At 41.2% G+C, this 167,651-nt stretch carries 154 protein-coding genes and 6 pseudogenes (1 of these 160 cut by a window edge); 79 read left to right on the top strand and 81 right to left on the bottom strand.

From position 1 onward, the window contains the following. The coding region (locus TOL9009_RS38680; protein WP_186227520.1) for a transposase at nt 1-551 on the top strand (551 nt) is incomplete at its 5' end. 109 nt (nt 552-660) lie between these two features. Continuing rightward, nucleotides 661-885: pseudogene (locus tag TOL9009_RS49175) on the top strand (IS630 family transposase); the annotation flags it as partial. Between the two features lie 145 nt (nt 886-1,030). Here the strand turns inward: TOL9009_RS49175 and TOL9009_RS0109345 are convergent. Next, nucleotides 1,031-1,453, bottom strand: coding sequence for a type II toxin-antitoxin system VapC family toxin (locus TOL9009_RS0109345; protein ID WP_029632568.1), 423 nt, complete (start codon nt 1,451-1,453; stop codon nt 1,031-1,033). Further along, the gene (locus TOL9009_RS0109340; RefSeq protein ID WP_029632567.1) at nt 1,446-1,700 is read right to left on the bottom strand and encodes a YlcI/YnfO family protein; all 255 of its coding nucleotides are present in this window, start codon (nt 1,698-1,700) and stop codon (nt 1,446-1,448) included. Before TOL9009_RS0109340 ends, TOL9009_RS0109345 begins: the two co-directional genes overlap by 8 nt. Before the next feature lie 283 nt (nt 1,701-1,983). On the opposite strand from TOL9009_RS0109340, the gene TOL9009_RS0109335 reads away from it, so the two are divergent. Further along, nucleotides 1,984-2,445 (top strand): YbjN domain-containing protein, encoded by a 462-nt coding sequence (locus TOL9009_RS0109335; RefSeq protein ID WP_029632566.1) that lies wholly within the window; start codon nt 1,984-1,986, stop codon nt 2,443-2,445. Between the two features lie 27 nt (nt 2,446-2,472). Continuing rightward, nucleotides 2,473-3,198 (top strand): lipoate--protein ligase family protein, encoded by a 726-nt coding sequence (locus TOL9009_RS0109330; RefSeq protein WP_029632565.1) that lies wholly within the window; start codon nt 2,473-2,475, stop codon nt 3,196-3,198. 239 nt (nt 3,199-3,437) lie between these two features. On the opposite strand, the gene TOL9009_RS0109325 is transcribed toward TOL9009_RS0109330, so the two are convergent. Both TOL9009_RS0109325 and TOL9009_RS0109320 read right to left on the bottom strand, forming a co-directional pair. Further along, nucleotides 3,438-3,677, bottom strand: coding sequence for a hypothetical protein (locus TOL9009_RS0109325; protein ID WP_029632564.1), 240 nt, complete (start codon nt 3,675-3,677; stop codon nt 3,438-3,440). A gap of 56 nt (nt 3,678-3,733) precedes the next feature. Next, the gene (locus tag TOL9009_RS0109320) at nt 3,734-3,946 is read right to left on the bottom strand and encodes a chlorophyll a/b-binding protein (RefSeq protein WP_029632563.1); all 213 of its coding nucleotides are present in this window, start codon (nt 3,944-3,946) and stop codon (nt 3,734-3,736) included. A 229-nt stretch (nt 3,947-4,175) separates the two neighbouring features. On the opposite strand from TOL9009_RS0109320, the gene cbiD reads away from it, so the two are divergent. After that, complete coding sequence (gene cbiD / locus TOL9009_RS0109315; RefSeq protein ID WP_029632562.1) at nt 4,176-5,252, top strand: cobalt-precorrin-5B (C(1))-methyltransferase CbiD; 1,077 nt, start codon at nt 4,176-4,178, stop codon at nt 5,250-5,252. A 184-nt stretch (nt 5,253-5,436) separates the two neighbouring features. Here cbiD and TOL9009_RS0109310 read toward each other — a convergent pair whose 3' ends face one another. From TOL9009_RS0109310 to TOL9009_RS38675, 6 genes and pseudogenes are all read right to left on the bottom strand, one after another. Beyond that, nucleotides 5,437-6,408 (bottom strand): cyanophycinase, encoded by a 972-nt coding sequence (locus TOL9009_RS0109310; protein ID WP_398344921.1) that lies wholly within the window; start codon nt 6,406-6,408, stop codon nt 5,437-5,439. 151 nt (nt 6,409-6,559) lie between these two features. After that, a complete protein-coding gene (locus tag TOL9009_RS0109305; protein ID WP_029632560.1) occupies nt 6,560-7,747 on the bottom strand; it encodes a glycosyltransferase family 4 protein in 1,188 nt (395 codons plus the stop codon). A gap of 257 nt (nt 7,748-8,004) precedes the next feature. Next, the gene (locus TOL9009_RS45395) at nt 8,005-8,295 is read right to left on the bottom strand and encodes a hypothetical protein (RefSeq protein WP_186227519.1); all 291 of its coding nucleotides are present in this window, start codon (nt 8,293-8,295) and stop codon (nt 8,005-8,007) included. Nucleotides 8,296-8,324: 29 nt separating this feature from the next. Next, the gene (locus TOL9009_RS0109300) at nt 8,325-9,953 is read right to left on the bottom strand and encodes a DUF2079 domain-containing protein (RefSeq protein WP_029632559.1); all 1,629 of its coding nucleotides are present in this window, start codon (nt 9,951-9,953) and stop codon (nt 8,325-8,327) included. A gap of 533 nt (nt 9,954-10,486) precedes the next feature. Further along, nucleotides 10,487-10,720 carry a hypothetical protein gene (locus TOL9009_RS0109295; protein ID WP_029632558.1) on the bottom strand — a complete coding sequence of 78 codons (234 nt, stop codon included), beginning with the start codon at nt 10,718-10,720 and terminating at the stop codon, nt 10,487-10,489. A gap of 28 nt (nt 10,721-10,748) precedes the next feature. After that, nucleotides 10,749-11,259, bottom strand: a pseudogene (locus TOL9009_RS38675) (Uma2 family endonuclease). Nucleotides 11,260-11,268: 9 nt separating this feature from the next. On the opposite strand from TOL9009_RS38675, the gene TOL9009_RS45390 reads away from it, so the two are divergent. Next, nucleotides 11,269-11,481, top strand: coding sequence for a hypothetical protein (locus TOL9009_RS45390; RefSeq protein ID WP_144238191.1), 213 nt, complete (start codon nt 11,269-11,271; stop codon nt 11,479-11,481). 14 nt (nt 11,482-11,495) lie between these two features. After that, nucleotides 11,496-12,311, top strand: coding sequence for a DUF1838 domain-containing protein (locus TOL9009_RS0109285; RefSeq protein WP_029632557.1), 816 nt, complete (start codon nt 11,496-11,498; stop codon nt 12,309-12,311). 449 nt (nt 12,312-12,760) lie between these two features. Here TOL9009_RS0109285 and TOL9009_RS0109280 read toward each other — a convergent pair whose 3' ends face one another. Continuing rightward, nucleotides 12,761-13,927: a cysteine desulfurase family protein gene (locus TOL9009_RS0109280; protein WP_029632556.1), complete on the bottom strand. Its 1,167-nt coding sequence runs from the start codon at nt 13,925-13,927 to the stop codon at nt 12,761-12,763. A gap of 5 nt (nt 13,928-13,932) precedes the next feature. Further along, on the bottom strand, nt 13,933-14,559 hold the full coding sequence (locus TOL9009_RS0109275; RefSeq protein WP_029632555.1) for a hypothetical protein: 627 nt from the start codon (nt 14,557-14,559) through the stop codon (nt 13,933-13,935). A gap of 207 nt (nt 14,560-14,766) precedes the next feature. On the opposite strand from TOL9009_RS0109275, the gene TOL9009_RS0109270 reads away from it, so the two are divergent. From TOL9009_RS0109270 to TOL9009_RS0109250, 5 genes are all read left to right on the top strand, one after another. Next, entirely contained in the window at nt 14,767-15,618 is an 852-nt protein-coding gene (locus TOL9009_RS0109270) for an FAD-binding domain-containing protein (RefSeq protein ID WP_029632554.1), read from the top strand. 37 nt (nt 15,619-15,655) lie between these two features. Continuing rightward, a complete protein-coding gene (locus TOL9009_RS0109265) occupies nt 15,656-16,072 on the top strand; it encodes a DNA polymerase (protein WP_029632553.1) in 417 nt (138 codons plus the stop codon). A 246-nt stretch (nt 16,073-16,318) separates the two neighbouring features. Beyond that, a complete protein-coding gene (locus TOL9009_RS0109260) occupies nt 16,319-17,212 on the top strand; it encodes a helix-turn-helix domain-containing protein (RefSeq protein WP_029632552.1) in 894 nt (297 codons plus the stop codon). Between the two features lie 54 nt (nt 17,213-17,266). Next, nucleotides 17,267-17,845 (top strand): Uma2 family endonuclease, encoded by a 579-nt coding sequence (locus TOL9009_RS0109255; protein WP_029632551.1) that lies wholly within the window; start codon nt 17,267-17,269, stop codon nt 17,843-17,845. Between the two features lie 107 nt (nt 17,846-17,952). Beyond that, nucleotides 17,953-18,906: a Rieske 2Fe-2S domain-containing protein gene (locus TOL9009_RS0109250; protein ID WP_029632550.1), complete on the top strand. Its 954-nt coding sequence runs from the start codon at nt 17,953-17,955 to the stop codon at nt 18,904-18,906. A gap of 315 nt (nt 18,907-19,221) precedes the next feature. Here the strand turns inward: TOL9009_RS0109250 and lepA are convergent, their stop codons facing one another. Then, nucleotides 19,222-21,033, bottom strand: coding sequence for a translation elongation factor 4 (gene lepA / locus TOL9009_RS0109245; protein ID WP_029632549.1), 1,812 nt, complete (start codon nt 21,031-21,033; stop codon nt 19,222-19,224). 128 nt (nt 21,034-21,161) lie between these two features. Next, complete coding sequence (locus TOL9009_RS45385) at nt 21,162-21,410, bottom strand: hypothetical protein (RefSeq protein ID WP_144238190.1); 249 nt, start codon at nt 21,408-21,410, stop codon at nt 21,162-21,164. 133 nt (nt 21,411-21,543) lie between these two features. Between TOL9009_RS45385 and TOL9009_RS0109240 the strand changes: the two genes are divergently transcribed. The 10 genes from TOL9009_RS0109240 (at nt 21,544) to TOL9009_RS0109195 (ending at nt 32,598) form a co-directional block, all read left to right on the top strand. Further along, entirely contained in the window at nt 21,544-21,780 is a 237-nt protein-coding gene (locus tag TOL9009_RS0109240) for a hypothetical protein (protein WP_029632548.1), read from the top strand. A gap of 291 nt (nt 21,781-22,071) precedes the next feature. Then, nucleotides 22,072-23,826, top strand: coding sequence for an ATP-binding protein (locus tag TOL9009_RS0109235; protein WP_029632547.1), 1,755 nt, complete (start codon nt 22,072-22,074; stop codon nt 23,824-23,826). A gap of 358 nt (nt 23,827-24,184) precedes the next feature. Beyond that, a complete protein-coding gene (locus tag TOL9009_RS0109230; RefSeq protein WP_029632546.1) occupies nt 24,185-24,415 on the top strand; it encodes a NifU family protein in 231 nt (76 codons plus the stop codon). A 94-nt stretch (nt 24,416-24,509) separates the two neighbouring features. Next, entirely contained in the window at nt 24,510-24,647 is a 138-nt protein-coding gene (locus TOL9009_RS47080) for a hypothetical protein (RefSeq protein WP_186227516.1), read from the top strand. Further along, nucleotides 24,583-26,817: a glycoside hydrolase gene (locus TOL9009_RS0109220; protein WP_029632545.1), complete on the top strand. Its 2,235-nt coding sequence runs from the start codon at nt 24,583-24,585 to the stop codon at nt 26,815-26,817. The genes TOL9009_RS47080 and TOL9009_RS0109220 overlap by 65 nt, the downstream gene beginning before the upstream one ends. A gap of 235 nt (nt 26,818-27,052) precedes the next feature. Then, the gene (locus tag TOL9009_RS0109215; protein ID WP_029632544.1) at nt 27,053-28,138 is read left to right on the top strand and encodes a serine/threonine-protein kinase; all 1,086 of its coding nucleotides are present in this window, start codon (nt 27,053-27,055) and stop codon (nt 28,136-28,138) included. Between the two features lie 272 nt (nt 28,139-28,410). Then, nucleotides 28,411-28,953, top strand: a complete 543-nt coding sequence (locus tag TOL9009_RS38670; protein ID WP_072022119.1) for a response regulator — start codon at nt 28,411-28,413, stop codon at nt 28,951-28,953. A gap of 256 nt (nt 28,954-29,209) precedes the next feature. Then, nucleotides 29,210-31,249: a serine/threonine-protein kinase gene (locus tag TOL9009_RS0109205; RefSeq protein WP_029632543.1), complete on the top strand. Its 2,040-nt coding sequence runs from the start codon at nt 29,210-29,212 to the stop codon at nt 31,247-31,249. Nucleotides 31,250-31,259: 10 nt separating this feature from the next. Continuing rightward, on the top strand, nt 31,260-31,412 hold the full coding sequence (locus tag TOL9009_RS49170) for a hypothetical protein (protein ID WP_260675871.1): 153 nt from the start codon (nt 31,260-31,262) through the stop codon (nt 31,410-31,412). A gap of 166 nt (nt 31,413-31,578) precedes the next feature. Further along, nucleotides 31,579-32,598 (top strand): WD40 repeat domain-containing protein, encoded by a 1,020-nt coding sequence (locus TOL9009_RS0109195; protein WP_029632542.1) that lies wholly within the window; start codon nt 31,579-31,581, stop codon nt 32,596-32,598. Between the two features lie 2 nt (nt 32,599-32,600). Here the strand turns inward: TOL9009_RS0109195 and TOL9009_RS0109190 are convergent, their stop codons facing one another. Beyond that, nucleotides 32,601-34,073: a PPC domain-containing protein gene (locus tag TOL9009_RS0109190; RefSeq protein ID WP_029632541.1), complete on the bottom strand. Its 1,473-nt coding sequence runs from the start codon at nt 34,071-34,073 to the stop codon at nt 32,601-32,603. Between the two features lie 504 nt (nt 34,074-34,577). On the opposite strand from TOL9009_RS0109190, the gene TOL9009_RS0109185 reads away from it, so the two are divergent. Beyond that, on the top strand, nt 34,578-36,575 hold the full coding sequence (locus tag TOL9009_RS0109185) for a serine/threonine-protein kinase (protein WP_029632540.1): 1,998 nt from the start codon (nt 34,578-34,580) through the stop codon (nt 36,573-36,575). A gap of 15 nt (nt 36,576-36,590) precedes the next feature. Here TOL9009_RS0109185 and TOL9009_RS47070 read toward each other — a convergent pair whose 3' ends face one another. The 5 genes from TOL9009_RS47070 to TOL9009_RS0109160 all read right to left on the bottom strand — a co-directional run bounded on the left by TOL9009_RS47070 (nt 36,591) and on the right by TOL9009_RS0109160 (nt 41,293). Further along, nucleotides 36,591-36,755: a hypothetical protein gene (locus TOL9009_RS47070; protein ID WP_186227514.1), complete on the bottom strand. Its 165-nt coding sequence runs from the start codon at nt 36,753-36,755 to the stop codon at nt 36,591-36,593. 265 nt (nt 36,756-37,020) lie between these two features. Then, nucleotides 37,021-38,286, bottom strand: a complete 1,266-nt coding sequence (locus tag TOL9009_RS0109175; RefSeq protein ID WP_029632539.1) for a phthiocerol/phthiodiolone dimycocerosyl transferase family protein — start codon at nt 38,284-38,286, stop codon at nt 37,021-37,023. 112 nt (nt 38,287-38,398) lie between these two features. Then, nucleotides 38,399-39,538, bottom strand: coding sequence for a BMP family ABC transporter substrate-binding protein (locus TOL9009_RS0109170; protein ID WP_029632538.1), 1,140 nt, complete (start codon nt 39,536-39,538; stop codon nt 38,399-38,401). A 269-nt stretch (nt 39,539-39,807) separates the two neighbouring features. Next, nucleotides 39,808-40,179, bottom strand: coding sequence for a sulfite exporter TauE/SafE family protein (locus tag TOL9009_RS0109165; protein ID WP_029632537.1), 372 nt, complete (start codon nt 40,177-40,179; stop codon nt 39,808-39,810). A gap of 148 nt (nt 40,180-40,327) precedes the next feature. Continuing rightward, complete coding sequence (locus TOL9009_RS0109160; RefSeq protein WP_029632536.1) at nt 40,328-41,293, bottom strand: acetamidase/formamidase family protein; 966 nt, start codon at nt 41,291-41,293, stop codon at nt 40,328-40,330. A gap of 71 nt (nt 41,294-41,364) precedes the next feature. On the opposite strand from TOL9009_RS0109160, the gene TOL9009_RS0109155 reads away from it, so the two are divergent. The 3 genes from TOL9009_RS0109155 to TOL9009_RS50155 all read left to right on the top strand — a co-directional run bounded on the left by TOL9009_RS0109155 (nt 41,365) and on the right by TOL9009_RS50155 (nt 43,766). Then, nucleotides 41,365-42,048 (top strand): hypothetical protein, encoded by a 684-nt coding sequence (locus TOL9009_RS0109155; RefSeq protein WP_029632535.1) that lies wholly within the window; start codon nt 41,365-41,367, stop codon nt 42,046-42,048. Nucleotides 42,049-42,245: 197 nt separating this feature from the next. Next, on the top strand, nt 42,246-43,598 hold the full coding sequence (locus TOL9009_RS38665) for a right-handed parallel beta-helix repeat-containing protein (RefSeq protein ID WP_051502853.1): 1,353 nt from the start codon (nt 42,246-42,248) through the stop codon (nt 43,596-43,598). 54 nt (nt 43,599-43,652) lie between these two features. Next, complete coding sequence (locus TOL9009_RS50155; RefSeq protein WP_277926094.1) at nt 43,653-43,766, top strand: choice-of-anchor Q domain-containing protein; 114 nt, start codon at nt 43,653-43,655, stop codon at nt 43,764-43,766. Nucleotides 43,767-44,040: 274 nt separating this feature from the next. Here TOL9009_RS50155 and ureG read toward each other — a convergent pair whose 3' ends face one another. The 3 genes from ureG to ureE form a co-directional block, all read right to left on the bottom strand. Next, nucleotides 44,041-44,637 (bottom strand): urease accessory protein UreG, encoded by a 597-nt coding sequence (gene ureG / locus TOL9009_RS0109145; RefSeq protein ID WP_029632534.1) that lies wholly within the window; start codon nt 44,635-44,637, stop codon nt 44,041-44,043. Nucleotides 44,638-44,978: 341 nt separating this feature from the next. After that, nucleotides 44,979-45,659 (bottom strand): urease accessory protein UreF, encoded by a 681-nt coding sequence (locus TOL9009_RS0109135; RefSeq protein ID WP_029632532.1) that lies wholly within the window; start codon nt 45,657-45,659, stop codon nt 44,979-44,981. Then, nucleotides 45,646-46,077 carry an urease accessory protein UreE gene (gene ureE / locus TOL9009_RS0109130; RefSeq protein WP_029632531.1) on the bottom strand — a complete coding sequence of 144 codons (432 nt, stop codon included), beginning with the start codon at nt 46,075-46,077 and terminating at the stop codon, nt 45,646-45,648. Before ureE ends, TOL9009_RS0109135 begins: the two co-directional genes overlap by 14 nt. Nucleotides 46,078-46,096: 19 nt before the next feature. Between ureE and TOL9009_RS0109125 the strand changes: the two genes are divergently transcribed. Further along, nucleotides 46,097-46,405: a hypothetical protein gene (locus tag TOL9009_RS0109125; RefSeq protein WP_144238188.1), complete on the top strand. Its 309-nt coding sequence runs from the start codon at nt 46,097-46,099 to the stop codon at nt 46,403-46,405. Between the two features lie 205 nt (nt 46,406-46,610). Here TOL9009_RS0109125 and TOL9009_RS0109120 read toward each other — a convergent pair whose 3' ends face one another. The 9 genes from TOL9009_RS0109120 to TOL9009_RS0109080 form a co-directional block, all read right to left on the bottom strand. Next, entirely contained in the window at nt 46,611-46,952 is a 342-nt protein-coding gene (locus tag TOL9009_RS0109120) for a cupin domain-containing protein (RefSeq protein WP_029632529.1), read from the bottom strand. 73 nt (nt 46,953-47,025) lie between these two features. Continuing rightward, nucleotides 47,026-48,198, bottom strand: a complete 1,173-nt coding sequence (locus tag TOL9009_RS0109115; RefSeq protein ID WP_242055616.1) for a Gfo/Idh/MocA family protein — start codon at nt 48,196-48,198, stop codon at nt 47,026-47,028. Nucleotides 48,199-48,364: 166 nt separating this feature from the next. Continuing rightward, nucleotides 48,365-49,534: a zinc-dependent alcohol dehydrogenase gene (locus TOL9009_RS0109110; protein WP_029632527.1), complete on the bottom strand. Its 1,170-nt coding sequence runs from the start codon at nt 49,532-49,534 to the stop codon at nt 48,365-48,367. Nucleotides 49,535-49,616: 82 nt separating this feature from the next. After that, on the bottom strand, nt 49,617-49,985 hold the full coding sequence (locus TOL9009_RS0109105) for a hypothetical protein (RefSeq protein ID WP_038296259.1): 369 nt from the start codon (nt 49,983-49,985) through the stop codon (nt 49,617-49,619). A 137-nt stretch (nt 49,986-50,122) separates the two neighbouring features. Further along, a complete protein-coding gene (locus TOL9009_RS38660) occupies nt 50,123-50,617 on the bottom strand; it encodes a hypothetical protein (protein WP_051502852.1) in 495 nt (164 codons plus the stop codon). Nucleotides 50,618-50,840: 223 nt separating this feature from the next. Further along, entirely contained in the window at nt 50,841-52,010 is a 1,170-nt protein-coding gene (locus TOL9009_RS0109095; RefSeq protein ID WP_029632525.1) for a zinc-dependent alcohol dehydrogenase, read from the bottom strand. Between the two features lie 107 nt (nt 52,011-52,117). After that, on the bottom strand, nt 52,118-52,816 hold the full coding sequence (locus TOL9009_RS0109090; RefSeq protein ID WP_029632524.1) for an SRPBCC family protein: 699 nt from the start codon (nt 52,814-52,816) through the stop codon (nt 52,118-52,120). A 106-nt stretch (nt 52,817-52,922) separates the two neighbouring features. Beyond that, entirely contained in the window at nt 52,923-54,011 is a 1,089-nt protein-coding gene (locus tag TOL9009_RS0109085) for a DJ-1/PfpI/YhbO family deglycase/protease (protein ID WP_029632523.1), read from the bottom strand. A gap of 51 nt (nt 54,012-54,062) precedes the next feature. Then, complete coding sequence (locus tag TOL9009_RS0109080) at nt 54,063-54,461, bottom strand: DUF2267 domain-containing protein (protein WP_029632522.1); 399 nt, start codon at nt 54,459-54,461, stop codon at nt 54,063-54,065. A 287-nt stretch (nt 54,462-54,748) separates the two neighbouring features. On the opposite strand from TOL9009_RS0109080, the gene TOL9009_RS0109075 reads away from it, so the two are divergent. The 3 genes from TOL9009_RS0109075 (at nt 54,749) to TOL9009_RS0109065 (ending at nt 56,690) form a co-directional block, all read left to right on the top strand. Continuing rightward, nucleotides 54,749-55,210, top strand: a complete 462-nt coding sequence (locus tag TOL9009_RS0109075; protein ID WP_029632521.1) for a DUF6335 family protein — start codon at nt 54,749-54,751, stop codon at nt 55,208-55,210. Between the two features lie 336 nt (nt 55,211-55,546). Next, a complete protein-coding gene (locus TOL9009_RS0109070) occupies nt 55,547-56,038 on the top strand; it encodes an orange carotenoid protein N-terminal domain-containing protein (RefSeq protein ID WP_029632520.1) in 492 nt (163 codons plus the stop codon). Between the two features lie 193 nt (nt 56,039-56,231). Further along, nucleotides 56,232-56,690: an orange carotenoid protein N-terminal domain-containing protein gene (locus TOL9009_RS0109065; RefSeq protein WP_029632519.1), complete on the top strand. Its 459-nt coding sequence runs from the start codon at nt 56,232-56,234 to the stop codon at nt 56,688-56,690. 373 nt (nt 56,691-57,063) lie between these two features. On the opposite strand, the gene TOL9009_RS0109060 is transcribed toward TOL9009_RS0109065, so the two are convergent. Further along, nucleotides 57,064-58,494: an ISNCY family transposase gene (locus TOL9009_RS0109060; protein ID WP_029632518.1), complete on the bottom strand. Its 1,431-nt coding sequence runs from the start codon at nt 58,492-58,494 to the stop codon at nt 57,064-57,066. Between the two features lie 138 nt (nt 58,495-58,632). Here TOL9009_RS0109060 and TOL9009_RS47065 point away from each other — a divergent pair, with 138 nt between their 5' ends. Next, the gene (locus TOL9009_RS47065) at nt 58,633-58,863 is read left to right on the top strand and encodes a hypothetical protein (protein ID WP_186227513.1); all 231 of its coding nucleotides are present in this window, start codon (nt 58,633-58,635) and stop codon (nt 58,861-58,863) included. Between the two features lie 69 nt (nt 58,864-58,932). Here TOL9009_RS47065 and TOL9009_RS43255 read toward each other — a convergent pair. The 4 genes and pseudogenes from TOL9009_RS43255 to TOL9009_RS0109045 form a co-directional block, all read right to left on the bottom strand. After that, nucleotides 58,933-59,040 (bottom strand): annotated as a pseudogene (locus TOL9009_RS43255) (cupin domain-containing protein); the annotation flags it as partial. 56 nt (nt 59,041-59,096) lie between these two features. Next, on the bottom strand, nt 59,097-59,483 hold the full coding sequence (locus TOL9009_RS38655; RefSeq protein ID WP_260675869.1) for a nuclear transport factor 2 family protein: 387 nt from the start codon (nt 59,481-59,483) through the stop codon (nt 59,097-59,099). Between the two features lie 91 nt (nt 59,484-59,574). After that, nucleotides 59,575-59,952: a hypothetical protein gene (locus tag TOL9009_RS0109050; RefSeq protein WP_029632517.1), complete on the bottom strand. Its 378-nt coding sequence runs from the start codon at nt 59,950-59,952 to the stop codon at nt 59,575-59,577. Between the two features lie 796 nt (nt 59,953-60,748). Then, complete coding sequence (locus tag TOL9009_RS0109045; protein ID WP_029632516.1) at nt 60,749-61,210, bottom strand: NADAR family protein; 462 nt, start codon at nt 61,208-61,210, stop codon at nt 60,749-60,751. Nucleotides 61,211-61,369: 159 nt separating this feature from the next. Between TOL9009_RS0109045 and TOL9009_RS0109040 the strand changes: the two genes are divergently transcribed. After that, a complete protein-coding gene (locus TOL9009_RS0109040) occupies nt 61,370-61,867 on the top strand; it encodes a DUF2243 domain-containing protein (RefSeq protein WP_029632515.1) in 498 nt (165 codons plus the stop codon). Here the strand turns inward: TOL9009_RS0109040 and TOL9009_RS45380 are convergent. Continuing rightward, nucleotides 61,861-62,004: a histidine kinase gene (locus TOL9009_RS45380; RefSeq protein ID WP_144238187.1), complete on the bottom strand. Its 144-nt coding sequence runs from the start codon at nt 62,002-62,004 to the stop codon at nt 61,861-61,863. The genes TOL9009_RS0109040 and TOL9009_RS45380 overlap by 7 nt on opposite strands. Before the next feature lie 34 nt (nt 62,005-62,038). Between TOL9009_RS45380 and TOL9009_RS0109035 the strand changes: the two genes are divergently transcribed. The 5 genes from TOL9009_RS0109035 to TOL9009_RS0109015 all read left to right on the top strand — a co-directional run bounded on the left by TOL9009_RS0109035 (nt 62,039) and on the right by TOL9009_RS0109015 (nt 67,794). After that, nucleotides 62,039-62,647 carry a DUF4129 domain-containing protein gene (locus tag TOL9009_RS0109035; protein ID WP_029632514.1) on the top strand — a complete coding sequence of 203 codons (609 nt, stop codon included), beginning with the start codon at nt 62,039-62,041 and terminating at the stop codon, nt 62,645-62,647. A 275-nt stretch (nt 62,648-62,922) separates the two neighbouring features. Continuing rightward, nucleotides 62,923-64,008, top strand: coding sequence for a DUF4350 domain-containing protein (locus TOL9009_RS0109030; RefSeq protein WP_029632513.1), 1,086 nt, complete (start codon nt 62,923-62,925; stop codon nt 64,006-64,008). 353 nt (nt 64,009-64,361) lie between these two features. Continuing rightward, the gene (locus TOL9009_RS0109025; RefSeq protein ID WP_029632512.1) at nt 64,362-65,309 is read left to right on the top strand and encodes an AAA family ATPase; all 948 of its coding nucleotides are present in this window, start codon (nt 64,362-64,364) and stop codon (nt 65,307-65,309) included. 144 nt (nt 65,310-65,453) lie between these two features. Then, nucleotides 65,454-66,182 carry an AIM24 family protein gene (locus TOL9009_RS0109020; protein WP_029632511.1) on the top strand — a complete coding sequence of 243 codons (729 nt, stop codon included), beginning with the start codon at nt 65,454-65,456 and terminating at the stop codon, nt 66,180-66,182. Nucleotides 66,183-66,474: 292 nt separating this feature from the next. After that, nucleotides 66,475-67,794 carry a DUF58 domain-containing protein gene (locus TOL9009_RS0109015; RefSeq protein WP_029632510.1) on the top strand — a complete coding sequence of 440 codons (1,320 nt, stop codon included), beginning with the start codon at nt 66,475-66,477 and terminating at the stop codon, nt 67,792-67,794. Nucleotides 67,795-68,229: 435 nt separating this feature from the next. On the opposite strand, the gene TOL9009_RS0109010 is transcribed toward TOL9009_RS0109015, so the two are convergent. The 4 genes and pseudogenes from TOL9009_RS0109010 to TOL9009_RS38650 all read right to left on the bottom strand — a co-directional run bounded on the left by TOL9009_RS0109010 (nt 68,230) and on the right by TOL9009_RS38650 (nt 73,333). Next, complete coding sequence (locus tag TOL9009_RS0109010) at nt 68,230-69,513, bottom strand: hypothetical protein (RefSeq protein ID WP_029632509.1); 1,284 nt, start codon at nt 69,511-69,513, stop codon at nt 68,230-68,232. A 3-nt stretch (nt 69,514-69,516) separates the two neighbouring features. Further along, a complete protein-coding gene (locus TOL9009_RS0109005; RefSeq protein ID WP_029632508.1) occupies nt 69,517-70,224 on the bottom strand; it encodes a flagellar hook assembly protein FlgD in 708 nt (235 codons plus the stop codon). A 161-nt stretch (nt 70,225-70,385) separates the two neighbouring features. After that, nucleotides 70,386-71,443, bottom strand: a pseudogene (locus tag TOL9009_RS49165) (ISAs1 family transposase); the annotation flags it as partial. A 291-nt stretch (nt 71,444-71,734) separates the two neighbouring features. Beyond that, nucleotides 71,735-73,333, bottom strand: coding sequence for a tetratricopeptide repeat protein (locus TOL9009_RS38650; protein WP_051502851.1), 1,599 nt, complete (start codon nt 73,331-73,333; stop codon nt 71,735-71,737). Nucleotides 73,334-73,704: 371 nt separating this feature from the next. Between TOL9009_RS38650 and TOL9009_RS0108985 the strand changes: the two genes are divergently transcribed. The 4 genes from TOL9009_RS0108985 (at nt 73,705) to TOL9009_RS0108970 (ending at nt 79,792) form a co-directional block, all read left to right on the top strand. Then, entirely contained in the window at nt 73,705-74,193 is a 489-nt protein-coding gene (locus tag TOL9009_RS0108985; protein ID WP_029632505.1) for a TIGR00725 family protein, read from the top strand. A 266-nt stretch (nt 74,194-74,459) separates the two neighbouring features. Next, the gene (locus TOL9009_RS0108980; protein ID WP_029632504.1) at nt 74,460-75,653 is read left to right on the top strand and encodes a Coenzyme F420 hydrogenase/dehydrogenase, beta subunit C-terminal domain; all 1,194 of its coding nucleotides are present in this window, start codon (nt 74,460-74,462) and stop codon (nt 75,651-75,653) included. A gap of 936 nt (nt 75,654-76,589) precedes the next feature. Continuing rightward, entirely contained in the window at nt 76,590-77,954 is a 1,365-nt protein-coding gene (locus TOL9009_RS0108975) for an alkaline phosphatase PhoX (protein ID WP_029632503.1), read from the top strand. Between the two features lie 242 nt (nt 77,955-78,196). Next, a complete protein-coding gene (locus TOL9009_RS0108970; protein WP_029632502.1) occupies nt 78,197-79,792 on the top strand; it encodes a TAXI family TRAP transporter solute-binding subunit in 1,596 nt (531 codons plus the stop codon). Nucleotides 79,793-80,203: 411 nt separating this feature from the next. Here TOL9009_RS0108970 and TOL9009_RS0108965 read toward each other — a convergent pair whose 3' ends face one another. Continuing rightward, the gene (locus TOL9009_RS0108965) at nt 80,204-81,433 is read right to left on the bottom strand and encodes a methionine gamma-lyase family protein (protein ID WP_029632501.1); all 1,230 of its coding nucleotides are present in this window, start codon (nt 81,431-81,433) and stop codon (nt 80,204-80,206) included. Nucleotides 81,434-81,521: 88 nt separating this feature from the next. Here TOL9009_RS0108965 and TOL9009_RS0108960 point away from each other — a divergent pair, with 88 nt between their 5' ends. The 5 genes from TOL9009_RS0108960 to TOL9009_RS0108940 all read left to right on the top strand — a co-directional run bounded on the left by TOL9009_RS0108960 (nt 81,522) and on the right by TOL9009_RS0108940 (nt 86,480). Then, nucleotides 81,522-82,337 (top strand): acyl-CoA desaturase, encoded by an 816-nt coding sequence (locus TOL9009_RS0108960; RefSeq protein WP_029632500.1) that lies wholly within the window; start codon nt 81,522-81,524, stop codon nt 82,335-82,337. Nucleotides 82,338-82,598: 261 nt separating this feature from the next. Beyond that, nucleotides 82,599-83,651 carry a fatty acid desaturase gene (locus TOL9009_RS0108955; protein ID WP_029632499.1) on the top strand — a complete coding sequence of 351 codons (1,053 nt, stop codon included), beginning with the start codon at nt 82,599-82,601 and terminating at the stop codon, nt 83,649-83,651. A 376-nt stretch (nt 83,652-84,027) separates the two neighbouring features. Beyond that, nucleotides 84,028-85,095 carry a fatty acid desaturase gene (locus TOL9009_RS0108950; RefSeq protein ID WP_029632498.1) on the top strand — a complete coding sequence of 356 codons (1,068 nt, stop codon included), beginning with the start codon at nt 84,028-84,030 and terminating at the stop codon, nt 85,093-85,095. 148 nt (nt 85,096-85,243) lie between these two features. Further along, nucleotides 85,244-85,798: a Uma2 family endonuclease gene (locus TOL9009_RS0108945; RefSeq protein ID WP_029632497.1), complete on the top strand. Its 555-nt coding sequence runs from the start codon at nt 85,244-85,246 to the stop codon at nt 85,796-85,798. Between the two features lie 70 nt (nt 85,799-85,868). Beyond that, nucleotides 85,869-86,480, top strand: coding sequence for a Uma2 family endonuclease (locus TOL9009_RS0108940; RefSeq protein ID WP_029632496.1), 612 nt, complete (start codon nt 85,869-85,871; stop codon nt 86,478-86,480). Between the two features lie 98 nt (nt 86,481-86,578). Here TOL9009_RS0108940 and TOL9009_RS0108935 read toward each other — a convergent pair whose 3' ends face one another. From TOL9009_RS0108935 to TOL9009_RS0108925, 3 genes are all read right to left on the bottom strand, one after another. Continuing rightward, complete coding sequence (locus TOL9009_RS0108935; protein WP_029632495.1) at nt 86,579-87,844, bottom strand: glutamate-5-semialdehyde dehydrogenase; 1,266 nt, start codon at nt 87,842-87,844, stop codon at nt 86,579-86,581. A gap of 5 nt (nt 87,845-87,849) precedes the next feature. After that, the gene (locus TOL9009_RS0108930) at nt 87,850-88,257 is read right to left on the bottom strand and encodes a hypothetical protein (RefSeq protein ID WP_029632494.1); all 408 of its coding nucleotides are present in this window, start codon (nt 88,255-88,257) and stop codon (nt 87,850-87,852) included. A gap of 427 nt (nt 88,258-88,684) precedes the next feature. Next, nucleotides 88,685-90,445 (bottom strand): S8 family peptidase, encoded by a 1,761-nt coding sequence (locus TOL9009_RS0108925; RefSeq protein ID WP_242055285.1) that lies wholly within the window; start codon nt 90,443-90,445, stop codon nt 88,685-88,687. Nucleotides 90,446-90,552: 107 nt separating this feature from the next. Between TOL9009_RS0108925 and TOL9009_RS0108920 the strand changes: the two genes are divergently transcribed. Next, nucleotides 90,553-90,762: a TOBE domain-containing protein gene (locus TOL9009_RS0108920; RefSeq protein WP_029632492.1), complete on the top strand. Its 210-nt coding sequence runs from the start codon at nt 90,553-90,555 to the stop codon at nt 90,760-90,762. Nucleotides 90,763-90,899: 137 nt separating this feature from the next. On the opposite strand, the gene TOL9009_RS0108915 is transcribed toward TOL9009_RS0108920, so the two are convergent. The 4 genes from TOL9009_RS0108915 to gyrA form a co-directional block, all read right to left on the bottom strand. After that, complete coding sequence (locus TOL9009_RS0108915; RefSeq protein WP_029632491.1) at nt 90,900-91,340, bottom strand: TOBE domain-containing protein; 441 nt, start codon at nt 91,338-91,340, stop codon at nt 90,900-90,902. Between the two features lie 291 nt (nt 91,341-91,631). Beyond that, nucleotides 91,632-92,144 (bottom strand): hypothetical protein, encoded by a 513-nt coding sequence (locus tag TOL9009_RS0108910; protein ID WP_029632490.1) that lies wholly within the window; start codon nt 92,142-92,144, stop codon nt 91,632-91,634. 205 nt (nt 92,145-92,349) lie between these two features. Then, on the bottom strand, nt 92,350-93,969 hold the full coding sequence (gene lnt / locus TOL9009_RS0108905) for an apolipoprotein N-acyltransferase (protein WP_029632489.1): 1,620 nt from the start codon (nt 93,967-93,969) through the stop codon (nt 92,350-92,352). 788 nt (nt 93,970-94,757) lie between these two features. After that, on the bottom strand, nt 94,758-97,457 hold the full coding sequence (gyrA, locus tag TOL9009_RS38645) for a DNA topoisomerase (ATP-hydrolyzing) subunit A (RefSeq protein ID WP_084763154.1): 2,700 nt from the start codon (nt 97,455-97,457) through the stop codon (nt 94,758-94,760). A 453-nt stretch (nt 97,458-97,910) separates the two neighbouring features. Here gyrA and TOL9009_RS0108885 point away from each other — a divergent pair, with 453 nt between their 5' ends. After that, nucleotides 97,911-98,117, top strand: coding sequence for a hypothetical protein (locus TOL9009_RS0108885; RefSeq protein WP_029632487.1), 207 nt, complete (start codon nt 97,911-97,913; stop codon nt 98,115-98,117). A 216-nt stretch (nt 98,118-98,333) separates the two neighbouring features. After that, on the top strand, nt 98,334-99,257 hold the full coding sequence (locus tag TOL9009_RS0108880; protein ID WP_029632486.1) for a histone deacetylase family protein: 924 nt from the start codon (nt 98,334-98,336) through the stop codon (nt 99,255-99,257). Nucleotides 99,258-99,313: 56 nt separating this feature from the next. Here TOL9009_RS0108880 and TOL9009_RS0108875 read toward each other — a convergent pair whose 3' ends face one another. The 3 genes from TOL9009_RS0108875 to TOL9009_RS38640 form a co-directional block, all read right to left on the bottom strand. Continuing rightward, nucleotides 99,314-100,627 (bottom strand): serine hydrolase, encoded by a 1,314-nt coding sequence (locus TOL9009_RS0108875; protein WP_029632485.1) that lies wholly within the window; start codon nt 100,625-100,627, stop codon nt 99,314-99,316. Nucleotides 100,628-100,895: 268 nt separating this feature from the next. Next, the gene (locus TOL9009_RS47060) at nt 100,896-101,033 is read right to left on the bottom strand and encodes a hypothetical protein (RefSeq protein WP_186227512.1); all 138 of its coding nucleotides are present in this window, start codon (nt 101,031-101,033) and stop codon (nt 100,896-100,898) included. Nucleotides 101,034-101,194: 161 nt separating this feature from the next. Next, a complete protein-coding gene (locus tag TOL9009_RS38640; protein WP_038296258.1) occupies nt 101,195-102,538 on the bottom strand; it encodes a cytochrome P450 in 1,344 nt (447 codons plus the stop codon). Between the two features lie 179 nt (nt 102,539-102,717). On the opposite strand from TOL9009_RS38640, the gene TOL9009_RS0108860 reads away from it, so the two are divergent. Both TOL9009_RS0108860 and TOL9009_RS0108855 read left to right on the top strand, forming a co-directional pair. Continuing rightward, nucleotides 102,718-103,368, top strand: a complete 651-nt coding sequence (locus TOL9009_RS0108860) for a ParA family protein (RefSeq protein ID WP_029632484.1) — start codon at nt 102,718-102,720, stop codon at nt 103,366-103,368. Beyond that, nucleotides 103,350-104,084, top strand: coding sequence for a hypothetical protein (locus TOL9009_RS0108855; protein ID WP_029632483.1), 735 nt, complete (start codon nt 103,350-103,352; stop codon nt 104,082-104,084). Before TOL9009_RS0108860 ends, TOL9009_RS0108855 begins: the two co-directional genes overlap by 19 nt. A gap of 52 nt (nt 104,085-104,136) precedes the next feature. Here the strand turns inward: TOL9009_RS0108855 and TOL9009_RS0108850 are convergent, their stop codons facing one another. Then, complete coding sequence (locus tag TOL9009_RS0108850; protein WP_029632482.1) at nt 104,137-105,030, bottom strand: alpha/beta fold hydrolase; 894 nt, start codon at nt 105,028-105,030, stop codon at nt 104,137-104,139. 375 nt (nt 105,031-105,405) lie between these two features. On the opposite strand from TOL9009_RS0108850, the gene TOL9009_RS38635 reads away from it, so the two are divergent. The 4 genes from TOL9009_RS38635 (at nt 105,406) to TOL9009_RS0108830 (ending at nt 107,949) form a co-directional block, all read left to right on the top strand. After that, complete coding sequence (locus TOL9009_RS38635; RefSeq protein ID WP_038296257.1) at nt 105,406-106,218, top strand: sulfurtransferase; 813 nt, start codon at nt 105,406-105,408, stop codon at nt 106,216-106,218. 73 nt (nt 106,219-106,291) lie between these two features. Next, nucleotides 106,292-106,603: a carbon dioxide-concentrating mechanism protein CcmK gene (locus TOL9009_RS0108840; protein ID WP_029632481.1), complete on the top strand. Its 312-nt coding sequence runs from the start codon at nt 106,292-106,294 to the stop codon at nt 106,601-106,603. Between the two features lie 85 nt (nt 106,604-106,688). After that, nucleotides 106,689-107,045 (top strand): carbon dioxide-concentrating mechanism protein CcmK, encoded by a 357-nt coding sequence (locus tag TOL9009_RS0108835; RefSeq protein WP_029632480.1) that lies wholly within the window; start codon nt 106,689-106,691, stop codon nt 107,043-107,045. Between the two features lie 172 nt (nt 107,046-107,217). After that, a complete protein-coding gene (locus TOL9009_RS0108830) occupies nt 107,218-107,949 on the top strand; it encodes a TIGR04283 family arsenosugar biosynthesis glycosyltransferase (RefSeq protein WP_029632479.1) in 732 nt (243 codons plus the stop codon). A 193-nt stretch (nt 107,950-108,142) separates the two neighbouring features. Here the strand turns inward: TOL9009_RS0108830 and TOL9009_RS0108825 are convergent, their stop codons facing one another. After that, on the bottom strand, nt 108,143-108,646 hold the full coding sequence (locus tag TOL9009_RS0108825) for a hypothetical protein (protein WP_029632478.1): 504 nt from the start codon (nt 108,644-108,646) through the stop codon (nt 108,143-108,145). 608 nt (nt 108,647-109,254) lie between these two features. Between TOL9009_RS0108825 and TOL9009_RS0108815 the strand changes: the two genes are divergently transcribed. From TOL9009_RS0108815 to TOL9009_RS0108805, 3 genes are all read left to right on the top strand, one after another. After that, entirely contained in the window at nt 109,255-110,442 is a 1,188-nt protein-coding gene (locus tag TOL9009_RS0108815) for a HetZ-related protein 2 (protein ID WP_029632477.1), read from the top strand. Nucleotides 110,443-110,600: 158 nt separating this feature from the next. Then, nucleotides 110,601-111,782, top strand: a complete 1,182-nt coding sequence (locus tag TOL9009_RS0108810) for a hypothetical protein (RefSeq protein ID WP_029632476.1) — start codon at nt 110,601-110,603, stop codon at nt 111,780-111,782. A gap of 200 nt (nt 111,783-111,982) precedes the next feature. Then, a complete protein-coding gene (locus tag TOL9009_RS0108805) occupies nt 111,983-112,666 on the top strand; it encodes a Crp/Fnr family transcriptional regulator (protein WP_029632475.1) in 684 nt (227 codons plus the stop codon). Nucleotides 112,667-112,817: 151 nt separating this feature from the next. On the opposite strand, the pseudogene TOL9009_RS43245 reads toward TOL9009_RS0108805, so the two are convergent. From TOL9009_RS43245 to TOL9009_RS0108785, 4 genes and pseudogenes are all read right to left on the bottom strand, one after another. Further along, nucleotides 112,818-112,955, bottom strand: a pseudogene (locus TOL9009_RS43245) (Uma2 family endonuclease); the annotation flags it as partial. Nucleotides 112,956-113,007: 52 nt separating this feature from the next. After that, nucleotides 113,008-113,319: a CU044_2847 family protein gene (locus tag TOL9009_RS0108795; RefSeq protein ID WP_029632474.1), complete on the bottom strand. Its 312-nt coding sequence runs from the start codon at nt 113,317-113,319 to the stop codon at nt 113,008-113,010. Nucleotides 113,320-113,463: 144 nt separating this feature from the next. Then, nucleotides 113,464-114,309 (bottom strand): SWIM zinc finger family protein, encoded by an 846-nt coding sequence (locus tag TOL9009_RS0108790; protein ID WP_029632473.1) that lies wholly within the window; start codon nt 114,307-114,309, stop codon nt 113,464-113,466. A 196-nt stretch (nt 114,310-114,505) separates the two neighbouring features. After that, a complete protein-coding gene (locus TOL9009_RS0108785; RefSeq protein ID WP_029632472.1) occupies nt 114,506-119,125 on the bottom strand; it encodes an SNF2-related protein in 4,620 nt (1,539 codons plus the stop codon). An 846-nt stretch (nt 119,126-119,971) separates the two neighbouring features. Here TOL9009_RS0108785 and TOL9009_RS0108780 point away from each other — a divergent pair. Beyond that, nucleotides 119,972-122,128, top strand: coding sequence for a polyribonucleotide nucleotidyltransferase (locus tag TOL9009_RS0108780; RefSeq protein WP_029632471.1), 2,157 nt, complete (start codon nt 119,972-119,974; stop codon nt 122,126-122,128). 289 nt (nt 122,129-122,417) lie between these two features. Next, nucleotides 122,418-122,570, top strand: coding sequence for a hypothetical protein (locus TOL9009_RS47055; protein ID WP_186227511.1), 153 nt, complete (start codon nt 122,418-122,420; stop codon nt 122,568-122,570). Here TOL9009_RS47055 and TOL9009_RS50870 read toward each other — a convergent pair. Together TOL9009_RS50870 and TOL9009_RS38625 are read right to left on the bottom strand one after the other, a co-directional pair. After that, nucleotides 122,567-122,776: pseudogene (locus tag TOL9009_RS50870) on the bottom strand (transposase); the annotation flags it as partial. The gene TOL9009_RS47055 and the pseudogene TOL9009_RS50870 sit on opposite strands and share 4 nt — an antisense overlap. 337 nt (nt 122,777-123,113) lie before the next feature. Beyond that, complete coding sequence (locus TOL9009_RS38625; protein WP_038296254.1) at nt 123,114-123,377, bottom strand: hypothetical protein; 264 nt, start codon at nt 123,375-123,377, stop codon at nt 123,114-123,116. A 97-nt stretch (nt 123,378-123,474) separates the two neighbouring features. On the opposite strand from TOL9009_RS38625, the gene TOL9009_RS0108765 reads away from it, so the two are divergent. Then, nucleotides 123,475-123,879, top strand: a complete 405-nt coding sequence (locus TOL9009_RS0108765) for a nuclease A inhibitor family protein (protein ID WP_029632470.1) — start codon at nt 123,475-123,477, stop codon at nt 123,877-123,879. A 110-nt stretch (nt 123,880-123,989) separates the two neighbouring features. Here the strand turns inward: TOL9009_RS0108765 and TOL9009_RS0108760 are convergent, their stop codons facing one another. Beyond that, complete coding sequence (locus tag TOL9009_RS0108760) at nt 123,990-124,832, bottom strand: DNA/RNA non-specific endonuclease (RefSeq protein ID WP_029632469.1); 843 nt, start codon at nt 124,830-124,832, stop codon at nt 123,990-123,992. A gap of 847 nt (nt 124,833-125,679) precedes the next feature. Here TOL9009_RS0108760 and TOL9009_RS0108755 point away from each other — a divergent pair. After that, a complete protein-coding gene (locus tag TOL9009_RS0108755; RefSeq protein ID WP_029632468.1) occupies nt 125,680-125,943 on the top strand; it encodes a DUF3146 family protein in 264 nt (87 codons plus the stop codon). A 134-nt stretch (nt 125,944-126,077) separates the two neighbouring features. Here the strand turns inward: TOL9009_RS0108755 and TOL9009_RS0108750 are convergent, their stop codons facing one another. Together TOL9009_RS0108750 and TOL9009_RS0108740 are read right to left on the bottom strand one after the other, a co-directional pair. Further along, nucleotides 126,078-126,524 (bottom strand): pre-16S rRNA-processing nuclease YqgF, encoded by a 447-nt coding sequence (locus TOL9009_RS0108750; RefSeq protein WP_029632467.1) that lies wholly within the window; start codon nt 126,522-126,524, stop codon nt 126,078-126,080. Between the two features lie 174 nt (nt 126,525-126,698). Next, complete coding sequence (locus tag TOL9009_RS0108740) at nt 126,699-128,195, bottom strand: DUF3084 domain-containing protein (protein ID WP_029632466.1); 1,497 nt, start codon at nt 128,193-128,195, stop codon at nt 126,699-126,701. Here TOL9009_RS0108740 and TOL9009_RS47050 point away from each other — a divergent pair. Continuing rightward, complete coding sequence (locus TOL9009_RS47050; protein WP_221928643.1) at nt 128,188-128,376, top strand: hypothetical protein; 189 nt, start codon at nt 128,188-128,190, stop codon at nt 128,374-128,376. The two genes, TOL9009_RS0108740 and TOL9009_RS47050, sit on opposite strands and share 8 nt — an antisense overlap. On the opposite strand, the gene ntcA is transcribed toward TOL9009_RS47050, so the two are convergent. Further along, nucleotides 128,369-129,040, bottom strand: a complete 672-nt coding sequence (gene ntcA / locus TOL9009_RS0108730; RefSeq protein WP_029632465.1) for a global nitrogen regulator NtcA — start codon at nt 129,038-129,040, stop codon at nt 128,369-128,371. The two genes, TOL9009_RS47050 and ntcA, sit on opposite strands and share 8 nt — an antisense overlap. A 373-nt stretch (nt 129,041-129,413) precedes the next feature. On the opposite strand from ntcA, the gene fabI reads away from it, so the two are divergent. The 5 genes from fabI (at nt 129,414) to TOL9009_RS38620 (ending at nt 134,399) form a co-directional block, all read left to right on the top strand. Then, nucleotides 129,414-130,190 (top strand): enoyl-ACP reductase FabI, encoded by a 777-nt coding sequence (fabI, locus tag TOL9009_RS0108725; protein WP_029632464.1) that lies wholly within the window; start codon nt 129,414-129,416, stop codon nt 130,188-130,190. A 141-nt stretch (nt 130,191-130,331) separates the two neighbouring features. Beyond that, on the top strand, nt 130,332-130,976 hold the full coding sequence (hisB, locus tag TOL9009_RS0108720) for an imidazoleglycerol-phosphate dehydratase HisB (protein ID WP_029632463.1): 645 nt from the start codon (nt 130,332-130,334) through the stop codon (nt 130,974-130,976). A gap of 234 nt (nt 130,977-131,210) precedes the next feature. Then, complete coding sequence (locus TOL9009_RS0108715) at nt 131,211-132,176, top strand: ABC transporter ATP-binding protein (RefSeq protein ID WP_029632462.1); 966 nt, start codon at nt 131,211-131,213, stop codon at nt 132,174-132,176. A gap of 306 nt (nt 132,177-132,482) precedes the next feature. Then, nucleotides 132,483-133,934, top strand: a complete 1,452-nt coding sequence (locus TOL9009_RS0108710) for a polysaccharide biosynthesis/export family protein (protein ID WP_029632461.1) — start codon at nt 132,483-132,485, stop codon at nt 133,932-133,934. A 198-nt stretch (nt 133,935-134,132) separates the two neighbouring features. Then, nucleotides 134,133-134,399, top strand: coding sequence for a hypothetical protein (locus TOL9009_RS38620; RefSeq protein ID WP_051502850.1), 267 nt, complete (start codon nt 134,133-134,135; stop codon nt 134,397-134,399). Between the two features lie 101 nt (nt 134,400-134,500). Here the strand turns inward: TOL9009_RS38620 and TOL9009_RS0108700 are convergent, their stop codons facing one another. From TOL9009_RS0108700 to TOL9009_RS0108675, 6 genes are all read right to left on the bottom strand, one after another. Next, entirely contained in the window at nt 134,501-135,475 is a 975-nt protein-coding gene (locus TOL9009_RS0108700) for a glycosyltransferase family 2 protein (RefSeq protein ID WP_029632460.1), read from the bottom strand. A 27-nt stretch (nt 135,476-135,502) separates the two neighbouring features. Beyond that, the gene (locus tag TOL9009_RS0108695) at nt 135,503-136,429 is read right to left on the bottom strand and encodes a DNA polymerase III subunit delta' (RefSeq protein ID WP_029632459.1); all 927 of its coding nucleotides are present in this window, start codon (nt 136,427-136,429) and stop codon (nt 135,503-135,505) included. A gap of 168 nt (nt 136,430-136,597) precedes the next feature. Then, nucleotides 136,598-137,254, bottom strand: coding sequence for a dTMP kinase (gene tmk, locus TOL9009_RS0108690; RefSeq protein WP_029632458.1), 657 nt, complete (start codon nt 137,252-137,254; stop codon nt 136,598-136,600). A 54-nt stretch (nt 137,255-137,308) separates the two neighbouring features. Further along, complete coding sequence (locus tag TOL9009_RS0108685) at nt 137,309-137,548, bottom strand: hypothetical protein (RefSeq protein ID WP_029632457.1); 240 nt, start codon at nt 137,546-137,548, stop codon at nt 137,309-137,311. Next, nucleotides 137,545-137,985, bottom strand: coding sequence for a putative toxin-antitoxin system toxin component, PIN family (locus TOL9009_RS0108680; protein ID WP_260675868.1), 441 nt, complete (start codon nt 137,983-137,985; stop codon nt 137,545-137,547). The genes TOL9009_RS0108685 and TOL9009_RS0108680 overlap by 4 nt, the downstream gene beginning before the upstream one ends. Nucleotides 137,986-138,044: 59 nt before the next feature. After that, nucleotides 138,045-140,957: a hybrid sensor histidine kinase/response regulator gene (locus TOL9009_RS0108675; RefSeq protein WP_029632455.1), complete on the bottom strand. Its 2,913-nt coding sequence runs from the start codon at nt 140,955-140,957 to the stop codon at nt 138,045-138,047. A 331-nt stretch (nt 140,958-141,288) separates the two neighbouring features. Between TOL9009_RS0108675 and TOL9009_RS0108670 the strand changes: the two genes are divergently transcribed. Both TOL9009_RS0108670 and TOL9009_RS0108660 read left to right on the top strand, forming a co-directional pair. Further along, on the top strand, nt 141,289-141,795 hold the full coding sequence (locus TOL9009_RS0108670; protein WP_029632454.1) for a pyridoxamine 5'-phosphate oxidase family protein: 507 nt from the start codon (nt 141,289-141,291) through the stop codon (nt 141,793-141,795). A gap of 276 nt (nt 141,796-142,071) precedes the next feature. Further along, a complete protein-coding gene (locus TOL9009_RS0108660) occupies nt 142,072-143,280 on the top strand; it encodes an MFS transporter (RefSeq protein WP_029632453.1) in 1,209 nt (402 codons plus the stop codon). Nucleotides 143,281-143,391: 111 nt separating this feature from the next. On the opposite strand, the gene TOL9009_RS0108655 is transcribed toward TOL9009_RS0108660, so the two are convergent. Then, nucleotides 143,392-144,480 carry a glycosyltransferase family 4 protein gene (locus tag TOL9009_RS0108655; RefSeq protein ID WP_029632452.1) on the bottom strand — a complete coding sequence of 363 codons (1,089 nt, stop codon included), beginning with the start codon at nt 144,478-144,480 and terminating at the stop codon, nt 143,392-143,394. Nucleotides 144,481-145,235: 755 nt separating this feature from the next. Here TOL9009_RS0108655 and TOL9009_RS0108650 point away from each other — a divergent pair. Continuing rightward, a complete protein-coding gene (locus tag TOL9009_RS0108650; protein ID WP_313770055.1) occupies nt 145,236-146,039 on the top strand; it encodes an ABC transporter permease in 804 nt (267 codons plus the stop codon). Between the two features lie 397 nt (nt 146,040-146,436). Further along, on the top strand, nt 146,437-146,994 hold the full coding sequence (locus TOL9009_RS0108645; RefSeq protein ID WP_144238184.1) for a group I truncated hemoglobin: 558 nt from the start codon (nt 146,437-146,439) through the stop codon (nt 146,992-146,994). 44 nt (nt 146,995-147,038) lie between these two features. Here the strand turns inward: TOL9009_RS0108645 and purU are convergent, their stop codons facing one another. Beyond that, a complete protein-coding gene (purU, locus tag TOL9009_RS0108640; protein ID WP_029632449.1) occupies nt 147,039-147,893 on the bottom strand; it encodes a formyltetrahydrofolate deformylase in 855 nt (284 codons plus the stop codon). A gap of 661 nt (nt 147,894-148,554) precedes the next feature. Here purU and TOL9009_RS0108635 point away from each other — a divergent pair. Further along, nucleotides 148,555-148,914: a hypothetical protein gene (locus TOL9009_RS0108635; RefSeq protein ID WP_313770054.1), complete on the top strand. Its 360-nt coding sequence runs from the start codon at nt 148,555-148,557 to the stop codon at nt 148,912-148,914. Between the two features lie 140 nt (nt 148,915-149,054). Here TOL9009_RS0108635 and TOL9009_RS0108630 read toward each other — a convergent pair whose 3' ends face one another. The 4 genes from TOL9009_RS0108630 to TOL9009_RS0108615 all read right to left on the bottom strand — a co-directional run bounded on the left by TOL9009_RS0108630 (nt 149,055) and on the right by TOL9009_RS0108615 (nt 153,271). Next, the gene (locus TOL9009_RS0108630; RefSeq protein ID WP_029632447.1) at nt 149,055-149,675 is read right to left on the bottom strand and encodes a DUF4340 domain-containing protein; all 621 of its coding nucleotides are present in this window, start codon (nt 149,673-149,675) and stop codon (nt 149,055-149,057) included. A 103-nt stretch (nt 149,676-149,778) separates the two neighbouring features. Further along, the gene (locus tag TOL9009_RS0108625) at nt 149,779-151,335 is read right to left on the bottom strand and encodes a GldG family protein (RefSeq protein ID WP_029632446.1); all 1,557 of its coding nucleotides are present in this window, start codon (nt 151,333-151,335) and stop codon (nt 149,779-149,781) included. Between the two features lie 115 nt (nt 151,336-151,450). Next, nucleotides 151,451-152,263, bottom strand: a complete 813-nt coding sequence (locus TOL9009_RS0108620; RefSeq protein ID WP_029632445.1) for an ABC transporter permease — start codon at nt 152,261-152,263, stop codon at nt 151,451-151,453. Continuing rightward, nucleotides 152,264-153,271: an ABC transporter ATP-binding protein gene (locus TOL9009_RS0108615; protein WP_029632444.1), complete on the bottom strand. Its 1,008-nt coding sequence runs from the start codon at nt 153,269-153,271 to the stop codon at nt 152,264-152,266. A 917-nt stretch (nt 153,272-154,188) separates the two neighbouring features. On the opposite strand from TOL9009_RS0108615, the gene TOL9009_RS0108605 reads away from it, so the two are divergent. Together TOL9009_RS0108605 and TOL9009_RS38615 are read left to right on the top strand one after the other, a co-directional pair. After that, a complete protein-coding gene (locus TOL9009_RS0108605; RefSeq protein ID WP_029632443.1) occupies nt 154,189-155,664 on the top strand; it encodes a DUF1565 domain-containing protein in 1,476 nt (491 codons plus the stop codon). A 199-nt stretch (nt 155,665-155,863) separates the two neighbouring features. Continuing rightward, a complete protein-coding gene (locus tag TOL9009_RS38615; protein WP_051503079.1) occupies nt 155,864-156,643 on the top strand; it encodes a hypothetical protein in 780 nt (259 codons plus the stop codon). 632 nt (nt 156,644-157,275) lie between these two features. Here the strand turns inward: TOL9009_RS38615 and TOL9009_RS0108590 are convergent. The 3 genes from TOL9009_RS0108590 to TOL9009_RS0108580 all read right to left on the bottom strand — a co-directional run bounded on the left by TOL9009_RS0108590 (nt 157,276) and on the right by TOL9009_RS0108580 (nt 159,749). Next, nucleotides 157,276-157,635 (bottom strand): DUF5615 family PIN-like protein, encoded by a 360-nt coding sequence (locus TOL9009_RS0108590; protein WP_029632440.1) that lies wholly within the window; start codon nt 157,633-157,635, stop codon nt 157,276-157,278. Nucleotides 157,636-157,637: 2 nt separating this feature from the next. Beyond that, nucleotides 157,638-157,862 (bottom strand): DUF433 domain-containing protein, encoded by a 225-nt coding sequence (locus TOL9009_RS0108585; RefSeq protein WP_029632439.1) that lies wholly within the window; start codon nt 157,860-157,862, stop codon nt 157,638-157,640. A gap of 144 nt (nt 157,863-158,006) precedes the next feature. Beyond that, nucleotides 158,007-159,749: a DUF1565 domain-containing protein gene (locus tag TOL9009_RS0108580; RefSeq protein WP_051503078.1), complete on the bottom strand. Its 1,743-nt coding sequence runs from the start codon at nt 159,747-159,749 to the stop codon at nt 158,007-158,009. A gap of 296 nt (nt 159,750-160,045) precedes the next feature. On the opposite strand from TOL9009_RS0108580, the gene TOL9009_RS0108570 reads away from it, so the two are divergent. Further along, entirely contained in the window at nt 160,046-161,149 is a 1,104-nt protein-coding gene (locus tag TOL9009_RS0108570) for a thiamine phosphate synthase (protein WP_029632437.1), read from the top strand. A 14-nt stretch (nt 161,150-161,163) separates the two neighbouring features. Further along, the gene (thiS, locus tag TOL9009_RS0108565; protein ID WP_029632436.1) at nt 161,164-161,376 is read left to right on the top strand and encodes a sulfur carrier protein ThiS; all 213 of its coding nucleotides are present in this window, start codon (nt 161,164-161,166) and stop codon (nt 161,374-161,376) included. A gap of 52 nt (nt 161,377-161,428) precedes the next feature. Here the strand turns inward: thiS and TOL9009_RS0108560 are convergent, their stop codons facing one another. After that, nucleotides 161,429-162,646, bottom strand: a complete 1,218-nt coding sequence (locus TOL9009_RS0108560; protein ID WP_029632435.1) for a glycosyltransferase family 4 protein — start codon at nt 162,644-162,646, stop codon at nt 161,429-161,431. Between the two features lie 713 nt (nt 162,647-163,359). Between TOL9009_RS0108560 and TOL9009_RS0108555 the strand changes: the two genes are divergently transcribed. Both TOL9009_RS0108555 and TOL9009_RS49155 read left to right on the top strand, forming a co-directional pair. Then, nucleotides 163,360-164,349 carry a DUF1517 domain-containing protein gene (locus TOL9009_RS0108555; RefSeq protein ID WP_029632434.1) on the top strand — a complete coding sequence of 330 codons (990 nt, stop codon included), beginning with the start codon at nt 163,360-163,362 and terminating at the stop codon, nt 164,347-164,349. 588 nt (nt 164,350-164,937) lie between these two features. Then, nucleotides 164,938-167,651 carry the 5' portion of a CHAT domain-containing protein gene (locus TOL9009_RS49155; RefSeq protein WP_260675867.1) on the top strand. The gene runs 49 nt beyond the window's last position, so the window shows 2,714 of its 2,763 coding nt (coding positions 1-2,714); the start codon lies at nt 164,938-164,940; its stop codon lies off the right edge, out of view.

Genomic DNA, 167,651 nt, shown 5'->3' with positions numbered 1-167,651 from the left:
GAGAGCAATGGTGCATCCCACAAATTAGTTCAGAATTTGTAGCTCGGATGGAGGATGTACTTGATTTATACGCTCAACCAGTAGACCCAGAGCGCCCATTGGTTTGTTTTGATGAAAAATTATGCGTTCTGATCTCTGATGTTCATGAACGGATACCAGCAACACCCAAAATAGAAGATAAATCAGGGAAAATTGAAAAGCAAGATTACGGATACGAGCGAGAGGGGACTTCTAATTTATTTGCATTCTTTGCTCCATATTTAGGTTGGAGACATATTAAAGTTACAGAACGCCGTACCAAAGTCGATTTTGCTCATTGTATGAAAGAGTTAGTTGATGTTCATTTTCCGGAAGCAGAAGTAATTAAATTAGTAATGGATAATTTAAACACTCACACGATTGGTGCCCTATATGAAGTATTTGAGCCATCTGAAGCTAGACGAATTGCGAAAAAATTAGAGATTCACCGGGAAAGGCAGAGGGCAGAAGGCAGGAGGCAGAAGGAATGTATAAGTGTCCTCTGCCCACGACTGAAAGGAGTAAGGGTCTGAAGCCCCTCCCAAATGCAACGATATTGGGAGCCTCCAATTGGGAGGGGTCACAATCCCCTCCCAATTGGTTCCTTCTGCCCTCAGCACGAATGCCTTCTGCCTTCTTGAACACACCCCGAAACATGGTAGTTGGTTAAATATGGTTGAATGTGAGTTATCCGTACTTGCACGCCAATGCCTTGGACGAAGAATTTCAAATATTGAGACATTAGAAAAAGAGGTTTCAATTTGGGAAAATAATCGCAACTTCGAGCGAGTTTGTGTTAATTGGCGCTTTCGTATAGATGATGCGAGAATTAAACTTTCACGAATCTATCCAACCCATCAAAATTAATGACATAGACTACTAGTAGTTCATGTCATAAGTTTTGAGGGGTTTCAACTTAGCAAAATAATTGATTTTTAAGGCTTTGGAAATTTGATTACCCATCAGAATTAATGACATAGACTACTCGGTCTAACGTACTTCATTTGAAGATTTATGGTTCCAGTTTCTGCACATAGGCTGGACAAGGTGTAAGCGTATTGAGCAAAGATTCGTCTGCTGTCCAGAATTGGGCAGATTCTAGCTCCGCAACTGCCAAAAAAGCAGCATCATAGAGAGTTGCCAAGGAGAACTGTTGGGCGATCGCCCATGTTTTTGCTCGAATAGCATTGTTATCCAGGTAGTCAACAGGCATTTGGCAGAAGTCATCATAAAACCCCTCTGCCTGTGCTACGGTAATTGCCCCCAACCTTACTTTTTTTCGCAACACTGAGCCAACTTCCGTCCATGCAAATGCTGGAGCAACCAAACGCTCATTCGATGTCAGCAAGGGAAGGATCAAATTCCTCGCTTGGGGTTGCAGTGTTTCAGGTACAAGATAAGGAATCCAAAGACTGGTATCGATACACTTAGTCACGCCGTCCCTCACCAGCTCGAAGCTGACGAATCAAGTCCACAGAACTTGATTGAATCCCTGTTTTGGCTTCTATTTGGGCACTACGAGCCACAATGCGCTGATGTGCTGCCAGACTTCGCCGTCGTCGCACCTCGCGGGCGATCGCTTCAACAATCATCTCGTTAAAAGACTCACTGCCCTCTCGAAACTGCCTTGCTTGCTCAAGCAGATCGGCAGGAATGCGGATAGTTACAGCTTCTCGCTCCATAGTTGCAGCTTATGTAATCATAAAATGATATCATATGTTGTAACTATTTTCTGAATTAGTCGGCTAATGTCCTTGACGATATGGCTGAAAAATCAAGGGTGCGATCGCTCTCATAAGTTCAGTAGACCAAATGCAGGAAAGCGATCGCTGTAGGCGGACTTCGTTTGTATAGCCCCAGACTTCCAGTCTGAGGGTGCGTCAAAGCAATTTTTACCTTAACCTTGTCTACAAGTTATAAAGTATGTCTAGATGAAACCATAAAGTTATTGAGGCAAAAATCTGTATGACAAGCTACCAAACAAATCAAGAAGCGATCGCTACTGAAGAAACCACCATCAACCATGTGGAAATAATCGAAAATGTCATTGATACCCTAGAACAAGATGACAGTGCGATGGTTAACCACAACGCAGAAGGTGGTATTTTGTGGAAATTTAAATACGGTAGTGTGGAAGTGTTTGTCCAACTCGCCGGCAATACCGATGAAGACACTTTAACCGTTTGGTCTGTGGTGTTAAAGTTACCCGCCAAAGATGAACCGAACTTGATGCGCCGGCTATTGGAAATGAACTGCTCTAGCACTTTTGAAGCTCGTTTTGGTATTATTGAAAATCAAGTAGTTGTCATAGCCATACGCACTCTCGCGGATTTGTCTGCTGGGGAAGCTTCCCGTTTAATTACCATTGTGGCAAGTATCGCTGATAACAATGATGATGCTTTACAAGCTGAGTTTGGTCTAAGTTAAAGGATTTTTAACCGCAGATGAACGCAGATGGACGCGGATAATAAGCAGGTTTGGCGACTAATTCCGCTATTAGAAGCACCGGGACAAGTGCAGATGGCTATTGATGGCTGGTTGTTGCAGCAGCATATTTTGGGACATCCGTCAAGTCTGCGGTTTTATACTTGGTCGCCACCTGCCATTTCTTTAGGCTATCATCAACGTCAATATCCCGCATATTGGCAAGATATTCTTTGGCAAGGTGAAAAACTAGAATTGGTGCGGCGTCCTACAGGTGGACGTGCTGTGTTGCATCAAGGTGATTTAACTTATGCTGTTGTGACATCTGGACTCAATGGGAGTCGTATTCAGATGTATGAAAAAATTTGTGAGTTTTTAATTCAAGGATGGCGATCGCTTGACGTAGAATTACACTACGGTACCGCAGGACGCGGTTACATTCACAACCCTAACTGTTTTGGCACTGCAACTAGTGCAGATTTAGTTACAGTTGATAATTGCAAACTCATCGGTAGCGCTCAACTGCGACGTGGCAAGGCAATTTTACAACATGGTTCAATACGCTTGCAACCGAATCCAGAATTGTTTGCAACTGTATTTGGTGCAGAATCTTTTACTTCTGTGCAACTTCCTCAAAATCTAACTAGAGAAACAATTATTGCTGCTTTGGTTGCTGCTGCTATTAATTGTTTTAATATTCAATTAGTTTTGCAACCTTTATCAGAGGATGAGTGGCAACAGATTTTGGCTAAATAGATGATTTTATTAACGTTTCTAAATAGACATAAGCGTGGAAAAGATGTACAGACGTTAATAAAAATATCGCAACCCTCGTAGAGACGTTCCGGCGGAACGTCTTTACGGCGGAACGTCTCTACGCCGGAACGTCTTTACAGTATATGTAATTTGTCTGACATGATATAAGTCCTGTAAAAAAAAAGTCCTAGTTGCAAAAACCAGAACTTTGATACACATTAAAAGATGGACAGAAAGTCTTATGCCATATGGATGAAAGCACCTGCTAAAAGAGAACCTGTTGCACCAATAGCAATTAATAAATAGGTGAAGAATTTGCCAAGTTCAGGGTTTAGTCCTAATACTTTATCTTCTTTCCCGGCAGTGAAAAACAATGACCAAGCTTGATTTACATTGATTTTTTCAAAGCTGTTGAAATCAGGTCTAAATACAACGGGTCCAAGTAAATCTTTTTTAGGAAAGTCAAAATCAGTTCTCATTGTGTTTCTCCAAATTTAATTTAAGTTTTTTTGTTGATATCTGCGTAGCTAGAAATTTACAGGATTGTCAACCAAGCGATCGCACCATGTCCGGTGAATACTTCGATAGCGATGAGTGCAACAAAGCCAATCATTGCTAAACGACCATTCAGCTTTTCTGCATACTCGGTGAAACCAAAGCCTGGGTTTTGGTCTACGTACATCTTCGGCTCAATGGCGTAATTATTTAGTCGGTTTTGTTCTTCTACTACATAGCTGCGTGATGTCATGGTTTTTTTCCTTAAATTTGTTTCCTTGTTAAACAATGTAACACTATGTAAAGAAAATTTGCAACAACTTGACAAAAATATATTCTTATGAATTTCATAAGATGTGTTTAATAGTGGCAAAATTAAGATAAGACTTACGCAACGTCATGGAAAAACAAACCTCGTAGAGACGTTCCGGTGGAACGTCTTTAAATTGACTATAAGAATATTTGTTGGTTTCAAAGATAAAATGGCGCGTAAAGGTTACACTCTCCCGGTTTTCGCTGTTGCTGCGGCAAAGGCTGCTTTGGTGCATTTACAAAATGGCACGGATGTGATATTGTCACTGACGTTAGATTTGCTTGGTGAAAGTGCAGAAATTTTAGTTGAGCAAGTCGCTGGTTTAGAATCAACGAGTGCGTTGGCGATCGCTTTGTCTGACCCAGGTGATAATTTGGATTTGACGAGGAATACTCCGATTTGGGCATGGGTGAAGTTATTACCACGACAAGATGAGGCTTTGGTTTTAGAAGCCGGTGAGGGATTGGGGAAAACGGCAGCGGGGGAAGCTGCTATTTATAGTTATGCTCGACGGCTTTTTGAAGCGAATTTGTTACCGCTAATTCCTGAAGATAAAACTGCGATCGTGCGGATTATCCTTCCCGAAGGTCGTCAACTCGCTCAACGTACATCTAATGCAGCTTTTGGTATTTTAGAGGGTTTGGCGTTGTTGGGAACTAGTGGGATTTCTCAACCGATGAGTGCTGCTGACCACTTGGAAGAATTTCGTGCTATTTTGCAAGAGAAAGTGCAGCGTTTTCCCAACTTGGTATTTTGTATTGGTAGCAATGGTTATTCTGTAGCGCAGCGTTTAGGGATTCCAGAAGAAATGATTGTTTCAACGGGAAATTGGCTCGGTGCAATGCTGGTAGAAGCGGGACTTTATCAAGCTGAATCGGTGTTGTTGTTGGGATATCAAGGAAAGTTGATTAAGCTTGCTGGGGGAATTTTTAATACTTCAAGTCATTTGGCAGATGCTAAGTTAGAAATTATTGCAGCTGCTGTTGCTCTTCAAGGTGATATTTCCGCAGTTCGGGCAATTTTGCAACTGAAGACGGCTGATGAAGCGTATAAAAAGTTGGTGGAACTGAAGTTAGCAGATGTGGTGTTTGCTGCTTTGGCTGAAAAGATTAGTCAGAAGGCAGAGAATTACGTGAAAAAGTATGCAGATAACTCTTTGAAAGTAGGGGTGATTTTATTTGACCGTCAAGGTAAAATCATTAGTGAGGATACCAAGACTAGAGAATTGCTCGATCTTTATTCGTAATGAAAGCTGGATGCTTCAGCCATTGGCAACTCCGAAAAACCTTGTCATTTTCTTCAGTCCTCGTAGAGACGTTCCCCCGGAACGTCTCTACGAGGGTTATTTAATAGACATCGACCGAATTCAATTATGCGTTGGTACACATATTGTAGAGACGTTCCGCCGGAATGTCTCTACATCTTTTCCACTAGTATGGATCTGAATCTATTCGCCCTCTTTTGACGCTCCTGAGATAATATCCTGTTGTTGGTCTGTTTTTCAAGTTGAATGTGTTGCCGCTGTTAACTTTCCAGATTTTGTAGTTGGAGTAGGTTAGAGGAGTTCGCTTTTTGCAGACTTCAGGAGTGCGATCGCCTAGTATAAAGTACGCGGGACCTCTACCCATCACTTTTACTCTGCCGTTTTTCTCGACAACCACCGATGTATCTTCGCTAACTGCTATCCCCAAAGCACTTTTAGCTACACCATCTTTGATTTGACGAGCGATGAAAGCCATTATCCTACCCATTCTTTCGCGTTTGTAAAAGTGGGTGTCTACAATGGTTCCTCTCAGATTTTCCCAGGAAAAAAAGTTATAGGTAAAGTTTACATCTCGATAAGGATCTGCGAGTGCGTCTTCAGTTTCAACTCTGTTTGCACAAGCGTTGTAAACAAAGTCACTTTGAATCATCGCTCCCGCACTCGTTCCCCCAATACCGCCTCCCCTAGCGTAAACTGATTCTACAGCAGTTTCCAGCTTGGTATTTTTCAAGTTGCGGATGTATTTACACTGGTCGCCACCTGCAAAGAAAATCACTTCGGCATTTTCAACTTTGTTGACAATATCAGGGTTGTTTGCATCTTTGCGTTTGGTAATTACGAAAGTCTGCACCGAGTCCACACCTTTCATCTGGTAAATTGGCTGATTGTAACTGTCATCCCCAGAAGCGCGGAGGACAACTACATCAACCTTGGTAGCGCAGTTAGTACATCCCCTGACTCGGTTAATCATCCACTGAATAGCTTCATCGACATCGGGACCACCTCCACCCAAATTAAAGACAGGACCCTGCAAAGAAGGATTGACATTGGCAGGGTTGCCCTTTAAATAGGGTGTTACCTTCGCTTCAACAGGCAATATTGAGGCGATCGCTATTATCCAGACCAGCCTGAGGGCAATCTTAAACAATGTATACTAATTGTTGGTTGATAGTTGATGGTTGTTAGTTGATGATTGTTAGTTGATGATTGTTAGTTGATGGTTGTCCAAAATTACTCTTAATCTTTAACCACTAACCACTAACCACTAACCACTATCAACTAACCACTAACTACCATACAACGGAACTTCGCTCTTTAACTGTCCGCTGATATACATCCTCTGTTTGCTTGCTTATTTTAGACCAGCTAAAGCGTTTTTCTAAATCCTCATAAGCATTATCCACTAACCATTGGCGATAACCTGGATTTTTCAACACTTCTAATATTCCCCAAGCTAGAGAATCTGGATTGTTAACCCAGGTCACAATACCTGTTTTTGTGTGTTGCACGACTTCGGGAAATCCACCAGTATTAGAAACGACTACCGGAACGCGAGAGGCAAAGCTTTCTAACGCAACAATACCAAAGGGTTCGTAAAGACTAGGAAAAACGGCACAGTCAGCGATGGTTTGAAATTTATCCAAGTATTCATCGGACATAAAGCCGGTAAAATAACACTTGTGGGCAATTCCCAAATCCCAAGCTTGACGTTTAAGATGGTCGGTATTGCCACCACCAATAATGACAAACTTGACGTAACCACCCATTTGTGAAAGTATCTTCGGTGCTGCATTTAGCAATCCGGAAACGTTTTTTTCATAGGTCATGCGACCGACGTAATAAACAATTTTCTCATTGTCGTCGGCAAATTGACGGCGAAAATCTTGAGCGTGAAAACTTTGATGATGTTGTTTCTTTTCTGGTCTAATACCGTTATAGATAACATCGATTTTATCCCAAGGACTGTGAAGCGCTCGTTCAACTTCTCGTCGCATGTAGTCGGTACAAACGATAATCCGCCAAGCGTTGAAAGCAAGTAGGTTTTCTTTGCGACTAATATAATGGTGGGTAGGAGTGTGAATACCATTGTGGCGTCCGAATTCGGTCGCGTGGATTGTAGCAATTAACGGTACTTTAAAGGTATTCTTGAGAGCGATCGCAGCATCCCCAACTAACCAATCATGAGCATGGATAATATCAAACGAACCATCTTCTAGCATCAACTTACCGCCGTGATGCCCCATGCTGTCATTTAAGTTGACTACCCAGTGGAAAAAGTCGTTACTACCAGCCACCGGCACGCGATGTATATGCACTCCATCCACTATCTCATACATCGGTGCCTGACCAAACTCCACTGTAATTAAGTGGACTTCATGTCCTAATTTAACTATTTCCGGGTACAACTCCGCTACATGACGCGCAATTCCTCCCACAATGCGGGGTGGAAACTCCCAACTTAATACTAATATCTTCATCAACTAAACTCCATGATTCTTTACCGAAAATTTGGGGTCTAAAGCCCCGTCCTTATAGGACGGCTTTTCTGATATACTAAGCGGAGTGGTAAGGTAATTAACCACTTAAAAAACCTAGCTGTCGAAAGACAAAGCGCTGAACCTTGAAAACTGAATCTATGCGGTTCTACTGCATTTTTCTAGACTCCACCTCGCAGTAGGTAAAAGATTCAGAGGGGCTAGACAAACAGTTTTTTTGAAGCGAATTTGCTTCAAAATCAAACAGGACTTGCTTCAAATGCAAATAGGGTAGGGCATACCCGAATTAACGCTTGGGGAGAATCCCACCTCTGGGTTAGAGACTGCAAGGAATCTAATTTAAGTGGTTTCGTTGAGCCAAGAATCCCCGTGCGTTCACGCCGGGGAGTGTCAAATTTACAAATATCCAAAAATATAACTAGGGAATGGGGCATTGGGCATCGGGCATCGGGCATTGGGCATTGGGCATGGGGCATGGGGCATGGGGCATGGGGCATGGGGCATCGGGAAAAAAGAACTATTTGCCTCATCTCCCCCTGCCTCCTCTGCCTCCCCTGCCTCAACTCCCCACTTCTTTGCGAAAGTCTAACCAAGCAGATGAAGCTTCCTCTTTTGAGATGGCAGATTTTTTCAGTAGGATAACACCATCTTCAAAGCCAATGATGCCATATTCTTGATTAGCGGTCAGCTGGTCAATGAGTTGGATAAACTCTTGCTCTTGAGCGCGATCGCTTTTGAAAGCTGGTGCATATTGCTGTAATTGCCACAAATCGGCGATCGCATAATCTACCTTTATCACCTCCCGCGCATCATTTCTTAACTCTAATTTCGGTAAGCGGAGAATTTCCCGACGGCTGGAAAGATGCGGTACAAGATAAGTACTAGCAGACACGCTCGCATCAGAAGGAATTTGCGCTAATAAAGAACGAAATTGTCCTACATGATGCCATTGTTGAGGGAGCGATACATATACCCAAGGTTTGACTGCATCAGGAATCAGAAAATAAAAGGTTCGATTTGGGTTCGATGTAAAGCTAAAAAACAAAGAAAGACAAATACAACCCACCCAAAAGCGACGAAATGAAGGTTTAAAGGCTTTCGGATGTTGCGACCACCAGATAATTGCCCCGTAAAATAGTCCAGGAACTACCGTCATCGCATAGCGAATTGTAATTGCTAAAACCGAATCGCCTTTACCTAAAAATAATTTTAACAGAGGAAAACCAGCGATTGCCCAAGATGCCGGCGCAACAGCAGGGACAAAAGCCAAAGGCAACCATTGACCAAGTAAATACTTAATTGTTCTATCTACTGGTGTGACAAGTTCTACTAGCAATCGAATTGGGTTGCTAACGATTCCCCAAATAATTTCCACTGTAGAAGCTTCATCACCATCTGCATATTGTCCAAACCGCTCCATCATAAACCGCTGGGAAATATCTTGAGAAAACAGCGGCATAATCAAATTAGTCAGAACCAGCATATACCCAAAACTCAGCGTACACACAGCAAGTCCAGCACGGGAAAAGCGTTTACTTAAAATCATGTAAATCCCAACCCCAAACAATCCTACACCGCTATCTTCCCGCACTGCCAAAGTTAACACTGCTAGCACCCAAAATAGACGCCACCAGCGTTTTTCCATTGCTAGCAGCAACCCAAAGATAAATAGGGGAATCTGACAAATGTCATGAAAGTTGGATAAAGTTGGACCTATAACGGCATTTGCAGCGTAATAGCTAGTAGTTATTATTACTGCTAATGGTGGTTCTAAATATTGTCGTGCCAATACATACAACACCAAACCAGCAGCAGTAATCAGCGTCACTTGGATAACCGTTAAAGTTGCTGGGGAGGGAAACAACGCATATATAGGTAGCCAAAGTAACAACGCTGGTGTAAAGTGTTGACCTAGCCGATGGTAATAAACTGTCGGGATTTCTCCAGCGTGAACGACATTTGTTGAAAGACTTGAAGACAGAGAACTTTGAAAAAAGCGTCCGTGGAGGTTATTCCAAAAAACTTGGTTAAAAATGCCTTGATCGAATGAGGCGTAAAAACTGTAATATCGATGCAGGGTAAATATTAGACAAAGAACAAAGAATATGACAGCCACTGGCAAGATTGGGCGTAAACTATTGCCTACACTCATCTTCAGCTTTTCGATTTTATGCAACTTTAACAACATCACTCACTCACCCTGATTTTGGCAAACGGGGGAAATATTTATTGTAGAACGTGAGTACCTCACTTGAACTGCAATAATCGTAAAGCTACGGAGTATGTTTGTTAAAGATTGCCTAAATTAAAATTTGTGAGGAATGAGCGCAAAGACTCTTCTAAACTCTTATTTTTCTGCGTTTGATAACGAACGCTAGGAATTATATCATGTCCGGGCAATTAAGCAAACAGACCCGGAACCCCACCCTGCCAAAGCTGCGCTTTGGCTCCCCTCCCCGCAAGCGGGGAGGGGTTGGGGGTGGGGTTCTTTTATTATGGGTAAGCTATTTGATAACGAACGCTAGGAATTACATCATGTCCGGGCAATTAAGCAAACAGACCCGGAACCCTACCCCGCCAAAGCTGCGCTTTAGCTCCCCTCCCCCTCCGGGTTCGCCACTTCGACGGGACGGAAACCGACACCGCCGAGTGGACTCACCGCAAGCGGGGAGGGGTTGGGGGTGGGGTTCTTTTATTATGGGTAAGCTACCGGACATGATATTAAAGAAAGGCAAGCCGATACAATGCCAATGCAACCCCATGCAATGCCAATGCAACCCGATACAATGCGATTGGATCGCGATGCAATGCCAATGCAACCCGATCCAATGCCATTGCATCCCGATACAATGCCATTGTGACTCGATGCAATGCCAATGCAACCCGATGCAATGCCAATGCAACCCGATCCAATGCCATTGCATCCCGATACAATGCCAATGCAACCCGATGCATTTAAAAACGCTACGCTTTTACACGGCTCCTAAGTTAAAATTTGTGTTAAATCCAAGACAAATCCCGGCAGAACATCTTCACCTGATAAACTAGCAGGCGATGTCTCCGACGGGCTACGCCTACGCAAAATTTCCACATCTTGTCCTGGACGGTATATTTCTACCCCTTGGTTTTGAGGATCAATTAGCCAACCCAAACGCACACCACAGTTAATATACTCCTGCATTTTTTGTCGTAAAGTCTGTAACGTATCACTTGCAGAGCGTAATTCTACGGCAAAATCAGGAGCAAGTGGCATAAATCGTGCCGGATTTGGGGTCAAAAGCTAATCCTGTACCATCAGCATCTGCCCATAGCTCTAAGCGAGCTGATAGTTTAATATTTCGATTCCCACTTTCCCAACCTGTTGGAGGCATAATAATTAATTCTCCCTCAAAGCTGCGCTCAAAGCGTAAATCTCGATTATTCTGGCAGAGTTGGAAGAATTGCTCATCTGTTAACTCAATGACAGGATATAAGTTAACGGTAAGGGCAGTCATAGTTGCTTTTTGAGGAATGCTAACTGTAGCCTAGCACTAGGGGGAATAATCATGGCGATCGCATACACTCTTGTAATATTATTGCCCTTTGTCTTGATCAAAATGAGCGCTCTCATCGCTCACTACGGTAAAGACGTTCCGATGGAACGTCTCTACTATATAATGTGTCAGTTGCGATCGCATCGAGATGACACTACCCTTTTCCCCTCTAACCTCACATAGCAAGGAGCCAAAAAATGGTTGCCGAAACTCAAGAATTTGATGCTCAAGCATGGGTAAAGACTCGTTCTTCCCTCGATCCGACGAAATCAACATTTTTAGTCTGGAAAGGTGCAATTTATGCCTTTATACCAGGTGAAAAGAAAAAACTTCTCTTTCAAATACTTGGTGTGAGTGTAAGTAGATGTATTCCCACAAAAGATGATAGCTGGGAATTTACCTCTAGAGAACTGACTTACTACCTCGACCCAAAGACAAATGAAATTGTGCAAAAATGGGAAAATCCTTGGACGGGGGAGAAAGTGCCGGTGATGCATGTTGCCAATAGTCCTGTACAAGGTAAGTTTAAAGGTCAGTTTCCAGCGCAAGTAGATGGTGAGATTACAACCTTCGTATTTGACATATTTCCCACTTATCCCAATCCTCTGGCAGACGATCCAAAGTTTGCTGAATATTGCCCAAATCCAACTTATCAGGCAGCAGAGTTATTTAAAATCACCGTCCCCACCGCAGATTTATTAAACTCAGAATTATCCTCAGTTTCCCAACTTAGGTTGAGTTGGGATAGAATCGGTCAATGGCTTCCTTGGATGAAAATGGGAGCGCGTCCGGGTCATTTGATATACAGTGCTTACGGTAGCAAAGTCGATGGGTTAAGCGAGTTACCGCAACTGCTTCAAGATGAAATTAATACCCGCGTTCCTCTATATAGGAATGCACCAAAATCCTTTCTTGAAGGAGAAGATATGACATCGTGGTTGTATTTTCAACACAATTTTCAGGCTTACTTAGCGGGTGAAACTTTCCCGCTACCAGTAGGGGAAGAGTTATAAATTCCTAGTGAGGACTTCAGTCCTCAACTAATCAAGATAAGGACTGATATGATGTCCGCTCAAACAGCCATAATAAAATAACCCCTCCCCAACCCGGACTGCAAGCGGGGAGGGTGCTACAGGTGGGTGGGGTTCTTCATGAATTATGGGTGTACCCCCGGACATGGTATGAAGTCCTTACTACGAATAAAGATCGCTTTTAATAAATTCCTAGTGAGTACTTCAGTCCTCATATTATCAAGATAAGGACTGAAGTCCTGACGATGTATGAATCCGGATGTAAAGACGTTCCGCCGGAACGTCTCTACGATAGACATCTCCATAAATTAATGATGCGTTATCTGAAACCCTTGTAGAGACGTAGCAGTGCTACGTCTCTAGATTCATTTTCGGAGATGTCTAATATGTGTACCAACGCAGTGCATAATATAATTTATATGTGCGTTATTTCACACAAACGTTGCCTGCTTCCGCAAACTTTGCACCGTAGAAATAAAATGTTCCGCTACCCTATCAATTTCCTCTTGCGTATTAAACCTACCAATTCCAAACCGCACGGATGCATAAGCTAATTGTTCCGAATGTCCCAGCGCTGTGAGAACATGAGAAGGTGCAGTTGTGGCTGAAGAACAAGCAGATCCAGAAGAAACTGCCATTACAGGTTGCAATCCCAAGAGTAATGCAGAGCCATCAACTTTTTCAACACTGATATTTAAATTTCCTGGCAATCGTAGGGTAGGATGTCCGTTGAGGTGAATTCCTGGCAATTGGGAAAGTTGTTCCCATAATAAGAGGGTTAATTGTGTCAAGCGATCGCATTCTCTTTCCTGTTCTTCCAAACCGATTTCTACAGCTTTGCCAAATCCAACAATTTGCGGTGTATATAACGTACCAGAACGCATTCCCCGCTCATGTCCCCCACCATGTTGTTGTGCTGCGAGTTGTACTCTGGGATTGCGACGACGCACATATAGCGCACCGATACCCTTTGGACCATATACTTTGTGTGCTGTTAGCGACATCAAGTCAATTTTCATCCCTTGCACATCAAGGGGAATTTTGGCGATCGCTTGTGCAGCATCGGTGTGAAAAATAACTTCTTGACGACGACATAATTCACCAATTTCTGCTAACGGTTGCAAAACGCCAATTTCATTATTAGCAGCCATCACCGAAACTAAAATTGTATCAGGACGGAAAGCTTTTTCTAACTCATCTAAATTAATTATCCCGTCTTTTTCAACTGGAAGAATTGTAATTTCAAAACCAAGAGTTTTTAGATAGTTGCAAGGGTCAATAACTGCACTATGTTCGGTTGCAACAGTAATAATATGTTGCCCTTTTTGAAAGTAAGCTTCAGCAACACCTTTAATCGCTAAATTATTCGCTTCTGTTGCACCGCTGGTAAAGACAATTTCTTCAGGAGAAGCATTAATTGCCTCTGCCAAAATTTTCCGAGTTTGTTTAACTGCCGCTTCTGCTTCCCAACCATAAACATGACTAATACTAGAGGGATTTCCAAAGTGTTCAGTGAAGTAAGGTAGCATTGCTGCTAATACCCTTTCATCTACAGGAGTGGTAGCGTGACAATCGAGATATATAGGACGAAAAGACATAATTATTAAGTCAGAATTTGACCAAGATTTTTTAATATACTCAGAACTTTATACAGTTCATTTTCTCGCTTCAACAGCGTCAATTCATCAGACAAAGCATACTTTGGTACATCTTGCTTAGTTAGTTTCAGGAAAATAAAATTACTACCATTCATTACTAACCCAAAAGTAGGTTTTTCAGGGTGAGGATTACTCAACATATAAGCTAGGGCTTGGGGTATACCCATTATTAGAGAAAATCCAGCCCTTTTAGATTCGATAGTTAATAACCACAATTGTTGTTTTAGAACCAGCACATCAATGCGACCTCGGATAATTTCTTCCTCATCTTCCAAAGCAATTTGTATAGATTCTTCGGTATCAATATCAAAAGGAAGGCGATAAAATCCTGCTAAATCTAACAAGGGAGCTAGCACAACCAGTTTTACTAATTCTTCTAAAATACGCCGGCGCTTAACCAAGCTAAGATAATTAGTTTTAACTCGGTCTAGAGCCTGCTTTTCTAACTCAGTAATTTCTGGCAGATTATCAAACCACTCTGTAAAAAATTGGTCGCTGTCAGCTAGCTGTAGACCAAATTTGTCTTCTAAGTCAATGATGTTGAGGTTTTGAGCTTGGATGACTGTAACCATAGTTGATAAAATACTAGCTTTATTCATTATTATAATGTAGAGACATAGCACTGCTACGTCTTTACAAAGATTCTGGATAACGCATATTTAATTTGAACAACAAGATCCCCGACTTCTCATTTGAATAAAAAAAAATTATCTCATATGGTTGAGAGCGATCGCTTGCATTCATCCGCCATAATTATAAAGTCGTCAAATAGTTTACAAATGACCAATAACATGCAGCGCGACTTTACTAACCGCGAAGAGTTAGTAACTTACCTAAAAGAACAATTTCCAGACGCAGCACAACGAGATAATCATATCAGCGAAATTGTCGGCGGACGCAAAGCTGCCGACAAAGCGCTGCAAAAAGTAGACGCTGCACGCTACGCAAAAACACGTAACTTTTTCACAGGTGCAGTAACGCGACTTTCACCTTATATTCGTTATGGGGTTCTGAGTCTGCGAGAAATACGAGATTATGTCGTTGAGCAGACAGCAAACCCAGACGAAACAACTAAACTAATTAACGAGCTAGGCTGGCGCGACTATTGGCAGCGTTTATATGCCAAACTAGGGGATAATATCTGGCGAGACCAAGAAGAATATAAAACAGGCTATACCCCCGCAGATTACGCACCTGAATTACCACAAGACATCAAACAAAGCACCACACGCAGAGTTTGCATAGACAGCTTCAGCCGTGACTTACGCGAAACAGGCTACTTGCACAACCATGCACGCATGTGGATGGCAGCTTACATTGTCCACTGGCAGCGTATTCGTTGGCAAACTGGCGCAAAGTGGTTTTTAGAGCATTTATTAGATGGTGATCCTGCTAGCAACAATATGTCATGGCAATGGGTAGCCAGCACCTTTAGTCACAAACCTTATTTTTTCAACCGCGAAAATTTAGAACGTTACACCGAAAGCGTTTATTGTAAACAGTGTCCCCTTTACGGTCATTGTGACTTTGAAGGTAGTTATGAAGAAATTGAACAGAAGCTTTTTCCCAAAGGTGAATTTAACAAACAAGCTAACAGTCAAAGTTGGCAAAAAGGCAAAAAACGCCGTTAAAAATCTTGGTGGTTCGTTATTTAAAATCTAAAAACCAATGACTAAACCAATTATTTGGGTACATGGAGATTGTCTAAGTCCCCAAAACCCCGCACTAAAAGAATACCCCGACGCACCCGCAATTTGGGTTTGGGATGATGCTTTAATTGAAGAATGGCAATTAAGCCTGAAACGCCTCACTTTTATCTACGAATGCTTATTAGAATTACCCGTTGTCATTCGTCGTGGTGATGTAGCGCGAGAAGTTTTAGCTTTTGCCAAAGAGCATAATACTAACTTAGTTGTCACCGCAGAAAGTGTTAGCCCGCGTTTTGATATAATATGTAATGAAATTGAGAAAACTTTGGACTTGGAAATTTTTGAAGTAGAACCGTTTTTTGAATACGACGGCTATATCGACTTGAAGCGTTTCTCTCGCTATTGGAAAGTAGCTGAAAAATATGTGTTTGAATAAACGAATATATACTAGTACTCTGTCTCATAAGTTCTGATTGATTAGTTTGTTACCAAAACCCGCTCTGAGACGCGAAATTTCGCGTCTCTACAACCCCGCAAAATTAATGCGATAGACTACTAGACATCTCCAGAAATTAATTATGCATTGCCCGAAACCCTTGTAGAGACGTAGCAGTGCTACGTCTCTACTTTTCGGGAAATATATACTGATATACTATTGGGTAGATAGGTATTTGTGTAACCTATGCCCCAAGAAAAGCCCTTAGTCTTAACCGAAGAAAATGAGGCATTGCAGCTTTACCCACGTCCACCAATCCTCACTAGCTTAGATGTAGGTTGGCATGGGGTAACTTTTGGCTATATGTGTCAACCTGCTTATGAAGTGCCGGAAGTTTCTACCCCTCGTTGGCATTCTATTGCGATTTTCACACATGGAAACCGTGTAATTCATGCCGAGCGCAAACTAGATGGACGCTTTCACCGTGATGCAGTAGTCGGAGGTGATATAGTTATTAATCCGGTCAACGTCGGTCAAAGTGCAGCTTGGGATGCAGAAGGCGATTTTATCATTCTTGGTATAGAACCTGATGTTTTTGCTCGTACAATTAACGAATCAGCAGATGGAAAAGATGTGGAATTATTACCGCACTTTGCCACACCTGATCCTTTGATTTACCAAATCGGATTAGCGCTGAAAAGTGTGTTAGAAAATAATCCGACAAATAGTCGTCTTTATGCAGAGACGATGATAAATGCTTTGTCAGTTCACTTAATGCAACATTATTCAACATGCAAACCGATTTTACCAGAATATAAAGACGGTTTCTCAAAGTATAAATTTAAGAAAGTAATTGACTATATAAACGCCCACTTAGAACAGGATTTAAGTTTAACAGAATTGGCTGCTCTAGTCCAGATAAGTCCGCATTATTTTTCTCACTTATTCAAACAGTCAATGGGCATCTCCGCGCATCAATATGTGATTCGTTGTCGGGTGGAACGGGCAAAAAATTTACTTTTGCAAGGTAATTTGAGCCTTGCAGAAGTTGCTTACAAAGTCGGTTTCGCTAACCAAAGTCATCTTAATAGGCATTTTAAAAGATTATTGGGAGTGACACCCAAACAAATATTAAGTTAATAATAGTTTAGTAAGATTAAGTTAATAATTTGTAGACTTGGGGGTTGAAATTCCATGATTATTGCAGAACGCTACTACTCACCTGAAGAATACCTAGAAATAGAGGTAAAATCCGAAGAACGGCACGAATATATTAATGGTCAAATTATCCCAATGACAGGTGGAACACCCAATCATAACCAAATTGCTGGCAATTTCTATGCAGCGCTCAATTTTGCTCTGAAACGTCAACCTTACCGCGTTTTTGTTACAGACCAAAGATTATGGATTCCTCAAAAGCGAATTAATACTTATCCTGATGTGATGGTTATTGCAGGTGAACTTGAATTTCAAGAAGGAAGAAAAGACACTCTGACAAATCCGATAATGATTGGTGAGGTACTTTCAAAATCAACCAAAAGCTATGACCGAGATGAAAAATTTGCAGCTTATCGAACAATTGGCAGCTTTCAAGAATATCTGCTAATTGACCAGTATACAATGCACGTTGAACAATACAGCAAAACAGATAACAACCGCTGGATATTTACTGAATTTGAAGATGCTGATGTCACGATATCCTTAGCCTCTATTTCTTTTGAAATTTCCCTGGCAGATATTTACGATAAAGTAGACTTCGACGTTCAAGATTAAAAAATCCTGCAAAGATAACAAGAACGTACAAAAAATCGGATGAATATACAAGACGCGAGAAAGTGCGAACGCCATACTAATAAATAAAAGTATTAGTTGCGTTGCATATGACTTGGAATTTACCCGGTGCCCCTTGGTTAATAGCCCACAAATCCATGTTAAAAGTAAATAAACCTAAATTATTTACTATTTGTGGTCAAGATTATGTATTTTGGAAAAATGAAAAAGGTGAAATTTCCGCTTTAGAAAATATCTGCCCTCACATGGGTGCAAAACTTTCTGATGGTTGGATTTGTCCAGATACTAATACAATAGCTTGTCCTTTTCATGCATTAGAATTTGACTCGGAAGGTAGAGCAATTTTACCAAATGAAAAAAATTCCAAACCTCTCGCAAAGCAACTTAAATTATTTTTTCAAGGTGATTTTATTTGGACTTACGCTAATCAAGAACCCAAGCTTCCCATTCCGGATGTTTTGGAAAAGCTATCAACTCAATTTCGGTTTATTGGTGTTGCGGGAGATGTAACTATCAAAGCACCTTTTCTTGATGCATTAGAAATTAATCATGATGTAAATCATGCCAAAGGAACTCATCGAGAACTTTTTAGAATCAAAGAAACAATAGTTAATGATTTTCAAGCTAATAATTATTTCTCTGTCTCTATCATCAAGCACATCAGAGAGAAAAATACTCTGAGTGAGTACCGAAAAAATATAGCTTTACTATTTTCTCCTAATCCGGTGGAATTAGTTCTAGAAAATTACTTTCCATCTTTGGTAGTTGTTTATAATGATTCACCCTTGGGTAAACTTGTGCAAGCATTTACTATATATCCACAAAACCAAAACACAACAAGGATATTTATCCCACTATTTGCTGAAAAATCTTTTGGTGTTTTCAATTCAATTCTTGAACCACCAACTATCAAAGCTACAGAAGAAATAATTCGGCAAGATGTGACGATGCTGGAAAATCTCTATCCAAGATTTGAACCCAAAATTAGGCTTTCTCATGAAGAACCTTTACGTTGGGTGCGTCAGCTTTATCACAATTGGTAAAGTAGAATGCAATAGGCTTTGTGTTAAGGATTTTTGGTACTGATTTTAGACTTGTAGAGACGCGAAATTTCGCGTCTCTACACTCGTAATTCAGGCTTAACTGAATGGTATTGAAGTATAATTTTGCTGGGAATAAGCGCTCTTTACCCTTAGTACGAATTTTTTATATTACTCATATTCGCGACTTTTTGAAAAAGTCGCGAATCTTGTTTTCACGCTCTTATTTAGGGCAGAGGTGTTGGGACTCTCAATCGATATCGTCCGCACAGAGGCTGAAAAATTATAGCATTCCCATGCAGAGCATGGGAACGAGGATTAATTTTGATCCAAGCGCAGCACTGCCATAAAAGCTTCCTGGGGAACATCCACTGTACCCAAAGATTTCATCCGCTTTTTACCCTTTGCTTGCTTCTGCAAGAGTTTCTTCTTTCGGCTGATGTCACCACCGTAACATTTAGCTAACACATCTTTCCGCAAAGCGGGAATATGTTCGCTAGCGATAACCTTACTACCGATAGATGCTTGAATTGGCACTTTGAATTGGTGTCGCGGAATCAATTCTTTAAGTTTCTCAGCCATCCCTCGCCCGACATTGTAAGCTTTATCTCGGTGGACAATCATCGCTAAAGAATCCACCGGATCGCCGTTAATCATGATATCCAGCTTCACCAAGGGATTTTCGCGATAACCGATAATGTGATATTCCATACTTGCGTAACCACGCGATCGCGATTTCATCTGGTCAAAGAAGTCGGTGACAACTTCTGCCAAAGGTAGCTCGTAAGTCAGTGTAGTTCGCCCTTTGGTAAGATACTTCATATCTTTGAAGATACCGCGCCGATTTTGCGACAACTCCATTAAAGTACCTACATACGTTTCCGGTGTAATCATTTCTACCTGAACGTAAGGCTCTTCTATCTTTTCTCGGTCATTGGGCGCAGGTAAACGGCTGGGGTTATCGATGTACAGTACTTCACCTTTGTTGGTTGTCACCTGGTAAACTACTGATGGCGCTGTAATAATTAAATCAAGATTATATTCCCGTTCCAGACGTTCCTGGACAATTTCCATGTGCAGCAACCCTAAGAACCCGCAACGGAAACCAAATCCCATCGCGCTAGAGGTTTCTGGTTCGTAGTGCAGTGCCGCATCATTTAAACTCAGCTTTTCTAAAGCTTCTCGCAAGTCTTCAAATTGATCAGCATCAATGGGGAACATCCCACAAAAAACCATCGGTTTAGCTTCGGCGTAACCGGGCAAAGGTGACGCAGCTTTTTTCGCATTGAGGGTTATTGTATCACCTACCCGTGCATCAGCGACAGCTCTAATCGATGCGGCTAAATAACCTACTTCCCCAGCGTGGAGTTCGTCAACTTGCTTTTGAGTGGGAGAAAGTACACCTAACTCATCAATGTCGTATTCTTTACCCGACACCATCAAATAAATGCGATCGCCCTTTTTCAGTTTGCCATCCATCACCCGAAAATAGACAATCACTCCCCGGTAGCTGTCGTAGTAACTATCAAAAATCAACGCCCTTAAAGGTTGATCTATCGTATCCTGGGGCGGTGGTACACGCTCTACAATTGACTCTAAAATTTCCGAGATGCCAATTCCCTCTTTTGCAGAGGCAAGAATCGCATTACTGCAATCTAAACCGATAATTTCCTCAATTTCGCTAATAACCCTTTCTGGTTCTGCCCCAGGCAAGTCTATTTTATTCAAAACCGGGATAATTTCTAGATTATGCTCTAGTGCTAAATATACATTCGCCAAAGTTTGCGCTTCTACACCTTGGGAAGCGTCAACTACCAAAAGTGCGCCTTCACAAGCAACCAAACTGCGCGATACTTCATACGAAAAATCTACATGTCCAGGAGTATCAATTAAATTTAGGACATATTCTTGACCGTCTTTTGCTTTATAATTCATCCGGGCAGCTTGCAGCTTAATTGTAATGCCGCGCTCCCGTTCTAGATCCATGTTGTCGAGAAACTGTTCCTTCATTTGCCGCTGTTCCACTGTTCCAGTGGTTTGCAGTAAACGGTCAGCAAGGGTAGATTTCCCGTGGTCGATATGAGCAATAATACAAAAATTGCGAATGCGAGCTGCGGGAACGTCAGTCATATACTTCTTTAATTAAGCGGCAACCGAGTTGAGAAAGCTATTTCCTTCGTATTGTAATGCAATCTATCCCGCTTACGCTCTTGGGAGTGGGGGAGATGGGGGAGATGGAGGGAGATAATTTCTTTCTATTACCATTGCCCAATGCCCATTGCCCAATGCCCATTGCCCAATGCCCAATGCCCTGAAATATGAAGGTCTATATCTATAGCATCTGGTATTGAACAACTAGAGTCGTACAATAAACATGAAGAACTGCAAAAAAATACACACATTTCTGGGCGATCGCTATTATGGTGATTGCCCGTAAATTGCTGATTGACTGAGAAATTTTCTAGAGCTATTGTTTTGTCAGGGTTCTCTGAAAATTGTGAATTCATTTTTGAAACTGCTACTTTGGCGGTATGGGTTAAAAATGAAACTCCAAGAAAGGAAGATTTGTCAAATCAACTACTTGTGTATCAGTCTTCTTCACAAAGCCTTTGACATGATGAATGTAGAGTATATAAAGCTATGAATATGAAAGAGAAACCTACTGATGCGGAAAATACACAAGCCGATAAGGTAGAAATCGCTATCCACCTTGATTCTGAGTTAGTAGAGCAAATTCAGCATTTGACCAACGATCCTAGTAAAGTGATTGAGGTGGCAATTCGTCAGTGGTTGCGCGGTGAAGTTAACAGAGATGATGAACTGACGCGTACTCCTTTCCGTACACCTGTTCCACCACGAGGGGAATGGAATGATTGACTTATCCTTTGGGAAACCTGACCCATGTAGAAAGGAGTTTTTGATTATTCAGATGTGCAATTGCGATCGCTTGGAAGTACCTATCTAAGTCTTGACAAAAAACTACAGTTCTCAAGGTAGACGAGGTTTAATTTATAAAGAGAGGATGAAAAATGTAAATTTTTTTGTCGAGGATAACAAATTGGCGAAAAAAACATTGCGAGTCTGCCGCATATGTAATAATTTATGCCAAACTTTAAGCAGCTTTTGCTAAACTCTTGCGGAGTCTCGTTTGTTTATCTAACTCAAGTCATGAGTATTACTGCCAACTCCCAACTTCCGAATCTATTGTCGAAGAATCTGAAATCTATTACCAGTAAAGTTGATAACACAGTACCAACTCTGGGATCGGAGTTGGTGTACACTCAAGACACCACAGGAGATTACCTGACATTTTATTGGAGTGCAGGCGATCGCTTGGGGATAAATTCTGAGCAAATAATAGGCGATCTAAATCGGGATGAAATTTTTGCTCCGGTGGAAAAGGTTGCCTATTTGCAACGTTTAGAGCGAATTGTGAAAAATGTGGCACCGGAAAGGTGTCAGTGCTGGTTTAGCTATCGTCAAGAATTATTTGAGTTGGAGTTGGTAATCAGCCCAATTATGCCGACCTTAGGCACAGCCGCGACTACAGTTTTAGTAATGGGACGATTGCTACAAACAAAAAGCAACAAAAAAGCAGTACATCTGCCAGCACCACAACCAACAGAGTTAGAGTTAGCTTTAAGTTCACATCAATACCAGAAGTTGGTAAGTCAAATTACCAGAAACATCCGGCGGACATTAGATTTAGATATTATTTGGCAACAAACAGTTGACAGTTTAGGAAAAGCACTAGGGTTAGAACGCTGTATTATCTGTCCGTATGAAAAAGAAAGCGCTAAGGTATCAATAATAGCAGAGTATCACAAGCCAAATATTGACTCAATGCTAGGCTTAGAAATAGATTTAGCAACTGAACCTGCATTTGTTCAAGCTTTAGCAACCCTAGAACCAATTGTGGAAAATAAGCCTAAGCATATGCTGTTTGGGCAAGAGAAAATTTTAGTAGTTGCGACTTGCCATCAAGACCAACCGAATGCTTTAATAACCATCAGTTTGCGGGACGAGTGCTATAAACTGACACAAGTAGAATTAGACTTGGCAAAAGAAGTAGCAGATCAATTAGGAACAGCGATCGCTCACGCCACATTATATAAAGAATTAGAAGCCGCCCGTCAAAAAGCTGAAGAAGCCTCCCGTCTGAAAACCGAATTTCTCACCAATGTATCTCACGAAATTCGCACCCCCTTAAATGGGTTGATCGGCTTTCAACGGCTGATTTTGGACGGTATGGCAGATGATGTTGAAGAACAAAACCAATTTTTGCTAGAAGCGCATAAATTATCTTTACACCTACTCGATATCATCCAAGACCTCTTAGACTTTGCTAAAATCGAAGCCGGCAAAACAGATTACGAACTTCGTTCAGTAAATCTGGACGAGTTATTGAGTGATGTGGGAAATTCCATGCACATGCAAGCTGAACAGAAAAACCTCAGCTTCGAGATGCAAACCCCCGATACCTCCGATGAAATTCTTGTCTACGGTGACTATCTACGCCTCAAGCAAGTAATCATCAATTTGGTTGGCAACGCGATAAAATTCACTCATGAAGGTGGTATAACTCTCAGCGCTGACGTAGTTCGCAAAAAAGTAGTATTTCAAGACCAGCAATTTCCTGGTATGGTGAGAGTGCGTGTAGCAGACACCGGTATTGGCGTTTCTTTAGATAAACAAGATAAATTATTTCAATTATTCTCCCAAGTAGATGGTTCCCGAACTCGCCAATATGGTGGCACAGGTTTAGGATTGGCAATATCTCAGAAGCTAGTAGAAGCAATGGGTGGTGAAGTCAACTTTTACAGCTTAGGCGAAGGACTTGGTTCAACGGTCACATTCACAGTACCTTTGTATCAACAGCCAGTTATGGTTTTATCAAGTGAAATTGACACCCCAGATAAATAAAATGTACTCTTAGCTCGTAGTGAGCGGTTTACCGCTCATATCTTAGGTTTTAACGGATAGAGTTCAGTTATTCCAACATTATGCTGTCTTATAAATCACAGATTTAGTTATTTGTCAATAGTCTGTAACACAGGATAACCGACAAACAACAAAAAGTAATTCAGCTGCAATTGGATCTACGATCAATTTAATAAAGCGAGAAAATAAAATCCTGGGGACTGGGGACTGGGGACTGGGGAATGGAAAAAGAATTATTACCAATGCCCGTTACCGATTACCAATTCCCCTTACCGATTACCCGTTACCTATTCCCCAATTCCATCATTCATTTACGAGGTATAAACTCATGCAACCGACAATGGAACTGACACCTGATAACGTAGAAACAGTCTTGGATGAATTACGCCCATATCTGATTTCTGATGGCGGCAACGTGGAACTCGTAGAACTCGATGGTCCTATTGTCAAACTACGACTGCAAGGTGCTTGTGGTTCTTGCCCAAGCTCCACAATGACATTGAGAATGGGTATTGAGCGCCGTCTGCGCGAAATGATTCCAGAAATTGCCGAAGTGGAGCAAGTAATCTAGGGACTGGGGACTGGGGACTGGAGACTGGGGACTGGGGACTGGGGACTGGGGACTGGGGACTGGAAAAAGAGTAATTACCAATGCCCCATGCCCAATGCCCCATGCCCAATGCCCCATGCCCAATGCCCAATGCCCCATGCCCAATAGCCAATACTTAATCTATTCTTATGTCTCAACCCCTTTACGTCGCCTTTATCTGGCATCAACATCAGCCGCTGTACAAATCTCCTGACAGCGGCGTTTCTGTGAAAAGTAGTCAGCATTACCGTCTACCTTGGGTGCGTTTGCATGGCACCAAGGATTATCTCGATCTGGTGCTACTTTTAGAAAAGTATCCTAAATTACACCAAACGGTGAATTTAGTACCTTCGCTGATATTGCAATTAGAAGATTACATTGCTGGGACAGCTTTTGACCCTTATTTAGAAGCTAGTCTGACACCCGTTGAACAACTGACGACTCAACAACGGGAATTTATCATCGAACATTTTTTTGATGCCAATCACCACACTTTGATTGATCCGCATCCTCGCTATGCTCAGTTGTATCACCAAAAGCAGGAACTTTCGGCAGATTGGTGTTTAGCAAATTGGCAACTGCAAGATTACGGCGATTTGCTGGCTTGGCACAACTTAGCGTGGATCGATCCGCTGTTTTGGGACGATCCGGAAATTGCGACTTGGTTAAAGCAGGGTAAGGATTTTAGTTTAAGCGATCGCCAACGCATTTACTCTAAACAGCGCCAAATCCTTAGCCAAATCATCCCACAACACCGCAAAATGCAAGACGCGGGGCAATTGGAAGTAACCACCACCCCTTACACTCACCCGATTTTGCCCCTACTTGCCGATACGAACGCCGGACGGGTTGCAGTGCCAAATATGACATTGCCCCAAAGCCGCTTTCAATGGGCAGAAGACATTCCTCGCCACTTACGTAAATCGTGGGATTTATATCAAGACCGCTTTGGACAATATCCACGGGGATTGTGGCCCTCAGAACAGTCAGTCAGTCCGGCGATACTTCCGGATATTATTAAACAAGGCTTTAAGTGGATTTGCTCAGATGAAGCCGTTTTAGGGTGGACAAAAAGACACTTCTTTCACCGTGATGGGGCGGGGAACGTGTTGGAACCAGAGTTACTTTACCGACCGTATCGTTTAGAAACTGCCGCCGGTGACTTGGCGATCGTTTTTCGCGATCACAGATTATCAGACTTGATCGGCTTTACCTACGGGGCAATGACGCCAAAACAAGCGGCTGCCGATCTAGTGGGACATTTACAGGCGATCGCTAAAATGCAAAAAGACAGCCAAAGCGAACAACCTTGGTTAGTTACCATTGCCCTAGACGGCGAAAATTGCTGGGAATTTTATCCCCAAGATGGCAAACCCTTTTTAGAAGCCTTATATCAAACTTTAAGTAACGAACCACACCTTAAACTCGTTACTGTCTCCGAATTTATCGAACAGTTTCCCCCCACAGCAACTATCCCCGGAGAACAACTACATAGCGGTTCTTGGGTAGATGGCAGCTTCACCACCTGGATCGGCGATCCCGCAAAAAATCGCGCTTGGGATTACCTCACACATGCTAGACTTACCCTCGCCAATCATCCAGAAGCGACTGAAGAAAACAATCCCGAAGCCTGGGAAGCTTTATACGCTGCCGAAGGTTCCGACTGGTTTTGGTGGTTTGGTGAGGGACATTCCTCAAATCAAGATGCCATATTTGACCAGTTGTTTCGCGACCACTTGTATGGCATTTACAAAGCGTTAAATGAACCCATACCCTCGTATTTAAAAAAAGAAGTAGAAAACCATACGGCAAAGACAGATCATCGCCCACAAAGCTTTATTCATCCAGTAATTGACGGCAAAGGTGATGAACAAGACTGGGACAAAGCCGGACGCATAGAAATCGGCGGTGCGCGGGGGACAATGCATAACAGCAGCCTCATCCAGCGACTTTGGTATGGAGCAGATCACCTGAATTTCTATTTACGGGTGGATTTAAAAAGTGGTGTCACACCAGGGCAAGATTTGCCACCAGAGTTGAATTTGCTTTGGTATTACCCTGATAAAACAATGCACAACAGCCCGATTCCCTTGGCAGATGTGCCGGATGCAGCACCAGCTAATTATCATTTTCACCATCATTTAGCAATTAATTTGCTGACGCAATCAACTCAGTTTCGTGAAGCTGGAGAAAATTATCAATGGCTTCCCCGTTTCAGTCGCGCTCAAGTAGCTTTAGATACTTGTTTAGAAGTGGCGGTACCGTGGGCAGATTTGCAAGTTCCACCAGATTATCCCCTGCGCTTGATTTTGGTGCTTTCAGATGAAGGGCGTTTTAGCAACTATTTGCCGGAAAATGCTTTGATTCCGATTGAAGTACCTTAGGGACTGGGGACTGGGGCATGGGGCATGGGGCATGGGGCATGGTATGAGTGAAATACGCGATCGCTTCTTTTTATTCCCATTGCCCATTTCCCATTGCCCATTGCCCATTGCCCATTGCCCAATTCCCAAGGTGAGGATTTTGCAAAGAAACGATAATACTACTGGCGTAAAAAAATCTTTATCGTTAAATTAAAGACACTTAGCAGCTTTTCAATAAAATCCCTTTTATAGCCTGATGAATAGCTTTCCTCCGAAAACATTAAATAAACAAGCGGATATTTTAAAGCAGACTCAGCTTGGTCAACTGTGTGGTCAAGGGCAGTTATTTCGCGATCGCTATGCAATATTGAAAATATTGGGCAGAGGTGGTTTTGGCATCACGTTTCTCGCCAAAAACATGATGTTACCGGGAAATCCTTTGTGTGTGATTAAACAGCTTTTTCCCAAGGTGAGTAGTCCGAAAATATGGCAACGAGCGTGCGATCGCTTTGAAAAAGAAGCAAAAATCTTAGGTCAGCTTGGTAGTCATTCTCAGATTCCCATGCTTTTAGATTACTTTCAAGCAAACGGAGAATTTTATTTAGTTCAAGAATACGTGCACGGTTCTACTTTGGCACGGGAAATTAAACGAACCGGTCTCAAAAGCGAAGCCGCAGTTAAACAATTTTTGCATGAATTACTGCCAGTATTGCAATACGTTCATAAACATCATGTAATTCATCGCGATATTAAGCCCCAGAACTTGCTACGCTGTGAAGATGATGGACGGGTGGTTTTAATTGATTTTGGTGCAGTTAAAGAGAAATTAGTTGAAACTTGTGACAGCGAAGAACATAAAAATGCCTCAACAAATTTTGTCGGGACTATGGGATTTGCCCCACCAGAACAGTTTTGCCTACGTCCAGTTTATGCTAGTGACATTTACGCACTCGGAATGACTTGTCTTTATTTCTTAACTGGGAAAGCACCTTTGGAATTTGAGCATGACTCGAATACCGGTGATATTTGTTGGCAAAAACATGTAGATGTCAGTGACCATTTTGCTCAAGTTTTAGGAAAAATGGTGAAGGTGTCATTATCAGAGCGTTTTCAGACAACTAATGATGTCATATATTCCTTAGGTTTGGAAAGCTATTTACCGACTTTGACGAATTGTTTAACTACCCAACCCAAGAAAGGTAAAAGTAGTGGAAATGCAGAATCTTCTGAATACTTACCACCTGTAGCACGCACCGCAAGCGCTATTCGCGAATGGAAAGCAAAACTTAATGCTAAAAATGATCCTAAATTTAAGGGTTACTTACCTCAAATATCTAATTAATAAGAAAGATTAAAAATTAAAACCGATTTGTAATATATTTATCGATGCGATCGCTATCTGTAATGTTCGCTCAATAGAATATTAGTAAAACTTTATTACATAAAGATTACATAAAGATTAAATTAAAAGTTTTCAGGCTATATTTACACGAAAATAAGTCTGGTTAGAAAAACTTAACTTCTCTCTCATAAATATGTCTCTAGGCAGATAGTTAACGCTATCTGCCTATTTCCACTTCCTAATCGCTTTCACCAAAAAAGGCGGTAATTAATGTGTCAAACAACCTTTGCTCCCTAAAAACGCCACAAGTTGACTTTTCATCTCTTGGTAACTTGCGAATACTTGTGGTGGATGACAATATCGATTGCCTGTATCTGGTTCAAGTTATTTTTGAAGATTATCAAGCACAGGTAAAGACGTGTAAATCGGTGGATGAAGCTATTGAAGCGATAAAAGAATCAAAGCCAGATGTTTTAATCAGCGATATCTGTATGCAAGGCAAAGATGGTTATTCGCTGATTCGTTCTATCAGACTTAAAGAAGTTTTAGAAGGAGGGTTTCTTCCTGCGCTTGCTTTGACGGGTTATGCATATCCGCAAGCGCGTACTAAAGCTTTGGAAGCTGGGTTTCAGGAACTTATTCTTAAGCCTTTTGATGCTGATCAGCTAGTTGCAGAAGTGGCAAAACTTACACGATTACGCTATTTATCTACTAACAAACAAACATTTTCACTCAATTCAGTGTCAGTGACGGAAACTTATAAACAAGTTTCAATTAACACTAAAAAAGTTGTGAATTGCCAATGTATAAACTAATTGAGAAAAATTAATAATCAGAAAAAATTTTTTTGTTCAGATTATTGTATAATCGGGAGAATAATAAATCATACGGCTCTCTTGGTTTTCCGGAGTTTAGGAAAACTGACTATTAATTGCAAACGTATACTAACAAGTAATTCCCCACTCCCCAAAACCTGGGTTGTCTACCAAAAGTACACGAGAGCCAATTTTATTAAGGGAAAATTAGGGGCAAACTTAGCATCATTTGTCACGCAGTCGCACCCATCAGATCATGATCTGCTGCATAAATCCCGATTGCCCAAATCCCCTAAATCTTGAAGGAAAGAAGTTTTGTCAAACATGCAGCACTCCTCTCGTGCCACTGTTGCGAAATCGTTTCCGTGTAATTCGAGTACTTTCAGATGAGGGTGGATTCGGCAGAACCTATCTATCAGAAGATATCGATAAACTTAACGAACACTGCGTCATCAAGCAATTAGCACCAAAATTCCAAGGCAGCTGGGCACAAAAAAAAGCAATGGAGTTGTTTCAAGCAGAAGCAAAACGACTGCAAGAACTCGGAAAACATCCGCAAATTCCGACTTTATTAGCTTATTTTGAGCAAGAAGGCTGTCTATATTTAGTGCAGCAGTTTATCGATGGACACAATTTATTAAAAGAGTTGCAGTTACGGAAAGGTTATAACGAGCCAGAAATTAAACAAATTTTGTTAGACTTATTACCAACCTTGAAGTTTATCCACAATCGCGGAGTCATTCACCGAGATATCAAACCCGAAAATATTATCCGCTCTCAAAGTGATGGGCGATTAAATTTGATAGATTTTGGCTCTTCAAAACAGTTAACGGCAAGAGTACAAAATAAAATTGGTACTTCAATTGGTTCACATGGCTATTCCCCAATTGAACAAATTAGGGATGGGAAAGCTTATTCATCTAGTGATTTGTTTGGTTTAGGTACTACTTGCTTTCATCTGCTAACGGGAGTTTCTCCTTTTCATTTGTGGATGGAATATGGGTATGGCTGGGTTACAGATTGGCGGCAATATTTAAAAAGTCCGATTAGTAATGAATTGGATTGGATTCTCGACAAGCTGTTAAAAAAAGAGATCCAGCAGCGCTACCAATCAACCGATGAAGTTCTCAGAGATTTAACTCAAAAAGAGTTACTGCAACTACCAGCAGCAAATCAATACTCGGCTGTAAAACCACCACCAACTCAAGGACCATCTTTACCAAAACAATATGTAGTATTCAGAAATTTATTTTTGACAGGTGGTGTGATTTTGTTGTTGGGATTAGGAGATGTTTGGTATAAGCAATCACACCGCTTAGAAACCAGCTTATCCTCTAGTTTGAATCAACCAAACGTTAATCGTGATAGTCGAGAAGCGATTTTAAGAGATCCTTCACCAATTAGCTTCGGGAACTTTTCTAATTCCGAAACATTCAATGGTTTTCATAACTCGGTTTTGTCTGTCGCCATCAGCCCAGATGGTAACACTATTGCCAGTAATAGCGATCGCGCTATCAAAGTATGGAACTTGGCAACCAAAGAGATAATTTATACACTGATTGGACATTCTAACAGGGTTAATGTCCTCGCTATCACCCCAGACGGACAAAAACTAGTTAGTGGTAGTGATGACAATACTATCAAAGTGTGGAATCTCGATACCGGCAGAAAAATTCGCACTCTCAAAGGACATTCTGACTCAGTTCATGCCCTAGCCATTACCGCTGACGGCAAGACTCTTGTTGATGGTAGTGATGATAATACGATCAAAGTGTGGAATCTCGATACCGGCAGAAAAATTCGCACACTCAAAGGACATTCATTCTGGGTTCGGTCTGTCGCCATCAGCCCAAATGGTAAAATTCTTGCCAGTGGTAGTTTTGACAACACTATTAAACTTTGGCATCTGGCAACCGGTGAGGAAATTCGCACCATGAAGGGGCATTCCCAAACCGTGACATCCGTCGCCATCAGCCCTGATGGTAAGATGCTTGCTAGTGGCAGTCGCGACCAAACGATCAAATTGTGGAATCTCGATACCGGAAAGCAACTTCATACACTTTCTGGGCATTCCAAAACAGTCACATCCCTTGTCTTTAGTGCCGATGGCAAAACTCTTGCTAGTGGCAGTCGCGACCAAACGATCAAATTGTGGAATCTTGATACCGGAAAGCTAATCCGCACCATGAAGGGGCATTCCCAAACTGTGACGTCCCTTGCCCTCAGTCCCGATGGCAAGACCCTCCTCAGTGGTAGTGAGGACAATACTATCAAGATTTGGCGAGTGGCTAATTAAGAATGGGGCAATGGGAATAAAAAGAAGCGATCGCGTATTTCACTCATACCATGCCCCATGCCCTATGCCCCATGCCCTATGCCCCATGCCCCATGCCCCATGCCCCATGCCCCATGCCCCATGCCCCATGCCCCATGCCCTATGCCCCATGCCCCATTTCTAATTTTTCGCAATTAGGAAAAAAGATAACAAAATGTGACAGAAAATTTGGAATTCGATCGCTTGAATGAGTAGATAAAGGTACTTCCATAACACCTCAAAGCTGACTTTTGTCTGAAGAATGCAGCATTGGGGTTGTTTTACTGCGGAATCTGTAAGGTCTGTAAATCATGACTTACTTCAAAATTAAAATTTTCACTGGTGCTGCGATCGCCCTCTTGGGATTTGGTGGAATTTTCTATTGGGAGTTTCCCTTAGCTGCATCTAGTTCTAATCAGCCTGTAAAGACACTTGAGAAAACGTTTTCGCCCAACTTCACGCTGACTGGACATGCCGATTCAGTTTGGGCTGTTGCTATTAGCCCTGATGGTAAAATACTTGCTAGTGTTAGTACTGACAAGACTATCAAACTGTGGAATCTGGCGACAGGACAGGAACTTCGTACTCTAAAAGGGCATTCTGACTGGGTTAATTCCGTCGCTTTCAGTCCCGATGGCAAAACTCTTGCCAGTGGCAGTAGTGACAAGACTGTCAAACTCTGGGATTTGGCTACAGGAGAAGAAATCCGCACTCTTAGAGGACATTCAGTTTCAGTTCAGGCGATCGCTTTCAGTCCAGATGGTCAAAGTTTAGTTAGTGGTAGTTGGGACCAGACTATCAAACTGTGGAATGTCTCTACTGGGGTGGTTATTCGCACCCTGAAAGCTAATTGTGATGTAGTTACATCTGTGGCTATCAGTCCTGACGGCAAAACTCTTGCCAGTGGTAACAATTTTGACAGCACCATCAAACTGTGGAATTTGACAACAGGGAAAGAAATCCGCTCATTAAAAGGACATGATGCCGCTGTTAATTCTGTCGCTTTCAGTCCAGATGGACAAACCCTTGCTAGTGGCAGTTGGGACGACACAATTAAAGTGTGGAATCTAACTACCGGAGAAGAAATCCACACCCTGGCAGGTCATGCCGATAAAGTTTGGTCTGTTGCCTTTAGCCCCGATAGCAAAACTTTAGCTAGTGCGAGTTGGGACAACACTATCAAACTATGGAATATATCTACAGGAGAGGAAATGAGCACCCTCAAAGGACATGTCAACAGAGTTTGGTCTGTGGTTTTCAGTCCTGATGGACAGCAGATCGCCAGTGGTAGTAAGGACAAGACTATCAAGATTTGGCGGATGTCTCATTAAAATTAGAAAACAGTCAATCGGTATTTACCACGTTGGAGTGAATTACCAGAAATCACCACTACGTAGTAAGTTTCATCTTTAGGCAACCTAGCTCGGTCAATTAAAGCACTGTACTTGCCATCTTTGCTATTATCAGCGGCGACTATTTTGCCTTGAGAATCTAGCAACACTATATAAGGAGAAAATTCTTCATACACACTATCTACACGAATACTAACAAGTTGGTCTTTTTTGCCTTGAAACTTGGAAATATCATAAAGGCTGCCGTCTTGTCTTCTTAGGCTTTGAGGTGTCAATTCACTTTCCGAGTCTAGACTGTAGCTGGCTCGGTCATTTCTGAGTGCGAGACTATACCGACCTTTAGCGCTCGGATTTTGGCTAGTGACTGCGATCGTGTAAGTACCGTTTGCAGGCAGTCGGACAAATACGAAAGCATCTTTAACTTCACCGCTTGCTCCCCCACTGCCTCTTTTTAATAGAACGTTGTTGTTGGGGTCAAGCAAAAACATGAACGGATCTAAACTTAGGTTATTTGAGCGGCGTTGATCGACACTACCACCTAGTCTAATTTGGATCAGTTGGTTTGCTCTGCCTTGAAACTGGTAGAAATGGAAATATCTACCTTGAGACTTAAAGTCACCCGGAGCCAAAACACCAAAGGCAATATCTACAAAGTTAATTTGCTTGTAATTAAGCGGTCTAGATGGGGAAACAGGCGAACTTTCTATACTTTGATTAGTAGTTGGCTTGCGACTACCCGGTCTTGATGGAACACGAGGTTGTGAAGGCTCCGGTGTCGGGTTAGAATATGTCGATGGTCTAGGTGTTGATGTACGTGCTGGCGTTGTTGGCTGCGTATTAACGGGTTTAGGTGTAGATGTACGTGGTGGTGTTGTTGGCTGCGTATTTACAGGTTTAGGTGTAGATGTACGTGGTGGTGTTGTTGGCTGCGTATTAACAGGTTTAGGTGTAGATGTACGTGGTGGTGTTGTTGGTTCGGTATTTACAGGTTTAGGTGTAGATGTAGGTGCTGGTGGCGTTGTTGGCTGCGTATTAACAGGTTTAGGTGTAGATGTACGTGGTGGTGGCGTTGGTTCGGTATTTACAGGTTTAGGTGTAGATGTAGGTGCTGGTGGCGTTGTTGGCTGCGTATTAACGGGTTTAGATGTAGGTGCTGGTGTTGGCGTTGGGTTGGTTGTATTAGGCGTAGCAGGGGGTATGGGTGACTCAATAGATGGGTTAGGTTTTGGAGATACAGACGGTTGAGTAGCAGGAATTTGCTCGATTCCTTGTTGTACTGCTTCTGGTTGTCTTTCATCTGGTGGTTTAGCTATGATGAAATTTTTACCTAGTTGAAGGCTTGCTAAAGCGCTTATGGGCAGGGCATAACTCCCTATCAAAAAACTACTGCTCATCAAACAAATCAAGATAAAGTCTAATTTGTCTCGATAGTTTTTTTTACTTTTTACTGCCATAATTACATTCCTCATTGTTGATGAAAACATTGAGTTTGAAGATAGGTTGTAATCGACAATATTTTATTATTGACGTGTTACTTTTATCTACTTTATGCTGATTTTTTAGAGCCAGATAAATTTATTTCGTTATCATACAAAATTTAAATTTTAAATCAATGAGAATATTTATATTCATCTGCAATATTATGTCGTTGCATAACCGTGAGTAGAGACGTTCCGGCGGAACGTCTCTACAATACGTTAAATTTATCGACCTAGATTGCAAAATCATCTCATAAAGGAAGCAACGCCAATATTATTATATATACAAATTCATACTGAGTTATAAAGGTGATGAAAGGCAACTCCCATTATAAAAGTCGTTTATTTGATGCAATTATGTAAGAGCGATCGCTTCATGATAATGTCATATAAATGCTAATTTTTTGTCCCCCTGATAGCAGATAGTCAAATTATACGTCATAAATTAATATATACCCATAGTACAAATGGATTCCCAGTATGCTCTGCTGCCTGAATCCCGAATGTCAAGATCCTCTAAATCCAGATGGTAGCAAATATTGCCAATATTGCGAGACTCCATTAATTACCCTGTTAAGGGGTCATTATCGAGTTATCAAATTACTATCTGATGAAGGTGGATTTGGCAGAACCTATCTAGCGGAAGATGTAGATAAGCTGAGTGAACAGTGCGTTGTCAAACAATTAGCACCGAAAGTTCAGGATGCTTCGGTATTGCGTAAAGCAGTTGAGCTATTTAAAGAAGAAGCCAAGCGGCTGCAAGAATTGGGAGAACATAACCAAATTCCCACGCTTTTGGCTTATTTTGAACAAGATAATTATTTATATTTAGTGCAGCAGTTTATTGATGGGCAAAATTTACTTAAAGAATTGCAACAACAGGGAACATTTAGCGAAAGCAAAATAAAAGAAGTTTTGTTAGATTTATTGCCCGTTCTTAAGTTTATTCACGATCGCGGCGTAATTCATCGAGATATCAAGCCACAAAATATTATCCGCCGTCAAAATGACGGACAATTAGTCCTAATTGATTTTGGTGCTTCAAAGCAGCTCTCGACAACAGTCATGATGAAAACGGGAACAGCTATCGGTTCGCATGGCTACACCCCAATTGAACAAATGCAAGATGGAAAAGCTTATCCCGCTAGTGATTTATTCGGTTTGGGTGCGACTTGCTTTCACTTGCTGACGGGAATTCGTCCATCTCAACTTTGGATGGAACAGGGTTTTAGTTGGGTTACGTCTTGGCGAAAATATTTAAGTAATTCTGGTAACAGCGTAATAACCTCACGCCTAAAATTGGGTAAGGTTTTGGACAAGCTGTTGAAAACAGATATCCAAAAGCGTTATCAATCAGCGGATGAAGTCCTCAGTGACTTAATATCTGTCTCACCATCCTCAGCAGCGCTTTCAACTTTAATTTATACTAAAGGACGATTGCCGCAATTAAGCGATCGCCACAGATATCAACTGATTACAAGTGCGGCTATTGTAGTGTTGGCAACAGCAGGAGTTTGGTATTCACAATTTCGTCCGCTTGCAATTACTAAGTCTTCTCCCACTCAGCCTGTAAACACAACTTCGGAAAATTCCAATCAACCAGATACCCTAAAAGGACATTCCAGCGATGTTAATTCTGTCACCTTCAGTCCAGATGGACAGATGCTTGTGACTGGAAGTGACGATCGCACGATCAAATTATGGAATCTCACAACTAAACAGGAAATCCGCACCTTTAAAGGACACACGTCATGGATTTATGCGATCGCTATCAGCCCAGATGGACAAACTATCGCCAGTGGTAGTGTTGACAAAACTATCAAATTGTGGAATTTAAATACAGGAAAGGAAATCCGTACTCTGAAAGGACATTCTGACAGCGTTGCTTCTGTAGCTTTCAGCCCAGATGGTAAGCTGCTAGCTAGTGGCAGTTTGGATAAGACGATTAAACTGTGGAATCTAGAAACAAACAAGGAAATCCGCACTTTGACGGGACATTCTAAGCGCGTTGCTTCCATTGCTTTTAGTCCCGATGGTTTAACTGTTGCTAGCGGTAGTTCAGACAAAATAATCAAACTGTGGCAGATCGCAAATGGTAAAGAAATCCGCACTTTAACGGGACATTTGGATTTGGTTACGTCCATTGCCTTTAGTCCTAATGGACAGCAACTTGCTAGCGGTAGTAAAGACAAGACAATCAAATTGTGGAATGTAGACACCGGAAAAGTAATCCACACCCTAACTGGACATGATGATAAGGTTACTTCTGTTGCTTATATCCGCAAATCAGATAGTGTAATTTTGGCAAGTGGTAGTAATGACAACACAATCAAATTGTGGGATACAGCAACTGGGGGAGAAATTCGCACATTGAAAAAAGATTCAGGCTATGTTTATGCGATCGCCATCAGTCCAGATGGACGAACTATTGCAAGTGGCGGTAGTGCTGACAATATTATCAAGATTTGGCGCCTTTGACACTCTTCGACCTATTTAAACCCATTTTTTCGGTAAAAAAGTAGTGAGGACTTCACTTGTAAGTTGTTCTTGAAGTTTAGCTTGCATAGGTTCACCTGCTGAAGCAGGCAGCTTGCGTTGTGACAAGAGTACAGCAGTGGAGGTACTCGACAGATTTGGACAAAACCGCTGGCGTCTCATCGATCCAAATCTGAAAGTATCTAATGGTTGCCCGTTCCAGTTTTAACGCACTCGTAGCGCGGAGGTAAGCGCAAAGTGGCGCAGAGTTTTTGTGATAAATTTTCGTCATGAATTAATGCAAAACCGTACTTAGATAGGTGCAACCGAAGCGTCGATTGGGACGGAAATACGTGGTTTGTGCGTAAGTCCTGATACAATAATCACAAAGCAAAATATTCCTGGTTCTTCAGCAGAAATTTTTGATGGAAATTACTTTCTCAGGCTATCATGCAGCCTCTAATTGTTCCATAGCTGTGTTTTTTATGTTGTAGGCATTTGCAGCAGGCACAAGAGACTCTTGGTAACGACAAATAAAACACATCTTATCCTTGAGTGTTGCTACACCTATAAAAAGTGGTAGAGATTTTGGTCCCGTAGCCATCAAATAAAGTTCCTGTAACTGTAAATTTCCAAACTGCTGTTTAATATTTAAATTCCCTAAATTAGTAATTGCAATATCTATTCTTCCTATTTTTCTGGCATCTGAAGTTTCCCCACCTTTGTTAGAGATACTAGATAATAAGGCTCTTGCTTTTAGTACATCGTCAAATAATTTTCCGTCTGCTACTACTTGATTGAGCTTATATTTAACTTCACGTGCTAAATCCCAAAAATCGGTATTCTGGCTTAATCGATGATCGGTGACTGGTCGAGTAATGTATTCACCCAGGTTTTCGTTGACAGGGATTTTCAAATAGTTGCGGATATTTATTGGTGAATGACACTTAAGAATAATATCGTTAGAAGATTTGACTTCAGCAGCGATCGCCAAAAGAAATGCAGCACATAAAGCACCGTGAACAGAGGTGTTTTCGACGCGACAGCGAGCTACAAGCTTGGTAGTTTTTGCCGAAGATAAAGTCCAATTAAACAGACGAATTGGAAATATTTCGGAAGTATTTCTGTCCTGATTATTTCGATAAGTTGCGGTTAATATAGATTCCGCTTCTATCGAATTCTCTAAATCTTCCTCAACCCAATTTTTTGTAACATCAGGGATAATTTCATCAACAGGAGGCAAATCTGGTAAAAGCTCACGAGGGCTGTCTGGTTCACCAATAAATTGCAAGATATCTCGGATAACATAAGCTCCTGATAAACCATCACCAATGCAATGATGAAAAGTAATTATTAGGTTAGAAATATCAGGTGAGTGCAGCAACAATACGCGCAGCAGGGGTTCTTCGCTCCAATTCAAAGGGTGATACAATTCTTTTTCCATTTCCCGACACCAATGTTCTTCTCCCTGCCGCTCAATTACTCGCAGTGGAATAGGTGGAACATTTTCTAAGGTAAATTGTGGCTGATTTTGATTGTTAGGGACTATTTTTAGTCTTAACCGAGAATGCCGAAGTTGTAGCCAAGCCAAAGCTTCAATTAATAAATCAATAGTAAATGTCCCTTTAATGGTTGCCGACAAGGTAACATTTTCCGGGCTGTTATTGTATGACAACCACATCAAATATTCTGAAGCTGTAAGAATGCGATTCATGACAATTACAAGGATTTTAGGGTGCTTTTTAAAACTATATAGGAATCCGATTTGATTATTGAAAAAATCTAAGTATGTGTAAGGTGCGTTACAACAAAAATATTATCGTAATTTAAGACTTCTCCTTCGCAAGCGTCCCCTCAACACCTTCAACATACCAATTCATAGCCAATTGTGCCTTATCATCCAACACCTTACCCTGTGGAACTCGCACCACACCTTGTTGGTCTTTCACCGGACCATCAAAAGGATGTGCAGTACCTTTAATAAATTCATCCCGCTTTGCATTCACTAATTGCTGAATATCATATGGAATCACCTGATTCATCGGCGAAATATCCACCATACCTTGACTAATACCATGCCAAATATCTTGAGATTTCCAAGTTTCATTAATCACAGACAAAGCTTTATCAGTATAAAACTTACCCCACTGATTAATTGCTGATGTTAAATGCGATTTAGTTCCAAACTTACTCATATCGGTGTTGTAACCAAAAGCATAAATCCCCTTTTCTTCTGCTAGTTGAATTGCCGCAGCCGAGTCAGTATGCTGTGATAAAATATCCGCACCTAAAGTTACCAAAGCTTGCGCTGCTTCTCGTTCTTTTGCTGGATCAAACCAACTTTGTACCCAAATTACTTTAACTTGTGCCTTGGGATTTGTTGACCGTATTCCTTGAGTGAAAGCAGCAATTCCGCGAATTACTTCGGGAATTGGATATGCACCGATAAAACCGATGATATTAGATTTTGTCATCTTGCCGGCAATCATTCCAGTTAAATATCGTGGTTCTTCAAAACGTCCTAAATAAGTACCGACATTAACAGCGCGTTTGTATCCAGTACAATGTTCAAAGAATACTTTGGGAAAGTCTTTTGCGACTTTTATTGTCGGGTTCATGAAGCCAAAAGAAGTTGTAAAAATCAACTTGTTTCCGTCTAAAGCTAGTTGACGAATTACCCTTTCAGCATCAGCACCTTCGCTGACATTTTCCACAAAGGTAGTTTTCACCTTATCCTGTAAATTTGTCTGCAATTCTCTACGACCTAAATCATGGGCATAAGTCCAACCAAAATCGTTCACAGGTCCAACATATATAAATCCTACCTTGAGAGGTTCATTTGCCGCTAAAGGCGAGGCTGTAGTAGACACTTCACCCTGTTGATTGGATTTTCTCCCGGTACAGCCAGCAAAGGTAAAGCCAGCCCCTGATAAAGTGGCATACTTGAGAAAGTTACGACGATCCATATTCAAAAAGATTTTTTATTGGTAGCAGCAACGCCAAATATACAATCATCTATTTGCCTGATTTTACTTGTTTGCTGTGGTTGGCAACGTACTTAAAAATTGTCATAATAATGATTTCGATTATACTAAATTTTGATTATACAGCGATACTAAGTTTTGCAAATTACATGACATACTGAAAAATAAGCGATCGCCTAGCTCGCAACTTAAAAAATGTAGGTAAAGTAAATAACCTTACCTACAAAAAAAATTGGTATTATTACCACTTGCTACCGAAAAAACAAATATCTACAACCAATCACTAATAAAAAGATACCGTATAGCTTCTTCATCATTTCACTGCTAATAAACGGCTGATTGGCAAACAGCGCTCCAAATAAATTACCAACTATTAGACCAATTGCAATAAATACAGCATATTTGATATTGACGTTACCGTTGCGATAATAAACAATTCCTGCTAGAATCCCGATTGGCAATATTTGAGCAGCAACTGAAGTGCCAGTGGCAAACTTTTGATCCATACCAATTAGTAAGACCATTGTAGGTACCATAATTGCACCGCCACCGATACCAAACATACCGCCAGCAACGCCAGCGACTAAACCAATCAGCAGCATTTGAATGATTGTGTTAGACATAAAAATCGTTAATGAAGGGGACTAGGGACTAGGGACTAGGGACTAGGAAAACTTTTTTTGAAAACCGTCTACACTCATGATTAGGGCATTTACATTCATTGCACTTTACTCTCATCCCCAATTATTAATTACGTTAGTAAATTGTTAATTATAAACTAATTGGCTTTGTAAATATTGATTTGGGTAGCATTCCGTGAACGCCTTTTTGGGGACTGTTCACAACTTGAGTAATGCGAAAATTCACAGATATACTACACAATACATAAGCATCTTCTGGCGACAAATTTGCGAAGCGTTCCAGAAAATTAATCATGTTTTTTACCGCAAATTCTAAAGCTTCATCTAAAGTTTGACCAAACCCCATTGTAATGATATCGGTAGGAGTTTCGGCGATGGGTGTTGTGAGTTGCAAATCTTTGCGAAGTTTCAATTCTATTGTACCGTTCATCGAAGTTTCAATCGCAGTAACATTAACTTCACCGTCTCCTTGTGCGGAATGTCCATCACCAATAGAAAATAATCCCCCAGTCACAAAAATTGGCAAAAATACTCTAGAATCTGTTTGCAATTCGCGGTTATCAATATTACCGCCATAACAACCAGGAGGAATTGAATTTCGGGATGTTTCGGGAGTAGCCACACCAAGAATACCAAAAAAGGGTTTGAGGGGAATTTTAATGTTACTACCTGTCGGAAATTCAGCGATATTATTTTCTAAATCGAGAGAAATGAATCTCAGAGCAGGTTGAGTAAACTGGTGTGGTAAAACTCCCCAACCTGTACGAATCGCATTAAAACCAACAGGTAAACTCGGTTTAATTGCCTTTAATTTTACCTCCAAAACATCCCCCACTTCCGCACCCCGCATATAAATTGGTCCGGTGAGCAAATGGGGTCCCCCACCAACTTTGCGTTCGGAGGGAAGATTTCGACAAATTTCAAGAAATTCTGGCGTCAGAAACTCCAATGGTGCTTTGTCGTAAATGTAGTAACCAGTATAAGTTTCTACGTCAACTGTATCGCCAGAATCAACGGTAAGTGCTGGTTCTACCTCGTGGGAGAAACCACCCAGATGCACTGTTTCCCTAGTGGCTTTAAGAATATGGTGAGTCATCGCTGCCCTGTATGCTTTCTCAGTATTATTGCTTAGAATAGCCGATTTGATCTACCAATTCATTTTTTACTATGAGAAAGAAGGGAAAAGCAACCCCATTTTTAATCCGGATGGTAATAAAAGCATGGAGTCAGCGATTTTTGTCGGACTACGGAAAGAGTAAAATTTTCTTTTTTGAGAATCCATATTTAATGCGGATTCTTCTTTATATCATGTGCAGAAAAGTTTTTTTTCTTGCTTTAACCCTTACCATGCAGCTCTTTTACCGAAGGGAGGGGAAAAGGGGAAAGGAAGAAAGGGGAAAGGAAGAAATTATTTTAGATACGCATAAAATTTTTTATTATATGACCCCCAATACGGGTTTAAAGTCCCTCTTTCTAAGTGGTTTTATTTGGGGGGAGGTCACAATCCCCCTCCAAATTCTTTACCCTTTCCCCTTTGCCCTTTCCCCTTTCCCCTTCTTTATGAACCTTCTTGGTAAAAGGGCTAATTTTCCAAAAAAATATCAGTTTTTTGTCAAAGCAAAAGTTATTGAAACATACTCCCTAAGCGGGTTAGGAGACATATGGGAGCCAATAAAAAAAATATCAATTGCCATTACGTTTTGCGTAAGTTATGATACTATCTACAGGGAAAGGAAATTCCTTTTAATTCCTGGGGTGCTTCAGCCAAGTTATGTCTATAGATTCAAAAGCAATGGCGATCGCCCAGAACAAATCAAGCATTTACCTAATTATTACCGCAGAGCGATCTGAGTTTCACTAACTTTGAATTTTATGACCAAAAAAATGATTATGGTCATAAAAGTTAAGGTAAAAAGTGCGATCGCTCCAACAATAACTAAAGCTCATTGAGCTTTTAGAGCTTTTTTGATTGCTCTAAACAGGGTCCTGCCTTTCATCGCGTCATTCCCAATTACGACGCTAACCAACAACTTGATGGAGGCAAAACATTGAACTTTACACAATCTTGTGGGCTTCAAGCAGATGTCTTGGTGGCTCAAAATGCTATCACCAGTAACCCTCTAGTAGACCCCATTCAAAGCATGAATGGAGCAAGCATCTCAACGCTGACACCTGTATCCATAGCGTCTCCAGCCAATAACTCTGGATCTGCGTACTATGTTTCAACAAATGGTAATGATGACAATCCAGGTACAAGCGATCAGCCTTGGAAAACTATTAACCGTGCGGTTAATAAAGATATCCTCAAGGCAGGTGATACTATCCTGGTTCAGCCTGGTATTTACACTGAGCTAATCACCCTTGGGAAATCTGGTAATAGTGAGTCGGGTCATATCACACTCAAAGCCAATGGTGACGTTACATTGCGCGACCCTGACCCTATCAACGGTGGCTTCCGGGAAGGAGTTATCCAGTCCGCTGGCAAGGGCTATTGGAACATCGAAGGCTTCCGCATTGAGAACAGTTCCTGGGCTGGAATTTCTCTGCGTGATGCCAACAACATGATTATCCAAAACAACCATACCTACCAGACCGGTGCCTCAGGTATCATCGTGATGCCTGAAAGCTACTATGATGGCGGAGAAAGCGAGATTACCAGTAAAAATATCAAGGTGCTCAACAATACCGTTGAACGAGCCAACTGGAGATGGCAGGGCAACGGTGACGAAAATGGAACCCAGGAGGCACTCAGCATCTGGGGTGTTGATGGGTTTGAGGTAGCCAACAATACGCTCAAAGAGGGTAAACGTGAAGGTATCGATGCCAAAACAGGTTCCCGCAATGGCTCAATTCACGGCAACACTGTGACTGGTCAAGCACTGGTCTCTGGGACACCTAAGGGCTACAACGGTGGTCCTGCCATCTATCTTGATGGCAACCGTGCTGATATGTTTAACATTGATGTCTATGACAACGTTGTCTTCAATAACACTGCTGATGGAATTGTGGTTGCAGATGAAGTTCCTAATCAAGGGGATGTATCTAATATCCGAATCTACAACAACGTTGTCTATGGCAATGGAATACAGGGAGTCAATGGTGGTCAAGGAATTACCGTTACCAGTAATGTTCGTGACGTTACGATTGCCAACAATACCGTTACTAAGAATGTCCAAGCCATTGTTATTGATGGCACTGATTACACTGGCGGTTATAAAACTCATGACATTTGGGTTGGCAACAATATCTTTACCGATAGTACCTACCGGAATGGGTTTATCGAAGATGTGGACAACCTAACCTTGGAAAACAACTCATTCTCGGATAAGTTTGAGAAACTCTACGATGGTGGCAGTGGACTTGGAAACCTCAAAGCTACTAACAACACTACGGTTAAGTGAGTTGAGTTTGTCAGTTTAGATGGCAATTAATTTCCATTCCATCTCACATCTGCATTGAGGGCAATTGATATTGGCTCTCCAGAAATTGGTCAGTATTCACAGATCGATAAGCATAGCAAGCAACGAAACCAAGGTACTGCGGTTGATCTAGGTGCTTACGAGTATTGAAGTCCTGGTTGAAAACGCTGTTGCATTCATGAAAAAAGCAACGCTAATCTACTAGAGTGAAGGTAGAGTGGGTGCTTGACCGTCCGAAGTCTGTTTTTGATGCACAGCAGCACTTGCACTTATCCATTAATCGTTGTTAATAAAAGGAGCGATTCCACAAAATACGGATTTACATGACCGTGGAATCGCTCTTTTCCACCAAAGTTTCTTATGCTTCGGAGCGATACCTGCGGCAGACAAGTATGCGATCGCCTGCATGTACCGGATTGACTTTTTAACAAATATTAGTGGATACAAACTCAATTACCTCTTTTAATCCTTGTTGAATTTTCAAGTTAGTAAAAATAAAAGGTTTTTCACCACGCATTTTTTTCGCATCGCGTTCCATAACATTTAAATCTGCACCAACATAAGGAGCCAAATCAATTTTATTTATCACTAATAAATCAGATTTAGTAATTCCAGGACCACCTTTACGAGGAATTTTATCACCAGCGGCAACATCAATAACGTAAATAGTTAAATCTACCAATTCGGGACTAAAAGTAGCCGCCAAATTATCACCACCGCTTTCTAAAAAGACCAAATCCAAATCAGGAAAACGCACTTCTAACTGTTCAATTGCGGCTAAATTCATCGAAGCATCTTCGCGAATAGCTGTGTGAGGACAACCACCAGTTTCTACACCCAAAATGCGATCGCTACTTAAGGCTTGAGAACGTACTAAAAATTGTGCATCCTCCTGAGTATAGATATCATTTGTCACGACGGCAATATTATATTTTTCACGCATCGCTTTACACAAAGCATCCACCAAAGCCGTCTTTCCCGATCCTACCGGACCTGCAACACCTACGCGAAATGGGTTCATTATTTGTTGATTGTTGATTGTTAGTTGTTGGTTGTTGGTTGTTGGTTGGGTATTAGACATCTGATGAACAGGGTGTAGGGGATAGGGTTGCAGGTTCGGAAAATTAAGCCACCCACAATTCTCGTGGGGTTTCAACCTACCTTAGGATACAAGGATTTTTTCGCGCCACTTGCGGGCGAGGCTTTAAACCTTACTGGGCGGGCTAATTTCTTCCCTACACCCCACACCCGCCCCGAAGGGGCTGTTGTAAAAATGAACTATGCGTTACCCGAAACCCTTGATTAGACGTAGCAATGCTACGTCTCTACGTCTTTTCTACTAAAGAGTGTCTATTGGAAATCCTAAGTGCGAAATAATCGTGTATACTGCGTTTCATGCGCCATACTTGCTAAAGATAAACCCCAACTACAACAACTAAGATTATCATCTTCTAAAGCGAGAATGGACACTGCTGCATCGTTAATTAGTGGTTTTAACTTCACTAATAACAACTGTCCCGCTGTTTGTCCTAAAGGTATAAGTTTCACCCCAGCGGTAATTAAATTACTTACCCAGCTATGTAAATATCCTAATATTGCGGCTTGAATATTGATATCCCAGTCAGCAGCGGCAATGCCGAAAGCGATCGCATAATTGCAAGAATTACCCACAGCATCAGCCAAAGGCTTGCTCTGTGGTTGTAGTTTAGCAAATAATTGGATAAGCGATCGCCCCATTTGTAAACTAGAATTGCGTAATTCCTCAGTTTCCCGAACCGCAGATAACCACATATTCCAACGAGATAGCGCTTCTAAATCATTCCGAAGCACACAATTATACGCTCTTATCATCACCGCTGCTTCTAATCGAATTGCCCCATAACGCAATTCTGCTTCTAACCAGTGTTGTAAACTTTCTTGATTATTAATAATGTTATTTTCTACTAACGTTTCCAAGCCTTCAGAATAACTATATGCTCCCACAGGTAGACCCGGACTAGCTAACTGTAAAAGACATAAAAGATGGCTATTAGTGATGTCCATAAGCACCAATTTCTGGCTGAAACGGTAAAATTTCCTCTTTGATTTTTAGCCCTAATTGTTCCAACATAGAGCGTAAAACTGAATCTGGTAATAATCGTAAATAAGTCGGTGTAATTTCTACAGGTACATGGCGATTTCCTAGATGATATGCCGCTTTTAGTAATAATATCGGTGTTTGTGCCGTTACAGTTAAAACTAATTCTGGTTTGGCAGCAATTCTGACTAAATTGCTGTTTGTTTCATCTTCGAGAATATCCCCATCATGCAACACCGTTCCTCTCGGTAAATGCAAAAATACAGCTTGTCCATCTATTTCAAAGCGATGACGGCTGCGAGTGCGTTCTTCTGCGGTGAGTGCAAGAGTTAAAGTTACTACTGCATCAGGATTTGGCAGTTTGCGTTGCGTACAAGTGAGCATGAGCAATTAAAAATTTAAAATGATATCATACTTTGATACTACTATTTGCGCTACCTCATACAGTAAATTTATGACAGAGGAACAATCAGTTAAAAAACCAGCTATGAAAGAATTGCTCATTCGCTTTCTTGTTGGTGCAACCATAGGGGGAGGAATGGGATTTTTCTATTGGTTATACATTACCAGCTATAGTGAGGGATGGACTAAAACAGCAACAGAATTCAGCATTGCCTGGATTCTCTTATTTACAATTGGTTGTGGTTTGATGGCAGTCAAGGGGAAAAAATTGCTTTGGACATTTTTAGATTCTCTTCCCCCAATGCCTTAAATCATGTCCGTTTAATTGACATTAATAAAAAAATCCGAAACCCTTGATTAGACGTAGCACTGCTACGTCTCTACGTATGACTCTGGAGATGTCTATTCCGAAGCACACAATTATGCGCTCTTACCATCACCGCTGCTTCTAACCGAATTGCCCCATAACGCAAAAGTTTTCAGGCTGAAGCTAGGTAAAAAGACTTAAGTATAAACTAATTCTCATCACGTCCGTGAACTTGAGCTGGCGGACTGGTTGCTTCAACTGCGGTAAATGATTCGAGGATTTTGTAAGTGTGCGATGCGCCTTTTGGTACTACCCAAGAGTTTCCCGGTTCAAGGACAATTACTTGACCTTCAAGATGTAACTCTGCGCGACCATTAATTACATAACCAACAGTTTCATATTCCCGTGTTGCTGATTCTTTGGCTTCATTTGGTTGTTCATTCTCCCAAAGTCGCATAGAAACACTTTTGCCAGATGCAAGATATTTCTGACCAAGTTGACCTTTAGGAGAATTGGCAGAGTCTATTTTTTGAACGCTGGTATCAGTCATATTTCTTTCCTCTTTTTACTGTAGTAAGCGCTTTAGCGCTTGATTAAGCGAGCACAGCGTTTACTAAACACTTTTAAACTTTGATTGTTCTACCTGTGCGAGCCGCTTCATAAATTAGCTGCATCAATTTGACATCTTGCAAACCTTCTTCACCAGGGGTTTTCGGCTGTTTGTTATTCATGATGGACTCAGAAAGGTGATCCATCTCCAAAGCGAATTGGTTCTGTTGTGGGATATTCCGCTCCTCGTTACCGTTCTTGCTCTTAACAGTCAAGCGGTGTTTGTAATAATCAGTAGCAGGGTCTAACTCCAAGGTGGCGTCAGATCCAAAAACTTGGATGCGTTTGGTGTCCGAGTAGCCGTAGCTGGATGTACAATTGGCAAGCACGCCGCTAGGAAAACGCAAAGTGAAGTTGACATTTTCCTCAACTTCCCGAAAGCGGGGGTCATTGGGGGTGCTATACATCATGGCGCTGATTTCTACGGGTTCCTCACCGGTGATGTATCTTGTGGCTTGCAAGCTGTAAATACCGATGTCATAAAGAGAACCGCCACCAGCTAATTTTTTTTGGGCACGCCAGCGGTCTGATGGTTCTTTCGGGTCGAGGTTGCGTCCGTGGTCAGAGACGATAGATTTCAACTTGCCAAGTTTACCACTTTGTGCAAGTTGAATTGCAGCAAGATTGAATGGTTCATATTGAGCGCGGTAGGCAATCATCAATTTGCGATCGCTCTTTTTCGCAGCTTCAATCATCCCTTGACATTCGGCAACAGTTACAGCCATTGGCTTTTCACACATAATGTGCTTAAGTGCTTGTGCGCCACGAATGCTGTATTCCGCATGTAAAGCATTTGGTAAGATGATATATATTACATCTACCTCAGGGTTATCGCGGATGGTGTCGTAATTTTGGTAGTTGTAAATATTTTTGGGATTAACACCATACTGCCCCGCGTACCGTTCGGCTTTAGCGCGATCGCCACTCACCAATGCTACCAACTTTGAACGCTTACACTCAGCAAAGGAAGGAATAATTTGTTGGGTGGCAAATTTTCCTAAACCCACAACTGCCCATCCTAACTTTTTTTCTGGCGGCATCGGTGGTTCTTTTGCTCCTTGAGCTAGGGTAGGGGTGGGTTTAAAAATTGCTGGGACAATACCCAATGTAATTAACCCAAAACCAGCTTGATGTAGAAGATTACGACGCGTAAGTTCTGATTTTACTAAGTTAAACATATCAGTCATTAGTCATTGGTCATTAGCGCTCTTTTATTACTCTGGTCAGATAAAATTTGAAACCCTATTTTCACATTAGTCCGCGAAGGCGGACTTTGCCTGTGTAGCCGCGACTTCCAGTCGCTTTCTCCAAAGTCATAAAAGAGCGTTGGTCATTAGCTTTGGACTAATGACTTTACGGTTTAAGTACAACTTTGATGCAATTGTCTTTTTTCTGCTTGAAAATCTCGTAACCGTGGGGTGCTTGTTCTAGGGGTAGGCGGTGGGTGATAATAAACGATGGATCGATATCGCCGTTTTGGATGTGCTCAAGTAAAGGACGCAAGTATCTGTGGACGTGAGTTTGTCCCATCTTGAAAGTTAAGGCTTTGTTCATAGCTGCACCCATCGGGAATTTGTCGAGGAAGCCACCATAAGCACCTGCAACTGATACGTGACCACCTTTACCACAAGCAACGATCGCGTTTCTTAATGCGGTTGGTCTATCTGGTTCCAAACGCAACTCTTGTTTTACTCTGTCGTATAACCCCATCAAGTCATTGCCGTGCGCTTCGAGTCCGACTGCATCAATCACAGCATCGGGACCGCGACCACCGGTCATTTCTTTGAGAACTTCACCAGCATCAACTTCTTCGTAGTTCAGGACTTCTGCCTTACCATAATCTGAAGCCATTTGCAAGCGTTCGGGAATGCGATCGATCGCAATGACGCGTTCTGCACCCAACATAAAAGCGCTTCTGATGGCAAACTGTCCAACTGGTCCGCAACCCCAAACAGCGACGATATCACCGGGTTTAATGTTGCAGTTCTCCGCTGCCATATAACCAGTAGGAAAAATATCGGTTAAAAATAATACCTGTTCATCTGTTAAGCCATCGGGTACTTTGAATAAACCCACATCAGCAAAGGGTACACGGGCATATTCTGCCTGACCGCCTGCGTAACCTCCGAAGATATGAGAGTACCCAAAGAGACCTGATGGTGAATGACCCATGATTTTTTCTGCTAACCAACCGTTGGGGTTGGAGTTGTCGCAAAGTGACCATAAATCACTTGTGCAGAAATAGCAGTTACCACAGGCTATTGTAAAAGGAACAACGACGCGATCGCCTATTTTGACATTTTTGACTGCGCTACCAAGTTCAACGACTTCCCCCATAAATTCATGACCAAGGATATCGCCTTTTTCCATCGTGGGAATGTAGCCATTGAAAAGATGCAAATCAGAACCGCAAATAGCCGTTGATGTTATTTTGACGATCGCATCACGCGGGTTAAGAATTTTTGGATCTGGTACTGTATCCACTCTTACATCATTTGCGCCGTGCCAGCATACTGCTTTCATAATATTTATTAGTTGTTAGATGTTGGTTGTTAGTTGTTGGTTGGTGGTAAGTTTTTCACCAATAATCATAATTTGCTAAAAACTATTTATTTTCTTCGTAGTATCCCCTACTTTCTCTGGTAAGAAGGTTAACTACTTCATCAACTTTATTTTCGCTTGAATTCAAAAACTCTTTGGTACTTTCAGGTAAAGGTTCATCAAGATTAAGTTTTTCGCGAATATTCTCACCAATGTCTTCCAAATTTTTTTTGGCATTGTCAATCAACTCTTTATCTTTTTCAGTCGGTTGTGCATTGTAATATTTGGCTTCTGGTGTTTTCACCGTATCAGCCTGGGCTGGCAATACATTTATATCACCAAAAAGTTGCAAAATCAACACTGCAAATACTACCAAAATAGCTTTGAGAATCTGACTAAATTGCAAATTTAGCTGCCAATTATTCACTTTCATAAAATACCTTTTTATCAAATGTTTTCATAAGAGTTATGAGTTAAATAAAAACTCATAACTCTTTTTTAATCAGAAAGGATAAATCCTATCAAATCAAACTGATTATCTGATTTGGCAATAACCTTATTTCCTTCCGGTTATTGAACATCCTTTTCACCGAAAAACTCCTTTGTACTTTCTGGAATTGGTTCATCAAGATTCAGTTTTTCTTTAATATTCTCCGCGAAAGATTTTAAGGGATTTTTGCTATCAGCATAATTGCTCGCTTGATTTCCTAGTTTCGCTTCATCAGGTGTGCCTTTGTAATAAATACCTTGTGGGGAGATGACAGTTTCACCTGTTGAGTTAGGCGCATTTTTAATGCCTTTTGGGGTGTAATTAGCAAAATCTTTTGCAGCACCACGAGCATTATCAGCACTTTCTTTTAACTTGCTTTTAGCAGTATCTACCGCTGTATTCCCTTTATTTACTAACGAATCATCGGGAGTTCCTTTGTAATAAATACCTTGTGGTGAGACGACGGTATCATCAGCTAAGGCTTGGAATCCATTGCTATTGCCGAATGCTTGGATGCCAAGAAACATAGATACAGCGAAAACAACTGTCAGAACTTTGTGCAGAAATTTTTTCATGTAATCCTCCGATTTGATTATTTAATTGAATAGTAGAAGTAGGATTCCCCCACCCCTAATACGGTTCGGATAAGCAGGGGAGGCAGGGGAGGCAGGGGAGGCAGGGGAAGAAAAATCAGTTTTTTATCTCCCCCCCCTGCTCCTCTTCTCCCCCTGCTCAAGAACGCTTGCCCCAACAGATAACCTCCTTAACCGAACCGTATTCCCCACACTCCTAACGATTTCATGGTTTAAGAACAACTTTGATGCAGTTATCCTCTTTCTGTTGAAAAATGTGGTACGCGTGAGGTGCTTGTTCCAGGGGTAATTGATGGCTGACAACTAAAGAGGGATCTAATTTTCCATCTAAAACTAGCTGTAACAACTTGTGCATGTATTTTTGACCATGCATTTGTCCCATCCGGAAAGTCAAACCTTTATTAAAGGCTGCACCAAACGGTATTTTGTCCACAAAGCCACCGTAAACACCCATGATTGAAAGGGTGCCTCCTTTACGACAAGCAAGCATCATTTGCCGCAGTACGTGGGGACGATCTGTTTCTAACCGCAGCTTTTGCTTTGTTTGGTCGTAAAAGTCTTCAAAACCGACACCGTGCGCTTCTAATCCCACAGCATCAATACAAGCATCGGGACCGCGACCGCCGGTCATTTCTTTTAATGCTTCGCCGGCATCAACTTCTTCATAGTTGATAATTTCAGCTTTGGCGAAATTTTTAGCCATTTCTAAGCGTTCGGGAAAGCGGTCAATGCCGATAACTTTTTCAGCACCCATCATGTAAGCGCTAATCATGGCAAATTGTCCGACAGCACCGCAACCCCAAACGGCTACAGTATCACCAGGCTGAATATCGCATAATTCTGCACCCATATAACCGGTGGGGATGGCATCGGAGATGAAAAGCAACTTTTCATCGGGTATATCTTTGGGGACTTTTACCACACCCACATCGGCAAAAGGTACGCGGACATATTCTGCTTGTCCACCTGCATATCCACCAAAAGTATGCGAGTAGCCATAAATTGCTGAAGTGATACTACCAAACAATTTTTCTTCCATCCAACCTTTATGATTGGAGTTATCGCACAGCGACCACATATCATGTTGGCAATAATGACAGTTACCGCAACCGATCATCGAAGGAACGACAACGCGATCGCCTATTTTTAAATTACTTATCGCATTACCAACATCAACCACTTCCCCCATAAATTCGTGACCGATAATGTCACCCGATTGCACTGTGGGAATGTAGCCACCGTAAATATGCAAATCACTACCGCAAATTGCCGTTGATGTTATTTTGACTATGGCATCACGCGGGTTAATAATTTTCGGGTCTGGCACCGTTTCCACCCGCACATCATTTGCCCCATGCCAGCAAACTGCTTTCATATTATATATATTTGGGATTGTTAGTAGTTGGTTGTTAATTGTTAGTAGTTGATTGTTAGTTGTTAGTAGTAATTCCGAACTAACCACTAACTACTAACCACTAACCACTAACCACCCTTTGGTTGTCCTTCAGTGGTGGCAATTTCGCCAGCTTCCATTAACATTTTGAAACGGCGCAAATCATCACCAATTTGTTGTTCTGGTTCTTCACCAAAAAGTTTGGCAAATACAGATGCGATCGCTCCACCTGGGGGGCTATATTCAAGTACAACCTTTACTTCAGTGCCGCGATCGCCTGGTGCTTTCTTAAAGCGAATAAAACCAGAGTTTTCCACATCTGCACCTTCCACCGAAGCCCAAGAAATAAACTCATTTTCTCGGTCTTCCAATATATCTGCATCCCATTCCACACTACTATCCAAAGGTGCATTCGCAATCCAATGCGATCTTTTATCATTCTGCACACTCACAGATTTGAGATGCTTCATAAACCTCGGCAAATTCTCAAAGTCGTGCCAAAAGCGATAAAGTTCATCCGCTGGCTTATTTATCGTTACCGTCTTTTCAACTTTGATAGATTGATTTATACCAATAGCTTCCTGTGCTTGCTGAATCGTGCTTTGCTTAGTTACACCTTGATACACCAAACCGCCCCCAGCTACAGCCATCAGCACCCCGCGCAAAGAACGCTGACTTAAACCCATCAGCACCATTGCACCACCACCCACAAGAGACGCCCAACGCTCAGTCTCACCAGCCTCAGCGCCTTGACCCTTACTCAATTCATTCCCCGTACTCGAAGCCATATTTTTATCTCCTTCTCTCCGTAAAAATAATCAGCAAGACGCAAAGACCCTTTATAACTTCTTCCTCTGTGTTCTCTGCGCCTGGTGCGGTTCGTTTAATAAAAACCTACACAGCCGCACCCGTCGTCGGCTTCGCAGGCTTGAGATCCAGCCCCATCCGCTGCTGATACAGTTGCACCAATCGCTGTTCAGAACTCAACAAATCATTGTAAATATCCGTAAACAGCGCAGTAGCTACCGGGTCGGTATACATAGGACACAAATTGCCAATATCACCGATACCAGTTTGCACATCCCCCAAAGCCGATCGCAGTTGAAATATATCGTCACTTCCGGTCAAAGCCGTTTTCACCTTCGCGTATTGGTTAGCGATATTAGCGGCTAAAGAAGGCTTCTCACCCAACCTATCCAGATAACTTTCCAGCTTGAGAATATGACGCTGCTTGTTAGTGATTATCTCTTGAAACAACCCCTTAATTTGAGCATCTGACTCTTTCTCAGAATACTTCTCCAAAGCTTCCAACGAATAACGCTCACCAGCAAGTGCAGTATTTAGACCCTTGACAATATCACCTTTAGTTGAACCACCCCAAGCATCAGCCAGCTTCCACCATTCCGCGCTTGTATCATTTTCGTCGGGTAATGCAGCATCCTTGCCACCGTAACCCAAACGGCTCAAAATAGCTGTGGTGAAGATTGCCAAATCTCCCGGTTGACGTGAGGTAATCAAATTTCCGTCAACTACCAAAGGTTCATCAACAAAGTTTGCACCTGCATTGATCATGTCTTTGCGAATAGCGCTGAAACCAGTGGCTTGTTTCCCTTTGAGCAAATCCCCTTCAATCAAAACTTGCGGTCCGTGACAAACTGCCGCGATTAATTTCCCTTCCTGCATCGCTTCTTGGACAAAGCGGACAGTGTTTGGATTGCGTCGCATGTGGTCAGGAGCCATCCCACCAGGAATTATCACAGCATCAAATTCGCAAGCGATCGCTTCTGTAGTAGTCGCATCAGCTTGCTGAGAAACTTTGCCTTGTTTGCCCTTATATTTCTCATTCATCCTTTGACCGAGGACAACTACTTCTATTCCCGCTTGTTTTAGCGCATTATAAGGAACTTGAAATTCCGCATCCTCCACCCCATTATCAATTAGGATAGCGACTTTTTTCTTGCCATGATTATTAAAGTTTGCCATTGAATTACCTCTTAAATTATTTACGTAGTCAGCACTTCAGTGCTGCAATCTTCACTGCGAAAGCACAGTCGAACCCGGTACAAATATTTCCGCATAATCAGGTGAAAAATTAGCTTGCAAATCTGCAAACTCACCCGGACTTACAGCACTTTGCAACACCGTAAAAACAGCCCTGACATGCATCACAGCAGCAGTGGGTTCTACATTTTCCTTCTCACTCACCATCTTGATAAACTCTTCCAAACCAAAATGCTGACCATTTTCGCCTTCACGACCCCGCAAAAATTCACCTAATTCTTTCGGCAACTGTGAAGCCAAATCCTTACTTTCATTACCTACAATGCGTTCTCGAATAGTTTCCAACGTGGCACGAGTAGCATGTTCTGCTTCTTCACGGGAATCTAATTGAGCAAGGCTTTGGACATGTTTAATAAATTCGTCGTATTTCACTTTCTTCCTCCACTACTAAAAAATAATGAATGTTTTTTTAATAATTTGAGATATATTGACGTAAATGATTGCTTCTTTATCATTCAAAATATTTAGGAGCTAGGAATGAGTGTTTCATTTTAGGCGTTGTTTGAGCTTGAATTCATATTTGTAATGTTATGCACCAGCTACTATCTTCTCTTCGCTCCAAAGGGATAGATTTTTTTCCATCTCAAGTAATACATCTCTAGGAAGACAAGCCAGATGAGGGAAAGCGTTATTTTGGAGAAGCAGAAATATTTATAATTATGGCGGATCAACAACAAGTAGATTTAGAAGCTCAAGTCAACCGTGTAGATCCAGATAAGGAACTCGAATCCGAAGATAATTTACCAGAAGAAATTTCCGACTTACCAGAGGAAATTACCGAATCCTATGGTACTGGTGTGAAAGAATCACCAGGGTACAATCTCGGTGGACGAGAAATGAAAGAGGAGTTGGATGAGTATGCAACATATACCAGTCCAGAATTAACTGGAGGTGATGTTGATGCTGGTTGGCAACAAGCAGCTATGGATGGTGATGAAGCTGTTGGTGGTACTGCTTCCACTCCCGATCAAGATATTGTTGATGAAATTGGTGCCGCTGTAGGAATAGAAATGGATGATGCCGCGTTTCTACGGACAAGTGAAATGTTAGAACAGCGCGACGATAGTCGCTGGGAGTTAGATCCCAAGTCTTCTGAAGATTATGGAAATAGGAGGGAGTAGGGGACAAAGGGACTTTTTGAAGAGGGGAAAGGGGGAAAGGGGAAAGGGTAAGAAAATGCTTTTTGAGCGTGTTTAAATAACTCTTTATTTCCATACCAATACCAATACCTATCGCAACCTTACCTTCTAAACGTCTATCCATCGATATACTTCCTAATAGTAGGGAATAGGGCATTGGTAATTGATAATCAAAAAAGTACATTACCTATTACCAATTTCCTCTTCCAATTATTCTTCTCTCGGATTTAGATACATCTGTCTTCAGTAGGGTTAAACGTCAGATGTAACTTTGATAGGGTTGCAATAGCAATTCTTTAATAGCAATCGGAGTTTCTTATGACATTTACCCAAACCAACGATCCAACTATTCGCGAACATGTCCAAGCTTGGCAAGCTTTAGACGTAGATGATCAGCTTGCTTTGTTCTGGTTTATTTACAAAGAAATGGGTAGCTCAATTACCCCAGCAGCACCGGCAGCAAGCACCGTTTCCCCAGAAATTGCCGAAGGTTTGTTTAATCAAGTCAAAGAACTATCTCACGAAGAACAATTACAACTTCAACGTGATTTGATTAATGGTGTAGATAACCAATTGACTCGTGAATATGGCTCTTTGGGTGAAACCACCAAGCTGTTATTTTGGTATCAGTTAGCTCAAGGTATGGATAACGCTACCATCATTCCTGTACCTCCTAGCTATAAGCTTTCTTCTGAACCCCAAGAACTGTTGAATAAAATTAAGCAACTTGGTTTTGAAGAGCAAATCACTCTTTTCCGTGATTACGTTGCCCCATTCGGTGCTGAACCCAAAGGTGGCGCAGAAATCTAAAGCTTTGAGATTTTTGATTGGTAGTTGCGCTACCTAACTAGTTTCAAACAAGGTTTAATTCCCCCCTAGTTTGAGCGGCTTAAGCCGCTCGAACTTTCATCAAAAAACAGCCATATTTATCAGATTTTTCCATTTTTGTTAATTTGGTAAAAATGCAGTTTTACAACTTTTAGTTAATTAATTTGAGGTGTTTATGACTTCTACGAATACCAATTTTACCCAACAAGCTGTATCAAAATTTCAAAATTTAAATGCAGACGATCGCTTGGCTGTGCTAGCTTTACTTTTTACTCAAATTTCTGAAGAAGTTCCTGCTAGCGCTCTTAATTGTATGCCGAGTGACGGTACAGCAGATTTGGTAGCAGAAATTCAAAATTTATCCCATTCAGAACAAATATCAGCTTTACGTAATTTGCAAAACCAAAGCGAAGGTGGAGATACAGGAATTTCTACCGATAATTACGCTTCAATGGACGCTGAATGTAAATTGGCTTTTTGGTATCACTTAGCTCAAAATTTAGGCGGCTCAGTTGTGGGTATACCACATGATTACATACCTTCAGAAGCAGCAGCAGAAGTGTTGGATTTATTCCAGATGGATAGTACCGAAGAAATAATGACTTTTATGCAGCGGGTACTTTCAAAAGCTTAAGTTATGATATCATATTCCGCAAATAACACATACTGTAGAGCGGGTAATGGGGGAAATTTCCCCCAACAGTGATGGAAGAAACTTGCGATCGCCAAAATCAAAAAGTACGCGTTTATAGGCGTGGAGAGCGCAAGTTTCTTAGAAGACGTAGCAGTGCTACGTCTCTACAGTATGTAAGTTTTTATTTATTATTGTTAACTAACTGGAGTTTAGACTAGTTCCCGGTGCGAAACTGCTGAACAAATCAAATATAAAACTTTGTCAATAATCAATAGTTGTATGTGCAAACTATTGATTATTAATAAAGCTAATTTTGACTATTTATCCCGATATTTTCCATAGCATAATATTTCATTACAGCTAATTTTAGTTATTAGTAATAATTTCCAACAAAAACGTGATTATTTATTTTATTTTGGAGAGTCCCTCGACTAATAATAGTTAAATTATGAGCTATAATTCCCCATCCAACCCAACGACAAAATCCCAACTCTCCCTTATATAAACAACGTTGTAAGCCAAAACATCGTTTCAAAAAACTGATACGTCCTTCTACTCCATTATGCCAACGACGAGCTTTTTTAAAATTTCTTTTTCTTTCATGCTTGATTCGTTCTTGACTTCGATAACCACCCTTGGGTAAGATGACTTCTTTGACTCCTAACGATTGAGCATAATTTTCATTTGCTTGAGAATAAACACCTCTATCTGTAGTCACAGTTTTCGGTGCACAGCCAAAATTTTCTATATGCCGATCAATACTTGGTATTAGTTGTTGTGTATCATGAGGATTACCTTTTAAAATTCGATAATTACTGACAATTCCACCGTCAACTTCATCTAACCAAATTTTATGCCCAAACTCGACATCTAGATTGATTTTACCTCTACATATAATGTCTGTATGAGCTTCAAATATACTAACTATTTTTTCATCAACCGGAACTTTTTCTTTGTTTAAAACCCGTCGATATGCTTGTTGAATAACTTGTTCTATACGAGGAAGAAAAACTGTAATTTTTTGAAGTATTTTCTGAGAATTCGTAGGATTTGAATTCATCAGAATGTTCTTTACTTTTTGAGCCTGCTTCAAGCATGAGCGTGTCACTTCAATCAATTTGGAGTAAGCTTGTTCTCTTTTTTGACGACCAGATTGATTTCTCGTTTTAGATAAACCATCAATCTGTCTAGAAATTCTTCTAGCTGTACGATGACGATTTCTAAAAATACTTAAGTTAATATTTTTTGAATCTCGCAATAAAATTTCTTTCGCTTGCGATAAAAGCCGACTGATTACCTTTACTCCGTCTACTAATAAACTGTTATCAGAGGGAAAATGAATATTGGTTGCGACTACTGTACCATCTGTCCTCATCTTTCTACCCTTAGTTATTTGTAATTGGGTCGCAACTTGGGTCAGACGTTGATTAAATTGTTCCAAGGTTTCTTGATGAATTTGATGTGACCAACGAATCAAAGTGCTTTTATTAGGAAGAGTATTAAAATAAATTCGACAAAATTGTCTTAAAATTAAACTTTCCTTGACGTTTGAAATTGTTTGATCGTAGCTCAAACCGCGTAAGTGCTTCAACGCTAACATTCGTAATATAACTTCAACCGGAGTTGATTTTCTTCCGGTTTTAGTAGTATTCTGATAACGCTTTGATAAATCAGACTCAATTAATCGAAACAGATGTTCATCCGAAAGGACTTTATCTATTATATAAATTGAATCATCCATCTCTCCTACTAACTGAATCAGAATGCTAAACTCTTTGTCAAATTCATATTTTTTACGTAACATCAGTTTGAAAGTGAGCGTCCAAAGAAAGTACTACTTAAAAACATACTTAAGAACGATGAACTATTTTAAGAAAGCTCAAAAATAATTTAAAAAAATTTATCTTTCATTGAGTTTAACTCATTATTTTATCCCTCTTCGTTGATTACAAGAAAATCGCGCTCGTCAATTTATTTTATAAGAGCGATCGCTTACGGTAGGCGGAACGGTATCGCAGAGAACACGTTGGAGCGCGATCGCATCTTTGATTCCCCTGATCAGCAACTTAGTTCATTAGTACTAAAAGTGACAGGCTCAAGTTTCGGATGGCTACGCTTATATTTAATGTATATCAATCGTCGTAACGGTTTCGCGTTTCGCACCGGGAACTAGACTAATCACTGTATATCCGCCATCGTTGGCGTAGCCTCTCCTACAGGAGAATCGCTAAGGGTTGTCCAGTGTGTCAAAGACCATCGCTAATCTATTGGTATCGTGAGAGCTAATCCGAAAAGCTTGGTAGTCGTGGGGAGACTTGGCAACGGGAATTACACACCGATTTGCGTTGATAGTTTGGTCGTTGGTAATGGGTAAGTCGGAAATTGGAAGTAGGATGCTCACCAGTGCTACTTTGGTAGGCTTTGAACTGGCTCCATGTACAGCCGCGCCCATGCGATCGTGTTTTCTCTTAGTCCAACAACGACAACGCCTCGCATATTGAATTCTGTGCTGTTTATATGTTTTCCTTGCCAATGCCACTCCGACCAACCCATGTCACCAGCGATGGTATGGGCAACCAATTTTGCTTGGAGGTCGGGAACTTGAGCAAAGATGCCAGTCCAGTTCTTTCGCACCTGTTCTGCGCCAGTGACGTTTCGCTTCGGGTGTACTGGCTGTTCACCCACAAAGTCATTAGCAAAGCAGTTCACGAACGCATCAATGTCATGAGCATTAATCGCAGCTTCCATCTTAATTAGAACCGAGGGATTGCTTCCTTCAGAAGTAATATTCATCTCCATATCGTTCAATCTCCATGTCAAAGTCGGTGGTGTCAAATTCTTATGGTGAAGAGCGAGTTCGTTTCGGTATCATCCGATTTAGACATTAATGTTCAGACTTAACTCGCCATCTAACAACAATGATTTCTGCAAACATTAAGACAACTAATAGCCGCGAAAACGCTCGTAAAATGGCTTCCATCGTCCAGTTCTGACTCTGAGCCTCCCAGATCGTCACAACAATGTTTAATCCAATCACCAACCACGGTATAATTACCGCTGAATTCCGTCTGCGATAGAAGCGGATCGTCGTCTCACGCCAAAATGGGAAGGTACTGAGGATAAAAACGATGTAGGACGCTCCTGCATTGATTAACAAGCTTGTTTGAAGACTCGAAGTCAGGTTCGGGTACTCAAGCGCGATCGCCGTCAGACAAACTCCCAGCGCGAGATACAGGAAAGTAAATAAGGTAAATCGTTTCATTCTTCCTCCTATGCAATGGAAGACCGCTTACATTGAATTGCCTCGATATTTCGCATGTAGCGGTTTTTCGAGTGATTCAACGCCTACATCATTGAAGGCAAAATCGAGTCGTCCATAGGTTTCAAGTGAAACCGTAGTGAAAGCGAAAAAATCACTGTTTTACAACAACTCTTGGTTATCACTCGGCGGACACTTTGTTTTGCAAGAATACATCCTGAATTTTACATATTATTTACGCCGCGCTGCTTTTCCTTTAAGGGTTTTGTCGCCTACAAACGTCCATTTCGTGTTGTCGGCGCAGAACGACGGAAGCTCAAGGATTAAACAAAAAAGTTGTTACATTGCTATTATTCAAACTAATACAGAAGCAAATTAATGACTCTAAACATTTTAGATATCTTTACATTTAGAATGCATGTATCTAAAGTTATAGACAAAACGATTGGGAGCAGCGCGATTTTGTTAGACGCCGAAAATTAGGTGTATAAATCGCCTATCTCGGTATGTTTTTAGCCCGAAAATTCTGTATTTATTGAGAATAAATACCTTATCCAACAAAATTGCGACGATTGGCACACCAACATCACCTCTAAAACAAAAAAATCACCGGGTTGAGAAACTAAGTAACCACAAAGAGCGTAGAATTCACTTGAACTATTAGCAGTCTTCAATCAAGCGATCGCTAATTACCAAAGGCATCAATTTCCTACAGTCCAGAAAATTATAAAGAGAGTCTAGAAGCACCCAACAATTAAAAAAGTCTCGGCAGAAGAATATTTAAATCTAGAAAAAACATTCACTGGTATGTTGTTACGTGAATACGGATTTCTTCACGCACACTCATGAGGATTTTACCAAGACAGTTTTCACCACTTTTATCTGCACCACAGCCCCAGAAATAATCCTTAGGAGAATTTTCTACAAGTAAATTATCGCCTGTATTCAGTAAAGTTTCTCTAATTTCCGCATGAGTGAGAAACTTTTTGAGTACAGCTTCGCGCATAACTTGAGTTTTGACTGCATCCCAATCACAACGAAGTTGACGCGTGCTACACCGTCCCAAGGCAGCAGCTTGTTCTGGCGTTTCGGCGGCATAAATTGAAGGTATAATCACTGCATCCACGCTGCCGACAAACTTTTGCGCTTGATAATAATGTTCCACCGTTGACCAGTAAGTACCCCGGATTTCGATTCCGTGGGGAGAAAAGTTAGAAAAACAGCCGTAAGGTTCCCAAACCTTGTAAAAGTAAATAGTCATTTGAAAATTGCTATGATTATGTATCAATTTCCATCATGCCTGTAGATGCAGACTATTAGGTACTTAATTTCAATTAAACAGCAGTACTTGTCTATGGGCAGAGGAAATCTCTCTAAAGACAGTTCTATTGTGTAACCAAGTCTGTCTATAAGGTTTGATATTGTGGCTCATAGTGAGACAAGCAACCGACAATCACCTTTGATTACAGCCGGGATTGTCCTTGGTATTGGTCTGGGAGGATTTTTTGATGGCATCGTCCTACATCAGATTCTTCAGTGGCATCACATGCTCAGTAATGTTCGACCGCTGACAACAATCTCCAATATAGATTTAAACATAGTTTGGGATGGATTGTTTCACGCATTAGACTGGGTGATGACTGTCGTTGGAATAGTATTGCTATGGCGTGCCGGAGGACGCGATGATGTTCGTTGGTCATCAAAAACCTTTTTCGCATCTTTGCTCATGGGTTTTGGGTTGTTCAATCTAGTTGAAGGATTAATCGATCATCAAATTCTCGGTATCCATCATGTTAAACCAGGTCCGAATCAGTTAGCCTGGGATTTGGGATTTCTTGCCCTTGGTGCGCTTTTTGTTGCCATCGGTTGGATAATGATACAACAAAATAAGCAAGAGTCAATAGTCAAGGGTCAATAGTCATTGGGCATTGGGCATTGGGCATGGGGCATTGGGCATTGGGCATTGGGCATTGGGAAAAAAGAACTATTTGCCTCATCTCCCCCTGCCTCCCCTGCATCCCCTGCCTCCCCTGCTTCCTTGTCCCCAGTCCCCAATCCCCAGTCCCCAGTCCCCAGTCCCCAGTCCCTTATGTCTACAGAACCCTTTGAAAAAACGAGTTGGAGTTGGCAGTTATCTATGTTGCAGCAACAGGTGGGAGAATGGGTAGAGTACCAATTATCTCGCTTGAAGCTGAATTTACCAGAATTGCCTAACGGATGGTCCATTGATAATTCTTGGCTGGGTAAGTTGCTGAACTTTGTTTTTTGGCTTTTGCTAGGTTTGTTTTTAATTTGGTTAGGTTGGCGATTGTGGCAAGTATTTAGCCCTTATTTGTATGCAAGGCTTACAGCTAGAAATATTGCTAATTCTCAGATAAAAATCCATGACAGTGATTTGTCAGTGTCTGGGTGGTTGGCGCGATCGCAAGAACTATATCATCAAAATAATTACCGTGAGGCTTGCCGTTGTCTTTATTTGGCAATGTTGCAACAGTTACATGATACCAGCATCGTGCCTCACAAATTTAGCCGCACTGATGGAGAATATCTGCAATTGCTACAGTATAAAATTACTCCGATGCACCCTTATGAAACTTTGATTACCACCCACGAGCAATTATGCTTTGGTAATGCTGAGATAAGTAGCGAAAATTATCAGCAGTGTCAGGAAGCATATCGGGAAATTGGAAATGGGTAATGGAGAATGCCTATTTTATGTGAGCTGCACCTACCCTCAGGCTGGAAGCCTGGGGCTACAGGAACAAAGCCCACCTGCGTGGGCTAAATTATATGCATTTTCATATAAAAACGGTATAACAACTAATACCTAACACCTAACACCTAACACCTAACACCTAACAACTAACACCTAACACCTAACAACTAACAACTAACACCTAACACCTAACACCTAACACCTAACATCTAACAACTAACACCTAACATCTAACATCTAACTCCCTTCTATTAAATATGAAACGCTCAAATCGGGTTGTTTGGTTTGGAGCGATCGCCGCTTCGGTCATAATTTTAATTAGTTTAATCGCTGCTCCCAGCAATAGCAAAATTAATATTGGTTCTACTTATAACCGCGCTGCCGATGGCTATGGGGCGTGGTATGCTTTTATGCAACAACGGCATTCTATTCAGCGCTGGCAAAAGCCTTTTAAAGAATTAGAGACACAAACACGTTCTGTCACTCTTTTACAGGTAAACAGCGATCTAGAAACACCAATTATTTCGCCTCCAGAGCAAAAATGGTTAGAAAAAGGCAATAATTTGGTAATTTTAGGTGTGCGGGAAGATGTTACAGCAGCCAAATTTAGCACGATGCAAAAATCACTGTTTGGCGATGTCAAGATTGATACCGGACGTAGGCGGCAATTGGAAACAGGGGAAGAAGTTGATTTAGGCGATCGCTTTGGTGCGGTAGTCTGGGAAAAGCAATATGGTAAAGGAAAAGCGATTTTTGCGACTACTCCTTATTTAGCTGCTAATGCCTATCAAGATAACTTAAGTAATTTCCAGTATCTAGCTGATTTGGTAAGCCAAAAAGGTAACATTTTATTTGTAGATGAATATCTCCACGGCTACAAAGATCCGAGCGTCAGAAAGAGTGAAGGTGAAGGAAACTTATTTAGTTATTTGGCAAAAACTCCCTTATTACCAATGTTAGTGCAAGCGATCGCCTTTCTTTGCGTGTTAATTTGGGCACAAAATCGCCGCTTTGGTAAACCAAAAACTGACGATACACCAGAAATTAACAATAGCCAAGCATACATCCAAGCTTTAGCAGGAGTCTTGCTAAAAGCTAATAAAAACGACTTTGTTGTTGAGATGGTAGGCAAACAAGAACAACTGCAACTGCAAAAAGCCTTAGGATTAGGGCAAGTCCTGATAGAACATCAAACTTTGATAGACGCTTGGGTTGAGAAAACAGGTACGACAGCGGCAGAACTAGAAGCAGTATTAAAAGTCCAATCTCGACAAAAACCCATGAGTGAGCGAGACTTGATAAGCTGGTTGAGGAAATGGCAAAGTCTTCGGATTAAAAATTAAGGCTTGCATATTGACGGATGATTTGACAATAGATGTTGATAAATTTTACACACTGTAGAGACGTTCCACTAGAACGTCTTCGGGATTCACATTTTGTACGCATTATATCAAGTCCGTTAATTAACATTAATAAAAACATTGCAACCATCGTAGAGACGTTCCGATGGAACGTCTATAGATTATGGGTTAATATTTAATATCCGATAAAGGTGTAGCTATACGTTAAAATCAAGTGTTTGCTAGTCTATGTAGGTAGACTTTGTAAATTTAGCCTGATTGTTTATAGCCGAATGGCAAAAAAAGTGCAAAATATCTCTTTGCGCTTTTATGTAAGTTCTTTATAACGTAACAATATGAGTAACCATCCTGTCTTAACTCGCCTCGATCAAGGATTAAATCGTATAATTGTCGGACAATCTACCCTAATACAGCAGATATTAATAGCATTGCTAGCAGGTGGACACATTATTTTAGAAGGAGTACCCGGAACTGGGAAAACACTTTTGGTGAAAGTGTTGGCACAATTGATTGAAGCCGACTTTCGCCGAATTCAACTAACTCCCGATGTCTTACCTTCAGATATTACTGGTATGAATATTTTTGACTTGAACAGTCGCAATTTTACCCTCAAAAAGGGACCAGTATTTACAGAGGTGCTATTAGCCGACGAAATTAATCGCACTCCCCCGAAAACACAAGCAGCGTTACTCGAAGCAATGGAAGAAATGCAGGTAACGCTAGATGGTGAAAGTTTGCCTTTGCCAGATTTATTTTGGGTAATAGCAACCCAAAATCCCCTAGAATTTGAGGGAACTTATCCTTTGCCAGAAGCGCAATTAGACAGGTTTTTGTTTAAGTTGGTGGTAGATTATCCAGATCAAGCGGCAGAAAAGCAAATGTTACTAAATCGTCAAGCCGGTTTTGCAGCGCGACGCTTAGATATTGCACGTTTGAAAACAGTCGCAACAGTAGGCGAAATATTAGAGGCGCGACAAGCGGTAAAAGAAGTTAAAGTATCGGAAGCGATCGTTGATTATCTTTTAGCGTTGGTGAAAGCATCGCGTCAACATCCCGATTTAGCTTTGGGTGCGTCTCCTCGCGCTACCGGCGCATGGTTGCAGACATCTCAAGCGAGTGCGTGGTTAAGTGGAAGAGATTTTGTTACCCCAGATGATGTTAAAGCAGTTGCAGCACCTTTGCTGCGTCATCGTCTCATTTTGAAACCAGAAGCAATGTTGGATGGTTTGCAAATTGATGCTGCGATCGCCTCAATAATCAATAAAGTATCAGTACCAAGGTGAAAAAAGTAGAGATGTTCCGTCGGAACGTCTCTACGATAAATTAGGGATTTCACGACTTAATTCAATAACGCTTTAAATTAAGATGTTGTCACTTGATATTTTATAATTTATACTCAATTAATTTCAGTACATGAGAACAAATTTATGCGACACGAAGTAAAAACTCTGGAACCAACTGATTTATGGTATCTCCAAAACAACATCAATAAAGAAAGTAACAAATATTATCATCCCACCAAAAATATTCCATTTGTTCAGCAAGTGGAAATTCAACTAGAAAATTCTGGTGTCGTAATTCAAAAAGGTTCGTTGCACAGGTGTGTGGGAAAATTAAATTATGGTATTTATAAAACTGATAATCGTCTCAAAGATATATGGATATCTTTGACAACAGAAATTGATTACAACGCTCCTGTTTATAAAGGTACTGGTAGGGTGTACCTTGAACCTCAACAAAAAGGATCTTTTTTACATTACACATCTATTGATTTGTCAGAACAAGAACAATGGGAATTTGATGATGGTATATTTCAATTTTGTTCTGACAATGTAGTTATCGGTACAAAACGATTAAAATTTCGCCAAATGTCTGGTTCTAGTGATGGTAGATGGAGAATTGCTATTAAAGCTTTATCAGGGCAAGAAGCTAAAGTTATTCTCGGTACAATTGCACCAACTAAAATTATTGAACTCAAGAAAGGTGAAACTTTAATTGCTGATTATGACATGGTTAAAGGATTTACAAACGGAATTGAAGAAGATTACCGAAAATTAGGTCATTTTGGTAAAGGAGGTGGAGAAGGTTTTGTTTGGATTTATAGCGGCGAAGGTAAAATATTAGTGTCGGAAACTGATGGCATGAATCTCGGATAAATGACTGTCGCTTTTCGTCATAAAAATTTACTTTATATCTTAGATCCCCGACTTCTTTAAGAAGTCGGGGATCTAAATAGGACTTACGCACTCAATCGCGAGAAAACAAGACTTTGAGATTGCTTCCTGACGTCGATAGGGACAGAAATACGTAGTCCGTGCGTAAGTCTTATAAAACTGGGGATATTATCTTTCACAAAATGATTTAGGATTGTTATACTGACTTATTTACTGTTAATTTGAGATTTTATTTGAAGCTGTCAAGCCGAAAATTTGCATCATTAATAAATTTATGGTTCCTGCAAGAAGAGTTTATATTTTATTAGTTTCGGGTATTGCGATCGCTCCAATTATCGCAATGTTTCTTAATATATCAAGTAGTATCGCCATAACTTTACTATTTGATATTATAATTTTGGCGTTAATGATTGTCGATGGTAGGCGATCGCGTCGTCATCGTGTAGAAATAAAACGCGACTTACCACCACGACTATCAATAGGACGCGATAACCGAGTGTTGCTGACGGTAAAAAGTAACACAAACGCCGTAATTATTATCCGCGATTATTACCCATCCGGATTTGGCGTATCTGCATCAACAATCAGCGCTGCTGTGGAAAGCGATAAAACCCAAGAATTAAATTATACCGTTAAACCAACGCAGCGAGGAGAGTTTTCTTGGGGCGATATCCAGGTGCGACAATTGGGACTTTGGGGTTTAGCGTGGGATGATTGGAAGATTCCGCAAAGTCTAAAAGTTAAGGTTTATCCTGATTTAATTGGCTTGCGGGAGCTTTCAATTCGCTTGACGCTACAATCATCGGGTTCCATGCGTCAACGGCAATCGGGTATGGGTACAGAGTTTGCTGAACTGCGAAACTATCGCACAGGAGACGATTTGCGGTTTATTGATTGGAAAGCTACTGCACGTCGCGTAGGTGTCAATGGAAATGCATCGCCATTGGTGAGGGTTTTGGAACCAGAACAAGAGCAGACCTTACTAATTTTACTCGATCGCGGACGGTTGATGACAGCAAAAGTGCAAGGTTTGCAGCGATTTGATTGGGGTTTGAATGCAACATTGTCTTTAGCTTTGGCGGGATTACATCGAGGCGATCGCGTCGGCGTTGGTGTATTTGACAGCCACATACATACGTGGATTCCCTCAGAACGCGGACAACATCATTTACCTAATCTCATAGATCGGCTGACTCCGATTCAACCGATATTACTAGAATCTGATTATTTGGGTGCAGTCACCAATGTGGTGCGACAACAAACCCGCAGGGCGCTTGTAGTGGTGATTACTGACTTAGTTGATGTCACAGCCTCCGCCGAACTTCTCGCCGCACTCTCCAAACTTGCACCGCGCTATCTGCCGTTTTGCGTCACCTTGCGCGACCCGGAAGTTGATAATTTGGCAAACACCTTTACAGAAAATGTTACATGTGCTTATGCCCGTGCTGTCGCCTTAGATTTATTAGCCCAACGACGAGTTGCCTTTGCACAGTTGAAGCAAAAAGGTGTATTAGTACTTGATGCACCAGCTAATCAAATTACAGATAAATTAGTTGAGCAATATTTGCGATTGAAAGCGCGAAATCAACTTTAAAACTGTTAATGCTCTCTTATTACTCTCGCCAGATTAAATTTGAATGCGTTGCTGATTTGAAATATGAATTTTAAATTTTGACGGATGATTCTCTAACATTAAAACCCGCCTTTGTAGAGACGTTCCGCCGGAACGTCTCTCAATACGGTTCGGTTAAGCTAAAAAAACAAAAATTTGTAGGTTGGGTTGAGGAACGAAACCCAACATTTCCAAGGCTTTTTTGGGTTTCACTTCGTTCAACCCAACCTACAATTTCCCTTAACCGAACCGTATTGGAACGTCTCTAGCAATAATTAGGAATTTCATATTAATATTCAGCAACGCCAATTTGAAACCCTATTTTCAGATTATATCATGTCGGCGCAATCACCCATAATTCATGAAGAACCCCACCCGCCTGTGGCACCCTCCCCGCAAGCGGGTGGGGTTCTTTTATTATGATGAATTAGCATTGTTTGAATCTTCATCAGATTTTGCAGCCAGCAACAAGGGTAATAAAGCACCTGCGACACCTCCACAAAAAGAAATTAAGGCAGAGATAGCATCTTTTGTGAGATATTTGGCTAAGAAGCTGGGACGAATGCTATCAACGATAAAATTGGGGTCTAAGCCGATTTCTATACCTTCACTTCTTCCTGAGAAGCGTACCTGCAAACCTTGGGGTGGTTGCGATCGCACTCCTATCTTTGCCAAAAACTCAATTCCTGGCTTACCTGTGATCAAAAACTGATTGGCTTTTAATTCCAACTCCTGTTCTGCCATGCGGACTTTACCTTCGAGGATGGTGGAAATTTCCAAATCATCTTCTACATTGCCAGTGCGATCGCTTTGGGTAAATCTCACATTTTCTACAGCTGACTTTCCTCGGAACCATTGACTGAAAACTTCCGGTGTTACTTTTGGTAAGTTTATATATAGTGTTGTCGGTGGAGTTAAATCGAATTCATACTCAGATGATTGGGGAGTAAAGATAAATTCAATTGGGTTGGAATTTTCTGGTTTACCTAACTCGGCAATACTGTAACCTTCTAAATTAACTTTTAGGGGTTGACTACCAATTTCGAGATTTAATTTAGCGAGTTTTGTTGCTTTGCTTTGAGAAGATTTAGCCGCATCTATAGAGTGTGTATCTGTTTGCAAACATAATTTTTCGGGATTATTACCTTTGTCTAAACAGAAAGATAAAGTATCTCCATAGGAATTATAACTCAGATGATTAATTTCTGTATTTGGTTGTATTCGGATCTCACTTAGTACTATTTCACTAGCTTTTTTTGGTTCGGATGGTTCGATAATAAATTTACTTTTGGCGTCGGTTAATTTAACTGTGATTTTTTGAAGCTGGTTTATTTTGGGGTCAGACTTGCTACTAAATTTACCTTTCAAAGTTACAGTCTGCTGGCTTTGTAGTTCAAATTTTTTAATTCTACGAATCGAGTTAATAAATAGCTTATCTTGCTTATCTGCATAAATAAAGCTGATTTGATCCGTAGTTAAGTTACCTTCAAAGACGTGAATACCTCGCCAAAATAATGATGTGGCAATCAAGGAAATACAAATTAGCAGGATAAGCAGTCCCAAGATAAATGTACTTTCTTGGGTTAAATAGTCTTTGATTTTTTGGAATTGATTATTTTGGGGTAAACTCTTAAACTTATTTAACAGTTGTTTCAGCTTGGTAAAATTGATTTTTCGCCGTGGTCTTTGCCTGCGTACCATGATTTATCTCAGCCAATTTGGGTTGTGTTCAAAGGCTATTTGTTTAGGGATTTTCTCCGGTGGTCTGCCGATTTGCTCTTGTTCAGCAATTACATAAAGCTCGTATCGACCAGCAGGAGTCTTTCTGCCATCCCAATTAAAAACCACTTCCCCACCCTGGAAATTATTGCGAGGGCTGTTGTAAATAACTTTACCATTACGTCGGATTTGAACGGTAGTAAATTTTGCCCGACTGGGAGTATAAAATACAAATTGATATTGTCCTGAGGGTCGTTCTAAAATTACTGGAACATACACCACTTCGGCATTCAGATTCACATCAGCTAAGGCACGCAGGCTATTTGGGCGAATATCCTCTTTATTTAAAACAAAAGGATTCCAGGAAAAAATAAATAGAGAATTATTTGATGTGAGAGAAATGTTATCCAAAATATAGTTTTTGCCCAGAGATTGCACCCTTACATTTGGTTTCGCGTTGGCAATACTGGGAATTTTTAATGTGAGAGTATTGGGATAGCTTTTGATGCCAATAGTCGCAAAAGAAATCAAGCGCAAACCTCTATCGCTATTTCGCGCTTTAATTCCCTCACAACGATTGTCATCTCGGCGAATATATAGGGTGGATTTGGGGTCTCCTGACTGACAAGCTTGGGCTGGAAGAGTGCTAAGACTGACAATAAAAAGGCTGGTAAAGAAGGCAGTGTATTTCATATTGTTGGTGTTTTTTATATTTTTAAGAAGCCCTGACGATGCGATCAACCTCACCCCCAACCCCTCTCCTTACTAAGGCTACGGTGTACACACATCTCTGTACAAAACCAAAATCGTTGAAGATCCCCCTAAATCCCCCTTAAAAAGGCAGGGCTGTTTCATTCCACAAAGGATAAGAGTTTGTCAATATCATTAGAGGTAAATCTCTGGGCTGAGGTGATGGAGGAATAACCATTTCGGCGCAAAATATTAAGGGCGATCGTTCGCATCACTGACAAATTCGCAGGGGCGTTACCCATACGTATAGTTGAATGATCTTCATCAAAAATCACATCCTTGACCCAATGAAGACGATTCTCAATTCCCCAATGCCCGCGAATCCCCTTGGCAAAATCAGCTGCGGAATTTACTAGGCTACTAATGTAGTACCCAACTTGGTGGTATGCAATGCCAGCACGAGTACCTATTCTTTCAACCTTGATTAATGATTTTAAGCCTGCCCATTCCTGGCTAATACCAGTTAAATCATGAAAAACTTCTACAGTGCGCTTTGTAACTCTGTTTCGAGTTTTTTCAGATGTGATATACCTACTTGTTGGTTTGGAATTATCTGTATTATATCGAATTTGGCGATGTAAGTTTTTTTGATTTGCTTTAACGGCGATCGCATAGTCATTGCCACCATCAATAATTAACTTGCAAGTTTTTTTTGGCAATGTAGAGCATCTAAGCTGAAAACAACACCCTCGATATCCAATACCGCAATTAAATTTTGAACCGTGCTAATTTCACTACCTTTCTTGTTCTCCAATTTGGTCAGACCTAAGACAAGCCCTCTTTTTTCCGCAAATACCGACACGATACTGACAAAATTTTGATACTCACTTTCGTAGTTTTGTACAGTTCCTTTGATACTTTTACCATCAATTCCAAACCACTCTGATGTATCCACATGAACATAGTTTTGTGCCCACTGATTAAACGTTGCAGCAAGATTGTCAAAATCTACTCCCATCAGTATTCGTCGAATAGTCGAGTACGATGGAACACCATGTTTTTCGATTCTAAATTTCTCAATCAATACACGACGATGCCGTTTGACAAAGTCCCCCCATGCACGATACCCTACGTACCCGTTCATTGTCCCCATAATGACAAACAGTAATACCAACCACAGTTGATGTCTTTGTCCATCTTTGACTCGAAAATCTTTAACTTCCCGCAGTTGTTCAATCAGATTTGCACTCATTGTTTTCATCCCCAGGACGCTTGTCATTTTACACCTTTTAGGGAATGAAACAGCCCTGCCTTAAAAAGGGGGACTTTAAGAGGTTTTTGCCCCCCTTTTTAAGGGGGGTTGGGGGGATCTTCGAGAAATCAAAACGCTAACCGAACCGTATTGCCTCACCCCCAACCCCTCTCCTTACTAAGGAGAGGGGAGATAAAGCACAGCTTTGTCGGGGTGAGGTTTTGTATTTTATTAAATCCATATTCCTACAAGCTAATTTCATTAATTTAACGAAATCCCCCATTTACGCAATTGTTCCACCACAATATCCATGCTGTAAGCAAAACCAAATCCCCCTGTCGCGGAAATTGGCGGTTGATTTGTACTGGCTGGTTCCTTAAAATTTTGACTGGGGTCGCTAATTTGCACCATCAAACCGACAACAACCTGCTTTTGCAAGTCGATTATAGGTCCACCCGAATTGCCTTGTGCGAGGGTTGCTTGTATTTGCAACTTATGGTCTTGGGAGAGGAAATTGCTAACTTCCCCGGAAACAACAGTCCAGTCAGCACCATTGATGGGATGACCAATGACCTGCACTTTGGTAGTACGGGCAACTCGACCAGAAGCAATTGGCAATTGTTTGATATCATTGGGGATGCCAGTAACTTCGAGTAAGGCTAAATCTAAGGCGTTGTTGGTATCGGTGATATTAACAATTTTGGCTGAGTAACGAGGTTTAAATTTACCTTTAGGTGGATCACTAAAAAATTCCAACTCGATTTTTTCGCTTTGTCGTCCGCTTCTTTCAGAATCTGTCACCACATGACGGTTTGTGACTATCCAGGCTTTATTTCCCTCGCGTTTGACTACCCAACCAGCACCAACACTATTACCTGTGGGGATTTGGGCAATAACCCGCACCACAGAACGTAATACACCAACTAATGGTTCGTCTTGGGGACTGGGCAACCATTGCTGATCGCCTTCCACTTTGGGTGGGGGAGGGCTTTTTCGTAATGCTAAGAGTCGCTGTACTTCCTTGAGATTGTTTTGGGCAGTTAGATAGTTGGGGTCTAGTTTAATAGCTTGCTGATATTCCTGGATTGCTTCTTCTAACTTGCCTTGTTGTTGAAGTGCCCAACCTAAATTATTGTGAGCTAAAGTATGAGTGCTTGTAGAAATACCAGAATTATCTTCCGGCAATTGTAGGGCTTTGCGGAATGCTGTGATCGCTTGGTCTAATTTCTTCTGGTCAGAGAGCGTATTACCCAAACCGTTGTAAGCAATGGCAAGGCTGGGGTTGAGTTGGATGGCTTTGCGGTATGCTGCGATCGCTTCTTCTAATTTCTTCTGGTCAGAGAGCGCACTGCCCAAATTGCTGTAAACAATGGCATCGTTGGGGTTAAGTTGTAGGGCTTTGCGGAATGCTGCGATCGCTTGGTCTAATTTCTTCTGCTCTCCGAGCGCAGTGCCCAAATTGTTGTAAGCATTGGCATTGTTGGGGTTGAGTTGGATGGCTTTGCGGTATGCTACTATTGCCTCATCTAATTTCTTCTGCTCTCCGAGCGCAATGCCCAAATTGTTGTAAGCAGCGGCATTGTTGGGGTTCAGTTGGATGGCTTTGCGGTATGCTGCGATCGCTTGGTCTAATTTATTCTGGTAATAGAGCGCAAGACCCAAATTATAGTAAGCATTGGCATTGTTAGGGTATTGTTGAATTATCCTGAGCCAGATATTTTCAGCGTGGGGGTAATTTCCAGCTTCTTGGGCTGCATTACCCTGTTGAAATAACTGTTCGAGACTTTGGGCAACTGCCACCAAAGGTGTTGCTGCCAGAGATAGACTTAAAAATAAAGCAACAAATTTTAAACACCGCATGTCTCTTATAAAAATGGGAGCGGGGAATGGAAAGACCTCATAACCGCGACTTTTTTAAAATGTTGGGGATATTGTTCTTAAAATGTCTAATTTTTAGACGAATATGCTGAAAAATAGTTCTTTAGGAATACACATATTCTACCGTCTTAGGAACCCCTTTTCAAACCTCTCCCCCACAGTCCGAGAGGCTTTGATTCTTGCTCCCCTTCCCTGATTCTTGCTCCCCTTCCCTGATTCTTGCTCCCCTTCCCTAGTAGGGAAGGGGCTGGGGGTTAGGTTTGCGAGGAACCCCGACGATTAAAATCGCGGCTACAGAAACAAAGTCCGCCTGCGCGGACTAATCTGAAAAGAGGGTTTCAAATTTCCTAACTATGCGAAAAATTATAATAGGTGTCATGGGACCCGGTGAAAAGGCAACAGCAAAGGATTTGCAAAATGCCTATGAGCTTGGTAAACTAATAGCCCAACAACAATGGATTTTGCTGACTGGTGGTAGAAATGTCGGCGTGATGGATGCAGCGAGTAAGGGTGCAAAGTCTAGCAATGGTTTAGTTCTGGGCATTCTTCCCGATGATAGTAAAAAAGGCATTTCTGAAGCAGTTGATATTGCCATTTTTACCGATATGGGAAATGCACGTAATAATATTAATGTACTTTCCAGCGATTTGCTGATAGCCTGTGGCATGGGTGCGGGAACAGCGTCAGAAATTGCTTTGGCTTTAAAAGCAAACAAGCAAGTAATTTTATTGAGTGACGATGTAGAAAGTAAAGTTTTCTTTCAAAAAATATCGCCGAACAATATTTATGTTGTGGAGAAAGTGGAAGATGCGATCGCTACGGCTCAGACTATTTTAAAATAATTTGCACAACTAAGTACAGCGATCGCATAAGTTCGTAGCCTTTTTTAACGCAGAGGAGCAAAGGAGGTAAACCCAGAGTGACGCAGAGTTTTTGTGATAAATTTTCGTCATGCATTTATGCAATAAAGAATTTTAGTCTCTACTATTCAGGAGAATTTAAATAAGAGAATGTACGGTGAAATTTTTTTGTTTCTAGCTGCCAACCACTGCACTACCTCAGAAGGTATTGTAATAAAAGCGATATCTCCATAAGACAAAGAATTTATATGACTTCAGTTTATCCTCATAAAAAAGCCAAAGCTCTCAAACCGTCTAGCCGTCGTCCTGCGAAAGAACTTTGTAGCGAGTGCGGACTGTGCGACACATATTACATTCACTATGTCAAGGAAGCCTGCGCTTTTATTAATCAGCAAATAGGCGAACTTGAAGAAGAAACCCACGAGCGATCGCGCAATCTCGATAACCCCGATGAACTCTACTTTGGTGTTCATCAACACATGACCGCAGCCCGCAAACAGCAGCCCATCGAAGGCGCACAATGGACGGGAATTGTTAGCAGCATTGCCATTGAAATGCTCAATCGCGGCATAGTTGAAGGCGTTGTTTGCGTACAAAACACCAAAGAAGATCGCTTTCAACCGATGCCAATCATCGCCCGAACCCCAGAAGAAATACTAGCAGCGCGAGTAAATAAACCAACACTTTCCCCTAACCTTTCCGTGTTAGAACAAATAGAAAAATCGGGGATGAAGCGACTGTTAGTAATTGGGGTTGGTTGCCAAATTCAAGCATTACGAGCCGTCGAAAAACAACTTGGGTTAGAAAAGTTGTATGTCTTAGGAACGCCATGTGTAGATAACGTTAACCGTGCCGGACTGCAAAAATTCTTAGAAACCACCAGCCGATCGCCTGAAACAGTGGTACATTACGAATTCATGCAAGACTTCCGAGTTCACTTCAAACACGAAGATGGCTCAACAGAAACCGTACCATTCTTTGGCTTAAAAACCAACAAACTCAAAGATGTTTTTGCTCCCTCTTGTATGAGTTGCTTTGATTACGTAAATTCACTGGCAGATTTGGTAGTCGGTTACATGGGCGCACCCTTCGGCTGGCAGTGGATTGTAGTCAGAAATGATACAGGCAAAGAAATGCTCGACTTGGTGAAAGACCAGCTAAAAACCCAGCCAGTGACATCGCAAGGGAACCGTACTGAAGCCGTACAACAAAGTATTCCCGCTTATGACAAAGGCGTTACTCTGCCGATGTGGGCGGCAAAATTGATGGGTGTCGTGATTGAAAAAATCGGTCCCAAAGGTTTGGAATATGCGCGTTTCTCAATTGATTCTCACTTTACACGTAATTATTTATACGTCAAGCGCAATCATCCAGACAAGTTAGATGCACATGTTCCGGAGTTTGCTAAACGAATTGTTGGGCAGTATAAATTGCCAGAATAATACAATAGACATAAGTAGGTAGGCACAAATAAACCTACCTATGTAACGAAATGTAAAACTCTCGAAACCCTTGTGATTGCTTCACTTCACTTCGTTACGTTCGCTTCGGACGTAGTTAGGTTTTATCGTACTTATCTACTTAGCAGTGGAAATTAATTATGCTTTACCCGAAACCCTTGATTAGACGTTCCACTGAAACGTCTTTACGTCTTTTCTGGAGATGCCTAATAGACATAGCAGTGGAAATTAATTATGCTTTACCCATAACCCTTGATTAGACGTTCCACTGAAACGTCTCTACATCTTTTCCAACAGATGTCTAATGTAGAGACGCGAAATACAAAGTCTCTACACATCTAGAATTACCACCAGTAATCCTTAACACCAAGCGTATTGCAGAATAATACTTATTTACTGTGAGTAAATTAGAGACGCTTTTCAGTTATTTGTTGGGACACGATAATATCGTGTTCCTATTTTTTATCTGAACAATAGACATCTGCGTGAAAAGAAATGTAGAGACGTAGCATTGCTACGTCTTTTGGCTTTGTGGTAACGCATCATAAGCATAGGGGTCGATGTCTAATAAAAACTGCTGTATTTTAAATAAATAATCAAACTAATACTTAAAAAGAAATAAAAGTTTAAATTAAATTTTATAATATTGCTTCTTAAAACATAGTTAACACTGTGATTAACTGAGCTTAACTTTAAAAGTATATTCTTTGGTTGCATTAACTTTAGTTGAGTAGTTGTGACAACAAAAATTTTTAGGCAAAAAATTGAGAAATTTTACGTGTTTTAACCATGCTCAAGAGTCAGATTAGGCATGAAAACGCCAGATATTTTACTCTTGTAGAAATTTATAGCACAACCTAAATATTGCACAACATCTACTAATTTTTAAATCCAAATAAAAGAGTTATCACAGAAACTATGGCTTTCTCACGAAGACAATTTGTTACTATTGCAGGTGCAACTGCTGCAACTCTTGTTGTTGGGGATACTTTAAAAGCTGTTTATGCTAAAACTGCTCAAGGAAAATCCCTCACAGGTTCAGGCTATGGTCCGCTCATCCCAGATCCTAATGGCTTGTTAGACTTACCAGACGGATTTAAATACCGAGCATTTTCGCGGACAGGCGATATGATGGGTGACGGCAACCCAGTGCCTGGTGGTCATGATGGCATGGCTGCTTTCGCTGGACCAAATCGCTCCGTTATCTTAGTTCGCAATCACGAACTTAGCCCAAATTCAAGCACACAAGTCATTGGACAAAGGTATGACGAGCTTTGTAAGGGTGGCACAACTACATTAATCGTTAACCCAAAGCGTGAACTTATTACAGATTACGCTTCACTAGCGGGAACTTACCGTAACTGTGCTGGTGGTCCAACTCCTTGGGGGTCATGGATTAGTTGTGAAGAAAACACCTCCACTCCAGAAACTACTCCTGAGACGATACAACAGCCAGCAAATTCTGGTATCTTCGTACCCAATCCTAACAGAGTTTCTCAGCGACACGGTTATAACTTTGAAGTTCCAGCGCTTCGCAAACCCAAAAAGGGTACTGTTGATCCTAGACCTTTAGTAGAAATGGGTCGATTTAACCACGAAGCCGTTGCCATTGACCCCAGAACCGGAATTGTCTATCAGACAGAAGACACTGGAGATAGCTTATTCTATCGTTTCATCCCCAATAAACCAGGCAAATTAGAGGCAGGTGGTATCCTTGAGGCTCTCAAAATTAAGGATATGCCTCAAGCCATAACCAGAACTAATTTCCCTATAAATGAACCAAAGGAAGTAGAGTGGGTTCGCATTGAAGATTACGATCCTGAACTAGACACAGTGCGGATAGAAGGTTTTGAGAAAGGAGCCGCACAATTTACTCGCGGTGAAGGAATATGGTACGGCAACGGAGAGTTTTACTTTTGTGCTACAAGTGGTGGTGCTAACAGTAGGGGTCAGGTTTGGCGTTACATTCCTGGCAGAAATGCCAGAGAAGGTGGTACTATTGAACTATTTGTTGAGCCAAACGATAGCACCATACTAGATATGCCTGATAACATTGTGGTGGCTCCCTTTGGCGACCTCTTTCTTTGTGAAGATGGTAGCGATGAGCAGTTCGTTGTCGGGGTTACTCCTGGTGGGGAACTCTACCAATTTGCTCGTAACGCTCTTAACGATAACGAGTTCGCTGGTGCTTGCTTCTCTCCAGATGGTCGGACAATGTTTGTGAATGTCCAAACCCCCGGAATCACTTTTGCAATCTGGGGACCTTGGCAAAAGAATTATTAGGATAGGCTTTATATCGCGATTGGATGCTCTCGTTGCCAATAAATTTTGAGCAACGAGGGCTTCTTTGTATAAAATCACAGATTTACAGTCAATTAAATTTGGTCTAGAATGCCGCCATTACAATTTGTATCCATAACTGTTTTCATGTAGCTAAAATACAACGCAACTCAATAGGACGTTGCTCTTTTACTGGCAGAAGTTGTTGTGCATTAATCTCTGCCAAAGATTAAAATTTTAGAGTTATGACAGTTAAAATCAATTTCCTGAGCTTTTTTCGCAATCTCGATCCTTTATCCAAATTCATCTTTATTTGCTTGGGATTTGCCAGCTTAAGCTTAGTTGTATTAACCACCTATCACAACTTCCGAGTTCAAGGTTTGATGTCATCGACTCTCACTCTCGCAGCAGGGGACCCGGAAGGGGAAAGTTATATTATCAGCGAAGCGATTGAAAAGGTCGTAGAACGCAATTCGAGTATTAAGATTGAAGTCATATCTACTGGGGGTACAACAGAAAGCCTCAAAAAATTGCAAGAAGGTACTGCACAGTTAGCAACAGCTCAAGCAGACGTTGCCCCTGAAGAAATATCTGGTACCAAAGCTCAATCGTCTAGAACCGTGGCTATATTGTATAAAGATTTATTTCAGCTAGTAGTTAGAGATCCAAATATCAAGCAATTCTCTGACCTCAGGGGTAAAAGAGTTTCTTTACCTATTAAAGGAGGACAATATAAATCTTTTGATAAAGTCGCACAGCATTACGGTTTACTGAAAGAAGATAAAAAAACGCTAGATATTAAAGTTACTGGTTTAAGTAATAATGAAAATTACGATGATAAGCAAGCAGAAGAAGATTTTAAATCTAGAACGGTAGATGCTTTGTTTCGTGTTCGTGCTTTAGGGAACCAAGGTATTTCTACCCTTGTCAAAGACTACGATGCAAGATTAGTGCCTATTGAACAGGCAAAAGCGATGAAAATTCAACATCCTGCTTTTGAAAGCGCCGAAATTCCTCAAGGAGCATACAAAGGCAATTTTGCCGTACCTGACAAAGACTTACCAACAGTCGCAGTATCAAGAATATTAGTAGTAAGAGATACGGTAGATGCAAGTGTTATCCAAGAAATTACTCGCATTATATTTGAGCATCGTCAAGAAATAGCCAATACCGTTTCTAAAGAGCATCCTGAGGTGAAACCCTTGATTGCTAGTATTGACCGTCCAAGTAATACAAGTGGTAGTATCCCTCCTATTCATCCAGGTGCAGTTGCTTTTTATGAACGAGATAAACCCTCTTTTGTGCAAGAACATGCAGACTATTTAGCTTTAATTTTAACAGTTATCGTAGTCATTGTTTCCTGGATTAGACAACTGAAAATATGGATAGAAAGTAGCCGAAAAAATGAGGCTGATGAATATATTGCATCAGCTATTAATTTAATGAAAGCAAGTCCAAAAGACCTTGATAGTAATCAAAAGCAACTTGATGAAATTTTTAGAAAAGCTGCTGATGCTCTCATATTGGAGAGTATTTCTCAAGAATCCTTCCGAACTTTTAACGAAGCTTATAAAACAACTCGCGAAGCAATAGAACGGGAAAAACAATTTATTGAGCAACAAATAGAAGATAAGCAACGAGAAATTTCTGCAAAATACATTAAAGCGATCGTTGAATTACTACACGATACTAAGGAAACTAAAGGTGTACTTCAACAGAAGATAGATGGAATTCTCAAGGAAGTCGCAGACAAACTGATTTTAGAAGAAATTTCTCAAGAATCCTTCCGAACTTTTATTGAGGCTTACAAAACTACAAGAGATGCGATCGAACGTCATTAGTCAAGGGTCAAGAGTCAAACATTTTGCGTCATTCCACACGATTGTAGAGACGTTCCGAACCGAACGTCTCTACGAGGGTTTTTGGTAAAATGAGGGGTATCAACCCCTATTCGCCAGCTGTATCTTGGTTAGGAGAAGGGTTGGGGGTGAGGTGTTACGTATGATGGGCAACTCAGTATTAAGGATCAAGAGTTACAAATTATCAAGAAAGGCAGAGGGCAGGAGGCAGAAGGCAGAAGGGAATTCTGATTCCTGCCCTCTGCCACGACCGAAGGGAGTAAGGGTTTAAGACCCCCACCAAATTGAAAATTTGGTGGCTCTTGTTTAGGAGGGGTCGGAATCCCCTTCTAAACAAAACCTTCTGCCCTCTGCCCTCTGCCTTCTGCCTTCTTCAATATTTCCATTTCCTTTCTACGCTTCTCCCACAGCTTCGATCGCTGCTTCTAATGCGATCGCCACATGCGTCCAATGAGTCCCACCTTGACAATAAACTACATACGGCTCCCGCAAAGGACCATCGGCGGAAAACTCCGAAGTACTACCCTCAATAAACGTTCCTCCAGCCATCACTACCTGGCTCTCATACCCCGGCATTTCATCGGGAACGGGGTCGAGATAGGAACCGATGGGAGAATGCTGTTGTATCGCTTTACAAAAGGCAATCAGCTTTTTCGCCGAACCCAGTTTAATTGATTGAATCACATCGCGGCGGGGGGCAAAAGGTGCGGGATTCACCGGATAACCAAGTTTATCAAACACATAACCACTAAGGTGAGTTCCTTTCATCGCCTCTCCTACCATTTGCGGAGCGAGAAATAAGCCTTGGAAGAGAATGCGATTTTGGTCGAAAGTTGCACCACCATAACTACCAATTCCCGGTGCGGTAAGGCGACATGCGGCAGCTTCTACTAAGTCGGCACGTCCGGCGATGTATCCACCTGCGTTGACAATTGTACCACCAGGATTTTTAATTAACGATCCCGCCATTAAATCAGCACCAACGGCTGTGGGTTCTTTGGTTTCGATAAATTCGCCGTAGCAGTTATCGACAAAACAAATGGTGTTGGGATTTTGCTGTTTGACTATGTGGATAATTTTTTCAATCTCAGCAATTGATAAACTTGGACGCCAGGAATAGCCACAAGAACGCTGAATTAATACTAAGCGAGTATTTTTTTCTACCCCCCGGCTTAAAGCTTGCCAATCGATGGTTCCTTCAGGGGTTAGATTCAATTGTCGATAATTTATGCCAAAATCAAGAAGAGAACCTTGATTTTCACCGCGTAAACCAATGACTTCTTCGAGAGTATCATAGGGTGCCCCCACTACAGCAAGCATTTCATCCCCAGGACGGAGGACACCATATAAAGCACAAGCGATCGCATGGGTTCCGGAAACAAACTGCACCCGCACCACCGACGCCTCAGCACCCATCACATCCGCAAAAACTTTATCTAAAGTTTCTCGTCCTAAATCATCATGACCATAACCACTTACACCAGCAAAATGGTGTGCACCTACACGGCGATCGCGAAATGCATCCAGCACTCGTTTCAGATTATGCTTGACCTGAGTGTCAATTTTAGAAAAAATCTCTAACAGTGCCTCTTCTGCTTCTTGCAGCACATCAAAGCTGTTCATTTGTTCCTCTTAAAAAAAAATACACATGCGGATCTTTCGATCTCGCGGTTCCTAACGTTCATTCATTTCCTACTCAGGTGATTACTGCATGACAATTGCTGCCTCAACTAAACCTCAAATAAACTGGGTAAACACCCTCTTTTTCCTCGCTCTGCACATCGGAGCTTTATTTGCACTGCTTCCGAGTAACTTTAGCTGGAAAGCAGTTGGCGTCGCTTTATTTCTTTACTGGGTGACTGGTGGTTTAGGTATTACCTTAGGATTTCACCGTCTTGTAACTCACCGCAGTTTTCAAACTCCCAAATGGCTAGAATATTTTCTCGTATTTTGTGGAACACTCGCCTGTCAAGGTGGACCCATTGAGTGGATCGGTACACACAGGATACACCATTTGTACTCTGACCAAGTTGCCGATCCCCATGATTCCAACAAAGGCTTTTGGTGGAGTCACATGGGTTGGCTAATTTATCACTCCCCCGCTCATGCCGAAGCTCATCGCTTTACTAAAGACCTGAACGACGACTCAGTTTATCAGTTTTTACAAAAATATTTTATTGTCATCCAATTTGCGTTGGGTGGACTGCTTTTGTGGCTTGGTGGCTGGTCGTTTGTCGTTTGGGGAGTTTTTGCTCGTATTGTCTGGGTTTATCACTGCACTTGGTTGGTAAACAGCGCTACGCACAAATTTGGCTACCAGACGCACGATAGTGGCGATCGCTCAACTAATTGCTGGTGGGTAGCTGTTTTAGTATTTGGTGAAGGTTGGCACAATAACCACCACGCTTATCAATACTCGGCTCGTCACGGGCTGGAATGGTGGGAAATCGATTTAACATGGATGACAATTCAATTGCTACAAGCACTGGGTCTGGCTACGAATGTAAAGCTAGCACCAGGAAAGTAGCAAGTCGGTCATTAGTCAACGATCAATAGTCAACAAACTCTTGACATTTGACACTTGACTAATGACTAATAATAAAAGACTTTAACCAATATGATTCGTAAATGCCGAATAAGCGTACAAAAGCTATTTACTGGTGCGGTATGCTCAGTTAGGTTGCTATAATCCGAATCAATAATGTAATGTTACGAAACTTTGTAATGACAGAGACACGAGTTTCATGTCTCTAAATCGGTAGTGAGGTTTGTTGTCTATCAGGTATTCATGACTACATCAACAATCAGCGGCAAACAAGAAGCTTGTGACTTTGGTAATTCCGAACTGAAGCTTAAAGATATTATCAAAACCCTGCCACGAGAATGTTTTCTACAGGATCGTCGCAAAGCTTGGACAAGAGCAATAATCAGTGTCTTGATGGTAAGCCTTGGTTACTTAAGCTTGATATTTTCTCCTTGGTTTCTCTTACCCGTAGCGTGGATTTTCACTGGAACCGCGTTGACGGGTTTTTTTGTGATCGGACACGATTGTGGTCATCGTTCATTTGCCAAACGTCGTTGGGTAAATGATGTAGTAGGGCATTTATTTATGATGCCGTTGATTTACCCGTTCCACAGTTGGCGTATAAAGCATAATTATCATCATGCTCATACCAATAAGTTAGACGAAGACAACGCTTGGCATCCCATCAGAACAGAAGTGTTTGAAGGTTGGGATAAAGTCAAGCAGTCAGCTTTTGAGGTATTTATCACTAAACGCTTGTGGTGGGTAGGTTCAGTTGGACATTGGGCAGTTGTACACTTTGATTGGCGAAAGTTCCAAACTAAAGACCAATCGAGTGTTAAACTTTCTGTGGCTGTGGTAGCTATTTTTGCTGCGATCGCTTTCCCGACTCTGATAGCTACAACCGGTATCTGGGGTTTTGTCAAATTTTGGCTGATACCCTGGCTGGTGTACCATTTCTGGATGAGTACCTTTACTATTGTTCACCACACTGCTTCAGATGTTCCTTTTGTGGAAGCTTCTAAGTGGAATGCTGGAATAGCGCAGTTATTTGGCTCAATTCACTGCGATTACCCACGCTGGGTAGAATTCCTTTGCCACGATATTAATGTTCACGTCCCCCATCACATTTCTACTGCTATTCCTTCTTATAATTTGCGGATGGCTTATGGTAGTATCCAAGAAAATTGGGGCACGTATCTACATGATGAATGTCGGTTTTCTTGGTCTTTAATGAAGCAAATTACAGACGAATGTCAACTGTATAAAACCGATAGTGGTTATGAGTCTTTTAACGACTATTACGCAAAGCGATAGAAAACCTTGAAGTGTCAAGTATAAAGTGTGAAATAAGTTTAGATTTTCATGCTTTATTCTTCATGCTTTCAAATAGATTCTGGCAATCATCCATACACACAAAGTGTTAAAAATATAGCGGTTCCCGGTTGCATGAAGTACACTTGGTCAGCACCTCACCCCCAACCCCTCTCCTTAATAAGGAGAGGGGAGTTAAAGCACAGCTTTATCGGGGTGAGGTAATCGCTGTATTTCACTCAACAGCAGAAGCGCTATATAGCCAGATAAATTCTTCCTGCAAACAAACAAAAGCTGAAACATACCTCAAACAGTACGTTGCAGAGGTTAAATTTCATGCGTTCAAAAATGTCCGGTTCATTTCCAACAAAAAAATTAAGTGCAATTAGATACCGTTAAATTAGATAATCCTCAGAACTCAGAATCATTAGAGGATACAACCAACCTGCCCTTCAGCCTTGGTGATTTGAAAGCTGCAATACCCGCTGAATGTTTTCAGCCTAATATTGGCAAATCACTATATTATTTCTTTCAAGACATCTTGATTATTGGTCTGCTTTATGCAGTAGCTCATTACCTCGACTCTTGGTATTTCTTTCCGATTTTTTGGGTAATGCAAGGAACAATGTTTTGGGCTTTGTTTGTAGTTGGACATGACTGCGGACACCAATCTTTTTCTAAGAAGAAATGGTTGAATGATTTAATCGGACATCTTTCGCACACACCGATACTCGTTCCTTATCATGGTTGGCGAATTAGCCATAGAACCCACCACTTAAATACTGGCAGTCTCGAAAATGATGAAAGCTGGTATCCTGTGAGTGAATCAGACTTCAAAGCGATGCCTTGGGATCAAAAGCTAGGTCGATATTATGTGTTTCTATTGGCTTATCCGGTGTATTTATTTAAGCGGAGTCCTAATAAAGAAGGTTCTCACTTTCACCCCAACAGCCCACTTTTTAAACCTTCAGAAAAATGGGATGTCATTACCAGCAGTATCTGGTTAATTTGCATGGTGAGTTTATTAGCTTTAGGAACTTACCAATGGGGTTGGATGTGGTTGTTAAAATACTATGCTGTACCCTATCTTGTGTTTATCATGTGGCTCGATTTGGTGACATTTTTGCACCACACAGAAGCTGATATTCCTTGGTATCGTGGTGAAAATTGGACTTTTTTGAAAGGTGCTATTTCTACCGTTGACCGCGATTATGGTTTTATTAACCATATCCATCATGATATCGGTACTCATGTAGCTCACCACATTTTCTTGAATATGCCTCACTACAATTTGAAAAAGGCTACTGAGGCTATTAAACCAATTTTGGGTGACTACTACCGCAAAACTGAAGTGCCAATTTGGGTTTCATTATGGCGATCGTCTATTAGTTGTCATTTTGTCCCAGATACTGGAGATAAGGTTTACTACACTTGTAATAAGAAGTAAATTACCTCTAATATCATAGTAGAGACGTTCCGGCGGAACGTCTCTACGAGGGTTATGATGTTTTTATTACTGTTAATTAAACAGACATGATATAATTTTGAATTTTATAAACAAGGTTAAAATGACTGTATCGTGAACTATATGTTATATGAGTCTCACTATTGAAGATGTAGAAAGACTACAACAAAAGCTACAAGACGATGAACAGGACTACCAAATAGAACTGCAAGAAGGAAATCTTCTAGTTATGGGTCCATCAGACATCGAATCTAGTGAAATCGGCGCTCAGTTAATATTTTTACTAAAACTATGGATTAATCCTCGGAAAATTGGACGGATATTTGACTCAAGTGGTGGGTTTATTATGCCAAATACTGATTTACGCGCTCCCGATGTGTCTTTTGTAGCGGCAAAAAGACTAAAACGCACTGTTAGAGATTTTGGTCAGTTAGTACCTGATTTGGTTGTAGAGATAAAATCAAAAACAGATAGAATTTCTAAATTAGAAAATAAAGTCAAGTTATTTTTGGAATTAGGCGCGAGGATAGGAATATTAATTAATCCAGATGAGTTAACTGTAAGTGTTTATCGTCCTAATGGTGATATTGAAGTTTTGACGGGGAATGATAAGTTAACTATTGCTGAGTTATTTCCTGGCTGGGAAGTTGCAATTTCTGAATTATGGCCACCTGTGTTTGAGTGATTTTACAGGAATTTCAGATATAAATAATGCCTACGAACTGGTAAAGTCAAATATATGTGGAGGCGTTGCTATGACCCAAACTTTATCTAAACTTGTAACCTATGAAGAATTTATCGAGTGGCTCCCCGACGGTAAGCGCTACGAGCTACATGATGGAGTGATTGTTGAAATGTCGCAGCCAACGGGGAAGCACGAGAAAGTTACAAGTTTTTTAACGTTAGAGCTAGCTGTGCAAGTTAGAAGTATGGGAGTTCCCTATTTACTTCCCAAAACTGCATTAGTTAAACCTCCTCAAAGAGATTCGGGGTACTTCCCAGATATTCTGTTGGTAAATTCTGATAATCTCCACAATGAACCGCTATGGGAAAAAGAGTCAACTGTTACTCAAGGAGCGTCAATTCCTTTATTAATTGAAGTTGTCTCAACAAACTGGCGCGATGACTACCACAAAAAATTTGCCGATTATGAAGAAATGGGCATTCCCGAATATTGGATAGCTGACTATGCGGCGTTAGGCGGACGTGATTTTCTCGGCAATCCCAAACAATCTGCTCTTTTTGTATGCGAACTTGTGGATGAGGAATATGTAAGAACATTGTTTCGCGGCAATACACCAGTCGTTTCTCCAACCTTTCCTCAACTGAACCTTACCGCACAGCAAATTTTTGATGCGGCTTTGTGAATTTACTTTTAACTTAGTTATGATGAAAGCCAATTATACATATTGTAGAGACGTTCCGGCGGAACGTCTCTACGAAGGTTGGGGCGTTTTTGTTAGTTTTAAAATCGCCCATTTCCCTGCACAATATGCTTGACAGTCGTCAAAGTTTCTAAACTAATTAAACCGCGTCGATGACCTTTTTGATTAGACATTCCTAAAAATACCGAATCTCCCCGTGAGGGGTTGCGAGAAAAGCGGGGGGAAGCATTAATGTAGGTAGAAGCGCTGTTAACTCCTAAGGCAAATTGGCGACTTTCCTGATATGATTCGGTAACAATGCAATCGGCATGACCGCTACTGTATTGATTAATCCAGGCGATCGCTACTTCTAAACTATCCACCAATTTAAATGCTACTGTCTTAGTTAAATAAGCGCTTCCCCACTCGCTATCTTTAGCTAGCTGCAATTGCGGAAAGGCTTCTACTAGTTCGGCATCTGCTTTAATTTCAAAGCCTTTTTCTTTCAAGCTGTTCCACAAAACTGCTAAAGATGACGGTAAAGCTTGGCGATGAATTAATACCTTTTCTATGGCGTTTACTGGGTCTGGTTCGCTTTGATAGCTGTCTAAAATTACTCCACGCACCATTTCCAAACTACCATTCAACGACCAGTAAAGGTAACAGTTGCCCATTCCTGATTTTAATACAGGAACGGTTGACTGTCGCACTACTTGTTGTACTAAACTAGAACGACCGTAAGGAATGACTAAATTCAGGTATTGGTCTTGACTGACTAAATCCCGAATTGAAGCTCCATGTTCGGCGCTGACTAATTCTAAACAGCCTGACGGTAAACCAACTTCGGCGATCGCACTTTGCAAAGCGTTAGCGATCGCCGCGTTAGAATGACTAGCTTCAGTTCCGCCTTTGAGAATGATACTATTGCCTGTTTTGATGCATAAACCCGCTGCGATCGCTCCTAAATCGGGAAATGCCTCATAAATAAATGCAATCACTCCCAAAGGCATTAACTGCGAGTAAGTTTGCGAGTCTTCGAGTTGATAGTCGGCGTTTCTCACTCGTCGCAGCGGATCAGGTAATTCCCCCAACCTTTGCAAAATCTCTACTGTCGTTTCTAAACGCTGTGGAGTTAGCTTCAGCCAGTCCAAAATCAACTCAGGCACCGCCATTTCCCGACTTGCTTCTAGATCCAAGGTATTTGCCTCTAGAATGTCATCAAAGGAGCGGCTGAGTGCCTGTGCCATTGCCAACACAGCACGACTGCGATCGGCTCCTCTGGTGGTGCCTAATTTGAGGGAAGCTAGATAAGCGCGAAGGGCGCTTTTCATGGGTTCGGGGCGATCGTCAAAAACTTCAACTGTCACCATTGTTAACGTCTGTAGGTTAGCCAGACCATTAGTGCGGGTAAGATAGCCAAAAGCACCGCCACCATTGCCCAAGCAATAATGCTGGAACCATTTGCTAATTTTAGTGCTAATGGCAGCCATATAATGACTAGCACGAAAATGATACTTAGCGCTATGGGCAGATAACTTTCTCCAAACCGAGGATGCACAACATGCCAACTAGAACCTGTCCAGCGCCAAGCTCGCTTGTAGGGATAGGTAGTAGAAAGTTGCTCTAGCACAATACCATTATCTTGCACTACAAAAATTTGCTGACAGCGATCGCAACCAAAGGCATCTGTTAACGTAATCGGAATTAAGCGTCCCCGACGACGACAGGGACACGGATATTCATTGTTAAAGTCTATTTTTTCGCCTTTTTGGGATTGCACAACCGACTTAATAACTTGAGCGTGTTTATCAAAATATACGAGAATAACTTTCCCTATGGCAAATGCCATAAGGGGTAGCCATTCTCGTAACAACTTTTTATATCAATAGCGTAGGTAGAGAAAATATGCCACAATTTATCTTAATTGATTTGCCTAGTTAGGAATCGGACATCTAACGGTCGGAAATCTAGCAGCATTGTTTAAGAAATTCTTTCATTTGTGGCTTTCAAAGTAATTTAGCTGCCTTTTTCGGACATTTATTTATTATATAGGAATATCTGGTATTGTAATGCGATCGCTAAAACTTTGTAGTAAGTTATCAGAAGAATGCAAATTTTTACTAACCTTAATTTCATTAACCCTCGTACAGACGTAGCATTGCTACGTCTCTACAACATGTGTGATTTATCAAACATGATATAATGTGTCATCCCAATTTTGCCTTCAAAACTTCAGACACATTCTGCAACAATGTCTCACGCACCGAATCCAAATTCTTTGGTTTTGATGACTCAGTTAAAGTTCTTGTTTTCAACTTATTCGGATTCGATTTTTCGCTCTTTAGAGTTTCAGCTAATTGCTGATAAAGTTCCTCTTTTGTCGCAAAATAAAAAGCTAACTCTTGTCCCACCTCTTTCAATCGTTGTGGTAATTGAGTTTCTGTTGTTTGCAATAGTTCCGCAAGAGATGCTTGCAGTTTCTTGTTATCTTCAACCACTTTCAAATTAGCTTTTTCTTGACTATCAAATAGTTGCTTTTCAAACAGATGCGTGAAAGTATCGAGTCTTCCGTTGTCTATAGCTGGATGTTGTTGTAAAGCTTGCGCTGGTGCAATAATTGAACGAGTCACATTATCAGGTAATGGTGCAGCAAGGACTTTCTCTGCATTGACAATTCCTTCACCAAATTTATTCGGCTGCCATGTCGGAAATTTTTCGCAACTATCACGCAAAATTTGATTAAAGATAAAAGGAATTTTTTCGGCTCCATAGCGTTGAATGAGTTGATCTCTTCCATGATATGACAACCATAAAGCCGCTACACCCGCGACTTGGGGAGTACATAAAGAAGTGCCAGTACCTGGTTCAACGTCATATTCAATTTTACCATTTTTCTTTTTAGTTTTTGCACACCAAACTCCATCACAAGGAGCCGTGACATCAACTTGCCGTCCCCGTGCTGAACCCTTCCATATATTACCTTGTGCATCGCAGCCAGTAACAGCAATCACTTCCTCATAGGCAGCGGGCCAAACTACGTAAGGAACAAAGTTACCAGCAGCTGCTACTATAATTAAGCCTCGTTTTTGAGCATAAGTTATCGCACTTCGCAGCCGTTTGTTGAACAAACCACAGCCCAAGCTAATTGAGAGGACATGAGCACCATTATCTGCTGCATATTCGATCGCTTTAGCTAGATTAAGTACGCTCAAAAGTATAACTGAATAACATACTCGTAAAGGTATTATTTTCGCACCGGGAGCTACTCCCGTCATTCCTTTTCCGCTTGGGTAATTGCCTTGTCTTCCTCTTGGACTACTCATCAGACTGGATGTGTATGTACCGTGACTTGGAGCGGGTAGCAATACAGTTGAGGGTGCTTCGAGTTCGTCTTTAGGGTCTTTGTCGTTCTTAAGAAAATCGTAACCTTTTTTTACAAGTATATTAGTAATAATTTCCGGGTGTTCAGTATAACCTGTATCCGGTAGCCCGATAATAACACCGTGCCCTGGTGGTCGTTTCGGGTCAGGGAAAAAGCGTTTCCATGCCTCAAATACACGCATCTGCTTGAGACTCCACTCAACATCAGTGTTAAGATTATTTATTGTGCGCTCCATACCGACTTCAGGCTCTTGATTCAAGTCTTCGCGATCGCTTAAAGGAACAGCGAAAAGTGGCTGTGCATCCACAACTCCTGGTTGAGAACGCAGATTATAAGACTTATCCCAAGCTTCTTTGACTGACAAAACTTTTTTGTTTAAGGTGACTTCAAATTCAGTCAGATTGTCACCAATTTGCTTGACATTCCCATCTAAACCAAATGCTTCGGTGACGATTTCCTGGACTCTCTGCTTTTGTCGTGGCATTGCCATCTCCAGAAAAAACCCTTCAAACTTAGGACTTAAGTCATTTGGATTGTTCAGGCGATCGCTATACATAAAATTCACCTCTAGTATAATAGCAGACATAAAACTTAACTAATTGTTGCAATTATTAATTATTTTTAATTAGTAACAATTAAATTAAAGTTCTTGGTAAGATTACTAAGTTACATTTTACTTAAATTAGGGTAAAGATGAAAATTAGCGCACGTAATTCTCTCAAAGGTACTGTGACAAAAATTGAACCAGGCTCTATTAACACTGAAGTAGTATTAGAAATAGCACCTGGAGTAGAAATAACAGCAATAATTACAAAACATTCAGCAGAGACGCTCTTGCTTGCAGAAGGCAAAGAAGCTTATGTAGTAATTAAATCAACCGATGTAATGATAGCTGTAGAATAGATACAGGTGCGACTTGCAAGCAACCGGCAAGTCGCTTTGTAGCGGTATACCAATCACTTCGACGAAATACAAAGCTTTATTTTCCTGGCAATATTTAAATTATTAATTATTAAAAATTCAAATAAATTAACAGCTTTTCAATCCTTAGCGATCGCAATATCGCTGGACTTAATCAACGCATATGCTTCTGTTCCCTCATATAGTTCTAAATCATCTACTGATGCTGTGGTAATAACCGATGTTAACTCAATTTCGTTTATTACTTTTATCGTCACTTGACTGTTAACTTCTGCGCGAATAACTTCTTTGACCACACCTTTAATAATATTGCGAGAGCTAACTTTTAAAGGTTTCTTTTGAGTACTATTTTCTATGTGTGGAGTATCAGCATCTTTCTTCTGTCTTTCCTTGGTTGGTAGTTGTGCTGATGGTGGAGAGGAAAGGGTATTTAAACTCCGCACTAGTTCCCGTAAAATCTCCGTCTTAGTGCGCTGAGTCTCCTGACAGTACTTTTCGAGAATTTTCCGTTCCTCGTCAGATGTTTGAAAAGTGATCCATCCTTGTTCTTTTCTTGGCATAATTTTACCAATTTGCTTGGTAATTTGAAGTTGTGCTGATAATATACTAGTACAGCGCGGGGTAAGTAACAGACCCATAATATGAGATACTAAGCAAGATTGAGCGTTTATATAAAGACTTACCATTACGACCCGGAAAAGTTAAACGACAAGAATGTCAAATTATCCATCCAACATGCGGAGATACCAGAACTGAGAAAGACTTTGCTGAAAACATCCGTAAAATGGTTGAGAGCAAAGAAAGATGCCAACAAATGGCATTTAATTATGGATTGTCTCAACTATTAAGATTCAATCCCACCAATAACAAACAATGACTGCATCATGGTCGTGTTGAACATCATTACCCCATAATGCCCCCTCTAATCGAGTTCTCAGTCCGCGCTTCAGCCGAAAACTGTAGTCCTCATTTGTGCCATCAATTATTTCTACTGAATCAGCACGCCACTTTTTACCTAAGTCTAAAAGCTGAGATACCTTTGTGTCTTGGTTCTCAGTCAGGATGTATAACGTATCCGCAGGATAAACAACGAAATGGATGATGCTAGTCTCAGGCATGGGACGATAATTTGCCATTGCCAAGAGGGTATCGATCATACCACCAAAGCTTAAACCATTTTCATCTGATGTAAAAATTGGTTTTGTAAACAGAAAGCTTGCCCATAAATCACTGTGTTCACAAAGGTCACTAATCACCTCTTCACCATCGAACTGATTAAATTCACGCTGCCAAACCAAGGCAGCAAAGAGTTCTTGAGGAGAATAAGACCTCGCTATCGATTGGATTTTGATTAAGTCAAGCATTGTCCCATCCGCGTGTTAGTTGCTTCGCTTATCTTCGTTGAATTGTAGAGCCTATCAAATTCATTAGACAAGATTGCATAAGTCCGAATTTTTTCGTTGAGAAAGGAGACAGGAGACAGGAGTCAGGAGTCAGGAGCAGAATAAGAATTAATAAGTATGAATTGTTTCATCACTATAAAGGAAGATTAGTATGCGCGTTTATTTGCTACTTCTTACTCGGCTGGTTATTTGCTTGGACATTTCTGTGGATGGATTCTACAAACCACGCTAACGCGGCTAATCCTAATAATAATGGTGTCAACCAATCACCCCAACGTACATAAAAAGTCTGCGTTTGTCTCCGATAAATTGTTTCCGCATGAGTTTCGTAGGTATTATGTCTAGATATCCACAAAGTTCTGCCGTGAGGATCAACAAAAGCTGAATATCCCGTATTCGTTGCCCGCACTCCCCATCTATCAGTTTCAATTGCCCGCATGATATCTTGGGCATGGTGTTGAGCTGGCATAGCAGCGCTGTAATGGGCATCGTTAGAAGGGCTAAGTATAAATTCTCCACCTGCGGCAGCTTGACGGCGGAATTGTTCAGAAAAAGCAGATTCGTAACAAATACCAACAATAGCACGACCAAAAGGTGTGTTAAATACTTGATTTGGTGAGCCGGGAACTTGGTGTTCATCTAAAGGTGATAAACGCTGAATAATACCACCTAAAATTTGCTCAAATGGTACATACTCACCAATAGGAACTAACTTTGCTTTATCGTAACGGCTGAAAATTTCTCCGTTACCAGTAAAGGTAAATAAGCTATTTGTATAACTGCGTCCTCGTTCTCCAAAAGCACCAATCCAAGCAACTACACCTTTTTCTCGTATTGCTGAGATAAGGGAAGTTTCCTTTAAATCACGCAGGAAAAAAGGTAAAGCTCCTTCTGGGGTTAAAACTGCATTTATACCTTGATTTGCTAATGTTAAATATCCAGTAGTATAACCTTCGATCGCTCGACGAAAACCTTCAGGATAAAGTTTGATTTCGTTGGGGACATTCCCCTGAATAATTCCTACTTTTAAAGCGGTTTCTGGTGGTTCCACGAGGGGACGACTGTATAAACTAAAGCCGATAACGTGGAGAGTGATTAATAGTGCTGCGGCGATCGCTAAATATTTATTAACGAACCCCAGAGGCACCAAGGAAATTCTCTCTGCGCTCTCTGCGTCTCTGCGGTTCGTTATCCACGCTTCTGCAAGCAAGCCATTCACAGCTACAATAGCTGCTGTCACCGCACTTGAGCCTGAGAGCTGACCTAAATGTAAAATTACCAGATTATACGGACTTTGAGTGTAAGAAAGAGAACTCCACCACAAAGCGCCATGACTCCAAAGTGCTTCTAACCCACACCAAATGGCTGTACCAATGAGAACGCGAGTAAAACCATTTTCGCTGGAAATCATTCTCATAGCGATCGCCCAAACAGCGACTATAGCGGCGCCCCACAAAGTAATAAATGTCCAACAAAATAGGGCTATTCCTAAACTTGCCAACCAAGGAACTCCCATCCAAGTCATGGGATGAATTCCAGTAATCCAGTATAGAGCAAGACCGTGATAACCTATACCCCACAATAAAGGGGAAAGGGGAAAATTCTTTCTTTTACCTTGTAAGTTTTTACTTTCTTCTATAACTAATACCCACAGGGGGGCAAGGGCAATCCAAGCTAAGAACCATACGTTGAATGGGGCAACCGTAAGCCCCATCAAAGTACCACTTAACAAGGATGAAGTGTAAAGGTTAAAGACTGAAAACAGCTTTTTTATTTTATACTTCATCAGAAAATTGGGTAGAAACCCCGTCCTTTAGTACTTGCTTTATATTTGCTCCATTACCGCCTTGGGATTGCTGAATTTGGTGTTCCAATGCAATTGAACTTTCAATGGGACAATTACCATTTCAAATCGCAATCCTGTACGCATAATGTTTGGACTTTCGTCCCTCCCTTTCGGGTTCAGAAGGCAGAAGGCAGGAGGCAGAAGGCAGAAGGCAACCCACCCTTACTCATAGTGGGATTGAAACAAGGACGTTTTATACCGTCCGTGCAAGCCATCTTGAGTATAATTATTTGTTTCAACTGGGCTTTAAACCCACAAAGTAAGTTTTAATTGATACTCCTAACATAAGTGCCTTCTGCCCTCGAACTTCTGCCTTTCTTGTAAAGTTAGCTTCGCCAATGTTTTAAGAGCTTGTGTTTTGCTTGTAACACTAAACCAGTGACCTTAGTTTTGTTTAATCACAAGCGACAGAGCGGAAAACTAGCTTGTCTTGCGACACGCTTACGCGAACGCATTCTCCGGTGTCATAACTCAAAAAACGTAGTCAGTTAAGACTTAGGCTGGTCAGAATGGCTTGATGATTTCTCATGCAAGCCCTATGCCTTTAGGCTAGGGTTCCTGACACTTCATCACGCCGTGTGTGTGCAACTTTCTCGCACTCTCTACCCCCAACCCCTTCCCGGAATAGGGAAGGGGAGCAGGAATCAAAGCCTCTCTCCCTGTGGGGGAGAGGTTTGGAGAGGGGTTTCAAGAATAAGTTGCACATCGCGTCTTCATCCTTTAGAGTTTTATTCCACCTCTGCCACATCATCTGTATCGGATGTTACATCATCTGTATCGGATACCACATCACTTATATCGGATGCCACGTCAACTGTATCTGATACCACATCACCTGTATCTGATGTCATCTCACCTGTATCGGCAGGAACGATCGCTACTCCGGTAATTGCGTCATCTTCATCTAACCGCTGCACTCGCACTCCAGTGGCAGATCGCGATTGGATAGAAATGGCATTTGTGGCTTGTCGGATAATAATACCGCGATTAGTAACCATCATGATTTCATCGTCGCTGTTGACAATCTGCAAAGTCGCTAACTTGTCTTTGGTTTTGCGGTTTTTGAATTTGGTTGCCATTAAACCTTGACCGGCACGATTTTGCAAGCGGAATTGAGCAACTGGGACGCGCTTGCCATATCCACCCATTGTAATTACCAACACCCAAGGACCAACACTGGCGTTAGGGGGAATTTCTTGTGATTCTTCTTCAACGATGATTTCTTCTGTTTCGACATCCTCGTTCAGGTCAACTTCTGTCTCTGTAACCGTATCCAAGGTGTCAAGAATTGCGGCAGGTAAAATCGCCATACCCACCAGTTCATCGCCTTTTTTCAACTTCATGGCTTTGACTCCACGAGTTGCCCTACCTAGAGGACGCAGTTGCTCTTGGGTACAGCGAAAGTGAATTGCCATACCCAGACGGGAACCAATGATGATGCTGTCTTCTACTCTAGCGCGTCCTACCCAGCGGAGTTGGTCGCCTTCTTCGAGAGATATGGCGATTAAGCCGTTAGCGCGAATGTTGCTAAATGCTTCCAATGCGGTTTTTTTGATGTTTCCGCCTTTGGTGAGCATTACCAGATATTCATCGCTGCTAAACTCGGAAACGGGGACGATGGAGGTGATTTTTTCCTCTTTGGGAATCGGCAGCATTTGGACAATTGGTGTACCCCGACTTGTACGGGAACTGACGGGAATTTGATATGCTTTGACGGAGTAAACAACTCCGCGATCGCTAAAAAATAAAACACTGTCGTGATCGCAGCAACTCAAGAAATGCTCAACGGTGTCATCCTCTTTAACTTTGGCAGCGGCTTTACCTCTGGTAGCACGATTTTGAGCTTCAAAGGTGTTGACTGGCATTCGTTTGATGTAACCTTGTTTAGTAATCAAAATAATCGCTTTTTCATTGGCGATCAAATCAAGGTCATCTAATTCGCCTTCACCTAATGAAATTACCGTGCGGCGAGGTGTGGCATGAGTTGCTTTTATTTGGCTGATTTCAGTTTCAATGATTTCTAAAATCCGTTCCCGCCGTGCCAATATATCTTGCAAGTTGGCAATTTGATGTTGTAAATCGTCGTGTTCTAGGCGAATTTTATCGGCTTCTAGTGCTGTTAAACGTCGCAGTTGCATTTGCAAAATTGCGTCCGCTTGCACTTCTGAAAGTCCGTAAGTTGTGATTAATTCACCTTTTGCTGTGGGCGCATCTGGTGCATGACGAATTAAGTTAATAATTGCATCTAAATGTGACAGGGCAATTAATAACCCTTGTAAGAGATGGTCGCGTTCTTCCGCTTTTCGCAGTTCGTATTGTGTTCTTCTAGTAATTGCTTGGATGCGAAAATCTAAAAAGACGCTTAAGAACTGTTTTAGGGTAAGAACTTGCGGTTCAGCATTTACCAACGCCAACATATTTGCGCCAAAGTTGGCTTGCAAAGGCGTTTGTTTGTAGAGATTGTTCAAGACGACGCGGGGATAAGCATCGCGCTTGAGTTCGATGACGATTCGCATTCCATCGCGATCGCTTTCATCCCGAATATCTGCAATTCCCTCTAAGCGCTTTTCGTTCACCATTTCGGCGATTCTTTCAATTAGCGCCGCTTTATTGGTTTGATAGGGCAATTCGGTGATGATAATCGCTTCTCTATCCGGGCGTCCGCGCTGTTCTACGGTTTCAATTGTAGCTACGCCCCGCATGGTTATCGAACCGCGTCCGGTGGTGTAAGCTTCTTTTATCGCTGCCGTTCCCAGAATAGTAGCTCCCGTAGGAAAGTCGGGACCGTGGATATATTGCATCAACTGAATATCAGTGATTTCTGGGTTGTGAATCAGCGCTACGAAACCATCAATCAATTCGCCCAAGTTGTGGGGAGGGATGTTAGTTGCCATCCCTACAGCAATTCCAGAAGAACCGTTGAGGAGTAATTGGGGGATACGTGCGGGTAAAACTGTCGGTTCTTGTTGGGAACCGTCGAAGTTATCGATAAAGTCTACAGTTTCCGATTCGATGTCTTGCAGTAAAGCGGCGCTGGTTAAGGATTGCAAGCGACATTCAGTGTAACGCATTGCCGCTGGCGGGTCGTTGTCTACTGAACCGAAGTTACCATGCCCGTTGACGAGAGGCGATCGCATGGAAAAATCTTGCGCCATCCGCACCAAAGCATCATACACTGCCGTGTCGCCGTGGGGATGATATTTACCCAGCACTTCCCCGACTACACGGGCGCATTTTTTAAACGGACGGTCTGCTGTCAACCCCAACTCATGCATGGCATAAAGGATGCGGCGATGCACAGGTTTCAGACCATCCCTGGCATCTGGTAACGCCCGACCTACAATTACGCTCATCGCGTATTCCAGATAAGACCGGGACATTTCGTTCCGCAGATCGGTTGCGATTATCCTATCCTGGGAATAAGTCATATAACCTTAAAAAACTCCAAAATTGGCAGATTTTAGCTTTTGTAATTCAGTAAACGCCGAATTATTCCAAATTACTATTGAATAATGGCAATTATTTGTTACAATTCTAGCACATTTTGCCTTCGTTTGCCGGGGCTAGGGACTGGGGACTAGTACCGCAAGGCAAAAGTCAAAAGTCAAAAGTCAAAAAGCTTATAGGGCAGACTTTTTAGCGATTTGGAATGGGTGGTTTATTTCCGTCGTACTGTACTAGTAGTCTGTCAAGAAATAATTGATGGTTGTAGAGACGCGAAATACGAAGTCTTGTGAGCGGGTTGTGGATTTGTACCAAGGTAGACGAGGTTTAGTTCGTTTGCCTTGTGCGCTCAAGAAGTGGTAATTTAAGTCCCAAGATAGTGTGTATCCCATCACAGCAGAGATTAAGCTGAGACCTATATATTTAGGGCAATATTCATGAGTCAGGAAAAAGATATTAATCAAGCTGAAAAGATGAATCCAGAGGGGGATGCGCCGGAATTAAGTCCAGAGGTACTAGACAAAATCAAACACCCGCCCAATATTGAAGATGTGTTGCGCGAACTGCCAAAGGAAGAACTTCGAGGTATGCCTGGTGTAGTACCGGAAATGCTTGATGAACCAAACGATGAAATGATTGGTTAGAGTTAGCAATAGTACAATTCATCAGCAAAAACGCCCGCAGGCTAGAAGCCTGGGGCTACCACAACAAAGCCTGCCTTCGCAGGCTATACGGACTAAGCCTGCCTTCGCAGGCTTAGTCCGTATAGCGATACCCTTACAGGGTATTGCTCTCTACAAGCCTTTCATTAAAGGATACAATTGAAACTGCTGTATCCTGCTGCCCACTTTGCTGACGCTATGTTCCCAGTTATTTATTCTGACGAGTTTTTGGAACACAAAACTGGATATTTTCATCCAGAGAAGCCAGAAAGATTAACTGCGATCGCCTCTGCTATCAAAGCAGCAGCATTTGCAGAACAAATTGAATGGCGATCGCCTACACCAACATCTGAAGCGGTCAATCTGATGTCTGTTCTGCAACAAGCACACAGCGATCGCTACATTCAAAAAGTTCAAGAAATCGCTGCAACCGGTGGTGGTTATTTGGATGGAGATACGCCAATTTCCCCGCGCAGTTATGATGTAGCGTTATTGGCAGCGAGTGCATGGTTAGATGGAATTAATGCTGTGCTAGCAAATCAAAATCCCGCTTTTGTGCTATCACGTCCACCAGGACACCACGCCGAAAGTGATACGGGGATGGGATTTTGCTTATTTTCTAATGCAGCGATCGCCGCTTTTTACGCTTTACAAAAACCGCAAATTCAACGTGTCGCTATTCTCGATTGGGATGTGCATCATGGTAACGGTACACAGGCGATCGTTGAAAGCAACGAGCAGATTGCTTACTGTTCTTTACATCAATACCCCTGTTATCCGGGTACTGGCAGAGCCACAGAACGCGGTTTTCATAATAACGTCTTAAACTTACCCGTGCCACCTGGTAGCGATGTGGCAGTATATCAGCCATTATTTGAAAACAAAATAATTCCCTTTTTATCTAACTTTCAGCCAGATTTACTAATAGTCAGTGCTGGTTATGATGGTAATGCTGACGATCCTTTAGCAATGATTAATTTACAACCAAAAGATTATGGTTTGTTCACCGATTATTGTTTAAAATTAACTCGGAAAATTCTTTTTGGCTTAGAAGGTGGCTATGATTTTAAAACACTATCTCAATCAGTAGTCGCCACCATAGAACGCTGTTTATTACCGTAGTAAGCGTTTCAACGCTTATTAAGGGCACTGAAGTGCCCACTACAAATACTTTCACATCAGCGATTTACCAAGCCAGATTGACTAACAGGAACATTGCCAACTTTTGACTCGCCCAAATAGTTATAAACCGCTCTTGACACTTGACGAATAAAGTACATTGCTCGATCATCGTGGTTAGGTCTGCGTACCAAAATACCCGCTAAATAGCTTTTACCGTTTGGCATTTGAATTATGCCAGCATCGCCCAAGATAAATCTGAGTGTACCAGTTTTATGAGCAATTACAGCTTTTTTATCTATGCCAGCAGGAAGTAACGATCTATTGTGATTGCGGCGCATGATTGCTAAAACTTGATTGCGGCTTTGTGGTGATAGCAAACGATTGTTAGTAAGTAACGCTGACAGTCTTACCAAATCTTTAGGGCTAGTTGTATTCGTGCCACCAATATCGGGAAGATTATTACGAATTACTGTATTTTGCAAACCCCAATTCCGAAAGCGTTGATTTAGTTTAGTTTCTCCGCCCAAACGGTCGATAATCATATTAGTCGCCGTATTGTCGCTAGTAACCATCATATTAGTGACAGTTTGCAAAACGCTGAATTTTGTACCTACGGGTTTGAATTGCATTGTTCCAGCTTCATTTGCAATCAAGCCACGGCGCATCACCAGTTTTTCATTCAGCTTAATTCTACCTGCGTCTATTTCTTCAAATAAAGCTACCAAAACCGGAAACTTGATAGTACTAGCTGCTGAAAATATCTTTTCACCATTAATATCTACATAGTTACCTGTTTGTAAATCTAAGAAAAACATTCCCGGATTTAAATAACGATAACGATTCATCAATGCTTTAATTTGCGAATTTAAAGCTGGTATTTCTTGACCTAAATTTATAACTCCCGCAAACGTAGAAGCATCAGTTGGTGCGATCGCAATATCTTGGCGGTTTTCACCAGTCGAAAATGAGACATCATTTGGCTGACGATTAATTGATGAAAAATTCACCACCCAATGCGATCGCGAATCACTTTTAATTGAAAGACCTTGAGGAGAAATATTGTAACCAGGTGCTAATTCAATTACTAATCGAGTACTTTGTCCATCAGGTTGTCCAATGCGAATTTCTTTAACAGCTTTGCCAAAGCTTTGTCGCTTAGTTGTAGTGTCAATCGTCGTTCCAGGTAAGTCAATGACTAATCGTTTAGGGTTGTCCAGTAAAAAAGCTTTAGGCTGTATACCAGAATCGGTTGTGATATGCAACTGATTTTGAGCTTGGTCAAAATACCAGGATTCTAATTTAGCTGCATTTGCTTGCTCAGACATCAACACTAAACTAGCCAAGCTTGCCAAAAATAAGCGACATTTCATGTGTGTGTTTAAAATGTATTTACATTTACTTAAACTTTATTTACCCGAATTTTGCTTTGCATCAGGAAAATAAAGTATTAAAAAAATTAATTAATTTTTAACCTTTAAAAGAAATTACAAAATTATGTGCAATTGCCCTTGACAAAAACCTTTAAAATTATTAATGATATGGCTTTTAGCTCTTACGTCGAAAAGCAAGAGCGGTTCGCGAACCATAATCCTGCCAAAAGTCAGGTATTAATGTCCAGAAATTAGGGAAGGTAATAAATCAAGGTAAGTGTTTTTGAAATGGCAGAAGATTTATTGATAAATTTGGCTCTTCACGCGATCGCCCCTTTTTTTCGTCTTCCAATTTGATATCAGCCACAAAAAATAAAACATTCAATAACAAATGTAGAATCCTCATTATAATTCATTCCTACCATCCTAATTTGTGGTTCTTGCCATTTTTGGCGTGGCACTTTCAACTTTACTTTAATCCACCTAATTAAATCTAAGACATAATCATCAAAGATTCGCGAATATAATTCGCGAACCGCTCATTTTTTTCCACATAAGAGTGAAAAGTCAGGTTGCAATCATCTGCATTCCTCCTGGTGCGGCTAAAGTCAAACCACGACGCACAGGACGTACAGGACGCTTATTTACTCTTGATAGTTGAAACTGAGAAAGAATTGTTGCCAATACCACTTTCATTTCATACTGAGCAAAAGCCAAACCAATACAGCGACGACTACCCCCACCGAAGGGTAAATACTCATATTGGGAAAATTGTCTTTCTAAAAAGCGTTCTGGTTTGAACTGCTTTGGTTGTGGGTAAACTTGTTCGCGCTGGTGCGCTAAATAGATACTGGGGACTACTATAGTTTTTGCTGGTAGATGATAGCCCATAATTTCAATTGGGGATTTGACTATCCGAATAAAACCAGCCATTACGATGGGATAAATTCGCAGTGTTTCTTGGCAAACTGCATTTAAATAAGGTAGTTTAGTAATAGTACTCGGATCTGGGTTGTTACCAAGAGGAGCGAGTTCTTTTAATAGTTTGTCGCGCACTTCTGGTAAATAATCAATCCAGTAAAAAGCCCAAGTCAATGCCGAAGCAGTGGTTTCATGTCCGGCAACCAGCAGCGTCATTAACTCATCGCGTAGCTCTACATCTGACATGGGCAGACCGTCATCATAACGAGCAGACATCATCAAACTGAGGATATCTTGGCGATTTTGGTTAGATTCAGTTCTTCGTTCTTCAATTAGAGCATAAATAAGCTCATCAATTTGTTTCATCAAGCGTAGCATCCGACCCCAAGGACTCCATGCACCTAAATCTTTTTGGATAAACGGAAAAAAGAAGACGGTGGACATAAATGGGGAACCTATGAAATCCAACAGGGATGTCAGTAGCTGACGAAGTTCTTGAAAACGCTGTCCCTCATTTAAACCAAATACAACTCGTAAAATGACGCGCATAGTGATTTCTTGCATCGACGAACGAATATTAAAAGGCTTGTTAATTTTCCACTCGTCGCTTACTTGCTGGGTGATTTGGCAGATAGTTTCACCATAAGCCCGCATTCTATCACCATGAAAAGGAGGAGTTAATAGTTGACGTTGGCGGTGGTGGCGATCGCCATCCAGTAGAATCAAAGAATTATCCCCCAGCAAAAATCGTAAACCTCGATTTCCCCTTCCACTCTCGAAATGCACAGAATCAGCAGCAAAAATCTCCTGTAGTGCTTGCGGATGACTAAAGTAGACAACGGCAAAATCACTTGTATTCAAAGCAGTGAAGGTGTCACCATAAGCTTTGGCAAAATTATCAGCGTATTCCAACGGCTGAAAAATCAATTTCATCCGTCGCAGAAATCTCGGCTTTTTTGGTCCATCAGGTAGGCTTTGCTTGGCTGTCATATACACTTGTTAAGTTGATGGCTTCTCGATTCTATCGTTGCCTATTGAAGAGGGGGAAAAGGGAAAGGGCAAGGAAAAGAATTATTACCAATGCCCAATGCCCCATTCCCAATGCCCAATACTTTTATGTCACACAAAGAGGTATAGTCTTGTAAGGTAGCGTCAGTAGCAAAAAGTAAGTGGTCAAAATCATCGCTATCCTCAACGGCAAAGGTGGCGTGGGTAAAACCACTACCGCAGTCAATCTGGCTGCAACTTTTGCTCAAGAGAAAAAGGTTCTTTTCATTGATGCAGATATTCAAGGTTCTGCTAATTGGTGGTATAACCGCAGTCGCAATGGTATGGGGTTCGACCTATCTCAAGAGACAGATCCTCAACTTTTAGGTAATTTGGGAAAGATAACAGGTTACGATTTAATAGTGATAGATACGCCTCCGGCACTACGCTCTGAAGTATTGCGGGCGGTATTAGCGATCGCAAACTATTTGGTTTTGCCTACACCCCCAGCAGCAATGGATTTAGCTGTCCTAATTGACACAATTCAAAAAGCCGTCACTCCCTTGGGAACACCTCATCGGGTGTTACTAACCAAAGTTGATACACGGAGTTTGGGAGAAGCATACGAAGCTAAAAACACCTTGCTTCAATTAGGAATACCCGTTTGTAATAACTTTATTCGTGCTTACAAAGCACACGAACGAGCAGCGCTGGATGGTATGGCGATTACTCAATGGCGAGGAAATAATGCACGCGAAGCGGAGTCAGATTACCGCCGCGTAGCTGATGAATTAAAGCGTGATTGGAGGAAATTATGGTTAACAGACATCTAGCTGACGTACTACAAGAACAAGCACAAAAATTTACACCAAATGAAGGTGAATCTGCAATCGAAGTTGCTGCTCAAGTAATTATAGAACATGCCGAATCATCTGAAGAATTGTCAACAGATACACCTGAGCAAACTCCGGCTACAGACACAAGTCCAACCAAGGCTGATTTAGAAGCAATGATCCAAGAGTTGCAAGAAAGAGACGAACAATCACGCCAGAGAGAAAAACAATTACAGCAACAAAATAGTGATTTGCAGTCAGCTTTGTCTCAAGAAAAATCGCTTTTTTACGAACAAAAAGCATTAGTAGAACGTTTGACAAAAGAGCTTGATGATACAAAGAAAGCTGCACTAAAACTTGCAGTAGCTAATTCTCAACTTATAGAAGAAAGCAATGTTCTCAAAAAAGAAAAGGAAAGTATTGTTGTAAAACAAGAAAAGGAAATCATCCCAGCTAGCAGCTACAGAAAATCATATCAGTCATTAGAAAAAGCACCGCAACACCAACCTCAGCAAAATCAATTAAAACCAGCCGCTAGCTACTACAAAAAATCATATTACTCATCATCGGAAAAGCCGCCACAACAGGAACCTGAGCAACATGAATTTAAACCAGCCGGGAGCTACAAAAAATCACATAGAACATCAGAAAATTTAGCCCAAAATCAACCGGATGAAGGTGCTGATAGTTCTTCTCAAATGTGGTTACTTGACTAGAATAAATTAGTAAGGCAAATACATATCAAAGTGGAAGTATAAATATTTGATATTAATACTTATGACTAAATTCTGAAATATGTTGTGCCGTAATTTGCGGCTGTTCTAAGTGAGGAACATGACCGCAATCTGAAATCCAGATAAGTTTACTATGTGGAATTGCCTTGTTAAATCTCTCGGCATCCACAGTACCTAAAATCCGATCAAAATCACCCCATAAAATCAGCGTAGGTTGTTTAATTTGTGATAATTGATTAAGTTTAAAACCACTGTAACCACCACTTTTAGTAAAAGCAATCAAAGCTAAATGCCAACTAGGCATTTCTAAATGCAAAGCTGCACACAATTGAGCATCACTTGAAGCAAGGCTTTTGTTTTTGTAAGCAGCGCGAGAAATGCTTTGACGTATCTTTGGATTACGTAAAAACTGAGTTGCCAAATAATCCAACGGGGGAAACATCAACTTACTTAACGGTGAACCAGCCGTCAAACCAGCACTATCAATTAACACTAGCTTCTGCACTACTTCCGGGTAAGTCAGGGTGAAATCAATTGCTGCGGCGCCCCCCATCGAGGCACCGACTAAAATTACAGGTTGATTAATTACAGTTTTCCAGAAAGAATAAAGATGAGTTTTAATTGCAGTGGGGCTAAACTGTATTTGAGAAACTCTATCTGTAAACCCAAAACCCAATAAATCTACGGCAAAAGTGTCATTGTTTTCTGCTAATAATGGCAAAAGGCGACGAAATTCTAACAAAGAACTATCAAAGCCGTGAATTAATAAAATCGGTGTTCCACCACTTCCTTTATGTACATAAGTTGTGGTAATAGGTTGTGTACTCAGGGGAGTACTGATCGCTATCTGTTCAATACTTTGAGCGAGTGCGATCGCATCAGCTTCTCTTAATTGCCCAACCCCCGCAGGAAGAAAACTAGCAAACATAATTTTTAGCTTACCTTGTATAAGTAAAGATAGCAATTCTATCCTTAAAACTACAGCAGAATAGACGTAGCACTGCTACGTCTCTACAAGGAGAGGGGTTTTATATACAGCATATTTCACTCCTTAGGAGGTACATGCATAAAACCCAAAACCCGCTCTGAGACGTTCCGCCGGAACGTCTCTACGTGTATTCAATAAAAACGCAATCTGCTGTATATACTTCCTAAACCTGAAATCTGCTCTATATTATGAATATATTTTATCGTAATCCTAAATAAAAGCGTTAAATTAGCTATCTCTATTTCTCTCTTACTCTGCGTTTTCTGCGGTTCGTTTTCTAAAAAAATTATCATAAATAATCTAATATTACTACATATGAAACAATGGATACTCAGCCCTAACGAAGCCAAACAATTAATATCCCAAGGTGCAACAATTCTTGATACTCGCAACAAATTAGCATGGTTTCTTGGACATATACCGGGCGCTACTCACGTCACCTGGCAAGAATTTTCGCAACCGGAAAAACCTTATCAAGGCAACCTCCTAAAAGACGAAAATCTTCTCCAAGAAAAACTACGTAAATTAGGAATTTTCAATTCCAAACCTGTAATTGTAATTGGCAATCCAGCTCATAACTTTGGTGAAGAAGGGCGCATCGTTTGGATGTTACGCACCTTGGGACATAACAGCGCAGCTTTCGTTGATGGCGGATATAATGCACTTGTAAAAGTAGGTATTCCCACTACTTTTGGAGGAAATCAACCTCAAGAAATCGGAGATTTTGTTGTCAACCGCACCGCATTATGGGAAATTGAGCGGGATGAACTTAAAGCGAATCTAGCAGAAAATAAGATAATAGTAATTGATACTCGCGAAAAGCGAGAATATAATGGGGCAACTCCTTACGGTGAAAAGCGCGGAGGACATATCCCTGGTGCAGTGCATTTCTACTTCAAAGATTTAATAGATAATAAGGGAAACTTACTTCCACCTGAAGAAATTATCGCTCCTCTACAAGCAATAGGAATTCAATATAATACTCCCATTGCTAGTTATTGTACAGGTGGTATTCGTTCGGCTTTTTTTGTCAGCGTTTTGGCTTCTTTAGGCTTTACTAATGTGAAAAACTATGCTGGCTCAATGTGGGAATGGTCAGCCGAAGAGTGCAAAGAGCTATCCACTTAAGTAAAAAGCACTCTTTGCGCTTACTACGTCGTACAATTGATAACGCCCATCCCTTGACTTAGGAGTTGATGCCATGCCGATGGCGGTTGGAGTAATTGAAACTTTAGGTTTTCCAGCTGTGTTAGCAGCCGCAGACGCAATGGTGAAAGCAGCCAGCGTAACATTGGTATACTACGGTCTAGCGGAAAGCGGTCGCTTCTTAGTCGCAGTCAGGGGACACGTAGCTGAGGTGAAAACGGCGGTTGCGGCAGGAATCACTGCCGGAGAGGAAGCTTACGGTGGTGAGGTAATCACCCACTACATCGTTCCCAACCCTCCGGAGAATGTGGAAAGCATCTTGCCCATCCACTTCACCGAAAAATCAGAACCATTCCGTATGTTCTAATCAAGTTCGCTATCAAAATCTGTAGCGAACATTCGTGCAATTATTGAGTAGCGCCACATAAGTTTACTTATACAGGAGATCAATTATGTCATCATCACAGGCAGTTGGAGCATTGGAAACTAAGGGTTTCCCTGCTGTGCTAGCAGCAGCAGACGCAATGGTAAAAGCCGGTCGAGTCACCCTTGTCGGTTATATCAGAGTTGGTAGCGCTCGCTTTACAGTCAATATTCGCGGAGATGTTTCGGAAGTAAAAGCCGCTATGGCTGCTGGTGTTGATGCGGTCGAAAATGTTTATGGTGGTACTTTGGAATCTTGGGTGATTATTGCTCGTCCTCATGAAAACGTTGAAGCTGTTTTACCCATAGGCTATACAGATCAAGTCCAAGAGTATCGCGAATCTGTTGAAAACCCCATTATTGGTGCTAACAGGAGATTGACTTAAAGTTATTTGTTAGTTGATGGTTGATGGTTGATGGTTGATAGTTGATGGTTGATGGTTGATGGTTGATGGTTGATTGTTGTTTTACTAACTACTAACTACTAACCACTAACTACTAACCACTAACCACTAACCACTAACTACTAACCACTAACCACTAACCAATAACTAATATATGTCTGATGTTTCGATTATCATCCCCACTTTGAATGAGGCAAAGTGCCTGGGACGCACCTTGCGTCATCTAAGTGTACTGGAACCCCCAGCTTGGGAAGTACTGGTTGTGGATGGTGGTAGTTCTGACGAAACGATCGCCATCGCCGAAACGGCAGGTGTACAAGTAATTTCTGCCAAACAATGCGGACGCGCTTTCCAATTAAATCAAGGTGCAGAAGTTGCAACCGGAGAAATCCTCTGCTTTCTCCACGCAGATACTTTGGTCAGCGATGACTTGGTAACAGTCATTGAACAGACACTAGCAGACAAAACTGTTGTAGCCGGCGGTTTTATTTCCCTGATGACAGGTGAAAAAACAACGCGCTGGGGAGTTTCACTGCACAACTGGCTAAAAACTTACTATGCACCGTTGATTTTTCGCCCACATTTGTTTTTTCAAGGATTGCGCTTATTGTTTGGCGATCAAGTAATTTTCGCACGTCGCGTTGATTTCGGGGAATGTGGGGGTTTTGATAGCAACCTCCCAATTATGGAAGAAGCCGACTTGTGCCTCAAGCTAGTACGACGGGGAAAAATTCGCTTGGTGAATCGGATCGTCCAAAGTAGCGATCGCCGTGTGGCAAAATGGGGCTTCTTCAAAGCCACCGCAATATATCTTTACATCGGCTTTCTTTGGGGTGTTGGTGTGTCGCCACAATACCTGAAGCAATTTTATAAAGATATTCGATGAAAATATCAGGACTTACGCAAAATACCTCTCAAACCCTTATTCCTCTGTTTCCTCTGCGTCCTCTGCGGTTCGTTTTTCCGTTATTGCTGCGTAAGTCCTAAATATTTAACGTTTCGTGTCCTGATTGTAGTCAGCGCTTCAGCGCTAAAATATCAAAATATAAACATAAATTATTGCTTTTGGAGAACCTTTATTAACTCAAAATACTAAGCCAGTAGTCAGCCATCTGACCACGCCCTTCTAAGCTTGCACTCAGAAAATCTGTGCAGGGTAAGCTTGTATTTTTGTTCTCGTCTAGAAATTTTCTGAGCGCTGGCAACTCGTTTTCAAGTATTGCATCGAAGTAATAATCAGTTATTAGATAATAGTATGGCAGCATCCATTTTAATTCTTTGTCTAACTTGTTTGTAGATGCAAGGGCTTCAAGCTGTTCTAATACCTCCCACCCATCCAATTGGTGCAATCCAGTGAGGAATGATGGCTCTATAAAATCAAACCACCACAGGAACAATGCTCGTTTAAGTGCTTCGATATCACCCTGGACAGCAAGCTCCACATATTTGTTATAAACACGACGGTAGTTGTCGAATATACCACTGCTTTCTAACTCAGCCTCCTTCTGTTCAATTAGTCCTTCGATACCGCGCACTTTGTCAAGTATTTGACACTCCTCCAAAGCAAGTTCATTCAAATCCATTTGCATTTTCCTAATAATTCACAGCCGTCGTTACAAATATTCCACACCCGAAGTATAAATATGCTCAATCCATTGCTATGCTACCTCTAGACCATTGAATAAACAGAATAATGTTAAAAGTCTTCGCGATCGCATGGTGGCTCATTTAAGGTCACAAAAAAGCTGAGACTAGAAATAAGAACAAAACAAAGTCCATCGCCTACCAAACTGGAGAAACTTATATAGTTAAAACAGCGTCTAAATTGACGTAAACCATATTTGCAGTTATAAAGCTGCTTCCCTTGTCAGCTTTGCCCAACCCCCCTTTCTTGAAAGCGGTATGCTTATATACTCTTGATAAATCATTTTTCTCTTTATAAAACATATAACTTTACAAAACTTCAAATTTCTGCCCAGGTGAGGAAAATAGCTAAAAGACGTTCATTTGCGGCTATAGCAAACAAAAAGCAAAAACAGCAATGTGGAAAATACTGCATAACTTGAGTGATTCCAGACCTAAATAATAGAAGAAGTCGAAACAACGGCTTCGAGTGAATAATCACGCTCGATGTCCACCAAAGACATCATTCAATCAAGGCAACTGCCAGTTAAAAATTTGAGTGGAATAAATGGGGGTTGTGATGCAAACTTTAAAACAGGGTTTCGAGGAGCGCAATCTCGCTATGGCTTCAGAATCAGAAAAACTGACGCTATATTGGCGCCAACGTTTGGCAGCAGAGTATCCAGAACAAAGCCAAGCAAATAGAGAAACTATTATTCTTTGGCTTTTGGGAAGTAACTCAAAACGCTTTGACTTACTTAATCCTAAAGAGTTAGATATCGCCAAACAAGCGATGGAATATCGCTATCGGATTTTATGCCAGCGCTACTTAGGAATGGGTAGAGAACGCGCTTATCGCAATTTAATCACTCGGCTAGGGAGTTTAGCGACATTACGGAATAAAATCCAAACTTGGATTTCTCTGAGTCGCGATCGCCAACGCAGTGTCATGGACGTATTGCAAGAAGTACTCCAAGAGTTACTGCAAAGCGATAACTACATGCAACAGCAAATGGCTTGCATCGCTGAGTTTACAAAGGATGCCAGACTACAGAATTCTTTGTTGTTTGCCACCATAGAAGAATATTGCCTACGACCAGTACGCAATCAACCGTTACTAGCTTACCGTTTTGTAAATTACTTGCGACGTACCCAACGTGGTGGCTTAACCCAAGTGCCTGGTAGTGATTTAATTAGACTAGTTTCCGAAGAAATTCTTACAGACGACAACGACAACCGGGTTAACTTAGCCGATAATCAGGCGATCGCCGAATATGTTGAAGCACAACAAGTAGAAGAACAGCAAGTACTGCGAAATGCAGTCAAGCAAGAATTTGAAACTTATCTTCAAGAAAATTTAGGGGAAGACGCAGTGCAGTGGTTGCGACTGTATCTGCAAGGCAAATCCCAAGATGAAATCGCCAAAAAACTGAGTAAGCCAATTAAGGAAATTTACCGACTGCGAGAAAAAATTAGCTACCATGCTGTACGTGTCTTTGCCGTCAAAGACAAACCCGAACTAGTAGATAACTGGCTAGAAATTTCTCTAGACGAACACAATTTGGGATTAACACCGCAGCAATTTGGCAAATTACAGTCAAAATTGAGTTTAATTGAGCGGCAGTTATTAGAACTGCGAAAAGCAGGTAAATCCATCGAAGAAATTGCTAAACAGTTAAAACTCAAAACTCATCAGGTAATGGGCGAATGGAGTAAAATCTATCTCGCGGCTCAAAATTTAAGAACTCAGGAGTAACCCAATATTCGCGCTTGCTGCCCAATGCACAAGCCCAAATAAACTTTCTATATATTTGTAGTTAATTTAACTTTTATCACCCGATAAAGTAGGTTTATTTACTACCAAATAACTTAGAGGCAGAATACGATATAAGGAAACATCAAGCAATCAAATCTATGTTGTCTTCACAAGGCAAAGCAAGTGATACCGAAGTAATTGCTAATCAACTGTTAACCGCTACTCCCAAAGAGTCGCTGCGCGAACAGAAGCAAACATTTGAACTGATAGAACGTATCTTGTCCTTTGAAGCTTGCTTATATCATCAAATTTTGCCATATACCATAGAAGATAACAAATTGTTACTGGGCATGGTTAATCTAGAAGATACTGCGGCGCTAGATTACGCTGGTAAGATTTTGTCTTATATTAATTGCACAATGGTGACTGTAGCGATCGCTGCCGATACCCACCGCAACATACTCTCAGCTTACCTCAACTACAAAAATACATCCCAAGCAGTAGCCAATGTTGCAATTGAACATAGCGCAGCTACCATTGCCACCGAGCCAGAGACATCTACTGTAGCTGAGACAAAAAAAAGCGAAAATACTTTTCAACAAGCAGATTCTCCTGTTCTGCCAGACCCTGATAACTTGTCTAAAGCGAGTATCCTTTTTGCCAGTGCAGACAAAAAGACACAGGAAAGTACCTCGGAGCGATCGCTCTTCAATTTACCAATATTACTTATACCAGTTCCGGATCTATTACTGCCTGTTGAACAGCTAGCAACACTACAACCTAAGAAATTACTAACAGAATTGCTAGGACGACTTCTCGCGGGGGGAATTGGTCGTTTGTATTTGGAAAGACAACCTTACGAAGGCAGGATACTCTGGAGTGATAATGGAGTCTTGCAATCCGTCTTAGAAAAACTTCCTCTCTCTGTTTTTCAGGGAGTACTTAATCAATTAAAGCGACTAGCAAACCTGCCTGTAACTACATTTGCAGAAGCAAAACAGGTAGAGAAAGAATGCTTGTATCAAGAAAACCGTTTGTTATTACGCTTGCGAGTGATGCCGGGAAGGCACGGCGAAGAAGCGACACTACAAGTACTCCGGGGAGCCGCCTTAAAATTCTATCAACAACAACAGTTAGCAGGTCTTAGCCGCGATGCTATCGGAATTTCCCAACAACTCAGTTATAAATTGCACGAACTACAACAACGGCTAGTCTTGAATCGCAACACCAACCCCGGACAACTAGAAGCTTTTATGGCACTGAATCAACTCTTGGATGATTTAGACAATCAAATCAAAATACTTACAGATGCTTCAGAGCCACCGATAAAGAACAAATAAAAATCTGTCAGTAAAACCGCTGATTCCGCTGTGATAGTTATTGTGTTGTAATGGAACCCTAGACCGATAAACCGAGAGGTTGCGGTTGAATATCAAGAAAATTTTGATACCGTATTCTACTAAAGGTTACGGTTTTTAAAACATACATATAGTAACAAATCTAATTTTCTGCTCTTAAATCCATTTTTTGCAGATATTTCATGCAGACTGAGATTTTTAGTCAAACTTTCCCCCTAATGAGTACAGCCAATCCACAATCTTTAGAATGGCTGCTCAACGTTGCAATTGAACACGAATATCCAGCAGGGCGAGCCGTTTTAATGGAAGATGCCTGGGGAAACGCGGTTTACTTCGTGGTTTCTGGTTGGGTCAAAGTGCGGCGCACGCGCAACGAAGATTCTGTTGCTTTGGCAATTTTAGGACAGGGTGATTTTTTCGGCGAAATGGCAATTTTGGATGAGTCTCCCCGATCAACCGATGTGATTGCTCTTTCGCCTGTAAAATTACTGAGCATTTCCAGAGAGCGCTTTATTCAAATATTGTTTAAAGACCCGCAGTTGCATCACCGAATGCTGCAATTGATGGTGCGGCGATTGCGGCAAGTTAATTTACGTTTGCAAATGCGGTCTTCACCACCAGCAGTTAAACTCGCTCAAACTCTAGTCAGTTTGGGCGAAAGTTACGGTCAAGAATCAGAAAAAGGAAAGGAAATTTTTAATATTCCTTACAAAGATTTTGCAGAAGTTACAGAAATTAGTGTGGAAGAAACCACCAAAATCATGGAAAAGCTTGATGAAAAAGGTTGGATCAAAATTGACAACGCTAATCAGGTAGTTTATCTGGTTAACTTCAAACAATTGATAAATTTGGCTGGTAAAGTCTAATTATTTACGAGAAAAATGAGTAATTTTATACTAGATTTCTGGGTTGTTGACGGTACAGGTTCGGGTGGGTAAATTTTACCCCCACCCAATTTACAAAGCCGCATCAAAAACCTGCTGTGCAGTGAGGTTAAGTTGGGAGAAGGTAGGGGACAATAACTTTTTCATGGTCTCCGGTTGGGGGTGCCATCTTAATAATTACTCCATTATGTAGCTCGTACCGCACCCCGTCGTTAGGATACCACTCGATAAATTCTTCAAAAGTTACTGGTAATGGTAGGGTTTGGGTCATAGGATTTTGCAAGCCCTACTTACTTTTGAGATTAGTAACTTTAATCATTTTTTCAATGCAATTTAGTATTATCCCATTCCAATGTAATTTCCAGATTTGCTGTAGATGTACCTTTCACTAGTAAAGCTGTGAGTTTTCCAGATTCAATGCCTATTTCTATACCAAATTTTACAGTGAATTTATCTGGCTTAACTTTGTGGAGTGCTTCGGCAATTTCCTTAGACAGAGATTCTATGGTGTCGGTTACTTCGCTAAAAGGTCGGGTGTGAAAATTTATTTTGCGATCGCCTATCGGTGTAGCTTCAACTTTGACACTTGTACCATCAGCAAGTTCTACGGAAATTATTCTACTTTGGAGTTCCATGTTGAGATGCAGAGAATTACTCTGCTTTTATAACATTCAATCACTGGTTATAAATCTTACTAACAAAATAATGAAACTAAAAGTAATCTGTGCTGGGTGTAAATAAGGACATTTGATATTCAGCAAGAAAAGCGCCTAACTTATTCAACTTCCTACTAAATTCATCGCAGCTAAAACAGCTTTTTGGCTGACATCTTTATAGACTGTATTCAAATATTTCATTACTACATCCGCAGAAGTTAAATTTCCTACATTCTCTTCTTCCTTTGCTAAAGGAATTGACCCCAAAACATCTAAAACTGTCTCGCTACCCGATGGCGCAATTACTACTAAAGAAGACTCTAACGGCTCATTATATTGCCAGAAAGAGTCAATTTTTACAGAATGTTGAGTGTTAGTTGTTGATTGTTGGTGATCCGTTATTTGAGAAGGTGTTATTTGCGTCTTGTCATTATGAGCGCTGCGTAATTGCCGTAAATCGCTGATAATTTGCTCTTTAGTGCGTCCGCGCAATTGAAACAGTACAAATGGATCTTCACTAAAGCGATCGCCTAATTGATAGTAAATTGCGCCAACATGTTTGCACGGATTTGCTTTATCAGGACAAGAGCATTTACTATGAACATCTGATAAAGTGAAAGGAAAGAGCGTCATTCCATTACTAGTAAATACATCTTCGATATTTTGTGGCATTTCTCCCGCTAAAAGTTTTGCCGCAAAAATCGCTCTTTTAGACATTGTTTCAATCACATAACCCCACTCTTCATCACTAAAGGGGTCAAGAGAAAGAGAAACTTTATATGGTTCAACTTCGCTACCTTGCACCTTCGCTAATACCTTTGCACCTTTAAATTCTATGCTGAGAACATTTCCCTGACGAGCATAAGTTCTCGCACGTTCCAAACGTTTTTTAAAACGATAGGAATCTAATAAATCAAGCCACCTTTGTGACCACCATTCTCGACTTGCTTGTAATGTTAAATTCGTCATTTTTGCTAGTTGTTGGTTGTTGGTTGTTGGTTGTTGGTTGTTGGTTGTTGGTTGTTAGTTGTTGGTTGTTAGTTGTTGGCTGTTGGTTGTTGGTTGTTAGTCAACGATCATCCACTAACTACTAACCACCATCCACTAACCAATAACAACTAACCACCATCCACTAACAACTAACCACCATCCACTAACCATTTTTTCATTCGGAATCCTCGTCTATTATTGCACTGCGGTCAAGTAATAGTAAGTTGCGGAGTTGGTCTGTATCCATTTCTGTTAACCACTCTTCACCTGCACCAACAACTTGTTCCGCGAGTTGTTTTTTACTTTCTATCATGTCATGAATTTTTTCTTCTAAAGTGCCTGTACAGACAAATTTATGCACTTGCACATTGCGAGTTTGACCAATGCGAAATACTCTATCTGTGGCTTGATTTTCTACTGCGGGATTCCACCATCTGTCATAGTGAAAAACATGATTTGCTCGTGTTAAATTCAGTCCGACACCACCAGCTTTAAGAGAAAGAATCATTATTGGTGGTCCTTGAGGGTCATGTTGAAAACGGTCTATCATTTCCTCGCGTTGTTTTTTGGAGGTGCTACCGTATAAAAAGAAAATTTCTCGCTTTAGCTGCTTTTCTAAATGGGGTTTGAGTAACTTGCCCCATTCGGCAAATTGTGTGAAAATTAAAGCGCGATCGCCTTCTGATATCGCTTCATCTAACATTTCCTCTAACCGCTGCAATTTACCAGAATGATGCTGTTCTAAAGTATTTTGCTTTAAATATTGCGATGGGTGATTGCAGATTTGTTTCAACTTGATCAATAAAGCTAAAATCTTTCCTCGACGTTGCAATCCTTCTGCTGTTTCAATCTCAGCTAAAGACTCATCAACGACTTTTTGATAAAGTGTGCCTTGTTCGGGAGTTAAACCACAAAATACTGCCATTTCCTGCTTTTCTGGCAAGTCTTGAATAATTTCGCGATCGCTTTTCAATCGACGCAAAATAAATGGCTGCACTAATGAGCGCAATTGTCTCAAAGAAGCCGTATCACCATACTTTTCAATTGGGATCGCAAACCGTCTCTGAAAAAATTGCTTAGTTCCTAAATATCCCGGATTGAGAAAGTCTAAAATAGACCATAATTCTTGCAATCTATTTTCTACAGGTGTACCCGTCAAAGCAATACGAAAACTTGCTTCTAATTGTCGCACCGCTTGGGACTGCTTCGCCTCTGAATTTTTCACATTTTGCGCTTCGTCTAAAACAATTCCTTGCCAAGAAACGCTTTGTAATAACTTGATATCTCGGTAAACCAGTGAGTAACTCGTAACAACTAAATCTTGCTTTTTCACGGCTTCTGCAAACGCTTTCCCTTTAGGACGTTTGTCACCGTGATATTGTACAACTTTCAGGGTTGGGGCAAATTTCCTAACTTCGCGTTCCCAGTTTCCTAAGACTGAAGTTGGACACACAAGTAATGTTGGTTTTTCTAATGCTTCTTCTTCTTTGAGATGCAAGAGAAATGTAATAAATTGGATGGTATTATGGCAAATAATATTATTAGCAACAAAATTATGATGTTTGCTAACTTCAAAATCATAAACCCAACCTTCGTAATCGATATCCTCGATGCTCTCAATCTGACAGTAAAAAACTTCTTGGTCAACAAGATGTTGTAAAGATTGTTTGGTTAAGCTCAAATTTTCTACGTTTAAACGAGTATAAGCTTCTAAGGTTTTAGTCGTCCATTTGGAAAGTTTGCGTAGCTGATACTGTTCTTGAGCTACACCACTAATAATGCGGTTAATACCAACTAATACTTTCTGCAAACTCTCTTGAGAAAATTGTTGAGTTCCATTAATATAGACAGTATTGTGCATTCCAAAATGCCGCAATGGTAGCTTTGTTTCCTCAACTATTTGGGCAACGATTTCCGAAGCGGGAATTCCTTCAACGTTTGTGTTGCTTACTCGTTCACAAATTTCTTGCAACTTTCGTTGTTTTTCTGGAATACTAAACTTAATTTCTTCCAAAAACCTACGAGCGCTATTTCCACCGATAATACCTATATAGTAAGTCCGGTAGATACCGCTACCATTAGTGGCACACTTTTGTTTGGGTGATATTCGCAACCAAATTCCAAAACGTCGCAACAGTACAGATAGCTGTTGAATTAGTAGCGGTGAAGCTGTGCTAATTTCGACACTCCGCATCCGTTGAATAACAGCAGATTCAGCATCGAAATAGTGCTGTAAAAAGATACGTACACTATCCAAATCTGCTTGCATGATGAAGGAAGGAATCGATTTTTCAGCTGACAATTTGCCCCAGATATAACCTTTAGCTTCTAAGAATTTCCTGTATGCTTGACTGTTAATTCGTAGCCCAGAAACTCTGCCTGGGAATGTATAGATGCTAGGACTGTTAATTTTGATATCATAGCGTTTGCCAATACGTTGAAAAGTCTGGAGTAAATACTCTAAAATTGTGGTATCTTTTTGCGATATTGTGACAGCACCCTCCTTAGATAACTCATGCCCTTCAGCAATTTGCCAAGCCAGTAACCTGACCAAATCTGGGTCTTCAGGTTGCCCGTTCCAGAGCATTTTAGCTGGCACACAGACATAATCCCCTACTTGTAATTGATTAGTCCAACCTTTATCTGTGAGTAACTTGTGACGACGGGTGATAGTAACACTGCTGCCATCTTGTAACGTGACTTTTCGCAACTTCTCGCGCACTTGCTGCCGATAAAGCTTTTGAATCGGAGCCTGCAAAATTTTGCCAGTTTCATCTATAGAATTTACTAGCAATTCATCTGTTGATTCTGCCCAAAATCCTTCACCGTCAAACTCTGTTTTTCCAGCGTAGGTTTGCCAGATTTCTTGTGCTGTAATTAATTTTCCATTTACGTATACCTGTGTGTTTTCAGACAAGCATTTACCCAATCCCATATCGTCGGCAAGACATGCACCTAAACCCCAACGTTCTAGAAATGCCAGCCAAGCCACACCTCGTTCTTGATAAGGTCGTAATTGTCCTTGAAAACTTTCTGGTGTGGGTAAAGGTGCGATCGCCTGATTATTTGTTAGCGCTCCAACTAACTCTTGCAATGCTCCAGATGCTTCAAAACTAACTACCGGTAATTTTTCAATTGTCTGAGTGTCCCCAGTACTCAAACGCAAAGCATCTTCCAAAGAAAGCGTCATTTGTTCTTTACGAGATGTAAAAAATGCTTGAGCCGTTTTAATATCTTGAGGACGCAACTCGACCCACTCACCGTTAATTTCCACCAGCGGACTATTTAACGCCACCAATCTATCAAATTGTGCCTTAGAAATTGTCTGTCCACCAATTGCCAATTGCCACTCAAAATTTAGCAGACTTTGCAAACCCAAACGCCCTTGTTTGTTTTCCGTTTGTGCTGTTATTTTTAAACCTAATTTGTTAGCAATATCTCCACGATTCGCCAAACTAGCAGGCAATATTACCCCTAAACCACTGTCTTCAAAACGCCACGCCACCGACTTAATAAACTCATATCCTTGCATTGGATTGAGACGGCAAGATTGAGGATTTTCCGTTTCCAAACTTAATGCAATTGGCGGGTAAAATCGAGAAGCTAACCCCAAACCGCGCAATAAAGTTTCTTGAGGCTGTTCAATTGTGCGATTTTGAATAACTAATTGCTCAACTGGATTATGCCAAATTGTTGCTGCATCTACTATAAATTCTGGATCGTCAGCCGCTTGCAAGAAATAAGCTAACAGCCAATCTGTTTCTCCTAACTCTGGAGGACGCAATTCAAAACAAGTGCGAAATAAAGTTTTTCCCGTTAGTTCGTATTGTACCGGCAAAGTCCAAGTTTTCAGCGCCGCTGCTAATCTTTCCACTCCGACCGTATCGGCGTTAACTGTTTGGGATATACTATTTAAAGCTTGCAGCCACAACTTCACCGCCGGTGGTAGAGATGCCATTATCCTGGCTTCTATTACAGGTTGGGAACCGACCATTTTGCGAATTTGAGTATCTATCGTTTGGTGAAGAAATCCTAACAGCAATACAGCAGCTTCTACTGGAAAGTCTACACGAAGTAACGATTCGGTAGATTTCTCAGTCTCCAGTTCCTTATACATGCGGCAAACCAAAGGCATCTTCGCGGCAAATTTTTCTAGACGAGTTTGATCTACAGCACTATCAATTAGTGCTTGCCATTTAGCCGCGATCGCTTCATCTGATTCTCTTTGAATTGTCGGTAAAAATTTCCCTCGCGAGATTAAATCTAAACTCCAACGGGCAATTTGCGACCAAAAGCGCAAATCTCCTCCTAAAAAAGCATCTTCGTCCTTCGCAGCACTCAGGGGTAGAGAAGTGAGAAATTCCATTGCTTGGCTTGGGTTGAGACAAAAACCCTCAACAAGCCAAGGTTGCAGGTATTGTGGTGATTCTGTTGGTTCTCCTAATGTGGCAGAATGTTTTGGAGCGATCGCTATTTCTTCACCGCTTTCTGAAATATAAGTTGGTAAGGAAATTATTTGCGAATATACACGCAAATCATCTGTATGGTTTACAACTTGTTTCTTGTTTTTTCCAGTTTTACTTAAAGCCACTTGCGGCTGTATGAACTTGGCAATTGTCATCTGACGCGAATTTAACCATTCCACTAATTCCATTGCACTGATCGCAAATGGATGTTGTGGAATATTGGTGGCATCTAAAGACAAATTCACATCGAAAGAACGCCAAGTCTCTCCCCAAACAAATAAACAACCACCCTGATTTTGAAGTAACCAACTACCGTGTAAAATTGCCATTCGTTAAACTAAATCTTTCTTATTTGCTTATTTTCTTTTTTTACTTTCGCAATATTTTTCTTTATTAAATAATAGATAACAATCAAAATATTTACGACCACAAAAATAATACTATAAATAACTTGTTATCTAATATAATTAATTATTAATTGATATTAAATTTAAGCCGAAAAAACAATTTATTAACTTTAATTTGCTTTTTTTGCCGCTCAATGCCATGAGAAGAATTTTGTCCTTAGGGCAGTAGAAGATGGTGGGAAAAAACAATGCATTTGGATTTGTAAGCGTTTTTTTGCAGGCAAATGCCAGTTGATGCAGACGTGTGTTTCTGACGATGGTTTCATTGTACAACCAAAAAATGTTTCCGTTAGACGTAAGGGTGTATCATGGTTAACCAAGAAATTGGCTACTCCTGGGATGATGTTAAATTTGAGCTTCCAAACTAATATACCTTTAATGAGAGTGTAGCAATCGATAAGGTTTGAGACATTCTAAGATTTGATAAGCGATGAACACAAGAGTGCTGCCGTCACTAAGAAGGGTAAAGGGGAAAGGGGAAAGGGGAAAGGGTTAAGAAATTGGATTCGGGGATTGTGACCCCCCAATTAAAAGCCACGCACACACACTCTTATCGAGGGGGCTTTAAACCCTTGTTGGGGGTCATATAGGAAAAACTTTTATGCGTATTTAAAATAATTTTTTCCTTTCCCCTTTTTTCCTTTCCCCTTTTCCCCTCCCCTGGTCAGTTGTTTATCTTTGTATGTAGGTTCTTGCGCCAGCCCTAGTGCATAAATGTTAGGATTGCCACAGAAAGAGAATAGCGTGCATAGAAGGAAAAAAAACTGAATGGCAGAAGTTGATAAGTCAATATCCTTCGACGGACGGGATATTCGACTGAAGGTTGGTTTACTAGCTCCCCAGGCTGGTGGGTCAGTCTTGATACAATCTGGGGATACAGCAGTTTTAGTGACAGCTACACGATCCGCAGGCAGAGAAGGCATTGATTTTCTTCCCCTCACCGTCGATTATGAAGAAAGACTGTACGCAGCAGGTAGAATTCCTGGAGGTATAATGAGACGAGAAGGTCGTCCCCCAGAGAAAACAATTCTGACTAGCCGTCTAATTGATCGTCCGATGCGTCCTTTGTTCCCTTCATGGTTGCGGGATGACCTGCAAATTGTAGCAGTAACGCTATCAATGGATGAAGAAGTACCACCCGATGTATTGGCGGTTACAGGTGCTTCAATTGCTACCCTGATTGCCCAGATACCATTTTATGGACCGATGGCAGCAGTCAGGGTCGGTTTGGTGGGAGATGATTTTATAATTAACCCCACCTATGCAGAAATTGATGCCAGTGAATTGGATTTGGTGGTCGCAGGCTCACCGGATGGTGTGATCATGGTAGAGGCTGGGGCAAATCAATTGTCAGAACGAGACATTATCGAAGCGATTGATTTTGGCTACGAAGCAGTGCGCGACTTAATTAAAGCGCAAGAAGATTTGATGGCAGAACTGGGTTTGAAAATGGTGCAACAAGAACCACCAGAAGCAGACTTAACGCTAGAGAATTTTATTCGCGATCGCGCTAACGATGAAATAAAAAAAATCCTGTCACAATTTAGTTTCACCAAAACCGAACGAGATACTGCTTTGGATGAGGTGAAGGAAAAAATTAAAACAGAAATTGGCGAACTTCCCGAAGAAGACGCAATTCGAGTAGCTGCAACCGCAAATAGCAAAGCACTAGGTAACACTTTTAAAGACATTACCAAACAGTTCATGCGGCGGCAAATCGTCGAAGATAACGTTCGCGTTGATGGTCGCAAACTCGATGAGGTGCGTCCTGTTTCTTGTCAAGTTGGTTTATTACCTCGACGAGTCCACGGCAGCGGTTTATTTAACCGGGGATTAACCCAGGTATTATCTGCTTGTACCCTTGGCACTCCAGGAGATGCCCAAAACTTAAATGATGACATGCAAGCAGATCAACAAAAGCGTTATTTGCATCATTACAACTTCCCCCCTTACTCGGTTGGGGAAACCAAACCTTTACGGGCGCCAGGACGACGCGAAATTGGTCACGGAGCTTTGGCAGAGCGATCGCTCTTACCCGTGCTACCAACAAAAGAAGATTTTCCCTACGTGATTCGGGTGGTGTCGGAAGTGCTTTCTTCCAACGGTTCCACCTCAATGGGTTCGGTGTGCGGTTCTACCTTAGCTTTGATGGATGCTGGCGTACCAATTACCAAACCCGTCAGCGGTGCGGCAATGGGTCTGATTAAAGAAGGCGACCAAGTGCGAATCCTTACCGATATTCAGGGCATTGAAGACTTTTTGGGCGACATGGACTTTAAAGTTGCTGGGACGGATACTGGAATCACCGCCTTGCAAATGGACATGAAAATCTCTGGTCTGTCTTTGGATGTTATCGCCCAAGCCGTCAATCAAGCTAAATCGGCTCGATTGCACATTCTGGAAAAAATGCTCGCTTGCATCGATCAACCACGCACAGAAACTTCACCTTACGCCCCACGCTTGTTGACTATTAAGATTGATCCAGACATGATTGGTCTGGTCATCGGACCCGGAGGCAAGACGATTAAGGGTATTACTGAAGAAACTGGTGCTAAGATTGACATCGAAGATGATGGCACGGTGACGATTTCTGCGGTGGATGAAAATAAAGCGAAGAGAGCACGCAACATTGTCCAAGGTATGACGCGCAAGCTGCATGAAGGTGATGTCTACGTCGGGCAAGTAACGCGGATTATACCTATCGGGGCGTTTGTCGAATTTCTCCCCGGCAAAGAAGGAATGATCCATATTTCTCAACTAGCTGACTACCGCGTTGGCAAAGTTGAAGATGAAGTGGCAGTTGGTGATGAAGTGATTGTGAAAGTGCGCGAGATTGATAATAAGGGCAGAATTAATCTTACACGCTTGGGTATTCACCCAGATCAAGCAACTGCGGCACGAGAAGCAGCAGCAGTGAATAAATAATTCGCGCTTTAGGATTTTAGATTTTGGGTCTAAAATCTCTAAGGCGATGCCTTTATTGTAGGCATCGCCGTCAGCAATTTTTGAGAACTAGCCGAATAAGCGGACAAGTCGCACGAGTAGAATTAGTTGAATCAGCCGAATCAGTCGAATTAGTCGCACGAGTCGAATCAGTTGAATCATATCATGTCCGCCAAATTACCCATAATAAAAGAACCCCACCCCCAACCCCTCCCCGCTTGCGGGGAGGGGAGCTAAAGCGCAGCTTTGGCGGGGTGGGGTTCCGGATATTATGCTTAATTGCCCGGACATGATATCAGTCGAATCAGTCGAACCAGTTGAATCAGCCGCACGAGTCGAATCAGTCGAATTAGTCGAATCAGCCGAACGAGTAAACTCGCGGCTACAGGAACAAAGCCTGCCTACGCAGGCTAGATATGGTTAAATAATTTCCCAGTCAGAGATGAGGGATTTTTGGTTATAGTGGGTAGCTTGATTACGGATGTAATCATCTACTTGATCGATAAATTGGTTACTTACTGTAAATGCACCGTAACCACCTTGCCATTTGAAAAACTCGTGGGGTTTGATTTCATGAGTAATTAAATGGGAAGAACTGCCTTTAGCTTTTTGCATTAACTCAGATATAGTCGAATACAGTTTAGCCTCCAACTTCTTCAAAATCCGCTTAGGATCATTCTTATCTCCTTTGAAAAACTTATAAGCTGCAAAACCTGCACCAGCTGCAATAATAGCAGCCCCTCCAGTCATTACACCAACATCATTTCCTTGCAAGCCACACCCTTTTAAGGGTAATTTAGCACCTTCAGGACTGTTAGCTGGAATCTTGACTTCATAGCTTTTTCCCGATCGCAGTGTAACTTTTTGAGTACCGCCTGCGATTACTGTTTCATAACCTATAAAAATGTGATCTAATTCATCCTGGGGTTGAAAGTCCGGCTGTGCGATCGCTGGTAATTGATCTGACTCACTTTGGGGTTGAAAGTCCGGCTTCGGCGAACTCAATTGTTATTTCGGCGAACTCAAAAGTTATTTCGGCGAACTCAATTGTTATTTCGGCGAACTCAATTGTTATTTCGGCGAACTCAATTGTTATTTCGGCGAACTCAATTGTTATTTCGGCGAACTCAATTGTTATTTCGGCGATCGCGGCTAATCCTGTAAAAATACTTACTGCCTTACCTTTGCAGATTATACCTATCGGGACGTTTGTCGAATTTCTCCCCGGCAAAGAAGGAATGATCTATTTTGTTGCATGTCAACTTATACTTAATGGTGGTCTTTGTCAGTTGATTGCTAAATACATTTAGACTTGGAGAAGTGAGCAGATGAGTAATTCTGATGAGATTACTGCAAAACTTAAAGAGGCTTCTACTGACTTGCTCATGCCAAGTGAGTCAGATTTTGCTTTTGAACCTTTCCTATGGTCAGGCGTTAAAGAACCCTTAACTCCTGAGAAAATTTTAGAATTAACCAATCATCCACAGAACTCACCAGTAGAAACAGTTGACCTATCTTATCTTTTTAGAAATCTTGCACAAGAAAAAGAATGGCATGACGAACAACAAAAAGAAAACGTAGGCAAGTATCGTAACCTGGTAGAGGTGCTTGAAAGCAACCTGAGTGATATTCAAGTTTTTCGTGTGGGTGAAATAAATATTGATGTCTACGTGGTTGGTAAAATTCAGTCAGGGGATTTAGCAGGACTTGCAACTAAAGTCGTGGAAACTTAAATACACTAAAACTTCATACCATTAGACATGTGGTAGAAAAAACGTAGAGACGTAGCATTGCTACGTCTGTTATTAGACAGGCTAAATACTTTTAATTATTGGATTGAGTTTTACTGAGTATCAACTCTAGACTCAATTACACTTTGAACAGAACTAGAAACTTGGGATAGGAAGTTATAACCTGTTGCTTGTTCAATTGAATCAACAGTAACTCTGTAATTGCGCCAGTCAGCGTTTCGGACTCCCTGACCATTAGGTATATCAACAGCAATAACGCGTGTAGAAGTATTAACACTACTTGCTGTTCCGCCTCTAGGCACAACCACAATTATCTTCCAAGTTCTTGCTGGTACTACAATGTTATTGCTTGAAATGACGCTCTTAAATCCATTCGACCCAGTGCCACCTGTGCCGTATGCACCAGAAATAATATATAGATCATTGTTGCTCAGTAAGGTTCTGGCGTAGTCTTCCAGTCTTGCCCACACTCCTTGATTGTTATCAGGGGCTTGTGGAATTATATTTGTCATCAAAAATGTTGCAGAATTGTTCGCAACGGTGTTTGTTCTGTCTGCCGAGGGTGTCATATGTCCCCGGTCAAATCCACTGTTAGTGTAGTCACTGGTAACAACTCGATAACAGCCTGAAGGTAGCGTAGTATCTGCACGGAAGTCATCTTGTCGTGGTGCACTGCCAAGCCAAGATGACTTCAACTGCCAGCTAACCCAGTTCGGGATTCTCTTACCACAGTTATGTGATGTTGCGTATTGCGATTTATTCAATAAATAGTTGTTGAGGTTAGAAGTGCCAGCACCACTAGGATTACCCATAGTTAAATGCACACTTGTTGAGACTTGAGCTGGTGCGGTCTTAGACAACAGAGCAAATGCAACAGTAAGTAGAGAAGCAGATGCAAAACCAATCAGTAAAGTCGAAAACTTAGCTTTTTTCATCAGTATTTAGTTTTGAAGTTGTATTTGTGTTTTCAACTTTTCACTCGCCTAAATATTAATATTTCCAAATTAACGTTGAGTTAACTAAATAATAAATATTAGTTAATTCTAATTAAATGTGTCGTTGAAATCTCATGAATTGTTTCGGATCTGAACTAGCTTGGCAATTTCTTCTCTACATCATTTAAATTACTACGCTCATCATGCTTAAAGTCATTTACAATAAGGATTTTAGATAAAAAACTGCGATTATTTAAAGTAAACTTTTGAAGTTAAAAAACACCCTTTCTCATCTCAATTGTTGTCCTAATAGGTTGAACAAGATTTGTACAGGTGAGTTAGCGTAACGTTAGTTCAATTGCGAATATTTGACATGTAGTCACAAATATGCATGATTTGAAACTAACTCAAATAAATTATAGTTTGGGTATTAATTCCTGATATACGGCAAGTGTTTCTTGAGTAACCCGTGTAGCACTAAATCGCTCTAGATTTTGTTTTGCAAGGCATTTCCACATTAACGATACCATTACCGATTTTTCGTATGTGATTGGTAATATGCAATACACGCATTTAGATTTTGTCCATAGCGATCGCTGGTAATAAATTTATTATTTTTACGCCTGCGGGCGCAACCCTTTGTGCTGCATTCTAGAAAACCCACTTTTTCACAACGAGTTATTATTTTTCTGTAAAATTTAACTACTAGTCTTAAATATGCAGATAATACTTAGATTGCAATCCAGTCAAGAAAAATCCTCAGTGCGCTACTTTTGTGGATCTAAGCTATGTATGGTAGAAGTAGCCTACATGGTCAACCTTTATCTCAAACTTGACATCAAGCATAGTGAGTACTAAACGTCTGCCAGAAAGTATTGCCCATGTCAGGGTTACTCGCCAATCCTGGCAACACGGCTTCCTGGAAGGGGAAGTCAGTGTGGGTGAGTTTGAGTGGCAATTCCAATGGCATTTTCGCCGGGGTGAACTGTCTGTTAAACCGAATCTAGGTCGTGCATTAATTAAAGAACCCCTCGGTCGCTTCTTGGAGCAACGAGACTACGAGCTAGAGCCTGGAGGAGATTATGCTTTTACTATTCGGGCTGAGTTATGAGGCTTTAGGGAATAGACATAAAGGTAAAAATAACGTAGAGACGTAGCAATGCTACGTCTGCTGGTTTTGGGTAACGCATAATTAATTTATACTTCTTGTGTCTAATAGGTAATGGAAAACCTGAAGAATATGAGCTAGCCGAGGCTTGATTCGGTTAAGCGATTTAAGTATCTTTCGATTAAGAGGATGGCAACAATATCATCTATAGGTCTTGGTGGTTGTCGCATACCTTGTGGCAATAATTTCGAGAGTCCTTTGGGTGGGTACATCTGCCAATAGCGATCGCGTGCTTCTAAGCTGGTGTAACGCTCATCCACTAAAATAATATTCAGCGGCTCTTTAACTTGTTCAGTTATTTGCTGTTTCCAGCGTTTTGCCGTAGTTTGATCCCCCATCACCATCAAGGAAATCGGGTAATTTTGGCGCAGTTTTTCAAGTGATGCGATCGCCTCACTTGACAAGACAACTTGATGATAATGTATTTGCCGATCTAGCCCCATCACTGCTAAACCACACTTATCTTTACCCGGATCAAAGCCCAAAATCACTGGTTGCGTTGGCGAAAATTCACGAATAGTCATATTAAATACGTTAATAGTTAATATTTAATAATTAAGTAACTACCAGAAATAAAAACACCTGTTTCCACAAATTTCATTCATCTTATTTTCTTCCAATGCCCAATGCCCCATGCCCCATGCCCCATGCCCAATGCCCAATGCCCCATGCCCAATGCCCAATGCCCCATTCATTTTTTAGGTGCTAAAAATAATTTGTCCGTTTTGTATAACAAGCAATCTCACTTTCAGGGGTCCGACTGTATAAATATCTTCTGCCGCAACAGCTTTAATATCCACAGGTTGATCGTACTGCCTTAATTGAGCAATAAAGCGAAGGATGGGACCCTCTACTTGAATATCTTCCACAATTCCGGCATTGCGAGCGCGAAATTGAGAAGCAGAAATCAGCAGTTGTAGCCGTTGCTGCAACTGATAGGATGTCATAGTTTTCGGATCGGCAGTAGTTGTAGCCACAACTTCACCCCCAGTAAAGACAACTTGATTTCGCGCTGCATCGGCAAAAAATTCTATCTGCTTTTCACCCCTGACGTAATTACCAGCAGAGAAAATTCGCACCGCGTATTCTCGACCATCATTAATCTGCTTGGTGAGTTGGTCAACTCTCTCTTGGGTAACACGTAATATTTGCACATTGGTATTGACAGGATTTGTATTTGGTTCCGCTAATTGGATGTTGGCATTACGGTTAGCTTCTTGTAAAAGTTTAATCACAGCTTGACGGGCAACGGCAGGTTCCGGAGCGCGAATTACCCCAGCAGCAATAACTTGACCCCGAACCAAAGCAACTTTACCCAAACGCAAGTCACGAAAAGACTGGTAATATTTTTCTAGCCTTGCGACTTCCTGTTCTAGATAGTCCTGTTGTGTTTCTAGTTCTTTGAGCCGAGATTCTCTTTTGGTAATTACTTGCTCTCGCGAGGCAATTTCTAGATTGCGTTCTCTAATGAGTCGATCTAGTTGGGAAATTTTTTGATCCCGCTGTTCGATAGTTTCTTGGCGATTAGCAAGTTCGCGATCGCGTTTTTTAATTGCTGTTTGAGCTTCAGCGATCGCTTTTTTGGCTTCATCAAACAAGCGTTGACGTTCTCCCCTCAAGCGTTGAATTCCAGCCACTAGTTCTTTTCTTTGCTGAGAAACGCTTTCAAGTTGATTTATCGCTTGTTGATATCGACTAACAACTTGAGTTAGCTGGTTTTGAGTGCGTTGCAGGTTCGCTTGAGTTTGAGCCTGTTGAGCAATAGTACGGTTTAATTGAGCTTGTGTGATTTGTTGTTTAGCATTTGCCTCTTTCAACGATTGATTAGTCTGCTGCAATTGTTGTTGAGCTTGGGTTTGTTCTTTTTTTGCCTTGTCTAGTTCAACTTCTACTTGACTTTTTTGCGCTTGTGCGGTTTTTAGCTGGTCGCGCTTGTGCCTCAAGTCTCTTTGAATATCTTCTAGCTCAAAGACTCCCTTACGCAATCCTTCATCAGCGGCAAATAAAATGCCTAAAGTTGACGCAGAAATTAAACCGCCTGTAAAAATAGTTACTAGTACTGCGGTGTTTTTGGGACGCAGCTTGAATAGAGAGAGGCGTGCTTTCCCGACCCGTGTGCCAATGCGATCGCCCACGGTGGCTATCACGCCCCCTAGAATTAAAATTGCCGCTATGAGGATGTACCCGGTGGTCATCTTCAGCTACCGATTCCTTCCAGATACAGCCTACTACTTTCAGTCATTCTCTGCGGTGAATTTGAAGTTGGCAATAGCAATCAAAGCAATTCATTTTTTAGATGTACCAACGCCAGTAGGTGTTATTTATCAAAAAAATGAACCACCGCTATTGCCTAAGCCTCAATTGTATGCTATGTAAATTGCCTACTTAAAGTCACAGGTTTGTGAACAGTAATCTTTTTTTTGTGAATGGAAATCATCTTCTTTTCGCGCAAATCGCCCAGTAAGCGGGTGACGGTAACGCGAGTTGAACCAATTGCTTCAGCGATCGCCTGATGAGATAGCTTCAAATCAATTGTAATTCCATCCGCACAAGGAATCCCAAAATCCCGACACAGAATCAACAGAAAACTCACCAACCTCGAACCCATGTCTCGGTGAGCGAGAGTTTCAATCATCATCTCTGTCTGTAAAATGCGCGAAGATAGACCCCGCAACATTAACATTGACAATTCGGGATTTTCCTTCAGTGCTTGCTCAACCTGTTCAATTGGTGCCGAAAGCAAGTCCACCGGTGTAAAAGCAACCGCATGGTAAAACCGATCTGACTTGTTTCCCGTTAGTAATGACAATACACCAAAAACGCTATTTTCCCTTAGCAGCGCTACAGTTATTTCTTCCCCTGCCTCATAAACCCTGGAAAGTTTTACAGCACCCTTCAAAAGAAAATAAACTCTTTCGGCAGGATCTCCAGGAAAAAAGATCGTTTTATTGCGTTCAAACGTTTCCACAACCGGTGGAAACGCTCCGGTTGCCATTTGACGAAAAACATTTGCTAGGGCTTTATCTTGTGCCACGATCATCTACCTTCCCCTACCCAATGCCGGAAAAATTAAAACTGATTTCCTAAGAATACACCCGAAAAATCAATAACACACCGTCAACCTTTTTGTACTTTACTATACTTATGGTCATATATTCATTGCTCTTTGTTTACAATGATACATAATTTTTGATAGTTCCAGCTACTAGTCCTTAATAGCTACGATCCAAAGTTGCACTCAACAGGTTTTTTATAAAAAAATTCACGCTTTCTTGAAAATATCTTAAGGAAGAAGCAAGAATCTATTTATTCCCCAAGGAACCAAAGAAGCAAAATACTGCTTAAAACTCAAGGGCAAAGCAGGCTCAGATTCTAGTATGCTCAATCTGTAATCGTGTACGTTCAAAATTTTTATGTTAAATCTCGCCGGGAAAAACGCTCTAGTCACAGGTATTGCCAATAACCGCTCGATTGCTTGGGGAATAGCCCAACAACTACACTCTTGCGGTGCAAACCTTGGCATTACTTACCTTCCAGATGACCGAGGTAAAATGGAAAAAAAAGTCGCAGAATTGGTCGAACCCCTCAGTCCTAGTTTGTTTCTTCCGTGTAATGTGGAAAATGATGAACAAATTCAATCTACTTTTAATACAATTGGCGAAAAGTGGGGCAAATTAGATATTTTGATCCACTGTCTTGCTTTTGCAAACAAAGAAGATTTGACTGGAAATTTTAGTCAAACGTCTCGTCCAGGTTTTAATAAAGCTTTAGAAGTTAGCACCTACTCATTAGTCCAGCTAGCTGGTGCAGCTAAACCTTTAATGACAGAAGGTGGTAGTATTGTTACGCTCACATATTTGGGTGGCGTCAAGGTGATTCCTAACTACAACCTCATGGGAATCGCCAAAGCCGGATTAGAAATGAGTGTGCGTTACCTTGCATCTGAACTAGGTCCACAAAATATTCGCGTCAATGCCATTTCCGCAGGTCCAATTCGCACTTTAGCATCTAGTGCAGTAGGCGGCATTTTGGATATGATTCATCATGTAGAGCAAGTTGCACCTTTACGACGCACCGTCACTCAACTAGAAGTAGGCAATGCAGCCGCTTTTTTATGTAGCGATTTAGCCAGCGGAATTACTGGACAAATTCTGTATGTAGATGCAGGATATGAAATCATGGGGATGTAAAATTGGGCAAAGGGCATTGGGCAATGGGCAATGAGAATTAAAGAAATTCAATAAAGCAAGTGCGTGAATAAATACGATTATTTCCATGCCCAATGCCCAATGCCCCATGCCCAATGCCCGATGTCCCATTCCCAATTTATTATGCAAATAAGCGATCGCCTACTTCTTTCCTCAGACCACGACCAGCCAAATAAAGCTTCTCGAATTGCTTCGATTAGCCGGACTACGGGTGAAACCGATGTGCAAGTCACCATTAACCTAGATGGTACAGGTATTTGTAACGCCGCAACTGGCATTCCCTTTTTGGATCACATGCTGCATCAAATAGCCTCCCACGGATTGATTGACTTGGATGTTCAAGCTAAGGGAGACTTAGAAATTGATGACCACCATACTAACGAAGATGTAGGTATAACTTTAGGGCAAGCACTCAGCCAAGCATTAGGCGATCGCAAAGGCATTGTTCGTTTTGGTAATTTCCTTGCACCTTTAGATGAAGCTTTAATTCAAGTGGCGCTGGATTTTTCCGGTCGTCCCCATATAAGCTATGGTTTAGAAATTCCTACTCAACGGGTGGGAACTTATGACACCCAACTAGTGCGAGAATTTTTTGTAGCGGTGGTAAATCATAGCCAAATGACGTTGCACATTCGCCAAATTGATGGTATAAATTCCCATCACATTATTGAAGCGACATTTAAGGCGTTTGCGAGGGCAATGCGGATGGCGGTAGAAATCGATACCCGTCGTGCTGGGATGATTCCCAGTTCTAAAGGCGTTTTGTAAAGAAGAGGGGGAAGGGGAAGCAGGAGGCAGGAGAGAATCCCCATAAATAAATTTAGGGGCTTTAAACCTACTCTTGAGTCATGGTAAAAATACTTAAAATTACTTCTTCCCCTTTACCCTTTCCCCTTTCCCCTTTTCCCCTCTTAAAAAAGCCCTTTTCCCCTCTTAAAAAAGCCCTTTCGCCTTTTATAAATATAATATCTTTGCTGTAGCCACGAGCACAATATAAATCTCATGAAGTCTATTGCAGATGCGCCTGATTCTCAATTAAATACTACAGACCATCCGCCAGTAGTGTTAACTTCCGAGTTAAGAAAAGTCTATCGTACTGGCTTTTGGATGAATCAAAAAGTCGTATCCCTCAAAAGCTGTTCTTTAAAAGTTTACCAAGGTGAAACCTTTGGTTTGTTAGGACCAAATGGTGCTGGTAAAACTACGCTTTTAAAGTTGTTGCTGGGAGTTATCCGTCCCACGAGTGGACGGGGATTATTATTGGGTAGACCACTAGGCGATCGCACTGTTAAAGAACGTATCGGTTATTTACCTGAAAATGCCTATTTGTATGATTATCTCACTGGCTGGGAGTTTTTGCAGCTAGCAGCCGGACTATTCCAAATTCCCAAAAGCGTGCAACGCCAACGCATTCCGGAACTGGTAAAATTAGTCGGTTTATCTTTGGTGGATGCTCGCAAAAAACCTCTTCGTCGCTATTCTAAAGGAATGCTACAGCGTGTATGTATGGCACAGGCATTAATTAACGATCCAGAATTGGTGTTTTTAGATGAACCAATGTCTGGACTCGATCCGGTGGGACGCTATCAAATGCGAGAAATTATTCTTTCGTTAAAAGAGAAAGGCAAGACAATTTTTTTTAATAGCCATATTCTCAGTGAAGTAGAGAAAATATGCGATCGCGTTGCTATTCTCTCTCAAGGTCAATTAATTTGCTCTGGTTCCCTCAATGAATTATTAGGAACTACAAGCACATATCATGTCAAAGGTCAAGGTGGTGACTCAGAAGTTCTCAAAAAATGGATACCTAATCTAGAATTTGAACCCGATGGAACTTGGCAAGGTGAACTACAAGAAGATTACTACGATTTTCTGGCTAGTCTCCGCTTGATGGGTGGGCAAATTATTGCCATGAACTTGTCTCGTCCTTCCTTAGAAGAGTTTTTTATGCAACAAGTTAAAAAATAAAATTATTCAATCACAATAGAGCAAGCACGTCTATTTGAAAATATCGTTATCTGGGCTACGTTATCTTAGTATATAATCAATAAAATTAAGTTTTATGATTGCCTAAATTGTATTTATTCCTTCTCTAAGATTTGACGAGTAAAACTTTAAGTTAACTTCACCAAAAATTCAAATCCAATCAACAATTTACGTCCGGAAAATGATACTTTTTTATGAAAATAAGAATGTTAGGGAACTTGAGTACTTACGTATAGTCCAGATAAAAATGTTAAGACAGCACTTTATTTATGGTGGTATCAGCTAAGTATGTTTAATACAGGTATGTTGAAATTCCTCACCCAGTCAGTAACAGGTATGCTGTTGTTAATGGCTGTCACTGTCGCTTTGCCCCCTTCTAGCCAAGCCCAAAGACAACCCAGAGCAGCTACCACACAACTTGACACAAATTACACCTTGGGAGGAGGCGATCGCATCCGAGTCAACGTGTTTGAAGTGCCAGAATATACGGGCGAGTACCAAATACCTCCTGGTGGCGCGATCAACCTACCTTTAATTGGCAGCGTTCCCGTTCAAGGGCTAACAACCGAACAAGCAGCTGACGACATCGGCAAAAGATATGCTCGCTATCTCAAACGTCCCCTAATCTCAGTCAATCTTTTATCACCTCGTCCAATTAACGTTATCGTTGCTGGAGAAGTGTCACGTCCTGGGGCTTACTCTATCGGCTTGCAAGGAGGCGCAGGTAACGATCCTGGGGTGCAATATCCAACCGTATTAGCGGCAATTACAACGGCTCAGGGGGTACTCAGTAATGCCGATATAACGCAAGTGCAATTACGGCGCAAGCTAGGACGCACCGGTCGAGAGCAAATAGTTTCAATTAATTTGAAAGAACTCATCCGAACAGGCAGGATATCACAAGATATCACCTTGCGGGATGGAGATACGATTGTTGTACCAACAGCAGCCAGACTCGACTTAGCAGAAGCACGCAATTTATCTGCCGCTAACTTTGCCGCTGATCCCACCAGACCCCGCACGGTAGCAGTGGTTGGTGAAGTCAATCGTCCGGGATCGTATCTTGTTACCCAAGGTGAGACAGCTGGGGGAAATACAGCAGTAGCAGCAGCTGGTACTGCTATTAGCGGTCAGCCAACTGTGACCCGCGCACTTCAATTAGCAGGGGGAATTACACCACAAGCTGACATTCGCAATGTCAAAATCCGCCGACAGACAAGAGCCGGTGGTGAACAAATTATAGATATCAATCTTTGGCAACTATTGCAAAGTGGTGATGTCAATCAAGACACAATTCTCCAAGACGGAGATACGATTTTCTTCCCAACTGCAACAGAGATTAACGCAGCAGATGCAATTGTCTTAGCTAATACTACTTTGTCTGCGGCTACTATTCAAGTTGGGGTAGTAGGCGAAGTTAAAAGACCAGGACCTGTAGATATTAAGCCTAATAGCTCCTTAAATCAAGCGCTACTTGCTGCTGGTGGATTCAACGATGCTAGAGCTAGCAGTTCTGCTGTCGATTTGCTTCGTCTCAATCCTGATGGTTCTGTTACCAAACGTAAAGTCAAAATCAATTTCGCCGCTGAAATTAATTCGCAAACTAATCCGATACTCCGCAATAATGATGTTGTGGTAGTCTACCGTTCTGGTGCAGCCAAGGCTAGTGATACTATTGGGACTGTGATCAATCCTTTCGCTGGTGTATTAGGTATTTTCCGATCTTTATTTGGGTTCTAAAAAATACATGGCGGGGCATTTGTCAAGCTTTTTCGCCCCCAGAAAAGCGATCGCTGACTAATTTGTGTAAAAGCGATCGCGCATTTTTTATTCAGGTAGGCACTCGTAGAGCGATCGCCTAACCCATCTCTTTAAATTCTTTACAAGCTGGGGACATGTTAAACTTGTCATACAAGCTTATGACAAAATCAAATAGTTATGCGAATTAATGCGCGATTAGATGAAGAGTATGCTCACAAACTAACTTACATTCAACAGCAGACCGATCAAGCAGTAACGGATGTAATTAAAACTGCTATTGATTTGTACTACAAGCAGCTTCAGCAGCACAAACCACTAGATTTGCTGACACAAACTGATTTTATTGGTTGTGGTCAGGCAGATGCTAATTTATCTATAAATTACAAGTCAATTTTGACAGAAGTCGCATTATCAGTTTGTCTAGTAGACATCAACATAAATTAATTATCCGTTACCCAAAACCCTTGATTAGACGTAGGAGTGCTACGTCTTTACATTTATTTTCGGAGATGTCTAGTTATTTGCGAATTCCAATGCCCAATCTATTAATTAAACAATACAAACTTCTGAATATAAGCATTTTTTTGATTGCTGCCGCGTGAGAAAACAGCATTCAATAAAAGCTGCCAAGTCACAGGAGAAAGTATAGATAAATCAAGGATTTGCAGAACGCTTTTAATGTTTCTTTGCTTGAGTGCAACTATTGCCCAATGTAGTTTCAAATAATTTCTAATATATGGAAGCGCAGGGATATTAGAGCGATGTTTTTCATCTAGCAAGGCGTAAATTTTCTCTTTCATCAAAATATTTGTATCGAGTCGCTTTTGCAGAGAAAATTTTTGATTGTAAGCACCCGCCCAGATAGTACGGTAAGCTAGGCACTGATTGAGGAAAATAGCATCACCAAACTGAGCAATGCGAATCCAGCAATCAATGTCATCGCAGTTAGCATCAAGTTTTGAGTCCCAAGCACCAACTTTCAAGAAAACGTCACGACGACAAGCTACTTGTACCGGGGTGCCAAAGGGCAAAAGCTCTAAAAGCATACCGTAATGAATATCAGCTTGGGGAACATAAAAAGCTAATCCGGGACCTAAATGGGGGGTGCGACTAAGATGCTCCCCATTGTTATCCACTTGAGCAGCTATACAAGAGCAGATGACAGCTTGAGAATTGTTTTGTGAGGATACCTCATTTGATTGGGCATGTTTGGCGATCGCTTTTGTCATCTCTTCCAAACAATTCCCTGCTAAGTAGTCGTCGTCATCCAAAAATTTAATCCAGTCACCACTAGCTTTGGCAACTCCTGTATTTACCGACGCTGCATGACCTTTGTTAATTTCGTGACGATGATAAACAACTTGATTTCCCAAGCTTTTGACATAAGCTTCAGTGTCATCGGATGAACAATCATCAACAACAACCACTTCACACTCAATCGTTTGATTAAGAGCAGAGTCTATCGCTCGTCGCAGCAAGTCTAAACGATTATAGGTGGTGATGACGACACTAAATTTCATAAACCTCACACTTAAAGTATAATTAACTTAATTTTTCATCGCCATCAAAGTACATTCCCAAACTAAGCGCGGTTGAGCGTAACAAAGTAGATGTTTACGCGCTTTTTCTAACTGGTTAATAATACTTGGTTGATGCGATCGCCGCCAATATGACTGCTGCAAATAATCGATTAACCACAGTTGAGCTTCTGTATCTAAATCATCAATTTCTTTCGCCAATTGTAAAGCATCGCGGTAAGTTTTCGGAGCTGTTGTCAAAGCTTCGAGTAATTTATTAGGGATAACTTGCAATTGCTCAAAAGATGCGATCGCTTCCCCCGGACTCCCAGATGCTATACTTAACACCGCCTCATGCTGTAAAATTTCCTCATGCCCTGCTTGCCTGAGAACCTGAGCCAAAGACACTGCATCCAAACGATAAAAAGGAATGCGTTGACAGCGTGAAACTAAAGTTGGCAACACAGACTCAACTGAAGGTGCAATTAAAATCAGCGTCGCTTGTCCTGGTTCTTCCAAAGTCTTCAGCAAAGCGTTTGCCGCACCTTCCGCCATTGTTTCTGCTTGCTCTAAAACTACCACATTTCTTGGCGCAAGTATCGGCGGACGGCTGAGAAATTGCGTAACTTCCCGAATTTGCTCTAACCTAATTATAGGCGGTGCTTTACGCTTCAGTTTTTTCTCTGCGGCTTCTTGTGGTGTTAATCGTTGTCCTTGATACTGGTAAGTTGGCTGCACCCATAACAAATCTGGATGGTTTTCTTGACGCAAACGGTTCGTTTCTACAGAATGAGAAAACAGCAATTGTGCAAAGCATCGCGCTGCTAAACTGCGTCCCACACCCTCAGAACCGACAAATAAATAAGCCGGTGCAACTCGGTTTTGTTTCACAGCTTGAGTCAGTAATTCTACTGCTTGCTGTTGTCCTATAAGTTTCGCGAAAGGGTCATTAATCATGATATGATAATTACACATATTGTAGAGACGTTCCGGCGGAACGTCTTTACCGGCGGAACGTCTTTACCGGCGGAACGTCTTTACCGGCGGAACGTCTTTACCGGCGGAACGTCTTTACCGGCGGAACGTCTTTACCGGCGGAACGTCTTTACGACGATTGCAATATTTTTATAAAGTTGATTCAGGGGATATGATATAATCCCAAGCTTTCAAGCGATCGCTTAAAGTTGTTTGAATCATCTTCTGCACAGCTTCTTTATTCAAGCTAGCATCTATGCGGACAATTTTATCTTGGGATGCTTGCAGTTGACTATATCCTTGTTGGACGCGACGATGAAAAGCGATCGCTTCAAGTTCAATTCTATCAGCAATATCGCTATGAGCGCGTTTGCGGCTTAGTCCCACTTCAATATCGACATCAAGCCATAAAGTTAAATCGCTTTCTAACCCACCTGTTGCGATCGCATTAAGTTGTTTAATTAAATTTATATCTAAACCGCGACCATAACCTTGATAAGCAATAGTCGAATCAGTATAGCGATCGCACAAGATAATATTACCTTTTTCTAGATTCGGTTTTAATTCTTCTTCAACATGTTGCGATCGGTCAGCAGCATACAATAATAATTCTGTTGTATCTGCTATTTTCTTATTCTCTACTTCTAACAACAAGCGTCGCAAATCCAAACCTAAAGCAGTTCCCCCAGGTTCACGAGTAACCACAACTGAAACACCTAGACTTTTCAACCACTCTTGACAAAGTTGGATTTGGCTAGTTTTGCCGCAACCTTCTACCCCTTCAAATACGATTAATCTACCATTCATGCTTTGATAATTTCATTTTAGGATAAGTTTTGCTGCAAATTTTTATCTAAAAAATTAATCAAGTTTATCATCATTTTCTGGTTCGACATCAGGAACTTTCTTTAAAACTTGTTGAAACTTTTCCCAACTACCGCGTAATCCCTTCTCTTCTAAATAATCTTTGGTCGTCCATGCTGAGACTTGTGCAGATAAAGCAATTGCTACAAGTTGTTCAATTGGTACATTTTCTTTGATGGCTAAGGCTTTTATTTGTTTGTACAAAGACTCAGGAATTTGTACGTTTAAGTTAGTCATTTTATTTCTCCCACTTCTTGTAAGAACTGTTTGGGTGTTACTACTTTGATGCCAAATTTATTCGCGGGTTGTAAATCTTTGTGATTGTAAGTAATAATATAATCGGCTTGAGATTCTACAGCTAAATCTAGCAAAAAATCATCATCTGGGTCGTTTAATATTGGTCGCCACAGATAGAAAATACTACGTTTATTCGCGATACTACAAATAGCTTCAATTACATCGTCAATCTCTTCTAAACTTAAGCCTAGCTGCGCTTGTTGTCGTTTAAGGATTTCTTCATACTCGAATAATAGCGCCGTAGAGATATTTAATTGCCAACGGATATCATTAAGTATAGTTAATAGTTTATAGGATGCGCCACGCTGGGAGCGCAAACCTGCAAATAGGACATTGGTATCTAGCACAATTTGATAGATTTTAATTTCTTGTGGCACAATTTCCCCACTGTTAACTTAGAGAAAGAGAGAAATTTCTCCCCTTTCCCCATTCCCCATTATCCAAGCAAATCTATAATCAAAGCTAGTAATTCCGTCGGTTCTACTGGCTTTGCGAGGTGCTTTTGGAAACCTGCGGCAAATGCCCGATCGCGATCGCTTTCTCCAGCATAAGCGCTAAGAGCGATCGCGGGAATTTGTCCGCTTTGCTCACCAGACATCGATCTGATTTGAGTCATTAAACTATAGCCATCCACCAACGGCATTCCTAAATCACTCAGTAATATATCGGGCGGTGATTCGGCAAATGCTTCTAACGCCTGACTTGCCGATGAAGCTTCAGTTACAGTCGCTCCATACTGTTGTAATAAAAAGCTCATGAAATCGCGTGTATCTATCTCATCATCAACTAACAATATCCGTATTCCTAAAAGAGGTAAGGAGTTGATATTCTCTGCCTCTGTCTTTTTTTCCTTCTCTTGTTTGCTCCTTTCTTGAATTAAAGGCAATCTCAGAATAAAAGTTGCCCCTTTTCCTTCTCCGGCACTTTTAGCCGTCACATTGCCGCCATGTAACTCTACCAGATGGCGAACAATCGACAAACCCAGCCCCAGCCCACCATGATTCCGGGTAATGCTGCTATCTGCTTGTCGAAAATATTCAAAAACGTGGGGCAGAAATTCACTCGAAATCCCCTTACCCGTGTCAGTAACGGTGATTTTGGCATAGGTAGAGGAGCGGGGGAAAGAAGAATTATTCTCCTTGTCTCCTTGTCCCCTTGTCCCCTTGTCTCCTTGTCTCCTTGTCTCCTTGTCTCCTTGTCCCCTGCACACCGACAGCTTGATATCAACTCGTCCCCCTGCTGGGGTAAATTTAACAGCATTATTGAGCAAATTGCCGACGACTTGCTGCAAGCGATTAAAATCACACAAAACTTTACCTACATTTGGCTCAATTTGCAGATGCATTTCGATAGATTTTTCTTGTGCTGCCAATTTTACTGTTTCGATTGCGGCATTAATTATACTTGCTAAATCAAAGGCAGCAAAATTCAAACATACTTTACCTCGTAGTATGCGGGAAACATCCAGCAAGTCGTCAATTAGTTGAATTTGCAATTTAGCATTGCGTTCGATGGTATCCAAAGCTCGAAAAGTCGCCGCTTCATCAAATTTGCGGGTTTTAAGTAACTTTGTCCAACCTAAAATCGGATTGAGAGGCGATCGCAATTCATGAGAAAGTACAGCAAGAAACTCATCTTTGATGCGGTTTGCTGCTTCTGCTTCCAGACGGGCAGTTTTTTCTCGCTCTAAAATTTGGGCACGTTCTTCATCAATTTGTTTTTGCTGATGAATATCTGTACAAGTGCCAAACCATTTGACGACGCGTCCTTGATGGTCTTTTATCGGTAAACCTCGTACTAAATGCCAACGATATGTGCCATCAGCAGCTCTGAGATAACGATGTTCTATTTCGTAAGGTGTACCATTTTGTAGCGCTTCTGTCCACAGTTGTGTAGATATTTCTACATCATCTGGATGCAGTACTTTTTTCCTGCCGTACCTAGCAATTTCCTCTAAACTTAACCCGGTGTATTCTTGCCAACGCTGATTTACGTAAGTTACCAGTCCTTCAGCATCTGTTGTCCAGACCATTTCTGGAATAGTGTCAGCTAATAAACGGTAACGTTCTTCACTTTGACGCAGAGTTTCTTCAGCTTGCTTGCGATCGCTAATATCTTGAGCTGTTCCCATCATCCGCACTGGCTCACCATCGGCATCATAGAAGCCTCGACCTTTAGCAGCAAGCCAATGCACGCTACCATCAGTCCAAACAGCGCGATACTCTATATCATAATCTAGCTTTTGAGCAACAGCACAGCTAACAGCTTCATCAGTGCGATCGCGATCTTCTGGATGCAGACGATCCCGGAAAAGCTCGTAAGTAATAGTGGTGTCAGGTGGAAATCCAAATAGTTCTTTACACTTGGAAGTCCAAATTAATTCGTTGGTGGTTAAATCCCAAAACCACATACCTAGATTAGCCGCAGTAGTTGCAAGCCGAATGCGTTCTTCACTTTGTTGTAAATCTGCTTCAGTTTTTTTGCGATCGCTAATGTCAATTCCAATGCCAACTATCCGGAAAACACAATTATCTGCATCCCGCTCAACAAACCCTCGATCCTGTAGCCACACATAATGACCATCTTTGTGACGCACTCGGTACTCAATTTTATAGCGATCACTATGTGCCAAACTAGCTTTAAATTCGTCATCAACTCGTTGTAAGTCATCCGGATGCACAAGCTGTTGCCACCATTGTTGCGTCGGTTTAGCTTCTGGTTGAGTGTATCCCAAAAGCGCAGTCAGACCCTGAGTTCTTTCTACAGTACCCCGCGAAACCTCCCAATCGTAAAATAGGCAATTAACCGCTGCTAGCTCAAATTGTTCGTTATTTGGCAATGCAATTTCTATATCTTGTTTAGACACCCTTGCCGGCTGGTATTTATGTGGAACTGATGCCGCACCAGTTGATTTTTTAATCTCAGAAAAAGTTGTCACAACAGCTAGTGGTGTTGTTCCTCCAGCCAAAAATAAAGGTTGTGAGTTCAGCAATAGCCAGACTAACTGACCATTTGGCTTATACAAACCCATCACCACATTCAAGCATGGCTTTCCTGTTTGCAAGGCTACCATCGCTGGGTGAGACTCACGCGAGAAAGGAGAGCCATCTTCATGAATCCATTGGCAAGGATGATCGACCGAACTATGCCCTATCACCTGCTCGGCAGTCAGTCCAAGTATGCGATCGCAAGCCGTATTGCCAGCTTGGATAGTACCATCAGCAAGTTGCAGCACCATTCCTTCTTCAACAGTTGCGACCATCGAGTAATTCGCTTGTTTATTTATTTGCTGGTGCAACGATAACAAATTATCAGCCAACTGATTTTGGAACTTTTCCGCGTGTGGCATTATCTCAAAAGCTGACTGTATACGGTGATTTATTTTTTATCACACAACTGCAAATCTTATTTCTTCCTCCCTTGGATAGAAAAAAATTAAACTAATGTAGTAAATGTAGTAAGCGGCTCTATCCTTTATAGGACTTAAAGGCTTTGCAATTGAGCGGTGAACCGCTCACTACGAATTATTTTTCTACCTCTATGGATATAGCTAAAAGAATGATTTTTTTAGAAATCTTCCTCAAGGTTAACGCAGTAGAACAGAATAAACGTTAACACATAAAAAGAGTTGAAAAATTCACTAAACTTAAGTTTTGAAATAGAGACAAGAGTAATAATCAATGACAACTGATACAGACCAAAATCAAAAAATTGAAAAGCTGCGTGAACTAGTCAAAGATATTGACTGTGGCATGTTAACCACTATCGATGACGATGGAACTTTGCACAGTCGTCCTATGTCTACGAATGGCGTAATTGAATCTGATGGTACTCTTTGGTTTTTCACCTACGCTCCTTCTCATAAGGTAGATGAAATCGAACACCATGAACAGGTTAATGTTAGTTTTGCCGCACCTAATAAACAGAGTTACGTTTCTATGTCCGGCACAGCACAATTAGTCAAAGACCGCAACAAAATTGAAGAATTGTGGAAGCCAGAACTCAAAGCTTGGTTTCCCAAAGGATTAGACGAACCGGATATTGGTTTAATCAAAGTGAATGTAGTAAAAGCTGAATATTGGGATGCACCATCCAACTTTGTAGCGCACACAATTGGTTTAGTAAAAGCAATTACTACGGGTGAAAAAGCTAGTAGCGGTGAGAATGAGAAAATAGCTTTGGGATGAAAATTTTCTTTTGGGTAACTTTATCTTTTGTCGTGGTAGGAGGAATTATGTTATTTCTCCAACCAGCTATTGACTTTCACGCTGCTTATTAGATATCTGTTGGAAAAGAATGTAGAGACGCGAAATTTCGCGTCTCTACAAGGAGAGGGGTTTTATATATGTACTTCCTAAACCTCAAATCTGCTGTATCTTCGTTTATATTTTTTACAACTTGAATATTTTCTCTCGCTTCCATGTTAAATAAATGGGAAAGAATGAGAATTTCAGGTATAGTAAATGGCAAAAATTACAGAAACTAATCCTAACGGGATTATGTGGCTACAAGTTTGTAGTTTAGCTGGAATGCAAGGAGCAATTACCCTGTGCTGGCTGATTTATAACTTGTATATACCACAGCTTTTGGTAGGAATTGGCTTGAATCAGGATTTTGCGATAGGCTTATTAATAGTTGAGAATACCTTAGCTGTCGTGATAGAACCCTTGATGGGTGGACTTTCTGACGACAGAAAACGCTGGGTTACTAATCGTTTTCCGTTTATTTCGGTTGGTGTAATTCTTTCCTCAGCTTTTTTTATTGTTATACCTGCAATTGTCACTTTTTTTTCACCTGGGGAAGCGACACGCGGGATTTTTTTGTTTGTCGTAATAGCTTGGTCTATAGCTATGGCAGTTTTTCGTAGTCCTGCGATCGCATTATTGGGAAAATACGCTGGCAGAAATGATTTACCATTAGCGGCAAGTTTATTAACTTTGGTTGGAGGATTAATTGCCGCGTTTCGTCCTATCAGCACTAATTTTATCCTCGGTTTGGGGGCTGTTTTTGCTTTCGCTTTGAGTTCGTTTGTTTTACTTGCTGCTGCTTTTCTGCTGCGATTTGTCAATCCCCCAGAGAAACCCATTGTTCAAGTTACTGAAATTCCCAATATATCCGAACAATTACCAAGAACATTATTTTTACTTTTAGGAACTGGTTTTAGTATCGCTTGGGGTTCTCGATTATTAATCGATGTCCTTGGTAAACTACTCAAAATTGAATTAAATACTAATAACATCGACGGGATGATGTTTATCATCAGCCTTTCATTAGCATTTGCAGCTCTGCCAGCAGGTGCATTTGCGATCAAAATCGGCAACCGAAAAGCAATGGTTGGGGGTAGCTGTGTAATCTCAATTTTAATGTTACTAATGCTATTCTTTGGTGCCAAGGTAATTTTGATTTTCTTGAGTGTTGTTACATTCAGTTTAATCTTGAATGGTGCGATTCCGTTTGCACTATCATTGGTATCAGCCAAACGTGCAGGTTTAGCAATCGGAATGTATTTTGCTGGGATTGCGTTAGGAGGAGCTTTATTTACAGCTATATTTCCCCAATTAGCGACTCTTTCACTTGTACCGGAAGTATTTATCGGTGCTGTAGCATTTTTAGCGGCAGGAACCTGTGTTACCGCAAGTCATAAGAAGCATCCAGTTTTGGAAGAAACATAATTATTTGCTATATGTTTAAATTAGGATTTGGAATAGCGATCGCCTAAAATATCATATCAAGACTAATCAAAAAATGGCGATCGCCTGACACTACATCAAAGCCAAAAAAGGCTAAATGCTGCTTTTAGCTAAAGTTACCGCATTGCGGAAATGACCATTGCGCTGGGAAAATTTATCTGCCACAAGTTGCCTATAAACAGCTTCATAACCATCAGTCATTGCTTGCAAACTGAAACGCTTCGAGACATATTCCCGACAAGCACGTCGGTCTAATTCTCCCACCCGAGCGATCGCATTAACGAATTCTTCGATATTATCGCACAGAAAACCCGTTTTCCCGTGGTCAATTACTTCTTTTGTAGACCCTAGTTTCATTGCGATAACTGGTGTCCCTGCTGCCATTGATTCTACCATCACCAACCCAAATGGTTCTCGCCAAGTAATGGGGAATAACGTAGCTACAGCACCACCCATTAAAGCATTTTTCTGCTCATGGTTTGCTTCACCCAAATATTCAATTTGCTTACCGTCGATGTGCGGCTTAATTTCCTTTTCATAGTATTCCACATCAACAACATCCACCTTACCAGCTATTTTCAAACGCCAGCCAGTTTTGAGAGCAACTTCTATTGCTAAGTGCGGTCCTTTTTCTGGTGATATCCTACCCAAAAAGGCTAAGTAAGGCTCATCTTCCGGTTGAGGGTGAAACTTATAACTGCTAACATCAATTCCGTTGTAAACAGTCGCTACACAGTTAAGGTCTAACCTCGGTTCCCGTTGTGCCTCAGAAATAGTGATGTATGGTTGTTGTTTAGCGTGTTTAAACATTTTTTCGTTGTCAGGTGTAAAAACACCATGCAACGTATGAATCGTAGGAGTTTTTACCAACTTAGCGTAAGGCAATGCCCCAAAGCCCATATGGGAGTGAATAATATCAAAATCTTCTGCCCGATCGTATACTGAACTTAAATTCATCAACTCGTAGACACCGTACTCCTTAATAGTCGGGTCAAGTCGTAAAGCACGCGGATGAACTGATTCTAGCTTTGCCAAACTGATAGAGTCACCTGATGCAAACAGCGTTACTTCATGTCCTCGTCGGACTAATTCGTCAGTCAACAATGCTACTACTAGCTCGATCCCGCCGTAAGCGGGGGGTGGTACTCTCTCCCATAGTGGGGCTACCTGAGCAATCCGCATTACAAACCTCCCAATAAATAAGACTTGCATTTAAAAAGCTTGCTTTCTTACTCAAAAATGTTTGCAATTGATGCACTCTGCATAAGAATTAAGTTTGAAAACAAACTGTTGCAAGACAATAATTTCATTTCTATTATTGTACATATTTCGATAATTACTGTCTACCGAAAGGAAGGAAATAACTACCTCTTGAGAGAGGAATATTTCAAAAAACTAACTTAATCTTGATTATTCTCTACCTTAAGGAATATACCGTTTAATTATTTATCTGCTGGTCAAAATACTGTGGCGATCGCTAAAATAGTATTAACAACCAAATAAATAATGGTTGCTCAATTTCTTAAAATCGCAAATTGAACCAAATTTGATAATTAATTGGGAATAGCTAATAATAACTCCGGGAAATGCCAAGCAATAGCTTATTTCCTAGTTTTGACAATGCTATGCCCACTCAACCAGGAAAAATCAAATGAACAAGAATTGGTATACGAACAAAGGAATTTTGTGGTTAAGTGTTGTTTCAGTTTTAATTCTCTACTGGGTTGGAGTTAATCTACTCATGTAAACAATTTACAAAGCAGTTGTAGAGACGCGAAATTTCGCGTCTCTACAGGGTTTTGGATGTATACATAACCCCTCAAAATAAAATTGACAGACTACTACATGTATTCGATTAAAGGGGAATTTGCTATTGACTATTGACATGAAAAATGATATGATTAGTTTTGATAAGGAAGAACTAGCTTAAAATAAACGTGAATATATATTCATCCCAAAAGAAACCGCGTGTCGCATGGCAAGCGGTTTTCTCACTACTGATGTTTGTGGTGATGTATCTGCCGATTTTGGTACTTGCCTTTTATAGCTTCAACTCCTCGCCTTACAGTGCAACTTGGCAAGGATTCACCCTTGATTGGTATACCAAGCTATTCAGTGATGAACGTATATTATCAGCTTTAAAAAACAGTTTAATAGTTGCTTGTAGTGCCGTAAGTATAGCAGCAGTGCTGGGAACCTTGATGGCGGTAGGTATAGCGCGTTACCAGTTTCCGGGAAAAGCATTGTATAGGGGAATTTCTTACCTACCATTGATTATTCCCGATATTGCGATCGCTGTAGCTACCCTAGTTTTTTTAGCAGCCTTTGCCATCCCCTTAAGTTTGTGGACAATTGTTGCCGCTCATGTCGTCTTCTGTCTAGCATACGTTGCGCTTGTAGTTTCATCGCGACTTACCAACATAGATCCTCACCTAGAAGAAGCCGCACTTGATTTAGGAGCCACACCAATGCAAGCTTTCATCCAAGTATTGCTACCTCAGCTAATGCCTGGAATTATCGCAGGTTGTTTGCTTGCTTTTGTACTCAGCTTAGATGACTTTCTCATTGCCAGCTTCACCGCCGGTAGTGGTTCCAACACACTGCCAATGGAAATTTTCAGCCGCATCAGAACTGGAGTCAAGCCAGATATCAATGCTCTCAGCGTCATCTTAATTTTAGTATCTGCGATCGTCGCTTTTATCGCTGAATTGATTCGCGCTGACCAAGAGGATAAAGGCTGATAATGTCAAATTTTTCCTTATTAGGGCTTTTTAAGTCTTTTATAATACTTTCACCCCCATCCTCTAAGAAAGAATAAATTATAAATTTTTCAACAAGACAAAAAGTAAATCTGTAAAATTTTTATAAATTTATTTAAAATTCTAGTGAGTAAAATCACTGTTTTTTTACTTGAGTTACACCCCCATCGTCCCATCATCAGCGATTACAGCTGCTTATGATGTCTGAGGAATGGGGGATTTTGGTTTGTATGAATCTATTTATTAGATATAGTAATTGCACGGAATTTATGGTTTAATTTCAAGTGATCGCAGCTTAAGTAATTTCACCGCCACCATTAAACGGCGTAAAAGTAAGAAAACTTATGCAGCACTAAACTTAAAGAGAGGAATTTTCATTTTGAAAATAAAAAGCCTGTTTACAAAGGCTTTCTGGTTGGGATTGGTTTGTATCAGTCTCGTGGCTGTGACAATTTTCAGATTAACCCCTAGTTTTGCTGTTTCCACCACCACAACGCCAACAGCACAACTATCAACAACTTCAACAATCATAGCTCAGTATAATTCAGATTCAGAACGTTCAGGAGAAAGGACTCTCTATCAAAGGCTGGGAGGCTATAATGCGATCGCAGCCGTCATTGACGATACCGCACAAAACGTAATTAATGACCCACTAATTGGCAGATACTTTGTTGGCTTGAGCACCAACTCAGGACAGCGGTTACGTCAGTTCCTCATAGATCAATTCTGCCAAGCGGCAGGTGGTCCCTGTATTTATACTGGTCGGACTATGAAGCTTTCCCATAGTGGAATGGGTGGAGGTCTGACAAACAGTGAATTTGATGCTTTTGCTAATGGTGTAGCGCTAGCCCTTGATAAAAACGGGGTAAAACAAAGAGCTAAAAACGAAGTTCTGGCATTTGTCGAGAGTCTCAGAAGCCAGATTGTTGAGAGATAATAAACGGGGCATGATGTTCGTAGAGACGTAGCAATGCAACGTCTCTACCCAAAAACCACAGTCCGATTTCCATACACCAAAACCCGATTTTGTAAGTGTAAACGCACTGCCCTTGCTAAGACAACTCGCTCCAAATCCTTACCTTTTCTAATCAAATCTTCGACTTCATCGCGGTGACTTACTCGGACTACATCTTGCTCAATAATTGGACCAGCATCTAAATCAGCAGTAGCGTAATGAGCCGTTGCCCCAATAATTTTTACACCACGTTCAAAAGCTCTGTGATAGGGATTTGCGCCAACAAAAGCTGGTAAAAATGAGTGGTGAATATTAATAGTTTGGGGAAATTTAGCAAGAAAATCTGCACTGACAACTTGCATATATTTAGCCAATACAACCAAATCAATTTTATAATGATGTAGTAATTCTAGTTGTTTAGCTTCCTGTTCTGACTTGCTATCTTTAGTAATGGGAATGTGGTGATAATCGATATTAAATTTCTCTGCCACCAGCTTTAAATCAGGATGGTTGCTGATAATTAGCGGAATTTCCGATGCAAACTCTTTCGCACGCTGTCGCCAAATCAAGTCAAATAGACAATGGTCTTGCTTGCTTACCCAAATGGCAATGCGCGGTACAGTATCAGAAAAATGCAGTTCCCACTTTGCACTTAAAGGTTGAGCGATCGCATTAAATGCTGGTGCAATCAATTCTCGCGGCAAATTAAATCCATCCAACTGCCATTCAATCCGGGTGAGAAATAAACCAGCCGCAAAGTCTGTATGCTGGTCTGCGTGGATGATATTGCCACCATTAGCATAGATGAAGTTGGCAATTTTCGCTACAAGTCCCCGTTGATCGGGGCAGGAAATTAACAATGTTGCTGTCGGACTTGTCATAATAATATACAAAGACGTAGCACTGCTACGTCTCTACAAGGTTTCTTGAATTTTTATTTGATTTTTTAAAAAATATTATTTAAATGTACAGTATTAAGATTGGCATCATCAATGATAATTGGTAATTTAAGTTACCAATTATTTAACTTTTTCTTTTATATAGGACTCATATTTGATTTTTGAACAAAACTCAGTACACTTTTATTCCTCCTTCCCAGTCCCCAGTCCCCAGTCCCTTACCTCTACGAGTGATTCTCCAAATCAAATCGCATTGCTATAAACTTTTCACCTATGTAGATCAGTATACACAGGAACAAAAAGGATAAAAATTCGACTTGAATTTAGGTAGTATAAAATATAGTTTAATATTGCGAGCAAGAAACCGTGATAATTTTAGGACTTAGGTGGTTTACAAATAGACACTTACGTGCTAATGGCACTACACTCAATCTTCTTGGTTGATCTGACTAGAGTAGTGGCAATTTTTTCCATTTCTATTCTAAAACTGCATAATTTGATAGTGCTTACACCCATTCTAAAGAAAGCTGATTTATGCTTAAATTCTGTTCCACAAATCAAGTAAGGGTTTAGGCATACAATCAAATTTCTCTCAATGCGTAATTTACAAATTTTAGTATAATAGAAAACTCCCAAATGGTAATTGCCCACTAATCAGGGAATTGCTGCCACCGAAAAAAACGAAACCCTCATCTCAATGGTTCATTTACTAGTAACTTATGGAAGCAATATGCTACACACACTTCTTATTTATTTGGCAATTATTTGTTATCTGGTGATGGCTTACTGTTTTTTTACAGAATGGCTGCATTTTTTTTTACAAGATGAACAAATGAATTTAGAGCAACGCTTATTTTCTGGTGTAATTTTGGTAATAGGTAGTATTTTATGGATAGTAGTAGTGCCATTTGCTTATTTGGAACTATTAAAGTTTCATAAAAAACACAAAGAAATTATTGATTTACTAATTAAGCAGTCAAACGCCAAACTTTATGATGATTGATGATTAACATCAAAGTTATTAACTACTTAATTTTTAATCATTGTTTATTTACCTTTTGTCTATTTGATTAATAGACAATTAGTCAAAGAAGCTCTTGCAATTTATGGGGTTTCCGTTTTCCCTTTCCCCTTTTTTTTGATTTATTTGGTGTTTGCTGGATTGGGTTTTACGGGGCTAGGTAAATTTTTGATATTATTATTTCCAGGTTGCTGCCACTCTGAAAGCTCCCGCTTGACTGCATTTTCAAAATCAGTGGATACCAATAGTACATTGATATTACCATCTGGTTTAGGAGTAGGATCAACTTGAGCATACAAGAAACGGCGATTAAAATCAGGTTTACCTAAAGTTAATTGATGAGTTTTCTGATTTTTCAGCTTTATATTGATAGTTGCCTGGGGTGGATTTAAACCAAAATCTGCAAGCTGGTTAGCTGGAATTGATAAAGTGCGATCGCTCTTACCCTTCACTAGCAAATCCATCAAATAAGAAACAATCGGATCGTTTGCTGGAACTGCTGTGGGAGATTTTATCAACCATTTTGTATTGCCAGCATTATTATTACGTTCCAGATTTAAAGTCACATTTTCCGTCTTTACCGTCAAAGACTGGACATCATCTGCTGCAAAAGAGAAAATTTGCTGTTTTTTCTCCTTTACTTCCTCTCGCACAGGCGCCCCTTTAATTTCATAGAAGTAAACAAAAGTACCACTACCCAGCGCTAGCAATATCAAAATTAAAGTCGTTCGTGGCAATTTCATCATTTGTTAGTTGTTATTTGTTAGTTGTTGGTTGATAGTTGATAGTTGTTGCTTGTTAAGATTTCCCACTAACCCCTATCCACTAACTACTATCCACTAACCATTACCGTCGCTTCCACCAGAGAACACCAGAGAAAGCTAACCCAATCAGGGGTAATATTATCAAAGATGATAATGCTAAAAGATTTGCCTGCATCCCCGTGATGTTAATACGGCGATTTTTGACTTCTTTGGGACGAATCGAAAGAGGTTGCTGATCTTGCTGACTCAACCAAGTAACTGAGTTGAGAAATACGTCTCCGTTTAACTGTTGTTGAAACAAACCATCGGTAGCGAAATCGGAATTTCCTAACACTACTAAGCGTGATTCGGTAAAAGTGGAGGTAGGTTGAGTTTGAGGTTTGGCTGATAGTTTGCGTTTTAATGCTACACCTAAAGTTAATGGACCTTTGCGATCGCTTCCTTCATTAAATTGCAAATTTTCGCTTTGCAAGTCGCTTTCTGCCCAACTACTGGGATATGGTTTCGTTACCATCAACGTGGTAGACTCAACACCTGGTACTGGGGTAACTTCTAAAGGACGGGCAAACGGATAAAGCGAAATACCATTACCGAAATCTTTAGTAATTGGGTGTTGTCCATATTGTGTCACTAAAGCAACCGCAGGACCAAGCCCGACGTTGTTAGAAACATCAACCGCTAAACGATTATCCAGACGCACGCCCCACTGTTGTAGTAAACTATCAAGTTTAGAGTCAGTATTTGGATCGATCATCAACAGCAAATTACCACCTCGATTGAGATAGCTTTGCAAAGCTTTGACTTCATTATCAAACAAAGCTTTTTTTGCACCTGCGACAATTACCACAGATACATCATCAGGAACTGCCGACTTTTCTGCCAGATTTAGTGGTGATGTGGTGAAATTTTTGTCATTTAACGCTTGAATTCCTTGGGAAATTGCACCTTCACCTGTTGCAAGTTGACGTTCGCCGTGACCTTGAAGGAAGTAAACTTGAGCTGTGGTTGTGCTAGTGATTTGTTGTAAGCTATTAGTCAAGCGAATTTCTGACAGACGTTCATTTTGATTCACCACTTGCACTAACTGTCGTCTATCCTGAGATTCTAGATAAACTTCTCCATAATCTTTCACGCCAAATTTATCTGCTAATCCTGGTCTTACTTGTGGATCGACAAATTCAAACTTAAAATTTGAACTTTGTCGGCGATAATTTTCCAGTAATTCCAAATCTTGGGGATTTCGATTAACATCAAACACCCATACTTTTGCAGGCTTTTGTAAAGAGTTTACCAATTCTCGTGATTGCGGCGCAAGGGTAAATAACTGACTATCAGTTAAATCTGTTCGTAGGTGATAGCGAGTGCCTAAGAAATTAATAAAACCCAAAATTGCCAATACTGCAATAGTTGCAACCAAAGCATTTGTACCAGCTTGGGTAGAACGACGTCCCCACCAGTTAGTTCGTTGAGTTTGCCAGATAAACCAAAAGCCGACGATCGCAATTCCTGCAATCAAAAATGCTAATGGAATTACTCCCCACTTTTGCGATACTAACCCCGCTGTTAAGCCAGCAAAAAGTAAAAATGGACCAAACCAAAATAGATATTTCCAAAGTGTTTGTTTGGCGATGATTTTCATAATTCTTGTTTGTTATTTGTTGGTTGTTGGTTGTTAGTTGTTAGTTGTTGGTTGTTATTTGTTGGTTGTTATTCCACTATCCACCATCCACTAACCACTATCCACCATCCACTAACTAATTACGCTGAAATCGCAATGCATCAATTGATTGTGCTGTGAGGAAGATGCCTAAAACAATGTAACTAGCAAATAATATCAAGCTGCTAGTATCGAAAATTCCTTGTACAAGGTTGTTGTAATGTTTGAGTAAGGATAGATGACTTAAAGCTTCTCCCGCGACACCACCAATATTTTTGGCGATTAAGTCTAAGAACAACAGCAATAAAATCACTGCAAATGTGAGAACGGCAGATAGAATTGTGCTGTCTGTTAAAGAGGAAATAAACATCCCTATAGACAATATTGCCGCTGCTAGTAAGATTAATGCTAGATGACCCAATAAGGGAATTGTTGGTGATATTGGTGGAGTCGATCCACTTAAGGCGATCGCTTCAAACCCCAGCAGTGGTGCTACCATTGTTGTAAAAAATGTTAACACTCCCAATAACTTACCTATAGCTACTGCCCAATTTGTGACTGGGGATGTCGCTAAAAGTTCCAATGTACCGCGTTTGCGTTCTTCGGCATACAGTCCCATTGAAAGAATTGGCAGTACAAACAGCAACAGCCATCCCATACGATCTAAAAATGCCCTGACAAATTCGTAGGGAACATCAATTGGTGGTACTGGCACCCCGACTTGTTGCCCTTGTAAATCATATGCCGCAACTGTTGGTAAAATACCTTCGGGTCCGAGCAAAATCAAGACTAAGAACAATCCAGACAACAGCCAAAAAATACTGGCGATCGCATAAGCTAAAGGCGATACAAAATAACTTTGTAACTCGCGGCGATAAATGGCAATAATATTACTCAGCACTACACCCATTTACGCTGCTTCTCCTTCTTTAGCTTCATCGTCTACCTCAGATGACAAATTTTTTTCTTCTGTAGTCAGTTGCAAGAAGACATCTTCTAAAGTAGCGCTGACACGTCGCATTTCATATAAACCAAATCCCCCACGCACCAATGCCATGACAATTTCCTGTCCTGGTTCGCTTCCTGGTTGCGATATAACCCGCAAATAAGCTCGGTTATCCTCAATTGGGGTATGACCGTTAATTCCGTTCGGCATCGATTCTACCAAACTGACATCAGCTAAGTTTTGCAATACCTGTTTGGCTAAGGCAGGTTCTCCGGCAATTTCTAATTCATATCCAGAACCACCTGTCAACTGCGTCATCAGATTTTCTGGGGTGTTAGTTGCTACTATTTTCCCACGATTAATAATGGCTACACGGTTACAAGTCATGCTCACTTCTGGCAAAATGTGCGTAGAGAGAATAATTGTGTGAGTACCCGCGAGACTTTTAATTAAATTCCGCACTTCAATGATTTGCCGGGGATCAAGACCAACAGTAGGTTCATCTAGAATGATAGCTGGTGGATCGTGGACGATCGCCTGAGCAATGCCAACTCGTTGACGATATCCCTTAGAAAGCTTGCGAATAATTACATTATGCTTGTCTTCTAAATTACAACGCTGAATCGCTGCTTTTACTTTGGTAGTGCGATCACCAGCCGGTACTCCCTTAATCCGTGTCACAAAATACAAAAAGCCTTCAACCGTCATTTCTGGATATAACGGTGGTGTTTCCGGTAAATAGCCAATTCGTTGCCGTACTAAGAGAGAATTTTCATGGACATCGTAGCCAGCAATTCTCACTGTGCCACTTGTCGCCGGTAAATAACCAGCTAAAATCCGCATGGTTGTAGTTTTCCCAGCACCATTGGGTCCCAAGAACCCTAAAATCTCACCTTCCTCTACGTTAAAAGTAACATCAGTGATTGCTGTCGTTGAGCCGTATATTTTACTCAGACCATCAACTGAAATCATCGTTAAATTCGCCTGATTGCTGATAGGACATTAAAAGATATTAAAGCAATATTTTCAAAATGCAACGGATTTTAAGGAGATTGGGGAAGAAAGTGTTGTACTTAGTCAGTGTGAAGTGGGGAATCTGGGTACAAGAAAGTAGTAATTTATCAACTTTATGTAGGTTAACCATTTACAACCTCGATTTCCGAATTTTTACCTATCTCAGATCAACCTCAAATCCAAGTAAAGGTTTTCCTGAATCATTAAACTTAGCTTTGAAGTATAAATTATTCCTTGCTTACCTGGTAAGGATTCATACATTTATGAAGTAATTTTCGCCTAGATAAACCAATGGATATAGCTTTACTAGTTAAATTTTTAGCACCCTGTCTGCCATTTCTACTGAATGTGGGCAATAAGGCTGTGGAAGGTGCATCCCAGAAACTTGTTCATGAAGAGGGGTAAAGGGTAAAGGGGAAAGGGGAAAGGGGGGAAGAAATTGTTCGTGGATTGTAACCCCTCCACTCTTATAGACAGGACTACAATCCGTGGGCTTCAAACCCCTATAGGGGGAAAGAATCATATAAAAAGTTTATGCGTATTTTAAATAACTTCTTCACCTTTCCCCTTTTTTCCTTTCCCCTTTCCCCCTCCCAGATTGGTGAGGATGTTTAGCGAAAGGCAACTGATATTTGGAGTAAACTGCAACCAAAGGTGGAGGCAAAACCAATGACGCTGGAAGCAGCTAAGGATGTGGCAGAGAATCCAGAAAATGAAGCAAGGAGATTGAAGATAAGCCAAATCGCGCCAAAGTCTTAAGTCATTTAGCTGGTAGACTGCCACAATTGTTTCCAGAGGCTTTGTTTCTAGTTCTAATCCCCACGAAGCGATCGCTAATTTCGGTCATAATTTAAACAATTGTCTATCAACTACCAATGGTGAACTCTACCGTCGTTGCCACACTCTATGTCAACCCTGTGACTGGAAATGATGCCAATGCTGGTTCCAAGTTCAGTCCGTTTAAAACCATTAGCCGTGCTTTAAAAGTAAGCACAAAATCTACAATTATTCAACTGGCGGAGGGAAATTACAATTCTCTGAATGGAGAAGTGTTTCCGCTATTCATCCCCGATGGTGTGTTGGTGGTGGGTAACGAAGGCACTAAAGGTCGAGGAATTGTCATTGAAGGGAGTGGTGCATATCAAAGCCAAAGCTTTGGATGGCAAAATATCACCCTGCTATTGTTAGGTGAAGCGACTGTCATGGGTGTAACTGTGACGAATACAGCCGCAAAAGGCACTGGTGTTTGGATTGAATCCACCGCACCCTCTTTGGTTAATAATACTTTTACCAAGTGTGGTCGGGAAGCTTTGTTTGTGACGGGGAGTGCTAAACCTGCAATTCTAGATAATCTGTTCGTGGAAAACGCTGTCAGTGGCTTGGTGATGGCTGGTAATAGTAAAGGGGAAGTGCTGCGGAATATTTTTCAAAAAAATATTATTGGCATCGCAATTAGTGATTCTGCTGCCCCAATGCTTGTAAAGAACAAACTAATAGAAAATCGCACAGCGATCGCTCTCTCCAGACAAGCGCAACCCGTGCTACGTCAAAATCTCATTGCCAATAATACCCAAGGGGGACTGTTCGTCAACGGGAATGCAAATCCAAATTTAGGTATTAAACAAGACAGCGGTGAAAATATTTTTCGGGATAACGGTCAATTTGATTTAAATAATGTTACATCACAAAAACTAATATTAGTAGGTAATCAGTTGAATCCGGCTCAGGTGAAGGGATTAGTAGAGTTGATCGCTCTTGTTTCCGATTTGGCTGGACATTGGGCAGCGGATTTTGTGGAAGCATTGGCAAGCAAGAATTTGATTAACAGCTTGCCTGATGGGACTTTTGCCCCAGATAAACCGATGACTCGTGCCGATTATGCAGCTTTAGTAGCGGCAGCATTTAATCCCACTCCCAGATACCCAGCACCGGCTTTTGTTGACGTCCCCAAGGACTTTTGGGCTTATAATGCGATTCAAATCGCCGCTATGGGTGGTTTTGTGGGTGGAAAAAGCGATCGCACTTTCAGTCCTAATCAAAATGTCCAGCGACTACAAGTAATTGTCTCTTTAGTTAACGGACTGAAGTTGCCATCGGCACAATCAGATGCCTTACTCTGTTACAGTGACCGTAATACCATTATTGATTATGCCCGTACAGCAGTTGCAACTGCCACACAACAAAAAATCGTAGTTAATTACCCAAACCCTAAGCAAATCGAGCCTTCTCGCTTTGCCACACGCGCAGAAGTAGCAGCAATGGTTTACCAAGCATTAGTTGCTATCAAAAAATTTCCTCCGATAAAATCACCGTATATCGTTTCAAATGAAGGCAGTTCGCAAGTAGAATAAAAAACACTTCCTATAAAATTAAAAGCACTTGGTAACTTCCCCTGTAGCTAAAAGCACCTTGAGGCTATATGGATGGGTTGAAACTTTATACCTATTGCCAGAAGCTGATAGCCAGATGTTCACAACAACCCTGGACACCCCTGCCACACCACATCCTGCAACTGGGCGACACAGCGCTCAACGCTTTGAGGGGGCGCACATGAAGGGTGACTCCCAAACCCCGACACACGAGTGGCTCGACTTGGCAGCCGCCTTACTAATTCACTATAGTTTTGACCTCAGTGGGTACAGTGCTAGTGAGTTAGTTAACCGTTGGCAAACTCAGTACCCGGTAAATTGGCTACATTTAGCTGTGATTGAAGCACTGTATCAAGGTCGTTACAAAGCGTTTTCAGTTCAGCAACTTTTAACGTTTTGGCAGCGACGCGGACAGGCAATTTTTCATTTCAACATGGAATTTGAACGCTTGATTTGCAGCAAATTTCCTGAAAGCTTAACTTCACTAACTTCACCATTTCTATCTGAGAATAAAGAAAATACTCCTGAATTACCACCAACCGCAAATTCTCTAACTCACAATTCAGCGACTGCTGCCAGCGTCAATACTGGGTATAGTAGCCGCAATAATACTCAGCCGATAGAAGTGATGAGTCAAGAAAAGCCAATCTTACATCACCAAACACGGGAAAGTACAGAGACAGAAAAGGTTTTGCCATCTTCCACAACTGGAGTGTCTAAATATTCCCTTGGGCGTCAGCATTATGCATTAAGCCTCATAAGAACCGCTGATAGGCATCTTGTCAGCCAAACATCTTCTTTGAATCAACAGCCATTGTGTTTACCTGCTGCCAATCATCCACCAATTGGACAATTCACCCCAGAAAAAAGCGATCGCTCTGAGTTGTTCACATCAAAACTCAAAGCAATGAGTAGTGAAAAGTCGCTCCGACGTTACACCCAAAAAGAAATGGAGGGTTGAAAATAGTTAAAGAAAGTCTTTATATCTTATCAATTAAAAACCTAATTTATAGAATAGCCTTTAATCCTCTTAAGGTTGCCCCGAAGCGCGTCGATTAGTTTTTTGATGCCTTCAAGTTTCATGTCTACAGCAGATTTCAGATAAATGAAGTACATATATAAAACCGAAAACACAGCGCACTCAGTTCGAGCAAATTATGGTACGATCGCAACAACAAATGGAAGCTGTTTTAACTCCCGATCAAAGGGCTGTAGTAAAAAGAGAACGACTAACAATACAAAATATTCTGACCAGGTGAGGATTTGCCGTGTCAACGACCTTCCAACAAATCTACAATCAAATTGTCTGCACCCTTTCACCAACTGAGCGGTTACGCTTGGCAACTTTAATCCTCAACGAACCGTATTGCAGCAAAATCTGTCTATCGTCGATCAAAGCGATACCTGGACTGAGCAAGATCAACTTGATATAACAACCTTTTCCTTGCAGTATGCAGCTACACTTTGCGTATTGGATCATAACTGATCGCTAGTTGGGGCGATCGCACTTCATAACTCTGTTATGTCATTATAGGACTTACGAAAAAAAGAGCGATCGCTCTTTGCTCTCTAAAATCAGGCTGATTTAACTTTCTATGAAGATAGTTTTCTAAACCGATGTCCATCCGGTTCTACAACCAAAAACCCTCCTATAAGTTCTGCTTCAGAATAGCTTTGTAGAACTCGTGCTAGTTCGTTGTGAACTGCTTTCACAGTCTTAGGTAGAACTCGAAGATAAATAACACCAGTTCCAATTGCCTTCACAAAAACAAGATTTCCGTAGTCTCTGTCTCGCGTGATCAGAACTCTATTTTCTTCTTGCGCTAATCTGAGTATTTCTTCGTCACTAGCTTGCTCTAAACCAATCATCCCTACAAGAACTACATCGTGTCCAGCATCTATCAAAAAGCTTGCAGTCACAGCATACACATCTTGATCAAGAAGAAGCTTCATAACTAAGCTGATGCCAAATGAATGTCTTCAGCCGCCACTAGTGCAATGGCATACTGTAAACAAGCTTGGATCTCCTCAACTTGAAGATTGGGATAGTATTCTTGAATAATTTCTTTAAAAGAAAGCCCTTCATTGAGCAATTCAAGAATGCTTTGCACAGTTATGCGAGTACCTGCTATGCAAGGCTTCCCAAAGTGGATTTGAGAGTTAATTGATATCCTGTCCATATTTGCCGCACAGCTATAAGTTTTTTCAATTTTAGGACATATACGCTTGTGAGAGCAGAGTATAAAAAAGGGGCGATCGCCTGTTTCTCAACTTTATTAAGAATTATGAAAAAAAGAGCGATGGCGCTTTCCAATAATACAAGCTTAATTCGTCGGCGAAATCATTCCTCTCAAACCCTTTCTGTTGAGAAGTTTCAGCATTTCGTTAGCATTATAGCGACTGCTAAAAACTCCTGCTTGCATGACTCCCCTACCTTGCCAAACTGTAGCAAAAGCACCAGGAGCAATAGATCGCACTAAGTTTTGCTCGTTTTGATTTGCTATTTCCACCATTACCCGATAACGCAAACCGGTTTGGGTAACGCCCATAGACAAAGGCGATTGACTGCGATACGTTGTTGTTGGGTTTTCAGGTGCGCTCACGTTTCGCGTATCGCTGACAGATTGCGGTGCGTTAAACTCAATTGTGTTGGGATCAACTCGCACATAATTCAACTGTGGCATCACTGCGTTAGTTGCGATGGTCGATGGCGCAGAAACTGATTCTCGATACCCTGGTAAGCTGCTAGGAGTAGGAAAGGTGGCAAGTTTAGAAATGGGTTGCTGTTGATTTTGAGAAGCCACGGAAAGCGGAGAATTGGCACTTTGTAGTGGCATTAGTTGCGGATTCAAGCGTCCCCAAGGAATGTTGGGTCTAGATGATGACCGTTCTAATTTAGGAGTTTCGGATACTGCGGGTGCATTGAAGGTGATTTCTCGATTTGCTGAAGTTGGAGGTGCCAGATTATTGGGTAATGAAGCCATAGCACTTCCACCTTGCATATCTATTTTACCGGCGATGCGATCGCTTCCCAAGTTATTCCCAACAGCGGAAATTACTTGTTTTGCCGCAAGCGCGTTAATGTCATAACGAGCATTATTGCGAAACTGATTACCACCGGCTTCGGATGCGTTACCTAAATCTGGCATTGCTTGTGCGATCGCTACTAACCCATCTTCTTTACTGCCCTCAATTACATTATTCCGTAAAATTGGGCGAGCATTAGCCTGGACAATAATTCCGGCTCTGTTGTTCTTAATTTGATTTCCTACCACCATTGGCGTGGCATTTTTGGCAATATTAATCCCAAAACCCGTTTGTTCAAAGACATTTTCTCGCACTTGCGGACTCGAATTACCATTAATGGTGATTCCATTCGCTCCATTGCGATAAAAGTAATTTTTGCTAATAATGGGCGCACTATTTCCATTGACAGAAACGCCATCTTGTGTACTACCCGTAAAAGTATTTTCGACAATTATAGGATTGCTCGATTCAATCCATAAGCCGTAACCACGAGGATTGGGGTTCGTCACTGTCACCCCAGTTAATCGGGCTTGGTTTGCTCCGACAATTGTGATATTTTGTCCGCCAAAGCTGCGACTGAGGTAATAACCACCCCCCTGAATTTGAATTTCGCGTCCTAGGTTTTGCGAATCTCCTTGAATTGACACTCCTGTTTTGAGGATTAAAGGAAATACCTCTCCGGTTTGGGTGCTGTAAGTACCTTTGGAGAGGATAATTACAGTATTGGGTTTGGCAGCTTGCAGTGCTTGGGTAATTGTTTTTAAGGGTGCCCGTTCACCACCATTGCCTAGTTTGTCATCTCCGACACTTGGGTTGACAAACAGCACATTAACCTGAGACATTGTTTTTTCACCCATAAGCATCTGATTTGATGCAGATGGTTGAGCTATGGCGGTGTCGGCAATACCCAACAATGCTGTAGTTACCACGCCTACGCTAAGGGTAAAACAAAAAATAGAAGAACGAACAACCAAAAGTATTGCTAATTTCAGGCAAGAATCTGGTTTGTAGTCAAAAGCGATCGCCTTGGATGGCACCATATCTGCTTTACGATAGTTAGGAAACACAAAGGGGGAAATCAATTTAGAGCACTCCTTACAACCAAGATTAATTTTTTATACTCAGACAACGGCTAGTATGTCGATAATATTACCCATATATTGACCTATTGGCTACTAGGGACTAGGGACTGGGGACTGGGGACTGGGGACTAGGGAATAGGAAAAGAATTATTACCAATGCCCAATGCCCATTGCCCATTGCCCATTGCCATTGCCATTGCCCAATTTCCAATTTCTAATAAATAACCAACTTCCATGCGAAAAAGATTGCAAATATGAAAGAGGCTGGCTGTGACGATGAAAGCACTAATGGGGTTGTTCTAATGGTCGAGCCATACAGCCAAACAGAGCAGATACAGCATGTTATTTACCGCATTTTAGATGCCAATTTAGATCGCGCTCGTGAAGGTTTGCGAATTATCGAAGAATGGTGTCGCTTTGGGTTGAATAATGCCCAATTAACTCTTGAATGTAAGCATTTACGACAAGAGATAGCTAATTGGCATACGGCTCAAATACGGGCGGCACGGGATACAATGGGCGATGCTGGTACTGGGTTAAGTCATCCTCAGGAAGAACAACGCGCCAATATCAAATCGTTATTGCAAGCTAACTTCGGTCGCGTACAAGAAGCAATGCGGGTGCTGGAAGAATACGGCAAGCTGACTCATCCGAATATGGGGAAAGCTTTTAAGCAGATGCGCTATCGGGTTTATACCCTGGAAAGTAGTTTATTCGGTTATCAGCGCCATCAATTGCTATTGCGATCGCGTCTTTATCTTGTCACCTCCCAAAGTGAAAATTTATTGTCAACCGTTGAAGCTGCTCTCAAAGGTGGATTAACGCTTTTACAGTACCGCGACAAAACCGCTGATGATACTGTGCGTCTAGAACAAGCTATGAAGTTGCGGCAGCTATGTCACAGCTATGGCGCTCTTTTTATCATGAATGACCGAGTAGATTTGGCTTTGGCAGTCGATGCAGATGGGGTGCATCTAGGACAGCAAGATATGCCGATTGCCATTGCCCGACAATTACTCGGACCACAGCGCTTGATAGGTCGTTCTACCACAAATTCAAAAGAAATGCAAGGGGCGATTACCGATGGAGCAGATTATATTGGTGTTGGACCAGTTTATGAAACTCCCACAAAAGTCGGTAAAGCAGCAACTGGCGTAGAATATGTCAGTTATGCAGCGAAAAATAGTCCGATACCTTGGTTTGCGATTGGGGGAATCGACCCAAATAATATCAACGAGGTGATTGACGCAGGTGCCGAACGTGTAGCGGTAGTGCGATCGCTTATGGAAGCTGAACAGCCTACTTTAGTAACACAATATTTACTCTCCCAACTTTATCGCGTTAAAGCAAATCCTTAAACAATTCCTGGCTTATGTCTGACCAGATTACGCTTTCTCTAAACGGGGAAACTCGTACTTGCTCATCCCAAACACCTTTACCCGATATACTCCAAGAATTAGGTTTTAATCTCCGCCTAATAGCGGTGGAGTATAACGGGGAAATTTTACACCGTCAGTTTTGGTCTGACACGATAATACAGCAAGGCGATCGCCTTGAAGTAGTCACGATTGTCGGAGGTGGGTGAGTTAAGAGTCAAGGGTCAATAATTATTACTATCGACTATCAACTATCAACTATCAACTAACTCTTGAAGCGTAAAGCGTGCGGTGAAGGGTTTTGCGTTTGGCTAGTTCTTTTCCGATGCGACCTAGTTTTTCACGTAGCTGCTGGTCTTTACACAAGCGACTGAAAGCTTGAAAAATTTCACAGCCAGAATTCGGATTAACTAGGATGCCATTTTCTTCATGGCGAACTGCATCAATGACACCACCTAAACAAGAAGCAATTACAGGCTTACCGAAGTAACCCGCTTCTAAATAAACTGGATCAAAACCCTCTATACTGGCGGATTTGGTGTCAAACAAAGTCAGCATAGCAAATAAATCACAAGCTGCATAGTAGCCAGCTAATTCGCGATCGCTTACATATCCGGCAAAGTGTACCCGTTTATCTACTCGCAAGCGACGTGCTAAAGATTTCAGTTCTAATTCACAAGCACCTTGCCCACAAAGTATATAGTGAACATCTATCCCCTGAGTCAGCAGTAGTGTTAAGTTTTCAATTATTTTGTCGAAGCCTTTACACTTTTCAAGTTGTCCTACTGAAAGAATGACTACAGATTTTTCTGGAATATTGTATGCTTCACGGATGTGAACACGTAAATTATCAAGACTATCAACGCTGGCAGAATCGGCAAATTTTTCCGGTCTGAGGATAGGATTGATAATGTGGGTAGGAGTATTAAATCGGAAATTAGCTTTCAGGTAATCTTTTATAAACGAACTTTTACAAACAATTCCTTCGGCTCGTATCAGTGTTAATGCAAAGAGCGATCGCCACAAGGGATTGTGTAAAACATGAACTACATCATTACCATGTAAATAGATAAAAAAACGGATAGGTAATAAATAGCTTAATAGCAACAGGCAAAGAAAGTTGTAGCCGTGACCCCACTCTATGTAGCGGTAACGATAGCGAAAATAAAGTTGCATGGCTAGCACAAATGACCAGACCAGATTGAGAATATGCTTGATTGTATTCTGGACAAAACCACTACGCAAAAATCTAGGGTTTGACCACCGATACACGGGAAACTGTTGATCGCGATCAAATGCTTTGTCTCCAGAACAACTACCCGCTAAAACAATTACCCTTTCTGGGTCTTGCAGACAGCGATTATATATATATTCTGCGATTCCGCCCTCGTTCGGCAAGAAGGTGCGCGATATTACTAAAATGTCCGGATAGGCTGTTTTGTCTTGGATTCTTGCATCAATTTGTGATATTTGTTCCATGAAAACTTCGCTGTCTAAACTTCTTAATTGTTCATTCTGTGGAGTGAAGAAAAGTTAGATAAAGTTGCTTTTCATTAATCAGTATGTACTTTTAGTAGATGTTAGTAGTGCAGTTTTTCTCGAAAGCAAATTTTTCACACTAAATTTTCACAATCGCTAACCTTTAATAATCACTCTTTTTCTCGTCTGTAATCAATCAGTTAATCTCAGACAATTAATTCCAAAAATCAGAAATTACGCTATGTTTTGCTAGCTTTTCTCAAGAATAATTTTTATATTCTTGTTGAAAAAAATAATATTTTTGTGTATTTGCTCAAGTAAAATAATTGACAATAGGAAAAAGGACTTGAGGATAATCTGTAGAGATTGCTAAGTCTATACTGTTATTATAAATAGTTTATCTTAAATACAGCCATAATATTATGCCAAAATGCCGATAATGCTTTGAATGGTGGCTTTGTGAAGAAAATTTAAATGCGCCCCGTCAGGTCAGGGAGTATCAACAGGTACGGTTATCTACTCCAGAAATCCCCCCTGCGATCGCGGCACGCCGAGAATAAGAAGCGGTAAATTAAAGGTATAGCGATAGATGAATCTTACACAGAGCTAGTAAATATCAAAAACTGAGCTCGGTATGGTAGGAGTGTCATCTATGCACAAGCTCCTACCAGTACTAGGAGAAATCATAATAACCTTTTTCAAGTGTCTGTGTTATGCGTAAACAACTACAACAAGCCATCAAACCGCTATTAAAAACTTTGTTTGTCCTCAGCCTAGTGTTTACTTTGGCACTGAGTCAAGCTGATGGGGCATTAGCCGCCCGCAGTGGTGGTAGAATCGGCGGAGGCTCATTCAGAGCGCCTTCTAGCCGCACCTATTCGCCTCCTGGCGGTGGATATGGCGGTGGCTACGGCGGTGGCTACGGTGGCGGATATTACCCTGGTGGTGGTGGATTTGGGTTTCCTTTCTTGATTCCCTTCTTTGGCTTTGGGGGAGGATTTGGTGGTTTGTTTACCATCTTAATTTTCTTGGCGATCGGTAACTTCATGATGCAAGCCTTCCGTCGCGCTACCGGTGGAGAAACCACAGACGATACAGATTACAGCAACAACTCTAATGTTTCTGTGACTCGTCTACAAGTAGCTATGTTGGCACAAGCTCGTGAACTTCAAACCGAACTTAACCACATTGCCGAAACCGCTGACACCAACTCCCCAGAAGGTAGAGCCGAAATTTTGCAAGAAGCCAGCCTCGCTTTGCTACGCCATCCCGAATACTGGGTATATGCAGGTGGTAGTACAGAGCAAGCGCGTTTAAATTCAGCTGAAGCTCAGTTTAACCGTTTAACACTAGCAGAACGCAGCAAATTTAGCGAAGAAACTCTTTCTAATGTCAACAACCAGCTAAAAGAAGCCACTCCTAAAAATGCTTTACCTGGTACTGATGTTGACAACCCAACCGACCTATTTACCCAAGGTCCTGGAGAATACATTATTGTCACTCTATTAGCGGCAACACTGGGTAAATTCCAAATCCCAGCAGTCAATAACGTTGAAGAATTGCGTCAAGCTTTGCGTCAAATTGGTAGTATCCCCAGCGATAAACTTCTGGCAATTGAAGTTCTCTGGACTCCCCAAGCTGAAGGTGACACTCTTACCTCTGATGATTTATTAGCAGAATACGCCGATCTGAAATTGGTTTAAATCAAATTTCTTGCCCTCACCCTTCTAGGGCTTGTCATTACCAACATATTTTAAAACCCTCGTTCTTCCCGCTATCTCGCCTTAGAATAAATTCTAAGGCTAATAGCACAAGTCCATTAAAATGGACTGAAATCTTTATTTAGTCTTATGAAGAGGACTTTAGCTGTTAGACAACGGTTTATAACCGTTGACGGGATAAGGGTTTTACGAGATAAATAAATGTTGGTAATGACAAGGACTTCTAGTCTGAGGGCGATCCGCCAAAAAAAGTCTTGCGATTGCTTGTCTGCGACACGCTCCGCGAACGCTTCATTTCATTACGATCGCAATATAGCACTTCTCGTTTGAATCAAATACAGATTTATCTGCGTCCATCTGCGTTCATCTGCGTTTCCTTAATTCTTTGATGTATTGCACCCAACTGAGAAGCGCTATAGTAAATATTTTTGTCCACCTACTTATTGCTTTTGCACAAGGATCGCATCCCGCCGCAGTCTCAGTGAAATTGCTAAAATATAGAACTAAAGCAATACAAGGTTGCGGCAGATGCTCAGGCGGAAAAAATTCAATAAGTTCAAGCATCAATCAGTGAAACCCTCAACCCATCAAGGGTTTAGCAAAGAAGTAGGACCAGGTAAATTAGAGAAACGAGACGCACAAACATGGGCTGAATTGGGATGTCAAAAATGTCAAGCAGGCAACTATACAGTTGCTCTTGATTTCTGCAAGGGTGCTATTGAAATAGATGCTAACAACTATTTAGCTTGGTTTAACCAAGGTTGTGTGCTTAATAAGTTAGGAGAATTTGAAGAAGCGATCGCATCCTGCGACAAAGCCATAGAAATTCAACCTGATAAACACGAAGCTTGGAATAGCCGGGGTATTGTGTTGGTAAACTTAGGGCGAAATGAAGAAGCGATCGCATCTTGGGGCAAAGCGATAGAAATTAAACCTAATCATCACCAAACTTGGAACAACCGAGGTAATGCGCTGTCAAACTTAGGGCAATTTGAAGAAGCGATCGCTTCCTACCACAAAGCCATAGAAATTAAACCAGACTTTGACTTCGCTTGGTGCAATCGGGGTGCGGCATTGGAAAAGTTAGCACGATTTAAAGAAGCGATCGCTTCCTACGACAAAGCCATAGAAATCAAACCTAATTATCACGAAGCTTGGCATAACCGGGGTCTTGCGCTGGATAACTTAGGGCAATTTGAAAAAGCGATCGCATCCTACGACAAAGCAGTGAAAATTAAACCAGACTACTACGAGGCTTGGTGCAGTCGGGGTAATGCGCTGTTTAATTTAGGGTGGTACGAAAAAGCGATCACATCCTACGACAAAACCATAGAAATCAAAAAAGACTACTACAATGCTTGGTGTAACCGTGGCATTACGACAGCCATCATTTCAGTGACTTGTAATCAACAGATGGCTTCCTTGAGTGCGATCGCCAGACAAAATCCCAATCTCAACCAGCGCGACTATGAGGGAGGATTGGTAAGCTATGAGGAAGGGTTGAAGTATTGCCAGCAAGACACGCACCCAGAAGGATGGGGCTTGTTGCATCAGGCAATAGGTAATGCTCATTACTTCCGAGGGCGAAGAGATTCTTACCCCCGCACCTATTGGTATAAAGCTGTTATAAGCTACAATGAGGCGCTGAAAACTCTCACAGAAGCAGATTTTCCGGAGTTGCATCTAGAGGTTTTGCGAGACTTAATTCGCGTCTACTTGGATTTGCGGGAAACCGCGAAAGTTGAAGAACTCCAGCGACGCGGTACAGATTTTTTACGTCGCTTGCTGAGTGAAGCAAATCGCTCTGATAAAAGTAAAAAACAACTGGCTTTGAAGTTTGCAGGCTTTCAGCAGTTGACTGTTGATTTAGCGGTGCAGTCTGGGAATCTGGTGCAAGCACTTGAATTAGCAGAACAAGGCAAAAATGCCTGTTTAAGTTGGCTTTTGTCTGCGTGGAATGATGAAATTTCCTCACCCAGTTACTCAGAAATGCAACAGTTGCTTAATCCTACAACTGCTGTTGTTTACTGGCATATTAGCCCTTACGCTTTACACACTTTCATCCTCAAACACAACGCACCATCACCCATCGTCTTGGGAGAAACCCAAAAAACCGGGTTTTTTGAAGAAGTCGGGGTTCTCAGCCAAACGCAACGCTTGCGCGAGTTTGAAGACTGGGTGAAAAAGTGGAATGAAGAATACGCCAATTATCGCAAAGGCAAAGATAAGCAAATATGGAACCTAACCCCCCAATCCCTTAAGGTGCAAGGGAAGGGGGAGGAATCAAAGCCTCTCTCCTCTCTTCGAGACGCTGCGCGAATGCAGGAGAGAGGTTTGGAGAGAGGTTCTAATTGGCGCGAAAATTTACCCGAAATGCTTCGCCAACTGGGTAATATTCTTGATATTGCTGCTATTTTGACGGCAATTCACAACCAATCAATCCAAAATCTCATTTTAGTTCCTCATCGCGATTTACACCGCTTTCCTCTCCATGCGCTGTTTTGCGATGATTTCACCATCACTTATCTACCCAGCGCTCAAATTGGCTTAACCTTACAACAGACGCGATTAATCGCGTCTCTACAACAGACGGCATTAATCGCGTCTTTACAACTTCTTAGCGTGGAACATCCTAACAGCAGGGGTTATCCGTCGTTGGATTTTGCCCAAATTGAATCGGAAGCGATAAACCGGATGTTCGCAAAACCCACTCGTCTTTCTTCTGAAAAAGCGACAAAAGAAGCGTTAATAACTGCTTTGTCGGAAAAATATAGTATTTTCCACTTTACAGGACATGGCGAATACAATTTTCACAATCCGGCTTTATCGCACTTGGCTTTAGCGGGTGAAGATAAACTGACTGTCACCGATATTTGCAACTTTGATTTGAGAAGTTACAAACTCGTGAGTCTTGCAGCTTGCGAAACTGCGATCGCAGGTAATCATACCATCACCACCGAATATGTGGGGCTTGTCAGTGGCTTTATGAGTTGCGGTGTGGCGCATGTCCTCAGTACACTGTGGACTGTAGAATCAGCCGCTAACGCTTTAGTGATGATTCAATTTTACCAATTGCTGCAACAAGAAAAATCTGAGATTGTAGCTTTGGCTAAAGCTACTCAATGGTTGCGAAATGTCACAAATGCACAACTTGCAGAATGGTATGCAGCCAAAATCGCCCAACTTCCTGAACATAAAGGTTTAGTTTACAACTTCTTTTCACGCCATTTAAATTATAGTAAGAATACAAACGAACCAAATAATAAACCTTATAATCATCCTTA

It is taken from the genome of [Scytonema hofmanni] UTEX 2349 (assembly GCF_000582685.1).
Taxonomy (GTDB): Bacteria; Cyanobacteriota; Cyanobacteriia; order Cyanobacteriales; family Nostocaceae; genus Hassallia; species Hassallia hofmanni.
This window is presented reverse-complemented; position numbering and strand designations above follow the sequence as displayed.

Excerpts from the sequence above, each read along its gene's own strand:
- TOL9009_RS0109340 (WP_029632567.1), bottom strand. The coding sequence starts at position 1,700 with ATGGAGCGAGAAGCTGTAACTATCCGCATTCCTGCCGATCTGCTTGAG.
- TOL9009_RS0109335 (WP_029632566.1), top strand. The coding sequence starts at position 1,984 with ATGACAAGCTACCAAACAAATCAAGAAGCGATCGCTACTGAAGAAACC.
- TOL9009_RS0109330 (WP_029632565.1), top strand. The coding sequence starts at position 2,473 with ATGGACGCGGATAATAAGCAGGTTTGGCGACTAATTCCGCTATTAGAA.
- TOL9009_RS0109325 (WP_029632564.1), bottom strand. The coding sequence starts at position 3,677 with ATGAGAACTGATTTTGACTTTCCTAAAAAAGATTTACTTGGACCCGTT.
- TOL9009_RS0109320 (WP_029632563.1), bottom strand. The coding sequence starts at position 3,946 with ATGACATCACGCAGCTATGTAGTAGAAGAACAAAACCGACTAAATAAT.
- cbiD (WP_029632562.1), top strand. The coding sequence starts at position 4,176 with ATGGCGCGTAAAGGTTACACTCTCCCGGTTTTCGCTGTTGCTGCGGCA.
- TOL9009_RS0109305 (WP_029632560.1), bottom strand. The coding sequence starts at position 7,747 with ATGAAGATATTAGTATTAAGTTGGGAGTTTCCACCCCGCATTGTGGGA.
- TOL9009_RS45395 (WP_186227519.1), bottom strand. The coding sequence starts at position 8,295 with ATGAGGCAAATAGTTCTTTTTTCCCGATGCCCCATGCCCCATGCCCCA.
- TOL9009_RS0109300 (WP_029632559.1), bottom strand. The coding sequence starts at position 9,953 with ATGTTGTTAAAGTTGCATAAAATCGAAAAGCTGAAGATGAGTGTAGGC.
- TOL9009_RS0109295 (WP_029632558.1), bottom strand. The coding sequence starts at position 10,720 with ATGCATCGGGTTGCATTGGCATTGTATCGGGATGCAATGGCATTGGAT.
- TOL9009_RS0109285 (WP_029632557.1), top strand. The coding sequence starts at position 11,496 with ATGGTTGCCGAAACTCAAGAATTTGATGCTCAAGCATGGGTAAAGACT.
- TOL9009_RS0109280 (WP_029632556.1), bottom strand. The coding sequence starts at position 13,927 with ATGTCTTTTCGTCCTATATATCTCGATTGTCACGCTACCACTCCTGTA.
- TOL9009_RS0109275 (WP_029632555.1), bottom strand. The coding sequence starts at position 14,559 with ATGGTTACAGTCATCCAAGCTCAAAACCTCAACATCATTGACTTAGAA.
- TOL9009_RS0109270 (WP_029632554.1), top strand. The coding sequence starts at position 14,767 with ATGACCAATAACATGCAGCGCGACTTTACTAACCGCGAAGAGTTAGTA.
- TOL9009_RS0109265 (WP_029632553.1), top strand. The coding sequence starts at position 15,656 with ATGACTAAACCAATTATTTGGGTACATGGAGATTGTCTAAGTCCCCAA.
- TOL9009_RS0109260 (WP_029632552.1), top strand. The coding sequence starts at position 16,319 with ATGCCCCAAGAAAAGCCCTTAGTCTTAACCGAAGAAAATGAGGCATTG.
- TOL9009_RS0109255 (WP_029632551.1), top strand. The coding sequence starts at position 17,267 with ATGATTATTGCAGAACGCTACTACTCACCTGAAGAATACCTAGAAATA.
- TOL9009_RS0109250 (WP_029632550.1), top strand. The coding sequence starts at position 17,953 with ATGACTTGGAATTTACCCGGTGCCCCTTGGTTAATAGCCCACAAATCC.
- lepA (WP_029632549.1), bottom strand. The coding sequence starts at position 21,033 with ATGACTGACGTTCCCGCAGCTCGCATTCGCAATTTTTGTATTATTGCT.
- TOL9009_RS45385 (WP_144238190.1), bottom strand. The coding sequence starts at position 21,410 with ATGAATTCACAATTTTCAGAGAACCCTGACAAAACAATAGCTCTAGAA.
- TOL9009_RS0109240 (WP_029632548.1), top strand. The coding sequence starts at position 21,544 with ATGAATATGAAAGAGAAACCTACTGATGCGGAAAATACACAAGCCGAT.
- TOL9009_RS0109235 (WP_029632547.1), top strand. The coding sequence starts at position 22,072 with ATGAGTATTACTGCCAACTCCCAACTTCCGAATCTATTGTCGAAGAAT.
- TOL9009_RS0109230 (WP_029632546.1), top strand. The coding sequence starts at position 24,185 with ATGGAACTGACACCTGATAACGTAGAAACAGTCTTGGATGAATTACGC.
- TOL9009_RS47080 (WP_186227516.1), top strand. The coding sequence starts at position 24,510 with ATGCCCCATGCCCAATGCCCCATGCCCAATGCCCAATGCCCCATGCCC.
- TOL9009_RS0109220 (WP_029632545.1), top strand. The coding sequence starts at position 24,583 with ATGTCTCAACCCCTTTACGTCGCCTTTATCTGGCATCAACATCAGCCG.
- TOL9009_RS0109215 (WP_029632544.1), top strand. The coding sequence starts at position 27,053 with ATGAATAGCTTTCCTCCGAAAACATTAAATAAACAAGCGGATATTTTA.
- TOL9009_RS0109205 (WP_029632543.1), top strand. The coding sequence starts at position 29,210 with ATGATCTGCTGCATAAATCCCGATTGCCCAAATCCCCTAAATCTTGAA.
- TOL9009_RS49170 (WP_260675871.1), top strand. The coding sequence starts at position 31,260 with ATGGGAATAAAAAGAAGCGATCGCGTATTTCACTCATACCATGCCCCA.
- TOL9009_RS0109195 (WP_029632542.1), top strand. The coding sequence starts at position 31,579 with ATGACTTACTTCAAAATTAAAATTTTCACTGGTGCTGCGATCGCCCTC.
- TOL9009_RS0109190 (WP_029632541.1), bottom strand. The coding sequence starts at position 34,073 with ATGGCAGTAAAAAGTAAAAAAAACTATCGAGACAAATTAGACTTTATC.
- TOL9009_RS0109185 (WP_029632540.1), top strand. The coding sequence starts at position 34,578 with ATGCTCTGCTGCCTGAATCCCGAATGTCAAGATCCTCTAAATCCAGAT.
- TOL9009_RS47070 (WP_186227514.1), bottom strand. The coding sequence starts at position 36,755 with ATGAGACGCCAGCGGTTTTGTCCAAATCTGTCGAGTACCTCCACTGCT.
- TOL9009_RS0109175 (WP_029632539.1), bottom strand. The coding sequence starts at position 38,286 with ATGAATCGCATTCTTACAGCTTCAGAATATTTGATGTGGTTGTCATAC.
- TOL9009_RS0109170 (WP_029632538.1), bottom strand. The coding sequence starts at position 39,538 with ATGGATCGTCGTAACTTTCTCAAGTATGCCACTTTATCAGGGGCTGGC.
- TOL9009_RS0109165 (WP_029632537.1), bottom strand. The coding sequence starts at position 40,179 with ATGTCTAACACAATCATTCAAATGCTGCTGATTGGTTTAGTCGCTGGC.
- TOL9009_RS0109160 (WP_029632536.1), bottom strand. The coding sequence starts at position 41,293 with ATGACTCACCATATTCTTAAAGCCACTAGGGAAACAGTGCATCTGGGT.
- TOL9009_RS0109155 (WP_029632535.1), top strand. The coding sequence starts at position 41,365 with ATGAGAAAGAAGGGAAAAGCAACCCCATTTTTAATCCGGATGGTAATA.
- ureG (WP_029632534.1), bottom strand. The coding sequence starts at position 44,637 with ATGAACCCATTTCGCGTAGGTGTTGCAGGTCCGGTAGGATCGGGAAAG.
- TOL9009_RS0109135 (WP_029632532.1), bottom strand. The coding sequence starts at position 45,659 with ATGGACATCACTAATAGCCATCTTTTATGTCTTTTACAGTTAGCTAGT.
- ureE (WP_029632531.1), bottom strand. The coding sequence starts at position 46,077 with ATGCTCACTTGTACGCAACGCAAACTGCCAAATCCTGATGCAGTAGTA.
- TOL9009_RS0109125 (WP_144238188.1), top strand. The coding sequence starts at position 46,097 with ATGATATCATACTTTGATACTACTATTTGCGCTACCTCATACAGTAAA.
- TOL9009_RS0109120 (WP_029632529.1), bottom strand. The coding sequence starts at position 46,952 with ATGACTGATACCAGCGTTCAAAAAATAGACTCTGCCAATTCTCCTAAA.
- TOL9009_RS0109115 (WP_242055616.1), bottom strand. The coding sequence starts at position 48,198 with ATGACTGATATGTTTAACTTAGTAAAATCAGAACTTACGCGTCGTAAT.
- TOL9009_RS0109110 (WP_029632527.1), bottom strand. The coding sequence starts at position 49,534 with ATGAAAGCAGTATGCTGGCACGGCGCAAATGATGTAAGAGTGGATACA.
- TOL9009_RS0109105 (WP_038296259.1), bottom strand. The coding sequence starts at position 49,985 with ATGAAAGTGAATAATTGGCAGCTAAATTTGCAATTTAGTCAGATTCTC.
- TOL9009_RS38660 (WP_051502852.1), bottom strand. The coding sequence starts at position 50,617 with ATGAAAAAATTTCTGCACAAAGTTCTGACAGTTGTTTTCGCTGTATCT.
- TOL9009_RS0109095 (WP_029632525.1), bottom strand. The coding sequence starts at position 52,010 with ATGAAAGCAGTTTGCTGGCATGGGGCAAATGATGTGCGGGTGGAAACG.
- TOL9009_RS0109090 (WP_029632524.1), bottom strand. The coding sequence starts at position 52,816 with ATGGCTTCGAGTACGGGGAATGAATTGAGTAAGGGTCAAGGCGCTGAG.
- TOL9009_RS0109085 (WP_029632523.1), bottom strand. The coding sequence starts at position 54,011 with ATGGCAAACTTTAATAATCATGGCAAGAAAAAAGTCGCTATCCTAATT.
- TOL9009_RS0109075 (WP_029632521.1), top strand. The coding sequence starts at position 54,749 with ATGGCGGATCAACAACAAGTAGATTTAGAAGCTCAAGTCAACCGTGTA.
- TOL9009_RS0109070 (WP_029632520.1), top strand. The coding sequence starts at position 55,547 with ATGACATTTACCCAAACCAACGATCCAACTATTCGCGAACATGTCCAA.
- TOL9009_RS0109065 (WP_029632519.1), top strand. The coding sequence starts at position 56,232 with ATGACTTCTACGAATACCAATTTTACCCAACAAGCTGTATCAAAATTT.
- TOL9009_RS0109060 (WP_029632518.1), bottom strand. The coding sequence starts at position 58,494 with ATGTTACGTAAAAAATATGAATTTGACAAAGAGTTTAGCATTCTGATT.
- TOL9009_RS38655 (WP_260675869.1), bottom strand. The coding sequence starts at position 59,483 with ATGAATATTACTTCTGAAGGAAGCAATCCCTCGGTTCTAATTAAGATG.
- TOL9009_RS0109050 (WP_029632517.1), bottom strand. The coding sequence starts at position 59,952 with ATGAAACGATTTACCTTATTTACTTTCCTGTATCTCGCGCTGGGAGTT.
- TOL9009_RS0109045 (WP_029632516.1), bottom strand. The coding sequence starts at position 61,210 with ATGACTATTTACTTTTACAAGGTTTGGGAACCTTACGGCTGTTTTTCT.
- TOL9009_RS0109035 (WP_029632514.1), top strand. The coding sequence starts at position 62,039 with ATGTCTACAGAACCCTTTGAAAAAACGAGTTGGAGTTGGCAGTTATCT.
- TOL9009_RS0109030 (WP_029632513.1), top strand. The coding sequence starts at position 62,923 with ATGAAACGCTCAAATCGGGTTGTTTGGTTTGGAGCGATCGCCGCTTCG.
- TOL9009_RS0109025 (WP_029632512.1), top strand. The coding sequence starts at position 64,362 with ATGAGTAACCATCCTGTCTTAACTCGCCTCGATCAAGGATTAAATCGT.
- TOL9009_RS0109020 (WP_029632511.1), top strand. The coding sequence starts at position 65,454 with ATGCGACACGAAGTAAAAACTCTGGAACCAACTGATTTATGGTATCTC.
- TOL9009_RS0109015 (WP_029632510.1), top strand. The coding sequence starts at position 66,475 with ATGGTTCCTGCAAGAAGAGTTTATATTTTATTAGTTTCGGGTATTGCG.
- TOL9009_RS0109010 (WP_029632509.1), bottom strand. The coding sequence starts at position 69,513 with ATGGTACGCAGGCAAAGACCACGGCGAAAAATCAATTTTACCAAGCTG.
- TOL9009_RS0109005 (WP_029632508.1), bottom strand. The coding sequence starts at position 70,224 with ATGAAATACACTGCCTTCTTTACCAGCCTTTTTATTGTCAGTCTTAGC.
- TOL9009_RS38650 (WP_051502851.1), bottom strand. The coding sequence starts at position 73,333 with ATGCGGTGTTTAAAATTTGTTGCTTTATTTTTAAGTCTATCTCTGGCA.
- TOL9009_RS0108985 (WP_029632505.1), top strand. The coding sequence starts at position 73,705 with ATGCGAAAAATTATAATAGGTGTCATGGGACCCGGTGAAAAGGCAACA.
- TOL9009_RS0108980 (WP_029632504.1), top strand. The coding sequence starts at position 74,460 with ATGACTTCAGTTTATCCTCATAAAAAAGCCAAAGCTCTCAAACCGTCT.
- TOL9009_RS0108975 (WP_029632503.1), top strand. The coding sequence starts at position 76,590 with ATGGCTTTCTCACGAAGACAATTTGTTACTATTGCAGGTGCAACTGCT.
- TOL9009_RS0108970 (WP_029632502.1), top strand. The coding sequence starts at position 78,197 with ATGACAGTTAAAATCAATTTCCTGAGCTTTTTTCGCAATCTCGATCCT.
- TOL9009_RS0108965 (WP_029632501.1), bottom strand. The coding sequence starts at position 81,433 with ATGAACAGCTTTGATGTGCTGCAAGAAGCAGAAGAGGCACTGTTAGAG.
- TOL9009_RS0108960 (WP_029632500.1), top strand. The coding sequence starts at position 81,522 with ATGACAATTGCTGCCTCAACTAAACCTCAAATAAACTGGGTAAACACC.
- TOL9009_RS0108955 (WP_029632499.1), top strand. The coding sequence starts at position 82,599 with ATGACTACATCAACAATCAGCGGCAAACAAGAAGCTTGTGACTTTGGT.
- TOL9009_RS0108945 (WP_029632497.1), top strand. The coding sequence starts at position 85,244 with ATGAGTCTCACTATTGAAGATGTAGAAAGACTACAACAAAAGCTACAA.
- TOL9009_RS0108940 (WP_029632496.1), top strand. The coding sequence starts at position 85,869 with ATGACCCAAACTTTATCTAAACTTGTAACCTATGAAGAATTTATCGAG.
- TOL9009_RS0108925 (WP_242055285.1), bottom strand. The coding sequence starts at position 90,445 with ATGTCTGCTATTATACTAGAGGTGAATTTTATGTATAGCGATCGCCTG.
- TOL9009_RS0108920 (WP_029632492.1), top strand. The coding sequence starts at position 90,553 with ATGAAAATTAGCGCACGTAATTCTCTCAAAGGTACTGTGACAAAAATT.
- TOL9009_RS0108915 (WP_029632491.1), bottom strand. The coding sequence starts at position 91,340 with ATGCCAAGAAAAGAACAAGGATGGATCACTTTTCAAACATCTGACGAG.
- TOL9009_RS0108910 (WP_029632490.1), bottom strand. The coding sequence starts at position 92,144 with ATGCTTGACTTAATCAAAATCCAATCGATAGCGAGGTCTTATTCTCCT.
- lnt (WP_029632489.1), bottom strand. The coding sequence starts at position 93,969 with ATGAAGTATAAAATAAAAAAGCTGTTTTCAGTCTTTAACCTTTACACT.
- gyrA (WP_084763154.1), bottom strand. The coding sequence starts at position 97,457 with ATGACTTATTCCCAGGATAGGATAATCGCAACCGATCTGCGGAACGAA.
- TOL9009_RS0108885 (WP_029632487.1), top strand. The coding sequence starts at position 97,911 with ATGAGTCAGGAAAAAGATATTAATCAAGCTGAAAAGATGAATCCAGAG.
- TOL9009_RS0108880 (WP_029632486.1), top strand. The coding sequence starts at position 98,334 with ATGTTCCCAGTTATTTATTCTGACGAGTTTTTGGAACACAAAACTGGA.
- TOL9009_RS0108875 (WP_029632485.1), bottom strand. The coding sequence starts at position 100,627 with ATGAAATGTCGCTTATTTTTGGCAAGCTTGGCTAGTTTAGTGTTGATG.
- TOL9009_RS47060 (WP_186227512.1), bottom strand. The coding sequence starts at position 101,033 with ATGAGGATTCTACATTTGTTATTGAATGTTTTATTTTTTGTGGCTGAT.
- TOL9009_RS38640 (WP_038296258.1), bottom strand. The coding sequence starts at position 102,538 with ATGACAGCCAAGCAAAGCCTACCTGATGGACCAAAAAAGCCGAGATTT.
- TOL9009_RS0108855 (WP_029632483.1), top strand. The coding sequence starts at position 103,350 with ATGGTTAACAGACATCTAGCTGACGTACTACAAGAACAAGCACAAAAA.
- TOL9009_RS0108850 (WP_029632482.1), bottom strand. The coding sequence starts at position 105,030 with ATGTTTGCTAGTTTTCTTCCTGCGGGGGTTGGGCAATTAAGAGAAGCT.
- TOL9009_RS38635 (WP_038296257.1), top strand. The coding sequence starts at position 105,406 with ATGAAACAATGGATACTCAGCCCTAACGAAGCCAAACAATTAATATCC.
- TOL9009_RS0108840 (WP_029632481.1), top strand. The coding sequence starts at position 106,292 with ATGCCGATGGCGGTTGGAGTAATTGAAACTTTAGGTTTTCCAGCTGTG.
- TOL9009_RS0108835 (WP_029632480.1), top strand. The coding sequence starts at position 106,689 with ATGTCATCATCACAGGCAGTTGGAGCATTGGAAACTAAGGGTTTCCCT.
- TOL9009_RS0108830 (WP_029632479.1), top strand. The coding sequence starts at position 107,218 with ATGTCTGATGTTTCGATTATCATCCCCACTTTGAATGAGGCAAAGTGC.
- TOL9009_RS0108825 (WP_029632478.1), bottom strand. The coding sequence starts at position 108,646 with ATGGATTTGAATGAACTTGCTTTGGAGGAGTGTCAAATACTTGACAAA.
- TOL9009_RS0108815 (WP_029632477.1), top strand. The coding sequence starts at position 109,255 with ATGGGGGTTGTGATGCAAACTTTAAAACAGGGTTTCGAGGAGCGCAAT.
- TOL9009_RS0108810 (WP_029632476.1), top strand. The coding sequence starts at position 110,601 with ATGTTGTCTTCACAAGGCAAAGCAAGTGATACCGAAGTAATTGCTAAT.
- TOL9009_RS0108805 (WP_029632475.1), top strand. The coding sequence starts at position 111,983 with ATGCAGACTGAGATTTTTAGTCAAACTTTCCCCCTAATGAGTACAGCC.
- TOL9009_RS0108795 (WP_029632474.1), bottom strand. The coding sequence starts at position 113,319 with ATGGAACTCCAAAGTAGAATAATTTCCGTAGAACTTGCTGATGGTACA.
- TOL9009_RS0108790 (WP_029632473.1), bottom strand. The coding sequence starts at position 114,309 with ATGACGAATTTAACATTACAAGCAAGTCGAGAATGGTGGTCACAAAGG.
- TOL9009_RS0108785 (WP_029632472.1), bottom strand. The coding sequence starts at position 119,125 with ATGGCAATTTTACACGGTAGTTGGTTACTTCAAAATCAGGGTGGTTGT.
- TOL9009_RS0108780 (WP_029632471.1), top strand. The coding sequence starts at position 119,972 with ATGGCAGAAGTTGATAAGTCAATATCCTTCGACGGACGGGATATTCGA.
- TOL9009_RS47055 (WP_186227511.1), top strand. The coding sequence starts at position 122,418 with ATGCTTAATTGCCCGGACATGATATCAGTCGAATCAGTCGAACCAGTT.
- TOL9009_RS0108765 (WP_029632470.1), top strand. The coding sequence starts at position 123,475 with ATGAGTAATTCTGATGAGATTACTGCAAAACTTAAAGAGGCTTCTACT.
- TOL9009_RS0108760 (WP_029632469.1), bottom strand. The coding sequence starts at position 124,832 with ATGAAAAAAGCTAAGTTTTCGACTTTACTGATTGGTTTTGCATCTGCT.
- TOL9009_RS0108750 (WP_029632467.1), bottom strand. The coding sequence starts at position 126,524 with ATGACTATTCGTGAATTTTCGCCAACGCAACCAGTGATTTTGGGCTTT.
- TOL9009_RS0108740 (WP_029632466.1), bottom strand. The coding sequence starts at position 128,195 with ATGACCACCGGGTACATCCTCATAGCGGCAATTTTAATTCTAGGGGGC.
- ntcA (WP_029632465.1), bottom strand. The coding sequence starts at position 129,040 with ATGATCGTGGCACAAGATAAAGCCCTAGCAAATGTTTTTCGTCAAATG.
- fabI (WP_029632464.1), top strand. The coding sequence starts at position 129,414 with ATGTTAAATCTCGCCGGGAAAAACGCTCTAGTCACAGGTATTGCCAAT.
- hisB (WP_029632463.1), top strand. The coding sequence starts at position 130,332 with ATGCAAATAAGCGATCGCCTACTTCTTTCCTCAGACCACGACCAGCCA.
- TOL9009_RS0108715 (WP_029632462.1), top strand. The coding sequence starts at position 131,211 with ATGAAGTCTATTGCAGATGCGCCTGATTCTCAATTAAATACTACAGAC.
- TOL9009_RS0108710 (WP_029632461.1), top strand. The coding sequence starts at position 132,483 with ATGTTTAATACAGGTATGTTGAAATTCCTCACCCAGTCAGTAACAGGT.
- TOL9009_RS38620 (WP_051502850.1), top strand. The coding sequence starts at position 134,133 with ATGCGAATTAATGCGCGATTAGATGAAGAGTATGCTCACAAACTAACT.
- TOL9009_RS0108700 (WP_029632460.1), bottom strand. The coding sequence starts at position 135,475 with ATGAAATTTAGTGTCGTCATCACCACCTATAATCGTTTAGACTTGCTG.
- TOL9009_RS0108695 (WP_029632459.1), bottom strand. The coding sequence starts at position 136,429 with ATGATTAATGACCCTTTCGCGAAACTTATAGGACAACAGCAAGCAGTA.
- tmk (WP_029632458.1), bottom strand. The coding sequence starts at position 137,254 with ATGAATGGTAGATTAATCGTATTTGAAGGGGTAGAAGGTTGCGGCAAA.
- TOL9009_RS0108685 (WP_029632457.1), bottom strand. The coding sequence starts at position 137,548 with ATGACTAACTTAAACGTACAAATTCCTGAGTCTTTGTACAAACAAATA.
- TOL9009_RS0108675 (WP_029632455.1), bottom strand. The coding sequence starts at position 140,957 with ATGCCACACGCGGAAAAGTTCCAAAATCAGTTGGCTGATAATTTGTTA.
- TOL9009_RS0108670 (WP_029632454.1), top strand. The coding sequence starts at position 141,289 with ATGACAACTGATACAGACCAAAATCAAAAAATTGAAAAGCTGCGTGAA.
- TOL9009_RS0108660 (WP_029632453.1), top strand. The coding sequence starts at position 142,072 with ATGGCAAAAATTACAGAAACTAATCCTAACGGGATTATGTGGCTACAA.
- TOL9009_RS0108655 (WP_029632452.1), bottom strand. The coding sequence starts at position 144,480 with ATGCGGATTGCTCAGGTAGCCCCACTATGGGAGAGAGTACCACCCCCC.
- purU (WP_029632449.1), bottom strand. The coding sequence starts at position 147,893 with ATGACAAGTCCGACAGCAACATTGTTAATTTCCTGCCCCGATCAACGG.
- TOL9009_RS0108630 (WP_029632447.1), bottom strand. The coding sequence starts at position 149,675 with ATGAAATTGCCACGAACGACTTTAATTTTGATATTGCTAGCGCTGGGT.
- TOL9009_RS0108625 (WP_029632446.1), bottom strand. The coding sequence starts at position 151,335 with ATGAAAATCATCGCCAAACAAACACTTTGGAAATATCTATTTTGGTTT.
- TOL9009_RS0108620 (WP_029632445.1), bottom strand. The coding sequence starts at position 152,263 with ATGGGTGTAGTGCTGAGTAATATTATTGCCATTTATCGCCGCGAGTTA.
- TOL9009_RS0108615 (WP_029632444.1), bottom strand. The coding sequence starts at position 153,271 with ATGATTTCAGTTGATGGTCTGAGTAAAATATACGGCTCAACGACAGCA.
- TOL9009_RS0108605 (WP_029632443.1), top strand. The coding sequence starts at position 154,189 with ATGGTGAACTCTACCGTCGTTGCCACACTCTATGTCAACCCTGTGACT.
- TOL9009_RS38615 (WP_051503079.1), top strand. The coding sequence starts at position 155,864 with ATGAAGGGTGACTCCCAAACCCCGACACACGAGTGGCTCGACTTGGCA.
- TOL9009_RS0108590 (WP_029632440.1), bottom strand. The coding sequence starts at position 157,635 with ATGAAGCTTCTTCTTGATCAAGATGTGTATGCTGTGACTGCAAGCTTT.
- TOL9009_RS0108585 (WP_029632439.1), bottom strand. The coding sequence starts at position 157,862 with ATGGACAGGATATCAATTAACTCTCAAATCCACTTTGGGAAGCCTTGC.
- TOL9009_RS0108580 (WP_051503078.1), bottom strand. The coding sequence starts at position 159,749 with ATGGTGCCATCCAAGGCGATCGCTTTTGACTACAAACCAGATTCTTGC.
- TOL9009_RS0108570 (WP_029632437.1), top strand. The coding sequence starts at position 160,046 with ATGAAAGAGGCTGGCTGTGACGATGAAAGCACTAATGGGGTTGTTCTA.
- thiS (WP_029632436.1), top strand. The coding sequence starts at position 161,164 with ATGTCTGACCAGATTACGCTTTCTCTAAACGGGGAAACTCGTACTTGC.
- TOL9009_RS0108560 (WP_029632435.1), bottom strand. The coding sequence starts at position 162,646 with ATGGAACAAATATCACAAATTGATGCAAGAATCCAAGACAAAACAGCC.
- TOL9009_RS0108555 (WP_029632434.1), top strand. The coding sequence starts at position 163,360 with ATGCGTAAACAACTACAACAAGCCATCAAACCGCTATTAAAAACTTTG.